This is a genomic window from Ruegeria sp. C10 (assembly GCF_056537805.1).
Genome location: NZ_JBQFSC010000001.1, coordinates 854,873 through 1,082,442, shown reverse-complemented (window position 1 = coordinate 1,082,442; position 227,570 = coordinate 854,873). Strand labels below are relative to the sequence as shown.

Here is a 227,570-nt window from a genome sequence, read left to right as displayed (position 1 = left end):
GGCTACCTACTGCCGACTGCGATCGTGACGCCGATCGTCCTCTACATTTTCGGCGTACGCAGTCGGATCGGATTGGTTTTGTCGATCGTTCTTTGCCCGCTGGTCTTCCATCTCATCTTTTTTGTCCTGCTGGGTGTGTACCCGCCATATGGCGAAGTTTTCGACCTTCTCAGCTGGATTCAGGGGTAAAACATCATGGAGATCTTTCCTGCACTTCTGTCGGTGGTGACTGACCCTACATTGCTCTTTGCCATCGTACTTGCAGCGGCGGTTGGGATGGTGGTTGGTGCGACACCTGGCCTGACTGCCTCTGCGGCTATCGCGATGTTGCTTCCAATCACCTTTTATATGTCGCCGATCTTTGCGTTGGCATTTCTGTATGTGATCGGCAAGTCCGGTCGGTACGGCGGCTCGATCGCAGCAATCCTGTTCAACACACCCGGAACAGCGGCCAGTGCAGCGACTCAGATCGATGGCTATCCGTTGGCACGAGCGGGCAAAGCAGGAAAAGCTATGAAAGTGGCGACAATCTCGTCCGTCATCGGCGACCTGATGGGGGATGTCCTGCTGGTCATCGGTGTAGGTTTCATTGCGGCCGTCGCACTGAAACTCGGCCCGCCTGAGACTTTCGCCATCTACTTTGCCGCTTTTGTCGTAATCGGTTCTGTCATTGGCAATTCCATCTTCAAGGGTCTGGCATCGGCCTTGATGGGCATTCTGATCGCCATGGTCGGGCTGGACCCGATTTCAAGCGAAGAGCGCTATACATTCGGATCGTTCGATCTATCCAATGGCATCGGCTTGGTACCCCTGATGATAGGTGTTTTTGTATTGGGCGAAGTATTCGCGCAGCTAGAATCCCGCCGCAAGGCTACCGGAGAGACCAAAGAGAATGAAACCACAGCGGATGGCAACAGTCTGACCTGGGCGGAATACAAACCCTGTCTTCCGCACGCATTGCGTGGTGGGTTCATCGGCGCAGGCATCGGAGTATTGCCCGGCCTTGGATCGGCGATCGCGGCGTTCATCTCTTATGGAGAAGGCAAACGCCGCGCAAACAACTCCGAGATGTGGGGCAAGGGGGCACTAGAAGGCGTTGCCGCACCTGAGGCTGCCAATAATGCTGTGTCCGGTCCATCAATGGCTCCATTGCTGACGCTGGGCATTCCAGGTTCGACCATCGGGGCAATATTGCTGGGCGTTTTCCTGATCCACGGCATTCAGGTTGGTCCGACCTTATTCCTGACGGATAAGGAGCTGGTGTACAAACTTTTTGCATGCGGCATGCTGGGTATTCTGGCTTATGGCTTGATCGGTTACTTCGGCGCCACACGAGTTGCCCGCCTGATCCTGAAGATTCCGACCAATGTGCTGTATCCACTGATCTTCCTAACCGCGTTTGTGGCGGCCTATTCAGCCCGTGGATCGATGTTTGACGTAACCGTCATGACCGTAGCGGGGTTCGCCGGCTGGCTGATGCGGAAATACGACTTCAACGTTGCAGCGTTCGTAATTTCCTTCGTGCTGGCTAAGGGTGCCGAGGAAACCTTTCGCCAATCCCTACTGATGTCCGAAGGCGGCGCACTGATATTTGTCGAACGCCCCATAGCTCTTGCGTTCATCATCGTCGGCTTTGCTGCCATGGCGTTCCGAATCCGAGGTATCGTCAAAGAACGCCGCATCTCTCGTGGAGGGCTCGAAGATGCTTGAATACAGTATCTACCGAGATTGCTTTTCCAGCGCCGATATGCGGTCGATCTGGTCTGAGCACGCCACGATATCCGCCTGGCTTAAGGTCGAACAGGTTCTTGCGGCGCATCAAGCTGCGGCTGCTCTAATCCCGATTGAGGCTGCTGAAGCAATTGAGGAGATTTCGATCTGCGATCTGAACCATGAGGAATTGCGGAAAGAGATGATGTTTGTTGGCCGCCCCATCGTAGGACTGGCCAAACAGTTGCGCCAACTATTGCCAGAACACTCGGCCCAAGTGCACTATCGTACGACCACGCAGGATGTGATGGACACGGCGTTGGCGATGCAGATGAAACTGGGGCTTGAGCAAATACAAAGCACCCTCGGCGATGTCATGGCTGCGATCGCTCATCATATTTCCGCCCATCCAGACACAATGATGATGGGAAGAACCAATGGTCAGCATGCTGTGCCCATTCGCCTTGCGACGAAGCTTGAAGTCTGGCGATCTGAACTGGGTCGGCGGTCTGAGGCACTTCAAGAGGCGGCAAAACGTGGATTGAATGTTCAGATTGGTGGCCCCGTCGGAGACTTGCGCGAATATGAAAATGGCATTGGTCGCCAGATTAAACAGGATGTTGCTCATTCACTCGGTCTGAACGTCGTCGAACCGCACTGGCAGAACGCTCGTGACGGTATCGCTGACATCGTCACCGCCCTTGGCTCGCTTTGCGGGACGCTGTGCAAAATCGCCCACAACGTCAATCAACTGTCATCATCCGACATCGGTGAATTCGCCGAAGTTCATGAACCTGGCAAAGGATCGTCTTCAGCGATGGCCCACAAACGAAATCAACGCGCATCGGAATTTGGGGAGGCCGTCGCTCGGCTGGGACGCCAACGGGCCGGACAAATAGGTGAACTGACCCATCATGAGCATGAACGATCGGGTGGCGTCTGGATTGGGGAATGGATCGTTGTTCCCGAGGTCTTTCTTTTGACTTCCGGCGCGCTGCATTGGTCGGAACGGATGTTCAAGAGTTTAGTGACCGATACTAACGCGATGGCGCTGCTGGTTTCGTCTTATCGCCCTGTGAATAGTATCTATCATCTAGATAGATCATAACTAAACACATCGCATCCTGAATTGTCGAAGCGTGGCAGAACACAGGAGATGCCACTATGACCAAGAAGATCACAATCATCGGTGCCACAGGCCATTTGGGGCATCGCGTGACCGCGAAACTTGTTGAGAAAGGTGCAGAAGTAACTGCCATCGTGCGTGATCCTGAGGCGGCAAAATCAATGCTTCCCACGCAGGTTCGGCTTATCCAGGGCGACGTGTCGGACTTGGCCAGCCTGAGATCAGCCCTTCACGGCACTGAGACGCTGTACATTACGCTGAATACCGAATCTCTGGACACCACCGCACCATTCCACACAGAGCGGGAAGGCGTAATTAACATTATCGCGGCAGCAAAAGAGGTCGATGTTCAGCACATCATGCAAATTGCAGGGGTCGACTACGCGTATCCGCAGTTTTCGACCGAGGGCATGGCCTATGGCACCAACGCGATACGCACGGGCGGGATCAATGCCATCAAAGCATCTGGCATTCCTTATACTCTTTTCTTTTGCTCCTTCTTTTTGGATTCATTGCCCAAGCTATTGATGGACAATCAATTGGCCGTAATCGGAAATCACATTCATCCAATCTGGTTCACCAATTCCAGCGATCTTGCAGAACTCGTCCACAATGCCATCGGTAACGATGCTGCCAAAAACATGGAATTTGCCGTGCAGGGTCAACAGGCCGTCACGTATACCGAAGCGGCCAAAGAATTTCTCGTTTCTTTCGCCCCGGAGGCGGAGGTGGTTGAGTTACCCATGGATGCTCTTGATGAAATGGGGCTGCCGGAAGAGCAGGCCGTTTTCATCGAACACGTTTTGACGTTTGTGCAACAGTTGCGGGAAGAGCAAGTGGACAGAGAAACCCGTGGGATTCTTGGAGCGCCAAAACACACCATTACCTCATTCGCCGAGGAGCTTCGAAATGAGGCTTAAGTCACGTTGGAATTTTGAATAACGGCTTTTTCAGCGAGCAACTCCTTAAGCCTTACCGTCGCTCGACCTATAGGCCTTTCGAAAGACCAGATCATATCCACCGAGCGTTCGGCGTAGTTCTTGGTCTCGAATTGCAGTGGCAGGATTTTTAACGCTCCGGTCTGAACAAAGACGTCCACCGCGTGCAATGGCAGCGCCGACCACCCTAGGCCGGCCTGCACAAGATCAATGGCTTCCGATGCAGTGCTGACCTGCCAAATAGACGACGATGCCTTAAGGATAGCGCTGTTGGGATTATCGGCTTCCTTCAATAATATCTGACGATGTAGTCGCAATTCTTCCCAAGAGACTGACGACATTTGAGCAAGCGGACCTTCGGGATGGCTGACACACACCAGCCTGAGCGTACCCAATGAGCAAAAGTCTAGTGCCTGGGGGATGCCCTCAGGTTCCAGAATAACCCCCAAATCCACCACACCATCGACGATCAATCGCTGAATCTCAGCGGCAGTAAAGGCACGTATCTCCACATCGACAGAAGGAAATTCTTCACTGAAGCTGCGAATGATCTCTCCCAGATTGGCCAGTTTGGTGTGCGGCGCCATGACGAGGGTAACGCGGTTTTCCAATGTCATGGACTAGGCATCTGCGACCGCTAGAAAACGGCTGCGCCGTTCCAACAGAATTTCGGCCGGCGAGATCAACGCCTCTCCTGCTTTGGTAAGCGAGGGATATCTTAAGCTGCGATCGAAAAGCTCGACATCCAGATTGGCGACCAAAGTGCTGATCACCGATTGTGCTTTGTTGCGTTTTCTGGCTGCGGCGGAAAAGGAACCTTCGTTATGGGTAGTAACGAACGCCGCCAACTGCTCGAATGACGCGCGCATCAGAACCCTCTTTCCATCTATCTATTATCAGTATGGTAGGCAGCTTTATGGATCGCAACAACAGTCCGTTACTTGCCCAACGATATGAATTGAGGAGAACTTTCATGAGCTTTGCCGGTCGGATTGTGCACGCGGTGTTGTTCGAGATCTTTGCGCTTATAAGTATTGCCCTAATACTTCCGCTACTCACACATATCGACGCGCAGAAATCATTGATGCTTGGGGTGTTCTTCTCCTTGGCAGCGATGCTTTGGAACGTTGTCTTTAATATCACGTTTGATTGGTCGCATTTCAAACTGGTCAACCAGTCCAATTCGTCTGTTTCGAGTTATCGCAACTGACCAGTGATTACGCCCAATGCGTATGCCTTTATGCTGATGATGGGATTCTCATAATCCGCTAAAGGAACAGATATGGGGAACCTTTGGGCCAGTGATCTTCAATCCTGGTCCGTTGAGCGTCGTCAAAGTTCAGGTGTGCGACCTGAGCATTTGTGAACTCTTCTCGCATGGCATGGATTAATCCTGCGGGTTTTATGGCATCGGGAATCTCTGCCGCCTTTTCAACATGGGGCTCGACTGCTGTTTCGCCCAATTTGATCGCGGGCCCGAGCAGTGCGAATGCAGGATTGATCGACAGTGCTGCAATCGCACCAATGAATTCAGCGATGCCCGCGCCCCATTTCAATCTGACTGGTATTTTGGTGGCTGCAACAGCCTTTGCGTAGGCCTTAACCAGCGTCTCCATGCGCTCGCGCGCCTCTTGTTTGCTGGTTCCTCTCAAAGCTTCGACCGATGTCCAGGCACGCAAGGCGTTGCGGTGTTCCTGCACCTCAGGCATTGCGCAAAGATCAAGCGCGGCCTTGATCTGGTCTTGATGAGAGCGGGTCTTGCCCTCAGCAGTTTCGTGATGAGGAACCAGGAATTCCCAACCAAACGCGCGCAGCAAAGGTTCCTGCTCTGGAGTGTCATCAAGGAAAGCCTGAGGGCCATCATAGGCCGGGATAACTGCGACCTCGGTGAGAGGTATTCCCTTGATCAGCGCCCGGTTCCGTTTGGCATCCACGAAATCCTGAAGAACCCGACGGGTTAGGTGAAACGCAGGCGCATCGAAATCCTCTTCCTTTTGCGCTGCTTCGAATCCGGGCTGTTGCTGAAGATCGGCCACATCCATTTCGGCGTCCGTAGCGATCTTTCGTTTTTTCCACTCCATGTGGTGCGCGTTGTCCCAGGAAACCTCCATCAAAAGATCTCTGGGAATCCAGCTTAGTATCTTGTCCTGGCGCTCCGGGTTCCATTTTGCAGGCCAGGTCGCTCCTTGCGGTGGCCGGGGGATCACCAGTGTCTCGAAAAGCACCAACTCGGCGACGAAAGCGCTCGGTCGAAGGTGATCGCGCACTGACATGGTGCCCCAAAGCTGCGACGAATTGTTCATGGCATTTCTCCTGCAATCGTCTTGCAGATCAGGTTACCATCTTTGTGCTCCAACCCAAGATGGTTGCTTGGGTATGCCCAAACAGAGCTGATGTAGCTTATGCAACAGGAATGCGGAAAACTCATCTCGCCGCGCTCGCAATTCCGCGCCACCATTTCCAATAGCGCCCAAAATGCCAAGCGTTGTCGCGAACGACTGGTCAGGCAATGCAGCGGTGCGATAGGACGGTATTTCCCGAAAATCCGGTCGCACCATTCTAGGCCATCAATGTGAATGTCCGCGTAGAGGATATTCATGGCTTCCTAGTCTGATGACCCTCTTCTTCAGCAACACAGTGATTACATCCGCAATGGCGTTACTAATTCGATGCCAGTTGTACGGCGCTAACCGTTACATACCTACAGCTACAGCTCCGCCTTGACCGAGAGCCTCGGGTGAGCGGCGATAGCAAAACAAAGGTGATCGCGCCTTCCGGCTTAGCTGGCAGATTTTTGCGGGAATCGGCAATAAATGCTACGATAGCTTTGTTGGCAGGATCGCCGCTGGGTCTCTCCGGCCATCGCGCTTCGTTATTCTTTTTTATTACAACAAGTTCTTTTTTTCTGCCGTTCGGCCGGGCGATCCGGGGCTTCTTGCCCAGCGTTTTAGAATGATTTTGAACGGAGGCAGACATGCCCGAAACAGTATTTGAACGCGCGCCAGACGGCGCGATCATTGGACTTCAGCATCATGGCGACCCTCTTGGAGGGCGTTCTACAGGAACCAGTGCGCTGGATGTGGCGCAGGCTTATGCCGCCGAAGTGGCGGGGCTTTACCGGATAAAGCCTGATTTTCTTGACAGGCTCGGCGAGAGTGTTTCAGGCAAGTATAATCGCGAGGAGGGCAGCAAGCTGCGGCTGGAAGAAGCCAAGGCAGTACAGTCCTTTCTGGTCTACACATTTCGTCAGACACATCACGGCATCCCGGTCTGGGAACGCGGTCTGACACTGCGCATGGCCGGCCCAGACAATGTGGTCACCGGTTCGTCCTCAAGTGTTGCTGCCGATATCGAACTCAGCAACGCCCCTACTCCGCCTGCTGGCCGCGACAAACAAGCTGGCACGGTTCTGCGCGAAGCTGTGAAAGGGGCCAAGTTCACAAAATTCAAGGTTAATGACACCCGGGACTTTGTCTATCGCTACGACGCAGAACATCGCCTGCCACACAAAGAACCGGGCGAGATCGAAGGGGCCGAGTTAACCCCGCTGCCAGAGATTGGTCGTGTACCAAAGGGCATCAAGGACGGCGAATGGCGTTTCGTAAGCCTTGTGCATTTTGGCTGCAAAATTCCCGACTACGGAGAGCTGAACTGGCGAGCATTGGTCGATTGGGAGACCGGCGCGGTGCTTTACATCCGGCCATTGGTGGGGTGTGTTTCGGGCTACGTCTTCACAGATGACCCGATATCACTTTCAGGAGATTCAGAGCTTGATCCGACGGCCCCGGTTGCGCTTTTGGATGCGCAACGCGAACTGGTGGCGCTGGAACGGTTGATATTACCGGGCGGTGGCGCACCGGTGGAACTAAGCGGCGAATTGGTGGCGGTACGGGATCTTGACACACCGAACATCGCCCCACCGACTGAAAACGCCGGTGCCGCATCGATCTTTGATTATCCCGCCGACAGCGACGATTTCGCGGCGGTCTGTGCGTACTACAACCATGATTTCCTGTATCGCTTCGTCCAGTCTTTGGGCTTCGATCTGCCCAGCTATTTCGACGGGGTGACCTTCCCGGTGGATGTTGATCACCGCTGGTTCAATCCCATTGCAGGACCGGTGAATGCTCAGGCGCCAGGCAATGCCATAGGCAATGGTGTGCTACGCTTTCGTTATGCGCTTGCGGCAAATGGCTCCACAGTCGGCATGGCCACAGACTCGCGCGTATCGGCGCATGAATTCGGGCACGCGGTGCTATGGGATCATCTCAATTGGCCCAATTTCGGCTTTTGTCATGGCTTTGGTGACGCGCTGGCGGCAATACTTTACGATCCTCAAGGTATTGCGCCGGATCGTTTCCGTACCTTCCCCTTCAGCAACCTAATCACCCGGCGATGGGATCGGTCGGTCGCCTCGGGTTGGGGCTGGGGTGGCACGATGGACGTGGGCGGATATCGGTCGACCGAGATCAATGCCACTACTTTGGGCCGAATCTATCGATCTCTCGGAGGTGATTCCACAGAACTGGACGACAGGCTGCATGCCAGCCGCTACACGATCTATCTGATCCTGCAGGCGGTGCCGCTTTTGGCCGGGATCGTGCCCAACACAGTCGAAGGTTTTTCCCGCGCCTTGCAGGAATCAGACGAGAACACTGCTCAATTCGACGGTGCAGCCGGAGGCTGGGCACACAAAGTGGTACGCTGGGGCTTTGAGAAGCAGGCGCTCTACAACGGATCCCCGCCTGATGTTGACGTCTTCATTGATGACGGACGACAGGGTGAATACCCTTGGCACCAACCGGGCAACAATGCTCCCAGCATCTGGAATCGGCACCGTCCTGACGGCGGCACCGACCACGAGACTCCGCGCCGCTGCGTCGAGAATTATCTGTATGTCCGGATCGGCAATCGCGGCAACTACCCAGCCCAATCAGTGACTTTGTCATTAGCCCGCGCGACCGAAGGCAAGGGCACCACATGGCCGGATGACTGGGATCCGCTGATCGTAGGCGAACCTATCGGCCAATCAGTGCATTGTGGCGACGAAGTGATCGTCGGCCCGATCCCATGGTGCCCCGAGGACCTGTGCGAGGAATACATTCTTGCCAGCGTGGATACGCCAGAAGACCGCAGCAATGTCGAGACGATCGCAGGCAGTCTGCCTGTCGATCGACTGGCACTTGGTGACAACAACGTCGCCCTTCGCCGAATGGAGGTGAACCGCGCCGAAGATGACACCCCTTGCTGCGAGGAGGAAGAACCGAAGATGACCTATCGTTACGCTGTCAAGTTCGTCTGCGGCTGTTCCAAGGGCCGCATTTTGTCCCAGGGCCGCTATCACACAGCAATCAACATCGGAAACGGCAGCGGAGATGCTGTGCGTTTTCGTAAACGGGTGTCGTCGGCCTTGCCAAACGAAAAACCGGGTAATGTCTCGGCCAGAACGAAGAATAAACTCGGTCCCTGGGAATCGATGGAGATCGATTGCGAGGATGTGGCACGACACCTGCGGGTGGCCGAATGCTGTTTCCTGAAAGGGTTTGTCTTTATCGACAGCGAAACACCGCTGGACGTGGTCGCGGTCTACACCGCCGCCCATGGTGAAGGCGAAGTGGAAACCATCGATGTCGAACCAGTCGTGCCTCGGCTGATCAAAAAGGTACCGCCCCCGCCACCGCCACCTCCGCCGCCGCCTCCACCCGAGGACAAACCGGACCTGATCCCGGTGCAGCCCTTCCCTCCCGGCCCGCCACCCTTCCCGGCTTGGTATTGTGAGGAGCCGCGCAAGTTGAGGATCATCGTGCGTAACATTGGTGCAGGGGCTGCCGGGCCTTCGACCACGCGGGTCGATTTCTTCCAGAGCGGCGTGGTGGTCGATCTGCCGACACCGGCACTGGGGCCAAACGGGGATGAGACCACACTATCGCTCGAATTCCCGGACGAGGTCAAAGGTGGCGAGCAGATCCCCTTCAAGATCACCGTCAATGCCAATCCGGCCGATGGTGTGACGGAGACAGACACCACCAACAACAGCGACTCTTCCTCCTGCGGCCTGGCCAGCTAAAGCAAACTGGGAGTGGCCCGGGCCATTATCGGCCCGGGCTGCGCGATCTAGAGGTGCTGGTCGCAAGGCTGCATCATGATCGTGATTGCGCTCTACGTACGGGAGGGCAATTTGCTTCAACGACACCAAGGTGGGACCGCCCTGTCTGATCCCAAAGTCAGACCTCAAGCTGCGATTTAAGTTTACTTTTTCACCGTTTCCCAAGGAGCGACAGGGTCGCCGCAGCCTAGTAACTATCTCTTTTCCGTTGCGCATCTTTGATAAGAGCAGCAAGCCGATAGAAACCGTGGGCCATCTTGGTGTAGGGCGTTAGCAGGAAGAATGTCAGGACCGATCCAAGATGAATAGCAAGCAACGCGGGCATCAAAGCCGTTGATCCGAAAGCGTAAAGAGCAAGTCCGCTAAAACCGACGAATCCCAGCAACAGGATGAAACCGATATCGCCGCCCCATGCCGAAGCATCACCGAGATTGCGATCGGACCTTTGCTTGAGAATTGCCATGGCGCAGCAACCCACTGTCAACAACACACCGCCGGAGATTCCGAATAGTTTGGGCAAAGACCAGAACCCGTACGGCGCATGCATTCCAAAGCCATAATGCATAACCGTTGCAATCGAGGTCGACGCGAAGCAAAGCAGGAAGCCATACATGATCGCGTGGTGAATATGACGTCGCGCCTGACTGAACCGGTCTTCTTCTTCAAAATTACAGCCTTCACCATGACCTGCGGCAAGATCCTGCATTTTACCCGCTCGTTTGAAGGCGGCCAGCAGGTCCGCCATTTTGATGGGTTTTCCCCCCACCTCGGCCCAATAGCGCCTTAGGCTGATGGCAATGCTAAAGAGTGGCAGCAAGAATGCCGGAGCAAAAATCGCAACCATCGCATTATGCGACAGAACGGCATAAAACCCGTCCCCTCCGCTAGAACCTATCGCGCGAATTGCCCAGAACAACAGGGCAAATCCGACCACAAGTGCCAGCGCAATCGCCCCGCCCTGGGTGTGAAATCGGCGCGCCAGCGGCTGCGGCCATGCGAAGCTTTCCCAGCTGTCCCTCCGTACCTCGGCCAGAGCCTTCGGCAAATTCAGGTCGAACTCGTGCGGGGCTGTGTACTGGCAGGCGTAGTAGCAGCCGCGGCAGTTGTGGCACAGGTTGGCCAGTTGCGTGATGTCCCCATCCGAGAACGCGCGTTCCGCATGAAGCGACGGAAAGACCGAACAATAGCCCTCGCAATAGCGGCAGGCGTTGCAAATTTCAGCCTGACGGCGGGCTTCCTGTATCAATTCAGTTTGCATAAGCGGCGGCCTCACGTCCTGCGATGCGTCCAAAGACGGTTCCGATGGTCATGCCGAAACCGGCTAGATAGCCTTGCCCAAGGATCGAGCCCGCCATGGTTTCGCCAGCCGCCCACATGTTTTTGATCTTGCCGTCGGCGCTCGAACATTGCGCGGCATCGTCGACTTTGAGGCCCAAATAGGTGAAGGTTACGCCCGTACGCAGCGAATAACCGTAAAATGGCGGCTCGGTGATCGGACGCGCCCAGTTGGTCTTGGGCGGGTTCAAGCCAGATGTTGAAACGCCGTCCAGCTCTGTCGGATGAAAGGCGCTTGTATCTCCGCAGGCGGCGTTGAATTCAGCGATTGTTGCGGTCAACTTTCCGGCAGGCAGGCCCATCATCCCGGCCAGTTCTTCCAACGTATCTGCCTTCAGCGGTGGAAACACCGACGGCATGAACAGATTCAACGAATTGGCGTCGATGATCACATAGCCAACTTGATCTGGTTGGGCTGCCACCAAGCGCCCCCAGATTGCATAGCGCTTGGGCCAGACATCCTCGCCCTCATCGTAGAAGCGCTCGGCATCCTTGTTCACGACGATCGAAAACGGCACACAATCCAGACGGGTGACAATACCACCGTCAAATTTCGGTGCACGCCCATCGATAGCAACGGCGTGGCATTGGGTCGGGTCGCCAACACTCTCGACGCCTTGATCCAGAAGATCAGCCAGGACCACGCCTCGGTTATAAGGAGTGCCTCGGATCAGAAAGTTTTTTGCAGGCTCACCCCATGCACGGGTCAGCCAATCCGTATCGGCCTGAAACCCGCCCGAGGCGACGATGACTGCGTTTGGCATTATCCGGTGGTTTTGACCTTCATAGGTATAGTCGACCCATTCGATCCGATCCCCGTTCAGCTCCAAATGCGTGACGGCGGCTTCATACAAAACATCGATACCCAAACCCGCCGCAGTTCGGTAATAAGCATTCACCAGAGACTTCCCGCCTCCCATAAAAAAGGCATTTGTCCGTGCCAAAGAAAGTGTTCCGGAAAGAGAGGGTTGAAACCTGACACCGTGCTCTTCCATCCATGGCAGGCATTCCTCGGAAGTGCGGATCGCAAGGCGGGCCAGATGCTCGTCAGTTTTGCCACCGGTGACCTTCATCAAGTCCGCGAGATATTCGTCTTCGCTATACTCCTCGATCAACGGGCCCAAAGGGCCACCATGCATGCAGCGAAAATTGCGCGTATGGCGCGAGTTTCCTCCGCGATAGGGTTTTGGCGCGGTTTCCAGTATCAGAACGCGGGCACCGGCTTCGGCGGCGGTCATCGCGGCGCATAAAGCAGCGTTCCCGCCACCGATCACAGCGATATCGTAAGCTTCCTTTTGGGTGGCCATATCCTGTCTACCTAGTGATTTTCGTCGGTTGTCCGATCGCGTTCCTGCAACGCGCGGATACGCATTCGTTGTGCGGCCTGAATATGCCCGCGCATTTCTGTCTCGGCCGCCGCGCCATCACGGGCCTTCAGCGCGGCCATTATACGCCGATGTTCAGCGACTGCCGCTTCTGCCCGATCTCCGTCCAACAATTGCGACGGCCCAAGGATCAGCAGCGCCTTCTGCAAGGACAGCATGGATTTCGCGAGAAATCGGTTCTTGGCTGCATCCAAAAGCGTGGCGTGAAATATCCGGTTGATCCGAGCCGCGTCTGGACCTGTGCCAGCCTCGGCCAATCGATCATTCAAAACATCCAACTCGTCCAATTCGACATCCGACGCCGCACGCGCTGCTAGACGGGCCGCAGTGCCCTCGAGCACTGCGCGCATCTCATAGAGTTCCATCACCTCGGCGTAATCCAGACTGCGGACGGTCGCGCCCTGCCGCGGTACATGCGTGACCAGGCCGTCGGTCTCCAGCTGCCGGATCGCCTCGCGCACCGGTGTTCGGCTGACACCCAACCGTTCAGACAGCTCAATCTCGCGCAGGCGCTCGCCGGGCAGAAGGGTGCCCTCGCGAATCTCATCCAACAAGCGTTGATACGCCGAATTGCCTTGCGGGCCAGGCTGTAAGGGGTCGTCCTGAATGGTCATCGCGTGCTCACTTGTCTTCTTGCGTCCATTTGTATACATTTGGATACATAGTGAGTCAATATTGTCGGAAGCTGCACTTTGCCCACCCAGAACAAAACACCTTCTCTCCTCGCAAAGCGGGCCCTAACACTGGGCTTGGCACTTCTTGGCACAGGGCTATTCTGGGCGTTGGATCTGCCATTGCCTTTTCTGTTCGGCCCGATGAGCGCGTGTCTGATTGCGGCTCTGGCTCATGCGCCAATGGAAGGCTTTGGTCAGGTCTCGATTGCGGCGCGCACCATACTTGGCGTGGCTGTGGGGGCTTCGATTACCCCAGCCCTATTTGCAGAACTGCCTAAGATGGCAGCGTCGATTGCACTGATCCCGTTCTTTATCCTGCTGATCGCGCTGGTCGGAGTGCCATTCTTCCGCAAGGTCTGGGGCTTTGATACCACGACCGCGTTTTACGCGGCCATGCCCGGCGGATTGCAGGATATGATCATCTTCGGGGCCGAGGCTGGCGCTAACCCGCGAACGCTGTCCCTGATCCACGGAACCCGCGTTCTGATTATTGTAACGCTGGCCCCTCTGTTTCTTACGGTGTTTTACGACGCCCAACTCACTAACCCAATCGGAGAACCCGCGCGCAACCTGCCGATACATGAATTGGCGCTGATGGTTCTTGCTGCCTTTGTCGGCTGGAAAGGCGGTGAGCGGATCGGCTTGTTCGGAGCGTCGATTCTAGGGCCAATGATCCTGACGGCTGCGTTGTCACTGGGCGACTTCATTCACACCCGACCGCCTCGCGAGGCCATCCTTGCAGCTCAGTTCTTTATCGGCTGCGGTATCGGCGTGAAATTCGTAGGTGTCACATGGGTCGAACTACGCCGTGTGGTAGCGGCGGGATTCGCCTATGTCATTGTCCTCGCCGTTCTGGCGGCCGCTTTCACTGCCGTTGTCACCACCTTGGGGCTGGGCCAACCGGTCGAGGCATTTTTGGCCTTTGCCCCCGGCGGGCAGGCAGAAATGACAGTTCTGGCCATCGTCTCAGGCGCGGATCTGGGCTTTGTGATCACGCATCATCTGACAAGGATCGTGTTGGTAATCATCGGTGCGCCGATAGCGGCCAACCTTATCCTGCGCTGGTCCAAACCTCGGGGTTGATCATGTGAACCGGAGCGCATGCAGCGTAGGCGTTCACTTGATCGAAAATGTCCGAAAATTGCAGATCGAACTCATCCTCGGTCACAAAGCCGATATGCGGCGTCGCAATCAGATTTGGATGCGAAAGCAAGGGGTCTTTCGGATCATTGAGGGGTTCGGAATCGAAGACATCGATTGCGGCCTTCCCGGGATGACCGGCATTCAGCGCCCCAAGCAATGCCCCTTTTGCAATAAGGCCAGCACGAGATGTATTCACAAACAGTGATCCCGGCTTCATGTGTGCGAAGTCCGACGCAGTAATGATGCCGTTTGTGCCTGGCTTCAGGCGAACATGGATCGAGACAACATCGCTGTTGGCAAAGAAAGCTTCGCGGTTCGCGGCGACCTGAACACCATCTGCCTGCGCCCGAACCCGACCTTCATCTGAGGACCACCAGACTACATTCATTCCAAATGCCTCGGCGTAGCCCGCGACAGCGCGTGCGATACGGCCATAGCCGTACAGTCCCAGCTGCCGCCCTCTCAGCGTCTTGCCAACTCCGGCCTGCCACCGCCCCGCTTTGACCGAGGCCATCTGCGCCGGTAAATCGCGCATCCCGGCCATGATCAGCGCCCAAGTGAGTTCGGCTGCAGCATACGAAGGCGTTCCACCATGCATGTTTGAACACAGCAGAACACCGTTGTCCGAGCATGCCTGCACATCAACGTGCGGATACACGCTGCGCTGACTTATCAATCTCAGGTTCGGCAGCTTTTCGATCAAGTCGCGGGTTACCTTGGTGCGTTCGCGAAACAGAACCAACGCCTCGGCCTCCTGCAACCGTGCCGCCAATTCATCGGTATCCTCGACATGATCTGTCCAGATCTTCACTTCGTGGTCGGATAGCTTTCCAAAACAAGGCAAGCCCTGCAGTGTATCAAACCAATCATCCAGAATGTGAACCTTCATCGACTTTCCACACCTTGCCCGGTGTTCAGTTTTCTTGGCGTCGGCACAAAATGCAGCGTATCGAGTGCTGCAAGCGCATTGCGGACCCGCTCGCTTTGATCCAGCAAATGGTTGAACTGCTCATCGCACCCGGCGATCGGCGTCGGGTATTCCGCAATATCCCGCCGCAGGACCGACTGCGCCAGCCTGAGTTCCTGACGCGCAATATCGAGGCATTCAGAATAATTGTTCATCGTGGCACCCTCATATTGTATACCTTAGTATACATAACGGAGATCCCAGTTTCAACTGCCGCTCCACACAGATCCGGGTATGTAAACATGCCCATCTGCAAGCTTTCGCGCAGTCCGCACCAGACCAGCAGAGTTTACGTTGAAGTCCCCGTCATTCGAGAAGTCCACCAGCACATCAATCTTCCCAGAAGCGTGTTCCAGCACAACTTCAGCCGGGCTTGCCTTAGGTCGGTCCAACAACCCATCAGCGACGGTTCCGGGCGTCAAAGCACAAGACGCCATGCACTGCGCACCCGTAACGGCCATTGTCGGGTGAGTTTTCCATGGCATGAAATACCGAACTGCAAGGGTTCCGCCCTCTTTGGCTGGTGCCAACAGCCCGAATTTGGGGGTTACCGATTTCGATACATCCCCCATACCCATCAGTTCCCCGGCTTCGATCCGAACTGCCTCCATCCGGGCAAAGAAAGAGCGGTTGGCGTCCAGTTCTTCTGCACTTTCATACCCAGTTAGTCCAAAATCGGTGGCGCGGGCCATAGCCATAGGCATCGCGACATCCATACAGGTCAGTTCGACCCCTTGCACCGTATCGCGCAGATTTCCGGTGGGCAGAAATGCACCCGTTGCCGAACCCACAACTCCCATAAAACTCAGTTGTACCGGTGCAGATTGCCCGGGAACTCCGGCAATCTCGGCATCGCCCTCATAGGCCAGTTCACCACCCGGGGTCTGCACTTTGGCAACCACTCGCGCACCCGTATTAACTGCGCGTATCCGGACCACGGTCTCATCGCCTTGAGGCTGAAACAAACCCATTTCAATTGCGGCCGGAGCGACGCCGGAAAGAATGTTTCCGCAAGTTGGCTTGAAGTCGACCAGCTTTTCCTCAACCGAAACCTGCGCGAAGAAATAATCGATATCGGCCCATTCATCATCGCTGACAGATAACATGGCTACCTTGGTCGTCACAGCAGTACCGCCACCGATTCCGTCAATGTTAAACGCCTGCCCGGCCCCTAGGGCAGCGACCAGCACATCAGCCAACGTGTCCATATCCGCGGGCAGGTCAGAGCGACGAAAATAGGGCCCCCGCGAAGTGCCGCCACGCATGAAAATATACGGGATTGCTGTCTGGGTCATCTCGAACCCCTCCTCTACAAACCGTCAAAAACTGTTGTGTTTTCAGCTTTGTCCGACCCGCCTGCTTCGCAGGCCGGACCTCAGTGGAGCATTCATTTCAGTGGCCATGGCAGGCTCACCATGTCTTGCAACAGTCCCGGTGGGAAATCCCGGTTCAGAGCGCCTGCCATGACGCACATGAAACCGATGCCGCAGGCTGTCAGGATCAGCGTCATCTGCCAGCTTGAACCGGCTCGAATGCGGAAGAAGGCAATCAGAAACCCGATCAGGGCTAGGATGAAACCAACAACCCACGTTGCCGCGATAAGACCTGCAAACCACGCCAACGTCGACCAAAGCCCATGCGGAGCGCTCGCATCTTCACCGGCAATTTCCTTATCGGCAAAGATTGCATCACCCTCGGGTCTCCGCATCATCTGGATCAGCAGGATCACGCAGCAGAACAAGGACACACTGCCGATCACCAACGGGATGATCTTGTCGGTCATGTTGTAGTCTGGGATCATGTTGGCGTTGATCAATGCCGAGATTAGGTAGGCCATGATAACCAGCAGGAAGATCAACGGTGCGCGCTTGCTGCCAGACTGGACTTCACCTTCGGCCATGATCATCTTAGCCTGCCGAATTCCTAAAATGACCGAAGCCACGGTGACCAAGATCAGAACAATCACGATCGGGCTGAAGACATACTCCATGCCCTCACCAAAGCTTTTGCGGAACCGGAATGAGGCAATCTGGAACGCCTGATTGGTAAACTTCTCAACCGGGTTCGACAGCACGAACCCAATAAGAAAGGCCGGGCGCGACCAATCGAACCGGCGCAGGAAGATCCCGATCAGGCCGATCACGAACAGCGCCAGAAGGTCTTCGAAGTTCTGACCGGACTGGAAGGCTGCAAAGCTGATCAGCATGAACAGGAAAGGTGCCAGATAGGTGAAGCGGATCGTTGTCAGCTTGGCGATGCCACCGGAAGCCGCGATGCACAGGATGGTGCCCACGACGTTGGCAAGCGCCAAAAGCCAAACGATCGAATAGGTGATGTCGAGATTGTCCTTGAGCATGCTTGGACCGACCTCGATGTCACCAGATCCCAACAGAGCCACTGCACCGATGAAGATCGCCATCGAGCCCGAGCCGGGAATGCCGAACAGTAGCGTAGGCACCAGCCCGCCGCCTTCCTTGGCGTTGTTTGAACTTTCCGGCCCGATGACGCCACGTACTTCGCCCTTGCCGAAGTTGCTTTTATCTTTGGTCGATTGAACCGAATGGCCGTAAGCGATCCAGTCGACGACCGAACCGCCTAGGCCGGGAATGACGCCAACGACCACCCCGATGATCGAGCAGCGAACAGACAGCCAGATATTCGCGGCCCAGTCTTTGACGCCGTCCAGCCAACCCGCCCCCAGCGAAGCCCCTTTGGCAATCGATCGATCCTGCCGCAGCAGCGAGACGATTTCGGGAACGGCAAAGATGCCCAATCCAACGATGACCAGCTTCAAACCATCTGTCAGATACGGAATGTCATAGGTTGCCATACGGAGCGAACCGCCAGCGTCCGCCTCACCAATTGTGCCAACCATCAACCCAAGCCCAGCAGCTGCGACGCCCTTTAAGGGGATGCGCCCAGCCAGAATGGCAACCATGGAAAGGCCGAGGATGGTGATCATCAACATCTCTGGTAGACCAAACGCCAGAACGATGGGCCGCGCGACCAGAATGAACATTGTTAGGAAGGTTGCGCCGACCAAACCGCCAAACAGCGATGAAGCGAACGCGGCAGATAGTGCCCGCGCGGCCTCACCCTTCTTCGCCATTGGGAAGCCGTCTAGGACAGTTGCCTGAGAGGCGGAGCTGCCGGGGATCCCCATAAGAACAGAAGCAAAGGTGTCAGAGGTCGGAACAACGGCGACCATCCCGATCATCAGCGCCAAACCAAGGATTGGGTCCATCCCGAACATGAAAGGAAGCAACAAGGACAAACCGGCAATACCGCCAAGTCCCGGGAAAACACCTACGGCCAGTCCCATAACGACACCGAGAACAAGATACCCCAGTACGATAGGTTGCAGGATCAAACCCCACGCATCATTGAGCGCAGGAAGAGCGGTGGCGAAAACCTCCATAGCGGCCGCCTTTCATATACTGTCTTGTGTTTGAAAAAGCGCGCACCCGACATTGGGGTGCGCGCTGTGGTGTGTGGGCTTAGTTCAGCTCGACACCATAGGCTTCTTTGAGCCAGTTCAGAACGTAGCCTTTGGCATTGTCGTCGACGTTTGTCGCGGTTTGCAGCGCCGCCTTGGAACCGTCGCCCACAAATACCGGGTACTTACCGACGCGTTTGGACGAAATATCAGCAAAGTCGCCGCGCTCGGTCACAGCCTGAAAAGCTGCGGTGTAGGCATCGACCACTTCCTGTGGTGTATCGCCAGGCAGAAAAGCCAACTTCTGAACCGGGAAACCTGCGACAAAGAACGCTTTCCAAGCGTCCCACGCCTCGCCACTGGTTTCACAGCCATCCGTTGCCTCGCAAACCTCTTTGAAGGTTGGAATATCAGGGAAGGTCGGGTCGCGGACGATGTTTCCATCGGCATCCAGCGCCCCCCAGGTCATCATCGGCACAGCCTGACCGGCCTCAACCAGCGGGGCCGATCCACCCAAATAGCCGGATGAGGTCTGATAGTCGATGTTAGCTTCGCCACGTTCGAACATCAGACGACCATCGCCACGGCCTTTGATGCCAAAGACTGGCTCAACGTTCATACCCAGCATTTGCCATGCCAACAGCGGCACGAGATCCAGACGCGTTGCGCCCTGCGAGCCGTAGATGAAGTTCGTGTCTTTCAACGCATTTGCGGAGCCATCAAACTTGGCACCATCTTCTGCGTTCAGATAGGCGACACCACCCGTCCCGGACGCCATAACCGGGATCCAGTCGTTGTATTCATAACGCACGCGCGGATCGCTCAGCAGATAAGGGAATTGAGTTGAACCGGAAGTGCCGAACAACAAGGTTCCATCATCGTGGCTTTGTTCCTGGAACCAGTTTGCGCCTTTGGTCGAACCAGCACCCGGCATGAATTTCACGACCACGGTCGGTTGACCCGGAAGAGCTTCGGACAGAAGCGGCGCAAAGAAGTTGGCCCATTTCGCCGAACCACCCGTTTCCGAGAACGGGATGACCCATTCGATGGTCTTGCCCGAGAAATCAACCTCGGCAGCGGCAGGTGCAGCGATACCGGCGGCGGCGATCAGCCCCACGACGGCGCGACGGGTGAAGTTGGAAATGGTCATTGGTTCCTCCCTGTTGACCAGACAATCACGTCATCGCCCCCGGCGCTACCGTGATCGCAAATAGAACTGTGGGGTTGATTCCCCCTCCCATCTGGCAATCATGGAGCGCCAACCTTGCGCGAAACTTGCAGGAGACCTAATGCGGATCGTCATAGTCGAGGACAATGAGCCACTCGCCAATGCCATTGCTTATCGCCTTCGTGACCGAGGTCATGCGGCGGATATACTGACTGACGGAGATGCGGCCGACCTTTACCTTCAACAAGAAGGCGCGGATTTGATCGTTTTGGATATCAACCTACCCGGCCGGTCAGGGTTGGACATCCTGAGGTCGCTTCGCGAACGTGGTGACAGTGCGCCCGTGATCCTGCTAACAGCGCGCACCGAAACAAGCGACCGGGTGACCGGTTTGGATATGGGCGCAGATGACTATCTGGTCAAACCCTTCGAAATGGACGAGTTAGAAGCACGCGTCCGAGCGCTTTCTCGGCGCAAAGAACTTGACTACGGAGCGCGGGAGAGCATCGGTAGCCTCGAATTCGACCGCGCATCGCGTCAGGTTAGTGTTCAGGGCGAAGTCATGGATATACCACGGCGGGAAATAGCGGTGCTTGAATGCCTGTTGGAGCGTCGGGGCAGAATTGTTCCTAAAAGCCAACTCACAGATTATGTCTATGGCGTTGGGGCCGATGTCGATGACTCAGCTGTTGAACCTCATGTGTCGCGGTTACGAAAACGCCTTCAGCCTCTCGGCATTAAGATCAAGACAGCGCGCGGTCTGGGGTACCTTCTTGAGGTGCAGAAGTGATCAGGCACGGCTCCCTCAGGCTACGACTCTTCATTCTTATCCTGACACCCTTGGTGTTGCTTGCGATCCTTCTTGGGCTTTGGCGCTTTATGATTGCCCAGGAAACGGCTCAGGAGCTGTTCGACGACAGCCTGCTATCTGCCGGTCTTGCAATTTCACGAGATGTCGCGATTTCAGGAGGTGACGCACTTTCGCCCACCACGCGCAGCTTGATCCGCGACGCGTCGGGCGGAGAGATCTTTTATCATGTTACGGGCCCGGGTGGCATCTACGTGACTGGCTATGCATACCCTCCGGCACCCGCGAACCCGTCTGCTCAAGAGGCGAACAGGCCGCAGTTTTTCGAAGCACTCTATCGCGACGAGCCGGTGCGAGTTCTTAAGCTGACAGAACGTGTGACCATAGAAAATCTCATAGGAGATGCGACGGTCACAGTTTGGCAACGTATGGCGGATCGCAACGCGTTTGCAAATGAGCTGTCAATCCGCGCAGGAATTCTCATGGGAATCCTACTTGCCACTCTGGCATTTGTGGTATGGTTCGGAGTTGCTCGCGGGCTGCGGCCCCTCCTGGATTTACAGGACGCAATCGACCTGCGCTCACCAGATGACCTGAGTGAGATCAAACGCGCGGTACCGATCGAGGTTCAAGGTGTCGTGAAAACCTTGAATCGACTCTTTGGACAGGTGGAAAAAAGTATCAATGCCCATCAGGTGTTCATATCCGAAGCGGCACATCAGCTACGTAACCCTGCGGCCGCCGTTCAGTCGATGGCCGAAGCGCTTCGAGATGCGAAAACCGATGAAGACCGCGATAAACGCATCATCGAGCTTGTCGCAGCGGCAAAGAACTCAGCAACAGTCGCTGAACAACTGCTATCACTTGAACGGCTCAGGCAACCGACGCACCAAGATCAAATGGTTGAAATTGATTTCCGCTCGGTTGTCGAAGAAGCCTGCGCAGAAATGGGAGTTCACATTCTTGCAAAAGGCATCGAGTTTGATGTCACGATGCCCGAGACGGCGGTCATAGTATCAGGTGATCAGGTGTTTCTAACTGAAGCTCTAAAGAACCTGTTAGACAATGCTGTTAAGCACGGTGGCGCTAAACTAAGCCGCGTTTCAGTCGTCCTGCGTTCTGACGGCGGAAACGTTAGGCTTACTGTCGCTGATGACGGCGCTGGCCTTTCGCCCGACCAAAGCGAAGCTGCATTTAGTCGGTTCTCCCAGTTGGAATATTCCGAAGGCAGTGGCCTGGGTTTGTCAATCGTCTCTGCGGTGGCGCAGCGCCACGACGGATCAGTCTTAATCAACCAGGTCGAAAGAGGAGCGAGCGTTACGCTTGAGCTTCCGATAATCCTTTGAATTGTTTCGTTTTTGACAAATCCGGCCCCTATCAGGATTGAAATACATTATTTAAAATTGCTGCGAATGTAGGTTTTCCGCGTCCTTTTTGCTGCGACTGAGATGTTCACTAAACGTGCCGGCCCCGCGTGAGTTGGGGGCCCGCATTGGCGATGCGTGTCGTGCCAAGATCATCGTCCTCAGGCCTACCGGTAATTTCAACTGCGACAAATGCGAGACCCTTTAGGATCAAACACTTGATCGATGAACATTTGACTGGATTTCGATCAAACGACTGATAACTTGCCTCGCAGCGGTTTTTGGTTGCAACAGCGTTGCACAGAAAATCTATTGGAGCGCGCTATTGGTAATTCCGTTTCATGTCCGGGAAATGCTTCAACGCATAAAAGCACGATTTGATGCTGACCAGATACCTCAGCAGATGGCGCCAAGCGATGCAGAGTTTTCAACCTTACGCCCATCTCGCAAGCCGACCAAGGAGATGGTCGCACGATTCTGGGAAAAGTTGAAACCAACGGCCAGCGACAAGGATCAGGCACAAATTGCAGATTTGGCGGCTATCGAAGATGCCGAAACCTATGGCGCCAATATCGAGAATTTCATCGGGACGGTTAAGCTTCCAGTCGGGGTTATTGGCCCCTTACGCCTGAACGGAATGAACGCCAACGGCGACTTTCATGTCCCCCTCGCAACAACCGAGGCAGCGCTGGTCGCATCTTATGCCCGGGGCGCCTACGCCGCCACTCGGTCGGGCGGTATCAGTACCGCTGTTTTATACGAAGGCGTGCTGCGGACCCCGGCCTTTGTGTTCGATAGCCTGCTAAGAGCGGGGCAATTTGTGGATTGGGTGGTGACCAATGTTGACAGGCTCAAATCTGCGGCCGAAGCGACGACCCGTCATGGCAAGCTTGTATCGCTGGAGCCATTCATTGACACCAACGTCGTTTTCCTGATTTGCCGCTATACCACTGGTGATGCTGCAGGTCAGAACATGGTGACCATCGCCACCGACGCCCTTTGCCATGCAATCGCGGATAGCTGTCCTGTTGCGATTGAGAACTGGTATGTCGAAGGTAATTTCTCGGGCGACAAAAAGGCCTCGGCGCTGGGGTTGGTGACGGGGCGCGGGCGTAAGGTCAGCGCCTCGGTTACGCTGCCGGCTGAGATTGTCGAAAAGACGCTGGGCACGACGGTCGAGGCGATGCTGGACTATGGCCGTGTCGCCAATCTGGGCGCACATTTGTCTGGCCAGTTTGGCGCACAGGCGCATTATGCCAACGGGCTGGCTGCTTTCTATATCGCAACCGGACAGGACGCGGCCTGCGTTGCCGAAAGTGCAATGGGCGTCACGCGTATGGAACCTAGGGGCGGCGATCTATTCTGCTCGGTTACGCTTCCGAATATCCTTGTCGGCTCGGTTGGCGGCGGAACCGGTTTGCCAAGCCAGGCAGCAGCGCTGAACATACTCGGTCTACGGGGCAGCGGGTGTGGCACGGCTTTGGCCGAAGTTGCTGCGGCCACGTGCTTATGCGGCGAAATCTCCATTGTCGCCGCGATTGCTGCCGGTCATTTCACCCGCGCCCATGAAAGTCTGGCCCGCCACAGATGAGCTTTCAGAACCGATTTTGGATTTACCAATCCGAGCGCTTTCCGCTTAAGAAAACCGTCCCCCTGTTGCTGGTGTTTTCCACGGCCAGCATTTGTGTGTCTGCCCGTCTGGCAGACCGCCCCTTGCCCGAGTGGCCTGCCTTTGCCGCCGGTTTTGTGCTGGCCATGGCGCTGTTCTTCCAGATGCGGGTCTGTGACGAGTTCAAGGACGCCGAGGATGACCGACGTTACCGACCCAACAGGCCAATCCCACGCGGATTGGTCTCACCAGGCGAAGTTTTGAGCTTGGGCTTACTGACCATTCCACTTGCACTTGCGGCTTCCTGGTTCTGGCACCCGTCGGTTTTGTGGCTGTTGGGCGCGGTTTGGATCTGGCTCGCTGCGATGACAGTTGAATTCGGTGTCCCGGCCTGGCTGAAGGCCCGGCCGGTTCTGTACCTGCTAAGCCACATGGCAATCATGCCCTTGATCGATCTATTGCTGACTGGCCTCGAATGGCTGCCGGCAGGCGGCGCAGCACCCTCACTATGGCTGTTCCTGGCGTTGTCCTTTGTGAATGGCTGCGTCCTTGAGATCGGGCGGAAATTGTGGGCGCCCGAAAACGAGATTGAAGGGGTCGACACCTATTCCTCCAAATGGGGTCCGCGTATGGCGGGACGTATCTGGTTCGGCTGCGTTCTGTTATCCTACGCGCTTCTCGCCGGCACAGGAAACGCCACCGGAGTTGGCTGGCCAAGCGCCCTGATCGGCGCACTAGCGCTGGTTCCCTGCGGGGTTGCTGTATTCCACTACGGTCAGACACCCACTGTGAAAGCACAAAACAGGATGGACACTGTTTCCGGTCTGTGGGTATTTTTCTGCTATGCCACGGCTGGTTTCCTACCCTACCTGATCGGAGCCGTAGCATGACTTTCATCGTCGACCAAATGGATGCCAACGACATCTCTGTGGTTGGAGGCAAAGCGGCAGCCCTGTCGCATCTGTCACAGCACGGGTTTTCCCCGCCCGCATTCTTTGTCATCACAAATGACGCATTTCGTATGGGGCAATCGGGCCCGATCGCGCAAAAAGGCCTGCGACTGGCTGTGTCCACCGCGCTTGAAACACTCGGGTCCGGGCCGTACGCGGTACGCAGTTCTGGCCAGTCCGAAGATGGCGTGGACCACAGCCATGCAGGACAGTTCGCAACGGTCCTGAATGTTCCCGGCAGGAGTGTAATCGCGGCGGCCAAGCAGGTTTGGCAATCCGGTTTCTCATCAACGGTCGAAACCTACCGCGCGGTCAAATCCGGCGGCGAGGCCGAGGCCCCCGCGATCATCGTGCAACGCATGATCGATGCCAAAGCGGCCGGTGTCGCCTTTTCTGCCGATCCGGTCAGTGGACGGCGCGATGTGGTCGTGATCTCAGCGATTGACGGGCTTGCAGAGCAGCTTGTGTCAGGGGAAGCGGACGGAGAAGACTGGGTCATCGATGCAGATGGCGTACCGGAAAGCGCTCCTGACGCCCCTGCACATTTGACCGTCACGGAGGCGCGATCCATCGCGGCCCTCGCCCGAAAGGCCGAGGCGTTATTCGGTTCTCCTCAGGACATCGAATGGGCCATTGATGCGCAAGGGCTGCATATTCTGCAGGCCCGCCCGATCACCACGGCCCTGCGCCCTGCCCCGCTCGAAGATCAGACGCTTACCATTTTCGACAATTCCAATATCGTCGAAAGCTATCCGGGCATCGTCAGCCCGCTGACTTATTCCTTTGCCCTGCACGTGTATTCTCAGGTATATCGCGCTTTCGTTAGGCTGCTGGGCGTGTCCCGGCACACGGTCGCGCTGAACCCCACTGTGTTTGACAATTTACTGGGGCGGGTGGACGGGCGCGCCTATTACAATCTGATCAACTGGTATCGCGCGCTGGCACTGTTGCCCGGGTTTTCACTGAACCGCGACTATATGGAAACGATGATGGGCGTTTCTGAACCGATGCCGCGTGAGGTCACGGATGCTCTTGCCCCACCCCCCACCACCGGCTGGCACAAGATCGTGGAGTACGCGAAACTGGCCAAGGTTGCGGGCGGCCTGATCTGGCAGGCCATCCGCCTACCGCAGACCCGGCGTGATTTTTACCGCAGGCTGAACGACATATTACAGACGGGGCTGAACGTGGGTGCCTCTAACGCGACCCAACTGGCTGCGGAATACCGGCGCATTGAAAGCACTCTGCTGGATCGGTGGGATGCCCCGCTGATCAACGATTTCCTGTGCATGATTGCCTTTGGCGGCTCGCGCAACCTGCTGCAAAAGTGGCTGGGCGAGGCCGGGTTGACCCTGCACAACGACCTCATGATCGGGCAAGGTGATATCGTTTCGGCGGAACCCGCGCAACGCATCGCCCGGATGGGAGAGTTGGTTCGGCAGGCAGGGCTTGCCGCTCCTTTGAAGGCCAATGCACATCTGTCGGTTTTGTCAGGACACCGGCAAATCGCAGCCGAGGTTGATGCGTATCTTGAAAAGTTCGGCGACCGGTGTACGGAAGAGCTCAAGCTGGAAAGCGTTCCGTTACGCGATGACCCGACCAGTCTGTTGCTGGCCATTGCAGCCAGCGCTGAACGTCCACCTTCCGGGCGTCAGGACGGCGATGAACCGGACTGGAAGGCTCTGTTTCCGTCAAACCCACTCAAACGGCACTTCGCCAAATGGATTTTAGGCTGGACCAAGGCGCGGGTGCGCGACCGTGAAAACCTGCGCTTTGAACGCACGCGCATATTTGGTTATGCGCGGCGCGTGTTTCTGGGCATCGGCCGCGAATTCGCTGCCCGTGACCTGCTTTCATCGCCAAAGGATGTATTCTTCCTGACAACACATGAAGTTCTCGGAGCAGTCGAAGGTTATAGCCTGTCACCTGATCTGAAAGGCATCGTTGCGCAGCGCAAACTGGAAGACGAAGCCTCGTCCCGACGCCCAGATCCGCCGGAACGCATCGAAATCCGTGGCCCCGCCATCGCCCCGGTTTGGTCCGAGAACGCAGAAGCGGAGGCGGACACTGCACGGATGAAGCACGGCACAGGTTGTTCTGCAGGTCAGATCAAGGCGCGCGCGCGCGTGATCCGCGACCCGCGCACCGAGGCCTTAAACCCCGGAGATATACTCGTGGCGCGCCACACTGATCCGGGCTGGATCGCCGTATTCTCGAACGCATCCGCCATCGTCGTCGAACGGGGGTCTCTGTTGTCACATTCTGCGATTGTCGCACGCGAACTGGGTATCCCCTGCGTGGTTGGCTTGAAAGGCGCAACCAACTGGATCGAAGATGGCGAGATGATCCGGGTCGACGGGGCAAGCGGCGCGGTGGAGCGGTGCGATGGATAGCAGTGAGATTGAGAAAAAGGCGGATTTCGACCATATCCGCTATGCCCAACTGTGGGAAGACGCGGATGTTCTCACCTCCGCCCTGGGCGATTGTGCGGGCAAGACATTGGTCTCCATCTGCTCTGCCGGGGATAATGCGCTGGCAATGCTGACACTCGATCCCGCGCGCATTGTCGTTCTGGATCTTTCACCGGCCCAGATCGCCTGCCTTAAGCTCAGGATCGCGGCCTATAAAGTGCTGACCCATCCCGAATTCATTGAACTCACCGGCTCGCGGCGAAGTACCCGACGGGGCGCATTGCTGAACCAGGTTTTGGAAGCCACAGATGCCGAAACGCGCGCTTTCTGGCGGACTCTGATCACGGATGTCGAAAAACACGGCATCGGTGGCGTCGGCAAGTTCGAGCGCTATTTTCGCGTCTTTCGAACTTGGCTACTGCCTCTTGTGCATTCACGCCGAACCATCGACGCAGTGTTTGTTCCCCGCTCGCCGGCAGAGCGACTGACATTCTTCGACACGCGGTTCAACACGGTGCGATGGCGTCTTTTGCTGAACATCTTCTTCTCTCGCCTAGTCATGGGTCGCATGGGCCGGGACAGTGCGTTTTTCGACCATGTCGAGGGTAGCCCGGCCCAACATGTCGCCCGCCGCATCCGTCATGCGGGAGTCACCACCGATCCCTCGCAAAATCCCTATCTGCACTGGATTCTCAAAGGCGATCATGGCGACGCGCTGCCAATGGCGTGGCGTTCCGAGCATTATGAGACAATCCGATCCCGGTTGGATCGTCTCGACCTCCGCCTTGGATCGCTTGAGGCTTTTGTGTCGACCGACGAAAAAGCCAGAGGATTCAACCTGTCCGACATCTTCGAGTACATGTCGCCCGAGACCTTCCATCAGGTTTACGGGTCGATCCTGACCGCTGCAGAGCCAAATGCCCGACTAGTCTATTGGAACATGATGGCACCCCGGAGGGTTCCGCCAGAATTCAGAAACAAGGTTGAAACCCTGACCGACATCGAAACACAGCAGAAGGCCCGCGACATGGCATTCTTCTATTCGGATTTCGTCGTCGAAGAGTTTCAACCGTGACTGTTATTGGGCAGATTCTGCTGGCGGCGGGGTCGGTGCTGGCTCTGGTCGGCGTAATGATGGTCATACGCCATCTGGCCAATACAGCGGGTCTGAAACCCGAAGTGCAGCGCAAGCTTATGCATGTCAGCACCGGCCTATTTGCGTTGCTGCTGCCCTGGTTGTTTCCCGATCGCTGGCCGGTTTACATGCTGATTGCGGCCACAATCCTGGTGATGCTGGTGCTGCGCCTGCCTCGTTTTTCGTCGGGTCTGGGTGCAACTTTGCATGGTGTGGATCGTACGTCCTACGGCGACTTTCTGCTCGCCCTGGCAGTAGGGCTATGCTTTCTGCTAGCCGGGGAAAACACGCTGTTCTACATCCTGCCAATCGCCGTTCTAACACTGGCGGATGCAGCCGCTGCGCTTGCCGGGACTTCGTATGGAACCAAACGCTATGTGGTAGAAGATGGCGACAAGAGCTTAGAAGGGTCCGTGGTGTTTTTTGTCGTAACGCTATTGGTTGCGATCATCTGCTTCTTGTTCTTATCGAAACTCCCGCCATCTAACATCATGATGTTGTGCCTTATGGTTGCGGCTTTTGGCACATTGGTCGAGGCACAAAGCTGGCGCGGGTTTGACAACCTTTTCCTGCCGCTTGGCTTGTTGATTTTCCTAAACGGCCACTATTTCAGCTCTTTGGCAGAGCTCGCCCTGTTGGCCGCCATGTTCTTTGCCGCCCTTGCCAGTTTCGGCGTAGTGGGAACCAAACTGGGCCTGACCAAACATGCGACCCGTGTCTATGTTGTCGCGGTTTTTTTGCTGCTGGCCGCCGCAAAGCTGCAGAACACAGTACTGCCGATCATGGTTCTTGCCGCACATGGCTGGGCGCGTACCGCTTCTCCTTGTGACAGTAAGTACCCCGATCTGGATATCATAGCCGCCTTGGGGCTTTTGGGGTTCGGTTGGCTTGCGGCTGGAAATGCAACGGGATGGGATGCGGTTTCCTTTTTTGGGCTCAGCGCGATGGGGCTGGCTATGGGCCTCGCTGCTGTGGCGCTGCGTCCCATTCCTATTGTGATACCACTTGCTGCGGCTGTCCTGTTTCTTATTCGGACATGGGCTGTTTCCCAGAATTCTGAACAGTCGAACTGGGCCGAGCCGCTGACGGTACTGGCCCTGTTCTCATTAGCTTGTTCAGTCGCTGCGCCGTTGCTCCGACCACATTGGTTCGAAAAAGATAGGGTGCTCAGGCTGACGCTATTGGCCCTCGCGCCGCCGTTGCTTTATTACGTTTGGATCGTTGCTGGATCGCTAAGTGCTGGGTTCTTTGCCGGAGTTTTTTCATGACCAAAGAGAACATCAGAACGGCGGATGCAAAGCTGACCGTTTATCTGAACGGTCCGAACTGGGAAGGCGCGCGCGCCGCGACCTTCGGCGATTTTTCCTGCAAAACGTCCGAAGCCGGTGCCGAAATCCTGCGCAAAGGGATCGAGAGGGTGCAAGACGCAGGCCTGGATCGCATCATCGGGCCGATGTCAGGCGACACCTGGCACAGTTACCGGTTCGTCTCGGATAGCGACGGGTCCGCTCCGTTCCTGATGGAGCCTACCAACAAACTTCATGAGCCCAGGGTTTTCCAGTCGGCGGGATTTACAGAGATCAGCCGGTATTTTTCGGCCCGGGTGTCGTTGCGGACCGCCGCTGGATCAGCACCGCCAGTAACCGATGGTTTTGTCGTGGAAGAATGGGATGGAACAGACCCCGAGGCCCTGTTTCGTCAGGTCTTCAAACTTTCAACCCGTGCGTTCTCAAACAACGCGTTCTACAAGCCGATTGCCGAGGCAGATTTTCTGGCCATGTATATGCCAGTTGTGCCGATGATGAAGCCCGACCTGATCCTTTTTGCGCGCCGCCATGACGGGACATTGGCCGGGTTTCTGTTTGGCATTCCCAATTATGCCGAAGGCCCCGATCCGGCATCCGCAATCCTCAAGACCTATGCAAGCCTCGAACCCGGCGCCGGACGGCATCTGGCTCACCGGTTTCACAAGGCGGCGCTCAGGATGGGGTACGAAACCGCCATTCATGCGCTGATCCATGATGACAACACCTCCGCCGAGCGCAGTGCAGCGGAAGGCGCGACAATATTCCGGCGCTATACTTTGCTTGGACGGAAGCTGAATGGCTGACCTGCTGTCCCAATTCGCCGCAGCGGTTAAACGGGTTCCTGACCGGACAGCCATAGTGGACGGCAAGGGCCGCGAGATCACCTTTCAAACCCTGCACACGCGCGTTCAGCACTTGGCAGGTCGGTGGCAGGACAAGGGTATCCGGTCAGGTGATCGTGTGCTTTTGGCCATGCCAGTCAACGCGGACCTATATGCAAGTCTGGCTGCGCTTTGGACCCTTGGCGCAACCGTTGTCTTACCAGAGCCAGCCTTGGGGCTGGCCGGTCTGCGCCACGCCGCCCGAACAACGAAGCCAAAAGCGTTCTGTGCAGCGGGTGCGTATTCTTTGCTGAAGTTTCTGGTTCCGGATCTCTGGGCCCTGCCCCTGCTGACGCCTGGTAAAAGCCGCAGTAGCCCGGTGGCGCAAAAGGTACAACCGGACGATATCGCCCTTATTTCCTTTACCTCTGGGACAACCGGCCAGCCCAAAGCCATTCCGCGCTCGCACGCGTTTTTGATGGCGCAGCACGATGCCATCGCACACCTGCTCGACAGCCGTATGGCCGAGCGCGATCTGGTGGCCTTTCCGGTGTTCACGCTGATCAATCTGGCGGCCGGGCGCACAAGTGTTTTACCCAACTGGAGGTTCAGCAAGCTGGACCGCATGTCGACTGTGCAGTTGGAAAGCTGGCTTCAAACGCAACAGATCACCCGGGCCCTCATCCCACCATCGCTATGTGAAAAACTGGTTCAATCCGACGATACCGGTCCGTTGCACACGGTGTTCACCGGCGGCGGTCCGGTGTTTCCGAGTCTTGTCGAGGCGTTGAGAACCCGGCACAGCCTGTCAGTTGTGTGCGTCTACGGGTCGACCGAGGCTGAACCGATTGCCCATCTTGACGCCGCGAATATCACGGTGAAGGATCACCGCGACATGGCTGTTGGAAGGGGTCTTCTTGTGGGATACCCGGTGCCCGAAATCACGCTCCGCATCCGCGACAATGAAATTCAGGTCGCCGGCGCACATGTGAATGACGGGTATTTGAACCCGACCCACTCAAAGAACAACAAAATCAAGGAAGGTGACGTCATTTGGCACCGGACCGGTGACGCTGGCGCGCTGGATGATGACGGGCGTTTATGGTTATGGGGGCGCGTCGGGTCCGAAATTGAAGTCTTTTCAGGTACGCTCTTCCCCTTTGCTATCGAAGTCGCGGCACAGCGATGGCCAGGTGTAGATCGATGCGCGCTCGTCAATACCAAGGCAGGCCCCACACTTTGCGTCCAAGGTTCCGCGGATCACATCGACGATTGGACTAAATCTGCGCTTGGTTTTGACGTTCCAAATGTGATTTCGATTAAGCACATTCCTATGGACAAGCGTCATGCCTCCAAAGTCGATCGTACGAAACTTACACGCATAATAGAAACCTGACGCAATATGGCTCGTAGGCCACTGAGCCTGCCCAACTCATCGCTCCCGTCGCTGTGCGCGTTAACAGAGGACTGAGTGTAGCGACGAAGTCATTGTTTTAGAATTTCCAATCAAAACCTGCACACCTTGGTCAGGGGAAATCTGCAATTGCCAGTTACATCTGGCCGCATGAAACATATAATCGCAGATACACTGTTAGGGTGCGCCCCGGCGAACGGTTGATACCCATGTCATTGCACAAAGATGTTCGGCTTGACGCGTCATCCAAATCCGTCCCAAACCTCAAGCGTTTCTAACCCAGAACTACTAGCCAGCTTTCTTCTATGCTGCTGCAAGAATCTCAATTAAGCTCACGCACACAATCACGACTAATAACTGCGCGCTCGCGAACTTTGCTGCTCTGCATTTTAAATTGAATAAGCTGTTGTAATGCGTCGATGAACATAAAAGATTGAAATAGAGTTCTCTTGGCTCGGTAGCTTCAGATACCCAGGAGAAACGAGTATGGGGAAAGCAGATATGACAAAACCTACTTCCGCTCAGAAAAAACTTTCGGAACGGTTACCAGTTTATCTATCGTTGGCCTGTATCATATGCAGCTACCTTGTCTCCGCCGCTTCATTGCAAGCTTCTGAGCTTCCCTGGATCAAACTAGATAGAGAGGTTCAGGCGCCATCGGGCGCCAAATCACTCTGCAAAGATTATTCGTGGGCGTGCGCGAATACTCGTACTTCTGGTCTGCCAGAAGCGCAGGAGAAACAGATCGTTAAAGCGATTAACTTGCGCGTCAATCGGAGGATCCGCGCCGTTTCGGATCAAAACCAATACGGGACAAAGGAATACTGGACGCTACCAATGCAGGGGTCAGGGGATTGCGAAGATTTCGCTTTGCAAAAGAAGTTTGAACTAATGCAGAACGGCTTGGATCCTACGAAGCTACTTATTGCAACTGTCTTAGACACCAATCGCAGTGGCCATGCAGTTTTAGTTTATCGCTCGAGTGAAGGCGATTTGATTCTGGACAATGTCACCAACAGGATCAAATCGTGGAAGGAAACGAGGTATCTTTTCCTACGAATACAGGACCCAAATCACCCTGATCGTTGGGTACAGGTTTCTAGCGGCTAAAAACAATGTGGCGCGCCCTAGAGACGCGCCACAATAAAATTTTGGTCCTGCGGCTACTGGTTGTTTCGCGGCAACCCAAGTTTAGGACACCGCTTCAAACTTTGGTCAAGCTTTCGCAGCGTTGTACAAACGCGGAGTCACCAGACCTGTACTGTTCAAACCGCGCATCGCCTTGGCTGCCGCAAGCACTGCCAGATCAGCAATCGGCTCAATGACAATTACCAGCATATAAGCACCGCCAAAGGACAGAACCGACGCCATGGTTTCTGCGCCGAAACCCTGGCCGTAGAAGGCCCAGAACCCAACCCATGCGACTACTCCTCCCTGATACGTCGCACTTAGGGCAAGAGCTTGGCCATATTTGAGGTCAACATATGCTGTGCCGGGTGCGATGATGCGGCTGGCCAGTGCTTGTAGCGCAAATAGCGGCACCAGCAGAGTGGTCAGGTTGATGAAGTACTGCGGAAGATCGAACGGGGCAAAAAACACACCCTGAATCAGGAGACCAGCTGCCAATCCAAAAGCCGCGGGTGCAGCACCGAGAAGCAGAAACAGCGTCGACCCCAGGATGAAGTGGACTTCAGAGACACCAACCGGGAAATGCGGCAGGACTTCGAAGAAAAGGAAAACACCAACGGTGGCGAGCACCGAGCGCATAACAAAAGATGCAGGTCCATTCGCTCGCAATGTGGAAAACGTTTCTTTCGCTGCGTAAGTAGCCGCACCTGCGGCGGTAACATAGGAAAGCGCGATTTTGGCACCATTCACGATGCCCGGTTCGATATGCATGTTCTTTCTCCCTACCGCCTCACCCGGCGGCTTGTCAGGTTGAATCGACCGCAAGGCCGACAGGTTCAGTCTGGGCATAGCCCGGCGCTTTACGGCAGGTCTCCTGACTCGCGGGTGCTCGCTCCGCCAACCTTCCCGGTTCCATTACAAACCAGTGGTGTCTTGGCATCGCTCTCCGCTCACAGTTGCGGGGGCAGTTACGGAATTGGCGCCATTGAAAACACCGAACCGTATTCCCTTTTAATCCTTTTGGCTTCCGCCATCAGGAACCGAAAACAATTCACCGCTACAATGGCGGCTTCGCCTGTGTCAATTGTCTTTGCGACCTATTCCAATGTAAACTCGACCGAAGCAGGATTCACGCAACCGGTCACTTGATCGACAGGGTAAACCAAGCGTTACCTGAAACCTCTTGAAGCTCTAGCTGCTAGAGGCTTTAAGATTCGGATTAATTCGCGATAGTGCGATCCAAATACGTTAAACTTGTGAACCAGGACGAGACCTATGCTTACAAGGCGCCATTTCATTCAATCCACCACAGCGCTGTTCTCGGCGTCTGCGGCCAGTCCATTGATCGCCAAAACCTGGCCAACCGCATCGCAGAAGACCTATTGGGACAGTCAAGTCACGCCAATTGGTTACGATCCAATGACCTCAAATCCGTGGGGTGTTCATGACCGTTTTTTACCAAGACGCGTCGCGGCAAATGATGGTTTGGTTCCAGGTGACATCCATGTGGATGCCGTCGCGCGCTATCTCTATCATATCGAAGAAGGCGGGACCGCAATGCGCTATGGCGTAGCGATCGCGCGTGGGAATCTTTACGAGCCCGGCACCTATGTTATCCGCCGAAAGGTCGAATGGCCACACTGGACACCAACCGCTTCAATGATCGAGCGCAACCCCGAATACGCGGAATTCCGGAATGGAATGGAGCCCGGGCCGAATAATGCTCTCGGCTCTCGTGCCCTTTATCTATACGTTGGAGACCGAGACACATATCTCAGAATTCACGGCACGCCTGAGCCAAGAAGCATCGGCGGTCGCGCAAGTTCTGGATGTGTGCGAATGATCATGGCTCATATCAATGACCTCTACCCAAACGTGAAAACCGGCTCGACCGCTTTCCTATACTCTGCCGAAGATAGCGTCACAGCCCGCTCATGAATATTGGGCAGCGTACATGGACGTCGCTGCCCTCATTTCGATCAGGCGTCGCGCGCAATGCAGATCGGAGCGCCATTCGTCGCGCGCAATGGTACCAATGTCGTCTCGACGGGTCCGCTGTGCTCATACCAAAAGCAATTGTCTTCGGGCAGGAGGCGCGCTGTGGTCAAATCCTGCGCCGGCCCTGCCAGCGATACGACCGAATCTGGCACGTTGCCTGGTTCAAATGCTTTGCTTTTGGCCCCAGTGAACTGGGCTGAGCAACCAGCCGTAATCGAGACTAACGTGATGGTAATTGCGATCCGTTTCTGCATTGGTCTGTTCCAAATTTTTTGCGTCATCTGCAATTAGATTGCATCCACACGGCCGGCCCGCAAGACGAAATGAACTAACAATATCGCAGGCAAAGAACCCGGATGAAAAAAATATAAAAGGTATTGAAGCTCTAGTTACTGTAGGAACTATTTACAAAGGACCATAGAGATTCTTGAGGTCCAATCATGTCATCCGATACCCATAGCCACGACCATGGCCACGAAAACAAACATGGTCACCACGCATGCGGTAGCGGCGGGTGTGGCGACATCGCCCCCGCTGGTCCAATTCCTGAAGGTGGTAGAAGCTTTCAGGTCTCTGGCCTTGATTGCGCCGAAGAGGTGGCGATCCTGAACCGTGTCGTCGGCCCGAAAGCAGGTGGCGAAGAGCATCTTGCATTTGATGTGATTAACGGTCGGATGACGCTTCTTGATAGTGCTTCCAAGTTATCTGACGAAGATGTCATGCTGCTGGTTGCGAGTACTGGTATGACCGCCAAACCATGGGATGACGGAAATGCCGCCCAGGACCAGGCGGCGCATATTGCACGTCAGCGGCGGTTCACCACTCTTAGCGGAGGGTTTTGGGCAGCAGGTTTTGGCTGGCACATTTTCGAAACCGGCATGGGCGGTGCGCTCGGGCTGTTCTCGGGACATGGTGAGGTTCCGATGCCTTTAGCCGAGGCAGCTTTGTTCGCAGTCGCGATCTTGTTTGGCGTCTGGCTGGTGGCCCCTAAGGCCTGGTCTTCGGCGCGTCGACTTTCGCCGGATATGAACCTTCTGATGGTTGTTGCCGTCGCTGGTGCCATCGCTCTGGGTGAGTTTTTTGAAGCGGCAACTGTAGCATTTTTCTTCTCGCTCTCTCTTTATCTGGAAAGCTGGAGTGTCGGACGTGCTCGGAACGCGGTATCCGCGCTGCTTGATCTGGCCCCCCCGACGGTTCGGCTGGTTCGTGCTGACGGTTCTGAGGCAACGGTCCCGGCGGCGGATGTCTTTGTCGGTGACAGCTTCATCGTTCGGGGTGGGGATCGCATTCCACTTGACGGGGAAGTCATCGAAGGGGCTGGTGCCGTTGACCAGGCTCCAATCACAGGTGAAAGCGCGCTGATTCCCAAAGAGCTGGGTGATGAGGTCTATGCCGGCACAATCAATGGTGAGGGCACCCTCAAAATACGTGCGACGAAAACAGCGTCAGACACCGTGCTTGCCAAGATCATCCGGATGGTCGGTGATGCTCATGCTCGCCGCGCGCCGGTTGAGCAGTGGGTTACAAAATTTGCGCGGATTTATACGCCCATCGTTATGGTCGTCGCAGTGGCCATCGCCCTGATCCCACCGCTTGTATTTGGCGCATCGTGGGGCTTCTGGTTTTACAATGCACTTGTTCTGCTGGTTATCGCCTGCCCCTGTGCGCTCGTCATTTCCACACCGGTTTCAATCGTTGCGGCTTTGACCGCTTCGGCCCGGGCTGGGGTTCTGATTAAGGGCGGCGCATATATCGAGGCCCCCGGGCGTACCACCGCACTGGCCATGGACAAGACAGGCACGATCACCATGGGTGAGCCTGAAGTGGCCAATGTCTATCCGCTGGGCGCCGCATCCGAGCAGGAGCTGTTGGCGAGCGCTGCAAGCCTTGAGGTTCGGTCTTCACACCCGCTGGCCCGCGCCATTTTGGCCCGGGCAGAACAGACCGACATTTCGATATCGGCGGCTGAAGACATCCGAACCGTTCCCGGTCGGGGTCTGGAAGGCCGTACCGAGCGTGGAGATATCTGGCTTGGCTCCGACCGCTTCGCTGTAGAGAAAGGCTTTGGCGCGTCCATCCCTGCCGAGTTGAGCAACCAAATCGAAAGCGCGGGAAGCACACTTGTTGTTGTCGGGGATGAGAACGGGTTAACCGGTTTGCTTGAGCTGCGGGACCGCATTCGCCCCGAAGCCAAGAACATCGTTGCCCGGCTTCACGCGCAGGGCGTGAAGTCAATCATCATGCTGACTGGTGACAACGAACAAACAGCGAGAGCGGTAGCAGCCGAAGTCGGCATCGACGAAGTCCGGGCCCAACTTCTGCCGGAGGACAAAGTCGCTGCGATTGAGGAACTGGCAGAACAGCACGAGATGGTTGCGATGATCGGCGATGGCGTCAACGACGCGCCTGCGATGGCTCGGGCACATTATGCAGTTGCGATGGGTGCAGTTGGATCTGATGCTGCTATTGAGACTGCAGACATTGCTCTGATGACTGATGACATCGGCAAAGTACCCTGGCTGATCGATCATTCACGTCGAACCATGTCGATCATCCGTCAGAACATCGGCTTCTCACTTGCGACCAAAGCACTTTTTGTGACCCTTACCGGTTTTGGATTGGCATCAATGTGGGGTGCAATCGCCGCAGATGTCGGAGTGTCCTTGCTGGTCGTGGCTAACGCCTTGCGGCTTCTGAAAGCCTCCGAGGGTAACATACACTCAACAGGAACAGAAACCGTTGGAACGCCAGGTGAAAATGCTGAATTGGCGCATGGGCAGTAATCAGGCGCGCGGAACCTAAGATCGCGTGTGCTGTGGGATGCCCACTGAAATCAGCATCCCACAGCCGATTTTCGCGATTTATCACTGTGGCGTGGTGCCCGATATATCGATCAGTCCTGGGCTTTGTGTGGCATTTCATCCTGAAGATGAGGGAAATTGACACTGATCTGGTTTCCCGGCGCCGCACTTTAATCAGTCAACTTCATCCTGAATGTGGGGGGTTAGTTTGGATCGCCCCACTGCCCCACCCTCTGCTACTGCCAGATCCATTGTCATCATCCTATAATCACCGCGCATCCATGAAGAAAACAAGTTCTTGTAGAACCGCGAAAGCGGGTGTCCCGACTGCCCGGATGGTGACAGGAAAAAGAAGCCTTTGTCTTCTGAAACAGACATGACGGCCTGAAAATTCGTGCCGATATTTGTTGCAAACGGTTTTTCGTCAGACATCCCGAATTGAGACGAGAGCAATGAATAAGGTCCTCCGGACTTCAGTTCCCGCACAGATAACAACCCATCGAGGAATCCGGCTGGGCTAACCGCAGACCAATCCAGATTCACAATGTGTTCAGCTCCCCAGCTCCACGAAGAAAGGTCGGGACCGTAGCGCTCGGTTATCCAGACGAGCGCATCGTCGAGTGCGAGAACGATCCACTCGTCGCAGGTTTCGACACGAGTTGAGGTGCGATTGTCGCACCACATCGCGGCCTCGTCTCTATTTGAAAGAACCGCGGCAAGAAAATATGGATTCGGATTTGTCCACAAATCACGCGCCGCAGGAAATTCATCCTGTAGAAATCGGCGTTGCAAAGCACGCGCCCATGCCCAGAATATTAATGGCTCCGGTGAAAAACGATCCATTTCACCGTTCCATTCAGCCAAGCGGTTCAAGGCATCCTGTCGGATTCCATCGAGCGGGTCGTCGGCTGCGGGGATCATGGGTGCAGAACGCCACAAGTCCGCCGCCATCAGAGGCAACAAGCTACGCGCTGCCGAACTAACGGTATCTTGTTGTACCCCCATAACACCATCAACTGAAAAAACGCGTTGGCGCGCATCAAGTTCTTTGAGCCTTTGCTGCCGAAGCAGGATTGCATCTTCATCGGAGATGCCCGGCCAGGTCATGACGTCTTCTTTGTCAATAACGACGGTCTCCAACCCGAACAGAGGCATTTCAGAGATCAACTTCACGGCGTCTTTTGCGGTGACTACCTGTGTCAGTCGGTAAAGAGTTCTCAAAAAGATATCGCTATCTACCCGTTCGGATGTGCCGTTTTGCAATTCAGGTTGCCCGGCATTTGAGTCCAAGGCCCAAGCAACGTCATTTGAACGACCCAGAACAACGAACGGAACGCCGGGCAAAGTCGCCCCTGCTACTGCCCCCGAGGGAAATTGAAGATCAGCCATGTACAAGGTTGATGGGAGCGAAAGCGGCCCGCTAGTCTCGATCGCGAGAATTGGGGAATTGGAAACCGTTCGTTCACTGGTCAATGCCCAGGCACCCAGCCGAGCTTTTGGCGTGCTCTTGAGCAATCCGGGTGTTTTCGGTCTGTCGCCTGGAATTGACGCGCCGCCACTCTCGGCCTGCCGCAGATTGCCTAAGAACTGTTGAGTTATTCTGAGACTATCCTCTGGCCGCCAGGCCATGATTGTCTTTTCATCGTACAACAACAGTTCTGGTGCCCCCCGGCCACGCCGGCCTTTTGACACCTCCCCGATCCAGGCATTGACACCGGCTGCATAGGCAATCAGCATTTCAGACAAAACTGGATCTATATCGCGATATCGCGGAACTGGTACTTTACCCGAAGCGGACCGTCGTTCCCTTAACATCTGACCCAATCTATCCTGCGCATGAACGAAACCAAGTGCGAAATAGGCATCGGACGGGGATGAAGCCGAGATATGTGGGATCGCCATAGAGTCCCTCAGGACGTCCACAGAATCTTTCAAACCCTCTAACCTAAAATCTTCCTCATAGTCCGGAAGAGAAGCCAGCATGAGATATGTAGCCGTGACGAAACAGACGGTAGCGATGAACAGGGCTGCAAGAACCAACCCAAGCACAATCCTGAGCAGCGCTTTCAATTTCAACCACCATTCGGATCAGCCTAGGAAATCAGACGCACAACTGCGATCGACAGAAAGAACGCAATCAGGCCACAAACGATGGCGTATCCTGCAGCATACTGAAGAATATCAAGGCTGTTGCCATTCCGGCGCTTTGCCAGAACCCCACCCCAAACGGCGCCAACCAAGGCACCCGCGATTGCCATCATCTTACATCCTCTGATTTTGTTCATTTGCGGTGCAGTTCACTTCAGGCGTTCAAACCGTCAAACTGATAGCCGCGCGTCTGAAGGCGTTCTGAAAGAACTCTCACGAGTTAACTTCGCGTTTCTTGGCAGTGAGATCGCCCAGCTGCTTCTCAAGCTGTGCCCGTGCACTACTTAATCGCTTTTGCGCTGCTTCGTTTTCTACCTTGTCATTCGCAGCGGCAGCAAGTCGATCGTCAGAAAGCGGGTCTGTCGGGCGCCCGTCGACCAATACTTCATAATGAAGATTTGGGCCGGTCGCGGTGCCGGTCGACCCGACACGACCAACCACCTGGCCCGCCTCCACGCGCTGACCTTTGGTCAGACCATCGGCGGTTGCGCTAAGATGCGTGTATCGCGTGACCGTATCCGATCCATGAGCGATTTCGACCACACGCCCATACCCCCCGCGCCAACCAATATAAGACACGCGGCCCGGGGCCGTCGCATGCACCGGAGTACCACGTGCGGCAGCAAAATCGACACCTGTATGCATCCGAACATTTCCGTAGACCGGATGTTTTCGCCGACCAAAGACTGAACTCAGGCGCGCGCCCTCGACTGGCTGCGAGAAGACGCGAAGAAGCTCACCATCGACATAGAATGTGGCGCGGCCATTTTCGGCATCTGGCCATGCTATTTCATAAAGTTGGTCATCAACTTCCAGCGCCGCAAAAAAGAGTTCTGGCTGGCCTGTTCTCTCGCCATCGATGCTCTTTTCGCGCCAGAGAAGACGGAGAGCTTCACCACCTGTCAGGTCCCTCCGAAAATCCACTGTCCCGCTCAGCATCTGCGCCAGATCCACCGCAAAGCGAACCGGGATCTTTGCGCTACTCAGCGCATTTGAAATCGAAGTTTCGATCTCTGTTTTGCGGGCCAGAATGACGGTGTCGGGTTCTGGCGAGACCACGCGCGTGGACAACGTTTCGCTGAGTATCACCTCGATTCTTACACCATCTTCCACCGCAAGCTCCACGCTCTGCGGTTGATCCGCTGCGGTTGTAACGACTGTTATCGAGTGGCCCGGACGCAAACGCTGCAAATCATATTCAGCGCCAAGCGCAAGTGCGATTTCGGCCCGATCGGTTGCGTTGATCCAGGCTTTAGACAGCAAACTGTCGAGCGTGTCACCCAACGCAAGTTCGCGCGTCCATGTCCGTGAAGGCGGTTCAACAGGTGGCAAAGGTTCCTCTGCCTGAATGGGTTCCGGTTGAGCAGGTCGAAACGAAACGGGGCTTGGAGCGAGTTCTGCCGATGGTACGTTCAGCAACGGAGCCGATGTGATCTGCGGTTCCGCAGGAAGCTTGGGCACCGGAAAGACCGTGGGCGCAGGCGCCGTCACTTCAGACCTGTTCGAGGCAATGAACACGATCGAAGCAATTGAGACGCTGCTGATCGCGATTGCCGAGGTTGCTAGAAACCGTGCGTTCATGATGTTTTATCCGCTCCACTTTTCAAAGCACGACGGATCTTGGGCACAGCGAATTCTCTCTGCTCATGATAGTCGATGGTGCTGACAAATTCGCCTGTGGGGCTAAACAGAAATACACTTGCAGTGTGGTTCATTGTGTAGTCGCCATCTTCCATTGGAACTTTTTCATAAGTGGCGCGAAAATCGTCTGCGGCCTGAGCGATTTGGTCCGAAACGCCGACCCACCCTCGGACAGCGGGATGAAAGTAGCTGACATAGTCGGCCATAGATTCGACTGTGTCTCTTTCAGGGTCTACGGTTATGAACACGACGTTCAATTCATCCGCGTCATTGCTCAGATCATCCAGCCAGAGGGAAATATCCGAAAGTGTCGTCGGGCAAACATCCGGGCAGTAGGTAAAGCCGAAGAACACCATTGTTGCACGTCCGACGAGCGATTGCGGGGTGACGGTGGTCCCTTCGTGATCAACCATGCGAAAGTTCATGTCTGACAACGCAAGGGGACGAAGGCGATCAGATTGAGCCGCTCCCGGCCCATCCACTTGCCACCATCCGGCAAAGAGTGTCAGCCCGATTGCACCAAGCCCAGCAGCCCCAAATGTGAGAACGCGTCGCCGTTGCATCAGTTCTCGGGGCCTCGCGCAGCAATACCAAATATCGGTACGTTGACAGTCTTTTCTGCGCCATCGGCAAAGATAAGAGTCAGCGTAAAGCTCTCGCCTTCAGTCATAGGGCGTTGCAGCCGCATGAGCATTGCGTGGAGCCCGCCCGGCTCAAGCGCTACGGAACCGCCCGGCGCAATTTCCAGCTCGCCAGCTGGTGCCATGGAACTGACGCCCTCTGCATTGGTCGATGTCTGATGGATCTCGGGCATCATCGCAAGATCGGTGCGGATAGACGTCAGCGTGACGGCCTCATTGCCGGTGTTGCGGATCGTCATGTAAGCGACTCCAGGTCGGTTGGTGCCGATAGACGCGCGCGACCAGGCACCTTCAACGACAACATCATCGACCCCTGCCAGTACAGGTGCTGAGAGAATGGCCGTAAAACCGAATGCACTTAGCACTCCTGCCAGAAGTGTATTTTTTGCAGTGAGTCTCATAGTACCTCTCGCTACTGCTCAGCTTTGCAGTGCTGCAACTTCGGCAGCGACCAGGCGTCTCAATTCAGCCTCACCAAACGGATCCAGAGATTTGCCGTTGACGAAAAATGTCGGAGTTTGCCGTATACCGACCGCTTCGACATCAGCGCGATCCTGATTGAGAACACCAACTGTCTGGGGCGCAAGCATTTGTGCCTGCGCTGCCTCGGCATCCAGTCCCGCCGCTGCTGCAATTCGAATAATAAGACCAGGCTCAGGCGCACCATGCGCGGCCCATTTGGGCTGCTCTCGCAGCACGGCTTCCAGGACCGGTTCAAAGACCCCCTGCATGCGTGCCGCTTCAAGCACGCGGATCGCCTCCTCTGAGCCCTCGCCATGGAAAGGGGTGTACCGGATCACAACGCGCACGGCGTCTCCATGCTGAGCCATTATGTCCTTCACGACCGGATGAAAGGCGCGGCAGGCTTCACAAGCCGGATCGAAAAATTCGACAATTGTAACCGGTGCATCTTTAGGGCCGAGAACAGGCGAGTAAGAACGGATAAGTGTTTCAGCGATTTCGGGTGCGACAGGCTCGATATTGCCTGAAGCAGTCGTTCGGTTCACGTACCAGGCGGCGGCCCCGAATCCGGCCCCACCGAGCGCGAGAACGGACAAGATCATGCCACGTCTGTTCATACTTGTTTCTCCTTGAGTGAAAGAGCACATAGAGCGCCGATCAGCGCAAACGAAACGAGCGCCATCAGCGGAATCGGGATGCCCAAAACAGATTGATTTGCGTCGGTGCAGGACGGACCACTTGCCGAGCATGGTTGGATTTTTTCGGGGATCAGACCAGCATACAGGCCCATGTGCCACAAGGCGACAGCAGCGCCCCCAAATGCCAGTGCTATCCCGTATCGCCCCACGTTCTGGTCCTGCCACCACAGGCCAAGCCCCAGTACGATCGCCAATGGGAACATGAACGCGCGCTGGAACCAGCACAGCACACAGGGCGTCTGCCCCAGGATCTCTCCAATGAACAGAACAGAAAGAGAAGCAACCAAGGCAATCGCCCAGGCCAGGCCGAGAAGTGTATCTTTGGAAAACCGGGTCATGGTGCTCAGAGTCTCTGTTTCAGATCCGCAAGAATTTCTTCGGCAGGCGTGCCATATGACCAGGACTGGACGAATCCAGCGTCCTTGCTGAACAGAAACAGATGAGAGGTATGCCCCATCGTATATCCATCCGGCGCAGTGGCTTGTTCGATCCGTTCGTAGAATATCGGGAAGGTCTTGGACGTTTGCGCAATCTGTTCTGGCGTGCCTGTAAGCCCAATGATCCCCGCATCGAAAAGTGGTACATACTCGGCCAGGACTGCCGGGGTGTCGCGTTCGGGGTCAATGGATACGAAGATAGGTTGCACTTGGTTTGATTGGCTTCCCAGCCCTTCCTGCACTGCTGCTACCTCAGACAGTGTTGTAGGGCATACGTCCGGGCAGTTGGTGAACCCAAAAAACACCAACATCCATTTGCCCGCAAAGTCGTTCTGAGTACGAACAACGCCAGAGTGATCTGTCAGTTCGAACCTGGCTTCGAACGGGACAGACCCCTCCTCAATCCGCGCAGGTCTATATTCTGACCACAGCATCAGATAGGCAAATGCCGCCGTTGCGACACCAGCCAGTACCCATAAGATTTTTTGAAATACGGTCAGTTTCAAAGTTAGCCGTCCGCCTGTGATTCTTGGTTCAGAACGGCATGTACACCCTCTACCTGCTAGAGGTTCAAAGGGGATTTTGAGCCTGCGGCTGGGTGTCACAGGTCCACCGGCTGGAAGGTGCTATTGTGCGGTGCCAACCCGAACCTACATAAGCTGTAACTTTGTAAGGAGACCCAGATGCTGACGATCGGAACGCTTGGAAAAAAGACCGGAACCAAGGTTCAGACGATCCGCTACTACGAGCAGATCGGACTTATGCCGGAACCGGGGCGCACCGAAGGTGGCCAGCGGCGTTATGGCCATACCGAACTGGATCGCCTGGCTTTTATCCGTCACGCCCGCCAACTGGGGTTTTCGCTTGAAGCGATACGCGAACTGCTTGATTTGTCCGACGATCCGGATCGCCCATGTCATGAAGCCGACCGTATTGCGCGCCGGCAACTCAAACAGATTGAGCAAAGAATGGCGCGGCTAGAAGCGTTGCGGACCGAGCTGGAGCGCATGGTACATGAATGCAGTGGCGGCAACACCTCGGATTGTCGTGTACTCGAAGTTTTACGCGATCATTCCGAATGTCTTACTGATCACGAAGACATCGGCGCGTAACCGTGGGCAGCGTTGTTGCGAACTGGAAATAGCCTCTTGAAGCTACAGTCACTGTAGCAATTACAAGTCTTTCTGAGTTGATTCGACGAGAGACCAAATGCTGAACCTAGACCCGTTGTTAACCGCCACACCTCTGCTTGATTTTGAAACACCCGCAATTTTGGGACTCATAACGGAACGGCGCTGGCCCGATCTGCCTGTCTCGGATCGAATTGGCGCTATTTATGATTTCGTGCGTAACGAGATTGCCTTTGGTTACAACCGTGCTGACGATATCCCGGCTTCAGAGGTGCTCGCTAACGGCTTTGGGCAATGCAATACCAAGGGCACGCTTTTGATGGCACTGTTTCGCGGCAGCGGTATTCGATGCCGTTTGCATGGCTTTATGATCCACAAAGAGTTGCAGAGAGGTGTGGTCCCCGAATTGATTTATCCGCTGGCGCCAGAAGAAATCTTGCATTCGTGGGTCGAAGTTGAAGTAGGCGATCGTTGGGTCAACCTCGAGGGATTTATTCTGGATCAGCCATACCTGGAGGCGTTGCAGCGTAACTTTGCAGAAACAGAAAGCCTGTGCGGTTACGGGGCGGGCACCGGTTGTTTGAGCAACCCTCAGGTCGAATGGGAAGGTCGTGACACGTACATTCAGAAAACCGGCATCGTGCAGGATTTTGGCGTTTTTGATACTCCGGATGCGTTCTATGCTGACCATGCGCAAAGTTTCGGGAGCATTCGTGGTTGGCTCTATCGCTTCATATTCCGTCACTGGATGAACGCGCGCGTACGTTCCTTCCGCAATGGGAAGCTGAAGGCTCGAATGGCCGCCACGCATACACACGGAAATGCATAGCGGAGCTTCAACTGAAGCGCTTTTGCAAGGCCGTATTCAGTGCCTCTGACAATAAAACCAAAACGATGATTGCCAACGTCACGGTCGCAGCCTTTTCATACTGAAACGACCGTACGTAGGTTTGTACATACAACCCGATGCCACCGGCACCGACAATGCCCAGTATCAGGCTTTCGCGCAGATTTAGCTCAAACCGAAATACGGTATCGCGCACGATCACAGGCGCCATCTGCGGCCAGATTGCCCAACGCAACTGTTGAATTCTGTTGGCCCCTGCGCTTTCAAGCGCCGCCACAGGAGCGGTGGCAACATTGTCGATGGCTTCTGCATAGAACTTTGCCAACATGCCGGTCGCGTGAAATGTGATTGCCAGAATACCGGGAAGTGGACCCAACCCTACAGCGCCCACCATTAGCATAGCGACCAGGATCAGCGGGATCGACCGGATAACCGCCAGCAGGGCGCGGACGGGGCGCCAGATTGCTGGTGGTACCATAGTTTCAGAGGCCAAAACGGCCAGTCCCGCCGACAGGATCACGGCGAACAATGTTCCCAGAATGGCGATCCTCAGTGTCTCCGCCAGCCCGGTCAGAACCTCGCGCCAAACGGACAGGTCAGGTGGGATCATACGCCCCAAAAACTCTGCCAGACGGGGCCCTGCGCCTGGCAGCTTGCCCAATCCCATATCCCCGCTGGTCAGCGACCACAGGATCGCCAGTACCAGCATGATCCAAATGACAGATCGGCACATCAACTGACTACACGCAGTCCCGATGTTACACTGGCGCCGTGATACAGCTCGTCGATGTCCCCGCTGGTCAACTGAGCCGACGGTTTGTCGAACAATACCACGCCGTCTCGCAGGCCTATGATGCTCTCAGCAAAGCGGCGTGACAGGTCGGGCTGATGCGAGCTGAAAATGACGCCGATTTCGCGACTACGTGCAGAGCTGGTGATCAAGCTCAGAATGCGTTCGGCGTGAGCAGGGTCCAAATTGCTGACGGGCTCATCCGCAAGGATCAACTCGGGTTCTTGTGCCAGACATCTGGCAATCGCAACGCGCTGCCGTTGTCCACCCGACAACTGATCGGCACGGCGGCTTGCCAGGTCTGACAGCCCCGTATCCTGAAGCGCTCGTGTCACGCACATGTGGTCCTCTTCCCGAAACCGACCCCAAAGTGAGGACCAGATAGTCATCCGGCCCATCCGACCGTTCATCACATTCTGATAAACACTCTGCCGATCAACCAATGCGAATTCCTGGAAGACAAAGCCAGTATTGGCACGGTCCTCGCGGGATGGAATTCCTGTTGCCAAAAGTGACTTGCCCAGCACCTGGGCCTCGCCCTGCCAACCGCTCGAACGACCATCCAACAACGCCAGCAACGTTGATTTGCCCGCACCCGAAGGACCGAGTAGCGCGACGCTTTCACCAGGCTGCACCGACAGCGAAACATCTGAAAGAGCTGCCGCACTGGCAAAGTGCTGCGATACCGCGTTGAGTGAAACTATAGGGTTCATTTCAGAAACCCATACCGCCGCGCAGTCTCGCGCACGCCTTCGTAAACCGACGGGTCAGCAGGAAGATAGCCGTCTGGGCCATAGAGGTAGGCCAACAGATGACGGTTCTCACTCTCGTTGAGGCGCAGCATGGTTTCAATGAACTTTGCCTGCAGCCCGGCGTCCAGATCAGGGCGGGCAATGATTGCGTGGCTGGGAATTTGTTCTGATTCCGCCAGCACCTTGACCTCGGCCTGCTGATCCGGGGTCAGATAGAGATCTGCATACTGGCTCGCGCCTGCCGCATCGACCAGTCCGTTGGCCATGGCCTGCATCGCTTGCTGATATCCGCCAGCAAAGAATTTCTGCCCGAAAAAGCTGTCGGCATCGCCCGTGCCCGAGAACAGCCCGGCGCGCACAAACAGATCAAGCGGATAGATGTAACCGGATTCCGAGACCGGATCGGAAAAGGCAATGTCACGTCCCCGGAGATCGGCCAACGTTTCGATTCCGCTGTCACGCCGAACGAAGACCCGGCCCGAATAGCTGGGTTGCCCGCGATATACCTCGGACAAAAGCGGTACGGCGCCGATCTGGTCTTCGGCCAACACAAAGGGCAACGCTCCCATGAACGAGATATCGGCATCACCGTTGCGCAGCGCCTCAACGGCAGCAGCGTGGTCGAACGTGACAAACCCCGTGACCGGGACGCCCATCTGCTCTGAAAGCCAGCCGGTGATGACGTTGATGTCACCCAATAGCTTTTCGGGGTTCTCCTGCGGGATGAAGGCCAGCTTCAGCCCCTGATCAGTTGCAGCCATTACGGGCAGGGCTGCAGATGCGGCTGCAGCGACCAGAAAATTGCGGCGCGACAACATCAGAACATCCTCTCGTCAATTTCGGCCTGCATGGACTTGAACAGTTCCCACTGGCGGATGGCTTCGGTCCAGTTTCCTTCGGCGCTGGCATCGCCAACCGCTCGCAGGATCGCGGCGAATTCGTAGATTTCGGGCTTGGCGTTCTGATTGACCATGACACTGGCATCCGCGGCCAGATCAGGAGCTACCGTGTCGATCAGAACCGCTATGTTTTCGGCATCCTGCATCGGCAGCAGGGTATCGAGCGTGCTGGCGAATGTCGTCAGCTCCTCCCAGGACAAGCGGAATACGCTGTTGCGACCTTCGAATACTTGATAGGGGTCTTCACCGTCTCCAACAGCTTCGACGTAGGCCGTCAGATCTGCGCGCTGTGCTTCGTCCAAACCCAAATTTTTGGTATCATTGAACCAGTCAACAACGCTGGCCAGCGTCGGCAGCGATCCGTCATGCATGTAAGGTGCAGTGAAATTGACGTTGCGCAGCGTCGGGGTTTCGAACGCAGAAGCCGTGCCGCCGGGGAATGGTGGTTCAGCGCTGCCGATGTCGTAGGTCAGACCATCGCGGAACTGACGGTCAGGCCTGTGACACGAAGCGCAGGATTTGTCACCAAGTCCGGCAAACTTTGAGTTGAACAGCACCTCCCCGCGCTTGGCGGCGTCTGACGCCAGATCGGTCAGCTTGCCGGACCGATCGATCTTAGGGTTGGGAAGAAAGTCGAACTGTTTGACATAGGCTTCCAGCGCATCCAGTTGAAACGGCGTTGGCTCCTTTCCCGCGAATTCGGTCACAATCACATTTCGGATGAACCGGCGCAGGCTGGGTTCGCGCCCGTCGCGGCCATAAGGTGCGGTAAAGCGGATGCCACGCATGGAAGGCGTGTCCAAGTGATCATCGGTCCGGTCATTGAACATTGGATTGAAGAACGATCCGTCCACATCCATCCCACCCGGATGGGATGAAAGGCCCGGAATGAAGAAATCCCGGTTCACGTCGGAGCGGTTGTGGCAGGTCGAGCAGGCGATGCCTAGCTCGCGCGCCGGGCCGCCGAAGATTTCAGGGCTATCGAACAGCATATCGCCATAGGCCACCAGCGGTAGATTGGCTTCATCCTCACCCGCCTCTTCAAACTGAAGAACCAGCCGCGGCAGCTGCGCCTGATCTCCGATGTTCGACCCTGGCGGCAGCGTGGCGGGCATTGTGATTTGTTCGCCGGAAAGCACAACTGTTTCAGGCAGCGGTGTTAACTTGTCGCGTTGGGCATACTCGGATGGCAGATAGTTGGCACGAATATAGGCAGCGACAATGGCCTGAGCCTCCGCAAATTGGTCGACATCCACCGTTTGTGCACCATTGCCCAGTACTCCTGCGCTGCCAAGGGTGGAGTTCAGAACCAGCCATGCCCGGCCCAGATCGCGAGCCGCCGACGCATCCGCAGCCTTGATACCATCTTCGAATGCGCGGAACAGAGCTGCCGCTTGTGCAACCTCGCGGGCCGCCTCAGGCTGACCCAGCGCGGTCTTTGCGACATCCAGATGGCGCAGAATTCCCTCAGCAATGGCAATTGTGCTTGCTTCGAACAGCGCCTGGAGATCTTCGGCTTCCATAGCTTGGTTGATCGCAAGCGCCTCTTTGTCGGAAACGCGTGACAATGGAGCGACCTGAATGTCACTGCCAGGTGCGGGCGAGGTCCAACTCCTCTCAATTTCATCCCAGGGAACCGGGGTTAGATTTCCCATGAACAAGGTCAGTCGATACGCGGCAGCGCGCGGAGCCCAAGGAGATTCTTCAATCGCCGTGGCATCCGCGATCACTGGCAATGCACAAAGAAGTGTGGACGCTATCAGATAATTCATAGCACTGTCTATTAAAGTTAGCCTTGTCTAATTTATTGATGAAGGCATGCTCATTGTCAAGTTCGGCTTTCAGGTGCATACACTAGTGACTGGATTAACGACCTAATCGTGAGCCGATGACTGAAACGACACCGCAAGATTCAGATCGTAGTATTGATACCCAGGCGAGCGGGTTTGAGGCTGTGCGACAGGCGCACCAAAGCGAAATGGTTGAGGACTACGTTGAACTTATTGCGGAGTTGATCCATCAGAATGGCACGGCGCGCCCGGTCGAAATAGCCGAGCGGTTGGGCGTAACCCAACCTACGGTTTCGAAGAATTTGGCCCGTTTGAAACGAGAAGGTTTCATAGAACAAATTCCCTACCGCTCACTTCAACTGACCGATGCCGGGCGTCAATTGGCGGAAGCTTGTAGAAGGCGTCACCGGATTGTCGTGGAGTTCCTGATCGCCTTGGGCGTTTCACCGGAAGTCGCAGAGCATGACGCTGAAGGCATTGAGCATCATGTAAGCGAAGAGACCCTTGCAGTTTTTAAAGGGTTCGTTGGGCGGACTGAGGAAACAAAGTAGAAACTAAAAACCTAAGTTGTGCTGGCGAATTCTGACACTCTTAGTTTTAGAAAGACTAAGACCTCTTAAACCTTTGTTGAGCCGTTACACTAGCCCCGCAAGAACACTTGTCGCATCTGAAAAGTGAAAAATGAGCTGATTTAGTGATTGAATCTTTTCCCAAGCAGCCAAGGTAAAAATCGGTCTAGCTCATTTATTTTCATTGGGGGTCGAAACCTTTAGCCGCAGTGGCCTTACTACAGCAGCTATCCCCCAACTGAATTGGCGGACATGGTACAGTTGCGTAGGAACAAAAAACACAGCAATCGCCTTCCAATGGTTTCAAGACTGCCTTGCATGATTTGCATTCACAAAACCACTGGCACGAGTCGGTTGGCATTCTTTCGGTTTCAATGTGCCCACACCGAGGGCAGGTCAAAGTGCTATCCAGCACCACAGTTTGATTTGTCATTGTCTCACATCTGCATGATTAGATAGTCGTTGATTTGAGCCTCATTGAACACGATGACCCATGCCAACGCGGTAGTCGCCGTGCTTCCGACAAGCCACCATTTCAGATTTGCCAACGCCCCGTTTAGATGCGCTAAGAACCACGAAACCGCGGCCAGCGCTGTTGAGACGGCGAGAACACAGTAGCTTGCCGCCGCTATTTTTCCGAATACTGCCAACCAACTGCCGCCCAAGCCTAACAACATCATGGCCATTGGAAGAACACAGCATGTTGCGACGCCCAGAGCTGAAACCGATCCCAAGTAGCTGAGGTTCACGTATTTCTTCATCTTTTGCTCCCGAGATGCTCGATTTGATTGTGTTGAAGCACCGGTATTCAGAGCGTATAATTCCTGTAGTAACTACAGGATCAAGTGGAGGCACTTCACATGATTGCGATAGGTGAGGCTTCCCGGCAATCCGGGGTTGGCATAGAAACCATCCGCTACTACGAACGCGAAGGTATCGTACCAAGACTTGTGCGAGCTCTGAACAATCGTCGCCTCTTTTCAGCAAGCGATGTGGGAAGACTTCGATTTTTGAAGAGGTGCCGCGACCTGGGATTTCCTCTCCCAGACGCAAAGGCGCTTTTAGAGCTGTCAGAAGGAAGTGCCGAAGACTGCTGGTCAGTGAAAGAATTGGCCGAGGCGCATATTGCCAGCGTTCGAAGCAAGATTGATGAGCTCAGACGTCTGGAGCGTGCCTTGAGTGAGCTTACCGCCAATTGTGATAGTGGTAACGTTCACTGCCCGATGCTGCAAAGTCTGCGAACGATGGATGATATCTGACTCTGGACACAGGGCGGAAGCTCAGAGTCTGAGATTTGGCCAGATCAGGTCAGACCAAGGTCTGTGGTGCGGTAACAGATTGTAGTTCATAGTCGATTTCACGATGAGAGCGAAAGTAACTGACCTGACGATTGGCAATTGGTCGTTGTCGCGAGTCTTTCTTGCGGCCAGTATCTTCGTGATGGGTACTGCTACCGCAATCGTTGGGGTCTGGGTGTCTAATCGAATTCAGAACGCAGTCGTGCAAAACTCCGCCAACTCCGCAGCGCTGTATATGGAAAGCGTGGTATCCCCGCTCAGCCAGGAATTGGCACATGGCGACCGCCTTTCTGAGCAGGCGAGCCTGGCGCTGGATGAGATATTCATGACCCAGCCAATGCGTGACCGCATCGTTTCCTACAAATTCTGGAAGCAAGGCGGTGTGATTGCGCATGCCTCGGATACAGACATCATAGGAAACCGTTTCAATCCAACGGATGATTTAAGGCGAGCGTGGAACGGTGATATCTCCGGCTCTTTCGAAGAACTTGATCATGCCGAGAGCGCCGCCGAGGCGGCATTGGGGATACCACTGCTGGAAGTTTACAGCCCAATTCGCGAACTCTGGTCCGGCGAAATCATCGCAGTTGCGGAGTTCTACGAAAGAGCTGACCAGCTTGAGTTAGACTTAGCCAAGGCCAGGCGAACAAGTTGGTTGGTCGTCGGCTCCGCATTTCTGGCAAGTACTATTGTTCTGTATTCCATCGTCGCAATTGGCGACAAAACAATTCGACGACAGGGGTCTCTTCTTAAACAGCGGTTGAAAGAAAGTGAGAAGATGGCTGAGCAGAATGCGCTGCTGCGGTCGCGTGTGGTCGAGGCGTCAGAAAGATATACCACGCAAACAGATCGTTTCCTCAAGAATCTTGGTGCTGAGCTACATGATGGCCCTGCGCAATACCTGTCGCTCGCCGCCCTTAGACTGGAGGCGGCGTTTTCCAAAGAGTCGGAAAGGCCTAAAGAGGCAGTGGAAATTCAGCAGTCTTTGCAAAAATCGCTGGCTGAAATTCGTGCAATTTCGCGAGGGCTGTCCGCGCCAGATATCGATAGCCTGTCACTCGTCGATGTTGTGAAGAGAGCCGTAGAGGATCACGCCGAACACAGCCCGTTGCGACCGGATATTTCATTCCTGGGTAGCCAGGCTCCGGAGTTGTCATTGTCCGACAAACTGTGCGTTTTTCGGTTCCTCCAGGAAACGCTTTCCAATGCGGCGAGATATGCTCCAGCTTCCAAGTGCACTGTTATCGCTGAGGCGCAGAACGACCGCATAGTTGTAAAGGTCACAGACGACGGACCAGGATTTGACAGGTCAGAAGAAACCGCGTTGCGAGATGATGGTGGCCAAGGGCTTATGGGCTTGCGAGATCGGGTCGAGAGTATTGGTGGCAGGTTCGACGTCGCATCGAGACCGGGCGAAGGCACCACCATAGCTATGACACTATTTCCCAGAAAGTTAGGCACATCATGACTACATCTGTCGTAATAGCCGATGATCACCCGATATTCAGGGATGGTTTGCAGCGCACGTTGGATGAAGCCGATGGCTTCGAAGTTTTAGCCGCTGGGTCCAGTGCTGAAGAGGCAGTATCGCTGGTCGGCACGCATCAGCCGGACATAGCTATTCTTGACCTCTCGATGCCCGGTGGCGGGATAAGCGCGACACGTAAAATCGCGGCGATGGCAAATCCACCTGTCATTGCAATCTTGACAGTCTCAGAGAACAGCGCCGATGTCGCGGACGCCTTGGAGGCGGGTGCGATTGGGTACATTGTGAAGGGAGTAACCGCAAGCGAACTAACCGCTTCTTTACGCAGCATCGCCGCAGGTGAAGGGTTCGTTTCTCCTGGCTTGGCCTCGCGGGTACTTCTTCAAATCAACGCTGACACCGGCATGTCTGTTAACAGCAGCATTCTAGATGACCTTACACATCGTGAGGAAGAAATACTGAGACGTGTGGCCAAAGGACTGAGTAATCGTGAAATCGCTGACGAGTTAGACCTCCAGGAAAAGACCGTGAAGCACTACATGACCGCGGTCCTGTCCAAGCTTCATGCGCGAAATCGGGTAGAGGCCGCGCTCATTGCACATGATGTTTGGAACAAGGGAGAATAGCTGCGGTCTCTTTGACGACTATGGCGACCTCTCACTAAGAGAAGCCGCCAACGATTATCGACTGAAGTTGCTGTTCAGTTAGCAACCGACTGTAACCTGCGGCGATCAGAGGCCGTTGCGTTTCTTTCGACAACAGTCCGGTTGTACGGGTCTTTCAACTCGTAACGCCCAAACTCAATCTCCTCTTTCCAACCATTGGCATAATTCACTTCGATATTGTTGCCTTGGCGTTCGATTTTCGTGGGTCGACTTCCAGCAGTGCCGCCTTGCCCAGATGAGCGTACATTTTCGATTGAGATACCATTCGCCAAGGACCGAAGCCTTGAAACGTCAGCGCCGGTCGCGGCCCGCTCCTCAACAGTTCGGTTCTGAGCATTCTTTCTCTCATACCGCCCGTTTTCGATCTCTTCCTTGGTTCCGTCCGAGTAACGCACCTCAATGCCGTTGGCGTTCGTTTCGACCTTTGTTATCCCAGCCGAACCCGACGATTTGCCCCCTGAATTAGACTTATCCTTCTTTCCGCTGCCCTTATTGGAGCGTTTGGAGTCATCATCGTCATTATCGTCATCATCATCGTCGTCGCGAGCACTTTTTCCTGATCCCGAATTGTCGTCCCGGTCATCATCTCTGTCGTCGTCTCGATCATCGTCTCTATCGTCATCACGATCATCATCTCGGTCGCCACCACGGCCGCTATTACCCGACCCCGAATTATCATCCCGATCGTCGTCGCGATCATCATCCCTGTCATCGTCACGATCATCCCCGTCTTTCCCTTTGCCGCTTTTGGCAAAGGCATATGACGGTTCAAAAAGTAGGCGACCATCCTTATCAAAGGTTGGCACATAAGGCGTCGCGGCAATCAACGAAGCCAACGCCGCGGTACTTAGAAGTTGACCCAGCTTTCTTTGAATTTTCATTTTCGCCTCCAATTTTGATCGACACGCTTCGTGACATTGGAGACAGGCTACTACCGGTCCGACTTTCCCACATCGGGCTTATGTCTGACGAATTTCAAGCCGAACGTCTTAATCAGATCAGTCAAACCAATAGATTTTTTGCAGAACCAAATGAGCAGTTCAGTGGGGATTAACCCCGTCGCCTTTCAACTCGTCATCAGGTTCGAGGTGAATGACAAAGACGGAACCCGGGTACAGACACTCTAGTTCTTCCTCTATGTCGTTACATATATCGTGCGCTGCGCTGACTGGCATTGTGCCGTCCACAACAAGGTGAAACTCCACGAAGATAACATTCGCGGATCTGCGCCCTTTGAGGTCATGATACTCTAAGGCTGCGCCGAGGTTTGCTTCGATTGCATTAGAAACAGTCTGCAAGTCATGTTCCGACAGGCTCACATCCATCAGGCCATCGACGGATGCCCGAATAACTTTCCAGCCCTCCCACAAGATGTTCAGCGCAACAAGAATTGCCAGGATCGGGTCAAGGATCAACCAGCCGGTGACAAGCGCTAGTATCAGTCCTGCGACGACACCAACAGAAGTCATAACATCCGTAAAAATGTGGCGGGAGCTCGCTTCCAAGGCGGGCGATCCCTCGCGCCTACCTGTCCTAAGCAAGTGGTAGGCCCATGCACCGTTCACACCCGTTGCAACGATATTGACGGCAATTCCAAGCAGCGGCGCATCCTCAAGATGCGGGTTCGGGAGCGCCAGTACAGCTTCTCTGATGATCAAGAACGCCGCCAACACAATCAGCGCGCCCTCAACCACGGCTGAAAGATACTCAGCTTTTTTATGACCAAAGGGGTGGTTTTGGTCAGGGGGCTTATTGGCAACCCGAACTGCGAAATACGCCAACAAAGCCGCGACAACATTCACGGTTGATTCCATTGCGTCTGACAACAAAGCCACCGAGCCTGTCAGCCACCAAGCCAACAGTTTCAGGGCCAGTACCGCAATGGATATCGGGATAGACCAAAGAGCGATTTTTTGTGTCATTTGACCGCGACCCTCAGTCAATCATGAACAGAAACTCGGGTGATTGGTGAGCTCCGATGTTCAAAACGTAAAACAGGTGTTTGGCGAAAAGGGAATAGGTCTTACGGCATCCTAACGGCGACAGCATCTGGTCGCCAGTGCGTGGTGCCAAACGACTGTTATTCGTATGAAAGCCCGGTCGACGAAACAGGAACAGCCTTGAGGTAGGCGGCAATCGCCAAACGGTCCTCATCCGTCAGGCGTGAGGTGTTCTCGATGACGTCCACCATCTCACCACCCGCACTGTCATAGTCTGGTGTAAAGCCAGATTTTAGGTATTCGGCAATGTCTGCCTCTGACCAATCAAGCTGGTCTGAGGTTAAGCCGGGGATACTACCTTTCCCGTTTGGATTTGGTGCACCCGTCAGCCAAAGGTCTCGTTTCAGGCCCCCTAAACCATTTCGCGGGGTATGGCATTCAGCGCAATGACCCAGCGCCTCGACCAAATACCTGCCATGTTTTTGTTGGTCGGTCAGATCACCTTCAACCACCCAGCCTGATGACATGAACAAGAGCTTCCATCCCCCCAATCCGCGCCGAACGCTGAAAGGAAAACCTACGTCATGCGCAACACTTTCCGTTGCGGCCGCTGGCAGCGTGCCGAGGAATGCGTGTAGCGAAACCACGTCTTCGGCCGACATGTTGGCGTAAGAGGTATAGGGAAACGCTGGGAAATAGTGCTGCCCTTCGGGTCCGGTTCCATGGATCAAGGCATTGGCCAGATCCAGGGCAGACCAGGATCCGATACCAGCTTCCGGGTCACTGGAAATGTTGGGGGCAATGAACGTGCCGAATTCCGTCTCAAACCGGCGACCACCAGCGAGCGCTAGCTTGTCTTCACCGATCGCATCCGGCGCTGAATGACAGGATGCGCATCCTGCCGCGTGGAACACGATTTCACCTCTGGCAAGATCTGGGTTCAAACCGTCGAGTCGTGATTGTTCCATTCGTTGAGGTCGGGTCAGGACCAAACCGGCCAACCCGACCAAAACAATGACGATTGCGACAAAGAAAAGAAAGCGCCGCACCGTTAGTGCCCAATCAGTTCTTTGGAGCTCTGTATGCTTTGTGACATGCCGAACAGCTTCCGCCCAGATCGCCCATCGCTGCTTTCAGGGCATCAACATCTTGACCTGCCGCAGCCTGCATCGCAACAGCGGCGTCTGCCATGGCCTGCCCTTTTGCACCCACGTCAGGGAAGTTCTCCCAGATCGCAGGCAATGCACGGGTGGTCGGATCGGACACATTGTCAGATCCCTGGGGCCACATCGCGGATTGATCGATTTGTGTCAGTACAACAAGATTATTCGCGGCCCGAGTTGCGGCCTCGGCATCATAATCGACCTCTCCCTTAGCCATTCCGCCAAGTGAACCAAGATTGAAGGCATAGAGTTGCATGATTGAGGTACGAGCTTTCACAGCCGGGTTTTCACTTTCTTGGGCGATGGCTGTGCCAATGGCGGCCAATGACAAAAGACCTGCCGCGAATACTGAGAACTTCTTCTTCATGATGTGTCTCCCTGTTTAATGCTCCGAATGTTAACTTGAACGATTTTTCTTGTAATTGTTTGTTATTGGTCGTCACTTGTTAATTTATGAACAACGAAAACTGGGATGATATTCGGTACGCGCTCGCCGTAAGCAAATACGGCTCACTCAATGCAGCGGCAGCGGCACTGGGCGTCACGCATGCGACCGTGTTGCGAAGGGTGGCCGCATTCGAAGAGCGCAATAGCTGTGTGATTTTCCAGAAAAACCCTTCGGGATACTCCGCCCTGCCCGAGGCCAGAGCAGTTCTGTCGGCTATGGAAAGCGTCGAAGATGCGGTGCTATCGGTCGAACGTGCGCTTGTAGGAGCAAACCGGTCTCCGGTAGGTCACGTACGTATCGCGTCAACTGACAGCCTTTGCCAGCTTGTTTTGCCCCAAATACTTAAAGAGATATCCCAGTTGTACCCTGGCTTGGAGCTTACTTTATTGAGCGGCAACAGCCATCATGATTTATCGAGATTAACTGCGGACATCGCCGTAAGACCCTCCATAAAACTTGAAGAAGGGCTTGTTGGGGAACGCGCAGGTACGCTGTCATTTGGAGTTTTCGACGACGGCGGCACCAATCGAAAATGGTTGCGGCTTGATGGGGCATTGAGTCGTTCTCTTCCAGCAAAATGGCTTGCCGATCATGTCAGTGCGGATGAAATGACCAACGGAGCAGATAGCTTCTTAGTGCTTCAGCAGATGGCTGCATCTGGGGTGGGCAGAGCGTTTCTGCCTTTGTTCATCGGGAACGCGGACCCTCGGCTTCAGCTATCGAGCGAGATGGATCCTGGAATTGATGTTCCACTGTGGGTCGCGACACTTGATGAAATAGCACACACTCCGAGGTTTGCCATTGTACAACGAGCTTTGGTTGATCGCATAGCCAACAAAACACTCTGCCGCTGAGAACAACGGGAAGTCGCGCCCTCGCTCAGGCGGACTGTACGCTTTCAGGCCTTCAAGGGTTTCGTCCGGTGGCAGGAAGCGCGCGATCATTACGGTTACGAACGTCGCAAAAGGCGCGGCTGACCTCTAAGGCAACTCCATTGGATAAAACCGTGTCCTCAGCTTGCGTCTGCGGGCTGCAGCACTATTGCCGAATAGCATTACCTCGTCCCCAAGACAGCTTCGCTGCCTGACCTACAAATCAGCCCTGATTTTCCGAAAGGGAAGTCAGATCAAACCAAACAGTCCGTCGGAGCATGAACTGGGGGCGGTGGGTTAGTTTATGAAGCAAATGTCAAATTCAACTAATTTCTAACATTGGGGGCGTCTTCTGATGACGAACGTCCACCGCTTTTCTGGTCCAACCATGACGGTTAGATCGGGTTCGTTTGACTTTAAACAACAGGAGTGTGGTGAGACACACAGCTTCGCCATTTGATAGATATTAGCTTACTGATTTTATATGTTATTTTTCCTCAGAGGAGCGCAGACATAAACATTCGCAAGTCAAGGCATTTCCGGTTAGTCAGCGCCCTTCTTAGAATTTCTCAGGTATTCGCTGCGCCTCGACTAATGAGCAAACGCGCTTCTCGCTGACATCCACCGTGGTTTGCGCCGACTGGCGATCAGAGCCCGCACTTGGCCTTCGGCATCATCCATAGCGTTGTTCGTTTCGCAAATCGTGATGTCCAGGTCGTCTAAATTCGTTTTGTAGAGCTCCGAACAACGAGTCGTGTGGCGAGCTCTTCGGATTTAGGTGCCTGATCAGAAGCGATCCAATCGGCTAGCGCGTCTGCTGCTCGTTCACCCATCTTAGAAACAGGTAGATGCACGCTTGTCAGAGGCGGAACGGTCACGGACGAAATTGGAAGGTCGTCAACGCCCATCATAGAAATCTGGTCCGGGACCCTGATGTTTTGCGCTTGAAGACCAAGCAAAACCCCAAGCGCAACGACGTCAGATAGGCATAAAATTGCATCTGGCTTGGTGTTTAGACCGCCGAGGTGTTTTGCAACGTTTACTCCGCCCTGATGGCTGATCTCGGTTTCGAAGGTTGAAAGATTTCCAGCGAAGGGAAAGGTTGTAATGCCTGCAAGGCGAGCTCGTGTGCGATCATTGTCGTGAACCGGGCCATGTACGACAGCAATGTCCCGATGTCCGAGATCTGCAAGGTGCTGCAATGCAAGTTGCGCCGCGGCTGCGTTATCATACCCGATGGTCGGCAACGGGTTTTCGGGGTCAAAGAAAGACGTAATGATTGTTGGCAACATAGTGCGCTCGATCAGATCGAGCAGCGCGGCATTGTGTGTGGCTCCGGTGATAATCAGCCCCTCAGCTCCGATATCCAGCAGGCTTTTGGCTTTCTTGGCTTCGATATCCAGATTTGCCTCGGTGGTTGCTACGATCAGTGACAATTGGTGGTCCGACAGCTTGCGCTCTAGCGCCGCAAGAAAGCGGGCAAAGATCGCGTTGTCCAGAGTTGGGACCAATGCGCCGACAAATCTAGTGCGCCCGGAGTTGATCGCGCGTGCGGCCGCACTTGGGACAAATTTGAGGTCAGCGATGGTGGCTTGAACTTTTTCCAGAGTATCTTTCTTAACCACACTCGGTTCATTCAACACGCGCGACACCGTCGCGACAGACACCCCCGCAGCCTTTGCTACATCTCTGAGATTTGCGCGTTTTTTAGGCTCTGGGGCTTTTTGCATCGTAGGATTTGGTGTCCATTTCGCGGATTTCTGAGTAAAGAGTTGACATATGTAACTAGTTTCATCAACCTCTGTAACTAGTTACATTTTGGGAATTCAGCAGCGATATGCAGTGGTCATCCGTCTTACACGCGTTTACCAACTCGGGGTTTGACAGCCCTGGCCGCCTGTTTCCTGGGTTTCAGAACGCTTCTGACACCCGCATGCACATCCTTACCCCACGTGAGGCTGTTCGACTGGTCGTAAAGCACGGTGATTTGCTTTCGATAGAAGGGGTTGGTCCAAAGCAAGCACTGGATGTTGTGGCGTTCACCAATGATGGAAAGTCGGGACTGGCGGCGCTGAGTTTGACAGCAACCGGGCACGTCAAATGGGACGATTTTGATAGTACACAGCTCCTGACTTGGGTTACGGCGCATGGCGGCAGTCGGCAGGTTCCCTGTCACAGGCTGGACCATATACCCGAGCCGCTGATTCTCCGCGCAGACCACACGGTTACTGTCTGGGTGATCCGTACAACCGCGGTCACAGGGTTGATTGAAGGCAGTGCGACCGGGAACATCACAGTCTTGCACAAACCAGCAATGGTCAAAGGGCCGCCTTTGCCACCTTTGCTGGGTGATACACGGGACGAATTTACCGTGCAACGCGGCAGCGCTCTGGCCTATGAACTGAAGGCTGGAGAATTTGTCCAAATCATCGACATTGAAGGCCAGCAGTGTTCTGATTTCATGGCGCTGCGAACTGATGGGCTGGATCGTGGCCAGGAATGGATGATCGATTCAACTGCCACTCGGTCGATGGTGCGCCGTGCCTATCCCGGCCCCGGCTTGCTGGACAAATTCTTTGATCGTGAGATGCGCCCGCTGTTGAATGTGGTTCAGGATACCTGCGGTCGGCATGACACATTCGGGCTAGCCTGTACCGCTCGCGGGTATGAAGAGCGAGGGTTCCCCGGCCATCTGAACTGTTCGGATAATATGTCAAACGCCTTGGCCCCTTACGGCGTTTCACAGCGGGCTGCGTGGCCTGCAATCAACTTCTTCTGGAATACATGGATCGACCCGACGAACCATCACATTCTAACCGAGGAATCCCACTCGCGTCCCGGTGACTATGTCGCCATGCGCGCGCTTGAGGATCTGGTTTGCGTCTCGACCGCCTGCCCGGACGACATTGATCCCATCAATGGCTGGAACCCGACCGATGTGCATGTACGCATCTACCGCCCCGAAACGCCCATCCGCCGTGCGGTTGCCTATCGTGAAAAGGAAGACGCGCCCATGTCGATCAGTCAGGAGTCGGCCTTTCACGACCGTCTGGCCCCGTTAACCCAGCATTTCGCACCTGCGCGCGACCTATGGGCGCCCGTCAGTTACCCTGCCCACGGCACGTTGGGTGAATACTGGGCGTGTCGCGAGGCGGTGACTGTTCAGGACATGAGCGGGCTTCGCAAATTCGATATTGTCGGCCCGGATGCCGAGGCTCTGATGCAATTGGCCACCACGCGCAATGTGGCGAAGCTACCGGTCTGGCGCGGGTCTTATACATTGATGTGTGACGAGAGCGGCTCGGTGATCGACGATGGCACCCTGTTCCGACTAGCGTCCGAAATCTTCCGTTGGTGTTGCGGCACCGAGGAAAGCGGGCGCGCGTTGCAAGAACTGGCCGATGCGCGTGGACTGCAAGTGCGGATCCATGCCTTGCGTGGAGCAATGCCCAACCTGGCCATTCAAGGGCCAAAGTCGCGCGAACTGCTACGCAAGATCGCCTTTACGCAACCACATGTGCCAGGCTTGGATCATCTGAAATGGTTCGGCGTCACCGTCGCGCGGCTACGTGACCGCGAGGGTGCGCCGTTTATGCTGTCACGCTCGGGGTATACCGGTGAGTTGGGGTATGAGGTCTTCTGTTCCAAATCCGACGCCGTTGCGATCTGGGATGCGGTGATGGCGGCTGGGGAAGAGTTTGGGATCACGCCAATGGGCTCGGCCGCCCTGGACGTCATCCGGATAGAGGCGGGGCTGGCCGCGGCCAATGCCGAGTTTGCGCCGGGTGTCGATGCCTTTGAGGCTGGTCTTGGCTTCGCCGTCGATCTGACAAAAACCGAATTCACTGGAAAAGCCGCACTGGAACGCAACCTGCGCGAGCCACGTCGGGCGCTCAAAGGACTTTTAATCGGATGCGATGATGTGCCAGCGCACGGTGCACCCGTCTATACAGGTGAACGGCAAGTAGGTGTGGTAACGTCTGCCACCCGATCACCGACGCTGGAACACGCAATCGCAATGGCACGGTTATCCATCGAACACGCGGAAAACGGCACTCAACTTGAGATCGGTCAACTCGACGGGCGGATGAAACGCCTGCGTGCCGCCGTCTCGGATATTCCATTCATAGACCCGCAACGTAAGCGGGCGCGCGCCTGAAGGCGCATGCAACTCAACGCAACGGGAGAAAGTACATGAAAAAACTGAAACTTATTGCAACCTTGACCTTTGCTTTCGGCGCAACAACGGCGATGGCACAAGAAAAGGTTATGGTGGGCGAGCCCAGCTGGCCCGGTGCCAAAATAATGAGCCGTGTGATCGGCCAGATCATTGAGACCCGCTTGGGTGGAGAAGCTGGCTATGCCCCCGGAGCAAACGCGGTGATCTTTGCCGCCATGGATGGCGGTCGTGGTGACATCGACGTACACCCGGATGTTTGGCTGCCGAACCAGTCGTCCTTTACGGATGAATATGTCGATCAGAAAGGCACCGTAGGTTTGTCCTCAGGCAGTTACGAAGGCCGCGCTGGGATTTGCGTGCCAAACTACATGGTCGAAGATCACAACATCCGTTCGATCTACGACCTGGCGACACCCGTCGCGCAAGAGCTGTTTGACTCCGATGGCGACGGCATGGGTGAGGTCTGGGTTGGTGCCTCGGGCTGGGCCTCGACCAACACGTTCAAGGTGCGGGTGCGGGATTATGGGATCGAGACATTTCTGACGCCGACCACCGAAGACGAAACCGTGTTCTATTCCCGTCTGAAAGATCAGATCGACCAGAAGAAAGGCGCGGCCTTCTACTGCTACGCGCCACACTACGTACACGCCTTATATGATGTGACCATTCTGGAAGAGCCCGAGCACGACGCGGCCACCTACAAGATGGTTCAGCCCGATCAGGATGCCGATTGGTATAACAAATCCCATGTCAGCACGGGTGAACCGGTCAAAACCGTGACAGTAGCGCATTCGAAATCGCTGGAACAGCGCAACCCGGCAGCGGCCTCTTTCCTTGCCAATATCGACATGGATGCGGGAGAGCTAAGCGGTCTGACTTATGAAGTTGTAGTCAAGGGCCGTGACACGGATGAAGTCGTAGCCGAATGGATCGCCGCCAACGGCGATATCGTCGACGGTTGGCTGGGACTGACGACCAACTAAAGCCCATGCGCCCCTGACTATCGGGGGCGCGAACCAACACAATTCCAATGGGGCCAATATGACAGCGGAAATAGCAATCGACGCAAAAGGCGTGTGGAAAGTTTTCGGTACACGCTCGCAGGAGGCTTTGAACGCTATCCACAGCGAGGGCCTGAGCAAGGCTGAGGTGCTGGAACGCTTCAACTGCGTTGTCGGCGTGGCTGATGCCAGCTTTGAGATCGAACGGGGCGAGCTGTTCTGCGTCATGGGCCTGTCGGGTTCGGGTAAATCGACCCTTGTGCGTCATGTGAACCGTCTGCTGGAGCCCACTGACGGCCATATCTATCTGGATGGCGAGGATGTGATGGGCCTGAACGATGAAGGTCTGCGCGATCTGCGTAACCGGCGCGTTGCGATGGTGTTCCAGAACTTTGGCTTGATGCCTCACCGCACAGTCCGCGACAATGTAGCAATGCCGCTGGAAATTCGCGGAACCGGAAAAGCACGCCGCTGGGAAGAGGCGGACCGGGTGCTGGAGCTGGTCGAGCTGAACGGTTGGGAAGACAAATACGCACATGAGCTGTCAGGCGGTATGCAACAACGCGTGGGACTGGCCCGTGCGATCGCTGCAGACCCTGAAATCCTTTTGATGGATGAGCCGTTCTCGGCCCTAGACCCGCTAATCCGCAAGCAGTTGCAGGATCAGTTCATGGACCTCAGTCACAAGCTGAACAAAACCACGATGTTTATCACCCACGACCTGGATGAAGCAATCCGCATCGGCCACCGCATCGCGATCATGAAGGACGGGCGCATCGTGCAGATCGGCACGCCGGAAGAGATCATACTCAACCCCGCCGACGACTATGTGGCCGACTTTGTGGCGGGAATTTCGAAACTCAATATGATCTTCGCCCATGCGGTCATGAAACCGGTCGATGAGTTCGAGGCGCATCACGGCGAACTCCCGGAGGATGCCAAAGAGGCTCACCCAGATATGGATCTGTCCGACCTGATGAACCTCTGCGTGGACGGACATGGAGTCGTAGCTGTGACGCAGGATGGCAAGACGGTAGGTGTTATTAACCGTGCGGGTTTGATCCGCGCTATTCAGGACAGTCAGGCGTAAGGGCAACGATATGAAACATGTTGACACGCAACAGATCCAACCGGAAACCGCCGACCGCCTGAATGGGCTAATAGGAGACTTTGTCGGTCAGGGGAACGCCTATTACCAGAAGACCTTCGCCTATATGATGCAGGCCCCAGGCTATCGCTTTACATTAAACACAGCTGCAGCAATCCTCGGGCCGATCTGGTTTGGTGCACGCGGGCTGTGGTCGTGGTTTCTCGGGTTTTTGGTTCTGGAAACGCTGGCCTACATCCAGATCGGTCTGGGTTTGTTTGGTGATCTTGGGCGCGAGTTCCGCGAGCGGGCGATACAGATCGAGCAGACACTGGAGCTGCGCCGACAGCAGATTGCAGCGGCGGAGCAATCCGGGTCGACCACGTTGGAGTCGTTGAAACGCGCGGCGGAATCACTTGAAGGAGCTCTGGCTGGCGCGCAGGAGGCCGCGCGCACAGCGGACTCTACCGGTGTCACGTATCTGATCATTGGGATCGCCCTTCTGCTGGCAGTCAAGTTTCTAGCTGCTTCGCTGGCCAACTGGACGCTTGAAGGGCAATTCGCGCGCTGGCGTTCAGACCCAAGTGTAGCCCACGGCTGGTCTATCTCTCGGCTGATTGTGGCGACGGCGTTGACCGCTGTGGTGGTGATCCTGTCTATGATCAAATTTGCACAACCGGACGCGGTGGCTGTGCTCAAGACCTTCCCAACCAACCGGGACTGGCGTCTGAACGTAGGCGATGGTGTGCAAGCGGTGTTCGAGTGGACCAAGACTGCCGGGCGCGGCTTCTTTGATGGGCTGACCTATGGGATGCGCACCCTGCTGGACTGGATCGAGGTTGTGCTGGTCGATACCCCCTGGCCGGTCGTAGCTTTGGTGATCATCATGCTGGCTTACCTGTCGGCTGGTCCCCGTGTGGCGATCTTCACCGGAGCCGCGCTGGCCTATCTAGGCCTGCTGGATTTTTGGGAAAAGGCGATGACTACAATCGCCCTGTTGGGCGCCGCGGCGCTGATTTCGATCACGCTGGGCATTCCATTGGGTATCTATTGCGCCCGTCGCCCACGTGCTTTTGCCATCGTGCGGCCCATTCTAGATTTCATGCAGTCAATGCCCTCCTTCGTCTACTTGATCCCGGTGGTGGCTTTTATTGGATCTGGAAAGCCTGCAGGCGTAGTTGCAACCATGATTTTCGGTAGCCCTCCGGTAATCCGCTTTACCGTACTTGGCCTGCAACAAGTCCCTGAAACTGTGCGGGAAGCCGCTTTGGCCTTTGGAGCAACGCCTCGTTACCTGCTATGGCGGGTAGACCTGCCCTTGGCGCACAAAACCATCATGGCAGGTGTGAACCAGACTATCCTGATGTCTCTGGCAATGGTTGTTGTCGCCTCGCTGATCGGTGCCAAGGGTTTGGGCGAGGACGTGCTAGAGGCACTGCAATACGCAGCGGCGGGACAAGGAATTCTGGCCGGTTTGGCAATCTTGTTCTGCGCGTTAATCTTAGATCGGATTGTGGCCGGACGAAAATAACAATTGTGGCAAACGCACGATCATCCGTCTGAAGTTCTAAGTGTGTTTTCAAAGCCAATTGGTAGAGGGTGCTGCCTGAAGAGCAATCCGATGCTTTGCCCATACCTCTCAAAAAAGGCTGAGAAACATCCGGTGCATTAATATAAAGAAAAGTCCAATAGTGTCCTCGGATCAGTACCGGGTTACAACGACTGCGACCGCAGCGAACACCACACCAATCAAAAGAGCCTTTGTATTCATTGAAGAACGATCGGGCAGTTTAACCCGAAGAGATAGAGCTATAATCACGCCCCCCGTTAACCCGGTCGCGATTGAATAGAGCATGCTACTTTTGTCCGCGTTGAGACCGATTAATATGCCGACCGTAAGTGAAGCGACAAAATATGTACGTAACCATCCAGACATATGCCCGGGGTGGGTTTTATAGAGATAAATATTCACTCCAAATAAATGCAGCGAATAGGCCAACGTTCCTATGACGTACAGTTCAGGCGAAGTTGCGGTTGCTTGCATGACTGTAATGGCAAGCAAGCAGTTATAGGTTCCGAGTGCCACAGTATCCAAGCCAAGAGACAACCTGTTGTCGACCCCTATCTCGCGACCGGCTTCCAACAAGTAGTAAGCGAGAAATCCTAGCAGAGAGTAACCATACAGCGAGTGTTCCCATTTCCCGGTTGCAGCTAAACCGGCTGACAATTCACCGATTTTTGGCAGCAAGAAAAGGAAAGCATAGCCAAGTCCGATCCCTGATGAAAAATCAGATAGCCAGCTTGCCGGGGCCGGGAATCTGCGGAAAAAGGACACGCAGAAGACGTGAACAGTACCAATGACTGCAATCGATGTTATCGCGAGGTATGTCGGCGCTTCGAACACGGCTAAGATCCAACGAACATATTACAAGCAGATGAGACACTCGTTGTGATCAAAAGCACAACCCAGAAAGTGAAGAAGGTGCGATAGCGGCTTTCTCAGAATGCCCACCGACTAGTTTTTTGAGTACCGATCGTACTGAACGATCAACGGCAGCTTTTGTCTGCTTAACAGCCAATTATTCAAGTTTGCCAAACACGTGCCTCGAGCCCATCGCGCCCAATGACGCAAGGTTTGCCAATGAAAAAGAAGCACGGAAAGCGAGAATTACATGGTTGAAGGCGTGCCTTGAAACAAACACTTGTACAGGCGCTCGGCCTTGCCGAATTGAACCCGGTGCGTTCACAAGCGCATGGCCTTGTAACCCCCAAGAGAGCCTGGACCATGCGTCTCTTTCGGAAGCCTTGCTGCCAGTGAGTTAAATAAACTCAGATCAAAACGTTATTTGGCCTCAAAAACCATCTCGCCCTCGACGAACGTCTTTAATATCTGCGTCTCACTGACCTCCGAGATCGGAATTTCAAATAGGTTGCGGTCAAGCACGATGAAATCGGCAAGCTTGCCGGTTTCGATTGAGCCAAGCTCTTCTTCCGCAAAATCCAAGTATGCAGAGTTGATTGTGCGGGCATCAATTGCCTGCTTCAGCGTGATCGCTTGGCCCACCGCAGGATCGGGTGGACTCGTGTCAGCCACAGGATCGATACGGGTCACGGCCGCCTCGATCGATGCCAATGGAGTCTGCATGAACAACGGACCATCAGAAGCGATAACGACCCGTCCTCCTGCGTCAGCCACAGAGCGCATTGGGAAAACCCTCTGCGCGCGTTCCGGGCCAACCACGCGGTTGACGACATCGTTGTGGGGGTTCGAAAACCATAGTACTGGCGAGAATTCCGGTGTCAGATCGAGTTCTACCAGTCTTGGCATGTCATCTTCCGATATGAAAAACGAATGGGCAAGCTGGTAGCGGCCTTTCAGCTCGCCCAGTTGGTTTCGTGCGATTTCCATTGCGTCCAGAACAAGCCTAGCACCGCGATCACCCACAGTGTGGAAAACCATGCCTTTCATACCTTGTTCTTCAAACCGGATAATGTCGGCCACAAGTTCCTCTTCGGTGAAAAAGATTAGCCCATAGTCGCCCTGACCAGAAGCAAGAGGATCATACTTTGAAACCGCGTCAGATTGGGACTGTTCCGCTTTCGAGGCGTTCGTCAGGAAAGGTTCCAGCATCGCTCCGGTTTCAGTCGGAATGCCATCGATATTGACCTTAATAAAGGTTGGGTCCAGCCGTGGCGCGATCAAGTCTTGAAACGTGTCGATTGCAGCACGTTGGTCTTCCACGGATTGATATGCCCGCGTCGGAGAATCGTAGGTCCACGCCACACTAACCCTGATCGGAAGCCCCTCGGTCGTTGCAAGCCGATGTAGCGCCTGCACATTTATCAATTCGCTATGCATGTTTCTGGCAGATGTCACACCCATTGAGGCAAGCAAGTGTAGCACGTCCCTTGCGCCATCAACGTGGGTTTCGATATCCAGCCCGCGTAGAAATGGCATCGCGTAAAGACCCATCGCGGCCTCTTTCATGTAGCCTGTTGCTTCTCCTGTTTCTGGATCCCGCACAATGATCCCGTTCCGTGGGTCCGGTGTATCGACATCAATACCGCTATCGATCATCGCCGGTGTATTCAGCACTGCCTCGTGCCCGGTTGCAGTGATAATATAGGCCGGAATATCAGAGACTGCCTCATCAAGCCAAGTAGTGTTCGGTTCTCCATCAAACAGCTCGTTGGCCAATCCAGATCCAAAAAGGTATTCGAGATCTGGGCGCGCAGCTACAAATTCGCGAATCAACTCCGTTGCCGCTTCCGGGTCGGCATCGCCCGGGAGTAGGATCACCTCGTCAGACAATGCCGCAGCAACGTACCAATTGCGGAAATGAACATGGATGTCATAAAGGCCCGGCAATACCATCGCACCCGCAAGGTCGATCGTTTCAGTCTCGCTCCCAGCCAGCGCAACGACTTCTTCTGCTGAACCGACAGCAATGAAACGTCCATCCTCAATCGCAAACGCCTGGGCCCATTCTTGTTCAGGGTCGACCGTATAGACCTGCGCATTGGTGTATATGGTGTCGGCGGTTTGAGCGTGTACTGCCGTCGTCGCAAGGGCGATTAATGCAACGGGCGCTAACAGGAAGCGAAATGAGAAGGCCATGGGGCTATCCAATCATTGTGCAAACATTGATCCTCGCCAACGCAGGGATTGGCTGAACGGGACCCTCAAGCAAGCTTCCGAGCAATGCGCGCGCGCCCATCTGATGCACAGCGTTGAATATCTTGATACTATTAGCAACTTAAATTACCGCGATTCAGTTCTGAAATTTACCCTTGCTTTGTCCGCAAGCGGGGCCTTCAGCTCCGGGTCGTCGAAGGTCAGCTTTCCTTAGCCTGACCGCTTTTTTTCGCTTTCTTCTTTGATCTGAGAGCGGACATTAAAACAGTTAATCGCTAATAGCGGCAAAGTCTGCAAAGCTAGAATTGCAAGGCGCAGGTTTGAAGGCCTGGTTTGGGCTGCGGCGAGTTGCTGATCTTAAATCATCCCAAGATCCATCTCAGGCCTTCATCTTAAAGTTAGATGGCTGCTGCAATGGAGGGCGGCCGAGCATTTGCCAATCCTAGCGGTGCTGAGTCGCAATTTCTCTAAAGCTTCCGTTATCGATGTTGAGCACAACAATCTAGGAGATGGCTTATGGAGTTATTGTTAGACCAACTTCTTCAGACAAACTCCTAAGTGTACCATCGTGACAATGCCAAAAGCGGAATATCCCCACAAACGGAAAATTGATGTTATATAGATAAATAGGAATATAAATTCTTGAGTTGTAGGTCATCGGCACCACCGCGCTATCTTGATTTAGGAGTTCCACATGCTTCGAGCTTTTGTTTGTTCTATCTCACTAGGGCTGGCATCTTCGACTGTCCTTGCAGATGCTGTTCCAAGTGAAGAAGCCGCGGCAGGCTTGTTCTCAGATCAACCGTATTCCCCGTATGCCGAACGCACTTTCCCCGAGCGACCGCTGTGGGGAGACACGCATCTTCACACCGGGCTTTCGCTGGACGCAGGTGCTTTTGGGAACACTCTGTTGCCTGATGAAGCATGGCGTTTTGCAAAAGGTGAACAGGTTACTTCTTCAACGGGTCAACCAGTAAGACTGGCCCGGCCTTTGGACTGGATGGTTCTCACGGATCACACTGACCTAATGGGATTCGCCCCTGACCTTCAGGCTGGCAAGCCAGGCGTTCTTGCCGATCCGAAAGGTTTGGAATGGTACGAAGGTTACAAGGCAGGCGGCGAAGAGGCCGGCAAAGCGGCGTTCGATATCATCACCAATTTCTCGCAAATGACCCTGCCAGAAGTCCTTCTGGACTCCTACAGCCCGGGTGCTGACGCTTTTGCTTTTACATGGGAGCAAATCGTTCTGGCTGCGGAAGAACATAACGACCCCGGCAATTTCACGGCGTTCATAGGGTTCGAGTGGACTTCTGTACCCAAGGGCTTCAACCTGCACCGGAATGTTATGCTGCGCGATGGGCCCATCAGGGCGCTTCAGATGGTGCCACCAGTCACGCAACCGCCATTTGGTGATACCGACCCAAGAACGCTGTATGCATGGCTAGATGACTATCAAGAAAAAACGGGTGGTCGCGCGGTAGCTTTCGCCCATAATGGCAACCTTTCGAACGGATGGATGTTCCCGACCGAAGACACCTATCACGGTGGCAAGGTCGACGAGGAATATGTGGCTGCCCGCGCAAAATGGGAACCCCATTACGAAGTCACTCAGATCAAGGGCGATGGCGAAGCGCACCCCTATCTGAGCCCCGACGACGAATTCGCGGATTACGAAAACTGGGACGTTGGCAACCTCGACATAACCGAGCTGAAAACCGATGACATGCTGGCCGGCGAGTACGCCCGAGAAGCCTTGAAGCGCGGTTTGTTGTTGGAAGATAAGTTCGGCGTGAACCCATATAAGTTTGGCATGGGTGGCGCGACGGACAGCCATACGTCTCTGGCAACTGCTGAGGAAGACAACTTCTTCGGAAAATCCGTCAGCGTTGAACCTTCGGCCACGAGAATAAAGCATCCTTTCATCGCCAACGATCTTGGCGAAATTCCTGGCGACCTCCTTGTAGCTTCCGGGTACACGGCCGTTTGGGCGACCGACAATACTCGCGCTGCGATCTTCGATGCGTTCAAGCGGCGCGAAACCTACGCGAGCACTGGACCGCGGATTGGTCTACGGTTCTTTGGCGGATGGGATTTCGATGACGCTGATGTTGAAACTCGCTTCCTTGCGGATGTGGGCTACACAAAAGGTGTTCCAATGGGTTCGGATCTGCGACCTCGCGAGGGTGAAGGTCCGCCCACATTCCTGATCGCTGCTCTGCGCGACCCGGTCGGGGCCAACCTGGATCGTGTACAGGTGATAAAGGGATGGCTCGATTCCGAAGGTGCTTTGCAGGAAAACGTCTATGACGTGGCATGGTCGGACAACCGTGTTGCCGATCAAAACGGCAAGATCCCTGCGGTTGGGAATACCGTGGATCTGGAAACCGCCAGCTGGACCAATACAATTGGAACCGCCGAACTGGTAACCGTTTGGTCTGATCCTGATTTCGATCCAAATGCGCGGGCATTCTATTACGTACGTGCGCTCGAAATCCCAACCCCACGCTGGGTGTTGTACGACAAACTGAGGTTTGGTGCGGAGCTGCCAGAAGATGCGGTACTTACGCATCAGGAGCGCGCGTATTCCTCGCCGATTTGGTACACGCCTGCAGAGTGACCTTACTTCGTGCAGATTTGGGGACCCAGGTCGCAATCACTAACTCGGGACGCTCTTATGATAAGCGGCGCGCCTTGAGTTGCAATTCCTTGTGTTATTCAACTGCCTGATGCCAGCATAAAACATAATGCCGTATCGCGTTTCACGCAGGAGCCTTCATGCGAATAGTGAAAGAACCTCTGTTCCATTTCTTCTTGATCGGAGCTGCCATATTCATTTGGTTCCACATAATATCACCAGATAACGACGCCGCTGCAGATCCGGAGACGATAGCTATAAGCGAAAGTGATGCCGCGCTGTTAGCTTCACAGTTCGAAGCAAGGTGGAAACGCCAGCCAAGCGGTTCCGAGTTACAAGCGTTGGTCGACGCTTCAATTCGCGAAGAAGTATTAGTTAGGGAAGCAAGAAAACTTGGTTTGGAACGCGGAGATAGCGTGATCAGGTCGCGGCTGAGCCAAAAGATGGATTTTCTGACCGAAGCCATCGCCGCTTCAGTTATTCCAGAAGACGAAGATCTAGAGGCTTTCCTCCAACAAAACACGGACCGCTACGCGACACCCAACAAGGTCGCGTTCACTCAAGTTTTTCTTGGTGAAGGACCAAGTGAGACCGAGATTGAAAGGGCACTGGCCGCCTTGCGTGCGGAACAAGAGACTTCCGGCTTGGAAAGCGCGACACTGCTGCCTGCATCAATGCCCCTAACCGCGACACGGGTAATCGATTCGGTCTTTGGAACCGGATTTTCCAATGGTTTCGCCAATCTCGAAAAAGGTCAGTGGATGGGGCCGGTCCAATCAGGTTACGGCATCCATCTGGTGAAAGTGCTTGCCATTGAACCAAGCCGGATACCTCGCTTGCAAGAGATCCACAGTGTGGTGCTTCGTGATTGGCGTCGCGCCATGAGCGAAGATTTGGCGCAGGCGCAATACGAGGCTCTTGCCGACAATTATGAGATCACAGCACCCGATCTCACAGGTCAGGTCAAATGAATTTCATACTCAGTTTGATGTTTGCTCTGCTGTTCGCGTGGCCCACGGGGTACGCCAACGCGCATGCGCTTGATCCGGGATACTTGGAAATTCGACAAATCACTACGGACACTTGGAGTGTTCATTGGCGAAAACCAGATGTTTATGGTCAACCAATGGCGATTGATGCGGTGTTACCGGATGGCTGTACACCCTCACACGGCCCTGACCCAATCTCCGATGGGCGAGCGTGGGTTTCTTCCTGGGTTGTCGAATGCCGTGCTGAGATCGCGGGCCAATCCATCGAGATCGACGGACTGGCGGCACAAAAGAACGACGTTTTGGTCCGTGTGCATCCTCTGCACGCCGAGCCTGCCACGCTTCGTTTCACCCCGGATGCTGCCATCCAAAATATACCTTTTGAACAGACAACATGGTCTGTTTTCATAGCCTATTTTCAGTTGGGTTATGAACACATACTAGAAGGCTGGGATCATCTGCTCTTCGTCTTCGCCCTATTTATTTTGGTCCCTGATCCGTGGAGACTGGCGGGAGCAATCACGGCATTCACCTTGGCACATTCAATAACACTGGCACTGGCAACGCTGGGATTTCTGAATGTCCCCGGCCCGCCGGTCGAGGCCGTCATTGCGCTTTCTATCGTATTTTTGGCGATGGAAATTGTTAAGGGCGGCGACGGGCGTTTTCGACTTTCAAAACAAAAGCCCTGGATCGTTTGTTTCGGGTTTGGGCTTTTGCACGGCCTTGGTTTTGCAGGCGCTTTGGCCGAGATAGGACTTCCCTCTAACGATATTCCCGCAGCCTTGTTTGCCTTCAACCTAGGCGTCGAAGTTGGGCAGTTGAGCTTTGTCGGAGCTTTGGCACTTCTTGTCGCGATCTGGCGATTGATGGCACGTCCAGTTAGCCCAAGGGCGACTGTGATTGCCGCTTATGGCATCGGGTCAGTATCGATGTACTGGCTCATAGAACGCATAAGTGGGTTCTAAAGCGCTAAACCTCGATGTCGTTGAGGTGGTAGATCGGCTCAAGGCACTAGTCGATTGCGAAGCGCGCAAATTGACCGGATGCAGGTGCAACCGCGCAGAATAGGCTGCGAACAAAAGCCCACTTCATCGCATGCCCAACGTTTGTTTACCTAAGCGGCCATAGTTGCTCCCTGTACAAACTGCGGATCGGGTACGCATACTTCAGCCAGCACCTTCAAACCCGCTCGCCATAAATGGGATAAAACAAACGACAAGCGATGTTTAACGGGTTTAATATGAAGCGATCTTTGGTTGAGTGGTCAGTTCCCCTGCGGACCAAGCAAACCACTACTTCAATCGCCGGATAGCGGTCGATGCCTACCAGGATCACGATTGGGCGAATGACCTCGGGAATGCTTTTGAAGTACTTGACGGAGTTTGGTCTGGTCATTCCCAAACGCCATCCCGTGCCACGGTGAAGCCTAGTTAATCTGACATAACCTTTCACTTGTGTTCTGCTAAGAAAGCCAATGCGTCTCTCTCGAAACGCGGCCACTCTGGGTCGTTGTCCGGCATGGCATGGTTAGAGCTTTCGTAGGCGATGAACTTCGCGTTGGGCAATCCCTTTGCGAACAGCCGTCCCTGATCGACCGGTTGCATCCTATCTCCCGTCGCATGACAAACTAGGCACGGCACTTCAACCTTTGACAATGTTTTCTGGATATCAATTTGGTCGATCACATCGCGATACCGTCCCATGTTTTCGGGCGAGATCATTTGGCTCATGTCTTTTGCATATTGCCGCCGGGCTTCTTGGCTCGCGCCTGGCACAATGATCTGCGCCATCAAATCGCGTAGAGACGGATACTCGTCGTCCCACCCTGCAGTCATCATGTGTTTCATAGCCAGAGCCCGCTCCACATCCTTCGGAGACTTACGTTTTGCTCGTCCTACTGGGAAACCACCGATCATAACAATTGCCGAGACCCGGTCTGGTCGACGGGCTGCAAAGGCGGCGGCTACAGCAGACCCCTGTGAAATCGCAAGGATTGGCGCGCGCTTTAAACCAGCCGCGTCGTAAACGGTTTCCAAGTCATCAACGAGCCTATCGAACGTGCAAGTTTCTGCATCCCAGTCGGAAAGACCGTTGAGCCGTGCATCAAATCGAATTAGTCGGTGATGTTGCGCAACCGAAGTGCAAATTGGAGCCACCGCAGGATTGCGCCAGTCCAGTTCTAGATGTCCAATCCAACTTGGTGCTTTAACAACCGGGGATCCGTCACCCACTACGCTCCAAGCCAGACTAATGCCGTCATCAGTTTGACAGTAGCGGATTTCTTGTGTTTTGGCGAAATCAACTCGTGACTTTGATACACCTTCATCAGTGAAATTAATCGACAATACCTCAATCGGCTGTGCAATACCTTTGAGTGTCCGCAGTCCCTCTCTGTGCAATCGGTTGGCATAATCCGACCCGGCAAGATCGCAGAGTACTTTTGAGACCAGAATGCCACCGGGTTCAGCTGCCGCTTGGAGACGTGCCGCAATGTTTACGCCGTCTCCGAAGATATCTTCACCGTCCACAGTGACATCGCCTACATGCAAGCCTGCTCTAAGCTGAATGCGTTCTGGAACCAAATATGGATGGTCTGGCTCTCTAAGGTGGGATTGAATCGCGATTGCCCCTTCGAGTGCGTGACTCGCTGACGGAAATTCTATTAGTGCCCCATCGCCAAGAAGTTTGACCACCCGGCCATGGTGCTGTCCGACGATTGGTGTCACCAAATCGCGGTACAGCGTGTTCAGTGTTTTGAGCAGTGCCTTTGAGCCACCCTGCATCATCCGACTGAAGCCGACGACGTCGAGAGACAGGATTGCAGCAAGGCGACGTTGGCTCATAGTTATTTCCCGCAAGATTGCTCGAAAACTCTACCACGCCCATAAGATGTTAGAATCGATAACTTGTCAGAAGGCGTGTTTTTTGCTTCGAGATTACCGTTCGCAAGGTCTCTAAAAGTCGGAAAATCGGAGATACAGTCACGTAAAGTGCCTGCAGATACGTCTTTTTGCGAAAGGCCGTTTTGTCCGAGTCTCTGTCCTTGCCTCGATCTTGATGAGCTTACGCAGACGGAAGAACCGGACCTGAAAGACTGAAACCTCGAACCGGAGACAGCCAAGAACCGCATAGCGAAGACAGGCGTCATCAGACAGAAGCGCCCACATGACAACAGTGAGCGCAAATCAGCTAAAAGAATGAGCAGGTACTCCATTTCTCGCCAAATTGCGGCGTCGCTATCGACTCAAGGCGTTTCATGATAAACTTAGCGAATTTAGTGGGGGGAAATCCCGATGGAGTACTACGACCTCGGCGACTACACTCGTAAGATTTCAACGTCGTCAGATAACGCTCAGAGATGGTTTGATCGGGGCTTGGCGTGGACATATGCCTATAATCACGAAGAGGCGATAGTTTGCTTTCAAAAGGCTCTTGCCGCAGACCCCGATTGTGCGATGGCGCATTGGGGCATCGCGTATTGCATCGGACCTAACTACAACAAGCCTTGGGAAACTTTTGAGGACGACGAGAAGCCCGACTGCATCGCATTGGCAAGTGCATCAATCGAAGCCGCTACCGCGCTTTTAGATCGATTGACACCAATTGAACGTGCCTTGATCGAGGCGATCCCATCCCGCTATCCGAGTTCGCCAGACGTAGAGGATTTCAGACCCTGGAATGATGCCTTTGCTACCGCAATGCGCAAAGTCCATGCCGAATTCAGCAATGATCTGGACGTGTGCGCCGTCCTTGCCGAGGCTATCATGAACCGGACGCCTTGGCAGCTTTGGGATTTACCGACCGGGAAGCCAGCCGAAGGCGCAGACACGCTTGAGGCAATTGGCGTGCTCGACACAGCGTTCTCCTCTCTTCCTGGCGCATGGGAACATGCTGGGCTTCTGCACATGTATATCCATCTGATGGAAATGTCCCCGCACCCCGAAAGGGCGCTGCGCCATGGCGATGCGCTCAGCACACTGATTCCGGACGCCGGGCACCTACTGCATATGCCTACTCATGTCGACGTTTTGTGCGGTGACTACATGAACGTGGTGCTTCGCAATCAAGCGGCCATCGTTGCCGACAGGAAGTTTCTGAAGCACGAAGGCCCCGACAACTTCTACTCCGTTTATCGCTGCCACAATTACCACTTCAAGATCTACGGGGCGATGTTCCTCGGACAACCGAGTGCAGCGATAGAAGCGGCGGAAGAATTGATTGCGACATTACCTGCGGAGACCCTTCGCCCCATGGCCGACTGGTTCGAAGGTTTCATCCCTATGAAGCAACATGTTCTGATCCGGTTCGGACGCTGGCAAGAGATACTCGATCAGGACCTGCCAGTGGATGAAGAGCTTTTCTGCGTCACTACCGCCATGATGCGGTACGCGCGAACCGTTGCCTTGGCGAACCAGCACAAGATCACTGAAGCCGATGGTGAAAAGGTAAAGTTTTATGAAGCTTTGGATCAGGTACCTGAAACCAGAATGCTGTTCAACAACACGTGCCTCGACATCTTGAAGGTTGCTGAGCAAATGATGCTAGGTGAGCTAGCCTATCACAAGGGAGAGCACGAGAGCGCTTTCGAGCATCTGCGCAGATCGGTCGAGATTGATGATGCGCTGCCCTATGACGAACCCTGGGGTTGGATGCAGCCCACTCGGCATGCGCTCGGCGCTTTATTATTGGAGCAAGGCCATATGGTGGAAGCGGAAAGCGTCTATCGCGCCGACCTTGGTCTGGATGCAACGCTTAGCCGGGCCTGCCAGCACCCAGGCAATGTCTGGAGCTTGCACGGCTTGTACGAATGCCTGACTCGGCGCGGTGAAACGGTTGAAGCGCCCCAAATAAAACTACAACTGGACAAGGCCGCTGCCCGAGCCGAAGTGCCAATTAAAGCATCATGTTATTGCCGGCACAAGGCTTTGGCAGCCGAGTAATCGGCTGCCAGAAGGACAGTCTGAGTCAAGAGCAACATCTACTTTACCCGCAATGCGGGCTTCAAATCGAGTTGGCCGAACGGCCGCATAGAATCCAAAACTCTAAAACGCAGCGCCCTAGCCGATTGCCGCTATGCCGCAATATCGTTGACTCTGCTCTCTCGGGTGTCTTATCGCTGTTGTCATGATGAAATCGTTCTTTGCACTCCAGGACTATTATCCTCAGCTTCGATAGCTGCGGGTGCTTCATCATTAGTTTCCGCTGCCCCTGACAGCGGTCAACAAACAATCGACCTTGTGCCGGGCGGCAAATTTAAAGGTCGAAAAATGAACAACAACAGAAGAAATCAAAACACTTCACTAGGTATCGTGGGGTTTGGTGCGTTCGGACAGCTTGCAGCCCTTCATCTTAGCCAGCACTTCGAAATATCTGCTTACGATCCGTCCCCAGACGTTGCCAAGGCCGCAAAGCAACTCGGAGTACGTCTGTCATCATTATACTCAGTATCGCAGGCTGACGTGGTCCTCATTGCTGCACCAGTGTCCTCATTTGAGCAAGTTGTCAGCGAGATCGCGGCTGCTTGTAAGCCCAGCGCGCTGATTGTTGATGTAGGCTCAGTAAAGGTAGTTCCCTCGGAAATCATGCGGCGGCGGCTACCGAACGATGTAGACATAATCGCGACCCACCCGTTGTTTGGTCCTCAGAGTGCTGCGACAGGTATTAAGGGTTTGAAAATTGCCGTCTGCCCCATTCAGGGAAGGCAACATGCCAGACTTGCTGCGTTTTTGCGCAAGACACTGGGTCTGACTGTCATCATGACAACTCCAGAAGATCACGACCAAGAAGCGGCAGTAGTCCAAGGGCTCACGCACCTCATCGCCAAAGTGCTTCTGCGAATGGGACCGCTGCCAACGCGCATGACCACGAAGAGTTTTGACTTGCTGTCTGAGGCGATTTCCATGGTTCAGCACGATGCGCCAGAGGTATTCGAAGCGATTGAGAAGGCCAATCCCTACGCCGAGACCGTCCGACGACGGTTTTTTGATTTGGCCGCAAGTCTGAGTGTAGAGCTGGAGGCAGCATTTGATTACACCGCCAACAACAAAAACGGACGTTGAATACCTGTCGGATCTCGAACAACGCGTAGTGAAAGCGTCGGGCGAACTGGCCTTTTTCTTTAAGGCCTTTCCAAAATGCATCCCGAAGGGTGACGGGTCCGCAATGCAAAACGGTTTTTCTACCATGTCTCTCGCGAAACCGAAAAAGGCCGATGCGTCGAGGCGGTCCACTTTGGATGTTTCGCGCAGGACAAAGGTTAGATTGTTGTAACGCGATGCGGCTTCTTACAGTCCATCAAGATGCACTGCTTTGCTCCTGCCTCGGACGGAGTAGATTCGCGTAACCGGGCCGCCCTCCGGCTGCAGCGCCCCCGCTATTGCGGAAAGCTTAGGACGCAAAGGTCAAATTCAACTGATGCCCAACGTTGGCAGCGCCTTCCGATGTCGAAAGTACCCTGCTTTTCTGGTCTGACTATGACGGTTGGATCAGGTTTGTGTGACATTCAACAGGAAAGTTGTGCGATACATAGTTTTACCCTCCAATGACACTTAAGTCATTGACTGTTAGTCATTTGGCAATTCTTCGGCGTACAGGTTTTGCCGTTTGCGGCTCAAAAGCCTTCCACAACAAAGGTGCGTCTAGAAAGCCGTCACTACGTTAATTGCGGTGCAAGTTGGAGGAGCGTCCACGTCGAGCCTTAGGACGAAATGAAGTTCGTCATCTGATCAAAAAATATTTGCACTTCAAGCCGGAAGACATCGCACGATCGGGTTTCAGAAGAAAATACAGTTTCAATTGAACCTGTTCAGATGATCACACCATGTGCCGAGCTTAGATTGTGCCAAATTTTGGATTTCATCCTTCAATTCCGAAAGCAATTTCAAGTATCAGCACTAGACTGTTACAGCCTGCAGCAACTCATCGCGTGTCACGTCTTCCCTGGTGCCGTTGATTATGACTTCTCCTCGTCGCAACGCGATAAATCTGTCGGCAAGTTCATAGGCAAAGTCAAAGTATTGCTCCACTAGAATGATTGCCATTCCTCTCGTGGTTCTGAGGTGTCGGATGACTTCGCCTATCTGTTGGATGATGTTGGGCTGAATACCTTCGGTCGGCTCGTCCAACAGAAGCAAGCGTGGTCGTGTTATCAATGCCCGCGCGATCGCCAACTGTTGCTGCTGACCGCCAGAAAGGTCACCTCCGCGACGGTTTTGCATCTGTTTGAGGACCGGGAACATATCAAATATATCACCTGGAATGAAATGTTCGCTGGCAGGCAGACAGGCATACCCCGTTTCAAGATTTTCGCGAACTGTGAGCAAAGGAAATATCTCACGACCTTGTGGGACATAGGCCACACCTTTCCACGCCATTTGATGAGCAGGCAGGACGCCCAGAATTTCCCCGTCCAGTTCCAGACTGCCGCCCGATCGCGGATGCTTACCTGATATTGCTTTCATAAGGCTGGTTTTCCCGACACCATTGGTCCCCATCACGCAAGTCACTTCACCTTGTCTGGCTTCCATGGAAATCCCGTTGAGGATTTGCGAATGCCCATAATGCAAAGTCAGTTCTGTTAGCTTCAGCATTGTTTAGCGCCCTAGATATACGTCGATGACGTCCTGGTTAGATGTCACGTGATCAAGACTGCCTTCAGCCAAGGCGGACCCTTCGTGTAGAACCGTGACTTTGCAATTCAGGCGTCGTACAAATTCCATATCGTGTTCCACCACTACAACGGCACGGGTTCTGGCGGCTTGTACTAGCAAGTCGGTGGTGTGTTCGCGCTCCTGCGGTGTCATGCCAGCGGCAGGCTCGTCCACCAGCAAAAGTCGTGGCTCCTGAGCCAGCAGCATGCCAATTTCCAGCCACTGCTTTTGACCGTGGCTCAGTTCACCAGCTTTGCGGCTTAAACTCTGATTCAGACCGATTTCAACAGCCAGACCTTCAACTTTTTGCAAATCGTCAGTGGAGGTTCGATAGAAAAGCACGTGAAGCCAGCCACGTTTGTTCTGAAGCGCCATCAACAGGTTTTCCTGCACGGTCTGGTCTTCGAAAACCGTAGGTTTCTGGAACTTCCTTCCGATCCCAGCCTGCGCGATCTTTGCCTCGGACAGCCCCAACAAAGATACCGATTTCTCCCCCCAGATGACACGTCCTTCATCGGGCCGGGTTTTACCTGTAATGATGTCCATGAACGTGGTCTTGCCTGCCCCGTTTGGGCCGATCACGGCGCGAAGCTCGGCCTCGCCGATCTGAAACGACAAGTTGTTGATAGCACGGAAACCATCGAAAGTGACCGAAACGCCGCTAACCTCAAGCAAAGTGCTCATTCGATGGCCTCCTTCTCGTGCAGAGCGCCGTCATCCGGTCCCAGATTTGCCCCATGCCTGTCCGGGTGGCGGCTGTCGGTCCACAAGTCGAACAATCCTCCGATACCCTGCGGGGTGAACAGCGTAACCAACACAAAAGTTATGCCCAATAGCACCTGCCACCAGTCGACCCATTTGATCGTGTAAAATCCAAGCGGAATATCCGGGGCCTGTCCGCCCGTGAACCACGTGCTCAGAAGACTGACAAAAGCTGCACCAATTACCGCGCCGTACAATCGGCCTCGTCCACCGATGGCGACCCAGACGGCCAAATAGATCGAGGCGATAGGGGCCATCTCCTCGGGGTTGATGATGCCTGCTTGCGGGTAATAAAGCGCGCCGGCAATGGCCGCGATACAAGCAGTCAGGGTGAAGACGGCCAGCTTGAATACCTCGACTGAATAGCCAAGGAAGCGCACCCGTGCCTCGTTATCGCGAATGCCGCGGATGACCGAGCCGAACTTGCCTGACACGATCCACGCCGCCAGCATATAGCCCAGACCCAAGGCCAGCGCCGAGGCCCAGAGGAACCAGATCGACACCACGTCCTGCGAGGCGGTGACACCTGGCAGGTTCTGCAGGCCGGACAAGCCGTTGTTCCCACGCAACCCGCTGTCGTTCTGAAACAGATACAGGGCCAGTGCCAACGTCATCGCCTGTGTCAGGATCGATAGGTATACACCGGTGACACGGCTCCGGAAAGCCAACCATCCGAAGACCAGCGCCAACAGACCCGGGACCAGCACAACCAGGATCAGTTGCAGGGTCAGGCTGTGGGAGAACGCCCAGATCAACGGAAACTCCGACGATCCGACAACGCCAAAGACTTGTGTTCCAATCGCGTCCACCACTTCGGACGACGTCGGTGGAATTTCGGCCTGTGCCAGCGAGTCGACCACGATCAGGCGGGTGCGTTCGTACATCAGCCACATGCCGATCATGTAGCCCCCCAGCCCGAAGAAGGCGAAGTGACCCAGTGACAGGATGCCGGTGAAGCCCCAGACCAGGTCCATCGCCACTGCGATCAGGCAAAGGCACAGGGTTTTGCCCAGCGTTTTGACGAAACTGGTCGAGATTACACCGATCCCGAAACCCTCGGACAGGATGGTTACGCTCAGGGTGAACAGGGACAGGATGGCAAGAAAGACCAGCACGGATGGGTTCTTGGCGATAAAGCTGCGTTCCATGGCTCAATCCCCCGCCGCGCGACCCTTGAGGGCGATAATGCCCCGCGGCCGAAACTGGATGAAAATGATGATGAAGATGATCATGTAGGTTTGGGCCGCGAGGGTGTTCGACGGGTTCAACCACTCGATCCCCTTCTGCAAGAAGCCGATCATGCCCGCACCTGCAAGCGCGCCCCAGATGTTACCAACACCACCCACAACCACTGTCATGAAACTTTGCACGATATAGTCGCTGCCCAGATCGGACGTGACCTTGGCGAATAGGCCAATCGCGACCCCGGCGATGCCGGCAATGCCGGAGCCAAGCCCAAAGGTCAGCATATTCACTCGCCCGGGATTAATCCCCATTGACGCCGCCATGCGCGAGTTCTGCGTTACTGCACGCATCTCAAGCCCTAGCCTCGTCCGTTTGATGATGTAGAGGAAAAGCCCCAGAAAAATCAGCGCCAGAACGAAGATCGCAATGCGGATGTAGCTGATTGAAACCACGTCATTCAGCATCCACGAACCATCCAACCAATCGGGAGCAGTCAGCGGGCGCGCCTGCGTACCAAAGATATTCTTGGCCAGCTGCTGTAGGGCAATTGAGATGCCGAACGTTGCCAGCAACGTCTCCAATGGGCGAGCGTAAAGCCAGCGGATCACCAACCGCTCCATAGCGACGCCCATCGCGAAGGTGACAGCAAAAGCAATTGGAATAGCAACCATGATCGAAAGCGTATGATCAGGGATAATCTGCTGCACCACGTAGCCGGTATAAGCACCCATCATGATGAACTCGCCATGGGCCATGTTGATCACGCCCATCACGCCGAAGGTGATGGCCAGACCGATGGCGGCGAGGAAATAGATCGACGCCAGTGAGATCGCGTCCAGCGTCAGGTCGAGTGTTTGGTTCAGGCCGACCTTCAGTTCGATCTGTTGCAGGGCTTTCTCTGCTGCTTCAGTGACCTCGGCAGATGGCTCACTGTAGGTTTCGAAGAATACATGCGTGTTAACTGCAGCGTTGACATCCGCCTTCGTGACCAAGGCTGGCACAGTGCCCGCCTCTGCCAGAGAGGTATACGCACGCGCGCGCATTGCATCTGAATTCAGCTGTGCGACAGGAGTACCACCTACACGACCACCTTCTATATTGGCCGCCAGTGCCGATCTGATATCTTCCGCCGAAACACGCGGTGCGGCCAGGTTTCCTGCAACGAGCAAGTCATATGCTTCATCAGACGTTAAGGCGTCTGAGCCCGCTTCAAGAATAACGGCGACGTTCAGGTCCTGGGGCAATTCGGTAGCGGCTCGGCGGGCAGTGACGAGCAACGGGTTCAGAGCCGCACGAACGTCTACGCCCAGATCGCCGGACATTTCTTTGATCGCCGCCACACGGGCTGCAGTATCTTCGTCAAAACCAATCGTCAGCAACCGTTCCAGCCGCTGCTTTTGCGCCTTCAACTCTGCTTCGGGTTCATCCTCTATCGAAGCGCGAAGTGGCTCCAAGAGTGCACTTTCGGGATCACGTTGGATGGATTGCAATGCGGCCAGACGTTTTGCGCGATCCGGATCGGTCAGTTGGAACTGGACCAGAGCGGTCCCGATCATCGCGCGGATACCGCTGTTGGGCTTCAGCTGCCTAAGCTCGGATTTCTCAAATGTACCGACGACTTCTCCGGTATCGAAGTCGGTCAATTCATACGACCGCCCCTCTCCTTTCTGACCAGAAAAGAACAGACCGTCCGACTTGCGCATCCACATGTTCTTGGCTGCCCATGTCTCAAGCATCACTTGCGCTTGGGGCAAGCCGCTTGACGCAATCGCATCAATCGCCGGTTTGATCGTCTTGCGGGAGCTTTTGGCGATGATCTCCTGATGCTCTTGCAGGATCGGTTGTAGACCGACCTCTTGAGCGTTGGCAGTCAGGCAGGCGCACAGGATTGCGAGGCCCGCAAGGAAAAGTCGTACCATGTGGTGAAACCCGAATGTCTTTTGTGGCAAGGCGGGCAAACAAACCCGCCTTGCGTGGTCTGTTAGTAGTTCGACAGGGTCTGAACGCAGGTCTTGGTCTCGGTGTTGTACATACCGCAACCCAGCTCTTTCCAATCCGAGACGAGCACAGCCGACTCCGGCAGGAAGTCGGTCCAGGCGTCACCCGGCACGACATCAGTCTCACTGATGATATCGAACTGGCCGTCTTCCTGAATCTCGCCGATCAGAACCGGTTTCGCGAGGTGATGGTTCGGCAGCATCACAGCGGTGCCTCCGGTCAGGTTCGGGAATTCCTGCCCATACATCGCGGCGCGCACGGCATCGACCTCGGTCGAACCGGCCTCAGTCGCGGCGTTTACCCACATGTTGAAGCCGATGTAATGCGCCTCCATCGGGTCATTGGTCACACGTTCATCACCCATGGTGGCTTTCCAGGTGTCCACAAATTCCGCGTTGGCCTCAGTATCCGCCGACTGGAAGTAGTTCCAAGCGGCGAGGTGACCGACGAGGTTGGTGGTGTCCAAACCGGACAGTTCTTCCTCACCGACCGAGAAGGCCACGACCGGAATGTCATCTGCCGAAACACCAGCCGCTGCCAATTCCTTGTAAAAACCAATATTGGCGTCACCATTGATGGTCGAGATCACACCGACTTTTTTACCATCCGCGCCCAGCGCGACCACGTCCGCCACGATCTTGGACCAGTCGGAATGGCCGAAAGGCGTGTAATTGACGAAGATATCTGCTTCCGCGATACCTTTTTGCTTCAAATAGCTTTCCAAGATATTGTTGGTGGTCCTGGGGTAGACATAGTCTGTGCCGAGCAGAGCGAATTTCTCGACCCCCAGTTCCTCCAGGAAATAGTCCGTGGCGGGGATGGCCTGTTGGTTCGGAGCGGCACCGGTATAAAAGACGTTTTTAGAGCTTTCTTCGCCCTCATACTGGACCGGATAGAACAGAAGACCGTTTAGTTCCTCGATCACTGGCAGAACCGACTTGCGGCTCACCGAAGTCCAATTACCAAAGATTACATCCACCTCATGGACGGTTAGCAGCTCACGCGCTTTTTCGGCAAACAGAGGCCAGTCAGAGGCCGGGTCGACCACGACAGCTTCAAGCTGTTTACCCAACAGACCGCCCTTGGCGTTTTGTTGGTCAATCAGCATCAGCATGGTGTCTTTCAACGTCGTTTCCGAGATCGCCATCGTACCGGAAAGCGAATGCAGCACTCCAACCTTGATCGTGTCTTCGGTCGACAAGGCGGCGGTGGCCATGACAGCAAATACTGCCGATCCGGCGAGTGTGGATTTGAGCGATTTCATGTGATCCTCCTGGCGGGGCCGGGAGAGAGGGCTTGCACAAAGGCACACTCTTCTTCTACCTGATCCCCGCAACTGTTGTTGCGTTCCGTGTGGCGGTTGTGTTCGATGTCCAATTCGCGCAGCCGTCACACACCCCCGGGTCATCTCCGCGGTGGCACCCATACGGTTTCTGCATCGCAGCAAGCTTGGCAACTTACCTTTAACCCAATTCGGAAAATCGGCGCGATGCGCCTATTTTTTCATCCAAGACCGAGGTCGCTGTCTAAAATTTAGCCGCGCGATGTCGAATTAAGCAGATTTCGACTCTGTAGATTAGTGTTCCGCCCCCTCAACAGAGAAACAAGTGGCACCAATCAAAGCTCCAAAGGTGCCCTATTACCCACGTTGCAGCCATATTGCCCACGCACAGTGCTATTCCACCGCGCGCTGCAGGCGCCGTCAGTTTGAGTACCAAGCAATTGGGTGACAGGACTGTGCTGAACAAGTTTCGCCAGTCCGGGTCTTATAAATGCCTGTTCCCCAGAACCAACACACCTGATCTTGACGCGGTTCTTCTTAACACGGCAGGCGGCGTAACCGGAGGCGACTCATTTCGACTTTCCGGTAAGGCAGCAAAAGGAACGGCGCTGACTTTGACAACACAAGCCTGCGAGCGCGCCTACAAGGCCAAGCCGCAAGAATGTGGCCAGATTACCAATCATCTGACTGTTGAGACTGAAGCCCGGCTGAACTGGTTGCCGCAAGAGACTATTCTGTTCAATGGCAGCGCTCTGGAGCGACGCCTGAAAATCGAGATGGCGCCAGATGCCGAGATGCTGATGGTAGAGCCGCTGGTCTTCGGCCGCATTGCGATGGGCGAGACGCTGACCGATATCCGTCTAAACGATCGGATCGAGATACGGTACCAAGGAAAAAAGGTGTTCCTTGACGCGATCCAGTACTCGGGTGATTGGCACAAACATCTGTCCAAACCGCATATTGCAAACGGCGCGGGTGCGATGGCGTTGATCGTCTTTGTATCGGGGTCAGCCGAAGGTCATCTGAATGCCATTCGTCAGATGCTGCCCGACACCGCAGGTGCGACTTTGATCCGCAATAACCTGTTGGTTGCTCGTGTTCTTGCCGAAAACAGCTTTGCCCTCCGTGGCACATTGATGCCGATCTTACGTCGGTTGAACAAAGACACGCTGCCTCGATGCTGGATGCTTTGACATGAACCTGACCCCTCGCGAAAAAGACAAACTGTTGGTCGCCATGGCCGCCGAAGTCGCCCGCAAACGCCTGGACCGCGGCGTCAAACTGAACCACCCCGAGGCGATCGCCCTGATCACCGATGCCGTGGTCGAAGGTGCACGCGATGGGCGTTCAGTTGCTGACATGATGCAAGCCGGGGCCGAGGTGATCACCCGAGAGCAATGCATGGAAGGTGTGCCCGAAATGATCCACGAAGTTCAGGTCGAAGCCACCTTTCCAGATGGCACCAAGCTGGTGACCGTCCACAACCCCATTCGCTGAAAAAGGAAACCAATATGACACGCATGCTTTTCCCCGCCCTGATCTTCGCTGGCCCGGCATCCGCCCATAATGGAACGCATATCCACGCGCACGGCACCGATTATGCGGCGATAGGCGTTGGGCTGGCGGTTGTTGCGCTGGCTGCTGTCGCGCTGATCACAAATCTGAACAAATGATCCCCGGGGAGCTGTTCCCGGCTGATGGTGAAATTACCCTGAACCCCGACACTGATGCGATCACTTTGATGGTCGCCAATACCGGCGACCGCCCGGTTCAGGTCGGCTCACACTACCATTTCGCCGAAACCAACCCGGCGCTCGACTTTGACCGAACTGCCGCGCGTGGCCTGCGCCTGGACATTGCGCCAGGCACCGCTGTGCGGTTCGAACCGGGGCAGGCCCGCGAAGTTTTGCTAATCCCGATCAGTGGTGCGCGCAGGGTCTACGGCTTCAATCAAAAGGTCATGGGGGCACTCTGATGCCAGCAAAAATCAAGCGCTCAGACTACGCCGCGATGTTCGGCCCGACCGCAGGGGACAAGCTGCGGCTGGCCGACACCGATCTTGTGATCGAGGTCGAACATGATCTGACCAGCTATGGCGAAGAGGTCAAGTTTGGTGGCGGAAAGGTAATCCGCGACGGGATGGGGCAATCTCAGACCACGCGCGCCGAAGGCGCTGTGGATACGGTCATCACCAATGCTCTGATCGTTGATCACTCGGGCATCTACAAGGCCGACGTTGGCCTGAAAGACGGGCGGATCGCCAAGATCGGCAAGGCGGGAAACCCCGATACACAAACTGGTGTCGACATCATCATAGGACCCGGAACCGAGGCCATTGCAGGCGAGGGTCGTATCCTGACGGCAGGTGGGTTCGACAGTCATATCCACTTCATCTGCCCGCAACAGATCGAAGACGCGCTGCATTCCGGCCTGACAACCATGCTGGGCGGGGGCACAGGTCCTGCGCATGGGACATTGGCCACCACTTGCACCCCCGGTCCATGGCATATCGGGCGGATGTTGCAGGCGGCGGATGCTTTCTCGATGAATCTAGCCTTTGCGGGTAAGGGCAACGCTTCGCTGCCTGCCGCGCTCGAAGAACAGGTCAAAGCCGGAGCCTGTGCCCTGAAACTGCACGAGGACTGGGGAACCACCCCGGCCGCCATTGATTGCTGCCTGTCGGTGGCCGATGCGATGGACGTGCAGGTGATGATTCACACTGACACGCTCAATGAATCAGGCTTTGTTGAAAATACCGTGGCGGCCATGAAGGGTCGCACTATTCACGCTTTCCACACCGAAGGCGCAGGCGGCGGCCATGCCCCGGATATCATCAAGATCTGCGGCGAGAACCACGTTCTGCCGTCCTCGACCAATCCCACGCGGCCCTTCACCGTGAACACGGTTGAGGAACATTTGGATATGCTGATGGTCTGTCACCACCTCGACAAATCCATCCCCGAGGACGTGGCCTTTGCCGAAAGCCGCATCCGGCGTGAAACAATCGCAGCCGAGGATATACTGCACGACATGGGCGCATTTAGCATCATCGCGTCTGACAGTCAGGCCATGGGTCGGGTCGGAGAGGTTTTGATCCGCACGTGGCAAACCGCTGACAAGATGAAGAAACAGCGCGGGCGCCTGCCCGAAGAAACCGGTGAGAACGACAACTTTCGCGTCCGTCGCTATATCGCCAAATATACGATCAACCCTGCTATTGCCCATGGGCTCAGCCACGAGATCGGGAGCATCGAGGAAGGCAAACGCGCTGACCTCGTCCTTTGGAACCCGGCCTTTTTCGGCGTGAAGCCCGAGATGGTTCTGCTAGGCGGCACCATAGCCTGCGCGCAAATGGGCGATCCCAACGCGTCGATCCCTACACCGCAGCCGGTTTATAGTCGGCCGATGTTTGGCGCTTACGGACGGTCAGTGGAAAACTCGGCGATCACATTTGTCTCGCAGGCGGCCCATGCGGATGGGATCGGTGATACACTGGGATTGGCAAAGCAAACCGTCGCCGTCCAAAACACACGAGAAATTGGCAAGCAGGATCTTCTGCTGAACAACGCGACACCGCATGTCGAGGTCGACCCGGAAACCTACGAGGTGCGAGCGGATGGCGAATTGCTGACTTGCCAACCCGCCGAAACGCTGCCGATGGCGCAACGATATTTTTTATTCTGATCAAAAAATGTGCTGCGTTGCGGCGCGTGCAAGGCAGCAATGACCAAATACGCACTTCTAAGTGAGGCCAATATGACAGATATAAAAACCCATGGGAGGACCAACGTTTACGAGGGTCCAAATGGCACACTCAGCAACACATACAAACACGCGCTTTTCGCTGGCCGGTTTAATCGTATCCATCGGGTCGTCAATTTACTCGGCCCTGATCAGCGTAGCCGAAGCTCAATCTCGCGTCCGGCAAGTCGAATTCCTGCAATCGCTCAGCGACGAAGAGTTGAAAAACCGCGGTCTGACGCGCGAACGGATCGTGCACCGAGTGTTCTCGGACTCAATCTGGCTCTGACTATTCCCGCTGCAGAGGAGGTGATGGTATGACCGCCCTGCTCTGTACTGCGCGCCAGTATTCGGATCACACGCATGGCGATCCGGCAGACTGTCTCTCGTTGACCTACGACGACCGTTTTTTGCGGCGTAAGGTTCTTACCTGCGAAAGCGGCGAACAGATTCTCATCGATCTCGCGCAAACGACCTCACTGAACCACGGTGGCGCGTTGGTTTTGGACGACGGTCGCGAAGTGGAAATACAGGCAGCACCGGAAGTGTTGCTGGAGGTAAAAGCACCGGACCTGACACGTATCGCCTGGCATATCGGCAATCGGCACACGCCTTGTCAGATTGAAAAGACTCGCCTGTTGATCCAAGTCGATCACGTCATCCGTGATATGCTTCTTAGAATCGGAGCAAAAGTGCGAGAGGTGAATGAACCATTCACCCCCGAAGGCGGGGCCTATGGCCACGGCAGGACCCATGGCCACACCCACTGACGCCGACATCCTGACGCTGACACAATGGTTGTCCCCTGCCTATCCTGTTGGGGGGTTTGCCTACTCTCACGGGCTTGAAGCTGCGATTGACGGGGGAACTGTCGCGAATTCTCGGGATACTGAAGCCTGGATTTCAGATGTGCTGGAACATGGCTCTGGGTGGAATGATGCCGTGTTCGTTGTGGCGGCCTTCAACGCGCATGACAAAGAAGAACTGATCAACGTCGATATCGCGGCGCGCGCCTTTTGTGCGACATCCGAAAGGCTCATGGAAACCGAGTTGCTGGGACAGGCCTTCGGAAACGTCACTAAAGGTGTCTGGGAATTGGACCTTGGGCAATTCACCTACCCCGTCTCGATTGGACGGGCTGCAAGACTTCAAAACCTTCCCTCGCAGCTGACGACCAAGATGTTTCTGCAAGCATTCGCAAGCAACCTTGTCGCCTGTGCGACGCGCCTTGTACCACTGGGACAGACCGATGCGCAGCGGTTGATCCGCCAGCTGACACAGTTGTGTGCCCAGATTGCTGAAAGGGCAAAAAAGGCGAGCCTGGATGAGTTAAGCTCTACCACATTCTTGGGGGACATTGCGGCCATGAAGCACGAAACACAGTATTCGAGGATTTTCCGCACATGACCAGTATGAACGGCCCGCTTCGCGTAGGTATTGGAGGCCCAGTAGGAGCCGGAAAAACCACTTTGACCGCCGCCTTGTCTGAAGCGCTGCGCGATGTCTGTTCGGTGGGAGTTATTACTAACGACATATATACGCAGGAAGATGCCGAAGCGCTGATGCGCATGCAGGTCCTGCCGCGGGACAGGATCATCGGCGTCGAAACTGGCGGTTGCCCGCATACAGCAATTCGCGAAGACGCCTCGATCAATTTGGCCGCCGTCGCCGAGATGCAGACGCGTCATCCGGATCTCGATATTGTTTTGATTGAAAGCGGAGGCGACAATCTATCAGCCACATTCAGCCCGGAACTGGCGGATCTGACCATCTACGTGATCGATGTCGCTGCAGGCGAAGAAATACCCAGGAAAGGCGGGCCGGCGATTACGAAATCAGACATCCTTGTAATCAACAAGACCGACCTTGCACCGCATGTTGGCGCTTCGCTGCAGGTTATGGAACGTGATGCGAAAATGATGCGTAAAGGAAGGCCCTTCTTGTTTTCGTCACTTCGTCACAGAAGCGGGGTCGACGCAATTGTGGATTTGCTTGTGAAAGGCGGAGGTTTAAGAATTTCGGAAGCGAATTAGTCCCAGAGACGAAGAGGCTAAGATAGCTCGCCAATTAGCCCATTCCCAAGCCCTTTACACCAGTGCTTTATTAAGAATCCTTGGAGAGCGTGACCAAAAACGCAACTAAGTCTGCAATCTCCTGCTCAGACAAATTCAATTCCGAAAGAATGGCTTCACCGTCGGCGTGCAGCCTTTCAGTATCAATTTTGCTGTAATGCCGTATCACAGATTTCAGATCATCTAAGCTGCCGTCATGCATGTAAGGAGCGGTTTCAGCCACTCCCCGCAGGCTGGGCGTCCGAAAGGTTCCAAAATCAGAATGGCTCCTGCGTACATTTCGCACGGCCCAGGCACCTTTCTTTTCCGGATCGTCGTTCCAGTCGCTGTCCAGTGTGTAGGGGCTTGAGAGTAAAATGATCAATCCTCCGAACCGACCTTGGTCAACCTCGGTTTCATTCAGAAAATATGGCACACCTGCGTCATGGAACTCGTTGTTGGAAAACCTCGGACCGTTGTGGCAAAATACGCATTTTCCGCGCCCTAAAAAGAGCTGAAGACCTCGCTGAGCTGCTTCGGGGTATTCCTTAGCCGCTGCAATATCTCGGCGCTCCAAAGCATCGCGAAAATCGTCAAATATCGTCCGGTCGGTGGCTAAGGTCTCCAAGTAAGCAGAAAGAGCTTTTGCAGTATTTACCAGAAAAAGTTCAGGGCTTTGATCCTGGAGGTGACCAAATATGGCTTCAAAATCATCAATGTAGGTACTTTCAGAGATAGCTATCTTTAGGCTTTCGGCACTATGCGCCATCTCTTGTTCTTCGATGATCGGATGCAGGCTGGCTGCCCAAAGATTATCGCTTTTGCCGCCCCAACCATACCAGCGCAGCCCGGCAAGGTTTCGCAGTGATGGTGTGTTTCGATTTAACAAATCACGACCGAGTGCCCGCGCCTCCGGCGTCGTAAATGCCTGTTCAGGATCATGACAACTTGCACAGGAAAATGCACCATCGACTGACAATACCGGATCGTTGAATAATGCCTGTCCGAGCTTGATTGCTCTGGCGTCTTTGGAAAATCTATTGCTTGGATCCGGCTGGAAGGATGGTGGCCACGGCCCAAAGGACAACGTTTGTTCAATTTCGTCTTCGGTCAACAAGACATCTGCACGTACTGCCCCGGTCAGAAAAATTAGCGCAGCTGTCATCCACAGCTTCATTTCAGCGCAATTTCTGACGTGTAGAAAACCGATTGGCCACTGACGTCGACATCGATTTGCAGCTCCCACAAACCCGGCATGTGAAACAACATATCATCAATTCGGAACACTCCGCCGTCCAATGCGGTAACCTTGGGAGTATAGTTCATACCATGTTGATGAGCGGGCATGATTGCATCCACACGCATTTGGCCCACAGCAGTTTCACTACAAACTGAAACCAACACCGAAAACGGTTGGGCCAACGGAATTTCGTCGACCGTCAGATAAACCTTGGGTGCGTTTTGAACTTCCGAATTCATGCGTTGCCCCGTCGCTTCACAAGCAACCGCCGCGCTGGACCATATAAGAAACCAAGCAGCGCAGTGGGTCATTCTGATACCAGCAAACGTTCTGCGTTAGCAAAGGCAATGTTGTCTGCGATCTGGTCCGGCAGCAAATCCAACCATTCACGCGAAAAATCGGCATGAGGGCCTACGTAGTACCAACGTTCAGGTGCGAACGTATCCGTACCGACCATGAACCTATCGGGATGGGCTTGGAACGCAGCCCTCCAATCCGGGTCGACACGGCCTCGCGAAACCATGTCCGAACGAAATGCCAGATCGGCCCATAGCCCGGGATAGATGTCTAGCGCATCGACCACACTGGCTGGATCGTCAAACCCAGAATGGGCCCACAATACCCGAGCTTCCGGCCATGTTTCGAAGATCAAATCAACGGCCTCGCGATCACCATGGTGGTGCAGGATTAGGTTCCGCTCTTTCGCCAGTGCAATCATACGTTGGATGACCGGCGTTTTGATGTCATCTCCGTAAGCGTGAAACTCGCCGATGGCCTCGTAGTTGTTTTTTGCCAGGTTTGTTTCCAGATACTCGATTACAGTTTCATCGTGCATCCAGGTGTTGATCTCACCGCGACGACGATAAGGGCGAAGCGCCGGAACAACGATGTCCGGTGCCACGGCCAACAATAGCTGAGTGCCATTGTCATCCGAGCTGGAAATCAGCGCTTTACGCACGCCTGCATCTCGAAGGATTTCGGCCACCTGTTCAGGTGGAACCAGTTTGACGGCATCGTGGCTGTAGTGAATATGTGCGTCAAAGATCGGTCGCTGTTCTGCGACGGCGGTACTGCAAAATAACGCCGCACTTAAAATGGAGATATGTTTCAGCACCTTAAGCCTCCTCAATATCATTCAGACCCTGGCAAGCGTCACGTCGAAATTCACGTGCAAGAAAGGTTCGGCGATCTTACCAGAAAGCTCCATGCCATCGGGAAATTCTGATGCAGGTCGTTCAACATATGTCATTACCAGATCGTCCCGAACGCCAAAGACAGTATCCTGATCTAAATAGGGATCATTGTCCGGAAAAATCTCCGTCACGAGTGAGCGATACCCGGGGGCTTTGACGATAAAGTGCAAGTGTGAGGGCCTCCATGGATGGCGACCACAAGCGCGCAGAATATCACCGACTGGCCCGTCAGACGGCACGGTGTATTCAACTGGCTTAACTGTGGTGAACGCATATCTGCCATCATCGCCAACTGACATCAGCCCGTGGAAAGAGTAGGTGTCCTGTTCTTCATCCTGACTGGCGTAGAGGCCGTTGGGTGCCGTTTGCCAGATATCCAGTTCTGCCCCGGCGATAGGGTTACCTTCGGTATCGCGGATCACGCCCTCTGCAAGTAGAACCGGCCCGCCGTAGTGACGCTTCATATCGCCACCGATTGGCAGCGGGGGGGCGCCCGAGACGTGAAATGGACCTAAAACGGACGAACTGGTCGCATCGGCACTGGAATGCAGCATATCAACCAATGACGACAGGCCCAACACGTCCGAGGCTAGCACGAATTCATGCCTATCCTCGGTTTCCACCGCAGCGCAGCCTTCCAGAAACGCAATCCCGGCCCGCCACTCGTCATGCGTCAGGTTGGTTTCCCGCGCAAAGTCGTGGAGGTGTTTGACCAGGGAGCCCATGATTTCACGCATCCGTGGATCAGTATCTTTGGACAGGTACCCCATGAAGACGTCGGTGATATTGTCTTTGGTGACAGAGCGCATCTTGTCCTCCTTAAATCAGGGCAAGGCTGAGGATCGGGAACTCGATCAGAATGAACAGAACGATCAGCATCACGAACGCAAAGGGAAGCGCGCCCATGAACACGTCCTTAAGTGATATGCGGTCATCGTTAATCGTGGATTTGATAACGAAGCAGGATATACCCAAAGGTGGTGTCAAAAGACCGATTTCAGCCCCGACCACGGTGATAATGCCAAACCAGATCAGCGACATATCAAGCGCTTCGGCCATGGGCAGGAACAGCGGTACCACAATCAGAATGATCGACGCGGTATCGAGCAATGTTCCCAGAAATAGCATCAACAGAACATAGAGCAGCATGATCGACCAGAAAGATGCGGAATTCCCCGCAAGCAGATCCTGCAGTTGATTGGGCAGCCCGGCCAGCCCCAGCATGCGGCTGTAGATTGAAGCGGCTGTGATCAGGAACAGGATCGCGGCTGTGATGTGACCGGTTTCCAGCAACGCGTCCCAGAATGCGCGTGGAGACATCGACTTACGGGCAGCCGCGATGATTAGCGCAACGAGAGCTCCGGCGGCCCCAGCTTCTACGGCAGTCAACCAACCTGTGTAGATACCACCAAGGACGATGGTAATGATGAACAGTGTCGGCAGTGTTTTGGAGGCTATCTCGCGCCCTGACATCCACTCGGTGTCTTCGACAACGCGGCCACCGACGAATGCTGGGGTGAAACGGCCCATAACCCAAATCGCGCCTACATAAGCGATCGCCAGCATGATCCCCGGAATAACGCCCGCAAGGAACATGTCCCCCACAGATTGCTCGGCGACAAAGGAATAGATGATCAGCATCGCCGAGGGCGGGATGATCATCCCCAAAACCGAAGACCCGGCGACCACGCCAACAGCAAAGCGCGGGTTGTAAGCTTGCGCCATCATTTGCGGGACCGAGACCTTGGTGAACACGGATGCGGAGGCTATTGATGACCCAGTCACTGCGGCAAAGACGGCGTTGGCTCCAACGGTTGCCATACCGATACCGCCTTTGACCTTGCGAAATCGCATGGTCATGACCTCGTAGATGTCCCTGCCCAACCCGGCTTTTGAGACAATGAGCCCCATGAAAGTAAACAACGGGATGGTTGCGAAGCTGTATTCCATCGCGCTGTCGCCGACCGCCACTTTCAGCAGGTTGAGCGCAAGCGTGAAATTGTCCCGCATCAGCCAGATCGACACGAACGAGACCACGCCCAATGCGATGGGAATGTAAACGCCTGCGTAAATCAGAAAGACGATGGCTATGACCGAGATCAGGCCAATCTCAATCGGCGTCATTCTGCGGCCTCGTCATGTTCAGGTGCGCGAATTAGATGCGGGCGGTCCTGCGCCGTGACAACCTTGAGCAGGAAGATCACGCAGGCAAGCGCAGTACCGCACGCGATGACCAGTTTGACCGGCCACCATGGCAGAGTAAAAAGACCCGGAACTCCGAAGTAGTCCTGTGTCTCCCACATATGCAGGAACTCGGGAAAGGTTACATAAGCAATCAGACCCATGAAGATTGCGGAGATGGCATTGATAATGCGCCTCAGGTTGGCCGTTAGCCCAGGACGGCGGTGGTGTAGCAGGTTCAGAAACCCGTCCGAGCGCGTCAGCCGATCCACTCTGACTACGTCGGCCAGCTGCAAAAAAACGATCATCACGACCGAAAACTGCACCATTTCATAGGTGCCACGCAGAGGTGCCGAAAACAGACCGCGCGCAATGACGTCGACATTCAGAATGACCACCAACGCAAGGACGACAAGCGTACCCAATGCGTTGGCGGCGATAGCAAGCGAATTGGCGACCCGCGACAAGCCAGCAACTGCGGTCTTCAGCATGAAAGGCCCCTTTCGTGGATCGCCAGACTGTTACTCGGCTGTCCAGTCACGCACTCCGGTAAAACCGGCGTCCTGCAGCTTGCCGAGATAAGCGGCCAGTATCGCGTCGCCTTGTTCACCGTTCTCATTCAGTGTGGCTGCCCATTCCTGTGCTACATTTGGCATTGCGTTGGCCCAGGCCGCTCGGTCTTCGTCCGAAACTTCGACAATCGTCCCGCCGGCTTCGGTGTATGCGTCCCTTGAGGCCGCAGCCCGGTCCATAGCGATGCCAGCCACATGATCACGGTAGTCAATTGCGACGGCCTGCAGAACGCCTTTGACTTCATCCGGCAACTTTGCCCAATAGTCAGAATTCACTGTGATCGTCTTGGAGTTCACGGCACCCAAGTCAGCTTTGAGCATGTAAGGAGCTACTTCGGCGATCTTGAAGGTCTTGGCTGCTTCAGGCCACAGCATCGCACAATCAACAAGGCCGGTTTGCAGCATATTGTAGAAATCGGTCAGGCCACCACGAACCCCCGCTGCATCTTTGATACCTTCGAGATATCGGAGGTTCAGTCCCGCCCCTGCCACTTTTCGGCCTTCCAGATCAGAAACAGCCGAGACCGGCTCTGTACAAAAAACCTGATACGTATCGAGTACTACACCGGTCGCCAGATAGACTTGGTTCTGCGCAGCGAACTCATTTTGCATCGCTGGGTATTCGCGCGCGATCTCATCCACGGCTTTGGCTACCGCGCGAGAGTCCGATGACACGAACGGGGTCGACCCCGATATCCCCTGACTGGGCAACTTGGACGAATGGAAGATAGTTGTGACAATGCCGATGTCGCCAAGGCCAAGCTGGATCCCTTCCAGCACGCCCTTCGGCTTTACGATCGAACCGCCATAGTTCTCTTGCCAGTTCATCTTGTAGTTGCCGGAGTCGGCCAGCCGCTTGTCCACTTCTGGAATGAAGAAGTTGGTGAATTCTTTCACCCACAAGGCCCGATCGGGATAGCCATCAATCACGACGGCGGAAATGGTCTCTTCTGCTGCAAGAGGCAACGCCATGGTGCCTGCCAGAGCAAATCCCATTAGGCTGCGTTTAGTCCAGTTTTTCATTTCTCTCCTCCCAGAAAGTCGGGTCCTGTCGATTTTTATTGGTTGGTTTTGACCCAGTTGACGGTCAGGTCCGTGCCTGCCGCTTGAAACAGTTTTGCGATGGCGCAATACTTGGCTGTCTCCTCGCCCACGCGTGTCAGATCCTCCTGACTGGCGGGCGTATCGCACTTCACAGTGAGTTCGATTTCGGGAAACGGAACATCGATCTCCTCTTCCATCAGGACACCGCGCCGATCCAGCCTGCATTTCGCGTCGATTGTCACGGTGCCAAGATCAATTCCCAAGCGGTGCGCATTCTTGTGCCCGATGACATTCGTGCAGGCGATCAGGGCTGCCATTGCGGCTTCAGTCGGAGACGGACCAAGATTTGTTCCGCCTCGTTCGACAGGCTCGTCGATAATCACGTCCAGATCGCGAATTGGGATCTCGGTGCGCGCGTGTGTCGGGCATTGAGCTGTCGTACGGTAGGTCACGACAGGTTTCACTTTCATCGCCACAGCGTCACCTCCTCATGCATAAGAGCAAACCTTTTCGAATGAGAAGCGAGGCAGCTTGTGAAACAATCCTGTTTCGTCTGCGTAGCCCAGATTGCAAAGAAAGTTCGACTTGAGCGTCGTGCCCGCGAAGAATTCCTCGTCGACGATCTTGTTTGAAAAGCCAGACATGGCGCCGACGTCCAACCCAACCGCACGCGCGGCGATCATGAAGTAAGCGCCCTGAAGCGTTCCATTGCGAAACGCTGTATCGGCTACATATTCGGGATTATTTTCGAAAAGTGGCCGTCGATCTTCGTGCGGGAAAAGAAAAGGTAATTCCTTCCAGAAGTCCATGTCATAAGCAATGATCGCAGTGACCGGCGCATCCATCATCTTTGGCACGTTCTTCGGCTTTAACGACTTAGCTAGGCGCTCTTTTCCTTCCGCACTTTTAACGAAAACGAAGCGGGCGGGCAGCGTGTTCATGCTGGTCGCGCCGTTGATCGTGATGTCATAGATCTCTTCAAGCAATTCGTTAGAAACAGCCTTGTCGGTCCAGGCGTAATGAGATCTGGATTCGCGGAGGATCAGAGCAATTGCGTCGTCTGAAAGACGTGGGATGCGCTCGCGCAGATCGCGATGATCTTGCTGCGCCTTTGCGCGAAGTGCCACCAGCTCTGCCCCGGTTGGTGCGCTCATGCTGCGGCCACCTTAGTCTCGGCGTCCTTTTCGTCGATGACGGGGCTGGCGCATATGCCGATGCCCTCAATCTCGACCTCGACGGTTTCACCCGGCTTCAACCAACGTGGATTGGGCTTTTTGGCGTGACCAACACCCGGCGGCGTACCCAACGCAATCAGATCACCGGGCTCGAGAGTGGTATATTCCGAGATCGTGGCGATGACCTGAGGGACCCCCCAGATCATGTTGGCGGTGTTCGAGCTTTGCAGGATTTCGTCCCCCACGCGGCTTTCGATTTTCAGGCCGGATGCTCCCTCCGGCAAGTCTTCCGGCGTTACAGTGAAAGGGCCGATCGCGCCTGTGTCATCGAAGTTTTTGCCGGGCGTCCATTGAACGGTTTTACGCTGGTAATCCCTCAGCGACCCGTCGTTAAACACGGTGTAGCCGAAGACATAATCCAATGCGTCCTCTTCCGAGATATGACGGCCGCGTTTTCCAACGATCAGCATAAGCTCGGCTTCGTAGTCGAGTTTCTCGGAACAGGTCGGCCGCACCATAGGTTGCCCTGCCGCCATGATCGAATTCTTCCCACGCATAAACAGCGTCGGATACTCCGGGATATCATACCCGCCTTCCTTGATGTGGTCCGTGTAGTTCAACCCCATGCAAATGATCGTTCCGGGAGCGGCAACGGGCAATGCCGGAGTGATGGAAGACACGGGCACACTGTCTGCCGCGTCAATTTTGGGGGCAAGTGAGTCGGCCAGTTCAGGCTTGGCTATCAAACCCATCAAATCCGAACCGACGACAGGGTTCAAAGCCGTTAGATTCACTGCGTTTTCACCGTTTACAGCAAAAACCGCTGTGCCATCCAAAGTCTCTCCCACCAGGTATTTCATTTTCACCATCCATGTCAGTTCACTTGATTTTTGCCGACTATTTTGCAATATGTCAAATAATATCGATATTTTTGGAGGACGCAAATGGTTGCCTGGGCGAACTACAAATCAGAAGCAAAAAGCCGTGGTGCACTTGCTTTGGAACTCTACGTAGTACTCAGCACGCCTGCCAAAAAACCCGAAGATGTAAAGGCGTCGCTATCTGACCACCTGGCCTATCAGGCACAGCTTGAACGCGCGGGACAGCTGGCTTTTGCAGGGCCAATGTCGGATGAGACTGGTGAGCACATGCAAGGAATGGGCCTGATTATCTATCGTGCTGACAGTCTTGAGGCTGCCCGAAAACTGGCCGAGGACGATCCGATGCACCAAAGCGGTGCGCGCGAATTTGAACTTCGGCGCTGGATGATCAACGAAGGCTCGCTGAGCCTTTCAGTTGGCCTATCGACTGGAACGAGTGCCCTCAGTTAAGAGCAATCAAAAGTTTTGCCGCGAACAAAGGAACGGTCGGATATGGACGCCATGCTTGATACTGAGGGTAAAGAGACATCAGCCACGCATGGCGCGTATCGAAGGCTGCGCGACATGATCTTGACCGGAGAATTACCTCCGGGACAAAAACTCAAGATCGAGCAGCTTCGGGGGCTTTTGGACACCGGCGCTAGTCCGGTTCGCGAAGCGCTTAGCCTTTTGACATCGGATATGTTGGTCGAGCGGATTGATCAGCGCGGATTTCGGGCAGCACCAGTCAGCAAGTGTAACTTCGAAGAAATACTCCTGTTGCGATGCAACCTCGAGGAAACAGCGCTGCGCGCTTCCATCGTCAATGCAGACGGAGCTTGGGAGGACAGGCTAGTCTTGCGTCACCATCATATGAAAAAGGCCAGTCAAAAAGGCGCGCCTGACTTCGAAGACGCCCACAAAGCGTTTCATATGGCCTTGTTGGAAAATGCAAAACTGCCATTGCTGCTACGGTATTGCTCGCAGCTATACGACCTGAACATTCGCTATCGCTATCTGGCGGCTGGCGGTTCGAGCTACAAGAAGCGGGACATTGCCGCTGAGCATCAGCAAATCTTGGACGCCGCACTAAATCACGACGCGGACAGCGCAACTCGGCACCTAGTTGATCACTATCGTCGAACAGGCGAATACCTGAGTAGTCAGATGGAGCCCTGAAATGCAGCGGAATTGGTTTCTGGGTGATCAATTGAACCAATTTCTGGAGCGTACTGAAATAGGCGTGGCCAAGATGACAAACGGTCCATTGCCGAACTATGTGAAGCGCTATTGTCTGCCGAAGGTGAAGTATCAGGTTTCACTCTCGCGTCTACGATCCTACGGCGCTACCACACCCTGAATGATACGGAGAAACTAGACTTTTTTGTCTAGTTGAATGACCAACTTGAGTTGGATGCGGCTCAACTTTCTGCGACAGCCCGCATCTACGCCAGTGATCAAAGTGTCAATTTTTATCAAAGGCTTAGTGAAGTTTCAGAGCCAGGGCGGGATGAGTTGTGGGTTTCTTCTATGGCAGTGGTGTGGTCAGCGCAATTGCCGTGGCCTCCCCAAAATTGGCGGCGGGCGTGCCATTCTATGGTCGCCAGCCAGCAGTTGAGGATGTGGCCAAAATTCAGGCACCGTTGCAGATTCAGATGGGAGAGCTTGATGAGCGCAGCAACGCAGGTTGGCCGGATTTTGAAGCCGCCCTGCAATCCAACGAAAAGGTTTACCAAGCCTACATCTACGATAATGCCAACCATGGTTTTCATAACGACAGCACGCCTCGTTATGACGAGGAAATGGCAAACCTAGCCTGGTACCGCACCATTGATTGGCTCAACACTTATCTGAAGTAACTACAGTGTACGGCGAAGCGCGCATTGTGTTTTAATCGCTTCGTCGTAACCCTCAGTCTACCGGTGCCGATTCATTTTAAGCTCCAGTAATCTATCTTCCATGATCAGATAGGTCGAAAGGAACGCTTGGCTACAAGGCTTGGGAAAAAGACATCATCGCTAAAAGAAGCCTTCATTGGCGGGGTACAAAACCATTGGTTGTTTACTAAAAACGTCGAAACACGAGCGTCCTGTGGGAGTTATGTGAGGCGTTCTCTGGTTGAGTGGTCGACTCGTCAGAGTATAGCCTGCACAGTCACCTAAGCCTGAATGCTTGCTACTTAAGTTCGCCGGATATCCCTCTCACCTGCTGCGAATTTCCGCATTCCGCCCGAAGTAATCCCAAAAGATGAAGTTGAATTGGATACCTGATGAAAGAAGTGAGGCGAAAATGGCAAGGTTTTGTCACTGGTGGCAGAACTATGTGTCGTTCACGCTTAACTAAGCGATTGATTTTACTTTAGCTGCCATTTCAATAGTGCACACGTTTTTCCATTTGCGTCTCAAAGTCCTTCCATCATGTCGGCTGAACTCTAAGAGAGTTTCCATTCAACTAAAGTGTGGAATACATCGAGAGAAAACCCAAAGCAAAGATCGCATCCTGAAAGCGATGTCATTCTTTTTGAACTTTATTTGTGTTCTTTTGTCGACTGCCTTCGCCACTACTGCAGTTGTAAAATATCCGGAACGCAGAGTTTTCTTTTTGCCGGCATTTTGTCCGCACCATCCGATCGTTTCAGTCGCTTGGGACCGTCTTTTACCTTGATCTTCGGCTTCGCTAGTGGGCCTTTCAAGGTCACGGGCCAGGGGCTCTTCGACAGAGGTTCGCCAATCTTGCGGGGCTGCAGGTTTAAGTCCAAAACCTTGCCCGCCACATTAACACCGCCAAAGACGACGACTTGGACATGATCTGTCTCCAATGTGGTTTGTTTCGTCGAAATACTTCCATTTGAAATACTAATCGGTGCACGCAAACATACGATCGGAGCAATCTTTTGTTTCTCTTTGGTAAACACCCAAGGTAGTATCCCTAGCCCTGCCAGATCCAAAAGCTGGGTCTCGATCGAGCCGTCACGCATTGAGACCGTGGCATTGCCGTTCATGCTGTTGGCAAAATGCTTAGGTGAATCGGTTCCGCCGGTCACCGAAAAATCTGCATAGATGGTACCGCTTGCGCCCTTTTTGAAGTTCAGGTTGTGAAGAATTTCATCCAGCTGCCAGCCGCCTGCTGTGCCGGTCAGCGTGAGCAGATGCGCGTCGTTCGATAGATCCATTTGTCCGCTGACATCGAAATGAGCACCTCCGTATTCAAAATTCAAAGGTCCGGCCTTGAGTTCATTTTCGTTGAGCGTCAGTTCACTCTGCAAACTGCTGATGCCTTTGGCACCCTCTATGTGCCGAAGGTCAACGTCGACATCCATATCCATACCGGACAAGAGAATTGAACGCCCAATAGGTTTAAGCGTTACATCTCTTAGAGGGCTAGTGTCGCCGGATTCTTCAATGACGTCTTCCTCGTCGGGCTCTGGACCACCAATTTTCCTCAATTGTGCAGCGGCCTGAGCGATGGTTCGGATCTGATCTATCTTTATCAAGTCACTCTCTATGGAACCCTGCAGTACAGGATCACTCGTTGCATCATCAAGATCGGCCATAAATTGCAGGACAGAGTCGGCAACCTTGACTTTCGCATTCGCATCCCAATCGGTTCCTTCGCTGGCAAGGCCAATTTCAAAGATAGCCTGTCCAGTTTCCACCCGTTCAAGCGATAGGGCTTCTAACAGGTCCGCTCCGGAGGGGACTTCTACTTGAATTGCCAAGTCCAGGTTCTCGAATTTGAGCACATTTTTGACAGAGCCATGCACCTCAAGGTTCCAAAGTTCCGTTTCGCTTGTCTGGCCATCCAAATTTGTCAGCGAAAGCTGATTGATGTCGCCGTTCAAATGAAAGTTACCAGAAAATCGACCAAGTTGATCATCCGGTCCCAGAAGCTCTGGTGAGATCAAGCTGCTTGCGGGTATATCCATTAACCCGTCGGCTGATATGCCTTGTAATTGCAACGCGTCTTCGACCGAACCGTTCAAAATGATAAATGGATCAGCAGGGTTCCCAATTCTCAAATTGATGTTTCCAACACTCAAGGCGCCTTCGGGTGTTCTGGAAAGCTCGGAAAACTTAATCGGGGGCGGCCCTTCACCAGAGGTATCCAATGTGAACCCGTTGGTTTCAATGACCATTTGCCGCTGCGGGACCTGCCCGGGTACGCTATCGATAACCATGTCAACTGCTATTAGTTTTAGATCATACCGCGACGCGGCTGGGGCGGGTTCAGCATCTTCAGGGTACAACCGAATGCGGGTTGTCAGGGATACGTCTTCTGGGTTTCCCAACTCTCCGATTTGTCCCGTCAGCGAAAGGCTTTGCCCACCATCCAATTCAGTCAATACAGCCAGGTCATCAATCCGGGCTACGCCGTCGACTGATTTGAATGTTGCACCAATGCTTCCTGAACCCTCCAGAACGCGATTGAGTTTCAGGATATCAAGAAGCTGACCAAGTTCGGCAACCTCTATGGTCGTATTCACTTGTAGCCCGTTCTCTTGAGGGACTTCTTCGACGGCAATCGCAATCTGTTCGAAGTTCACAGCGACCTGAAACGGGTCGTCCGCGGGAATGCTCGCGTTCAGATCAAACTTCGCTCCATTTAGTGAACCAGCCCCAACCGCGGTCGCAACGTCGGTTTCCGTATCACGCTTTAAAAACAGCTCAGGAAGCTGCAGATCCAGCACAAGCCCGTTTAGATCGTTCTGGTAAAGAACGGCAACATCGGTCAGGTCAATTTTTTGGTCCGTTAGGATTCCAGCCACAGGCAGGTTTGCAGGTTTGGCCGGATCCCCGGCTTTAGCGCCCGTTTGGGAAGTGGACTGCCAGTTTCCGACACCGTCTTTGTCCGTGATCAAGTTGAGGTGAACACCCGAGAGAGAAAGCTCACTCAGCGACAATTTGCTGTTCCAAAGGTCGCGGGCGGAAATATTGAACTCAAGTTTGTCGATTGCTGCCAGATTCGCTTCGGTCTTGATCGCGCCGGGTAGTACCAATCCCGCTGCGGATACCTGCAGTTGCCGACCAAGGCCTAGACGCACTTCATCTTCTATTAACACGTCCTGACCAAGTTTCTTCGAGATCAGGTTTTCAACAAAAGTGGTTCTGACAGAAGAAAACAACGCAGAGGACAGGAAAAGCCATGCCACAACAACCGCGACGAACGCGACAGCGCAACAAACCATTACACCTTTTGTGATGAACCGCACGCTTTTCTCCTAAGGTTCTGATTCCTTTCTTGGGCAGACTAGACCATTAAAGCATCATGTTAATGGAATATGTGGCTTCTTATTTTGCTGAACCCTAAATGACCTTGACCATTTAGCCGACTTCTCTTGCGGAATTGGTCGGGCGGCCAAGAAACGGTTAAAGGACTAAATTTAGGATGTGCTGCTGATCCAGTTTCAAAATAGCTGGCTTGAAACGCGTTTAACGTTTCATAAACGAGCACATTGCATTAGCTTTGACGACTGCGCCTGGACGCCCCAATTAAACTAGACGCGGTTAAAATGCTTCAATTTCCCACATCCATCTAATTACTGTTATATGTGAATTCTTCAAACGACGGGGACACAATGAATTCGCTAACTAGAATAACACGTGGGATAGGCGTCGCTTTCAAGGACGGTAGAGTGAAAGGCCTTCTTGCCTTCACAGTCGGAATGATTTTATGGGCCTCGGTCTTCTACCACTTTGTCGAAGGTTGGAGTTGGCTAGACTCGATCTACTTTTCCGTAGTGACAATTTCGACCGTAGGGTTCGGTGACTTCTCACCTGAAACTGCGGCGGGGAAAATCTTCACAATGGTGTATATCATTGTAGGCTTGGGTGTTTTCGTGACTGCGGCGACCACAGTGGCAGATACAATCTTGTCCCAAGACGACGAAAAAACGGACAAATAGATTATCCCAAATTAAGGCAATTTGAGTTCATGCGCAGGTATCAGTGCGACCGCGCATCTGAAGCCGTGCCTCGGATTCACTCGTACCTTCAAACTGATAGATGATCGCCGAAAACTCAAAAAATATACATATTACGTTTTTTGAGTGTATTGTTTGGAAAACAGATAGTGGAGGGATGGAATGGAAAAGACCCAGGACGCGAAGATTGTCGACCTCGCGATACGATTGCTCTTTCTCGGATTATTCCTCTACAGCGCCCTGGTCATGGTGGCTCCGCTTGCAAGTGTGGTTATCTGGGCAACGATACTCTGCGTCGCGCTCTACCCAGCATTTGATTGGCTGCAATCCAAGCTGGGAGGACGTAAGAAGCTTGCCACAACAATTATCGTTCTGTTGGGACTTGTTCTGACCCTGGGGCCAGTCGCAACTGCGGTGTCTGGTGCTGCAGAACTAGGGTCTGAATTCGCGGAACAAGCAGACAAGGGTGAATTGAAAATCCCCCCTGCGCCCGAGGGCCTCAAGGAATTGCCGTTGGTTGGAAATAAAATCTCCGATGTCTGGGGAATGTTTGAGCGCAATCTTGACGGCGCGCTTGCAAAATACGGCGCGCAAATCCTTGAGATCACCAAATCGCTCTTCGGAAAGGTGCTGGGCATTGGTATCGGGCTTCTTGGCTTAGCTCTGTCCGTGTTGATTATGGGGGCATTGTTCAGCCCGGGGCCAAATTTGGTCCAGGGTCTTCAGCGCTTTGCCAACCGTGTCTTTGCACCACGCGGCGGTGAATTCGTGACACTGGCAGGCGCAACGATCCGGAACGTTACAAAAGGCGTGATTGGCGTAGCAGCCATTCAGGCTGTTTTCGTTTGGATACTGCTGGCGTTGTTTGGGATTTCTTCGGCCGCCACGCTGGCATTTGTCTGCCTCATACTCTCGATTATCCAAATCGGGCCCGGACTGGTTCTGATACCCGTTATTATCTACGCTTGGAGTTCTATGTCCGGCGGAACTGCTCTGATCTTCACCATATTGGCCGTTCCCGTCATGATAATGGACAGTTTCCTAAGACCCGTGTTCATCTCAAAAGGCCTTGAGACTCCCATGCTGGTCATCCTCATCGGTGTTCTCGGAGGTATGATGGCGTATGGTTTGATCGGCGTTTTTATGGGGCCGGTTCTCTTTGCTGTCTTCTATGAGCTGTTCAAGGTTTGGATTGATACCTCACCCGAAGCCGAGGGCACTGTTGAAGGTGCGGCGAAATGAGGAAAACGATATGGACAACCCTGGCTGTCATTCTGATTTTTCTTGTCTGGTATCTGGTCGCTGATCGAAAAACGCCATTTACCGGGAACGCCAGAGTAAAAGCGGTGGCCACCCAAATCGTGCCTCAGGTGACCGGAACGGTAACGGAAGTTTTGGTAGAAAACGGCCAAGTCGTTTCGGCAGGTGATGTTCTGGTTCGAATAGATTCCAGACCCTACGAAATCGAGCGTTCAAAGGCGGAAGCTGATCTTGAAGCGGCAACCCAAGAGGTGGGTGCGTCTTCGGCAGAGGTAAGTGCGGCACAAGCCAAACTCGCAAGGGCGCAGAGCGATCTGGATACGATGCGCATTCAGACAGAACGTGTATTTGCGCTCGAAAAGAAAGGGTTGATTGCCGTCTCAAAGGCCGATGATGCACGAGGACAACTGGCAGAATCTGAGGCAAACTTTGAGAACGCAAAAGCTGATTTGGAAAAAGCGAAGCAAAGGCTTGGTGACGATGGGATTGAAAACCCGAAAATCCAGCGCGCACTGGCGGCCTTGGCGGATGCGGAACTGAACCTTGAATGGACCGAACTGCGTGCTCCGGCGACGGGTGTCATTTCTAATCTGCTGATTGCCCCCGGAACGTATGCGCGATCCGGTCAGGATCTTTTGACGTTTCTGGATGCAACCGACGTCTGGATCGAGGCGTATTTTACCGAGAACAATCTGGGAAGAGCTTCAATAGGGTCTCCGGTCGATGTGGTGTTGGATATGCATCCTGGTAAGATTGTTCCGGGCGTCATTGAGAGCTTTAGTGCTGCTGTTTCTTTGAGTGGCGGTGATGAGCCGGGGCAATTGGCGAGCCCGCCAAGCACCAAGGGATTTTTGCGGGAGCCTGAAAGGTTTCCGGTCAGGATTGTTTTACCCGGCTATGAAGCTGGAAGTGCCGAAGACGATCTTCGCTTTCAACTGAACGGGCAGGCCGATGTGATCATGTATCTAAGCGACAACTCGTTGCTGAACCTCGTAGGCCGCGCCTACATCCGCGTGGTTTCAATCTTCTCCTATGCGTACTGAGGATCAAAGCTCTGTCACCCGGCTTGCGCTGGGTGTTACCGGTGTCTTTGCATTGGGCCTATTTCTTGGGTGGCCCCTTGCCGTTGTTGGGGCGGTGTTTACTGCCCTTTTCCTTCAAGCACCTGCGGCACTACCTTTGGCAGCATTTGGTAAGCTGTTTGTCTTCTCGATTGGATTGATGTTCATTTCGTTCCTTTTGTCGTCAATCTTCTCACCTTATCCTCTTGTGTTTCTCATTCTGGTGGCCATTGGAATAATCCTGTCTTTCATTTGGTCAGTTTCCGGTGCCGGAGTATTGCCGGGTGTCATTGCTCTCATGGGGGCGTTGATGATTCCGAATTTGGTGCTGCAATCACAGGATCTGGCTTTGGTGCTTGTGTATTGGATCCCGTTGAACCTGCTATTTGCTGGCTTCGTATCGACGCTGATGTTCGTGTTGATACCCGCTGCACCTCAAACGGCACCTCAAAAGAAAGCTGCAGCATCGCCGGACTTCGACTCACATCGCCGAATAGTCAGGATGTCTCTTGTCACAGTGCCCTTTTCTATGGCGTTCTTTATTTCCGGCGCTTCTGCTTTGTTGGTTCTGGTTTTTGTCGCCCTGCTGAGCCAGCAACTTGCGGCAATGCCTGCTGCAGGCAAAACAGTTGCAAAAGCAATGCTGACGGCAAATCTACTTGGGGCGGCAGTCTCCATCATATGCTATGAAATAAATGTAATAGCTCCGGTTATTCTAACCCCCATTCTGCTGTGTTATTTCTTTTGCCTAACACTCGGAGCACTTGGAAAGTCAGAATTCCCTCTCGCCGCCGCCGCCGGTTCCGCGATTACAACAGCTCTGATTGTATATGGCGGCTCGGTTGCGCCGTTTTCAGACGAGGCTGACGTCAAGAGCATCACTCGTGTATTGCAAGTCGCCAGCGCCGCTTTCTTTGTAATTATCGCATATGTCGTGGTGGATGAATTCTGGCCAGAAAAAGAGCGCCAGGCGACTCCATGAAGTTAGTTGCGATAAAGCTTGGCGCTGAAACCAGCAGAGTTTCCAGTTTGACTGATTTTTTGCAACCATCGCTCGAATTGCAGCGCCATAATAAACCGCGAACATTGCTGAAGCGGTTTTATGTCAAGCGATCTCTGGTTGAGTGATGGCCGTTCTGTGGAACAAGTTCGAAAGGCTGCCTCCTCACGGGACGAATGAAGCTTTCGCCGAAGCTGCGCCAACGTCTGCCTTCCCTTCGAAAGTCAGCGTTGAGCAACACTGACCGGAAGTTTCTGTGCGTTACCCCATTGCCTCGGCGATTGCCCATACATGCGCCTGAACTCGCGACTGAACTGGGACGGGCTGACGTAACCAACGTCCATTGCGGCTTCGTTCACGGGCATCCCGCCCGCGATCTTCATGGCGGCGTTGTTGAGGCGCATCGACTTAACGAATTGGATTGGTGCCATCGTCGTGACTTGCTTGAATTTACGATGGAAGACGGCCCGGCTCATGCCCGCTCGGCTTGCCATATCGTCAATCGAGACCGGCGCATCCAAGTGTGACGACACATGCGCAATTGAACGTGCGATGGCGTTGCCAGCACCGAATGCCTGCCGGGCGAAGGTGCCAGCTTCTCCCCTCAGAATCGCATAGAGCACCTCACGTAATCGCGCCTCGCCAAGAACTGCTGTATCCGTCTCGCTGTTTCCGAGCTGCAGTAGCCGCAGCAGAGCTTCAGTGAATCCATCGTCCCATCGTGCAAACCTAATTCCTGGCTCCCGCAGATCTCCTTTGACCGAAGGCAGAACGCCCCCGGCATTTTCCATCTCCATTGCCAACTCGGCCATGGCGCGTTGCTCAAGAGAGATCATAACCCCGTAGAGAGGGTTGTCATGCGAGGCCAAAGGCGTCCCCGCCTTGACCGGCATCGACATTGGGCAGCAGAGGTATTGACTGTTGTCATATTCGTATCTTCGGCCATCCAGAACGGCTTCCTTCACACCACTCACAATGGCCACGATGCAGGGCTCGTAAACGGCTGGAACACAGGGGATTGATTGCGTGGCGCGAAATAGCCGCACGCCCTTGATGCCTGTCTCGGTCAGGCCGTCTGTTTCGGTTCGGTTAGCGATGATTTGTTTAATCTGATCCTTGCTCATAACAGAGATGTAATGGCTCCAGATCGATGCTGGCAACTACCTTGATGTAATCGGGCAAGTATTCGCGATGATCTCGCCTGTTTCTGTGCTTTGGTGAGAGTTATATGCATTTCCAAGTTAACACACTCTTCACTCGATCCCTGCGCTGACGCAGTTAGGAGACAAAAGATGCGCGATACCACCTTTGGACCCAAAGGCTGGATGCCTGAGCGCCTCGGCGACCTCTCCGGCAAGACCTACCTCATCACGGGTGCCAACGCCGGTGCCGGGTTCCAGGCCGCGCGGACGCTCCTAAAAAAGAACGCCAAGGTCGTAATGTTGAACCGCTCGGTTGAGAAGTCTCAGGCAGCTGTTGAGGACCTGAAAACTGAGTTCGGCAGCGAGGCGGAAGTGAGCTTCATTCGCATGGATCTGGCCTCGCTGACAAGCGTACGCGAAGCTGCGGAAGAAGTTCTGAATTCTGTTCCCCGGATTGATGCGCTCATCTGCAATGCTGCCATCGCGCAGGTGCCAACCCGCAAGCTGACAGAGGATGGGTTCGAGAGTCAGCTCGGTACCAACCATTACGGTCACTTCCTGCTCTGTGGTCTACTGTTTGAGCGGATCGAAGCCTCGAAAGGTCGGATCGTTGTTGTCGCCAGTCTTGGCTACAACATGGGCCTGAAGACGATCAAGTTCGACGACATGAACTGGGAAGAGGGTTACGGGCCGAATACCGCCTACTCGCAAAGCAAGCTGGCGCAAATGATGTTCGCTTATGAATTACAGGACAGGCTTGCCGCCGCAGGGCGCACCGAGGTCGAAGTCTATGTTTGCCATCCCGGCTCTTCGGCAACGTCACTGATCAGCACAAGTGGCAGCCGGACGATGCGGTTCATCTGGTGGCTGATGACCAAGACACCTATGGTTCAAACAGCCGAGCAAGGGTCCTATCCCGAAGTCATGTGCGCCATCGAAGAGACTTTGACCGAACAACGCGCACTCTACGGACCAACAGGCCGCTTAGAAGCTGTTGGCCCGGTCGGCAAGGGTACATTGAACCCGCATGCATATGAGAAGGATGTGATGGTTCAGCTATGGAACGTATCCGAAAAGGCGACTGGTTTCAGCTGGGAGGTCTGAGTTGATGGGTTGTGTGACGTGCCCCAGTGTTCCATCACTAAAGCTGACATCGATGTCTTGCATACCCACGTCGTCTAACTGACGGGATTGCTATTCTTGACGGTCAGACATGCAACTCAACTAGCTGAATAAGGTTTCCACAGGTGTCGTCGAACACTGCCATTGTCGCGCCACCTGCCTTCACTGGGGGTTGAATAAATTCCACCCCTGCCGCCTCGAGCTTGGCAACCTCTGCGTCAATGTCGTCAACACTGAATGCCGAAACGGGAATGCCATCAGCCACAAGTGCTTCCTGATAGGCACGGCTCGCCGGATGCACATTCGGCTCTAAGCCTAACTCCACTCCTTCGGCTTCCTCCGCTGATACCAGTGTTAACCAGCGGTGCTGGCCGGGTGGAATATCGTGCTTCACAACAAACCCAAGTTTGTTGGTGTAAAAATCCAGAGCCTTAGATTGATCGTCCACAGAAATACTCATCATGTACATTTTCATAGTGCGTCTCCTTGGGAATATAGGTCCACCCAGGGATTGATCGCACCCGCGATCGGCGCGGCCACCAGGGTGTGAATTTTTGTGCGCCCCCGCCAAGTCGTGGTGATCAGACCTGCCTGCTCAAGCGTATTCAGATGTCGAGTTATGCCTTGTCTGGAAATTGTGACTGAATGCTCTTCCAACAAACGAGCACAAAGTTCGAAAAGCGTCTGGTCGTGACGCTTTCTCAGCTCTTCAAGGATCAACAACCGCGTGGTGTCGCCAAGGGCGTTGAAAAGAATGCTTAGTTGCGGATCAAAATGAACGCTCATGCTTCATCATGCAACAATAATGTTGCATGTCAAATCGAACTATCAGTTCGAGCAGTTCACGGAATTCATTTCTTAGGGCTCGTCGCTGACATTCTTTGTGCCCCTCACGAATGACAGATTTGGATATCCGGAATGTTCGGTCCCGTGATCTGATCCGGTCGCTATACGGGACAAAGCGGAAACTGTTCGAATGCTAGCTGGTGCGAATAATGATGGGCTGATTGGACGGCGGCCACTTCACTCTCGCCACCATCCATCTATTTCGAAGGCGATTAGTAGGAGAGCTGGTAGTAGGCTGACAGCAAAACCGCGATGATCACAAGTTCAACGACCAACGGTGGCAGAACTGCCTTGTCAAACCCATCCGCAAGAATTCCCACAATACGTCCGACAGCAACAACCGCCATCAGGATTGCAACAGCCACATATCCCAGTGTCTGCCCAGTGGTCAGACCGATCACCAGCAAAGCCACTGAGGCCAGAAACAGCCCGCCGATCACCGAACGGATCGTGCTGAGTCCAGTGGTGCCGACCGGCTCGATAGCAAAGTTGGCTATCATGCGCCGGGGTGCAAACATTGACATGAGGCCGAGACTAGACAGCATAAGAGTTGCAAGGATGACCAAGATGTTCAGTATGGTTTCCATTTCATTTCTCCTTTGCTTCAGGCGAACTGACGTAGTGCCTGGTTCGCGTTATCCTGAGTGGTGACGTCTGACAGAGCCCCGTCGATGCTAGCTTGATCCACGACTGCTCCGGTGGGATAGCCGGTTTGACTGGCGTAGAAGTGGCCAGTCTTGAATTCCGGGTTCAGCAAACCGTCCAGATACCGTTTTGCCCCAGCCTCAACGCCGTGCATCATCCCGAATATGGGCATCAGAACGCCGCCAATATGTTTGAAGACAATACGTTTTATAAACGGCAGGTCGTCAAAGCCAGCGGTACCTGCGGTACCACCCGGGCTCATTGTGACAAAGCGAATATGGGGGTGCTGACGTGCCATCGCTCCCATCCACAGGGTCGCGGTGAGCTTGGCGTAGCCGTAGGTCTGCATCGGATCGCCCTCGGGGCCGAACTTGCTGCCATCAGCGATTGATTTGAATTCGTCGACTGTTCCATCGGACAAGTCCGGGCGGCGCATACCCATTTTGGGAATGCCGCGTGCGGCTTCGGATCCGGCATACAGAATTGTGGACGTTACCAACTGACGCTCCAATAATGCGTCTACCAACACCACGTGGCCGAGAACATTGGTGGCGAAGATGTTGGTCACGCCATCGCTGGTGAGGCTGTTCGGATGCCGTCCACCCGTGCCGCCTGCATTCAGGATTACGGCGTCGATTGGGGTGGAAAGTTCGGCTACAGCGGCGCGAACCGAAGCCGGATCGGTCACGTCCATCAGGACGATTTCAAAGATTTTACGCCTGGTCTCACGTTCCAACGCTGCAATTGCGGCTTCCGCCTTCGTTGGGTTGCGGCAAGCCAGATAAACTTTGGATATGCCCTTTTGCAGTGCAAGCTGTCGGGCCGCCTCGCGGCCCAGTCCGGCATTTGCGCCTGTGATCAATACAGATTGTATTTGGTTCATGGGGTATGGTCCTTGGGTTTGCGATTGATGCGCCCAAGGTAGGATGGCCAATAAATGATCTGTAGATAGGTATTTCTGGACACAGTGCTTCAAAAATGAAACACAAGATGTATGTCGATCAAGGAAAGCCATTCCCTGAACTGGGACGATCTGAAGTACTTTCTGGCGGTTGCCCGAACCGGAACTCTTCGGGGGGCAGCTGACAGTATTCAGGTGAACCACACCACGCTGACGCGCAGGATTTCAGTCATGGAAGAACGCGTCGGCAGCCGGTTGTTTGATCGCTCAAAAACCGGCCTCGCCCTGACTCAGCTCGGCGAAGATCTGATGCCTCACGCCGAACGGGTAGAAGCTGAAATGACCGCTGCGTCTCGCGTCATTGTTGGCAGAGATGCGCAACCCTCGGGCACGGTCTACGTTACTCTTCCCCATGGATTGGCAATGACATCGTTGATGGATGATTTTGCCGCCTTCGCAGATTTTTACCCAGACATCATCCTGAGCTTGAACTTCACCAACGACATCCGAGACCTGATGCGACGAGAGGCTGACATCTCCCTGCGTATCGCGGATGAGGTGACGGACGATGTGGTCGGGCGAAAGTTGGTCCAGATGTCTCAAGCAGCCTATTGCACGCGAGACTACGCCGAACGGATCTGCGACAATGGCGGCGAGGGGTTGCATTTCATCGGTTGGCATGAGCCAGAAGAGGCCATTACAGCCAAATGGATCAAAGACAGTTACTATCCGAAAGCCCGGCTTAAGCATCGTGTTTCAGAACTTGTGCCCTTGATCACATTGGCGGCGTCCGGTCTTGGCATGGCCTATCTTGCGTGCAATCTTGGCGACCGCCATCCCGATCTGATCCGTGCGCCCTTCCAAAAGCCGATACCGTACCGAAACATTTGGCTATTGCTGCATCGTGATCTTAGAAACACCACGCGTGTCCGGCTCTTCGTCGATTTTATGTCCAAGCGGGTCAGGTCTAGGCGAAACGAGTTCTGGGTTTCGGGAACCTCAAAGCGGGAGTAGCGGTTATTCTATTCGGAAAGATGGACGGTAAACTGTACTCTTTTGAGACACTAACAGCAGCGTCGTTGAATGGCGGTTACTAGTATTGGGTCAGAAATGCTTGACGTTTGGGTCAGAATTGAATGACGTGATCGACCGCTTTGTTGAGGTTTTGGTTGTCGATTGAGTCCACGATCAGTGAAGTTCCACATTTCCTTGTTGTAAGGCGACACATAGTTCTGCCAGCAGCGACAGAGCCTTGCCGTTTTCGCGTCCCTTCCTTCATCCAGAACCCGGACCGATTTAGTTGATCCTGACTTCCTTTCGAGAAAACCAGGGCTGATTTGCAGATCAGACGCCGGAGGCGCCTGTTCCTGCTGCTCTGCCACGTGGCGAACGCGCTTGGGGGCGACGCAATGTTATTCGACAATAGTGGTGCGGCCCGCAAGCGCAGCCGAAGACACGGATTTGTCTAATAGGGTTGCCCGAGGGGGAAGGCAGCGTCTTACCCCTGATCGCCAGAGGCGTTTGGCTTGTCCAAATCCTACTAGCCCCAAAAACAAGTGCGGCTGAGTTGGCTGTGCCGTTACTTCTGCTCCAGAACACGTTGCTTTTCTAAAGAATCGGCGGAAAGCAGTCATTTGCTGCAGGCGCGGGAACACATTGTATTAGTTGTCAAAGCGGACCTTCGGTTTTGATCTGCAAATGGAAGTGGAATCTGGTGCCTCAAGCAAACTGGTAGCGCAACTGAAAAACCAAAAAATGATCCGATGTGCTATCACGGATTTCTTTGATGGCATGTAGAAAAACTGTGCAGCTATTCCGCTAAGTGTGAAATCAAGCTGAAAAATTGGGCGAACGGCAGCCTGATGAAGCATTAAATGGCGCTGGAATTGCTACCAATGCGCCTTGGCCTCACTTGTGACCCTATGAACCAACATCTAACTGTCGTTGTAGTCGAGCAGAACCAAGAACGAGCCTTTGCGATTGTAGATGCTCTTAAAGAGGCCGGAGACGTAGACGTTTCTGTAATCGGCAACGTCTCTGGGTTAGCACGTAAAATTGCAATGCAAAGCCCAGACATTGTCCTGATCGATATCGACAACCCCTCTCGAGATATGTTGGAAGAACTTACCGTTGCTTCGGGCCCATTGGAACGACCCGTGGCTATGTTCGTCTCAGGCGCCGCAGGCGGATTGGCAAAAGCTGCTGTTGAGGCCGGTGTGTCGGCCTATGTTGTCGATGGATTGCAAGCTGAGCGAATTAAACCTGTTATCGATACCGCCATCGCTCGGTTTCAGGTGTTGCGCCAGATGCGGACTGAACTTGCAGAAACCCGCCGTGCGCTTGAAGAGCGTAAAGTGATCGACCGCGCAAAAGGTTTGCTGATGAAAGCCAAGGGCATTTCGGAAGACGAAGCCTATGCGCTACTCCGAAAAACCGCGATGAACCAAAACCGCCGCGTCGCCGAGGTGGCCGAAGCCTTGGTCACTGCTTCGGGGTTGTTGTCATGAGAACCGTAACACTGCCCGTCGCGTATATGCCGCTTGTCGACGCGGCCCCGTTGATCGTTGCGCGCGAAATGGGGTTCGACCATGCTGAAGGCATCTCGCTGGACCTGCGTCCGGCGCCATCGTGGTCCTCTTTGCGCGATATGCTGGCCTTTGGGCATGTGGACGCGGCGCATCTACTATCGCCTGTCCCCGTTGCGATGGCTTTGGGTCTTGGTGGAATCGCGACACCGCTATCTGCGGTATCTGTCCTGTCTTTGAACGGCAATGTTATAGGTGTTGGAACGCAATTGGCCGAGCGACTGATCGACCAGGGCTATGGTTTTGATTTCACCGATGCCGCTGTGGCTGGGGCTGCACTGGCAAAAGCTGCCGATGAAGTCTTGGTGTTTGGCGTGCCTTTCCCATTTTCAATGCATGTCGAGCTACTGCGCTATTGGATTGCGGGAACCAAACTGGCCTCAAAACAGGTCGAAATCCGCACCGTCCCGCCGCCACTCATGGCGCAGGCGCTTGCGGGAGGCGAGATCGATGCCTTTTGCGTGGGCGAGCCTTGGGGCTCCTTCGCAGTGGACGACAGTGTTGGCGCACTGCTGTTGCCCGGAAAGGCGATCTGGACTTGTGCACCTGAAAAGGTGTTGGCAGTCAGAAACGACTGGGCCGAGACGGAACCGCATTTGCTGGGAAGTCTCATGCGGACCGTATGGCGTGCGGGACGCTGGCTGTCAAACACTGACAGCCGAACAACCGCGTCCGAGATGCTGTCACGCAAAACCTACCTCAATGTCTCACCCGAGCTGATTGACCGAGCGTTAATGGGTGAGTTCGCCATATCTGCACGCGGCGAGCAACGCAGTGTGGAAGGTTTTGTCGAGTTTTTTGACGGTGCTGCCACCTTCCCGTGGCGTAGTCAGGCCAAATGGGTCGCGCATCAATTGGCGCTAAGAAACGGGCTGGACGTCGGGACAGCGGAACGACAAGCAGCTAAAGTCTTTCGAAGTGATCTCTATCGTCGCGAGTTGCAAGGGCTTGGTGTGGAGACACCCGGCGCATCCGAGAAACTTGAAGGAGCTTTGTCTGAGTCGACGGCAGTTGCCTCGGCCAATGGCAGCCTGATTCTGTCTCGGAACGTCTTCTTCGACCGACGCATTTTCGAGCCCGCAGGGTAAGATTGCACAAAATTTTTGCAGCGCAGCATCTCTTTTTGCTGCGCTGCAGAATTCTCGAAGTGAAGATGTCAAAAAATGATGACGTCGCACTGCGCGTCTGACTTAATCGGGACATCGGAAGGCAACGACGCCCACCGACGGAATTCGCCCACAATCCAGGGCACCTTAGAAGAGCAAAGCCGCTCGACCATCCGCCACCTCCTCCCGGCGGGCTGTGTCGGCGGCTTTTTTGTTTGCCCATGGGGTTGGGCTGAACCGAAAGGGATCGAGATGAAAAAGCTTCTTTTAGGCCTCGCCGCGACGACGGCGCTTGTGTCTCCAGCACTGGCCGAATTGGAACTGGAAAAAGACGAGCTGACCTTTGGCTTTATCAAACTGACCGACATGGCGCCGCTGGCTGTCGCCTATGAGAATGGGTACTTTCTGGACGAAGGCCTGTTCGTGACGCTGGAAGCACAAGCAAACTGGAAGGTGCTGTTGGATGGCGTGATTGACGGACAGCTTGACGGCGCACATATGCTGGCCGGACAACCATTGGCCGCAACCATCGGGTATGGGACCGAAGCCCATATCATCACGCCATTCTCAATGGACCTGAACGGCAACGGCATCACCGTCTCCAACGAGATTTGGGGAGAGATGAAGCCGAACATCCCGGTGATGGACGACGGCCGTCCCCAGCATCCGATCAGCGCCGAGGCTCTGGCCCCGGTCGTCGAGAAGTACAAATCAGAAGGCAAGCCATTTAACATGGGCATGGTCTTCCCGGTTTCGACCCATAACTACGAGCTGCGCTATTGGCTGGCCGCCGGTGGTCTGCATCCGGGTTACTACAGCCCTGAAAACGTGACCGGTCAGATTGGTGCGGATGTGTTCCTGTCGGTGACCCCTCCACCGCAGATGCCTGCCACGTTGGAGGCCGGCACGATCTATGGCTATTGCGTGGGCGAGCCGTGGAATCAGCAGGCTGTGTTCAAGGGTATCGGCGTACCGGTTATTACCGACTACGAGCTGTGGAAGAACAACCCCGAAAAGGTCTTTGGTCTCAATGCCGAGTTCGCAGAACAGTACCCCAACACCACTCTGGCCGTGACCAAGGCCCTGATACGCGCGGCGATGTGGCTGGACGAGAACGAAAATGCCAACCGCCCTGAAGCCGTCGAGATTCTGAGCCGGGCTGAATATGTGGGCGCGGATTATGAGGTTATCGCCAACTCGATGACCGGCACGTTTGAGTATGAGAAGGGCGACAAGCGTGAGGTCCCCGATTTCAACGTGTTTTTCCGCTACAACGCGACCTATCCGTTCTACTCGGACGCCGTTTGGTACCTGACGCAGATGCGCCGCTGGGGGCAGATTGCCGAGTCCAAGCCCGACAGCTGGTATGACGAGGTCGCCAAGTCCGTCTACAAACCCGAGATCTATTTGGAAGCCGCCCGCTTGCTGGTCGACGAAGGTCTGGCGAATGAAGCCGACTTCCCCTGGGACAGCGATGGTTACAAAGCGCCGACCCCGGCCGAGGATATCATTGACGGCATCGCTTACGACGGACGCACACCCAACGCCTATCTCGAAAGCCTGTCCATAGGCCTGAAGGGCGAGCAGAAGATCATCGGCTCGGACGTGCAAGGCTAATTCCCCAAACCCTGCGCCCGGCCCGCGCCGGGCGCAGCCCCCAAAGTGCCCCGCCATCGCAAGGACACATCAGATGACAACGGTCGACCCCGAATTCAACGCGGACGCTGCCCGAGAGGAACGTCGCGCTCGCCTTTTCACCCGCATCAATGCAGCCGACAAATGGTTCCGGGTGCTGGGACTCAGCTGGGCCACACCTATCCTGAAAGCTGCTGCCGGAGACAATCCCCGCGCTCAGATGACCGAGATATGGCGGTTGCTGATCGTGCCTCTGTTGTCGATCTGCGCCTTCTTGTTGCTGTGGGGAACGCTGGCCCCCAAGGTGCAGACCTCTCTCGGCGCGGTTCCGGGGCCGGCGCAGGTTTGGGAAGAGATGGTCAGCCTGAACCAGGATGCCAAGGCCAAAGCGGCCAAACGCGCGAAGTTCGAGGCCATGGTCGAGAAGCGCAATCAGAAATTCATTGACGCTGGCCAGCCGGAGAAAGTGAAAGAGGTCGCCTTCACGGGTGCTCCGACCTATTACCAGCAAATCTGGACTTCGATCAAAACAGTGTTTTTTGGGTTTCTGATCGCCACCGTCATCGCGGTCCCACTTGGTATCGCAGCTGGCCTGTCTCCGACTGCAAATGCAGCCCTAAACCCGCTAATCCAGATATTCAAACCGGTCTCGCCTCTGGCCTGGTTGCCGATCGTCACCATGATCGTCTCGGCCGTTTACGTCACCAATGACGGCTGGTTCGCGAAATCCTTCCTGATCTCGGCCATCACCGTGACCCTGTGTTCGCTATGGCCCACGTTGATCAATACATCTTTGGGTGTAGCCTCCATCGACAAGGACCTGGTGAATGTCTCCAAAGTCTTGAAAATGAATACTTATACAAAGATCACCAAGCTGGTGCTGCCCTCGGCCCTGCCTCTGATCTTCACCGGCCTGCGCCTGTCGCTGGGCGTCGGCTGGATGGTTCTGATTGCGGCGGAAATGCTAGCGCAGAACCCCGGTCTGGGCAAATTCGTCTGGGATGAGTTCCAGAACGGTTCCTCCAGTTCGCTCGCCAAGATCATGGTTGCGGTCTTCACCATCGGTATCATCGGCTTCCTGCTGGACCGGGTGATGTACGCGCTGCAATCCCTGTTTACCTTCACAAACAACCGGTGAGTACGATGAGCATCCTGAGTTTCAAGAACGCCTCGAAATCCTTCGGTGAAGGTACCGCGCGCACGGATGTGCTGAAAGGCATCGATCTTAACGTGCAAGAGGGTGAGTTTCTGGTGATCCTTGGCTTCTCGGGCACTGGCAAGACGACCCTGATCAATCTGATGGCCGGGCTGGATAGCCCAACCAGCGGAGAGGTCACGTTCAAAGGTACCCCGATCAAAGGGCCGGGCCCGGAGCGGGGCGTGATCTTCCAGAACTACTCGCTGATGCCGTGGCTGACGGTCAGCGGCAATGTGGGTCTGGCGGTTGATACGGTCTTCCCGGGTCTCAGCAAGACCGAGAAAGCCGAGAAAGTCGCGCATTATGTACAGATGGTGGGCCTCAGCCATGCCGCCACACGCCGTCCGGCGGAGCTGTCGGGTGGGATGCGCCAGCGGGTCAACGTGGCGCGTGCGTTGTCGATGAACCCCGAAGTTTTGTTGCTGGATGAGCCTCTGTCGGCGCTCGACGCGCTGACCCGCGCCAATCTGGCCGATGAGATCGAACATATTTGGGAAGCTGACAAGAAAACTTGTGTCCTCATCACCAATGACGTTGATGAGGCGATCATACTGGCCGACCGTATCATTGCCCTGAACCCGGATGGCACGCTGGGGCAGGAATTCCCTGTCTCAATCCCGCGCCCTCGGGATCGTGGAGCCATGAACAATGACGAGACTTTCAAACGCCTGCGCGCGGACGTCACCAAATACCTGATGGATGTGGGGATCGAGGCCAAGGTCGAAGGCTCGCGTATCCTCCCGGATGTCACCCCAATCCACGGTGTTCCAACGGCGGTGGCCGAGGCGCAAAAGGGGCTGATCGACAACCGCTTCCTCGACTTCTCGCAGCTTCACAAGGTGTATCCGACGCCCAAAGGCCCTCTGACCGTGGTCGAGGATTTCGAACTGAAGATCGATAAGGGCGAGTTCATCTCGCTGATTGGCCACTCAGGCTGTGGCAAGTCCACGGTTCTTACTATGGCGGCTGGGCTCAATGACATCTCGAAAGGCGCGATCAAGCTGGATGGCCGTCACGTCGAAGGGGCCGATCCCGAACGCGCGGTGGTGTTCCAATCCCCCAACCTGTTCCCATGGTTAACCGCCAAGGAGAACGTCGCGATTGGGGTGGACAAGGTCTATCCAAAGGCCAGCATGGCCGAGCGGCAAGATGTTGTTGAATACTATCTGGAACGCGTCGGTTTGGCTGACGCGATGGACAAATCCGCCTCCGACTTGTCGAACGGCATGAAGCAACGCGTCGGTATCGCCCGCGCCTTTGCCCTGTCCCCCAAGCTGCTGTTGCTGGACGAGCCCTTTGGGATGCTCGACAGCCTGACCCGATGGGAATTACAGGAAGTCCTGATGGAGGTCTGGTCCCGCACCAAGGTCACTGCGATCTGCGTTACCCACGACGTGGATGAGGCGATCTTACTGGCCGATCGCGTGGTGATGATGACCAACGGTCCGCAGGCAACGATTGGCAAGATCACCAAGGTTGAGCTGCCGCGTCCGCGCACGCGCAAAGCCCTGCTGGAGCACCCGGATTACTATGCTTACCGGCAGGAAGTCCTCGATTTCCTCGAAGAATATGAACATGGCGCCAAGCCAAAAACACCCGCCCCCAAGGCGATTGCAGCGGAGTGAAATCATGAAGCAAAGACTTGTTGTCATAGGCGCGGGTATGGCCTCAGGCCGGGTGTTGGAACACCTGACCGACGCCGCGCCGGATGCGTTCGACATCACCCTGTTCAATGCCGAGCCGCGCGGGAACTACAACCGTATCATGCTCAGCCCGGTACTGTCGGGCGAGAAAACCTATGAAGAGATCGTCACCCATGACGACGCCTGGTATGCCGCGCGGGGCATTGCCTGCCGCTTTGGTGAAAAGGTCGCGAAGATCGACCGCGAGATGAAGGTGGTCGAAGGTCAGAACGGCCACGTTCCCTATGACAAGCTGGTGATTGCGACAGGGTCTAACCCGTTCATGATCCCTCTGCCAGGGCATGATCTGGAGGGTGTGATTGCCTACCGCGATCTGGAAGACACCATGCAGATGATGGGCATGGGCCCTGACAACAAGGTGGTCGTGATTGGCGGCGGCTTGCTGGGGCTCGAGGCCGCCGCGGGTATGGCTGCCCATGGCGTTGACGTGACGGTGGTGCATATCATGGGTCACCTGATGGAGCGACAGCTGGACGAGGCCGCAGGCTACCTGCTGAAGAAATCGCTGGAAGACAAAGGCATCAGGATTTGCCTGCAGGCGAACTCTAAAGAAATCCTCGGACAGGACGGAAAGGTCCGCGCGCTGCTTCTGGACGACGGGACCGAATTGCCCTGTGATCTGCTTGTAATGGCCGTGGGTATCCGCCCCAACACAGCTCTGGCGCAAGAGGCTGGGCTGGCCACCGGGCGCGGTATCCATGTGGATGACCAGATGCGGACTTCGGATTCGGATGTCTTTGCGGTAGGTGAATGCGTCGAACATGACGGGGCGGTCTTCGGTCTTGTCGCGCCGCTTTACGATCAGGCAAAAGTGGCTGCGCAGGCTTTGTTGGGTGAAGAGGCTGCGTTTGCTCAGAAAACCCTCTCGACCAAGTTGAAGGTCACCGGCTGCGATCTGTTCAGTGCAGGGGATTTTGCGGATGGGCCGGGGCGCGAGGATATCGTGTTCCGCGACCCCTCGCGCGGGGTCTACAAACGGCTTGTGATTGAAGAGAACCGGCTGGTCGGCGCGGTCATGTATGGTGACACTACTGATGGCAGCTGGTTCTTTGGCCTCATCAAAGACGGCACCAGCGTAGAAGAAATGCGCGAGACGCTGATCTTCGGACCCGCATATCAGGGGGGCGACACTGCGGACCCTCTCTCAGCCGTTGCAGCATTGCCGCATGAGGCGGAGATTTGCGGCTGCAACGGCGTATGCAAAGGTGACATCGTCGAGGCGATCAATGCAGGGGCGGGTGATCTGGGCGCGGTGCGCACGACCACAAAGGCTAGCGCATCCTGCGGAACTTGCACAGGATTGGTTGAGCAATTGTTGCAGGTCACTCTGGGCGACGCGTTCCAGATGCCTGCCGCGCAGCCGGTCTGCGGATGCACCGACCTGACTCATGAAGATGTGCGACGCCTGATCAAAGGGCAGGAGTTAAAAAGTCAGGCTGCCGTCTGGCAGGAACTGGGTTGGACGACGCCCAATGGCTGCCATGTCTGTAGGCCCGCGATCAACTACTACCTGCTGGCCGACTGGCCGCTGGAATACCAAGACGACCCACAAAGCCGTTTCGTCAATGAACGCAAACACGCCAACATCCAGAAGGATGGCACGTTCAGCGTTGTACCGCGTATGTGGGGCGGGATCACCACGCCCGACGAACTGCGCGCCATTGCAGATGCGGCGGATAAATACGATGTTCCCACCGTCAAGGTCACGGGCGGTCAGCGGATCGATCTGCTGGGCGTCAAAGGCGAAGATCTGCCCGCCATGTGGTCAGACCTGAACAAAGCCGGGCTGGTCTCTGGCCACGCCTATTCCAAAGGTCTGCGCACAGTCAAAACCTGCGTCGGCACCGATCATTGCCGGTTTGGTACTCAGGACAGCACCGGGCTTGGCATAAAGCTTGAAAGAATCCTGTGGGGGTCGTGGACGCCGCACAAGCTGAAGCTGGCCGTATCTGGCTGCCCTCGAAACTGTGCCGAGGCGACCTGCAAGGACATCGGCGTGGTCTGCGTTGAATCTGGCTATCAGATCAGCATCGGCGGGGCCGCAGGGATGGATGTCAAAGAGACCGAGCTACTCTGTCAGATTCCCACCGAAGAAGAAGCGATCGAGATCGTGATGGCCGTCACGCAAGCCTATCGCGAAGGCGGCAAGTATCTGGACCGTTTATATAAATGGCTGGGTAAGGTGGGCATGGACTGGGTCAAGGTGCAGGTCGTGGACGACCTTGCAAATCGCGCGGCCCTCGTCGCTCGGTTCGAACTGTCGCAAAACATCTACCGCAAAGACCCGTGGGCCGAACACGTCAAAGAAAAAGCGCAAACCTACGCGCCAATTGCAGATTTCACACTGGAGGCCGCAGAATGAGCTGGATCGACATCGGACATATCGACGAGGTTCCCTTGCGTGGGGCGCGTCTGGTCAAGACGCATATCGGCTGCATCGCTGTCTTCCGTACTGCCGAGGTGGAGGTCTATGCTGCGACTAACAGCTGTCCGCACAAGGGCGGTCCTTTGTCTGAGGGTATCGTGCACGGGCAGTCGGTGACCTGTCCTTTGCACAATTGGGTATTTGACCTGAATACGGGCGAGGCGCAAGGCGCGGATGATGGCCGCATCACCATCTATCCCGTGCGCATTGAAGACGACCGTATCCTGTTAGACGACAGCGCAGTTACCCGGCGGAGCGCCGCCTGATGGACGGAAGTGGTCTGCCTGAAGTTCGCTCGACTTGCGCCTATTGCGGGGTTGGCTGCGGTGTGCTTCTGCGGCCTGATGGGGCCGGAGGCTTGACCGTTCGCGGCGATCCGGATCATCCAGCGAACCATGGTCGTTTGTGCTCGAAAGGATTGGCTTTGGGCGAAACAGTTGGGCTGGAACATCGGTTGCTCGCTCCTCGCGCCTTCGGCCGAGACACAAACTGGGACAACGCGCTGCAACTGGTCGCAGATCGGTTTTCTGCCGCAATCAAGAACCATGGACCGGACAGCGTGGCATTTTACGTCTCGGGGCAATTGCTGACAGAGGATTATTACGTCGCCAACAAGCTGATGAAGGGTTTTATGGGGTCGGCCAACATCGACACCAATTCTCGACTGTGTATGGCGTCAACTGTGGCCGGACACAAACGCGCCTTTGGCACAGATACCGTGCCCGGGACTTATGAGGATCTGGATGAGGCTGATTTGGTTGTCTTGGTTGGCTCAAACCTCGCATGGTGTCATCCCGTTCTCTATCAACGCGTCATAGCTGCGCGTCAGGCGCGCGGTACGAAGATTGTGGTTGTCGATCCACGTCGAACAGCAAGCTGCGATCAAGCAGATCTTCACCTGGCGTTGCAACCCGGCAGCGACGTGGCGCTGTTCAATCGTCTGCTGACCAGAATTCACCAATCGGGGCATGTGGCACCGGATTTTCTGGATCGCAGCGTAGGGTACACTGAAGCCCTCGAACTCGCACAGCTTGATGATCCGGATGAGACCGGACTTACCCCAGGTGAAATCGAAGCGTTTTGCGATCTGTGGATTGGAACCGAGCGGGTTGTTACGATTTTCAGTCAAGGCGTAAACCAATCCTCCAGCGGAACAGACAAAGTCAACGCGATCCTGAACTGCCATCTGGCTACGGGACGCATCGGACGCGCAGGGATGGGCCCGTTCTCGGTTACCGGTCAACCAAACGCCATGGGTGGTAGAGAAGTCGGCGGTCTGGCCAACATGCTTGCGTGTCACCTGGATATCGAAAACGAGGCCCACAGAGCAGCCGTCCGGGACTTTTGGAAAGCGCCCATCCTGCCAGAAAAGCAAGGGCTCAAAGCTGTCGACATGTTTCGCGACGTTAAAGATGGACAGATCAAAGCACTTTGGATCATCCACACCAATCCAGCGGCAACGATGCCGGACGCCGATCGAGTCAAGACGGCGATCAAAAACTGCCCATTCACCGTTGTAAGCGACCTGACTGCCCAAACAGACACCGCGCGTCTCGCAGACGTATTGCTTCCAGCAGCAGGATGGGGCGAAAAAAGCGGCACAATAACCAATTCCGACCGCATGATCAGCAGGCAACGCGCCGTTCTGACCCCTCCGGGACAGGCACGTGCGGATTGGGATATCTTGGCAGAGGTTGGCCGCCGCATGGGTTGGGCCGAGGCCTTCAGCTATGAGTCTGCGGCGCAGATTTTTAGGGAATATGCGAACATGTCCTCGCTTGCCGTCTCATTTGGCAAAGACTTTGAGATTGCTGGCTTTTCGGACATCAACGACGAAGATTATGATGCGATGTGCCCGACACGATGGCCCACGGCATCGCGGAAAACTGACGGTCGTTTCTTCGGAGACGGGCAGTTTTTTCATCCTGATGGCAAGGCGCGGTTTGTGCCGGTCACCCATCGAACGCCCAAGGCAGAGCCATCAGAACGCTACCCTTTCATGTTGAACACAGGGAGAAATCGGGATCAGTGGCACACCATGACCCGATCCGGATTGTCGCCTCGTTTATCGGCCCACCTTGCCGAGCCCTATTTGGAAATGAACCCGAAGGACGTTGATCAACAGGGGCTTGGTCCTGCCGATTTGGTCGAAGTTAGTAGTTCAGTCGGCAGCGGCATATTTCGACTTCGCATTACGGAATCTATTGCGCGTGGCAATGTGTTTGCGCCCATTCACTGGACCGGAGAAACGGCACCGTCGGCCCGTGTAAACGAGATAATTCCTAGTGTAACTGACCCGATTTCTGGTCAGCCGGAAAGCAAATCAACAGCGGTATCTGTTCGACGTATGAGAGCAGCATGGTACGGTTTCGCCGTTTCAGCCGATGCAGCGTTCCCTGAAGCAGAATATTCGGCGACAGCCAGAACAAACAACGGCTATAGGATGGAGTTGGCAGGGAACCAGATTATTGAAGACTGGGAAAGGACTGCTCGCGTTTGGTTTGGTTTACCGGATGCGATGGCGACTTCGGTAGAAGATCCCAAACGCGGCTCTTATAGAATTGCGCTGTCAGACGGTCAGCGCATTCTGGCAGTGCTCTTCGTCTCGCGCCGACCTATCACCCTGATGCGAGACTATTTGGCAACTTTGCCTGAGGTAACGCCTCAGCAGATTCTGTCTGGCCAGTCATCTGTTGGTTCTGAGGACTGCGGGCCAATCGTCTGTTCGTGTTTCGAGGTCGGATTAAAAACCCTTATCCGCGCCATTCACGACAAGCGTTTGATCAATATGGACGATATCGGAGACGCCCTTAATGCGGGAACGAACTGCGGTTCATGCCGGCCAGAGTTGGCTGACTTGATCGCCGAGCATTCGAAATTGATCAGCAATAAGCCTAAGAAATGCCCGCATGAACAATTGGGGTAGTCTCAAGGTTCTTGATGCAGGACTGCAGTCTGTTTTGGTTGAGCAGAAATTTTCTTCTCTGATGCCACGCGCAATTGCAATGATACCGATCGACCAACCGCAGTTCAGGGCCGCGCTCGGAAGCGAGGCGACAAATGTCGCTGTTCGTTGAACAGGTTTGACAGATACTCGGTTGTCTGAGACGCTCCCAACACTCGCAAAGGATATTCTGACAATGGACCAGCATACTTTCTGATCCCGCCGCGCGCTGACCTAAATGGCAGAATGCGCACCGAAACACTCCTGCGGAGGACTCTGACAATGGACACACGACGCTAGCCCCTTGTGGGCATTCGTAGTCGTGCATCTGCGCGACTTAACCTTCTTTTTGTCATGAGGTGCAATATGCCCTTTAAGCCACCAAAAATCGCCCTTGTGCGAACCCTTCCTGCTGCGGAGGACACATCGAAATCTGCGAATCGTGTGAAGACCAAAGCCAAACCGCCGCGTGACCTGCGCATGAAAATGCCACGACGAACGGCCAAGAGGATGAACATGCCCGGGAAAGCGGGCGGTCGTTAGAAGCTGGTGCGGGGTGCGTTTTTTTTGCCCCGCACTTCTAATCTGAATGGCCAACGGAGAAGCGCGCACTAGAGCGTGCATTACAACCCAGTGTTTGAATTGAAGGTCGGTGCGGAACGGTTCGCGCGAAACTCTGGTATAACCGCTCAATTTATGCAGGTCTACGCTGGCGTTTGCGGCCAAGACAGCCTGTCTGACTTCACGCAACGTGACATCACCAACTTAAATACGCGATCGCTGATCAAGGCGGCATGCACTTTGCGGGGGTTCGCTGACGCATAGTCACTGTGCGTTTTGCGCTACTGGTGAGACTGATCCGATTTCCCACCTATGTCACGAAAGGAGACGACCGATGCTCGATAAATACACTATCCGCCAAGACGATATGCCGAAAGAGATGCGGTTTCTCTTGGAAAAATACCCGCGCGACAGCTGGGATGCGCACCCTGGGTTCAAAGAAAAAACCAAGCATTGGCTCGGCGCACACCTGATGTTCCACCACTTGGCGGAACGTATTCGATTGGACACGGAAAATGTGTTGAACAACGATTTGGGGTTGGACGATTATGCTGGGCGGCTGTCCCACTATGGCGGCAACCTGGTCGGGAGCCTGCATGGTCATCACGGCTGGGAAGATCGTAGCTATTTCCCTGAATTGTCGACTGCAGACCCGCGATTTGATGCGGGGCTTGAGCTTCTGGAACAGGATCACGCCGATCTGAACAAGGTGTTGGATGATTTCACCCGCGCAGCGAACCGTGTGATCAAACTGTCTGCTCTGGATGAGGCCCAAGCCTATGATGAGACCGGGCAGCTCCATGCGACAAGCGAAGCGATCAAAGCGTTTCTGGAACGCCACTTGAGTGATGAAGAAGAATTGGCCGTACCAATTATCTTGCATCACAGACTCAGAGGATGATGCTGACGTCATGACCGACACATCTACTGAAGAAGACCAGACTGCCATCACTGAGCGCCGCGCACGGGGTGAATTTGTGCGCGGCGTCAGCGGCTTTCGCCACTCCGTTGGCGATCCGGATTTTCCTGCAGAACCCAACCGATATCACCTGTTTGTGGCGCTGAATTGCCCGTGGTGTCATCGCGTGACCTTGGCGCGCAGTGTTCTGGGGTTGCAGGACGGCGTCACGATGGATGTGGCATTTCCCAACCGCACTGGCAAAGACGATCCAGAAGGACCGAACCTGTGGGAGTTCGCACCCAACCGCATTGCTTCGCTCACAAGCGAGACCTTGCCAGAGTGCACCGGAGAGACCGGAACTGGCAGAGGACTGCGCCTTGCCAAAGATATTTACCGTGCCGAAGGCTCCGAAGAACAATCCCTGCCGATCCTTTATGATAAGAAATCAGGCCAAATCGTGAGCAACGAAAGCGCCGAAATTATCCGCATGTTGGATGCCTCTGCAGAGTCCCTTGGCGGCACCATCCCAGCAAAGAGGCGCGTGAGGCTTTACCCGGACGACGAAGCACTGCGCCAACACATCCATAACTTGAATGACTTGATCTACACTGCGATCAACAACGGCGCCTACAAGGCCGGATTTTCGTCCGATCAAACGATCTATACGGCAGCATTTGACGCCTATTTCGAGGCACTTGAACAATTGGAGCAGCTCCTTTCTGATGGCAGGCCTTTTTTAACCGGCATTCACTTCACAGAGGCCGATCTGCGCCTGTTCCCTACGCTTTATCGCCATGATCCCGTCTACTATGTGCGGATGAAGCTTAACGGAGCGCGGATATTGGACTACCCATACTTATGGCGTTGGCTATGCCGTGTGTATGCACTGCCTGGCGTTGCAAACTCCGGATCCCTTGTGCATTGCCGCCAGGGATATTTCGGGCGCAGTTGGAATGGCGTTGTTCCCCGAGGGCCATCTAAACCAATGTCTTACCCTGAGGCCTATCTACGCCCTGATCTCGCAGTGCTGAAGGCATCGTCAGTTTAGTTTTTCATAATCTCGACCTTGAAACTGACATTGCTGCAAATGCAGCAGACTTGTTTTGCAAACGCAGACGAAGCGCGACCGTCTTCAAATGTTACTATTTTAGGGTCAGTATGCCTTGATTTTCGCTTGCTGTATGGTTCACGGCTCCTAAAGCGGTGCGGTGACATAAGAGACCTCTATCAGCTAACCGACGAGTAGATGGCGAAGCTCGCCCCCTTCTCCACTAAGTCGCACGGCAAGCCTCGGGTTGATATCAAACGGGTGTTGAGCAAGAGCGCTGGCTATGATCCTGACCCCAATTTATCTTCCGCAGGCTTGCGGGCTACGGCCAGTTTCGTAAGTTGAGCGCCAGCATCAGAGAGGGTATGGAATGAGCTGGACCGAATATCTCGACACACACCAATCGCGCTTTGTTGAAGAGCTGTGCGACTTCATTCGTATTCCATCGGTATCAGCCAAACCCGAAAACGCGGGCGATGTTCGAAAGGCCGGGCAGTGGGTGGTTGATCGGTTGGTTATGGCGGGAATGGAAAACGTTCAGATGATGGAGACAGCAGGTCATCCGGTGGTCTGTGCCGATTGGCTGCATGCCGGGCCGGATGCGCCTACAATCCTGATCTATGGCCATTTTGACGTGCAACCAGCCGAACCATTTGAGCTCTGGTCCTCGCCTCCGTTCGAGCCGACGATCCGCGACGATCGGATTTACGGGCGTGGGGCGACCGACGACAAGGGTGCAATGTTAATACCGATCCTCGCGGCTGAGGCATTGCTGGCGAAGACTGGGAAGCTGCCTGTGAACGTGCGGTTTTTCTTTGAGGGCCAAGAAGAGATCGGATCGCCCGACCTTCCGCCCTTTATCGAGGCGAATCTCGACCGACTTCAGGCCGATATGATCTTTTCAGCCGATGGAAGTCAGTGGGATACCGAGACGCCGCAACTGGTTCTGGGTCTGAAAGGGCTCACCTCACTTGAGATCTCGGTTCAGAGCGCGAAATCCGATCTGCATTCTGGCATGCATGGCGGCGGCGTCGCAAATCCCGCGATGGCGCTTGCCCAGTTGCTGGCCAGTATGAAATCGACCAATGGTCGGATCACGGTGAATGGCTTCTACGACGATGTCATCGAGCTGACCGATGAAGATCGCACGGCAATTGCGCGGGTGCCTTGGGATGAAGCGGCCTATCTTGCCCAGACTGGAGCACCAGAGACCTTGGGCGAGCCAGGATATTCCACACGTGAAAATCTGTGGGCACGTCCGACGCTTGAGGTCAATGGGCTGACCAGCGGTTGGCAAGGGGAAGGCACAAAGACCGTTTTGCCCGCGGTTGCTTCGGCTAAGATCACGTGTCGCTTGGTCGCTAATCAGAGTCCTGAAAAGATCTTTGATCTGATCTCCGCCCATGTCGAGGCCGAATGCCCGCCGGGTGTCACCGCTCAGGTATCGCGCAACCCTGGGCGCGCGGACCCATTTCTTGTACCTGCTGGCCACAACGCAACTGCCATCGCGGGTCAGGTTCTCGAAGAGGTTTACGGCAAACCCGCTTATAAAACCCGCGTTGGTGGCTCGATCCCTGTGATGTCGACCTTACTGGACGAACTGGGTTTGCACGCTGTCATGTTTGCCTTTGGACATGAGGATGAAAACCAACATGCACCGGACGAGTTTTTCCGTCTGCCAACCTTCAGACGCGGCCAAACAGCTTACGCGCGGTTGATGGAACTGTTGGGCGAATAGTGCTAACAGCCAACATCGGTTCAACCGTTTTCACAAGCTTCCGACATCACTGCATGAGCGCGATCTATGACATGCCGCACCTCAGCAAGAAACCGATCTTCATGATGCGTGACGAGCCATTGATCATGTTCCAGATCGTCAATCAAAGGTGACACTGGTATCAGGCCCGGCTGCGTGTTTCCAATGAAAGTTGGCAGAACCGCTCGGGCAAGACCTGCATTTGCAAGCTCAAGCGCATTTTGTGGCGCCGTAACTTCGATGGCGTCGTCCTCTTGCGAATGCTCTCTCACCCATCTGGCCGAGGGTGTTTTGGACATCACGCGAACCCAGGTCGAAATGCTTTCATCCGCAGCATAGACTCCAAACCGAACTCGCCCGATCTTGCGACCGGCCAAGCCTATCTCTTCTGGCCGGTGATTTCGAATACCAATCGCGGCTTCCCTGTGCCCGATGTTCAGTAGGTCTTCTGACGAGATGAAACGCAGCCGAACTGACATTGATCCCGTAAGTCTTCCGACAGCGCTGATCAAAATCCTTGTCACCCAGGTCCCGGCCGAAATTTTAACCAACGGTGGTGAGGTGGCAAGGCCGCTTTCCGTGACAGGTAGGACACGCGCTTCGATGCGTTCGACTTTTTTCAACAGCGCTTGTCCGTCCTCAGTCAGATCGTACCCACGCGGTTTACGGTGAAACAACTCAGTTCCCAGATTGCGTTCCAACTCGATCATGCGCCGACCCAGTGTGGGTGCGCTCTTGCCGGTCTGTTCAGCTGCTGGCCCAAGCCCGCCCGCTCTGGCAACCGCAAGAAAAAGCCGCAGGTTGTCCCAGTCAAAGTAGCTTTCATACATGAAATGAAACTTACATTTTATATTGTTGATGAAAAGACTGTGATGGCGTTTCTTCTGAAGTATCAGTCAGGAGACTCACACATGAACTTTCTCGAAACCGAAATCTCACCCCTTGGCATGGGGTGCTGGCCGATTGGTGGCAAAATGTATTGTGGCGAGCAGTCGTTGGGTTACACCCGATCGGACGACGGTGTCTCCATTCGTACAATCCACGCCGCATTGGATGGTGGAATCACACTTTTTGACACCGCTGCCGCCTATGGCGCGGGGCATTCGGAACGTTTGTTAGGCAAAGCGCTCAAGCATCGACCCGACACCCTGATTGTCACAAAGATTGGGGTTGGGATCGATGAAGCGAGCAGGCAGATTTCATTTGACCCCTTCACCCCAGCTCAGGTTGGCCCTGCCCTAGATGGGTGTCTGTCGCGGCTGGAACGGGATCGGATTGATCTCTTGCTGTTGCATGTGAACGATATGCCAATAGACCAGGCCGAGGCCGTGTTTGACGAACTGGACCGTTTAAAAGAGGCGGGGAAGTTGCGCGCCTATGGTTGGAGCACTGACTATTCCCAAAACGCCAGGACGGCCTCGTCCAGGGATGGTTTCAAGGCGGTCGAATACGTGATGAACGTCTTTTTCGATGCGCCTCGCATGCAACAGGTTGTCCAAGAGGAAGGACTGTTGTCCCTTATCCGCTCACCACTTGCGATGGGGCTGCTTTCAGGGAAGTACCATCAGAATACCGTTATCGCATCGGATGATGTGCGCGCATCCGGCGAAAGCTGGATGGAGTACTATACGGATGGCAGGGCAAATCCAGACTTCATGCGACAACTCGATGCGGTTCGCGATTTACTGACTACAAATGGCCGAACGCTTGTGCAGGGGGCTCTCGGGTGGATTTGGGGCCAATCTGAAACATACATACCGATTCCAGGCGCTCGGACAGAAGAACAAATTGAGGGTATTTCAGCGGCATTGACCTTCGGTGCCTTGCCGGTTGCAGCAATAAACGAAATAGAAAGTTTGATAACGCGTAACCCCCACGCCCCAGACCGCCCTAGGTAGCTTTCAGAACTGTATCGATACTGTGCGCTTGCCGCCAATGTCGGCAACGCGGGCTGCCAACGCAGCATTTCAATTTTCTGTTCAAGGTCTGCTATGGGCCTAACCCGTCTAAACGCTGCTGGTGACTTTCAACGCCGACATTCGCAAAGCGGACAGCAATCCGATCAAGTGTTTCTTGTTCTTTGCGCTGTACTTGGCCGCTGTTGAAGAGCGCTGGATAAAATCCGCGTACTGATCAACAGTCAGGTCACAGCTTTCAATCGCACTCGAATACGGCTCCAGGACACGCGCGATGATCTCGGTGTTTCGCTTTGCGCCGGCCTCCAGCTCATTCTGACTTGTCGAAGTTACACCAGCGATGATGTCCTCGGCATTGGGCGAAGACTGCAAGAAATCATAGTGCTCAATGACGGCATATTTGAAGACGATATCAAGTTGTGCTCCAAGTCCGTCAGCTTTTTTAAGACCGGCCTCGATATCCAGAACGACTCTGTCTGCCAGCGACCGGATCGTAGCCTGCAGCACCTCATCCTTGTTTGCGAATGCTTTGTATAGTGTTTGCCGCGAGATGCCCGCTTCATGGGCGATGTCGTTCATGCCCGTTCGCTTCACGCCGTAGCGAAGAAAAAGCTGCTTCGCGGCTTCGAGGATATAGTCGTAGCGATCTTCCATGATTTACATATTGACAAATGAGCACTTAGTGTCAACATTGACAATCACTCACAATATGTCAATTTGTCAGGATGCTAGATGTCTAAACAATCTGGAAAAGTCGCGATCGTCACCGGTGCAAACAATGGAATCGGGTTTGAAACGACAGTCGGTATGGCCGAAGCAGGTTTTCACGTCGTCATGGCGTGCCGCAGCCTTGAAAAGGCCGCAGCCGCCAAAGCAAACGTTCTCGCGCGGATTCCTTCCGCATCAATCGACATCCTCGTACTGGACTTAAGTGATTTGACTTCGGTTCGCGCGTTCGCTGAGGCTTTCCGCGCCCGGTACTCCAAGCTGGATGTGCTGATAAACAACGCGGGTATTCTGCTTTACTCAGCTCAAACAAATGCTGATGGTGTCGAGTTGCAATTCGCAATCAACCACCTGGGACATTTTCTGCTGACCGCACTGCTGATCGACATGTTCCTGGACGACCCCGCATCGCGGATCGTCTCGCTTTCCAGTATCGCCCACAAGAACGCGAACATTCACTTTGACGATCTTACATGCGACCGGGACGGTGGTGTCGCTTACGGTCAATCAAAGCTCGCCTGCCTTCTGTTCGGCGACGAACTGGACCGTCAACTCAAGGCTTCGGGCAAGTTGCTGAAGTCGCTAACTGTGCATCCGGGCGGGTCGGATTCCGGTCTGTTCAACGATTTGGACGAAGAAACGCGCGCTAACATGAAGGCACAAGTCGAACAACTTCTGCACTCCAATGAAGACGCTGCGAGGCCATCTCTGTTCGCCGCTTTGTCTGATCAGGTCAAAGGCGGCGAGTACTACGGCCCTACAGGCCCCGAAGAGATGAGTGGCAAGACCGGGGTCGCGATCCGCAATCCAATTTGCGAAGACCACGGTTTGGCCAAACGTTTGTGGCGTCTCTCGGAAGAGATGACCGACCAGACATTCGTGATCTGAGGGACGGGGATGAACAGGTTCATGCAGCGACTCTCGCGGGGTTTCGAGTATCTGATCGTGCTCGCCTCAGCTACATGTTGGGCTGGGGGCTTCTCGGGTTTCTTGAATACTTCACCGGGCTGGCGCCGCTTATGCCTTTGCAAAACGCGACCTTTCCGCCGGGCATGCAAACTCTCCATTGGATATTGATCACCGCTTCGGGTGCCACCTATCTGGCCGGATACGTCCTGCGCTGGAGCGTCACTCCGATTGCTATGCTGGTCATGTTCACCGCGCTTGCCACGATGTGTGCTGTGCAAACCTTAGACATGTTGGAAAATCCGGATCGCTACCGGAACTTCGCCCAGGAATGGGTCAATTACATCATCATCTCGATCTACCTTTTTCGATCCAAGCGCATGCGGGATCGTTTTGGGCAGATCACAATTCAGGGCGGGGATCGCGTATCACCACAGAACGCCTGAGACCTCAAAGGAAGGATTGTCATGGAAACCGGATCATCGGAAAAAGTGAGCCTCTCACATCACAAAATCCACACCGACATTGTGATCGATGCGCCGCCGGACGTGGTCTGGTCGGTGTTGACCGACACGGCAAACTACAAGGACTGGGCTGTGTTCCTTGTGGGTATCAAGGGAGAGATTACGGATGAATCGACGATCACCGTCGACTTTCAGCTTGATTCATCAAAAGAGAAGTTGACCACGCTGGATCACGCAATCTCGGTCGTGGACGGGGCAGAGTTCTATTGGGCGGAGAAAGGACCGGGCGGTATTCGCGATAACCATCACTTTTGTGTCGAGCCGCTGGAGAGTGGCAAAACTCGCTTCATACAATCCGATGAAATCATAGGAGGCATCACGTTCCTGATGGGAGGGCGTTTGGCAAAAATGTATGTGGAAGGTTACCAAGCTTTCAATCGCGGCTTGAAAGCAGAGGCAGAGCGCCGTGCTCAATCCGCCTGACAAGACAATACGACCACTTGGGCGCGCCCTGCTGACGGGTGCGACGGGAATGGTGGGTTCCTCGGTACTTGCGGCATTGCTGAACGAAAAAACTGCGCGCGAAATAGTGTCACTTGGGCGCAGGCCGTGCCATATAGATCACCAAAAGCTGAACGATGTGAGCTTTGCAGCATTCGGCGATACCCAAGCCATCGAAACCTATCTTGATGGCATCGACACCGTCTTCCATTGCCTTGCCACTTATTCCGCGCGCGTCAGTCGAACAGAATACGAGGAAATCACAGTAGAATGGATGTGCGCTTTGCTGGCGGCTTGCGAGAGGTCTGCGCCCCGCGCGACGTTCTGCTTGTTTTCCGCACAAGGTGCTCGGCCAGATGGCGGCGGTATGTCCTTTGCATTGAAGATTAAGGGCGAAGCGGAGAGCAAACTGTTTGCATCTGACCTCGAACGGAGGTTCGCCTTTCGTCCAGGCTATATTGCGCCGTCAGGCCCGAGAAACACATGGAAGTTGGCTGACTACCTTTTCAAACCGCTCCAAAGGCTGATGCCGTCCATCGGTGTAACTTCCGATGAATTGGCTCATGCCATGCTTCAAACTGCGATGCACGATCCTCGTCGTACTGCTGTTCTTGAAAACGGTGAGATGCGTACGTTGCTCGGATGAGGCTGCGGTTGCGCCTCGAGTTGTTTAGTTTTCAACAGAGGTCTTTCAATTCCCGATTCTGGGAAGCCTCAATGCAGCATTCAATTCCCGCACGGACGGCAGCTCTGGGCCGCCTTCAACCCAACCGTTTCTTGAACCTTAGAGTGGCCGCCAACAATCCGAATGCCGCAAATCCAATCATCCAGAGAATTCCCCAGCGCAACTCGTATAGCGACGCGTCACGCAGGACCACGCCGCGGATCATGTCCATAAAATGAGTGGCGGGCAGAACCTGAGCAATCATCTGGACTGGTTGCGGCATGCCGTCGAAGGGGAACATAAAGCCCGACATCAGGATTGATGGCAGCAGAACAAAGATAGTCATCTGCATTGATTGCAATTGGTTCTGCGCAAGCGTGGAAATCACCAGCCCAAGCGACAGGCTGGCGATGATGAACAACAAGGTCACCACAAGCAAAGTGCCCAATCCGCCGTTTATCGGGACATCGAAAAGGACATGCCCGAGGCCGAGGATGATTGCGACCTGTATCAGGCCCAGAAAGATATAGGGGATGATCTTCCCGATCATCAGTTCGATCGATTTGATCGGGGTGTTGATCAGCATCTCCATATTGCCCCGTTCGCGTTCGCGGACGATGGCGGCTGAAGTGAACAGGATCATCGTCATGGTCAGGATCACGCCGACAAGACCTGGCACGATATTGACTGCTGATCGCTGTTCAGGGTTGAAGTAAAGCGTCACCTCGAAGGTAGGCACCTGCCGGTTTGGTGGTTGTTTCAGCAGTTCTGTCAAAGGCATCGTGCGCAGGGATTTGATTGCGCTGGCCACCATCGTGTCCGAGCCATCGACGATCCAATGGGCAACCGGTCGGCTGCTGGTCTTGTCCGTTGCGTTGGGCAGGCCCAGCCCGACAGACGGGCTTCGGGCAAGGCGTTGGCTGACGTCTGATGGGATGATAAGCGCGGCGCGCACGCGGGATTCAGTGATCGCGCGCTCGGCTTCTTGTGGGGTTGTTAGATGTTCGGTGATGGTTACGACCTGCGTGGCCTGAACGATCTGCGCCAATGTTCGGGACAACTCGGTTCCGGACTTGTCCACCAGTGCGACAGGCACATGGCGCAGGTTGGTGTTGATCGCATAGCCAAACAGCAGCAGTTGGATCAGGGGGATCATAATCACCATGGCAAAGGTCATCCGATCCCGCCGAAGTTGTAGCAGCTCTTTCTTCAATACAGCAGCGATGCGGCGTGGCGAGATCACTGTTTTGGCCCCCGTGTGGCGCTGACGAACACGTCTTCCAGATTTGGTCGCTGCGGGGTCAGGGACAGGTCGGGAAACGCAGCAAGTTGGCCGCGCAACATGTCCACCGGCTGAGGTTCGGATTTGTCCACCAGCACACGCAGCCGCGATCCGACTTGCGCGGTCGACAGGATCATGGGCTGGACGTCCAACGCGTGTTTGACCTTGCGTAGGTCCGGGCCTTCAACTTCGACAACATCGGCCTGCAGATCATCCATCAACTCACGCGGAGAGCCGTCCGCCTTCTTCACCCCGTGTTGCAAGATCGCCAACCGGTGGCAGCGTTCGGCCTCGTCCATGAAATGGGTCGAGACGATCATCGTCGCGCCCTGATCGACCAGATCGAACAGCTGTTCCCAGAAAGTGCGTCGGGTTTCGGGGTCAACGGCCGAGGTCGGTTCATCCAGAAACAACAGTTTTGGTCGGTGCATGACGGTCGCTGCAAGGGCGAGTTTTTGTCTTTGCCCGCCGCTCATGCTGCCGCTGAGCTGATCAATGTTGGTTGTCAGGTCATAGGTGTGCAGCAGTTCTTCAATCCGGTCCTTGGCCGACTTCACTGGAATGCCATAAATTTCTGCCGCGAACCGAAGGTTCTCCAGCACTGTCAGGTCGCGGTAATACGAGAAGATCTGGGTCATGTACCCGATCTCATTTTTTAACGGCTCAGCCGCTTCGGGCATTGATCGGCCCAAAACCGAAATTGCCCCGCTGCTGGGGGTCAGTAGGCCGGTCAGCATGCGCATGGTGGTTGTCTTACCGCAGCCGTTGGGGCCGAGAAACCCGTATATCTGGCCCATTCGGATTTCGAGGTCCAGATTGTTGACTGCGGTGTTTTCCCCAAACCGACGGGTCAGCCCCTGCGTCGAGACGACGATTTCACTCATGGCATGGGGACCTGCACTGGCACTCCGGCGGGCAGGTCGGGTGTTGCAGTGGGCAAGTCAATCTCGGCCAAATACACCAGGCGCGTGCGGTCGTCCTTGTTCAATCCGTAATAGGGGGTGAAGGACGCGTCGTCGCTGATCCAGCGGATCACGCCGTCCAGCGGATCGGCCAGCCCGTCAATGCGTACTTCCAGCGTGTCGCCGGGTTTCAGATTGACGCGATGCGGCTCGGGCACATAGACGCGCGCGTAAGGCGTCTGGCCCGTGACCATCACGGCAACCGGGCTGCCGGATGTTACCCGCTCGCCCAAATTCCACGGCAGGGAATCCAGCACGCCGTCGCGGGTGGCCGTAACCGTCAAGTCGTCCAGAACTGTTTGCTCGGCGGAAACCAACGCTTCGGCGGCCCGTACGTTGGCTTCGGCAACCGCCAGGTCTTCGGGTCTGGTCCCGTTCTGCAACTCTTTAAGCGATTCCTGAGCGCTGGCCAGTTCAGCTCGCGCGGAATCGCGCAGGGCCAGGTCATTTGCTACCTGCGCTTCGGTCACGACCGAGTTTTCGACCAGTCTGGCGTTTCGGTCATAGATGGCTTCGGCATCGGCAAGGCGTGCAACAGCGCCCGCGACTTTGGCCTCGGCTATCGCAATCTCCTCCTCTCGCGGCCCCACCTGCAGCTTCAGAAGCGTGGCCTGCGCCTTTTCCAGTTCAGCCTGCGCCAGTGCCAGTTTTGAGCTTTGCAATGTTGGATCAAGCTGAACCAGCGTGTCGCCTGCCTTGACCACGGCACCTTCGGCAATAGGCAAATCGACGACGATTTCGCTGGCTGTCGCGGTCAAGGCCACCCGGTCGCGCGCCAATACGCCCAAAGCGACGCTGGTATCAGACCCGGAGCACCGGTCCAGAAAGGCGGGCAGTACAGCCGCTAGAATCAAAGGGATGGGGGTCGTCAGATTCAACAGGGTTTCCCTCCGGTGTTTGGCCTTTGAACGTATTGGGTGATAGTTAAAGCATAAAATCAGGAAATCTGATTTATGTATACGGCTCAGCCGCTACACGTGGCAGCACGGGGTCATGCGGGCAATCGCGCCAACCACTCCTCCAGCTTTTCTCCGATCAGATGGGGGTTATCTTCCTGTAGGAAATGAATGCCTTTGCCGATATCCACCGCTTCGAGGTTCTGGATGGTCTGATGGCACCAGGCGACCTCTTTTGTCCCGATGGTGCCTCCGGGCGTGGCGTGGAACATCAGCATCGGGGTTTGCGTTTCTCCCAACCAACGGCTGTAGGCGCTGACGATCTCATGAACGTCAGAAGGCGTGCCATCGATCGGAATCTCGCAAGGCCACACACGAACCGGCTTGCGACTTCGTGCTGTGGGAAAGGGCGCACGGTACTGCGACATTTCTTGCGGTGCCAGATCACGTACTATGGCGCTTGGCAGGATTTTCTCGACGAACATATTCAGGCCCGAGATCATCATCCATCCCAGACCCGGCGTCCGCATCAAGCGAAACCCGGTGCGGAAATCGGGCGGAAATCCCGCCCAACTCATCGGGCGGACCACGCCCTCCATGAACACGATGCCGCGGATGTTCTCGGGATGTCGGTGCGCATAGTGAAACCCCAATGCCGAGCCCCAGTCATGAATGACGAGCGTTACGTCCTCTAACCCCAGCGCCTCGATGAATCCGTCAACGTAGGGAACGTGGTCGACAAAGCGGTAGGGAATATCCGGCTTATCCGATTTGCCCATACCGATCAGATCCATCGCGATAGCGCGGCCCTGCCCGGCGGCATAGGGAATGATGTTGCGCCACAGATAAGACGAGGTGGGATTGCCGTGCAGAAACAGAACCGGCGAGCCGTCGCCTTCCTCGACATAGTGAATGTGCTGCCCATTCACCTCGACATATTTCGAGTCAAACGGGAAGTCGGGTGAGATCTCTTGTTCGGTACTCATTGAGCCACTCTTTCTGCATTGCAAGTCTCTTCGATCAGGCCCAGCGCCTCACCATACCACGCAGGTCGGGACGACCAGCCAACGATCGCGTTGACGGGTTGGGACGGCGGGCAGGACAAGCTGCCAACGGGGACAATCAGAATCTTGCCGTTTTGAGTCTCGAATGGCAGCGTCGTCCCGCAGTTCCGGCAGAACACCCGGCGTACTTGGGAATTGGGCACGTCGAAGGTGGTCAGCATGTTTTTGCCTTCCAGCCATTCGATCTGATCGGGCGTGGTGAACGCATTCGCAACATGGGCCGAGCCCGAGGCCTTCTGGCAGAAGCTGCAATAGCAGAGTTTGAAGGCGGCCATGTTTTCCCGCACCCGATAGCGCACCGAGCCACAGATACATTGGCCGTCGATCGTGTTTGAGTGACTCATCTGAACACCTCAGCCGCGATAGGCGAAATAGGAGCGGACAGAGGCCGTAAAAGTCAGGCCCAAGCTGATGATCGCGAAGATAAAGCCGATGACCGCCGTTGCCGGGATCGAGACCAGAAAATCAACGGCAATCGCTGCGCGGATACCGACCAGGCTGCGCCTGAGGATGGATGCGATGATGCAGGCAAAAGTCACCATATATCCCAGCATCGTATAGAGCATCAGGTTGGCGGCTTGGGGGCCTGCCAGTTCTCCGACCTGTAGACCGTAGAATTTGAACGCGGCGAAGAAGCCAAGGGCCAGTAGGATTTTCAGCGCGTTCAGAATGAAGATGGCGCGCAGTGTTACGGGCTTTGAGGCCCCGGTTGTCGGGTCGATGGCGGTCATGTCAGGTCTCCGTTTGACGTGGGGCCACGCGGCATTTGCAGCCGCGCGCCCGCAATGCTATCCAAGTGGATAGGAATTTATTACTATCCATGCGGATAGAAAAAGCAAGGAGAAATCTGTGGCGCGCAAACGCAAGACGGATCACGACAGTGCTGTGGCAGGCGCTTTGGACCTGTTTTGGCGGCGGGGATACCATGGTGCCAGCACGCGGGAACTGGAGCAGGAGACCGGGCTAACTCGGTTCACACTGCAAACCACCTATGGCGGAAAAGAGAAGTTCTTCCTAAAGACACTTGATACTTATCTGGACAATGCCGAGGCTCGGCACTTCCCCGACCCCGACACCTATTCGCTGAATGACCTCAGCGATTGGTTCCAGGGTATCGCCTCGGCAGAACGTATGCCGAAGATCGAGGATGCGGGGTGCCTTGCCTTCAATTCGATCAGTTCGTTTCACCGCACTGACCCCGAGGTGAATGCCCGAATCGAGAGATACCTCACCGCCCTGGAAGGACGGTTTGCGGCGATCCTCAGCCACGCCAAATTAGAAGGGGCCGTGCGCATCGATATTGACCCGGATGAGGCGGCAAAGCTGCTGATCGGCCTGTTGCTGGGACTTCATACGATCATGAAAGCCCGGACATCCGACCAGTTCCCAAGGAGCTATGCAGACGCGGCGGTTGGGTTGATCAATGGGTGGAGAAATTTGTAAGAGATGAAATATGCAGGCGTGATCGGCTGCCATAATCTGACATCAAAAGACTAACACTCGAACGAACGTGATATATAAGGCACGCAATGGGAAACAATTAACGTAACCACCTGCAGCGTGAGCATTACGCGTCTGTAGCGAATGTCTGGAAGTGCGCTGCCATTGCAGCATGTCCAGTGGCCGCTTTGGACCGTTAGTTAGCTCCCCGACCATATGCTACTGCGGAAACCTGTCGCCATGAAAACCGGAGTGCGTGCGTCTATTGGTCGAGACTTTTCACCGTCTGAGACGGCAACTCCGCATAGGATGCGTTATAGAAATAGGTCAGCCAAATCGACCACCCATCGAAGAGTATATCGGAAATCCCGCGCGAATGAGACCCGACGCTCAGCGGATCTACGGACCCATCAGTTTCAACGCGCAAGAGCCTCGCATTCGGGTACTTCTCGTGACCCCGGTAACCCCCGACAACAACTGTGCGGTTCACGACTTCAACGGATTCCAAGTTACCAAAGCCGGTTGAAACAGCTAAAGCAGTATCTCCGTTGCCTGAATGCGGAACCCAATACAACGCGCTGTCCCAGGCGTCGTCGCTGCCCCAGGAAACAGCGTAAATACCTGTCTCTGCAATTGCAAAGCGGGCGAGACCACTGATGCGCAAATCGCCGAGGTGAGGTTGAATTTGTCCGGTTTGGGCTACGACCGATAGGAATGCGCCGCGCCCAAAATCACTCACAAGAAGGGTGTCGTCGTCGAGGGCTTCGATATCGTAGAGAAAAACACCATCGTCATCGAGAGCCTGACGCCAGTTTACCGTGCCATCCGAAGCGGTAGAAATGACCTCATTGCCATCCACAATGACAATTTGGTTGCCGGAACGCACCATCCCTGTTGGGTTGCGCAGACCTTGCCCATCCGAGAGTTTGATTTCTTCGGTCGCGCCATCAGGAGTGAGCTTGTAGAGCCCGCCGTTAGTGGCGTCTGAGCTGAACTCTTCATCTGGCCCACCCGGTCCAATCGATACGGTATAGACATCATTTCCCATCGGCAAAACGGCTTCGGTAAAGGGCGGCAGCTCCTGTTCGGCGACAACAGGTAAGGACGTGGTGCAAGTGAACAATAGCGAAAGAACTCTCATCTCAAATATTTCTCCGGTGTATCTGTGCCTTGATGTTGCCGCCCGTTTTTCCGGCAATGATTGTTCCGGGGCGGCGTCAATGAACCGAGCGGTTTGCATCAAAGGGTTCGATTGGAGGCAAGAAAGTGCGGAGCCAGAGCATTGACGGCGGCATCAATGATCAACGGGTCTTCGTAAAACTGAAGCTGGTTGGCGCCGTCGATCCAATACAGCGTCTTCTTTTCTGACGCGATTTCTTCAAAAATGCGGCGGGGAATGACCTGACCGCTTGCCGCTCTGTCGCCATGGATCATCAATACAGGCAGGTTCAGTTGAGGGGCTGTTTCGTCGATCCGCCAGCCCCAAATGCCAGCTTCGCTCATCGCGGTGATGCGGTTTTCCCAACCCCCTTTGAAAGTCAGCCAAGGGGGCCTGTTATCCCATGGTAGGTACCAGTCTGCGATGGCAGTTGCGGTCAGAAGGGCATCCTCAGAGCCGACGATCGGGATGTAGCTTGCTTCCCCCGTTTTTTCGAATTCGGTGGCTGCTTTGGCCGCGCGATCTATGCGTGCTTCAACCTCGGCATCACTGCCAAGGTACATTCTGGCGGTTTCCTCAGTTAGATAGTGGCCCGCGACAACCCCGAGAGAGGCCACGCGACCGTCTGTCACCGCTGTTTCAATCGCCCAGTTGACACCCTGACAGATCCCGAGAAGATGAAGCCGGTTTGCGTCGATGCCTTCTTGGTTTGCGAGAAAACCGAGGGCGGCTTGGCAGTCTTCAACCTTGGCTTCACCAGACTCGTAGCGTCGGGGTGAGCCCGAGCTTTCTCCGTGATAGCGTGGATCGAATATCAGAACTGCCAGCCCGCGCGATGCCAGGCGGGTTGCATATTGCACCGGTGACTGTTCCTTGACGAATGCAACAGGGCCGATGATCACAACTGCCGGGTGAAGTCCTTCCGAAGCAGGTCTCAACAACTTTCCAACAAGGGTTTCCCCAGAGCTGTCAAAGGACACTGTTTCAACATCATAAGAGCCAAATGCCGATTGATCTGGGTCACCGGATGCCTCCGCTGTGCTAGCGCGGGCGGCGAAAGCTCCGCTCAAGGATGTTGCAATCGCGATTGAGTTGAACATGCGTCGTGTAATCACTGCTGCTGCCCTTTCGTATACAGTTTGATGGTCTCGACAACCAAACGATCTTGGATCGAGCGCCCCGATCTGGGGGGGCGCCCGGTTAGGCTTCACTTGTCAGTTAACTCGCGACGGACATAATTGGGATGACGCAAATAGCATGATGAGCATGCAAAAAATGAATGACATCTTAACTTCTCTGGATGTTAGGACTCTACGGTTCCTACAGCTCCTGCTTCGCACAAGCAGCGTGACACGCACGGCAATACATCTGGGGATCAGCCAGCCCGCCGCCAGTCGAATCCTCGCCCGGGTACGCGACCTTATTGGAGATCCGGTGCTGATCCGAACGCAGTCCGGATACCAATTAACGGATCATGCTCTGGGCTTGAATGAACCGGTCGATGCTGCCCTGTCGGCGATAGCTGACGTCTTCCAGCCGTCCGCCTTTGATCCGGCACAGTCCAACCATTGCTATCGCATTGCCTCGACAGATTACGGCGTCGCGGCTGTCCTGGGACCCATGATGGAAGTCTTTGCCGTTACCGCACCAGCATTAAGGTTCAATGTCTCGCCACTGGTGCCGCAAAGCTTTACCGATTTGGAAAAAGGAGCAATTGATCTGCTGCTATACGCGGATTTGGATGCGAGGAACGATTTGCTTGTTCAGAAGCTATTTGATGAAACCTACGAAATCCTGTTCCGACAAGGCCATCCGCTTGAAGAACATGCGTCATCAAAACGGGCACTTACTCCGCAAGACGTTTCGGCTTACCGGTTAATCGAGTTCAGTTTTCCGGGCACTTCGGGTCTGAAACCCGATACGATCATGAGGGAAAAAGGAGATGGTTCGAATGCTGTGTTCCAGCAGCCTTACTTCACCACATTACCTTTTTTGGTAGGACAGACGGATGCAGTTGCAGCTGTCCCCAAGCGGCTGGCAAAGCAAGTCCAGAAATTGACCTCTCTTTGTTCAGCTCCGTTTCGGCCGAGTTGTGGCTTCCCTTATTTTCTTGTCCGCCACGAGCGTAGCCGCTTCAATCCAGCGATCAATTGGCTAAGGGAACAAGCATTAGAGATCGCCAAATCCGACTGATCAGATGTTCGAGCTGGGATGATAGTTTGCACGTGAGATCTTCGAAGTACACAAAGGCCATCCAAATCAGCACCCGCCCTTGGGTCCTGACGAAACCACAATCCATAGATGGCAGGTCTGTTGGGTTAAGCTGCAACATCGTCCGTTAAAGTTACATCTCCGCTCAGAGCCGTTCCCCAGACCATCGTCTACTTTCCAGCTTCGCGATTGCAGCGAACGACAGCTTTGACGGTCAGCACCGCGAGAAGGTGACCAGGGTCGAACGGAAGGAATGGGCCGTTTGCAGCGCACGTATTTGATGCTAATTGGCGTGATCCATGAAGTTCACCCTCCAACGTAAACGGTAATAATCGATACAAAACAATGCGTTGATCTACTTCTTCCTTTCTACTAAAAAATTAGTTTGACAGCAGCGCCGAATATCATTGATGCTGTTTGCCATCCGGTCTGCACCGGATCACATAATCTTTGGGAGGAGACAGATGCGGAGACATCTACTTTCCGCCGTGGCGGCAGCGGCCGTCATTGCGGGGCATGGTCCTGCTTGGGCCGACGAAGCCGCAGCACAACGTTGGATCGACGACGAATTCCAGCCATCGACCTTGTCGAAGGATGAACAGTTGTCCGAAATGAAGTGGTTCATCGAAGCTGCACAACCGTACTCGGGCATGGAAATCAATGTCCTGTCCGAGGGTATCCCGACGCATTCCTATGAATCCGAGGTTCTGACCAAGGCGTTCGAGGAAATAACCGGGATCAAGGTCAATCACCAGATTCTCGGCGAAGGCGAAGTGGTTCAGGCCGTACAGACTCAGCTACAAACCGGACGGAATCTGTATGATGGCTATGTCAACGACAGCGACCTGATCGGGACACATTCGCGCCTGCAGTTGGCCTATCCGCTGACCGATATGATGGAAGGTGATTGGGCGGCGACAACCTCGCCAACGCTGGATCTGGATGACTTCATGGGTATTCAGTTCACCACCGGCCCTGATGGCAAGCTGTATCAATTGCCTGACCAGCAGTTTGCGAACCTATATTGGTTCCGCAAGGACTGGTTCGATGACGAAGCCAACAAGGCCGCGTTCAAAGAGAAATACGGCTATGATCTAGGCGTTCCGGTCAATTGGTCGGCCTACGAAGACATCGCCGAGTTCTTCACCAATGACGTGAAAGAAGTCGATGGCACCACGATCTATGGCCACATGGATTATGGTAAGCGCGCGCCTGACCTCGGCTGGCGCATGACTGACGCCTGGCTGTCGATGGCCGGCGCCGGTGACGTGGGTGAACCGAACGGCGTTCCCGTCGACGAATGGGGCATCCGCATGGAAGCGGGCACTTGTAACCCTGTTGGCGCATCCGTTTCGCGTGGTGGTGCTGCGAACGGCCCGGCTGCGGTCTATGCGATCCGCAAGTGGGATGAATGGCTGCGGGCTTATGCGCCTCCGGGTGCGGCGTCTTATGACTTCTACCAGTCGTTGCCAGCGCTTAGCCAAGGCAACGTGGCTCAGCAGATCTTCTGGTACACCGCCTTCACCGCAGACATGGTGAAGCCGAAATCCGAAGGCAACAACACCGTGGATGACGAAGGCACGCCGCTGTGGCGGATGGCGCCCAGCCCGCACGGCCCCTATTGGGAAGAAGGCCAGAAGGTTGGTTATCAGGACGTGGGGTCGTGGACCTTCCTGAAGTCGACGCCTGCAGATCGTGCTCAGGCGGCTTGGCTCTATGCCCAATTCGTGACCTCCAAGACTGTCGACGTGAAGAAATCCCATGTGGGCCTAACCTTCATCCGCGACAGCTCGGTCAACCACGAGTCGTTCACCGAGCGCGCACCCAAGCTGGGTGGTCTGGTCGAGTTCTACCGCTCACCCGACCGTGTGGCATGGTCACCGACCGGCATCAACGTGCCGGACTATCCGAAGCTGGCCCAGATCTGGTGGCAGCAGATCGGTGACGTGAACTCGGGCGCCTTCACCCCGCAAGAGGCGATGGACCGTCTGGCAGAAGAGATGGACATCACTATGGCCCGAATGCAGGCCGCTGACGAAAGCGCCGGTGTCTACGGTGGCTGTGGTCCGCGTCTGAACGAGCCGCAGGATGCCGCCTTCTGGTTGGAAAAGCCGGGCTCGCCCAAGGCCAAGCTTGAGAACGAAAAGCCGCAGGGCCAGACCGTCAACTATGACGAATTGGTTCAGCGCTGGCAGTCTCAGTAAGCAAACGAAACCGGGGGTGCCGTGTGCGGCATCCCCACCCCAAGGCCAGTGCGACGCACTGAAGGACCGGAACCCACGGACATGATCGAACTTAAAGACGCCACCAAACGGGTTGGCAATGTCATCCATATCAAGCCTACGAACCTGACGCTCAAGACTGGCCATTTCAACGTGTTGCTGGGCGCGACGGGGTCGGGCAAAACCTCGCTGATCAAGATGATGGCCGGGCTGGACCCGATCGCCTCAGGCAAAGTTCTGATGGACGGGCAGGACGTCACCAAGCTGAACACGCAAAAGCGGCAGATCAGTTTGGTACACCAGTTCTTCGTGAACTACCCGCATATGACCGTTTTCGACAACATCGCCTCGCCCTTACGCGTGGCGGGGATGGCAAAATCCGAAATCGAAGGCCGTGTCGAAGAGGCCGCCGACTTGCTGCAGTTGCGCCCAATGCTACAGCGCCGTCCGCATGAGTTGTCAGGCGGCCAACAGCAGCGTACAGCACTGGCCCGCGCGATTGCAAAGGAAAGCCGCGCGGTGTTTCTTGACGAACCACTGGCCAACCTCGATTACAAGCTGCGTGAAGAACTGCGTGAACAACTGCCCGACCTGTTCGCCGGGCGCGGGGCCGTGGTCGTCTATGCCACCTCGGAACCGGAAGAGGCGTTGATGCTTGGCGGCTACACCGCTTTGATGGAGGACGGGCGCGTCACCCAATTTGGCCCCACCTCAGATATCTATCGCAACCCCGAGAACATCTCTGCAGCTCGTGTGTTCTCTGACCCGCCCATCAACGTGGCGCGCATCACTGTGTCTAATGCGCAGGCGCAATTGGTCGGCGGTGGTGGCTGGAAAGTCACCGATATAGCCGATGGTGACTACTTGGTCGCCGTGCGTCCGCACCGGGTGACCCCGTTCCGCTCTTCCGACGCCGACGTGGAGCTGACCGGGCGTGTCATCGTGACCGAGCTTTCGGGCTCGGATTCCAGCGCGCACTTCCAGCATGGGGATGAGGCGTGGGTGTCCCTGGCCTCGGGTGTCCATCCCTATCAGGTGGGCGAAGACCACAGCTTCTACATGAACCCGGCCCATTGCCGGTATTTCGGCCAAGACGGCAAAAGGATAGCCTGACATGGCACAAATCAAGCTTGCAAACCTGCGACACAGCTATTTCCCCAATCCCAAGGGGCCACAGGATTACGCCCTGAAGGAAATCGACGTCACCTGGCGCGATGGCGGCGCCTATGCGCTGCTGGGGCCATCAGGATGCGGCAAGTCAACGCTGCTGAACATCATCTCGGGGTTGCTGACGCCTTCCGAAGGACAGATTCTGTTCGATGGTCAGAACGTTACTGCCTTGCCCCCAGATCAACGCAACATTGCGCAAGTGTTCCAGTTCCCGGTGATCTACGACACGATGACTGTGGGCGAAAATCTGGCCTTCCCGTTGAAGAACCGGGGGGTTGACCCGGCAACGATCAAACGTCGCGTCGATGAGATTGCAGAAATGCTGGACGTTACGGATATGTTGAATACCCGGGCCTCAGGTCTGAGCCCGGACAACAAACAGAAAATCTCGATGGGTCGTGGGTTGGTGCGCGACGACGTGAACGCGGTGATGTTCGATGAGCCGCTGACTGTTATCGACCCACATCTGAAATGGAAACTGCGGTCCAAGCTGAAAGAGCTGCACCAGCGCGTCAAAGCCACGATGATCTACGTCACGCACGACCAGACCGAGGCGCTGACCTTCGCGGACGAAGTTGTCGTGATGCAGGAGGGCGAAGTCGTGCAGATCGGCACCCCTGTGGAACTGTTCGAGCGCCCTCAGCACACATTTGTCGGCCATTTCATCGGCTCACCCGGCATGAATGTGCTGCCATGCGAAGCGAAGGGCGATCGGGCCCTGTTCGAAGGCCATGAAGTGATGCTGGAGGGCCAGACCCACGGTGACGGAGGCCGCACCGATCTGGGTATCCGGCCTGAATATATAAGCTTTGGCGAAACCGGCATCCCTGCCCATGTCACCAAGGTCGCAGATATCGGACGACACTATGTGGTCAGTGCCATGGTCGGTGATACGCCGGTGAAAGCCGTAGCAGAACACAATGCGCCCAACCCTGGCTCACATGTGTACCTGCAATTCAAACCCGAACAATCTCGCGTCTACCGCGACGGCTGGATCGCAACCGAGGAGCGGGCGCAATGAGAACTGAAAACCAAAAAGCATGGTTCTTTGTCCTGCCGGTGCTGGCGCTGGTCGCGTTTAATGCGCTGGTGCCGATGATGACGGTGGTCAACTATTCGGTGCAGGAGACCTTCGGTAACAATCAGTTCTTCTGGGAAGGACTGGGCTGGTTCGAACAGATCCTGCGTTCCGACCGGTTTCAGGCGGCCCTCGGTCGGCAGTTCCTCTTTACCTTCCTGATCCTGCTGATCGAGGTGCCCTTGGGCATCATCGTCGCCCTGTCGATGCCACGCAAAGGGTTCTGGGTGCCGGTCTGTCTGGTCCTGATGGCCCTGCCGATGCTGATCCCGTGGAATGTGGTCGGCTCGATGTGGAATATCTTTACTCTGCCCAAGATCGGCCTGCTGGGCTACTTCCTGAATGACGTCCTGGGCATCAACTATGATATGACACAACAGCCACTGTCGGCCTGGATCACCGTGATCGTCATGGATGTCTGGCACTGGACGTCGCTGGTTGTGCTGCTGTGTTATGCGGGCCTCGTGTCGATCCCGGATGCCTATTATCAGGCCGCTAAGATAGACGGTGCCAGCCCCTGGTCAGTGTTTCGCTATATCCAGCTGCCCAAGATGAAGACTGTCCTAACCATCGCCGTTCTGCTGCGCTTTATGGACAGTTTCAACATCTATACCGAGCCTTTCGTTCTGACCGGCGGTGGCCCCGGCAACTCAACCACCTTGCTGTCGATCGATCTTGTAAAGATCGCGCTGGGACAGTTCGACCTTGGCCCTGCGGCCGCGATGAGCCTGATCTACTTCGCCATCACGCTGCTGGTCAGCTGGGTCTTCTACACTCTGATGACAAAGGATGACGCGCAATGAAGAAGCGGTCCCTTATCCCGATCCTCTATGTCGCGTTCCTGATGCTGCCGATCTATTGGCTGGTGGCGATGTCTTTCAAGACCACGAACGAGATCCTGTCGGGCTTTTCCCTGTTCCCCCAGACCTTCACGCTGGAGAACTACATTACCATCTTCACCGATCCGACGTGGTATTGGGGCTATATCAACTCGATAATCTACGTGACGATCAACACGGTGCTGTCGGTCTGTGTAGCGCTGCCAGCGGCCTATGCGTTCTCGCGCTATCGGTTTCTGGGCGACAAGCAGTTATTCTTCTGGCTGCTGACCAACCGGATGGCGCCAGCGGCGGTGTTCGCGCTGCCCTTCTTCCAGCTCTATTCGTCAATCCACCTGTTCGACACCTATCTGGCCGTGGCGCTCGCGCACACGCTGTTCAACGTGCCACTGGCGGTCTGGATTCTCGAAGGCTTCATGCGCGGCATCCCGAAAGAATTGGATGAGACAGCCTATGTCGACGGCTATTCTTTCCCACGCTTCTTCGTGACGATCTTCCTGCCCAACATCAAAGCGGGTGTCGGCGTCGCGGCCTTCTTCTGCTTCATGTTTTCATGGGTCGAGATGCTGCTGGCCAAGACCCTCACCGCGGTCGAGGCCAAGCCCATCGCCGCCGTGATGACCCGCACCGCCTCCAGCGCGGGGTATGAGTTGGGTCTGCTGGCAGCCGCCGGAACACTGACCATTATCCCTGGTGCCATTGTCATCTGGTTTGTCCGCAACTACATCGCGCGCGGTTTCGCGATGGGCCGTGTGTGAGGTTCGATATGCGTAGACTTCTTCTCACCCTCCCCTTCCTGCCTTCGATGGCATTCGCCCAGCAAGCCGGATGGGGCAATGTTGGCCAGCAAGAGGAAAAGGGATTCTCGTGGACCGCCCCTCTTTGGCCCGATTTCTGGATGGCCTGGACCCCGGCGACGTTGGCGGTGTTCGTGGGTATCTTCGCGGCCATCGCACTAATTGGACTATTGGAAGGGTTCAAGTTCCGCGACGGCCTTGAACGTCGCGGTGTACTTGGTCTGACAACCACGTTGGGCGATCGGCTGTTCATAACACTGCTCGGCTCGACCTATATCTTCCTTGCCTGGCTTGGGCTGGTAGGCCAACCTGTATGGACGCCTCTTTTCCTGTCCATCGGTTGGGGCGTCTTCGTCTTCTGGAAAGTTTAAGCTTTGAGAAACAGCGAAAGGATGCTTGTCTGTCAGGCATACTAAAAAATGGCGACACCGAGATCGATGCGAAAAAAAAAGACAACAAATCTACTGACCGAAGTGGAGCTTGAGTTTATGAATGAGCTCTGGGCGCTGGGTCAGGGTTCGGTCCGTGATGTCCTCGATCGCCTGCCTTCTGATCGTAATTTGGCCTATACATCCGGCGCGACCATTCTGCGTATCCTTGATGAAAAAGGGTTCGTCGAAAGCGAGAAGAACGGCAAGTCGCTGATCTACAGACCCCTGCTGGAAAAGGACAGGTACCAGTCGCGGTCGCTGCAGAATCTTTCTCGGACCCTGTTTGACGACACACCCGCAACGCTGGTTGCAAGGCTGGTCGACGATGAGGGGCTGACAGAAGATGATTTGGAGGAAATTCGAGCACTGGTAGAGAGGAGACTGCAAAATGACAGCGGTTAAACCGGTTCTCGATACGTTTCTTGATCTGAATGTCGTGCTTGGATTGTCGGCCTTTATCTGGTTGGCAGTGCGCGCGGCGCTGGATAGGACATCGATGCGATATGGATTTGTGGCTCAGCTTCGCTTGCTCAAGGCACTTTGTATCTGCGTTCTTGTCAGCCCCATTTTGGCTACAGGGGTCTCGAGCCTTGCAGGACTGGTCTGGCCGGGGCAACCTGTTGCACTGGGGGATATTGCCGTGGCCGCTTATCTGCGCGGCGACATTGCCATGCCAGCAGCACAGTTTGAAACCCTACTGAACACGCGCGAGCGGTGGCTGGACCACGTACTGGCAGGCGCAAGCATGGCCGCAAACTGCGCCTTGATCGCATTTGCTCTTATTGCAGCGGTGCTGACAGTTCGTGTGATGCGCGATGCATGGGCCATCCGCAGCGCGATCACGACCAGTTTTCTGTGGCGGCAATCCGCCAAGGTGGACATTCGCCTGTCAGATCGGATTACCGTACCGTTCGCTGTGCGTGGCCTCCGCCGCCGGCACGTCGTGCTGCCCAGTCATCTGTTGAACACACCAAATGAGTTGCGATTTGCCCTGGCGCACGAGTTTCAGCACATCCGAGCCAATGACGTGGAATGGGAGCTTGGGTTCGAGCTTTTGCGACCTTTGCTGTTCTGGAACCCGGCCTATCTGGTGCTCAAACACCAATTCGACCGGCTACGCGAATTGGCCTGTGACCAATCCGTCGTGTCTCGTAAGGGCATAGATTCAAAGGAGTATACGACCTGTTTGCTGGAATTCTGCGCGCGATCGATTACGTTGAACAATCCACGTGTTCTTAATGTGGCACTGGTTTACGGAACAAAGGCAAAGCACGTACTGCGGCAGCGCGTGTTAGCGTTGACCGAAGCGCCGATGGCAGACACCCGACTGCCTGCGGTATTTCTTGGACTGATACTTTCATTTGCATTAGTTCTCGCCATCGGATCAGCATCAGTTCGCCAAACACAGGACTGGAGCCACGATCGGCTGATGCTGTCTACAGTCATCAATCTGGAACGGCTGGAGGCTCGCAATCGAGGGAACTGACGGGTTAACAATGTGCCGTCTCAGATCAGGCATGCAGTCGTGTCTGACGTCGGCGCCAATGGATTAGTTTAGGTGGATTTGATAAGGGAGATGCGGTCATCGGGCCGGTTCACTATGATTGTGGTAGTGATTTGAAGCTCAAAGGAGATGACCGAGACTTATTTCGTGGGTCTTGATGTTTCAGTCAAGAGCGCGGCAATTTGCATGATCGCAGGTAACCCGGTCCTGGTGGCGGAAATCTTCCCGCTCCCGTCAGCGCGTGATGCGATGGCAGAAGAATTTGCTGAATTGGACAAGCAGGTTCGAGATCAGTCTCGCAAAGATAATGTCTGTCGTCGCCTTATGACAACTCCCGGTGTCGGTGCCATAGTTGCAATGACCCACCGTGTTGCCATTGAGGGACCCAAACGTTTCCGTTCATCTAAGTCGGTGGGAGCCTGCTTTGGCCTGACGCCATGGCGAAACCAATCCAGACAAACGGATCGAGTCACATCAAATACCAAGGCCGGCGATGCCAGTGTGGGATAGACGCTTTACGAAGCAGCGCATGTGATGCTTGTGAAAACCACCTGATGGACTCCTTTGAAGGCATGGCCGATGCGTGTTGCCGCCCAGCGTGGTGCAAAGCGCGCCAATATTGCCCTCGCGAGGAAACTGGCGGTCATCATGCACCGGATGTGGATAGACGGCACGGCATTCAGAGCCGTCTGAAAGACAACGAGTACCAACTCTTCCGCGAGGAAGGCGCCCCTGAAAGGACGCAGCGCGGGAAATGCCGACAGAAACCCTGATAAAAATATATGCCGCAAGGGAAATAGGCTTTCCCCGTCAGAGCCAACCGCATCATTTGAGTGCACTACGCAGATCACGGACAGAAGCAAGCACTTTCGGGCGCAATATCCTTGCAATACCGGGCCCGATTACAGAAGGGTTTCGGACTCACCATAACCGCCAAGGAGTAGCGAGGAGAAAGAAACCCGGAACCAAGCATAGCCACGGTGAGAAGGTGGTAAAGGACACTCGCCGTGTGACCCGATAGAAATTTTCGGCAGAAGAGCAAATCAGGATCGTGCTGGACGGCCTGAATGGTGAGGACAGCATTGCGGAGCTGCACCGCTGTGAAGGCACTGCCCAGAGCCTAGTCAGGTTTTTCAAACGCAGCGAAAGTCCGCTGTGTTGCCACAATTATTTTTTGAAGTTTGACAGACGGGTTCAATAGCAAACAGCAGCAAGCCGTCTTTCCCATCACTGTCCTTTCGTGGGCCAGCGGGATTTGGACAAGCCAAACTCCCCTAGCCGTCAGGGTGAGGGCCCGGCCCTCCCCCTCGGGCAACCCTTTTAGACAGGGCCGTGTCCTCGGCTGCGCCTGCGGGCCGCACCACCCCTGTCGAATAGCATTGCCTCGCCCCCCCCCGCGTTCGCCACGTGGCAGAGCAGCAGGAACAGGCGGCTTCGCCGTCTGATCTGCAAATCAGCTCTGATTTTCTGAAAGGAAAGTCAGAACAAACCAAACTATCTGCAGGAGTATGAAATGGCAGCGGCGTGTTAGCTGATGACGCAAAGGTCAAATTCAACTGATGTCCAAAATTGGGGTCGCCTTCTGATGTCAAACGTTCACTGCTTTTCTGGTCCAACTATGACGGTTGGGTCAGGTTCATGTGACGTTCAACAGGATGTCGGGCGACACATAGTTTTGCCATTCCGAGAGGCTTAAGCCATTGATTTTGGGTCATTCGATTTTCGATGGGCGCACGGGTTTTACCATTTGCGACTCAAAGGCTTTCCATCACGTTGGAGCAGCCGAGCAAAAGCTAGACTGAATCTTTATCGCCTTCTTCGGCGCAGATCGTAGGTAAATCTATCAAAATCTCGGCAAGTTCTTGTCTGTTAAGCCTCAGCCGTCCTGCCGATATCGCTTCGATACATCCCGCCAATTCGAGTGCAACTGTGAGAATTGTGGGCCGTAGCCAGCGAATTGAACTTCAACGACAACGTTTGGCTTCGTACTGCAAATCCCTCAAGAAAGTAGCCTTCTCGTCGTCCCATTGCTGCGAAGTGCAGTTTTGAAGGTCATTCAACTTGGACCAAAGGTCGGTTTGCCCGAGTATCGCAGCAGAGCCACATAGTTTATGCGCCGCTTGCCTGTGTGTGTCATTTAACTCATTGGAATTATTGAGACTGTCAATAAGACCAACAACTTCGTTGTTCAATTCCCTGCAGGCTTCACGGAATTTGTCCGCTCCAAATCGAATCCTGAAGTCATTGTCTGGCTCCATAACCTCAACCCTTTGCACCTTCACAACTTTAGACAGTTCTGACTGTAAAGCCGCCAATGGAACGGGTTTCACCAGCAACCCCTGAAATTCTGCTGCTCGTATGACTTCGTGATCTTTTGGGGCTGCGTGAGCCGTAACTGCTATCGCTGGCAAATTGCCCCACTCGATATTCAGTTCGCGAACTTTTCCGAGTGTTTCGATACCATCGATACCCGGCATGCTGATATCCAACAAAAGTACATCAAATCGCTCGGACCCAAGACGTTCTAAGGCGGCGTAACCACTTTCAGCCTCAGCAACCGAAAAGCCAAGATCTTTAAGCATATCGGTCAAGATCATTCGATTGATTTCATTGTCGTCTACCACCAGCGCTTTCAAACCCTGATAAAGCTCTGCCTGTGGCGCGTCTGTGGAATCCGGTTCGCTCATGACATCAGATCTTGAGGTTGGCAGCGGCAGTCGCATTGTAAACAGGCTGCCTTCTCCAAGCACACTATACGCCGTGATGTCGCCACCCATCGCCTCGACCAATCTTTTGGTAATAGCCAGCCCTAATCCCGTTCCGCTCGTCTCACGTGCAAAGGCGGTATCGATCGTGACAAATTCGTCGAAGATAACGTCCAGATAGTCAGATGATATCCCGACCCCGGTATCTGCAATCCGAAACTCAATCAGATCATCATGATGAAGTCGTTCGACTTCGATCGTGACTGATCCATCCCGCGTAAATTCGATTGCGTTACCTAACAGGTTCACCAAGCATTGCTGCAGCGCAGTCCTGTATCCAAGAACGTCGATAAGCTCTTCAGAGAGAACATCGACCTTCAAGTCGTTGCCACGCGCATCTGCATTCGCCGACAGACTGTCGGCAACTTCGTGGACAACCTCCATAACGTCAAAACTTGATCTGTCACGCAAGGCATTGCCTGAACCCAGTCTGGAAAAATCCAAAACATCAGTCACATGAGACAGCAGCAACTTACCCGACACCTCAATAGAACGAAGATACCGCTTTTGTCTGTCCGTCAGATTGCTCTGATCAATCAATGCCGCAGAGCCGAGTATTCCGTTCAACGGAGTACGCATTTCATGGCTCATCACTGTCAACAGATCGGATTTGGCCTGTTCACTTTCCCGCGCCTTGTCTCTTGCAGTGCGCAAGTCTTCCTCGGCTTTGAGTTCCTCAGTTATATCCCGAAGGAATGAGACAAAGACTTGCTCTCCATCCGTTTCAGCTAGCGATATGGATAGCTCCACGGGAAAGGTTTCCTGCGATTTGCGCAAACCCTCTAACCTGACGCGCCCAGCGCCGATTACCTTTTGCTCGCCGGTCTCGAGAAATCGTGTCATGCCTTTTCGGTGCAGGGCGCGCAGGTGTTCTGGAACGATAAGTTCAGCCATATCAGCACCGATTGCCTCGGCCTGACGGTACCCAAAGACATCTTCGGCGGCACCGTTGAATTCAAGAATTCTTCCAGAAGTATCGACCACCAACACCGCATCCAGTGACGAGGTAATGGCCGCTTCAAATCGGTTGCGAGCCGACTGGCTTTGCCGGGCAAACAACTGCCCTTGCCGGAATAATTTGATGAGAACTGCAAAAGCTAAAAGCAGTGCAACGAAAAGTACAACAAGTAATGATGCCATTCGGGTTAGTGTGCTGGCCAACTCAGCACGTCGGGTTGCGTTTTCCTGGGCAAATCCCTGAATACCGCCCAGCGCAATCTCGCGCACTTCAGGTCGCAGTGTTTGAATCTGCGCCCGCAGATCAGGAAGTGCTGCGCGCAGCTGGTCATCCGGCCCATCGATCAATGGTGTCAGCCGGGATAGAAAATCTTCAGTGGCTTGCAGGGCTGGTTGCGCGGCGGCACCCCCTCGCAGAAATGAAAACAGCTCGCTACTAAACAGCGTATCCGCTCGGCTATAAAAGATATCGAAACGGTTGCGTACAGTGGACAAGTCACCATTGGAACGTGATGAAGCGTCAATGACCGAGACTTCGAACCTAAGCAGCTCGACTTCGAGCTGAGACATCAGCCAGCTGACGTTGTCTGTTTTTGCGGTCGAGAGTGCGTCGAGATCTGATTTCACCTCGCGCCCAAGGGAAAGCACGATAGCCAGACTCACAACCAGCAATCCTACAAAGGCAAAAATGGGCCATCTCTTCATGCTCATTAAAGGCGCTTTAGTGTCGATGGCCTTCTCCTCGGTACTTACTGTGCTACGACTTCCAATCGATTGAGTTGCCAAATGCTGCGGGCATAAATTTCTTCGGACTGATAGGCCTCGTTAGCATCGTAAGGGTAAATTATCCACAAAGGTCCTTTGTCGCGAACAGACATCGCCTTGCCATCGCGCAAGTAGGCAACGATCGGGCCACCATCTGTTGCATCACTGGTGGGAATGGTGACGGCGTAGTCATTCAAAGCCACCGCTCGTATGATCCCCTGCTCTGCCTGGACATGGTCCAGGAGCACATCAAGGGAAACTCCTTCAAAGCTCTGCGTACCCTCTGTCCAGATCGTTGTTGTAGCGATTGACTTACTGGGCAATGCCTCAAAGGCTTTCCTGTCGAATGTCCAAGTGTTCTTGTTTCCATTGAGACCGACATCGCCCGAGACCGTAAGAAGTACTTCATCCGCATATGCCGCACTCGCAAATGAAATGGCGAGTGCGGCGCTAAGTGATTTTAAAGTTTTATGCATGCGAGGTTGTGTCCGTGAGTAGGTGAACCTTTGTCAAAACGCTTTTGACACAGCCCCGCGAAACGTTCTCAGACGCAATAGAATAGCTCGCTATACTTTAGGATAGTTCAGCGCACCAAAGGTCACACCATCAGCCTAATTTGCGAACTTTCGACGTCCCAAACCATGCAATTAAAGTTTTCGCGGAATGCGATAATGAGGCTTTGGCAGCCAGCGTCAAAGAGTAATAGTTTAGGAAAGCAACATGAATTTGCAAAGTTCGTCAAATAGTAACCCTTTTGGTGGTTCAACTATTCCGGGTGGGATAAAATCGGATCAAAGCATTTGTTCAAGGTCACCGATATCAATGCGAATTCTATTGGCTGATGATCACGGTTTGGTCCGTGACACGATCTCATCCTACCTCGAAACCGAGGGGCGCGCGGCAGTTGTTGCCGTACCCGATTACATGGCTGCGATGAAATTGCTGTCATCCGAAGATCCATTCGACCTTGTCCTGTTAGACTTTGAAATGCCGGGCATGAATGGGATCGAAGGGCTTTCAGACGCAATTCGCCAATTCCCTGAACAGGCTTTTGCGATATTGAGCGGGACGGCACCAAACAAGATCGCACAGGAAGCGGTCGAAATGGGCGCCGTTGGTTTCTTGCCTAAAACCATGGGCGCCAAATCCCTGGTCAACGCGGTGCGATTTATGATCGCCGGCGAAACCTTCGTCCCGGCCAGTGTTCTAAGTATGGATGGCGATGTCAAAGAAAGCGACTTTTCCCGTCAGCTCAGCCAGCGGGAAAAACAGGTTCTACGCGGATTGTGCCGTGGGCAGTCCAACAAGGAGATCGCGCGAGAGCTGGATCTTCAGGAAGTCACGATCAAGCTGCATGTTCGGACCCTTTGCAAGAAACTCAATGCAAAAAACCGGACCCAGGCCGCTCTGATCGCTCGGGATGCAGGATTCGAGTGACCCGGGTCCGCAGGGGGGGACTTCAGAATAGAAAGTGATCGTAGAGTTGGTCGAAATCCGACGCTACGCCTTCAAGGATCAATGTCGTATCCGGTGACAAAGTTACGTAGACATCGGTCCCGCCCACGATTTCAGCGTTGGCATTAAACCAGTCAGATGTATCAGCTCCGCCACTATCGATGTTGAGCGCACGCAGATCGAGTAAATCGCCATCGCTGAGCGCAAAGTCTGTGATCGTATCGGTCGACCCATCCAGATCCTCATCGCGGAAAATGAACCTGTCTGCATCAGCGCCGCCGGTGGCTTGATCACCCCCTGCGCCCAGGTAAAGCCGATCTTTCCCTGAACCGCCGTCCAAAACGTCGTTACCGCTGGAGCCGTTCAGATAATCGTTGCCAGCGCCCCCAATCAACTCGTCATCGTCAGAACCACCCTTCAGCGTGTCGGAACCCTCACCGCCAGCTAATGTGTCGTTTCCAGATCCGCCATCCAGAGTATCCGCGCCGAGACCGCCTATCGCGGTATCATCACCCGAGCCCCCAGAGAGGCTGTCGTCGCCCGCACCGCCATCTAGGTTATCGTTGCCAGATCCTCCGGATAGCGTGTCTTTTCCGTAGTCCCCGGACAGAAAATCATCACCGGATCCACCTGACAAATTATCACTGCCATCGCCACCGTTCAGGACATCCGCACCAGACCCGCCATCGAGTTGGTCATCGCCTGTGCCACCGAACATCTCATCATTGCCCGAGCCACCGTCCATAACGTCTTGGCCGTCTTCACCTCGCAGTGTGTCAGCTTCGGATCCACCGCGGAGTGTGTCATCGCCGTGACCGCCGATAAGGATGTCAAAGCCTGAACCACCATCCAAAATGTCGTTGCCGATCCCACCATCCAGCATGTCGTGCCCAGCCGAGCCCATCAGGCGATCGTCGCCCTGACCGCCGAACAACGAGTCATCGTCTTCTGTAAGAACATTGCCAAACTGGTCGTACCGCACACCGTCTTCGTCATATTGCGAGACAATGCCGCTGGCGGCACCGACGCCCGCTCCACCGTGCAGCAGATCGTTGCCGCCATCCCCTTCAAGCACGTCGCCTGAACTACCACCCGTCAGGGTGTCTGTGCCAATCCCACCGTATAGGGCATCGCCACCAGCATTGCCCGAAAGATCATCATCGTAGCTCAACGCGCCTTCGGTAGTCGCAACAAGTGTCAGATCCTTGACCAAAACGCTTGCATCCAAATCGACGGGCGCAAACGGACTGGTTGCTGTCGGGTCGGCGGCACCATCATTCGAATACGATTTCGGCGCCTCTTCGATAAGGTGCAAACTAGCCTCGCCGGTCACATCATCTACGATGACCTGGAAAATCGCGCCTGTTGCAGGTGTCGAGTCATCCATGTCGTGGTCGCCCGAGTTGCCACCAACAAACAGGTTTCCGTCTGCGTCAATGATTGCAGCTCCAAACGTCATTAGCGGGACTCCATTCAGGACTTCACCGTTAATCACTGTCGATGTGACTGAAACCGTTCGAAACTCTGGTTCGCCCGAAGAGATATCAACGATCAACATAACCGTAGCTGCACCTTCGGAACTTGGGCGAGAGACACCGTAGAACGACTGTGAGGCCGCGTCGAACGCAACATCGTAGACTTTGAAATCCACAAGATCGGATGGCAACTTGTACACTGTGGTTACCGGGTTTCCATCCGTATCGAACTGATCAACATCAATGACTGCGATACGGTCCATACTGGATTGAAACGACCAAAGGTTGCCCTGATCATCAAAATCCCCGGTCCAAGACCGATATGGTGTGCTGCCAACACGGTAACTGTTTCCTTCGGCGTCCAGCATCACCAAATCAGAGCGGCTAACCACCTGTCCCAGTGAATCCACACCGTCGCCTACTGCGATGGCATACAGAAGGTCGTCTTCTGTATTGTAACCCATCGAGTTCACATTGACCGTGCCCTCGACGCCGGCCATCTCATAGGCTTGGGTTTCGACATCAAACACCTGCAGTGTTCCATTTAGAACCTGATAGAGATTTGATTGCCCATCGGCGAATGCGGAAACCGTCACGGTTTGCCCACCAATCTCGACATCCTTGTCATAGTGAAACGCAGGACCGGACGTATCAATTGTTGGACCGTTGCCTGACACATCAATCGATCTGATCGTAATGGTCGAGCTGTCATCGTCAGCTGTGAATTGAACGGAACGAGATCCGAAGGCACCGCTTTGAGAAGAAAACTCTGCGACCACCTCACCATCGACCAGAACTTCGACGGCAGCCCCGGAACGACCTGCAGCAAAATTTGTCGCGAGATCCAGGTTCAGTTCATAGACCCCGCCCGCTTCGGTCGTAATCTGCTGCTCCATCTGTTGGTGGCCGTTTGCAAGATCAATCAATCCCCATTCGCCGTTCTCGGCGTAGTCGGAAAAACTGACAGCACCTTCTGTGCCGTCCAGCAAGTTTGCCTCGGCATAGTCACCGTGCAACACATCATCGCCAGCTTGCCCTTGGATCTCATCGTTTCCGGCAAGCCCTATCAGGGTCTCCTGCTCACTTCCGCCAACAAGTTGATCGGACAAACCCGTTCCTGAAATTACAATTGAAGATACCGCAGGCATCATTTCACCTCTTACTTTCAGCTATTTGGAGTAAAAATTTACCAACCGATGCCGTCGATCCGACGGTTCACCGGGTTCTCGGGAAACAAGCGCACCACATCCACGACCGGCATCTCCGGTTTACTGGAAACGGCGTTCTGATAAGCGGGGTTGCGATGGCAGACGATGACGGCCTCGGCCTGTTCCATTACGTCTTCTATGCTGTCGCATAGCATCGATTTGATGGATTCCGCGAGACTTCGAATGCCAGAGCCCGCGGGATGCATGTAGGCTTGCAACCCACTCAGAGGGGTTTCTTTTGTCACCGCCGGATCATGCAGGACCAACTCCACCCCCTCGGCATGGAGCTCGGCCATGACTTCCAGAATAGGGCTTTCGCGCAGATCGTCGGTGCCGGGTTTGAAAGCCAGCCCCAGTACCCCAACGCGCTTGGCCCCCGTTTTGCGAAGCATCTCGGTCGCTTGATCGATCTGCTCTCGGTTTGAGCGGTCAAGGTTGCCGATCATGGGCAGTTCGACACCCAGTTCTTCGGCTATATGTGTAACCGCCCGCACTTCTTTCGGCAGGCATGAGCCGCCATAGGCAAAGCCCGGCTTCAGATAGTAAGGTGAGAGGTTCAGCTTTGTATCTTGGGTAAAGACATCCATGACCGCGTGGCTGTCCACGCCCAGCGGCTTGCACAAGCGGCCGACTTCGTTGGCAAAGCAAACCTTGGTCGCGTGCCATACATTGTCGACATATTTGATAGTCTCAGCCACTTCGACTGTTGTCAAAATGGGATTTGGATCAACCGGTGCGAAGATGCGCTTCATGACTTCCGCCGTGCGAAAATCGTTGGTGCCAAGCACTGTTTTCGGAGGGTTATGGAAGTCATCTATGGCGACGCCTTCCCGTAGAAACTCAGGATTGAAGCACACCCCAAAGTCCTGGCCCATCTTCTTTTCTGAAATCCTTTCGAGGATCGGAACCATCACATTCATCGTGGTTCCGGGCGGGATCGAGCACCGCATGGCAAAGATGTGGAAACCATCTTTTTGGCGAAGGCCGACCGCCATCGAGCGCGCAGCCTGTTCGATATAACTATAGTCGCAGCCCCCATCCGGGGCGGTTGGAGTTCCGACCGATACAAAGGTAACGTCGGTTTCGCGTACAGCTGCGCTCAGATCGTCGGTTGCAGAGATCAGCCCTTTTTGAACGCCTTGCTTGAGAGTTGAACCAAGATTTTCTTCGTGGATCGGGCTCACTCCGCGCGCGATCTGGCTCACTTTGTCAGGGTCGATGTCAACACCTACGACCCGATGCCCAAGTGAGGCCAAACAGGCGGTTGAGACAGCGCCGACATAGCCCAGCCCGACAACACTGATCCGGGGTTTTTGCGAAGACGTCGGTATGACAATTTCGGCGTCTTTCTGAGTAATTTTTCTGAGTTCCATAGATTTACCTCCGATTTAAATCCAAGGTAACGCGCTGATAATTTTGAGAAATGTATCGGCAGACTATCTGGAATGCGCAAATGACGCCGGATATATACGAATGGTCATCAAACCCATACGACAGAAAAAACCCGCGTGAAAATCCACGCGGGCCAGTCTTCAGGAGGGTGGTGCAAGTGAATCTAAGCTACAGCGACACGGTCATAGATATCCTCGTATCTCACAATGTCGTCTTCGCCTAAGTAACAACCGGATTGAACTTCGATCAGATGCAAAGGCAGTTTCCCCGGGTTCTCCAACCGATGGACAGCACCCAGCGGGATGTAGGTCGATTCATTCTCGGAAAGCAGGCTGACTCTGTCACCAACCGTCACGGTTGCCGAACCACTGACGACAACCCAGTGTTCGGCTCGGTGCATATGGCTTTGCAGGGACAGCTTGGCACCAGGCAGAACCATGATCCGTTTGACCTGAAACCGAGGACCCAGCGACAGGGTTTCGTAGTAACCCCAGGGACGATGGCACCGACGGAACATCTCGGCCTGGTCGGAGCCTTCGTTGCGCAACGCTTCCACTACCTTGCCGACTTCAGCACTGTGCGACATGTCCGCGACCAGAATTCCATCGTCGGTCGCGACTGCAACGATGTCCTTCAAGCCTAGTCCGACCAACTTGATATCCGGGTTTTCCGACCTCAGCAGGCTGTCGCGGCAATCAATGGCTGTCGAATTTCCAGAAGTGACATTCGCCCCCTCATCTCCCTGACCCTGATCCTTCACCGATTTCCAGCTGCCCAGATCGGACCACCCGCAGTCCAATTCAAACGCCACGACACCGTTTTCGATATGCTCCATTACCGCATGATCAAACGAGAGGCTCGGGCAGCGGGAAAAGGCGTTTTGATCCATTCGGTAGAAACCCAGATCCTTTAGACCAAGAGCCAACGCAGCCTCGACCGGTGCAGACATGTCAGGGGCAAAAGCTTCAAATGCCTTTAGAACGGTATCAACTCGGAACATGAACATCCCGGCATTCCACAGCCAGTCACCGCTGTCCAACATGCCCTTGGCGGTTTCGGCATCGGGCTTTTCCGCAAACGCAGAAATCAGCAGAGATCCTTGGTAACCGCCTGCAACCCGTAGGTACCCGAAACCCGTCGCGGCATGATCGGGTTTGATCCCAAAGGTGACGATCTTACCGCGTTTGGCTGTTTTTTCAGCGCGCACCATAGTCCGGCGAAATGCCGGCACGTCATCGATTGCGTGATCGCTGGGCAGGACAAGCAGGATCGTTTCCGGCTCTTCTTTGTACCGCAAAGCAGCTGCCAGAACTGCAGCGGCGGTATTGCGGCCAACAGGTTCCACGATCAGTTCAGACTTTTCGGCATCAACATCTGCCAATTGTTGTTGAGCAATGAACCTGTAGTCTTCGCCCGTCACGATCAGTGGTGCCGAAAATCCAGGCTCGGCCACACGTTCAACTGTTTTCTGAAACAGGCTGTTGTCGCCATCCAGTTCGACGAACTGCTTTGGGTAACTCTTACGAGAGACGGGCCAGAGACGGGTGCCGGAACCACCAGCAAGGATAATTGGCTGAATCATGTGAAACCTCATCATTACAAGTCTGATTCCAGATTATCGGCCCCCGCTCTTATTGCTGTGTGTCATAGGCTTAAGCTCACTATCGAAAGGATAGGTCTATTAGCCGAACTGCATCTCGATCAGACCGACATAGGTCAGGATGGCGGTTAAAAACGTCAGGATAGCGGTGACCATCTGGAACTTGGCAAATCCGCTTTTTAGTGTCTCGGCAAAGCCCGATCCACCGCCAGAGCTTTGGTTGCCTCTGTTCGACCATTTCTGTTTGGATAGGTGAAAGATCATGTAGATCTTGACCGTCGCGTTGATCACTTGATTGAGATACAGGATGAACGGCCAACTCATATCCGCGCGCCTGCTGTATCCGAACAGGAACAGACACAGCACGATCCGAGAAAACAACACCCAGATGATGCAGTTCCAGAAGTAACCCGGCGCAATCAGGCTGCCGACAACGGCCATGACCGGACTGACCATCATAGTCCACATGGCGATCCGTTGATCAACGACACACCACCAGATGAAAAACGGCATTGCAGTCGGCCCAAGTGCGATTGCGCGACTTCCGTTCCGCAGCATGTTGCCCGACCAACGGCGGAAATTCTGGACCATCCGCATGAGGCCATTTTCCTTGATGACCTCAATTGTGTAGACCGTCGCATCCGGCACATAGGTCATTTTCGCACCCACGCTCAGCAGGCGATACCAGGTTGATTTGTCATCCCCGGACAGAAACCGGAAATTACCCCAAAGCCAGTGATGCAGGTGATCCGCCTCGATCGTGCGAATGAATTTTTCGTCCAGAATATGGCGCGCGCGAAACACGCTCATTCTCCCCGTCAACGTCAACACACGACCCGACAAAGCATGGCTTTGCATCGCAAGGCGACGCTGGGCGAACCGCATGTCCAGCCATTTTGCGATCCAGGCCGGGCCATAGCATATGACCTCTTCATCTGTGGTCAGCGCCTGTAATTCTGGATCGCTTGCAAACATTGGCAGGGTTTTACGTAGAACATCCCCGCCAAACAGGGCGTCGCCGTCCATAAAGATCACCAAATCATCAGGCGAAGCACCGGATCGACAGATCGCCCGCAGGATCAGACCAATCGCCATTCGCTTGCCCGGCTGGTTCTGACGGATGAATACAAGCGTCGCCAGATCATCCGGGATATCCTGCGCATAGGTTTCGACAAAGTCGCGAATGACCTGCTCATCATATGCACTGCCTGTACCGATATAGATCGTCGTCGGAATCCGTTCGCGGCGGATTTGTCCAAGGATGGACCCCACAACACGTTTGGTGATGGAGGGTTCCTCAAAATAGGTCGTCATCTGAATATGAAGGCGTTTGGGGCGCCAGCCCGCATCCCAAATTGCATCCGCCCGGCGCCGCATGCCCGGCCATTTGCCTTTCGCATAAATCTGAGCCCTTAACGCATGGGTAAACCACCAACCAAATCGCCAGAACCCAAGTGTTCCAAGGACCATCGTGACGTGCAAAACACTCGGGTTGAAGAACCGGTTCGGTACATTCGCCAACAGCCAGAGCAGCCCCATAAACAAGAGCAAAAACAAGGTGAACTGCGGTAGTGACCACTTGCAAAAATAGTTGGGAACATTTGTTTGCAGCTCCCTTAACCGCCAAGCCAGATCCTTGTCGAACTCATATTCAGTCATCGGATCGGCCCACACGTGGGTCCATGGACTTTATCCAGGTACGGAAGTGTGTCCCCAACTGTCGCTTTGCTTCCAGATTTACCGGGGCTCCCAACCGTAATTGGCTCTTTGTTTGTTTCGAGGACAGGCCAATTGCGCGAACCGTAACAATGATTCCGAATTCTCCGGGTCGTTCAGGATTGTCCCCTGCGCGCACGTCCCAGACCTCACCGGGAATGGTGATCTTCTTTCCCTTCTCATTGAAGCCGATCGTTGCGGGCATGCCGATGTAAATCGTTTCAGCAAACCGTTCCGACACCCACCCGATCGTCATACGAGGCTCAGCCGTTTCAAAGACCAACTCGTTTGCCGTACCACCGAACGGCTGCCCCTTCCGAACGATGAAGTCCTGAACAATCCCGTCTGTTGCTGCGCGAACGTGATTGTTTTCAATTTTCTGTTGCTGAGCTTCTTTTGTTGCTTCCAACGCCTTTACCGCGGAGGCGCGATTGCGTTCTTCGGCTTCCAGCAAGTTTGTTACGATCAATACTGGATCGACCGACTGCGCCAGCTCAGGGTTGCGTTCACGAAGGCTAAGCCATTGGCGCCGTAGATCGTCAAACCCGCCGTCCTGCACAAACTCTACATAGAAGCGCATGGCTGCCGCGACGCGTTCGGATAATACCTCCGAGTTTGATAGGGACCGAAGTTCTTTCAAAGCCTCGGAGATTTTGACATCCTCGGTGCGGGCAAGCGCCAGTTCCGCCTCGGTGCGTTTGAGCGCCGCCACAGCTTCCGCATCGTCCATCAAGAATAGAAGATCACCCTCGCGCACCTCCTGCCCAGCCGTGACTTCAATGTGTTCGATATAGCCGTTGGCTGAAGGGAAAGAAGAGATCATTGGGGCCAACACGCGCCCGTGTTGGATGTCAATTCGGTCCAAATTGGTGAAAATGTTGTTTCCAATAACGCCAATCACCGCTGCTGCGATCAGCAGATAGGTCGCCACATTGAGTACAACACGCAAAGATCGTGGAAGAAATCTCGCAGGTTTCCGGGATTGTTCGCCTTCCGTTTCCTCCATCGGCACCAAGTCAACCGGAGTGTCGAGACTGGTTATCACATCTGCGCTGCTTGCCATTCGCCCAGACAACAGAGAGCGATAAAACAGAGCCAACGTCTCGCGTTGCCGACCGCTTAGACCTTCCAGCTGCACTGTGGAATTGGGACCTGGCTTCGACAAACGTACCGGGAAGCGGATATCTACGCCTTGAAACGGAACGCTAAGTGTCGCGGTTTTGGGGCATTCAGGCGCGTCGTCCGGCCATTCCAGCCCCGCAAGCGACCAGCGTTCAATCGCGACCACCGCGCCAGAGGGGGTTTCCACGACCAGCGGTGCTTTGACCTTCCAATCCAGGTCCGACCCCGGTGTTTCGTGCAATATACGCAATGTCGCCTCAGAAACTGTTGACAGGACTGAGGTAGCAACAAATCACAGCTTCTGACGGACACACGGACGCATATTTGTACGCAAATAAGATCGCTTCCGATACGAAAGTATATCAGGAAAATCTTCCTGGACCGCGCCAGAGCCTCTTATTGTGTTCTCGAACTTCTGCATTTGCGCTTTAGTTCAGAGGCGCGAGAATACAGCCTTGAGTTGAAACGCTTCACAGCAACAAACCGCAATCACCCTTGAGGCGGTTTTATGTGAAGCGATCTCTGGTTGAGTAACGGCCGTTCAGTGGAACAAGTACGAAAGGCTGCCTCGCGGACAAAGCTGCCGATTAGTCAGTTTGCCGGGATGTGTGACAACGGCCCAAAGCCGACATTTAGAACGGAATCCAAATGCTGCAGAGGCATCTCGTTTTGTGGACATTCGCAACAATGGTGCCTGCTCTTCATTGGTCACTGATTCCAACAAGCCACGTTCTTGTCGCTTCAAGCCCTTCGCGCAAAACAGAAAACATCTTCTTAATTTCACTTTCGCTAATGATAAGGGGCGGTGAAAGAACACACATATTGATCACAGGTCGAACCAATAACCCACGTTTTTGGCATTCTATATCGATCTGGCCACCAATCTCGTAGTCGCGACCCAAATCGCTCTGAGGATCACCATCAACCGAGCATTGAACGCACCCCATCAAACCCATCCCGCGCACATCGGCAACGATGTCAACGTGACGCAATTGCTGCAGTTGATCTTGAAATATCGGAGCGACTTTTCGAACGTGTTCGAGTAGCTTTTCTCGTTCAATAATCTCCATGCTTTTCAATCCGGCGGCCGCGCTAACCGGGTGACCAGAATAGGTGTAGCCATTTGAGAAGGTTGCACCTTTTCCTGCAACGTCTGCAATCAATCGGTCAGAGATTATCGCGGCACCCATCGGCGCGTACCCAGAGGTCATCCCTTTGGCGCAAGTGATTATGTCTGGTTGGATGCCGAAAACAGCCTCTGACGAAAACCAATGACCCAATCGCCCGAAAGCTGTCACCACTTCGTCGGAGATATACAGAACATCATACTTCCTGCAGATGTTTAAACAGCCTTCGTGATATCCTTTTGGCGGCACGATCACGCCACCAGACGCCAGAACCGGTTCAGCGATAAAAGCGGCAACATTTTCTGGACCAAGCGCCACAATGGCATTTTCAAGGTCGGAAACTTTCTCGTTCAGAAAGCTCACTTCGCTTTGACCAGGTGCGCGGTAGAGCGGATTCACGTCCGGCAGGAAATGTGCGAGGTCATCGGCCTTGTCGAGCCAAAGCCTGTCACGCTCTTTTCCACTGACGCTGGCCGCCAAGTAGGTGCTTCCATGATAGGCTTTTTGCCTTGAAATGATTTTCTTTTTCTCGGGGCGACCCAGAAGGTTGTTTCGAAAATGGACAAATCGGATAGCCGTATCCACCGCAGTGGAACCACCGGTGGTAAAAAAGACGTTGTTCAAATCGCCGGGTGCACGTTTGGCGATTTCGCGTGCAAACCGGGCAGCGGTCGAGTTGGCGTTGTTGAAGGGCGAGAAATAGGCAAGGTTACGCGCTTGCTCGGCCATGGCCTCGGCCATCTCCTCTCGTCCATAACCGATCTGGGTGCACCACATGCCTCCCGGCCCGTCGATCAAGCGTTCGCCTTGTTCGTTCACCACATGGATGCCGCTGGCACCTTCGATAAATGTCCGGTCGTTCTCGCGCAAAGTTGCCATCCCTTCCCACGGGTGCAGGAAGTGATCGTTGTCCCATTGCTTGGCGTTTGAATTATCCACGGCGGGCCATGCTTTCTGCGCTCATCACAATTGGGAACTCTTCACGAACCTGAGCGTCTGAGGCACCGAAGTAGTTGGGGAAATGGTTGTCGAGAATGGAATTAGCCTTGTCACGGGCGCGGTCCATCAGATCTGTTTTGCCTTCGTTTTCCCATGTATCTGTACGCTCACGATCCATAAGCCGCGGGTAGACGAACTCGCTGTTCATATAGTTCAGCGTGTGTGGGTTGCCGAGGAAGTGACCAGGATCGATGGCGCACTGGTGGATCACATCCACTGCCATGGTTTCATCCGTTACCTCTATTCCGCGTAGCGATCGCAGGATCATCCCGCCCGCTTCGTCATCGATAACCATGCTTTCAAAACTGCATCCCATGAGGCTGCCAATCATACCCCCGAACTCGCACAGACGGTTTGCACCAGCATGGGCGGCAAGTGTGAAGGTCAGCGCCTTTTCCAACCCGTACTGCGCATCGGGAATTTTGGCGTCGGTCATGCCTGCGCCAACGGATGTGGGAAGGCCATAGAAATTGCCCATCTGAATGGCTGCCGCCCCGATCAGGGCCTGTTCGCCGCTGCCTCCGGTGAACGACCCGCTGCGCAGATCGGTGATAAAGGGCCAGGCAGCAAAGCAGATAGGACAACCTGGTGTGATGAGGTTCACGATCGCAACACAGGCCAACGTTTCGGCCACGGTTTGAACCAGTGTTCCCGCAAGCGTCGCGGGGGCTGTAGCCCCGGCCTGCGGAGGCACAGCCAGATCGACTGTCAGGCCAAGTTTGGCGGTATCAATCAGGATTTCCATATTTTCCTTGCCGATCCGCAGCGGCGAAACCATGGGACAGCCGCCAAAAATGACGCTTGGCTTTTTCATAAAAGCCCCCTCGCCACCCTGAGCCAAATCAAACATGCGGATGGCATGGGGGATATGACTGCGGTCGCGAAAGGTCAGACAGGCGGGCTTTTGGCTGCCTGCGAGCATTGCATATATGGTGTTCATATCGTGGGCGAAATCATCGGTCACATCGGTGGCCAAGACTGTGTCGCCCAGCATATGGATATTGTCCAAACGGTCCACCAGACGGGTGAAGTCATAGACATCACGCAGAACCGATGGGCGATAGGACTTGGTGTGCGAGTCAAAGGTGGTGACGGCGGTTCCAGAGTTGGCGAAGTAAACGCTCTCTGCCGAGCAATGCATGTCGTCTTTGCCTTCACGCTCTCCGCGGGCATAGACGTAAAACTCCTTGGCAGCACCAGCCAGGATGTCTTCCATCAGGGCACGGGGGAAGCACAGCCGATTGAGGTCATTCATCACCGCGCCATTGGGAAGCACCAGATCAAGCAGTTCCGGAAAATGGTCGGTAACGCCGGTGTTTTCCAGAACGGTCAGGGCCGCTTGGTGGATGTTCTCCATATCTGATTGGGTCAACGGCTTATAGCGTCCGCCACTTAGGCCTCCACGTACGGCCTCATTGCCCGTGGTCGCCTGTTGCACCTTTATGCGCGCGGCGCGCCCGCCACCACCGCGACGGCGTGATTTTGCCTCAGCCATGACCGGACATCCTTTGTTCTGGTTCCGGGCTGATCATGTTGAAATAGAAATCGTAGAAGTCCTGGATCGAGGTTTCCATCTCGCCCAAGGGGCCCGGTTGGAAGTATTGAGAATTTACGCCGGACTGGTTGTGGCGAATGATACGTTCGTCATCCATAGATGTGACACGCCAAAGCCAGGTCAGGTCTTCCATGTTGTAATCCTGGTCTTCTTCAGCATCAGCGCGAACCAGCCAGACCACCTGAATGTCGGTTTCCTGTAGACCACGTGGAATGAAACGGTAGCCGACCATGTGATCCGAATAGATCAGGAACCAGTTCAATGGACCAATGTCAAAGTCAGTTGCGCCACCGTCGAAACTTTTCAACGTTCCAAGCAATGGCGCAAGCGCCTCTCCCGATTTGCTGCCGGTTTTGTAGCCTGGATAAAGTGGATAGCGCCGATAGTACCCGCTGGTGAACGGGGTGGGCGCAGCGTCGCCGACAAGCGCCAACTCATCAGGTGACAGCCCGGCTTCCACAGCCTTTGCCTTTAGCGGTTCAACCAAACCAGCCATGTCTTGCGGGGATTTCAGGCTATGAGAACGGGAATACTCTTTGTGCGCTGGCCCGCAGTGATAGCACTCAAGATAGTTCTCAACCGCCAGTTTCCAATTCGCTGGAACGGGAAATGACGCCGTATGCGCGATTTTCAGATCGTCAAAGCCATAGGGCTCGACAAGCGGCGAAAGCTGGTTGAGGACAGGCTCAAGCGATGGTGTGTTCGCATCGGCACAGACAAAGATCAGGCCCTTGAAGACACTCACCTGAACGGGAAAAAGCCCGAATTTGGATGGGTCAAAGTGTTCCCCCATATTGTGGCCCGCACGAAGTTTACCCGATAGCTCATATGTCCAGGCGTGGTAGGGGCAAACAAGAACGCGGGCGTTGCCGGACTGTTCGGTGCAAACGCGAGAACCCCGATGGCGGCAGACATTCAGATGGGCGCAAATTCCGCCCTCACGATCGCGAACAATGATGATACTCTCCGGGCCATAGTCAAACAGGAAATAGTCACCGGGGTTTGGGATTTGGCTGGCATGCCCAGCCCAAAGCCAGTTGCGGTTCCAGACCTGGGCGATGTCATAATTATATATGTCTTGCGAGGTATAGAAACCGCGCGGTAAGGCGTGGCCGTACTGGTGCGAGGCTATCAACGCATCCAACTCAAACGGTCGGCTGTTCATCACGTTTCCTCCAAATCGATTATCTCGCGGCGAAACCAGTCCTTGTCTGCTTCTGCCTCGGGGCGTTCAAAGTCGCGGGCGGCACGGTGACCTGCGAAGACTGCGTCGACGATCAGTCCCGGAGAAGCGGCATCGCCAATAAGTTCAAGGGTCTTCAACCCGAGACCGCGCAAGCTGTCATAAAGCGCTGTCTCCCGATGGCGCTCGGTGACCAGAACTGTCGAGGCACACGGAATATCCGTTTCGCGACCGGTAAAGGCACAACCGATGCGTGCCATGCCACCTTCAACCGCCGTCAGCACCTGATTGCAGCGAATGTCTATGCCGAGCTCGATCAGGCGGGCCTGAATGCGCGGCTGCTCCAAAGTATTGACGGCGTAAGCTGAGACCAAACTCTCCGGCGTGACAAAAACCACCTGGTATCCCGCGGTTGCCAGTTTTTCGGCGATCACCCCTGCCAGATAGATGTGGTCATCATCATAGATCGTCACCGGCCCATCCGGAGGCAGAAGACCGTTCATGATGTCATCAGGCGTCAACACTTTGGCGCTTTGCTCGATCTGAGGCATACGGCGTTGTGTGCTACGGCCGATGCCGTCGGTGCGCCAATGGCTGCCGGTGGCCACAAAGACGTGTTCGACGCCTAGCTCTGCCACCTGATCGCCATCAAGTCTGCTGTCAGTGAACAGCTGAACGTTGCCGCGCTGCCTTAGGTCATTCAGGCGGTAGTCGACGACGCGGGACCAAGCTGCGAGGCCGGGAAGTCTGCTTTCCTTCGTAACCCGCCCGCCCAATTCGGCTGACGCCTCGGCCAAGGTTACTTGATATCCTCGCCTTGCCAACTGCGTAGCGCATTCAAGACCTGCAGGGCCACCGCCAATGACCAAAGTATCCGCGCTGCTCTTCTTCGGCGCGATGATCTCGGGGTGCCAACCGCGTCGCCATTCCTCGCCCATCGTGGGGTTTTGAGTGCAGCGGATCGGGATGCCCAAATTGTCGGATGAAACGCAGATATTGCAGCCGATGCATTCGCGGATTTCGTCAATGCGGCCCTCTTCAATCTTTTTCGGAATGAACGGGTCCGCGATGGAAGGTCGTGCGGCTCCGATAAGGTCGACAATTCCCTTTTTGACCATCGACAGCATCATGTCGGGGGATGTCAGGCGCCCGACACCAACCACAGGTTTCCGGGTGATCTGTTTGACGTGTGACAGAAGCGCGTTCTGATATCCGTCTTCTGGCTGAAAACGGGTCGTCGCACTGTCATTGGACCAGTCGGCTACATTCACATCCCAGAGATCCGGGAGGTCAGACAAAAGCTCGACCACGGCGCGGCCTTCTTCCGCGGCCTGCATGCCGCTGACGCCCATCATCTCGTCAATGGCAAAGCGGAACGCCACGGCGCAGCTGTCACCCACCGCTTCGTGGGTGTCTTCCAGCAATTCGCGTGTCAGGCGCACACGATTTTCAAGCGACCCGCCGTATTCATCACTACGCTGGTTCATATGCGGCAACATAAAATGCTGCGCCAGTGTCATGTTGTGTCCGGCATAGATGTAAATGATGTCGAACCCTGCGTCTTTAGCGCGCAAGGCGGCGTCGCGGTGCCAACGGCGGAATTCGCGAATATCGGACTTATCCATGGCCTGCGCCTGCTTGGGATGCGTCGTATCGACGGACATCTCGGAAGGTGCAAGAACCGGCGCGCGGGTCAGCAGGTTTTGCGCATGGTTGCCATTGTGCACCAGCTGGATGGCCGCCAGCGCACCATGCGCGTGTACCGCATCCGTCATCAACCGCAACGCGGGCACATCGCGACCGTCCCATAACCGTCCCTCGGCATAAGGAGACAAGTCTGAGGTTGGGTGGATCTCAGTTTCCTGATTTGAAACCACCGCCCACCCGCCTTCGGCCTTCATCCCACGAACGGCAGCATCCGCCCGTGGACGGAGGTGCCCCAGCCCAGTGCAATGGGGCACCTGATAGAAGCGGTTCCTGGCTGTCACGGGACCGATCTGGACCGGTTCAAAAAGCAGAGCATATGGGTTCGCGTCCAACATGTTCACGCGTTATCCTGTATTTGGGATCCGGAACCGAAAGGCCCCGGAAATGGAGTTGTGTCAGAAGCCGGCTTTGATCCGTTCGAATTCAGACAGCATTTTCGCCTCAAGCTCGGGATTCACCGCATCAAAGAACAAGCTGCCTTCGAAGAAGCTTTTTGGATCCGAGAACCCATAGGCTTCGATGTTGGCTTGATCGGCTATTTCGAACGCTTTTGCGTTGGAATGTGGGTAGCCCCAATTGTCGATGATGTACTGGCCGCTGGCAGGATCGGAGAGCGCGTTCAACAGATCGTAGACCTGATCGACAGGTGTCGTCGACGATTTCAGATGCACGTAGCCACACGCCCAGGTCGCGATACCTTTGTCGACGTCACGCATCATGGCGGCAGGCACTTCGTTCCAGATCAGGTTCAGTTCGGACTGGTTCCAGGCCCAGCCCAGTTCGATCTCACCACTGGTCATAGCCTGATCGAACTGACCCGCATCTGACCAGTAAAAGCGCATGTTCGGGTGGATCGAGCGCAGGAAATCAGATGCTTCCTTGAACTGTTCGTCACTCAGATTCGTGTAATTGTCGGCATTTCCAGTAGCCAGCGCTGCCAAGGCATATGCAGACGATGCAGCATCCGGGATGGCGATCTTGCCCGCATAGGCCGGATCAGCCAGCAGTTGCAGCGAGATGTCATCGCCTGAGATTTTGTCGGTGCGATAGATAAGGCCCGTGTTCCCCCACTCGAACGGCAACATGTAAAGCTGGCCGTCCAGTACGATGGCGTCCACTTCCTTGATCTCAGGCAACACATCGGCCCAATTTGTCAGCTTGCTTTCGTCCAGCGGTTGGATCAAATCGGCCGCGACCCATTTCCGGACCGCGTCGGAACAAGGATGCGCCAGATCAGCTGTGAAACCCGAACTTAGTTTCGTAAAGGCTTCCTCCTGACTCCCGAAATAAGAATAGCTTGGCGCCTCATTCCCGTACTTTTCCATGTAGCTGGCAAAGAACCCGGGATCTTCATATCCCGACCAGTCAAAAACCGTAAGATCAGCGCCATTGGCACTGGCACTTCCCGTACTAATCGCCGTCGCACATGCGAAGGCCGCAATTCCCTTAAGTCTCATTCTATCCTCCCACTGATTTACTTTGTGTCTGTACCAAGATCGATTACGCTGGCCCCCTGAAGCCCCAGCCAAACAACGTCTCCGCGCTTGAAATCGACCGTGTGAAAATAGTTCGGAACAGATACCGAGATTGGTTTCTCAGCTCCCGCCACTTGAATGTGGTAATGAATGTTCTCGCCGTAGAAGGCGACGTTGCTGACAGTGCCTTGGACCGTTGACGGGTAGTCTTCGGGCTTTTCAGCAGAGATTTCCAATTGTTCCGGGCGAATACCGATGTTCATGTCTTTACTGCTGGTTACAACGTTGGGATTTTTCTCGATCTCAATCCGCCCGAAGGCGGCTGCGTCGATCGACAACATATCGCCGGTTTCACCCAGCAACTGAGCAGGCAGTATGTTCATTTCACCGATGAAACTGGCCACTTGCTGATCACAAGGACGGGCATAAAGCGTGGTTGGTGTGTCCACCTGCTTGAGCCGTCCGTTAAACATCACGCCAATACGATCTGACATGGTCATCGCCTCATATTGGTCGTGTGTGACCATCACAAAGGTGATACCAAGCGATTGCTGCAAATTGCGCATTTCAAACTGCATCTGTTCGCGCAACTTCTTGTCGAGCGCCGACAAGGGCTCATCCAGCAACAACACTTTGGGTCGCATGATCAGCGCGCGCGCGAGCGCCACCCTTTGCCGCTGCCCACCCGACAACTCACTTGCGCCGCGATCCTGAAGGCCGCCCAGCTCGACCATTTCTAGGGCTTCTGCTACGCGCTGGTCGATCTCAGCCTTGGGTGCCTTGCCCCGTAGTCCATAGGCCACGTTGTTCCCAACGTTCAAGTGCGGGAAGATGGCGTAGCTTTGAAAGACCATGTTTGTTGGTCGGTTGTTGGCTGGGACACCTTCCATATCCTGACCATCGATCAGCACGGTGCCCTCGGTCGGTTCCTGGAATCCCGCGATCATCCGCAATACCGTGGTTTTGCCACATCCCGATGGGCCGAGGAGTGAGAAAAACTCGCCCTCTTTGAGATCGAGATTGATCCCGCTAGCCGCTAGGAAAGTGCCATAGCGTTTCTCGACGCCCCTGAGTTCTATGATATTTCTGACTGTCATCGGACCTCTGATGCAGATGAGCGGCGGCGGAAATACTCGGCCAATACCAAAAGCAGAACCGAGGTGAGCAGCAAGATGGAGCCAAGCGCCAGCACATTGGGAAGCTTGGCGGGGAAACGGATCTGGCTCCAGATATAGACCGGGAGGGTTGGCTGGTTGCCTGACAGGAAAAAGGCTAGGACGAACTCATCGAAGCTGACCGTAAAAGTGACCAGCATACTGGCTACGATACCGGGGGAAACGACTGGCAGCGTCACGCGGCGGAAGGTTTCGAACACGCCGACGCCCAGATCGTAAGATGCCTCTTCCAGCGATGCGTCAAAGTCATCAAAGGCAGATTTCAAGATCGAAACTGAAAACGGTAAGGCGAGGAACGTATGGCCCAGAACAACGGTCAGCAAAGACGGTTTGAGACCGAGAAACAGAAATAGGACCAGCATTGACGAGGCCACGATAATGCCCGGAATAACCAAAGGCAGCATCACCAGCCCTTCAGCCGCACGCTGACCCCTAAATCGATAGCGAACAAAGGCGCGAGCGGCAAAAAGCCCCATAGCCGTGGATAGAATTGCAACGACCGTGCCGACGCCAAGCGAATTCCAAAGGGCCTGGATCAACGTATCCTGCTCGCCCAGCTTGCGATACCAGTCCAGCGTCCAACCCTTGATCGGAAAGGCAACGATTGTGCCGCTGTTGAACGAGAACAACGGCAGGAAAAGGACCGGCAGGTACAAAAATACCAGGTAGAGGAAAGCGTAGGCTGTCAGGGTTGAAGGACGTCTCATTTGATCCGCCTCCCAAGCCGGGTGGCGGTAATGACAAACACGATGGCGACAAAACCAACCGACAGCATTGCGATCAGCGACAGCGTGGCGCCGAGGGGCCAGTTGTTGGCGGCGCCGAACTGCACCTGAATAAGATTGGCGATCATCTTCCCGTCCGATCCGCCGACGAGTGCCGGGGTCACATAGTCACCGACAGTGGGGATGAAGATGATCAGGCAAGCAGCAATTATCCCCGGGATCGTCAGCGGCAGCGTCACCCGCATGAAGCGTTGCAAAGGGCTGTTGCCGAGGTCGGTGGCGGCCTCCAACAGGCTCGGATCGATCTTCTGCAACGAGACATAGATCGGCAGGATCGCAAAAGGTGCCCAGGCGTGGGCAAGCGTCAGTACGACAGCGAATTCATTATAGAGCAAGAAGTCGAGCGGTTCGTCGATCAGACCAAGCATCAGCAGCGCAGAATTCATCACCCCGTTGAACCCAAGGATGAGTTTCCAGGCAAACACACGCAACAGATAGCTGGACCAGAACGGAATGGTGATGAGCAAAAGCCAGATGGTCTTTTTCCGGGCCTTCATCGCGATAAAGTACGCGATGGGATAGGCCAGTGCGACAGTGACTACCGTAACTGCTCCGGCAATCCAGATTGACCTTAGCATTAAGTGTCGAACCAGCGGATCAGCAAAAGCCTCGCTATAGTTTTTCAGCGTCGGTGACTTGTCGAGCGTTACGTAGGTTTGGGTCCAGAACGAATACGCAATCAAGATCACTAAAGGCGCTGCCACCAGAAACCCCACGTAAGCCGTGGCCGGTGCGCTAAGGGTAAAACCCCGGGACGCTTCACTGCGAAAAATCACCATATCCCCTTCTTGGATTTACGAGCCACTAATGGACGATCGTCCATTTAATGTTGCGCCAGAAAGGCCTTTCGTGTCAATCTTCCTGTGAACCGCCCGAATTAGAAGGCCCTAAGCTAATGGAATCATTGAATAAGGCGACAGAGTTCAAAGGAAGAAAGCGTAGTTCGAAGCGTGACCCAGAGGCCAATAGGCAGCTTCTGATCATGGCAACATTGGACACTATTGCTGATATTGGAGTTACCGATACGTCGGTCAGCCGCATCTGCGAGCGTTCCGGTTTATCACGCGGAATGATCCATTTGCATTTTGGTGGGAAAGACAATTTGTTGACGGCGGCAGCCCAACATTTCAGCACCCAGTATTATGCTGAGATGGACAGATTGACCGATCTTGGCTTGGATGCATCGCCTGAAGACCGAGTGATGGCTGTTATCGAGGCGGACCTGTCCGAAGCTTTGCTGAATCCAAGAAGTACGAAAATCTGGCATGCTTTCCGAGGTATCGCAAGCTCACACCCAGGCATTGCCCGTTACAGCAGCACTCAGGATTACAGACTTGTTGAAACCTTGAGGCTTGCGTTTTTGGAGATAGCGCAACAAACCGGGCGTGACCCAAACTTGGTTGACGATGCTGCCAGCGGAACGCTGGCATTGCTGGAAGGTATGTGGGTGAACTATCTTACTGATATGCAGGGATTTTCGCGACGTCGCTCTGTTGATCTAATAAGAAGATTCTTGGGCGGGCTTTTCCCCGGAAAGTTCAAATTGTGAACCTTGGCGACGCTTAAGTTTTAGATAGACACGAAGCCTCTTCTTGGATAGCCGACCATTGGTTTTTGCGGGCCTCCTCGCGCCTAAGTGTTATCCACCCTGCCTTTGACGAAATTCAATGTCTGCTTTGTGCTGGAGAAAGCTCCCCATTGCAGATGCAGCGAATGACAGCTTTCCGTCCGTTTCGTTAGAATAACAACGCGTTCTTGCGCAAACAGTACTCGCGCAGCCTGCTCCGCTGCACCTGTTTTGGGGCAGCGGGATTTGGACAAGCCAGACGCCCCTGGCCATCAGGGGCAAGGCGCTGCCTTCCCCCTCGGGCAACCCTATTAGACAACACCGTGTCCTCGGCTACGCCTGCGAGCCGCACCACTATTGTCGAATAGCATTGCCTCGCCCCCATCCGCGTTCGCCACGTGGCAGATCAGCAGGAACAGGCGCCTTCGGCGACTGATCTGCAAATCAGCCCTGATTTTCCCAATGGAGAAGTCAGGATCATTGAAACCGGTCTAGGTGCTGGATGGAAGGATGTGAGGCGAAAATGGAAAGGTTCTGTCGCTGGTGGCAGAACTATGTGTCGCCTGACACAGGAAACCAGTGGCGGACCGAGGAGGATTCGAACCCCCGACCCCTTGATTCGTAGTCAAGTACTCTATCCAGCTGAGCTATCGGTCCGCGTTGGTGAGGCGGTATTTAGACCTGAGGCCGAGGGCGCGCAAGTCGATTCTTCAAAAAAGCTTCAAAAAGTCATATCACCGCGTGGAAGCCTTATTTCAAAGGTGGTTCCATCAGGCCCTGTGTCTTTCAGAAACAGGTCTCCGCCGTGACCCCGCACCAATTCTTGCGAAATCGCAAGCCCAAGTCCCGAGCCGCCTTTGCGAACACCACCCTGAAATGGTGTAAACAGATTCTCTCGGGCCTTAGGAGGCAGGCCTGGACCCGTATCGCTGATTTCGATGCACCAGTCGGCTTCAAGCTCAGATGCAGACACCGTTACGCGCCCCGCCTTACCCGAGACCAGAAGTGCTTGCCGGGCATTGCGCACAAGATTCATGACAACCCTGAAAATCTGTTCCGGGTCGGCACGGATAACAAGATCTTCGGGTACGTCGTTCACAATCTCAACGCAGGCATCGGCAATGGCGAGTTGCTCGCTGGCGACAACATCTGCGGTAACGTCCCGCAAGCGAACCATGGTCAGGGTTGGGGCTGGTTCTTCGGCGCGTCCGAACGCCAAGGTGCTTTCGCACAAAGAAACCGCCCGCGTGATCGAATTGACAAGTTTGGGTGCCATTCGCGCCACCAGGGGGTCATTGCTTGCTTCAATTCGATCGGTAAACAGCTGAGCAGAGGTCAGAATGTTGCGCAGATCGTGGCTGACCTTGGCCACCGCCCCGCCCAACTGGGCCAGACGTTCACGTTGTTTCAGGGCCTGGGTCAGATCGGTTTGAAGCATCTGCAGGGCCTCTTCGGCCTCGCGCAGTTCGGTCACCTTTGAATTGGGGGAGATGATGCCGCGCGCATCCTCAGGTGCGCTAGCATAGCGCTGCATGTAGCCAACAACGCTTTTGATCGGACGCACCAGTACCACGCGCACAGCCAGAAACAGGAACGAGGCCGTTATGATTGAGATCACAAAGGACAGCCCAAGGATGCGGAGCCCATAATCCGTCATGGCCATGCGCAAGGGCTCACTGTCCATTGTCACTTCGATCAACAGTCCTGCGTCTTTGACCGGTGCGCCGATCACACGGATAACTTCGTTTTCGGGGATGAACAGCCGCGAGACCGCATCACGGATCAGCACCCAAGCGCTGGCATTACGCAAATCAAAGGTCTTGGTGATCTGGGTCGGGATCGGTGAAGACAGCATGAGCTGACGCACCTCGTCGCGGCGCAATACGACGTTATAGACCCCCGCATTTGACAGCAATTCCGCTTCAAGCTCATCAGCCAGCATATCGTCGGCCAACAAAGCAAGCGAGGCGATCTGGGCGCGTTCCAGCCGGTTCAGCAGAAAATCTTCACGGAAACGCGCGATCGAGGGCACAAAGATCAGTACTTCGGCCAACATGACGAAGACCGTCGTCAGGATCAGAAATCGGCCCGACAGCGAGTTCACTTTGCGCTCCTCCTTGGGTCAGGGAATCCAGCGCTGGACGAACCTGACCACTCGTTTAACCATTTGATTCTCAAACAGCCTTGGAGAGAAATAGGCTCCTGCCACACGTTTGTTAAGCTCTCCGACCGTTGGGTAAGGCGAAACCATCGTTGCGATCTGACCCATCTTGAGATTATTGACCAGCGCCAGCGACCACAAGTTGATCAATTCTCCGGCCTGATATCCGACGATTGTCGCGCCCACAGGTCGGCCCTTTACGACCATCACCTTGATGAACCCCTTGGTCTTGCGCTCGGAAACTGCGCGGTCATTGTGGTGATAGTCGAACCGGGCAACCTCCACCGCGTCGCCATGCTGTTCACGGGCTTGTGTCTCGGTCAGGCCGACCTGTGCCAGTTCGGGATCTGTATAGGTGGCCCATGGGATATGAGCGGTCTTCGCTTTCGACGGAAGCCCAAATAAGGCAGAGCGGATGATGATCCCCGCATGATATCCGGCGACATGGGTAAATTGCAGCCCACCTGCAACATCACCAATGGCATAGACCTTGCGATTGCTCGTGCGTAAAGAGTCGTCCACCTTGATGCCTGCCCGCGTGCTGTCGATCCCGGCAGCGCCGAGGTTCAGACGGTCGATATTGGCCTTGCGTCCGACGGCCAGCAACAGATGAGAGCCCGCGTAGACCTCATCATTCTCAGTGACCACCTCAATGGTGCCTGCATTTTCTCGGATCTGGGACACCATGGCGTTTTCATGGATTTCGACACCTTCAGTCCGAAGACTATCCAGCACGACGGCTGCAGCTTCAGGGTCGTCTTTGCCCAGCGCACTAAGGCCCTCGATCACGGTCACTTTGCAGCCCAGCCGGATATGCGCCTGCGCCATTTCCATGCCGATGGGACCTCCGCCGATGATCAGCAGGTGCTCGGGCTTATCGCGCAGGTCGAATATGGTCTCGTTGGTGTAATACGGCACTTGATCCAGCCCGGGCAGCGGCGGCACCAAGGGCGATGAACCTGTGGCCACCACGACGCGTCGGGCGGTGATCAGGTGATCTCCGGCCTGTACCTGCGTGGGTGAGATGAATCGGCCGTACTCCCGGATTACCTTGACGCCAAAGCCTTCAAAACGCTCCTGACTGTCCATGGGTTCGATCTGGGCGATAACACTCTGCACATGATCCTTGGCAGCTGCGTAATCCACTTGTGGCATCGCATCCGCGACGCCAAAAGCCGACGCGTGGGCCTGAGCATATGCAGCCTGGCCGCTGGCGATCAGAGCTTTGGATGGGACACAGCCGAAGTTCAGGCAATCCCCACCCATCTTGTGGCCTTCCAGCAGGATGACATCCGCACCCATCTGGCTGGCCCCGGCGGCTACAGACAACCCGCCTGACCCGGCCCCGATCACCAGGATATCGGTTTTCAACTCTTGCATGGATCAGGAGCCCTTTCGACCACGGAGGGATTTGATGACAATCGGCAGCGCTGCCAGCGCGCACAAGCCAATAATTGGCCCGATCACGAAGGGTTCCCATAACAGCGAGACATCCGGGGTTTCGCCGCGATCAAAGACACCACCCAGCCCAACACCGATCCAGGTATAGACAATCCCACCAGGGATGATGCCCAGCGCCGTCGTAATCAGGAAGTTTCGGAACTTTACCCCAACCAATGCGGGCACCAGATTGGCAACGAAGAAGGGCACCACAGGTACAAGACGCAGCAGGAACAAAACCGAGATTTCATTCTCACGCAGCCCGTCCTTCAGTTTCTTGACCGTCCCTTCCGAGGCTTCAAGCTTGGCGGTCAGAGATTCACCCAAACCCCAGCGTGCGGCCAGAAAGATCGTCGAAGCGCCTATGGTTGCGGCAAAAACATTAAAAGCCGTTCCTGCAAGCAACCCGAACAGGAACCCACCGGTCATCGAAGCGACCGCAGCACCGGGTAACGAGAAGGCAACAATAATGATGTAAATCCCTACGAAAGCTGCCGCCATCGCCCAGTAGTTTGAATCGCGCCAGGCCAGCAGAGCCTCGCGATTGTCACGCAGGGTTTCAAAGGTCAGATAGTCGCCCAGCGCAAAGAACCCCACGGCGGCAACGGCAAGAATCACCGCCAATGGGATATGACGCGCCAGCCCGTTGCGCGGGATCTTGGTGGTTTCGTTCATCTGGGTAGCAGGTTCTTGTTCATTCATCTTGCCCACAACATGCGCCGCCCGCGCGCGCTGCAACAGAGGCCTCACGGGGCCTTGATGTTTATGGCACTTAATGTGAGGGATACGCGCTCTGAACCCGGTTTTTGAAATCTTTTGCCCGGGCAGATTACAGATTTGTTGCAAAACGCACCAAAACCCCCACCTAGGGGTTTGACTTACCCCCCGCTACCCAGTAGAGGACGGGCTTCGAACACTAGGGCTAGGCGAATCCGCGCCGCACCCACCGCTATAGATTGGAGACGGAGCGATGAAACGCACCTATCAGCCTTCGAACCTGGTTCGCAAACGCCGCCACGGTTTCCGCGCGCGCATGGCCACCAAAGCCGGCCGCAAAATCCTGAACGCACGTCGCGCACGCGGCCGTAAGTCGCTGAGCGCATAAACCGCTCGACCTTTCAGGTTATGAACATGACGCCGCCGGAGGCCCCTGAGGATGGTAACAACCAGCCGAGGGTGATGCCCCCGGCGGCGTCCGTTTGCGCATCTGAATCATTGACCGTACTGCAGAATCGCTCGGACTTTCTGAAAGCCGCGCGGGCCAAACGGCAAGGCACTGCATCGATGATGGTGCAGGCGCGTAAACGTGGCGCTGATGAGGCTGCGGGCATTCGCATCGGGTTCACCTGCTCAAAGAAGGTCGGCAATGCCGTCGCCCGCAACCGCGCCAAACGCCGCCTGCGTGAAGCCGCGCGGGCCGTATTACCTATTCATGGGCATGCGGGCTGGGACTACGTGTTGATCGGCCGCGCCGAGGTTACCGCTGCACGGCCCTTTGATGCGCTGAAAGACGATTTGCGCTATGCGCTGCGCAAAATACACGGGGGTGGCAAATGACCCTCTTTGCCCATCTCCTCGCACTGCCCGTCCGGGCCTACCGGTTGATCTTCAGCCCCTGGGTTGGATTCAACTGCCGCTATCAGCCGACTTGTTCCGCCTATGCACTGGAAGCGCTTGATAAACACGGCGCCATCAAGGGCGCATGGCTGGCGGCGCGCCGGATCGGGCGCTGCCATCCGTGGGGTGGCGATGGCTATGACCCTGTGCCCGACGACGAACGACCCTGACCCTTGCCCGGTTCACCCAACTGCGATAGGCCCCGCCCATGTTTGATGAAGCCGACGATATCCATCCGCTTTTTGCCGGTGCGCCTTCAACCACCGAGTTCAAGAAGCTGCGCAAGCGCATCGTGCGCCAGACGCGCGAGGCCATTGAGCAGTACGGCATGGTGGACCGCACCGCCGAAGGTAAAACACCCCGCTGGTTGGTCTGCCTATCGGGCGGCAAGGACAGCTATACCCTTCTGGCGGTGCTCTACGAACTGAAATGGCGCGGTCTGCTGCCCGTGGATCTTCTGGCCTGCAATCTGGATCAGGGGCAACCGGGGTTCCCGGCAACAGTCCTGCCAGAATTCCTAGACCGTATGGGGGTGCCACGTCGGATTGAGTATCAGGACACCTATTCCGTTGTGATGGACAAAGTTCCGCAGGGCCGCACCTATTGTGCGCTGTGTTCACGCCTGCGTCGGGGCAACCTCTATCGTATCGCGCGCGAGGAAGGTTGTTCCGCAGTTGTGCTTGGCCATCACCGCGATGACATCCTTGAAACCTTTTTCATGAACCTGTTCCATGGCGGTCGTCTTGCAACCATGCCACCAAAACTGGTGAATGAAGAGGGTGATCTGTTCGTCTATCGCCCGCTGGCCCATGTGGCCGAGGCGGATTGCGAGAAATTCGCCAAGGCGATGAACTATCCCATCATACCCTGCGATCTGTGCGGCAGTCAGGACGGGCTGCAGCGCCAACAGGTCAAGCAGATCCTCGATCAGTGGGAAAAGAACAGCCCCGGCCGGCGGCAAGTGATGTTTCGGGCATTGACCAATGCGCGGCCTTCGCATCTTCTGGACCCAAAACTGTTTGATTTCGCAAATCTTTCGATCGATCCGATTCAAAAAGACGAAAATTCAGACGATATTCCCCAGTTACGTTAACGCCTGACTCAGATTGATTTCCTACGGTTGGCTTGCGCGATCCTAGCCCAAGCTGAAGGCCGTAAAACCTATGCGGAAATTCCTCTTTGTCGACCGTTGTTCCGAAACGCTGCGGATATTTCTCACCGGACCGCAGGTTCTGGCATTTATTCCCGCGGCGTGTTTAGCCGCCTTCTGGTTGGGCGGTGAACGTGCACTTGTTACCACGGCTTTGGGTTTGCCCCTTGCTTTTGCCGTCATCGGAAATTGGGGAAGCCGTTCTTATACAGCCCGCAGTTCAGGTATGCGCCCCAGCGGCCTGATTCCATATGACGTATTCCAATCAGAGTTGGAGGCGTTGAGTGAATCGGTCAGCAAATCAGGTGAGAATGCCGCCTGTATCGCAATTGCTTTGGACGGCTATGCCGAGCTTCAGGATCTGCACGGTCAGGCTGCCGCCACTCATGTAAAGCAGCAATTCAGTGATCGTATCCTGTCGATCATCCGAAATCAGGACATCTTTTCGCAGATCGATCAGAACCGGTTTCTCATTGGCCTGCATCCCTCCCCACATCTTGATCTGGAAGCCTGCATTCAAATGTCTGGCCGCATCCAAAGCGCAGTCGAAGAGCCGCTTTTGTTGAATGGCACAGGAGTTTACCAATCCTGCTCAATCGGGTTCTGCCTGCATTCAGACCTGCGACAGGCCGAGGCTGATGAGTGGATTGGCGCCGCCACCGCTGCACTATCCGAGGCGCAAAGAAGCGGTCCCTCCACCATACGTGCCTATTCAACCGCGACCCGTCGGCGATCCCTGGTCCGAGCCAATTTGAGAAAAGAGTTCGAGGCGGCATTGGACAATGGAGAGATTCGGCCCTGGTTTCAGCCTCAGGTTTCAACGGATAATGGGAACATCACAGGGTTCGAGGCTTTGGCAAGGTGGGAGCATCCAATAAAAGGTGTTCTCAGCCCGCAGGTATTCCTGCCCTTCGCCGAGCAAGCCGAACTGATGGAGCGGCTAGGCCAAATCATGCGTCACCATGCTTTTGAAGCGATGCAAGCTTGGGATCGTGCAGCATGCGTTGTGCCCCGGATCGGTATCAATTTCTCATCCGATGAGTTGCGCAATCCCGGCTTGATCGACCGCCTGAAATGGGAGTTGGATCAGTTTGATTTGACACCGGATCGGCTGGCGGTTGAGATTCTGGAAACCGTGTTCTCGCGCAGGCCAGATGACGTGATCACGCGGAATGTAACCGGCATGGCTGCGCTTGGATGCTGTATCGACCTGGATGACTTTGGAACCGGACATGCCTCGATCGCCTCGATCAAGCGGTTTGACGTCTCGAGGATCAAGATTGATCGGACGTTTGTCACCAAATCCGATCAGGATCCCAGCCAGCAGCAACTGGTCAGCGCCATTCTGACCATGGCTGAACGCCTGAATCTCGAAACGCTCGCTGAAGGTGTGGAAACGCCCGGCGAACACGCGTTGATGGCGCAATTGGGCAGTAACCACGTTCAGGGGTTCGGAATTGCAAAGCCAATGCCATTTGAGCAGACCCTGGATTGGATCGCGGCGCATCGTGCCAAGATCAGGGGTGCATCCAAGATCGGTCGCAAAATGGGATGAAATCTGCAATTACGGTGCGCCAAATCCAGCGCCGGAACGATTTGATGGGCGATTCCGCTTGACCTTTGGGGCTGCACTCTGTTGAACCCACCGGGTGTGTTTCACTGCTCAAGGTGGCTGTCCCCGATGGACGATCAGAACAAAAATCTCATCCTTGCAACCGCGCTCAGCTTTCTGGTGATCCTTGTCTGGTTCGTGCTGTTCCCACCGCCGGAATCAACCACGACGCAGGACGCTGCAGAAATTGCAGATCTGGAAGGCGACGAGGTGCAAACACCCAGCGCGACCAGCACCGTGGGTGAAGCCACAGCGACCGCCGAGGAAACACTGCCAGAGGAACAAGCCCCTCGCGTCAACATCGACACCCCCCGTCTGAAAGGCAGCCTGTCCCTGTCCGGCGGGCGGATCGATGAGCTGTTTCTGAAAGATTACAAAGTCTCGATCGAAGAAGGCGCGCCTATTGTTGAGCTGCTGTCTCCGGTTGGTTCGGAATCGGCTTATTATGCCGTTTACGGCTGGGCACCGGGTACAGGAGTTGCAGGTGCGGATGTCCCGGGCCCCAACACGCTCTGGACATTGGAAGAGGGTGAGACGCTTGGCGTAGACAGCCCCATCACGCTGGCCTGGGACAATGGCAATGGCCTGACTTTCCGCCGCACCATCGCGGTCGATCAGGACTACATGTTCACAGTTATCCAATCGGTTGAAAACGCGACCCAAACCGAGGTGGGCATGGCACCCTATGGCATTCTTGCGCGCCACGGTATTGGTGAAGATGGCGACCTTCCGGGCCTGAAAAACTTCTTCATCCTGCATGAGGGTGTGATCGGCATGGCGGACGGCACGCTTTCCGAAGTTGACTATGGTGATGTCCGCGATTTTGACATCGACCCGAACGAACGGGCGCAGGCCGAGGTCTATCAGGTCAAGGAAGATGGCTGGATCGGCTTCACGGATCACTACTGGATGACCACGCTGATCCCAGAGCCGGGCTCGACCTTCAAAGCAGCCGCAAAATATGACTCGCGCCGCAAAATCTATCAAACCGAAACGGTGCTGCCGACGCTGACCGTAGCGCCGGGTGAGACTGCCGAAGTGACCACACGCCTGTTCGCTGGTGCCAAGGAATGGGAAGCCATTCGGGAATACCAGGCAGAAGGCGTACAGAAATTCATCGACAGCATCGACTGGGGCTGGTTCTTCTTCCTGACCAAGCCGATCTTCTGGCTGCTGCACAACATCAATCTGCTGATCGGCAACATGGGCTGGTCCATCATCGGCCTGACCCTGATCATCAAGGCGATCCTGTTCCCGCTGGCGTTCAAATCCTACGTTTCGATGGCCAAGATGAAGGAACTGCAGCCCCAGATGGAGGCCTTGAAAGAGGCCGCAGGGGATGACCGCCAGAAGATGCAGCAAGGCATGATGGAGCTGTACAAGAAGGAAAAGGTTAACCCGGCCGCAGGCTGTTTGCCGATCCTGATGCAGATCCCCATCTTCTTCTCGCTGTACAAGGTGATTTTTGTCACCATCGAACTGCGTCAAGCCCCATGGTTTGGCCCGTTCCAGGACCTCAGCGCTCCGGATCCGACCTCAATCTTCAACTTCTTTGGCTGGCTGCCTTGGGCGGCACCGCAGCCTGAAAGCTTCATGGCGCTGATCTTTATCGGTATCCTACCACTGCTGCTGGGTATCTCGATGTGGCTGCAGCAGAAACTGAACCCGGCACCGACCGATGCAACACAGGCGATGATCTTTGCCTGGATGCCATGGGTGTTCATGTTCATGCTGGGCGGATTTGCCAGCGGTTTGGTGGTCTACTGGATCGCGAACAACACGATCACATTTACCCAGCAATACCTGATCATGCGGAGTCAGGGCTATACGCCCGATGTATTCGGCAACATCAAATCAGGCTTCAAACGAACGCCAAAAACGGACGACAAATGAGCGGTTCGGTCACCAGCATTTGGCGGCACCCGATCAAAAGTCACGGGCGTGAACGCCTTGATCGCATTACCATGATCCCCGGGCATACCATGCCCGGGGATCGTGTTTGGGCGGTTGCACATGAGGCGTCGAAAGCGGATGGATCGGAATGGGCACCCTGCGCCAATTTCAGCCGAGGCGCGAAGGCCCCTCAGTTGATGGCAATCTCGGCGCAGCTGCAAGGCGACTCGGTCACGCTGAGCCATCCCAATCGCCCCGATCTAAGCTTTGAGCCCGACGTGCAACAGGATACCTTTCTGGACTGGGTCAAACCGCTGATGCCTGCAGATCGCGCTGCGTCTGCCCGCATTGTCCGCGCCGCTAATCGCGGCATGACGGACAGCGATTTTCCTTCGATCAGTTTGTGCAACATGTCGTCGCATCGGGCGGTCGAACAGAAGCTAGGCAGGGATCTTTCTATCGCTCGCTGGCGCGGAAATATCTGGTTCGATGGCCTGCCGCTGTGGAATGAGTTCGACTGGATTGGCCGCGACATCCGGATCGGCGAGGCCGTTTTTCATGTGCGCGAACGCATCACGCGGTGTTTGGCGACAACCGCCAACCCTGAAACGGGTGAGCGGGATGCCGACACACTGGGTGCGCTGAGCAGCTGGGATCATCAGGATTTTGGCGTTTATGCCGAAGTTCTGGAAGGCGCCACCATTCACACCGGTGACGAGGTTCAGGTTCTATGACCACACTTCCCTTTCCACTAGCTGAAACTCCAGATGAATTCGCAACGGAAACCGGTCGAAAGCTGTTTGCCGGGCCATCCGAATTCGTCAAAGGCGTCGTTGCCATGGATGGCCTGCCTGCCCCCGATCGGCTGGAGGTATGTTTCGCCGGGCGTTCGAATGTCGGTAAATCCAGCTTGATCAACGCGCTAACGGGCACCAAGGGGTTAGCACGTGCCTCGAACACGCCGGGGCGTACACAAGAGATCAACTTTTTCACGCAAGGGCCTGAACTCTATTTGGTCGACCTGCCAGGGTACGGCTATGCGAACGCGCCGGTGAAGGTCGTGGAAAAATGGCAACGTCTGCTGAAACAGTATCTGAGTGGACGTCAGACCCTGCGCCGTGCCTTCGTCCTGATCGACTCGCGCCACGGGGTGAAACCTGTGGACGCCGAGATCATGAAGCTGCTGGATACCAGCGCAGTGACCTTTCAATGCGTTCTGACAAAGGCCGACAAGGTCAAAGCAAAAGACCGGGAAAAGGTGCTGGACCAGGTACGCGCCGCGCTTTCAAAACATCCTGCGGCATTCCCGGAGATCGTGTTGACCTCATCCGAGAAGGGCGACGGCATTCCGACCCTGCGTTCGATCATTGCGCATCTGGAGTGACGCTGTTCAGCAATATACAAGTCATGAGCTAAGGAAGCCGGGTCGCGCCCATCGGGTACGGCCCGTTCAGATTGGCTGTTTCCGCGATCCGGTCTTGGCACCATCCTCCAAACGCCCTAACACAGGGTCCCAGAGGGACAATCAGCCATGAAGACACGAGATATGAACCGGGATTGGATCGCCACCGCCGCCACATTGAACAGCGCCCTGCCCTATCTGCAGCGATACGACGGTGCGATTGTCGTCATCAAGCTAGGTGGCCACGCCATGGGCAGCGACGAAGCCATGGAAAGCTTTGCGCGCGATGTGGTGCTTATGCGTCAGGTTGGCGTAAACCCGGTCGTCGTGCACGGCGGTGGCCCAATGATCAATGCGATGCTCGACAAACTGGATATCCAGTCCAAGTTTGTGGGTGGTAAACGCGTGACGGACAAAGCCACAGTCGAAGTGGTCGAAATGGTCCTGTCGGGCCTTGTGAACAAGCGGATCGTGCAGGCGATCAATGCGCAGGGTGGCATGGCTGTGGGTCTGTCGGGCAAGGATGCCCATTTGATGATGTGCGAACAGACCGACGCCTCGCTCGGGTTTGTCGGCACACCGTCCGAGATGAACCCCAAAGTCCTGCATGACCTGTTTGCGCATGATGTTATCCCTGTGATCGCGCCGCTGGGCGCAGGTCGGAATGGCGAAACCTTCAATGTGAATGGCGACACTGCAGCCGGGGCGATCGCCTCAGCTCTTAAGGCAGACCGCCTGCTGCTGCTGACCGATGTAGCGGGCGTCAAGAACGCAGCAGGCGATGTCGTGACCGAGCTCAAAGCTGGCCAGATTCGTGAGATGACGCGTGAAGGCACTATTGCGGGTGGTATGATCCCAAAAACCGAAACTGCGCTGGACGCGCTGCATAATGGCGTTCGGGCGGTCGTTATTCTGGACGGGCGCGCGCCCAATGCGGTACTGCTCGAACTGTTTACGGAACACGGTGCCGGATCCTTGATCCGTCCTGATTAACGCCATAGTGATCTTCAACATCTTGCACCGGGCATTAACATGCCCGATTGTGAATGTATGGAGAACGAGCCCCTATTTCGCCTAAGCGTGTTTTTGATCCTGTTTGTTTTGTTTGCGGCGGCAGAGACAATTGCGCCAAAACGCTTACGAACCTGTTCGCGAAAAAATCGGTGGCTAACCAATCTATCAATCACTGTTTTGAACACACTGATGCTCAGGACTATGGCGATTGGGTTGCCCTTATTGGCAGTTGGCGCTGCCATTGATGCCGGGAAAAATGGATTGGGCGTTTTTAATTGGCTCGCCTGGCCAGGGTGGGTTGAGCTTATTCTGTGTGTGCTGATTCTGGACTTTGCAATCTGGCTACAGCATCTGATTACCCACAAGGTGCCAATCCTTTGGCGGCTACATCGTGTGCATCACGCCGACCGAGACATGGACGTCACTACTGCAGTCCGCTTTCACCCGGTTGAAATCGCGTTGTCCATGATCCTGAAAATCGGGCTAATCTATCTGCTCGGCGCCAGCGCCCTGGCTGTGATCCTGTTCGAGATCCTTCTTAATGGCACAGCGTTGTTCAATCATTCAAACTTGAAGCTCCCCCTTGCCGTTGACGCTGTGGTACGTAGGATTCTTGTGACACCCGATATGCATCGCGTACATCATTCGGTATTCCGAAAAGAGCATGACAGCAATTATGGCTTTGCACTGTCTATCTGGGACCGAATGCTGGGGACTTACATCGCACAACCTCGGGACGGGCACGAACAAATGAGCGTGGGATTGGAATGGCAGGACGATCGACCAACAAAACTGGGCTGGAGCCTGGCTCTGCCCTTCCGCCGTTGATGACCTACGCCAATCTCGAACGAGCAGCCACTCAGGTTGGGCTGATAGTTATGGGTGCACTTCATCCAAGGCCCAGTGAAGCAAAGCAACTTAATGACGGAACCCTGATCCTTCTGGGGGCTGCGGGGGCATTCTGGCCTGCTCTGAAGGCCTCGGCTGAGTGGCAGGATGGCCAACCCGACCCGGTTGATCGCTGGTCCAGACGGGTGATCGGCCAGCTTGCGCAGGACATGAGGGGCACCGCCTACTATCCGTTCGGCGGCCCACCATACGCACCCTTCATTGACTGGGCACTTAAGTCCGGTCGCACCTTCAGCAGTCCGGTCGGGGCCCTGGTGCACGATACGGTAGGGATGATGATATCATTCCGTGGTGCGTTGCATTTTGCGGATGAGTTTTCAATTCCATCCGTGTCTCAATCGTCACCTTGCACAGAATGCCCCGCGCCTTGTGCAACAACCTGTCCGGTTGGGGCATTGAACACCCACAGCTTCTATGACGTGGCAGCCTGTCATGATCATCTCGATACCAAGGCGGGACACAGCTGCATGAACAAAGGCTGCCTCGCCCGGCTCGCCTGCCCTCTCAGCGCCGGCGCAGAGCGCCAGCCAGAGCAATCTGCGCATCACATGAAAGCATTTCACCGATCATGACCCGCACACTGATCCTAATGCGCCATGCCAAGTCCAGTTGGGGCGATCCCTTTGCCGAAGATCACGACCGCCCGTTGAACAATCGAGGACGCAAATCGGCCCCCGCGATTGGGGCGTGGCTGCAAAGCAATGGCTGGCTACCGGATGACGTTATCTGCTCAAGCGCCAAGCGCACGCGGGAAACGTGGGACAGATTGGGGCTGAGCACCCCGAAAATCCGCTTTACCCCCGCCTTGTATCTGACAGGCCCCGATGAGATGTTCGCCGAATTGGCCACAGCCACCGGCGATACCTTACTAATGCTGGGGCATAATCCCGGCATCGCTGCATTTGCAAATCGGCTGATACGCAACCAGCCCGATCATTCGAGATTCTACGACTATCCGACTTGTGCAACGACTGTAATCCGGTTCGATATCCCCGACTGGAATGCGCTCGAATGGCATCAGGGTGAGGTTCTGGGCTTCACGATCCCACGCGAGCTGCTGGAATAGAAAAAGGCGAGGTCGACACCCCGCCTTCTTAGTTTTCTGATCCGAATTTAGTGTCCCAGAATCTGGCTGAGGAACAACTTGGTCCGTTCGCTCTGCGGGTTGTTGAAGAACTCTTCCGGTTCGTTCTGCTCCACAATCTGACCGGCATCCATAAAGATCACGCGGTTGGCGACCTGGCGGGCAAAGCCCATCTCGTGGGTCACACACAGCATGGTCATGCCTTCCTCGGCCAGTTCGATCATGGTGTCGAGCACCTCTTTGATCATCTCAGGGTCCAGCGCCGATGTAGGTTCATCGAACAACATGATCCGCGGCATCATGCACAGCGAGCGGGCAATCGCCACACGCTGCTGCTGACCACCCGATAGCTGACCGGGATACTTGTCGGCCTGCTCAGGGATCTTCACCTTTTCCAGGAAATGCATCGCGCGCTCTTCGGCCTCTTTCTTGGGCGTCTTGCGCACCCAGATCGGGGCCAGCGTGCAGTTTTCCAGAATGGTCAGGTGCGGGAACAGGTTGAAGTGCTGGAACACCATGCCAACCTCGGACCGGATTTTGTCGATGTTTTTCAGGTCATTCGACAACTCGGTCCCATCCACAATGATCGTGCCCTGCTGGTGTTCCTCCAGCGCGTTCAGGCAGCGGATCAGGGTAGACTTGCCCGACCCCGACGGCCCCGCGATCACGATCCGCTCGCCCTGATTGACGGTCAGATTGATATCGCGCAGCACGTGGAAGGCCCCGTACCACTTGTTCATGTTGGTGATTTCGATGGCGATTTCGTCGCTCACCTGCATTTTGGAGCGGTCGATTTCGCGTTCAATTGCAAGTTCAGACATGTGTTGAACTCCTTAACGGTGGCCAGTCTGAAGCTTGCGCTCCAGGTACATGGAATAACGGGACATGGAGAAGCAAACCACGAAGAACAGAACGCCGATAAAGGCAAACAGTTCCCAGTAGACGCCGTTCCAGGCGGTATCGGCGCGGATGCCGTTGGTCAGGCCAATCACGTCGAACAGACCGATGATCGAGACCAAAGTCGTATCCTTGAAGATACCGATGAACGTGCTCACGATGCCCGGGATCGAGATTTTCAGCGCCTGTGGCATGATGATCAGCCGCTGCGCCTGCCAGTAGTTCAGGCCCAGACTGTCTGCGCCTTCGTACTGACCACGCGGCAGGGCAGCCAGACCACCCCGGATCACCTCGGCCATATAGGCGGCCGAGAACAGGGTCATCATGATCATCACCCGCAGGATGATGTCAAAATTAGTGCCCGGCGGCAGGAACAGGTTCAGCAACAGCGATGCCACAAACAGCAGGGTAATCAGCGGCACGCCCCGAATGAACTCGATAAAGCCCACGCACAGGTATTTGACGATCATCAGATCGGACTGACGACCCAGCGCCAGCACGATACCGATAGGCAGCGAAACACCAATGGCCACGACACCCAACAGGATCGCTAGCATAAAGCCACCAAAGTCGCGGCTTTCCACCGGCGCGATACCGATCGGAATGATTGCATTGATTGCGTCAGCCACGGAACCGGCAGCAAACAGCCACCATAGTATGGGCAGCGCAATCGCAAGGATAATCGCGGCAAGAGACCCAGCAACCGGAAGCGCAAACTTGTACGCGAAATACCCGATGGCAAATCCGGCGGCGACCATGAGCGGCCCCCAGATCGACCCACCCCACATCAGCCAAGGCAGCAGGAACGGATAAGCCGCCGTTACAATCAACAGCTTACGCGGCACCTTAGTGAACAACACTGGCGCAATAGCAACCAACAACAGGATGAAGGTCAGGTTCGGACGGAAATAGGCCGGCCATGCCCCTGTTTCAGGCGGGTTCGACCATGTGGCATCCGGATGCGCCGGATACGGCGGATAGAACCCATATAGCAGCTGTAGCCAACGATCCTTGATCACACCCCAGCAGGCATGACCATGCGTATCGCCCCACGTAGCCATCATGATCTCACGACATTCCGACAGGGAATTGGCGTTCCAAACGGATTCGAACGTCCAGGACAGGATGTTGGAGAGCACATAGTAGATGAAGACCAGCGAGACGATTGTCAGGATGGCGTTCAGCCAGCTTGAAAACAGGTTATGCTTGATCCAGCCCAGTACACCGACCTCTGAGGCGGGTGGTGCCTGTTCCGGCAACATTTCCGTGCGGACAAATGAAACATCACTCATATTACCGCTCCACCAGTTTGACACGGTTGTTGTACCAGTTCATCACCGCCGAAATGCTCAGCGAGATGGACAGGTAGACCAGCATCAGCAGCAGAACGCATTCCAGCTCGCGACCGGTCTGGTTCATGGTGATGCCGCCCAGCGTACCCGTGATGTCCATATATCCGACCGCGATCGCCAGCGACGAGTTCTTGGTCAGGTTCAGATAGTTCGAGATCATTGGCGGGATGATCACCCGCAACGCCTGCGGCAAGATCACCAGACGCATGGTCCGGCCCGGGCGCAGGCCCAGTGCGGATGCGGCCTCGGTCTGACCCTTGGAAATGGCCAGAATACCGGCGCGCACGATCTCGGCGATGAATGCCGCAGTGTACAGCGACAGGGCCAGCCACAAGGCAATCAGCGAGTTACGAAGGTGGGTACCGCCGCTGAAGTTGAAGCCTTTCAGCTCAGGGTAGCCCAGGTGAAAACCCAGAACGCCCAGCAGGATGGCTGATGGCACGAACAAAAGGCCCAGTTGGATGTGCCAGATGGTCGGGCGATCGCCAGTCTTTTCTTGCGTTGAATTGGCCCAGGCCGAAACCTTGCGCATCGCAAAGATGCTGCCACCAAACACGATCAGGAAGGCGATCAGGTCAAGCGAAACATCAAAGCGCAGGCTTGATGTACCGAAAAGGTGGATATCGCCCAACCCGCGCGAGAACAGAAACTCGGGGATATAGACCCCGCGATTTGTGACCGCGACCGTGCCAAAAAGATCCATCGTGGCTTCGGGGTTTTCACCTCGGAAGGCGCGCGGTGCTGGCAGGCTTTCAATCAGGATCGCCATGGCGAACACGATCCAAAGCAGCACTGGAACGTTACGGAACATCTCGACATAGACCGTCATGATCCGCGCGATCAGCCAGTTATTCGACAGGCGCAAAACACCGACCATGACACCGATGATCGTTGCTGTGATACAGCCCAGAACTGCAACAACCAGAGTGTTTAGCAGGCCTATAAACGCCGCGCGCAGATGGGTATCGCGCGAGTCGTATTCCAGCAGGCGTTGGTTGATGTCATAGCTGGCCGGTTCGGCAAAAAAGTCGAACCCGACTGTTCTGCCCAGCGTTTCAAGGTTCTGAATGGTGTTGTTGATAATCCAGGCTGCCAGAAGCATGAAACCGATCATCGCTATGACCTGAATGGTCGCAGATCGGTACCGCGTATCATAAAGGAGCATGGACAGCCGGAAGTGCTCCTTCGGCGGGTCAGTGAGTGTCGTCATGACCTATGTATATCCCCGTGCATCCCGGATGTTGGCAGAGTTTGCCTCTGCTCAGATCGTTCCGGGCGTGTTTCTTATGGAAGGAAAAAGGGCGCGGGTTCCCCCGCGCCCTTTTCCGTGGATCTTAGCGGAAAGGCGGTGCGTACAGCAGGCCACCATCGGTCCACTGTGCGTTCAGGCCGCGTGCCAGACCGATCGGGGTTTCCTCGCCGATGTTCTTGGCAAACACTTCGCCGTAGTTACCGCCGACTTTGATCGCGCGCTGTGCCCAGTTCGCGTCAAGACCCAGCATCTCACCCAGCGTACCTTCGGTACCCAACAGGCGGTTTACCTCTGGGTTGTCGGTGGCACCGCTGGACATCTCGTCGATGTTCGCCGAGGTTACACCCAACTCTTCCGCTGCGATCAGTGCGTTCAGGGTCCAGCGGACCACATCGCCCCACTCGTGATCGCCATGACGGACAAGCGGGCCCAGCGGCTCTTTCGAGATGATTTCGGGCAGGATCACGTGGTCGCCTGCGTTTTCAAAGGTGGCGCGCGTAGCAGCCAGACCCGATGCGTCGGTGGTGTAAACGTCACAGGCACCAGCCAGATACTGCTGCTGCGCTTCGGCGTTGGTTTCGATCGGAACCGGCTCGTAGCTCATGTTGTTGATGCGGAAGAAATCCGCCAGGTTAAGCTCAGTTGTGGTGCCGGTCTGGATGCAAACGGTTGCACCGTCCAGTTCCTTGGCCGAGCTGACGCCCAGTGCCTTGGGAACCATGAAGCCCTGACCATCGTAGTAGTTGATGCCGACGAATTCGAACTTCAGGTCGACGTCGCGGCTGAAGGTCCACGTGGTGTTACGGGCCAGCATGTCAATCTCGCCCGAAGCCAGCGCGGTGAAACGTGTTTTACCGGTGGTCGGGATGAACTCAACGGCGCTTGGGTCGTCCAGAACGGCAGCGGCTACCGCGCGGCATACGGCCACGTCAAAACCCTGCCACTCACCATTGGCATCGGGGCTGGCAAAGCCGGGTACGCCGGTTGCGACGCCGCAGTTCAGCTTGCCGCGGGCTTTCACGTCGTCAACGGTACCCGCTGCAGCTGCGCCAGCAGCCAGGCCGGCAATGGTTGCCACGCCCAAAATTACGGATTTTTTCATTTTTACCTCTTCCTGATTTTCCATCCCTGAATGGAACGGTTCGATCCGGCGCATAGGCGCCAGAAAGGTTACCCAAAAGGTGTCTCCCCTTTAGTGGCCCGAGTTTGGGCGTATTCATCAACAAACGTCAAGGGCTGGATCAGGGAAAACGATAGGTCTTTTCTGCCAGAATCGGACACAAATTCACGATTTGACGAGAATCCGTCTCAGAACGAGAGGTCAAAGAACTGCTTTGCGTGCAGAAAGGCGGCCCGTTTCACTTCGGCGGCAGCATGTGCCTCATCGTCGTGGCCCCATTGTTCGATCTGCCAAAGCTCGTCCAGCCGAGAAATGCGCCATATCTCGTCCGGTTTGCGCCAATTCTGCGCAGCGGCAAAACCAAGAATCAATGACCCCGACAGGCTGACGAGGTCATGAAACGCCGCCAGCTGGAACGCATTCAGTCCATGCACCCGGTCACGCAGGCCTTGCAGCACCTCGGCAGCTTGCGGTTGATGCACCACCCCTGCACGCGGGATCAACCGCGCGCCCAGCGCGTCCGCAGCCCAATCCAATGCAGGATCCCAGGCCTCGGACTGCCGCTGCTGCAACGTTTCGGGATGGGTCGCCCGATAACACAGCAGATCCGAGTCGCCGTAATCGGCCAGCATATCGGCAACCTCACCATGCTGGTGCCGCACCTTGTCGATCGCCGCATTGGCCGAACGGGTGAATGGCATCGTGGTCGGATCGATTTCCTTTTCCTGTGCATCCCATTCCCGTGCAACGGCCTCGGCCATGGCACGCGTGGGCAGGTCCAGCGCAGCCTTGGCGGGCGTTTTGACCCGTCGACCATCCAGTTCAACCGTATAGCCCACGTCGGTCTCAACGACCGTGCTTGTCGTCCAGAAGCGTTTGGGTTTCCAGTCGCTCATCTCTTTAGCCCCAGATCTTGGCCAGTGCGCCTGGCAATTCTTCGAATGTTTCGATCACATGTGTCGCAGCCGTCAGTACCCGACGATCGTGATAACCCCAGCTGACACCGATCCCGGCAACCTGCGCGGCTGCGGCCATATCCATGTCAAAGCTGGTGTCGCCCACCATGACGGCTTGCGCAGCCGGAACGCCCGTTTCAGCCAAAGCTGTTTCTATCATCGACGGGTGCGGCTTGGACGGGTGGTGATCTGCAACCTGACGAGTAATAAAATGCTGCTGCAACCCATGCCCTTCAAGCAGCGCATCAAGCCCGCGCTGAGATTTGCCTGTGGCCACTCCCAAAAGAACCTCGGGCTGAGCGTGAAGAGCCTCAATCACTTGGCGCGCACCGGGATACAGCGGCGAGCTTGCGGCGCCCTGCTCCAACCTTTGCGCGTGATAGGCCTGCTTATATCCGTCAACCAATGCGCTTTGTATCCGTTCGGATTGATCTGCTGCCAGACGCGCCATTGCATGGGGCAGAGATAAACCGACGATGGACAGGATGGCGTCACGATCCGGGACCGGCAGTGACTGCGCCTGAAAACAGGCGGTCATTGCCGAAACAATGGCACCCTGACTATCGACCAGAGTGCCATCCACATCAAACAGGACCAGCCGCAATGGAGCGTTCATCGCAACTCCTCAAACGGATCATCTGCAGCGAGGTCTTCGGTCCAGCCCAGCGTATCCCAGCTGTGTTTCATATGATCCGGTAAAGGCGCCGTAAGCGAGATGGGTTTGCGGGTCATCGGGTGTTCAAAGGACAGGCTGCGGGCGTGGAGATGCAGCTTTTTGCTGATGATACCTCCCAACTGCGCGCCCCAGCCGTCGCCGAGGTTTTCCTGGCCCGAGCCACCGTATTTTCCATCGCCTATTATCGGATGGCCGATCGCAGCCATATGCGCACGCAGCTGATGAGTTCGCCCCGTCACCGGCTCCATCGCAACCCAGGCGGCTCGCCCTGCAACGCGATAGAGCGTTGCAAAGAGCGTATGCGCGCGTTTTGCGCCGGGCGTATCGTTCACCTCGCTCGGATGAACAGCGATCATCTTCTCGCCTTCGCCATGCTTACCATGCCCCGGTGCCTTGACCAGCCCGGTCTTGATTTCGCCCAGGTACGGAGTTGGAACACCAGCTACCAGCGCCCAATAGATCTTTTGGGTGTTTCGGTGCCGGAAGGCTGCCGTCAGCCCTTTGGCGGCCTCGCGCGTACGGGCCATCAGCAGAACACCAGATGTGTCCTTATCCAAACGATGCACAAGGCGCGGGTTCTCGTCATACCCAAAGCGCAACGCTTCGGACAGGCTGTCCACATGGCGGGTTTGACCGCTGCCACCCTGAACTGGCAAGCCATGCGGCTTGTTCAGCGCCAGCACGTGATCGTCTTTATAAATCACGCAAGACTGGATCATCTTTGCGTCAGCGTCCGAAACACGATGCTTTACGACAGCGGGCTTATGGTCGGCGTCTGGCAGCGGCGGCACGCGCACAGACTGCCCGGCCTCTAGCCGCGTCGAAGCTTTGACCCGACTGCCATCTACGCGCAGTTCACCCTTGCGGCACATTTTCTCGATCCGGCCCTGGCTGACATGAGGAAACAGGCGGCGCAGCCAACGATCCAGCCTCTGGTCGCCATCGCCCTCCGCTACGGTGATCACCTGTACGCCGCTCATGCCATTGCCCCTTGTTCCGCACGGCTGATCCGCCCGGATTGTGCTTGTTTCAGTGCCTTAGAAATCATGCGCGTCTGTCGCGCGCATCGGGTGCAGAGTCAAGTCTAGCCCTGATTGCGTTGCGTTCTCAGCTTGGCGAAGTATTCCAGCCGTTTTTTCAGCTCGCGCTCAAAACCACGCTCTACCGGCTGATAGAGAACCGGGCGCTTCATATCATCCGGGAAATAGTTCTGACCCGAGAACCCATCTTCGGCATCGTGGTCATAGGCATACCCTGCACCATATCCCTGATCCTTCATCAGCGATGTCGGAGCGTTCAGGATATGTTTGGGTGGCGGTTCACTGCCCGATTGCTTGGCCAGCCGCATCGCCGCCTTATACCCCACATAGGCCCCGTTAGATTTCGGAGCGAGCGCCAGATACACCAACGCCTGCGCCAGTGCCAACTCGCCCTCGGGCGAGCCCAGTCGTTCGTAGGTTTCCCAACTGTGCAGGCAGATCGATTGCGCCTGAGGATCGGCCAAACCGATATCTTCAACCGCCATCCGCGTGATCCTCCGCGCCAGATAGCGCGGGTCTTCGCCGCCAGTCAGCATCCGCGCAAACCAATACAGCGCCGCGTCAGGGTCCGATCCACGCACCGATTTGTGCAGGGCTGAGATCAGATTATAATGCTCATCCCCCGATTTGTCGTATTTTGCGGCCCGCCGCATCAGGCGCGTCGACAATGCATCCGGGTTCAGATCGGCGTCCACTTTCCAAGCAGCAACCTGTTCAATCAGGTTCAGTAGTGCGCGACCGTCGCCATCCGCCATCTCCTGCAGCGCCTCGCGGGCGGCAGACGTTAGCGGCAAGGCGCGGTCAAGCTCTTTCTCGGCGCGTTGTGTCAAACGCTCAAGATCAGCAAGGCTAAGGCGTTCCAGAACCAGCACCTGAGACCGGCTGAGTACCGCCGCGTTTAACTCGAAGGAAGGGTTTTCGGTCGTCGCGCCAACCAGGAGGATCGTGCCGTCCTCCATATGCGGCAGAAACCCGTCCTGTTGCGCTTTATTGAAACGGTGGATTTCGTCAACAAATAACAAGGTGCCTTGCCCGTTCTGACGACGGATTTTAGCAGCCTCAAATACCTTCTTCAGATCCGGCACACCGGTAAAAATCGCGCTGATCTGTACGAAATGCAGATCGGTCTCCTGCGCTAGCAACCGGGCGATGGTTGTCTTTCCTACACCCGGCGGGCCCCAGAAGATCAGGCTGGACAGGCTACCTGACGCGAGCATCACCCCCAATGGCGCATCTGGTCCCAAAACCTGCTCTTGCCCGATCACCTCAGACAGGGATTGTGGGCGCAAGCGATCCGCAAGCGGCCGGTGCGGCGACGCGGCTGGTTCCGCAGAACCGGTATCGAACAAATCACTCACGGATCACAACCGAAACCGCAATGAGATTAACCGGCTTCCCCGCTCAATCTCCATCTGTACCCGGCGAACTGGATCGGTCAGTGCCTGAACGATATCCTCCGGTGTCTCGGTTCTGGTTCCGTTGATACCTTTTACGACATCGCCCACACGCAATCCTGCGCGGCCGCCATAGCGGCTCGGATCAACCACTACGACGCCGGTCTGAGACAGCGACAAGCCAAGCTTTACGATCACCGCCGGATTTACACCCGAAACGATCAGACCTGGCATGACCGTATCCTCGTCCAGCGTAGTCTCATCCGCCGCAGGCGTTTCAGGCGGTTTGATCAGCGCCACTTCAATATCCGAGCGGTCTTCGCCCCGCAGCCGAGTCAGGACCGACTTTCCACCTACCCCGGCAACAGCCATGCGAAATTTCATCTCGGCCGGAGAATTCACCTCGTCCCCGTCGACATGGGTGACCACATCGCCGACCCGCAGACCCGCTTCTACCAGCGGACTCAGTTCATGTAAGTCAGAAATCACCACACCGAGTGGGATGGCCATACCCAGAGACTCGGCTATATCCGCGCTCATGTGTTGACCGGCCATTCCTGCCCAAGGACTTACGAAGCTTTCGTTGCCAGACTGCGCCTGCCGCAGGAATACGGCTACCAAATTGGCCGGAATGGCAAAGCCGATACCGTTCGACCCGCCCGAGCGGGTCAGGATTGAAGTATTGATACCAATCAGATCACCATTCACATCGATCAGCGCGCCACCGGAATTGCCCGGGTTGATCGCCGCATCGGTTTGAATGAAGTACCCTCGTGCGTTTCCGGTTGCAGTTCCGGTGCGCGCCAAACCTGAAATAATACCTGACGAAACAGTTTGGCCGACGCCGAACGGATTGCCGATCGCCAGCGTTAATTCTCCGACCTCGACCTGATCGGAATCGCGCATCTGCAGGAAAGGCAGATCGTTTGCCTCTTCCAACCGCAAGATTGCAATGTCGCTTTCTTTGTCGCCCAAAACCACCTCGGCAGTGAATTCACGACGGTCGGTAGTCACGACCTGAATTTCCGATGCCATCCCCACAACGTGGTAGTTTGACACCACATACCCATCACCAGTGAGGATCACGCCAGAGCCGAGCGAATTCTGCACACGGGGGCGTGGCGTCCCAAATCCACGGCCAAAGAAGTCCTGAAAGAACGGGTCAGAAAACAGCGGATTTGCCCGCCCTTCGCGCACAATCTTGGCGTAGATGTTCACAACCGCCGGGGCAGCCTGCTTTACGACAGGGGCGAACCCGAGGCTGATTTCGGTCTGGCTTTTTGGTACCTGCGTCTCTGCGGCTGCCGGTATTGCGCCCATCAGCAATACTAGGGAACACAATAGTCTTAGCATCATCGGCCCTCCGGCAATATCGCCAACCGGATATGCGGGGCCGATGCAAAGATTGCAAGCGACATAACCCGCTGCCTTCGACAATGCCGAGGACCTACCGCTTTCTTTTGAGCTATTCGCACAAATATCCTGCTTGAGCATTATGGCTTCGCAAAGCGTTGCAAAAGTTTCACAGGGAGTTGTGCTATGTGTTGGACTTGGCGCTGAATCCAATCAGAGGGAACGACCATGCACAAAGACCGGGAATTGACCTTTGCAACGGCCCTTGCCTCTCATCATCAAAATAAGAGCTTTGTGCGGGAAGAGCACGCCCACGAGTATTACCAGGCCTCACTACTGAGTGCCGTCATGCAGGGAGTCTATGACGGGACTGTTTCCATCGGTCAGCTGCTGGAACACGGAGATTTCGGTCTCGGTACCTTCAACGCCCTGGACGGAGAAATGGTGGTGCTGGATGGTGTCGCTTATCGCCTGGATGGGGAAGGCAAAGCGACAATTGCGGATAACGGCGCGCTGACACCATACGCAGCCGTCATTGACTTTGAACCAACGATTTCGCTCGCGTTGGATTCTCCGATTAACAAATCCGGTTTCGAGGAGGGTTTAGATGACATGGCCGATGCAAAGAACCTGTTTTATGCGGTTCGTTTCACCGGATTGATCAAACACATTGGGTATCGAAACGTGTTGAAACAGGAACGGCCATACAAACCTTTGCTGGAAGTGGTCAAAACGCAGGCCGAGTTTGAATTGGAAAACGTGGAGGGAACTATTCTCGGGTTCCGCTGCCCTGACTACGCAGTCGGGATTGGCGTGCCGGGTTACCACTTGCATTTCATCTCTGACGACCGGACCACCGGTGGGCACGTACTTGATTATACATTGACCCGGGGAAAGATCGAAATCGATCACACCTCGTCTCTTCATCTGGAACTGCCAGAGACAGAGGATTTCTCTGACGCCAATTTGTCCGCGGGAGCGTCAGCGGATGGTATTCTGAAAGCCGAAAGCAATTAAATTTAGATGGCCTTTGATTTTCACACGGAGCAAAAGAAAACCCCCGCGTCTGCGACGCGGGGGCTGAAACTCAGATATAGCCAAGGCTTATTCTTCGTCTGCGGCCTCTTCGGCGGCAACACGAGCTTTGTCAGCTGCGCCTTTGGCGTCGATGTCGCGGTCAACGAATTCGATGATCGCCATCGGGGCCATGTCACCATAGCGGAAGCCTGCTTTTAGGATACGGACATAACCGCCCTGACGCTCGGCGTAACGAGGGCCCAGAACTTCGAACAGCTTGGCGACGTCTTTGTCTTCTTTCAGCTGTGCTGCGGCCTGACGGCGGGCGTGCAGGTCGCCGCGCTTGCCCAGAGTGATCAGTTTTTCAACGATCGGGCGCAGTTCTTTTGCCTTGGGCAGAGTTGTTTTGATTTGCTCATGCTCGATGAGCGAACCAGCCATGTTTGCAAACAGAGCTTTGCGGTGCTCATGAGTACGGTTCAGGCGGCGATAACCACGTGCGTGACGCATTTTCTAGTTCCTTCTTTCGCGTTTTGCTTTGTCTGGCCGGCGATGCGTGTCACCGGCTCTCCTTGGGGCGGAAGTGCCCATATGGTCCCCGGCAGCCCGGGCATTTGTGAAGACGCGCTTAGAACGCGTCTTCAAATTTCTTGGCCAGATCTTCGATGTTGTCGGGCGGCCAGTCCTCGACATCCATGCCGAGGTGCAGACCCATACCGGACAGCACTTCCTTGATCTCGTTCAGCGACTTGCGGCCGAAGTTCGGAGTGCGCAGCATCTCGGCTTCGGTCTTCTGAATCAGATCGCCGATGTAAACGATGTTGTCGTTCTTCAGGCAGTTTGCCGAACGGACCGACAGTTCCAGCTCGTCCACTTTCTTCAGCAGCAGCGGGTTGAACTCCAGACCATCGTCCTCGTCCTGGCGGCCAGCCGATTCCGGCTCGTCGAAGTTGACGAAGATTGAGAGCTGATCCTGCAGGATGCGTGCGGCGAATGCCAGCGCGTCTTCCGGCGTGATCGAACCGTCGGTGTCGATCTTCAGGGTCAGCTTGTCATAGTCCAGAACCTGACCTTCACGGGTCGGCTGAACGTCATAGGCAACCTTTTTGACCGGCGAATAGATCGCGTCGATCGGGATCAGGCCGATGGGTGCGTCTTCGGGCTTGTTCTTCTCAGCCGAAACGTAACCTTTGCCGGTGTTGACGGTCAGTTCCATGAACAGGTCAGCGCCATCATCCAGGTGGCAGATGACGTGATCGCGGTTCAGAACCTCGATGCCAGCGCTTTCGCTGATGTCGCCAGCGGTAACTACTGCGGGGCCTTTGGCATTGATCGACAGGCGCTTGGGGCCTTCGACTTCCATGCGCAGCGACACGCCTTTGAGGTTCAGGATGATGTCGGTGACGTCTTCACGTACACCGGCAACCGAGCTGAACTCGTGCAGGACGTTGTCGATCTGAACGCTGGTGATGGCCGCGCCTTGCAGCGAGCTCATCAGAACACGGCGCAGCGCGTTGCCCAGGGTCAGACCAAAGCCACGTTCCAGCGGTTCTGCAACCAGGGTTGCCTGACGTGCGGGATCATTGCCCGGCTTGCCGTCAAGCTGGGTCGGCTTGATCAATTCTGCCCAATTCTTATGGATCATGTAATCCCTCCATTCCTGTCCGCGCCCCATGACCAACAAGGTGCAGACGCCCGAGGTTCAAAATGACGTGCTGGGGCCGTGCAAAAACACAGCCCCAGCTTAATTCAAAATCGCTTAGACGCGACGACGCTTCGGCGGACGGCAGCCGTTGTGAGCGATCGGGGTCACGTCGCGGATCGACGTGATGTTGAAGCCCACTGCAGCCAGCGCACGCAGAGCCGATTCACGACCCGAACCGGGGCCCTGAACTTCGACTTCCAGCGTCTTGACGCCATGTTCCTGCGCCTTTTTGCCTGCATCTTCTGCAGCCATCTGAGCGGCGTAGGGGGTCGATTTCCGCGATCCCTTGAAGCCCATGGTACCGGCAGACGACCACGAGATGGCGTTGCCCTGTACGTCCGAGATCAGGATCTTGGTGTTGTTGAAGGTCGAGTTCACATGGGCAACGCCCGATGCGATGTTCTTACGCTCTTTGCGCTTAACGCGAGTCTTGTCACGTGCCATCAGTCAGACCCTCCCTTATTTCTTCTTACCGGCAATGGCCTTTGCGGGGCCTTTGCGGGTACGAGCATTGGTGTGGGTACGCTGACCGCGAACCGGCAGGTTGCGGCGGTGACGCAGACCGCGATAGCAGCCCAGGTCCATCAGGCGCTTGACGTTCATCTGAACTTCACGACGCAGGTCACCTTCGACGGTGAAGTTTGCATCGATGTGCTCGCGGATGGCCAGAACTTCGGCGTCGGACAGTTCGTTGACGCGACGGTGCGCTTCGATGCCTACGGCTTCGCAGATTGCTTTGGCCGAGGTGTTTCCGATACCGGTGATATATGTGAGGGCGATTGGTACCCGCTTTGCAGTCGGGATGTTTACGCCGGCAATACGTGCCACGTGTCACTTTCCTTTTTGTTGCGGTTCCGTAACTCCGGAACCTTTTTTCACAACACTTGACCGTGGCAGTGACGCCAGAGGGTCCAGTATTATTCGAGGTGGTCGGGGCAATTGGGACGAATCCCGCATGCGGTTTTGATTCCCTTTAGGGATGGGGGTCGATATGGGCTTTTGGCGGTGCCGTCAAGCCCATATTGATATCAGCCAAGAACCGCCTCAATCGACGCGGTGACTTCCTTGATATCCGCCAGCCCGTTCACCGGACGCAGATCGCCTTTGGCGTAGTAGTAACCAATCAGCGGAGAGGTCTTCTTGTAGTATTCCATCAAGCGCGTACGCAGGCTGTCTTCGTTGTCGTCGGCACGACGGACGAAGTCATTTTCCTTACCGCAATTGGTGCATTTGCGATCCGCAGGAATCGGTTTGGTGTTGTCGTTATAGACCTCCCCACATCCGCCGCAGGTTGACCGCGCCGTAATCCGGTCCACCAGCGCGTCATCATCCACACGCATCTCGATCACCGTATGCAGCGACTGGCCCAGCTTGGTCAGCAGAGCCGACAGCGCGTCGGCCTGTGCCAACGTCCGGGGGAAGCCGTCAAAGATGAAACCGGCGCCTTTTTCGGTGGTCAGTTTCTCTTCGATTAGGCCGATCACGATCTCATCGGTGACCAGCTTACCCGCGTCCATTATCGCAGCAACCTTCTGGCCCATCTCCGTGCCCGAGGTTTTGGCCTCGCGCAGCATGTCTCCGGTGCTGAGTTGCACCATACCGCGGGTTTCAACCAGGTGACGCGCCTGCGTTCCTTTGCCTGCCCCCGGGGGGCCGAGAAGAATGATGTTCATCGACGAGCAGCTCCCTTTCTGCCGCGTTTCTTGCCTTTGCCGCGCAGCTGGGACTTTTCAATCAGCCCTTCGTATTGATGCGCCAGCAGATGGCTCTGGACCTGTTGGATCGTGTCCATGGTCACGGAAACGATAATCAGAACCGAGGTGCCGCCGAAATAGAACGGGATGGCAAACTGGCCCCGCAGGATTTCAGGCAGCAGACAAACGGCCGCCAGATAGGCCGAACCCAGCACCAGCACGCGGTTGACCACGTATTCCAGATACTCGGCGGTTTTCTTGCCCGGACGGATACCCGGTACAAAACCGTTCTGCTTTTTCAGGTTGTCCGCCACATCGTCCGGCTTGAACGACACGTTGAACGTGTAGAAATAGGCGAAGAACACGATCATCGACGCGAAGAATAGCAGATAAAGCGGCTGTCCGGGGCCGAAGTTGGCCAGCAGCCACGACATCACCGGGCCATTTGTGGCGCCCGACGAGAAGGTCGAGATCGTTACCGGCAGCAACAGCAGCGAGCTTGCAAAGATCGCAGGGATCACACCCGCCGGGTTCACTTTGACCGGCAGGTGGCTGGAGCCGCCTTCGTAGACTTTCATACCAGCCTGACGGCGCGGGTATTGGATATGGATCTTGCGCAGGGCCCGCTCCATGAACACCACAAAGGTGATCACGGCGATGACCATTATAATGACACCCACGATCACGGCGGGGCTGATTGCACCGCTGCGGCCCGAAGCGAAGAACTGCGCCAGAGCTGCGGGAACCTCGGCGATGATGCCGACGAAGATAATCAGAGAGATACCGTTGCCGATGCCGCGTGCAGTGATCTGCTCACCCAGCCACATCAGGAACATGGTGCCGCCGACCAGAGTGATCATGGTCGACATACGGAAGAACAGGCCCGGATCAGTGGCCAGATCACCCGATTCCAGCGAAACGGCCAGACCGTAAGCCTGAACGGTGGCCAGAGCCACGGTGCCGAAACGGGTGTATTGGTTGATCTTCTTGCGTCCCTGCTCGCCCTCTTTCTTGAGTTGCTCAAGCGCGGGAACCATCGATGTCAGCAGCTGTACGATGATCGAGGCCGAAATGTAGGGCATGATGCCGAGGGCAAAGATACCCATCCGCCCCAGCGCTCCGCCGGTAAACATCGAAACCATGCCGCCGATGCCCTGCCCCGCTTGCTCCATGAACTCACGCAGGGCTTGCCCGTCGATACCTGGGACCGGAATGAAGGTGCCCAGACGATAGACGATCAACAAACCCAGCGTGAACAGGATGCGGTTGCGCAGATCGGTGGCCTTGCCCAAAGCAGCCCAGCTTGTGTTGGCTGCCATTTGTTCTGCTGCTGATACCATAAATCGGTCTCTCTTATGCAAACACCGCCCGGAACCGTTTTCCGGCTCGGGCGGCGTCTTGGAAAACTCTGAGGTCTATGTAAGCGGGTCTGCGCCCGCTCACAAGCGCTTACTCTGCCGCAGCAGCTTTTGTGACCGTCAGTGAGCCGCCCGCTTTCTCAACCGCTTCAACAGCAGATTTCGAAGCACCGGTGACTTCCAGGTTCACTTTGGCGGTGATTTCACCTTTGGCCAGAACGCGGACACCGTCCAGCTTGCGACGGACCAGACCGGACGCAACCAGCGCGTCCTCGGTGATCGCAGCTTTGGCGTCCAGCTTGCCGGCGTCGACGAATTTCTGGATCAGGCCCAGATTGATAACGGCGAATGCCTTGCGGTTCGGCTTATTGAAGCCACGCTTGGGCAGGCGCTGGTACAGCGGCATCTGGCCGCCTTCGTAGCCATTGATGGCCACACCCGAACGGGATTTCTGGCCTTTGATACCACGGCCACCCATTTTACCTTTGCCAGAACCGGGACCACGGCCAACGCGGGTGCGTTTAGGTGCGGCGCCAGGATTGTCGCGCAATTCGTTCAGTTTCATTTCGCTTCTCCTAAGCCGGATGTGACCCCCGAAGCGTGATGGGCCAAACACGGCATATCTTGATTTTGATTCTCGTGGACGGAAATCCACCGGAGCGCTCTACAGCGTTGCGGCTTTGGTTGCAAGGTTTGTTGTGTCTTGGCGACAAAAACCAAAAGAGGCGCCGAAATGGCGCCTCTTCAACGGTGAGTGGTTGGGGTGTTACACGCAATATGCGTGGTCGCGTGCAATATCTGCGATATCACAACGGCGAACGCCGATATCGTCCAGCTCGCGATTGCTCAGGCTTTGCAGTTCGCGATAGGTGCGGCTGTATTCTGCAGCCCGAGCGCGGTTTTCTTTTACGCGCTCAACAAAGCTCGCAATACGAGCGCTCAGGTTGAATCCGCCATGTGTCAGTGTTGCTGTATGTGCCATATCTAATTTCCTTTCTGTTCCGAGGCGTATTCCCCGGGCGTTTCCATTTGTTCCTTTGTGGACAAGGCTCAGATAGGAGTGTTCGATATCGCTAACAACGCGCGTTTTGGTCTGGCCGATATGCGGTGGGGGAATGGCAAGCGGGAGTACGCAGGCTACTCTGAATGCAACGTATGTCCACTTTGCGGACAAAACCGACCTTGACTCCGTCGGATTTCACACGTCTTGATTTTTTAGGCACCTAATCACTGAGGCTTCAAGTAGTTCGCGATTCAACGGCATACTTTCGGCAGATGTGCCTAAGAGGACAACAGCCGTCTTCCAAGTCGCATCGCAAAACCCGGATGCATTCATCCATGCAACAAAGGCAGCGAACCGTATTCCATTGAGTTGTATCTCGTCAGGTTCATAGCTCGTTTCAATCGGAAACAATTCCAAGTTCGGCGGTTGGCCTTGGGCGACGTCCAGAGCAAGCTGTAGCCCAACGCCATCAATCGTATCGTTGATATCACCATCTTTCGTTTCCGAAATCAGATATTCCAAAAACTCTTGAAGTGTTTCCTCTTTGGATTCTGGGCTCTCAAGCAGCTTTGCAAAAGTAAGCAGTCTTCTTTGTTGGTATCCGTCCGGCTCAAGACGTTGTGCGAAGGTGCGAAGTAGTTCGGAATCTCCGACTGCAATCGGCATATAGTATTGGCTTATTAGTGAGTTAGGTGTTGCGGCAAGTAATTCCAGCGCTTTCTCGACGCACCCGTTCAGCCAGTAAGCTGCGATGATCCTGCTTTGGTCTCTGGGGTTTGAGCGGGAAAAATCAATGAGTTGAATGACATCGTAAAGCGACCCGTCTTGTAGTTTCTTTCTTAGTGCCCCTTTATCGCCATCGAACTGCAATAAAGCCGTACGCATCAAAAGACGCTGTAACTCATCCCGCTGTTCGTGGGCGGGTTCTTTAGACATAAGCAACATATTCAAGCTGGCCCGCCTAACGTCTTGCTCCGTGCCATCGCCCAAACCGTCCAAAAATGACTGTGTAAGAGGTTCGTCATGCCATGTTGGCGTATCAAAGCATTCCGCAAACGCGGGCATGGTGGAGCACGTTGTTCCTAGAGCCACCAATAGGGTTCGAAAATTCAAAGCGATATCATCCCGAATAAGTTTACCCCTATTACCAATGCGGAGGTTGGTACGCTATGGGCTCAAAGCGGACAAACACAATCGCAAACACGAAAAAAGCCCCCGAATCTTCGGGGGCCTTTCAATTCGCGAAAGAGACTGCGCTTAGCCGCGCTCTTCGATGATCTCAACCAGATGCGGGATCTTGTTGACCATGCCGCGGACCGAAGGAGTGTCCTCCAGCTCGCGGGTGCGGTTCATCTTGTTCAGGCCCAGGCCGATCAGGGTTGCGCGCTGTTCGGCGGGGCGGCGGATCGGGGAGCCGATCTGCTTGACGACGATGGTTTTTGCCATGGGTCGCTCTCCTTATGCTTCTGCTTCAGCAGCAGCCGGTGCTTCGTCCCGCTTGGGCAGGATGTCAGCAACCTTTTTGCCACGACGTGCGGCAACCGAACGCGGGCTCTGCTCTTTTTGCAGGCCGTTGATGGTGGCACGGATCATGTTGTACGGGTTCTGCGAGCCCAGCGACTTGGAAACAACGTCCTTAACGCCCAGCATTTCGAACACAGCACGCATCGGACCACCGGCGATGATACCGGTACCTTCAGGTGCGGTGCGCATAACCACTTTACCGGCGCCGTGACGGCCTTCGATGTCGTGGTGCAGAGTACGACCTTCACGCAGTTGCACACGGATCATCTGACGCTTGGCTTGCTCAGTTGCCTTACGGATGGCCTCAGGTACTTCTTTCGCCTTACCCTTGCCAAAGCCGACGCGGCCTTTCTGATCGCCGACAACCACCAGAGCGGCGAAGCCAAAGCGCTTACCACCTTTTACGGTTTTCGACACACGGTTGATCGCAACCAGACGATCTGCGAATTCCGGTGCTTCGTCGCGGTCACGACCACGGCCCCGGCGGTTTTCACGTTCTGCCATTTGGCATCCCTTTCCTCATGTGGCGCTTCTCGGCGCCGTTTGTTCAATCCAAGTGAGCCCCGACTGCTGCCGAGGCCCCCGGATCATCGGGGCGAATCGAAACCCGCCCGCAAGTCTTAGATCTTCAGACCACCTTCACGCGCAGCGTCGGCCAGAGCCTTCACTTTGCCGTGGAACAGGAAGCCGCCACGATCGAAATAGGCCTCTTCGACGCCTGCCTTCTTGGCACGCTCGGCGATGGCCGCGCCCACTTTGGTGGCCGCTTCGACGTTGTTCTTGCCCACAACACCCAAATCCTTTTCCAGGGTCGATGCTGCGGCCAGGGTCACGCCACGTACGTCGTCGATCAGCTGAACAGAGATGTTCTTGTTCGAACGGTGTACGGACAGACGCGGACGACCCGCGTTGACCTTGCGAAGTTTGTTCCGAACGCGCAGGCGGCGCTTCAGAAACAGGGTTCTTTTGCTGTTTGCCATTGTTTGCGTCCTTACTTCTTCTTGCCTTCTTTACGGAAGATGAACTCACCCTTGTAGCGGATGCCCTTGCCTTTGTACGGCTCGGGACGGCGCCATTCACGGATCTTGGCCGCGACTTCGCCCACCTGCTGCTGGTCGATACCTTCCACAACGATCTCGGTCTGCTTCGGCGCGGTGATGGTGACACCTTCCGGAGCAGTGAAATCAACATCGTGGCTGTAGCCCAGGTTCAGCTTCAGGGTGTTGCCCTGCATCTGAGCCCGGTAACCAACACCCTGGATCTCCAGCTCTTTTTTGAAGCCGTTTGTTACGCCTTCAACAAGATTAGCGACCATGGTGCGGCTCATGCCCCACTGCTGTCGCGCACGCTTGGACATGCCACGGGGATCGATCTTGACCACGTTGTCTTCAACCGACAACGTAACGTCGTCGGTGGCGGTGAAGCTGCGGGTGCCTTTCGGACCTTTCACTTCGATAGTCTGACCCGACACAGAGGCGGTAACGCCGCTGGGCAGCTCGACCGGTTTTTTACCAATACGAGACATTGCAGACCTCCTTAGAAGACGGTGCAGAGCACTTCGCCGCCAACATTGTTGGAGCGAGCGTTTGCGTCCGACATCACACCTTTCGGAGTGCTGACAATCGACACGCCCAGACCCTGACGGACCTGCGGGATGTCATTGACGCCCATGTAGACGCGACGGCCAGGCTTGGAAACCCGCTTGAGTTCGCGAATAACAGGGGTGCCTTCGTAGTATTTCAGGCTGATTTCGATGGCCGGATGACCGTTTTCACCGGTCGTCGCTTCGTAGCCACGGATGTAACCTTCGTCCGCCAGCACGTCCAGAACCCAGCCGCGCAGCTTGGAAGCCGGGGTGGAAACGGTGGACTTGCCGCGCATTTGCGCGTTGCGGATACGGGTGAGCATATCGCCGATAGGATCATTCATATCTATGTCTCCCTTACCAGCTCGATTTCACCATGCCGGGGATCTGACCAGCAGAACCCAGCTCGCGCAGCGCGATACGGCTGACCTTCAGCTTACGGTAGTAAGCGTGGGGACGACCGGTCAGCTGACAACGGTTGTGCAGACGGGTAGCCGAGCTGTTGCGCGGCAGTTTCGCCAATTTAAGACGCGCTTTGAAGCGCTCTTCCATCGGCTTGCTCTCGTCATTCGCGATTTCTTTCAGCTCGGCACGCTTTGCGGCATATTTGGCCACCAGGCGTTCGCGCTTCTTCTCGCGTTCGATCATTGCTTTTTTAGCCATGTCTCAATCCTCCCGGCGCTTACGCGTTGAACGGCATGTTGAATGCTTTCAACAATGCCTTTGCTTCAGCGTCGGTTTTCGCTGTGGTGGCAATTACGATATCCAGGCCCCAGACCTCGTCGACCTTGTCGAAGTCGATTTCCGGGAACACGATGTGCTCTTTCATGCCCATGGCAAAGTTGCCACGACCATCGAAAGACGGCTTAACACCGCGGAAGTCACGAACGCGAGGCATCGCGATGGTGATCAGACGATCCAGGAATTCGTACATCCGGTCACCGCGCAGGGTCACTTTCGCTCCCAGCGGCATGTCTTCACGGACGCGGAAACCCGCGATCGACTTCTTCGCCTTGGTCGCAACGGCCTTCTGGCCAGCAATCGCAGTCAGGTCCTCGACAGCAGCTTTCGCTTTCTTCGAGTCTTTGACAGCCTCAGCACCACAACCGATGTTCAGAACGATTTTTTCCAGCTTGGGCAGCTGCATGTCGTTCTTGTAGCCGAACTCTTCTTTCAGAGCGGCACGGATGGTTTCGGCGTACTGAGCTTTCAGACGCGGGGTATAGTTTGCGGTATCAAGCATCGATCACGTCCCCTGTGGTCTTAGCGAAGCGCACCTTCTTGTCGCCTTCCATACGGAAGCCAACGCGGGTTGCTTTGCCGTTTTTGTCCAGCAGTGCCAGGTTCGACAGCTCGATCGGGTTTGCCTGAGGCAGGCGACCACCTTGCGAGGTTTGCGACTGACGGGTGTGGCGGATGGCGATGTTGATGCCATCGACAACGGCTTTACCGGCTTTCGGGTCAACCGAGGTGATAGTTCCCTCTTTGCCCTTGTCCTTGCCGGCCAGCACGACGACCTTGTCGCCTTTGCGGAGTTTAGCAGCCATGATTACAGCACCTCCGGAGCCAGCGAGATGATTTTCATGAAGTTCTTGCCGCGCAGTTCACGAACAACGGGGCCAAAGATACGGGTACCTACGGGCTCGTTGTTGTTGTTCAGGATGACGGCGGCGTTGCGATCGAAACGGATCGCGGTGCCGTCTTCACGACGGACTTCCTTGGCGGTGCGTACGACGACGGCCTTGCGGACGTCCCCTTTCTTCACGCGGCCGCGCGGGATGGCTTCCTTCACCGAGACGACAATGATGTCGCCTACGGAGGCGTATTTACGCTTGGAACCACCCAGGACCTTGATGCACTGAACTCGGCGTGCGCCGGAGTTGTCAGCGACATCCAGATTGGTCTGCATCTGGATCATGTGGTTTCTCCCGACCTGTGGGGGCTGGTCTCGTTAAATCCCCCAGGGTTTCGACAAATGAAAAGTCCTGGGGGCTTACGCCTCCAGAACCTCCCAACGTTTCGTCTTCGATTTCGGCGCGCATTCGATGATGCGTACGGTGTCGCCGACCTTGAAGGCGTTCTTTTCATCGTGAGCCCGGTATTTCTTGGACTTACGGATGGTTTTCTTCAGAACCGGATGCGTAAAGCGGCGCTCGACGGATACGGTTACGGTCTGTTCGTTGGCGTCGCTGGTCACGGTGCCTTGCAGGATACGCTTGGGCATCTGATTACTCCTCGGATGCCGCAGCAGCGGCCTTTTCGTTCAGAATGGTTTTGACACGGGCAGCATTGCGGCGGGCCGCTTTGATGCCGGCTGTGTTTTCCAGCTGACCGGTTGCCTGTTGAAAGCGCAGGTTAAAGCTTTCTTTCTTCAGGTTGGCCAGTTCCTCGCGGAGCTGGTCCGGGGTCTTGTCACGCAGTTCTTGGGCGTTCATCGCCTTTTTCCTTTGCTCAAAACACCAGAAGGCCCCCTTACAGGGTCACCTTTGACCTGGTGGATGAATGATAGACATACGAATCGCCCGACAACGCCGGGAGATCGCAGGATGCCGCCGTATAAGGGTTTGGGGGGTGGGTGGCAAGGGAAAGTTTCAAACCGTGTTCGGGCAGATGAAACTACCTGTTTCCAAATTACCGCCGCCCTCTGAAACCGGGTAGCAGATCACTACTGCGACCTTTCTGGATCCCGACAAACGCGGCCAAGTGCTCAGGCACCTTTCTCCTGCATTTTCCGAACCATTTTCAGGCGCGCGCGTCGCGGCAGCAACGGCATGACCCAACCCAGCACAAACGCGAGCGACTTATCGTTGATCACCGTGAGCTTCCCATCGATCATGGCGTCATAGCCGACTTTGGCCACGGCCTCAGCGGTCGCCCCTTTTTGGGCAACAAGCTTCGTGCCCTCAAGATTTGCCGCAGCAGCAAATTCGGTCACGACATAGCCCGGCTCCAGCGCCGTCACAGTGACGCCCTTACCTTTCAGCTCCTCCGCGAGCGCCTGACTGAAACTCGAAACATAGGCCTTGGTGGCAAAATAGGTCGCCTGCAATGGACCCGGCATATGCGCCGCAGTCGAACTGACATTCAGTATCTTTCCGCCACCGCCACTGATCATATCCCTGCCGAACAGATGACACAGAGAGACAAGGGCTTCGACGTTCAGCCGGATCATATCCAGATCGTCCGAAAGGCGGCGATCCAAAAAAGCCCCATGCCCTCCGAATCCAGCATTGTTGATCAGGTAGTCGACCGTCAGGTCTTTGCACTTGACGGCCTCATAAAGTTTTTCCGCGCCTCCAACAGCACCCAGATCAAGCGGAATGGCAGTGACAGTAACATCGTGGGCTGCCTCAAGCTCTGATCTGAGGGCATCTAACGCATCTCCGCGTCGCGCACTGATGATCAGATTGCCGCCTCGCGACGCATGATAACGTGCCAATTCCCGACCAATTCCGGCTGATGCGCCTGTGACGAGAGCTGTTTTGGTCATAGTATCCTCCGACGAAGTAGCTGGAGCGCTTTCACCTTGACGCTTTAAGACGCTTCACTCCCATTTATAGTTGAAGCTAACAGAAATCCGCTCGTCCTCGGCCATGTTCATCGGCACCTCGTGGCGCAGCCAGCTTTCCCACAGCAGGACGTCGCCCACCTGTGGCTTCATGTAGATGAAAGGCTGTAATTCCCGACGCCCGCCTTTCAGCCTCGTCGGGGCGGCCATCATACGGCCCGAACGTGGGTCTTCCAGTTTCAGTGCACTGGCCCCTTCCGGCATGGACACATAGGTCGTGCCCGAAATGACACTGTGAGGGTGCAGGTGACTGGCATGCATTCCGCCCTCGGGCAGGATATTGATCCACAGATCCTCAAGCTTCAACGCGCGGTCGTCCAGATCAAACTCCAAATCCTTGGCGAAAGCCGCGACGTGCTGATCCAGCACTTTGACAAGATCGGCAAATATCGGAAATCGCCAAGGCAAATCGGTCAGCGAAGCATAACTGGTGTAGCCGGGATACGCGTTCGCTTCACACCAGTCCTGCCCGGCCTCATCATCTTCAGCAATAACAAGGCATGAACTCTCCAATTCCTCCACGTCGATCCTGGGATCGAATTCGGACAAGTTTGCGCGATAGAGACGGGTGACGAAGAGTGATTCAATCTGTGCCATGGGCTGGGCATACCCCAGCCCTCTCGGCAAGACCAGCCGCTTAGGTCTTGATGGGCCCTTTGCCACAGCGTGGTATCGGGCGACCTCCGTCGGCATAGGCGAGGCACAGCACGATCTCATCCGGTTTCGGCGCATCTGGGATGTTCAGCGTCATCGTGTCGAAATGATCGAACGACCACGGATTGTCCTTGTGCCCCAGCGGAAGATCAATCGCGCAACCCGGCGCGCCCAGCTTGGCGTTGGACGGTATCACCGCCTCACCTCCGCCCACCGCAGCGCGCATGGGCGCACCGAGTTTGGGGTGGATCACCGCCCCGCCCTGCTCAAGATCGCCGTTCATGCCGACAATCGCGGCTTTGCCGTACGAAACCGGCGGCCCATCAAGCTGAGAAACTGCCTCAGCGGCGAGTTCCGAACCCAGAATGGCGCCGATCTCGAACAACTCTGAAAGATCGTCCGAGAAGTGCCCGGCCAGAGGGTTCTGCATCACCGCCAGCGCTGCAACCCGACTGATCGGATCACAAGGCTGGCCCAACTGGTCGGTGGTTATGACTTCCTTAATGAGCATCTTTTTGCGCAGCTGAACCATAGGGCCCTCCCATTCCTGCAAGTTAGCCTAGAGGCGGGGTGGCTGGAGGTCGACGTTTTTCAGGACCCACGAAATCACGGGCTGCCGAGCCAAAAGAAAACCCCCGCCGGTTTCCCGACGAGGGTAAATCTTGTGACGAGCGAGGCCATAGCCCCAATCGCTTACCAGTCTTCGCGGACCACAACGCGGGTCTTGATCGGCAGCTTCATCGCGGCCAGGCGCAGGGCCTCGCGGGCGATGTCGTCATTGACGCCATCGATCTCGAACATCACACGACCGGGCTTTACTTTCGCTGCCCAGAAGTCAACGGAGCCTTTACCTTTACCCATACGGACTTCGGTTGGCTTCGAGGTCACGGGGGTATCCGGGAAGATCCGGATCCAGACGCGGCCTTGACGTTTCATGTGACGGGTCATGGCACGACGTGCAGCTTCGATCTGACGCGCGGTGACGCGCTCGGGCTGCAGTGCTTTCAGACCGTAGGTGCCAAAGTTCAGATCGGAACCGCCTTTGGCGAGCCCCTTGATCCGGCCTTTGTGCATCTTGCGGAATTTAGTACGCTTTGGTTGAAGCATATCTTTCCCTCCTTAGCGACGACCGCCACCAGCACCACGAGGTGCAGGGCCGTCCTGGAGTTCCTGTGCTTTACGGTCACGTGCCTGCGGATCGTGCTCCATGATCTCACCTTTGAAGATCCAGACCTTGATCCCGATGATCCCGTAAGGAGTCATCGCTTCGGCATGTGCGTAATCGATGTCGGCACGCAGGGTGTGCAGAGGCACGCGGCCTTCGCGGTACCACTCGGTCCGTGCGATTTCGGCGCCGCCCAGACGACCAGCGACGTTCACCCGGATACCCAGGGCGCCCATGCGCATGGCGTTCTGAACCGAGCGCTTCATGGCGCGACGGAACGAAACACGACGTTCCAGCTGCTGAGCGATGGACTCGGCAACCAGCTGCGCGTCAAGCTCGGGCTTGCGCACTTCGACGATGTTCAGGTGCAGTTCACTGTCGGTCATGCGAGCAAGCTTTTTGCGCAGAACTTCGATGTCTGCACCTTTCTTGCCGATGATGACGCCGGGACGTGCAGTGTGGATCGTAACGCGACACTTCTTGTGCGGACGTTCGATGATCACACGGGCAACACCGGCCTGCTTGCACTCTTTGTTGATGAACTCACGGATCTTGAGGTCTTCCAGCAGAAGATCACCGTAGTCCTTGGTGTCGGCGTACCAGCGGCTGTCCCAGGTGCGGTTGACCTGAAGGCGCATGCCGATCGGATTGACTTTATGTCCCATTAGGCTTGCTCCTCAACTTGACGCACCTTGATGGTGATCTCCGAGAACGGCTTCATGATCTTGCCGAAACGGCCACGGGCACGCGGACGACCGCGCTTCATGACCAGGTTCTTGCCAACCCAGGCTTCGGCGACGATCAGTTCGTCGACATCCAGGTTGTGGTTGTTCTCGGCGTTGGCGATTGCAGACTGCAGGCACTTCTTGACGTCCTGCGCCACACGCTTGTTCGAGAAAGTCAGGTCGGTCAGAGCCTTCTCAACTTTCTTGCCGCGGATCATCTGCGCAACCAGGTTCAGTTTCTGCGGGCTAGTACGGAGCATGCGCGTTTTCGCCATTGCTTCGTTTTCAGCCACGCGGCGGGGGTTCTTTTCCTTGCCCATGACTTACTTCCGCTTCGCTTTTTTGTCAGCGGCGTGACCGTAATAGGTACGAGTCGGCGAGTATTCACCGAACTTCTGACCGATCATGTCTTCCGAGACGTTGACGGGGATATGCTTATGGCCGTTGTACACACCAAAGGTCAGACCCACGAACTGGGGCAGAATGGTGGAACGACGCGACCAAATCTTGATGACTTCGTTGCGGCCCGACTCGCGCGCTGCTTCGGCTTTTTTCAGCACGTAAGCATCGACGAAAGGACCCTTCCAAACAGAGCGAGACATAGATTAACGTCCCTTCTTCTTGGCGTGCCGCGAGCGGATGATCAGCTTCTGGGACGCTTTGTTCTTGTTGCGGGTACGCTTACCCTTGGTGTCCTTACCCCACGGAGTAACCGGCGTACGGCCACCCGAGGTACGACCTTCACCACCACCGTGCGGGTGGTCGATCGGGTTCATTGCAACACCACGAACCGACGGACGAACGCCCTTGTGGCGCATACGACCGGCTTTACCGAGGTTTTGGTTGCTGTTGTCGGGGTTGGACACGGCACCAACGGTGGCCATGCATTCCTGACGGACCATGCGCAGCTCGCCCGAGCTCAGACGGATCTGAGCGTAGCCGCCATCGCGACCAACGAATTGCGCATAAGTACCGGCCGCACGTGCGATCTGACCGCCTTTACCAGGCTTCATCTCGATGTTGTGGACTATGGTACCAATGGGCATGCCCGAGAAGGGCATTGCGTTGCCCGGCTTGATGTCGGCCTTGGCGGATGCCACGACTTTGTCACCAACAGCCAGACGCTGCGGAGCCAGGATATATGCCTGCTCGCCGTCTTCGTATTTTACCAGTGCGATGAATGCGGTCCGGTTCGGGTCATATTCGATCCGCTCGACGGTTGCCGCGACATCAAATTTGTTCCGTTTGAAGTCAACGATCCGGTAGAGACGCTTTGCGCCACCGCCGCGGCGGCGTGAAGTGATCCGTCCGGTGTTGTTCCGGCCGCCCGATTTGGTCAAACCCTCAGTGAGAGACTTGACCGGACGTCCTTTCCAAAGCTCCGAACGGTCGATCAGCACCAGCCCGCGCTGGCCCGGCGTCGTCGGCTTGTACGACTTGAGTGCCATGCTTTCTGTCTTCCGTTTAGCAAGTGCGGGGATTTTCCCGCTATGTGATAGGCCCCCGTAGGTGCCAAGGGTATAGGGCCCCGAAGGTCCCCGGTTACAAATATCAGAGGCCCCGGAACGAATCCGAGGCCGCAAGATTGGGAGCGTGTAGCAGTGTTGAGGATGGGTGTCTATAGGGTGCGGCCCAAGATTCTTATGGAGACCAAAGAAAAAGGCACCGCAACATTTGCCCCAGGTTCCAATTTCGCAAGTCGCGCGATCAGTGGGTATTACTTATCCGGCCGGAAGAACTCAGGTAGCTTGCCACTCACTGATACAATGCGCGAACCTCGGCGAAGGACAACAGGCGGCGGTGTTTTTCGTCCCACAGGTGCAACCGCGCGTTGGCAATGCTCTCACGAATGGTCATCCTGTTGCTGTTTGCCAACTCGTCGTGATCGCGCAGCACTTCGGTCAGGCGGTAGAACGGAATGCGGCTGTACAGATGGTGCACGTGGTGGATGCCGATATTGGCACTGAACCACTGTAGCACCGGCGGCAGAACATAATGCGAGCTTCCGTGCAGGGCCGCCTCGTGCAACTGCCAATCCTTGTCCGATTCCCAATGCGTTTCTTCGAATTGGTGCTGAACATAAAACAGCCATACTCCTGCAGTTGCCGCAATCAGGGTTGAGGGCAGAAAAATCAGTAGGACCGGCATCAAGCCGCCATAGTAGTAGACAGCAAAAAGTGCGGTCAGAATAGCTATATTGGTGCCCATCGCGCTGACCCAGAACCGAGCGCTACCAGTTAAACCCAAGGGCAGACGGTTTTGGAGCAGGAACAAATAGCCGGGACCAAGTACGAACAGTGTGACCGGATTGCGGTAAACGCGATACCAGAACCGGTTCATGGGAGACTTGGATTGGTACTCAGCCACTGTCAGCGTGTGGATATCCCCCATTCCCCGCTTGTCCAAGTTACCCGAACTGTTGTGATGGTAAGAATGAGTGCGGCGCCAGACATCATAAGGTGTAAGGGTCAGCACCCCGATCACCCGTCCGACCCAGTCGCTGACTGTCCGGTTCTTGAAGAACGCCCCGTGCCCGCAATCGTGTTGGATCGCAAACAGGCGCAGCAGGAAGGCCGCATTCAGGACCGCAATGGCAAATGCCAGCCAGTAGCTGATGGATAATGCCATCCAGGACAGCGCCCAAAGCACAAGGAATGGGATAATGCTGACACCCAGCTCAAAGGAACTGCGCCATTGATTAGGTTCGCGGTATTTGGCAAGCGTCGAAACCCAATCCCGCGCGGCAGTTCTATCCGGGTTTTCCCGGGTCGAGAGAGAGGTTTCGGTCATGCGCCTGCCATGTCTTTTGTTTGTTGGAAGCCGGATAGACTACCCGCGCGACATAGCAAGCGAATTGTGCAAAATATGAGAGTTTAGTGCTCAAAATTTTGTGTCGCCGCGTAAGAACAACCCCCATGAGCACGCCACTTACCTCTCCCCAAAGACGCGTCCAATCACGGACCGCCGGATATATCGATGTGTGGCCTCTCTTCCAGGGTTGCACGTGCTTCTGACGCGTTTCTGATGAGTCAACGAAACTCTTACCCCAACGACCGCCTTCTGCAGAGCGGCTCAGACTCTACCGCGATACGTTGCTTGAGTTGGATATGACCCAAAACCTTGCGAAATGCGCGGTGCTTGGGTTTGCCTTCCAGATAATCCGCCAGTTTGAGCAGGTTGATCGGGTGCTTCGTAATTAACGTCTCGATCCGCTGCACCGCTTCGTCCAGCACGTAGTGATCCACATACTGGCAGGCCACCTGTGTAGGCGTCAGGAGACAGTAATCCTGCGGGCGTTTCTCAGTATAGCGCGTGATGTCGAAGGGCGACGCACCGAGGGCGTGGAACTTGGGGATGTGCACACGCATCTCGGCCTCGACGTGTTCCAACACCGTACCCGAGGTCTGGCGAAACCCCAGCGGACCAAGCTTACCGACCACATGATTGCGCATCGCCGGAGAGATCATGTCCACATCCGCGCGGTCATATCTCAGATCGTCGAAAACCGACAACAGCCCCAGCTTTTCATCGGCGATCTGAAAATAGGGCTCGGCGCTGAAAGCCCGCATCTTCTCCAACACCTGCGCACGCGCAGTTTCAGGGTCTGAAACGAAATCGGCCCCGGCGGGTTGAACCGCCGGGGCCGTGAATAGTCGCAGTAAGCGTCGGATCAAAGACCGGTGCTCACGTCGATTGTGTTACCCTCTTCCAGGGTCACATATGCTTTTTTGACGTCTTTCCGACGGCCCAGCTGGCCGCGGAACCGCTTGACCTTGCCTTTGGTCACAGTGGTGTTCACCGCTTTGACCTTTACACCAAACAGCGCCTCAACGGCCTCTTTGATCTGCGGCTTGTTGCTATCGATCGCCACTTCAAAGACAACCGCGCCGTTTTCGGACGCCATGGTCGACTTTTCAGTGATGATCGGCTTGCGGATCACGTCGTAGTGTTCTGCCTTCGCGCTCATTTCAGACGAGCCTCCAGTGCTTCGACAGCCGCTTTGGTGAGCACCAGAGTGTCACGCTTGAGGATGTCATAGACGTTTGCGCCCATCGACGGCAGGATATCCAGACCTTCGATGTTCTTGGACGCTTTCAGGAACCCTTCGTTCACGGTCGCGCCGTCGATGACCAGAGCACGTTTCCAGCCCAGGTTTGCAACCTGTTTGGCCAGAGCGGCGGTCTTGCCTTCGGCTTCGGCGTTTTCGATCACAACCAGTTCACCGGCCTTGGCTTTCGCCGACAGAGCGTGGCGCAGGCCAAGCTTGCGGAACTTCTTCGGCAGGTCATGACCGTGCGAACGCACGACGGGGCCTTTGTAGATACCACCACCACGGAAGATCGGCGCGTTACGGTCACCATGGCGTGCGCCACCGGTGCCCTTCTGGCGATAGATCTTCTTGGTCGAGTAGCTGGTTTCCGAGCGGGTCTTGACCTTGTGGGTGCCAGCTTGCGCGTTGTTGCGCTGCCAACGGACCACACGGTGCAGGATGTCCGCGCGCGGCTCGAGGCCGAACAGGTCTGCATCCAGCTCGATGTTGCCGGCTTTGCCGCCGTCCAGTTTGATTACATCAAGTTTCATGCTTCACCACCTTCCGCGGGCGCTTCTTCCGCAGGTGCTTCGGTTGCAGCCGATTTCACAGCAGCCGGGAAAGGCAGGCCTTCCGGTGCTTTCTTCTTGACGGCGTCCTTGACGGTGACCCAGCCCGATTTCGGTCCGGGAACGGCGCCTTTGATGAAGACCAGATTCCGGTCGGCGTCGGTTTTGACAACTTCCAGGTTCTGGGTGGTAACACGGGCAGCACCCATGTGACCGGCCATCTTCTTGCCTTTGAACACCTTGCCCGGGTCCTGACACTGACCTGTCGAACCGTGCGAACGGTGGCTGATCGAAACACCGTGCGAGGCGCGCAGACCACCGAAGTTCCAACGCTTCATCGCACCGGCAAAGCCTTTACCGATCGAGGTGCCCGAAACGTCAACTTTCTGACCTTCCAGGAAGTGTTCTGCCGAAATCTCGGCGCCCACATCAATCAGGCCATCTTCGGAGACGCGGAACTCGGCCAGCTTACGCTTGGGCTCGACCTTGGCAGCGGCATAGTGACCGCGCATGGCCTTCGAGGTGCGTTTTGCTTTGGCAGCACCGGCGCCCAGCTGAACGGCAGTGTAGCCGTCTTTGTCAGCGGTGCGCTGTGCAACAACCTGCAGGTTGTCCAGGTGAAGAACGGTCACAGGGATCTGCTTGCCGTCTTCCATGAACAGGCGGGTCATGCCAACTTTTTTTGCGATAATACCAGAGCGCATAATCTATACCCTCCGATCTTACGACTGCAGCTTGATCTCGACGTCCACACCAGCAGCGAGGTCGAGCTTCATCAGCGCGTCAACGGTCTGGGGGGTCGGATCAACGATGTCCAAGAGACGCTTGTGCGTACGGATCTCGAACTGGTCGCGGGATTTCTTGTCAACGTGAGGGCCACGGAGAACCGTGAACTTCTCAATCTTGTTCGGCAGCGGGATCGGGCCGCGCACGTTCGCGCCGGTCCGCTTGGCAGTGTTGACGATCTCTTGCGTGCTGGCATCCAGAACGCGATAGTCAAATGCCTTCAGCCGAATACGGATGTTTTGGCTTTGCATAGATACAGCCTTTTATCAGGCGTTGAGGTTGAGAGGAGGACAGACGCGCATCGCCAACCCTCTTCGAACCCAAAAGGCGGGAATCATCCCGCCTTGATGTTCTTGATGAGAACTCGCGCGTATTAGTGGGGTTGGTGGGATTTGGCAAGGCCTATTTGATTGGACTTTCACCTGAAGTGTGCTTCTTAATCTGCTCTTCAGTGATGAGTTCTTCCGCAAGCGCACTCGCGAGACTATCAGCCACCCTCCAGCACTGAAAAAGCTCTTCATGCAACTCTTCTAAGTCAGCGACCATATCATCCCGCCCCACTTCGGACTGAATCTTAAAGTTATGACGCTCAAAAAACCCGTGAAAAAAGTTTGTTTCTTGCGACCAAGCCTCGTTTGAACTGTTTGATGATTAGATCGTCTTCAAACCGCAATTCTTGTTTTAGCATTTCCAGGACTCTGCCCAACGTGCTGCATTCAATAACTTCTAGAGCCCTTGCGGCCGCATTTGGGTCCTGTTCGCTGTACCAATTGTTGTTATGTCCCTTGCTCGCCAACACAACAGTTCCGAGCGCAGTCTCGAATAGCTGTGCCGCTTCCGCAGTAATTCCGAACTTTGCATAAAGCTGATCTCTACTCGCCATACAAAAATCTATTTCAACTTCAGAAGCTGATTACAAGAAAAAGGCCGCCCCGAGGGACGGCCTTCTTGATTTCCTCACTGAGTTGCTCTCGGCAGATTTTTCCATGGAAAATCGCCTGCCGCAACCAGGTGCGACAAGCGCGCCTTTCTCGATGATTTTCGATACTACACCGGCGCCGACGGTGCCGCCGACTTCGCGGATCGCGAAGCGCAGACCGTTTTCCATCGCGATCGGTGCCATTAGCTCAACGCCGAACGATACGCATGTCCACCTCGGCTCCATTTTCGGTCTGTTTCAATCAAAACTTAACCTAATTCCTCACTAACCAAGGATCTTCTACCTTCATGCCTTGATAAACCGCGTGCAGGAAAAGATGAGCAATCACAGGGTCATTTGAAAATGGCGAGAATTGCAAATTGCCCTCTCTGACGCCCTCCTCAGCTTCATAGACAACCTCATCCCCTTTGACAGTCACCAGCACCTCAAGTTCAGCCAGAGTCTCCGGATCGACTGCCGTGGGATCATCCGACAGGATCACAAAATCCGCCACTTTGCCGACCTCAATCGAGCCCTTCTCATCTTCCTCAAAATGCTGCCATGCAGGCCAGATCGTCATTGCCTTCAATGCCGTCATGACATCGACCCTCTGATTCGGCCCCAGAATGTCACCTGACCGCGTGCGACGCGTGACCGTAGCCGCAAGAACACGCATGCTATCTGGAAAGGCCACCGGCGCATCGTGATGCGTGCCGAACATCATGTCACGTTCGCGTAGCCATCCTGTAGGAGAGATATTGTCTGCATTGACCGGCCCAACAGTATGATCTCGGTGCCAATCGCCCCAATAAAACGTATGCATCGGGAATAACGACAGAAACACACCAAGGCGCTTAAAACTGGCAACCTGATCCTCTCTTAGAAACTGACCGTGCACCAGAACGGGCCGGTTGCCAGGGTCGCCATACTTGATCTGCGCCTCTTCGAGCGCAGCAATCAGCATGTCAGATGCTCCTTCGCCGTTGGAATGCACAAGGATCTGGAAATCATTCTCGTAACACCAGTTCACAGCGTCCTGGAGTTGTTCCATGG

The 227,570-nt window shown here is 55.1% G+C and carries 224 protein-coding genes, 1 tRNA gene, 2 pseudogenes and 1 riboswitch (2 of these 228 running past the window's edge); of the genes and pseudogenes, 97 read left to right on the top strand and 130 right to left on the bottom strand.

The window, feature by feature from the left end; genetic code table 11:
- The 4 genes in view from ACR0DE_RS05040 to ACR0DE_RS05025 are tightly spaced (at most 56 nt apart) and all read left to right on the top strand, a layout consistent with a single transcriptional unit that may run on beyond the window.
- Positions 1 to 189 carry the end of a tripartite tricarboxylate transporter TctB family protein gene (locus ACR0DE_RS05040; RefSeq protein ID WP_480752226.1) on the top strand. Its footprint begins 279 nt before the window's first position, so 189 of the gene's 468 nt are visible here — the last part of the coding sequence; its start codon lies off the left edge, out of view; it ends in the stop codon at positions 187 to 189.
- A 6-nt stretch (positions 190 to 195) separates the two neighbouring features.
- The gene (locus ACR0DE_RS05035; protein ID WP_480752224.1) at positions 196 to 1,710 is read left to right on the top strand and encodes a tripartite tricarboxylate transporter permease; all 1,515 of its coding nucleotides are present in this window, start codon (positions 196 to 198) and stop codon (positions 1,708 to 1,710) included.
- The gene (locus ACR0DE_RS05030) at positions 1,703 to 2,818 is read left to right on the top strand and encodes a lyase family protein (protein WP_480752222.1); all 1,116 of its coding nucleotides are present in this window, start codon (positions 1,703 to 1,705) and stop codon (positions 2,816 to 2,818) included. Before ACR0DE_RS05035 ends, ACR0DE_RS05030 begins: the two co-directional genes overlap by 8 nt.
- A 56-nt stretch (positions 2,819 to 2,874) precedes the next feature.
- Positions 2,875 to 3,756: an SDR family oxidoreductase gene (locus ACR0DE_RS05025; protein ID WP_480752219.1), complete on the top strand. Its 882-nt coding sequence runs from the start codon at positions 2,875 to 2,877 to the stop codon at positions 3,754 to 3,756.
- Here ACR0DE_RS05025 and ACR0DE_RS05020 read toward each other — a convergent pair.
- Together ACR0DE_RS05020 and ACR0DE_RS05015 are read right to left on the bottom strand one after the other, a co-directional pair.
- Complete coding sequence (locus tag ACR0DE_RS05020; RefSeq protein ID WP_480752215.1) at positions 3,753 to 4,391, bottom strand: substrate-binding domain-containing protein; 639 nt, start codon at positions 4,389 to 4,391, stop codon at positions 3,753 to 3,755. The genes ACR0DE_RS05025 and ACR0DE_RS05020 overlap by 4 nt on opposite strands.
- 3 nt (positions 4,392 to 4,394) lie before the next feature.
- Positions 4,395 to 4,643, bottom strand: a complete 249-nt coding sequence (locus tag ACR0DE_RS05015) for a LysR family transcriptional regulator (protein ID WP_480752212.1) — start codon at positions 4,641 to 4,643, stop codon at positions 4,395 to 4,397.
- 104 nt (positions 4,644 to 4,747) lie between these two features.
- Between ACR0DE_RS05015 and ACR0DE_RS05010 the strand changes: the two genes are divergently transcribed.
- Complete coding sequence (locus ACR0DE_RS05010; RefSeq protein ID WP_480752210.1) at positions 4,748 to 4,984, top strand: chlorhexidine efflux transporter; 237 nt, start codon at positions 4,748 to 4,750, stop codon at positions 4,982 to 4,984.
- A 58-nt stretch (positions 4,985 to 5,042) separates the two neighbouring features.
- On the opposite strand, the gene ACR0DE_RS05005 is transcribed toward ACR0DE_RS05010, so the two are convergent.
- Positions 5,043 to 6,077 carry a hypothetical protein gene (locus tag ACR0DE_RS05005; protein ID WP_480752208.1) on the bottom strand — a complete coding sequence of 345 codons (1,035 nt, stop codon included), beginning with the start codon at positions 6,075 to 6,077 and terminating at the stop codon, positions 5,043 to 5,045.
- A 671-nt stretch (positions 6,078 to 6,748) separates the two neighbouring features.
- Between ACR0DE_RS05005 and ACR0DE_RS05000 the strand changes: the two genes are divergently transcribed.
- Positions 6,749 to 9,841, top strand: a complete 3,093-nt coding sequence (locus ACR0DE_RS05000; RefSeq protein ID WP_480752206.1) for a hypothetical protein — start codon at positions 6,749 to 6,751, stop codon at positions 9,839 to 9,841.
- 226 nt (positions 9,842 to 10,067) lie between these two features.
- On the opposite strand, the gene tcuB is transcribed toward ACR0DE_RS05000, so the two are convergent.
- From tcuB to ACR0DE_RS04985, 3 genes are read right to left on the bottom strand one after another with little or no spacing between them, the layout of a single operon-like run.
- A complete protein-coding gene (tcuB, locus tag ACR0DE_RS04995) occupies positions 10,068 to 11,138 on the bottom strand; it encodes a tricarballylate utilization 4Fe-4S protein TcuB (RefSeq protein WP_480752204.1) in 1,071 nt (356 codons plus the stop codon).
- Positions 11,128 to 12,522, bottom strand: coding sequence for an FAD-dependent tricarballylate dehydrogenase TcuA (tcuA, locus tag ACR0DE_RS04990; RefSeq protein ID WP_480752202.1), 1,395 nt, complete (start codon positions 12,520 to 12,522; stop codon positions 11,128 to 11,130). Before tcuA ends, tcuB begins: the two co-directional genes overlap by 11 nt.
- An 11-nt stretch (positions 12,523 to 12,533) precedes the next feature.
- On the bottom strand, positions 12,534 to 13,214 hold the full coding sequence (locus ACR0DE_RS04985) for a GntR family transcriptional regulator (RefSeq protein WP_170392730.1): 681 nt from the start codon (positions 13,212 to 13,214) through the stop codon (positions 12,534 to 12,536).
- A gap of 78 nt (positions 13,215 to 13,292) precedes the next feature.
- Between ACR0DE_RS04985 and ACR0DE_RS04980 the strand changes: the two genes are divergently transcribed.
- Entirely contained in the window at positions 13,293 to 14,357 is a 1,065-nt protein-coding gene (locus ACR0DE_RS04980) for an AbrB family transcriptional regulator (protein WP_170424977.1), read from the top strand.
- Here ACR0DE_RS04980 and ACR0DE_RS04975 read toward each other — a convergent pair.
- The 5 genes from ACR0DE_RS04975 to ACR0DE_RS04955 form a co-directional block, all read right to left on the bottom strand.
- Positions 14,326 to 15,306: a D-2-hydroxyacid dehydrogenase family protein gene (locus ACR0DE_RS04975; RefSeq protein ID WP_480752199.1), complete on the bottom strand. Its 981-nt coding sequence runs from the start codon at positions 15,304 to 15,306 to the stop codon at positions 14,326 to 14,328. The two genes, ACR0DE_RS04980 and ACR0DE_RS04975, sit on opposite strands and share 32 nt — an antisense overlap.
- On the bottom strand, positions 15,303 to 15,539 hold the full coding sequence (locus tag ACR0DE_RS04970; protein WP_170391780.1) for a hypothetical protein: 237 nt from the start codon (positions 15,537 to 15,539) through the stop codon (positions 15,303 to 15,305). Before ACR0DE_RS04970 ends, ACR0DE_RS04975 begins: the two co-directional genes overlap by 4 nt.
- 51 nt (positions 15,540 to 15,590) lie before the next feature.
- On the bottom strand, positions 15,591 to 16,679 hold the full coding sequence (locus tag ACR0DE_RS04965; protein ID WP_480562554.1) for a 4-oxalomesaconate tautomerase: 1,089 nt from the start codon (positions 16,677 to 16,679) through the stop codon (positions 15,591 to 15,593).
- A gap of 92 nt (positions 16,680 to 16,771) precedes the next feature.
- Positions 16,772 to 18,802 carry a tripartite tricarboxylate transporter permease gene (locus ACR0DE_RS04960; protein ID WP_480752195.1) on the bottom strand — a complete coding sequence of 677 codons (2,031 nt, stop codon included), beginning with the start codon at positions 18,800 to 18,802 and terminating at the stop codon, positions 16,772 to 16,774.
- 79 nt (positions 18,803 to 18,881) lie between these two features.
- Positions 18,882 to 19,970 (bottom strand): type 2 periplasmic-binding domain-containing protein, encoded by a 1,089-nt coding sequence (locus tag ACR0DE_RS04955; RefSeq protein ID WP_170402506.1) that lies wholly within the window; start codon positions 19,968 to 19,970, stop codon positions 18,882 to 18,884.
- Between the two features lie 139 nt (positions 19,971 to 20,109).
- On the opposite strand from ACR0DE_RS04955, the gene ACR0DE_RS04950 reads away from it, so the two are divergent.
- From ACR0DE_RS04950 to ACR0DE_RS04905, 10 genes are all read left to right on the top strand, one after another.
- On the top strand, positions 20,110 to 20,778 hold the full coding sequence (locus ACR0DE_RS04950) for a response regulator transcription factor (protein WP_170736999.1): 669 nt from the start codon (positions 20,110 to 20,112) through the stop codon (positions 20,776 to 20,778).
- The gene (locus ACR0DE_RS04945; protein ID WP_480752192.1) at positions 20,775 to 22,142 is read left to right on the top strand and encodes a sensor histidine kinase; all 1,368 of its coding nucleotides are present in this window, start codon (positions 20,775 to 20,777) and stop codon (positions 22,140 to 22,142) included. The genes ACR0DE_RS04950 and ACR0DE_RS04945 overlap by 4 nt, the downstream gene beginning before the upstream one ends.
- Positions 22,143 to 22,512: 370 nt before the next feature.
- Positions 22,513 to 23,751 carry a hydroxymethylglutaryl-CoA reductase gene (locus tag ACR0DE_RS04940; protein WP_480562557.1) on the top strand — a complete coding sequence of 413 codons (1,239 nt, stop codon included), beginning with the start codon at positions 22,513 to 22,515 and terminating at the stop codon, positions 23,749 to 23,751.
- The gene (locus tag ACR0DE_RS04935) at positions 23,748 to 24,659 is read left to right on the top strand and encodes a UbiA family prenyltransferase (protein ID WP_480752188.1); all 912 of its coding nucleotides are present in this window, start codon (positions 23,748 to 23,750) and stop codon (positions 24,657 to 24,659) included. The genes ACR0DE_RS04940 and ACR0DE_RS04935 overlap by 4 nt, the downstream gene beginning before the upstream one ends.
- Positions 24,656 to 27,112 carry a PEP/pyruvate-binding domain-containing protein gene (locus ACR0DE_RS04930; protein WP_480752185.1) on the top strand — a complete coding sequence of 819 codons (2,457 nt, stop codon included), beginning with the start codon at positions 24,656 to 24,658 and terminating at the stop codon, positions 27,110 to 27,112. Before ACR0DE_RS04935 ends, ACR0DE_RS04930 begins: the two co-directional genes overlap by 4 nt.
- Positions 27,105 to 28,205 (top strand): BtaA family protein, encoded by a 1,101-nt coding sequence (locus ACR0DE_RS04925; protein WP_480752182.1) that lies wholly within the window; start codon positions 27,105 to 27,107, stop codon positions 28,203 to 28,205. The genes ACR0DE_RS04930 and ACR0DE_RS04925 overlap by 8 nt, the downstream gene beginning before the upstream one ends.
- Entirely contained in the window at positions 28,202 to 29,533 is a 1,332-nt protein-coding gene (locus ACR0DE_RS04920) for a hypothetical protein (RefSeq protein WP_480752179.1), read from the top strand. The genes ACR0DE_RS04925 and ACR0DE_RS04920 overlap by 4 nt, the downstream gene beginning before the upstream one ends.
- Entirely contained in the window at positions 29,530 to 30,375 is an 846-nt protein-coding gene (locus tag ACR0DE_RS04915; protein ID WP_480752177.1) for a hypothetical protein, read from the top strand. The genes ACR0DE_RS04920 and ACR0DE_RS04915 overlap by 4 nt, the downstream gene beginning before the upstream one ends.
- Positions 30,368 to 31,789, top strand: coding sequence for an AMP-binding protein (locus ACR0DE_RS04910; protein WP_480752173.1), 1,422 nt, complete (start codon positions 30,368 to 30,370; stop codon positions 31,787 to 31,789). Before ACR0DE_RS04915 ends, ACR0DE_RS04910 begins: the two co-directional genes overlap by 8 nt.
- Before the next feature lie 504 nt (positions 31,790 to 32,293).
- Positions 32,294 to 32,917: a transglutaminase-like cysteine peptidase gene (locus tag ACR0DE_RS04905; protein WP_255611833.1), complete on the top strand. Its 624-nt coding sequence runs from the start codon at positions 32,294 to 32,296 to the stop codon at positions 32,915 to 32,917.
- Between the two features lie 105 nt (positions 32,918 to 33,022).
- Here ACR0DE_RS04905 and ACR0DE_RS04900 read toward each other — a convergent pair whose 3' ends face one another.
- Positions 33,023 to 33,706 carry an energy-coupling factor ABC transporter permease gene (locus tag ACR0DE_RS04900; protein WP_170392744.1) on the bottom strand — a complete coding sequence of 228 codons (684 nt, stop codon included), beginning with the start codon at positions 33,704 to 33,706 and terminating at the stop codon, positions 33,023 to 33,025.
- A 76-nt stretch (positions 33,707 to 33,782) separates the two neighbouring features.
- Positions 33,783 to 33,995: riboswitch (cobalamin riboswitch) on the bottom strand.
- A 215-nt stretch (positions 33,996 to 34,210) separates the two neighbouring features.
- Between ACR0DE_RS04900 and ACR0DE_RS04895 the strand changes: the two genes are divergently transcribed.
- Positions 34,211 to 34,873, top strand: coding sequence for a L,D-transpeptidase (locus tag ACR0DE_RS04895; protein WP_170402530.1), 663 nt, complete (start codon positions 34,211 to 34,213; stop codon positions 34,871 to 34,873).
- A 41-nt stretch (positions 34,874 to 34,914) separates the two neighbouring features.
- Here ACR0DE_RS04895 and ACR0DE_RS04890 read toward each other — a convergent pair whose 3' ends face one another.
- On the bottom strand, positions 34,915 to 35,187 hold the full coding sequence (locus ACR0DE_RS04890) for a hypothetical protein (RefSeq protein ID WP_480752168.1): 273 nt from the start codon (positions 35,185 to 35,187) through the stop codon (positions 34,915 to 34,917).
- 186 nt (positions 35,188 to 35,373) lie between these two features.
- Here ACR0DE_RS04890 and ACR0DE_RS04885 point away from each other — a divergent pair, with 186 nt between their 5' ends.
- Positions 35,374 to 37,716, top strand: coding sequence for a heavy metal translocating P-type ATPase (locus ACR0DE_RS04885; protein WP_480752166.1), 2,343 nt, complete (start codon positions 35,374 to 35,376; stop codon positions 37,714 to 37,716).
- A 192-nt stretch (positions 37,717 to 37,908) separates the two neighbouring features.
- Here the strand turns inward: ACR0DE_RS04885 and ACR0DE_RS04880 are convergent, their stop codons facing one another.
- The 8 genes from ACR0DE_RS04880 to ACR0DE_RS04845 all read right to left on the bottom strand — a co-directional run bounded on the left by ACR0DE_RS04880 (position 37,909) and on the right by ACR0DE_RS04845 (position 44,267).
- The gene (locus ACR0DE_RS04880) at positions 37,909 to 39,804 is read right to left on the bottom strand and encodes a penicillin acylase family protein (protein WP_480752164.1); all 1,896 of its coding nucleotides are present in this window, start codon (positions 39,802 to 39,804) and stop codon (positions 37,909 to 37,911) included.
- Between the two features lie 23 nt (positions 39,805 to 39,827).
- On the bottom strand, positions 39,828 to 39,995 hold the full coding sequence (locus ACR0DE_RS04875) for a hypothetical protein (RefSeq protein ID WP_170565334.1): 168 nt from the start codon (positions 39,993 to 39,995) through the stop codon (positions 39,828 to 39,830).
- Between the two features lie 100 nt (positions 39,996 to 40,095).
- Positions 40,096 to 41,463, bottom strand: a complete 1,368-nt coding sequence (locus tag ACR0DE_RS04870) for a peptidoglycan DD-metalloendopeptidase family protein (protein ID WP_480752160.1) — start codon at positions 41,461 to 41,463, stop codon at positions 40,096 to 40,098.
- Complete coding sequence (locus ACR0DE_RS04865; RefSeq protein WP_480436030.1) at positions 41,460 to 42,086, bottom strand: SCO family protein; 627 nt, start codon at positions 42,084 to 42,086, stop codon at positions 41,460 to 41,462. The genes ACR0DE_RS04870 and ACR0DE_RS04865 overlap by 4 nt, the downstream gene beginning before the upstream one ends.
- Positions 42,086 to 42,565: a copper chaperone PCu(A)C gene (locus ACR0DE_RS04860; RefSeq protein ID WP_480752155.1), complete on the bottom strand. Its 480-nt coding sequence runs from the start codon at positions 42,563 to 42,565 to the stop codon at positions 42,086 to 42,088. Before ACR0DE_RS04860 ends, ACR0DE_RS04865 begins: the two co-directional genes overlap by 1 nt.
- A gap of 18 nt (positions 42,566 to 42,583) precedes the next feature.
- The gene (locus tag ACR0DE_RS04855; protein WP_223116995.1) at positions 42,584 to 43,243 is read right to left on the bottom strand and encodes a DsbA family protein; all 660 of its coding nucleotides are present in this window, start codon (positions 43,241 to 43,243) and stop codon (positions 42,584 to 42,586) included.
- Positions 43,240 to 43,662 carry a disulfide bond formation protein B gene (locus tag ACR0DE_RS04850; RefSeq protein WP_170424835.1) on the bottom strand — a complete coding sequence of 141 codons (423 nt, stop codon included), beginning with the start codon at positions 43,660 to 43,662 and terminating at the stop codon, positions 43,240 to 43,242. Before ACR0DE_RS04850 ends, ACR0DE_RS04855 begins: the two co-directional genes overlap by 4 nt.
- A gap of 5 nt (positions 43,663 to 43,667) precedes the next feature.
- Entirely contained in the window at positions 43,668 to 44,267 is a 600-nt protein-coding gene (locus ACR0DE_RS04845; RefSeq protein WP_480752152.1) for an SCO family protein, read from the bottom strand.
- A gap of 177 nt (positions 44,268 to 44,444) precedes the next feature.
- Here ACR0DE_RS04845 and ACR0DE_RS04840 point away from each other — a divergent pair, with 177 nt between their 5' ends.
- Positions 44,445 to 44,873, top strand: coding sequence for a MerR family transcriptional regulator (locus tag ACR0DE_RS04840; RefSeq protein ID WP_223116996.1), 429 nt, complete (start codon positions 44,445 to 44,447; stop codon positions 44,871 to 44,873).
- 97 nt (positions 44,874 to 44,970) lie between these two features.
- Complete coding sequence (locus tag ACR0DE_RS04835; protein WP_480752147.1) at positions 44,971 to 45,720, top strand: transglutaminase-like domain-containing protein; 750 nt, start codon at positions 44,971 to 44,973, stop codon at positions 45,718 to 45,720.
- 7 nt (positions 45,721 to 45,727) lie between these two features.
- Here the strand turns inward: ACR0DE_RS04835 and phnE are convergent, their stop codons facing one another.
- Genes phnE through ACR0DE_RS04815 form a run of 4 tightly spaced genes read right to left on the bottom strand, consistent with a single transcriptional unit; the run spans position 45,728 to position 49,951 of the window.
- Positions 45,728 to 46,471, bottom strand: coding sequence for a phosphonate ABC transporter, permease protein PhnE (phnE, locus tag ACR0DE_RS04830; protein ID WP_480752142.1), 744 nt, complete (start codon positions 46,469 to 46,471; stop codon positions 45,728 to 45,730).
- Positions 46,471 to 47,241 (bottom strand): phosphonate ABC transporter ATP-binding protein, encoded by a 771-nt coding sequence (locus ACR0DE_RS04825; RefSeq protein WP_480752139.1) that lies wholly within the window; start codon positions 47,239 to 47,241, stop codon positions 46,471 to 46,473. Before ACR0DE_RS04825 ends, phnE begins: the two co-directional genes overlap by 1 nt.
- Positions 47,238 to 48,098 (bottom strand): phosphate/phosphite/phosphonate ABC transporter substrate-binding protein, encoded by an 861-nt coding sequence (locus ACR0DE_RS04820; protein WP_480567559.1) that lies wholly within the window; start codon positions 48,096 to 48,098, stop codon positions 47,238 to 47,240. Before ACR0DE_RS04820 ends, ACR0DE_RS04825 begins: the two co-directional genes overlap by 4 nt.
- Positions 48,098 to 49,951 (bottom strand): cytochrome c peroxidase, encoded by a 1,854-nt coding sequence (locus tag ACR0DE_RS04815; RefSeq protein WP_480752136.1) that lies wholly within the window; start codon positions 49,949 to 49,951, stop codon positions 48,098 to 48,100. Before ACR0DE_RS04815 ends, ACR0DE_RS04820 begins: the two co-directional genes overlap by 1 nt.
- Positions 49,952 to 50,067: 116 nt before the next feature.
- Between ACR0DE_RS04815 and mntR the strand changes: the two genes are divergently transcribed.
- The gene (gene mntR / locus ACR0DE_RS04810; protein ID WP_480734789.1) at positions 50,068 to 50,520 is read left to right on the top strand and encodes a manganese-binding transcriptional regulator MntR; all 453 of its coding nucleotides are present in this window, start codon (positions 50,068 to 50,070) and stop codon (positions 50,518 to 50,520) included.
- 199 nt (positions 50,521 to 50,719) lie between these two features.
- On the opposite strand, the gene ACR0DE_RS04805 is transcribed toward mntR, so the two are convergent.
- Positions 50,720 to 50,971, bottom strand: coding sequence for a GDCCVxC domain-containing (seleno)protein (locus ACR0DE_RS04805; RefSeq protein ID WP_480752134.1), 252 nt, complete (start codon positions 50,969 to 50,971; stop codon positions 50,720 to 50,722).
- Between the two features lie 4 nt (positions 50,972 to 50,975).
- On the bottom strand, positions 50,976 to 51,299 hold the full coding sequence (locus ACR0DE_RS04800) for a hypothetical protein (RefSeq protein ID WP_170776185.1): 324 nt from the start codon (positions 51,297 to 51,299) through the stop codon (positions 50,976 to 50,978).
- Between the two features lie 99 nt (positions 51,300 to 51,398).
- Here ACR0DE_RS04800 and ACR0DE_RS04795 point away from each other — a divergent pair, with 99 nt between their 5' ends.
- The 3 genes from ACR0DE_RS04795 (at position 51,399) to ACR0DE_RS04785 (ending at position 53,948) form a co-directional block, all read left to right on the top strand.
- Entirely contained in the window at positions 51,399 to 51,797 is a 399-nt protein-coding gene (locus ACR0DE_RS04795) for a MerR family DNA-binding protein (protein WP_480752130.1), read from the top strand.
- A 103-nt stretch (positions 51,798 to 51,900) separates the two neighbouring features.
- Positions 51,901 to 53,304 (top strand): sensor histidine kinase, encoded by a 1,404-nt coding sequence (locus ACR0DE_RS04790; RefSeq protein WP_170392760.1) that lies wholly within the window; start codon positions 51,901 to 51,903, stop codon positions 53,302 to 53,304.
- Positions 53,301 to 53,948, top strand: coding sequence for a response regulator (locus tag ACR0DE_RS04785; protein WP_480752128.1), 648 nt, complete (start codon positions 53,301 to 53,303; stop codon positions 53,946 to 53,948). The genes ACR0DE_RS04790 and ACR0DE_RS04785 overlap by 4 nt, the downstream gene beginning before the upstream one ends.
- Before the next feature lie 74 nt (positions 53,949 to 54,022).
- Here ACR0DE_RS04785 and ACR0DE_RS04780 read toward each other — a convergent pair whose 3' ends face one another.
- The 4 genes from ACR0DE_RS04780 to ACR0DE_RS04765 form a co-directional block, all read right to left on the bottom strand.
- Positions 54,023 to 54,868 (bottom strand): hypothetical protein, encoded by an 846-nt coding sequence (locus ACR0DE_RS04780; protein WP_480752125.1) that lies wholly within the window; start codon positions 54,866 to 54,868, stop codon positions 54,023 to 54,025.
- Positions 54,869 to 55,027: 159 nt separating this feature from the next.
- Positions 55,028 to 55,909 (bottom strand): cation diffusion facilitator family transporter, encoded by an 882-nt coding sequence (locus tag ACR0DE_RS04775; protein WP_480752122.1) that lies wholly within the window; start codon positions 55,907 to 55,909, stop codon positions 55,028 to 55,030.
- 158 nt (positions 55,910 to 56,067) lie between these two features.
- Complete coding sequence (locus ACR0DE_RS04770; RefSeq protein WP_480752120.1) at positions 56,068 to 56,976, bottom strand: cytochrome c; 909 nt, start codon at positions 56,974 to 56,976, stop codon at positions 56,068 to 56,070.
- Positions 56,977 to 56,989: 13 nt separating this feature from the next.
- The gene (locus tag ACR0DE_RS04765; RefSeq protein WP_480752117.1) at positions 56,990 to 57,457 is read right to left on the bottom strand and encodes a c-type cytochrome; all 468 of its coding nucleotides are present in this window, start codon (positions 57,455 to 57,457) and stop codon (positions 56,990 to 56,992) included.
- An 86-nt stretch (positions 57,458 to 57,543) separates the two neighbouring features.
- Between ACR0DE_RS04765 and ACR0DE_RS04760 the strand changes: the two genes are divergently transcribed.
- A complete protein-coding gene (locus ACR0DE_RS04760; protein WP_480615669.1) occupies positions 57,544 to 58,392 on the top strand; it encodes a LysR family transcriptional regulator in 849 nt (282 codons plus the stop codon).
- Between the two features lie 737 nt (positions 58,393 to 59,129).
- Here ACR0DE_RS04760 and ACR0DE_RS04755 read toward each other — a convergent pair.
- Positions 59,130 to 60,140: a LacI family DNA-binding transcriptional regulator gene (locus tag ACR0DE_RS04755; protein ID WP_480615671.1), complete on the bottom strand. Its 1,011-nt coding sequence runs from the start codon at positions 60,138 to 60,140 to the stop codon at positions 59,130 to 59,132.
- Between the two features lie 203 nt (positions 60,141 to 60,343).
- On the opposite strand from ACR0DE_RS04755, the gene ACR0DE_RS04750 reads away from it, so the two are divergent.
- From ACR0DE_RS04750 to ACR0DE_RS04735, 4 genes are read left to right on the top strand one after another with little or no spacing between them, the layout of a single operon-like run.
- Positions 60,344 to 62,569, top strand: a complete 2,226-nt coding sequence (locus ACR0DE_RS04750; protein ID WP_480752113.1) for a DUF1989 domain-containing protein — start codon at positions 60,344 to 60,346, stop codon at positions 62,567 to 62,569.
- A gap of 35 nt (positions 62,570 to 62,604) precedes the next feature.
- Positions 62,605 to 63,573 carry an ABC transporter substrate-binding protein gene (locus tag ACR0DE_RS04745; RefSeq protein WP_170392767.1) on the top strand — a complete coding sequence of 323 codons (969 nt, stop codon included), beginning with the start codon at positions 62,605 to 62,607 and terminating at the stop codon, positions 63,571 to 63,573.
- Positions 63,574 to 63,631: 58 nt separating this feature from the next.
- Positions 63,632 to 64,681, top strand: a complete 1,050-nt coding sequence (locus tag ACR0DE_RS04740) for a quaternary amine ABC transporter ATP-binding protein (RefSeq protein WP_170392768.1) — start codon at positions 63,632 to 63,634, stop codon at positions 64,679 to 64,681.
- 10 nt (positions 64,682 to 64,691) lie between these two features.
- Positions 64,692 to 66,209: an ABC transporter permease gene (locus ACR0DE_RS04735; protein ID WP_170392769.1), complete on the top strand. Its 1,518-nt coding sequence runs from the start codon at positions 64,692 to 64,694 to the stop codon at positions 66,207 to 66,209.
- A gap of 171 nt (positions 66,210 to 66,380) precedes the next feature.
- On the opposite strand, the gene ACR0DE_RS04730 is transcribed toward ACR0DE_RS04735, so the two are convergent.
- Positions 66,381 to 67,082 (bottom strand): hypothetical protein, encoded by a 702-nt coding sequence (locus ACR0DE_RS04730; protein ID WP_170392770.1) that lies wholly within the window; start codon positions 67,080 to 67,082, stop codon positions 66,381 to 66,383.
- A 438-nt stretch (positions 67,083 to 67,520) separates the two neighbouring features.
- Positions 67,521 to 69,296: an amidohydrolase gene (locus ACR0DE_RS04725; protein ID WP_170565392.1), complete on the bottom strand. Its 1,776-nt coding sequence runs from the start codon at positions 69,294 to 69,296 to the stop codon at positions 67,521 to 67,523.
- A 712-nt stretch (positions 69,297 to 70,008) separates the two neighbouring features.
- On the opposite strand from ACR0DE_RS04725, the gene ACR0DE_RS04720 reads away from it, so the two are divergent.
- From ACR0DE_RS04720 to ACR0DE_RS04710, 3 genes are all read left to right on the top strand, one after another.
- A complete protein-coding gene (locus tag ACR0DE_RS04720) occupies positions 70,009 to 71,931 on the top strand; it encodes a DUF3604 domain-containing protein (RefSeq protein ID WP_480752111.1) in 1,923 nt (640 codons plus the stop codon).
- A gap of 158 nt (positions 71,932 to 72,089) precedes the next feature.
- Positions 72,090 to 72,920, top strand: a complete 831-nt coding sequence (locus ACR0DE_RS04715; protein ID WP_480752109.1) for a peptidyl-prolyl cis-trans isomerase — start codon at positions 72,090 to 72,092, stop codon at positions 72,918 to 72,920.
- Positions 72,917 to 73,906 (top strand): HupE/UreJ family protein, encoded by a 990-nt coding sequence (locus ACR0DE_RS04710; RefSeq protein WP_480752107.1) that lies wholly within the window; start codon positions 72,917 to 72,919, stop codon positions 73,904 to 73,906. The genes ACR0DE_RS04715 and ACR0DE_RS04710 overlap by 4 nt, the downstream gene beginning before the upstream one ends.
- Positions 73,907 to 74,389: 483 nt before the next feature.
- On the opposite strand, the gene ACR0DE_RS04705 is transcribed toward ACR0DE_RS04710, so the two are convergent.
- Positions 74,390 to 75,784, bottom strand: a complete 1,395-nt coding sequence (locus tag ACR0DE_RS04705; protein WP_480752105.1) for an alpha/beta fold hydrolase — start codon at positions 75,782 to 75,784, stop codon at positions 74,390 to 74,392.
- Between the two features lie 450 nt (positions 75,785 to 76,234).
- Between ACR0DE_RS04705 and ACR0DE_RS04700 the strand changes: the two genes are divergently transcribed.
- Both ACR0DE_RS04700 and ACR0DE_RS04695 read left to right on the top strand, forming a co-directional pair.
- Positions 76,235 to 77,881 carry a hypothetical protein gene (locus ACR0DE_RS04700; RefSeq protein WP_170565409.1) on the top strand — a complete coding sequence of 549 codons (1,647 nt, stop codon included), beginning with the start codon at positions 76,235 to 76,237 and terminating at the stop codon, positions 77,879 to 77,881.
- Positions 77,882 to 78,046: 165 nt separating this feature from the next.
- Positions 78,047 to 79,000, top strand: coding sequence for a prephenate dehydrogenase/arogenate dehydrogenase family protein (locus ACR0DE_RS04695; RefSeq protein ID WP_480537050.1), 954 nt, complete (start codon positions 78,047 to 78,049; stop codon positions 78,998 to 79,000).
- Between the two features lie 834 nt (positions 79,001 to 79,834).
- Here the strand turns inward: ACR0DE_RS04695 and urtE are convergent.
- The 5 genes from urtE to urtA all read right to left on the bottom strand — a co-directional run bounded on the left by urtE (position 79,835) and on the right by urtA (position 85,799).
- Positions 79,835 to 80,530, bottom strand: a complete 696-nt coding sequence (urtE, locus tag ACR0DE_RS04690; RefSeq protein ID WP_480752103.1) for an urea ABC transporter ATP-binding subunit UrtE — start codon at positions 80,528 to 80,530, stop codon at positions 79,835 to 79,837.
- Positions 80,531 to 80,533: 3 nt separating this feature from the next.
- Positions 80,534 to 81,274, bottom strand: coding sequence for an urea ABC transporter ATP-binding protein UrtD (gene urtD, locus ACR0DE_RS04685; RefSeq protein ID WP_170597606.1), 741 nt, complete (start codon positions 81,272 to 81,274; stop codon positions 80,534 to 80,536).
- The gene (urtC, locus tag ACR0DE_RS04680; RefSeq protein ID WP_480752098.1) at positions 81,271 to 82,500 is read right to left on the bottom strand and encodes an urea ABC transporter permease subunit UrtC; all 1,230 of its coding nucleotides are present in this window, start codon (positions 82,498 to 82,500) and stop codon (positions 81,271 to 81,273) included. The genes urtD and urtC overlap by 4 nt, the downstream gene beginning before the upstream one ends.
- A gap of 3 nt (positions 82,501 to 82,503) precedes the next feature.
- Entirely contained in the window at positions 82,504 to 84,456 is a 1,953-nt protein-coding gene (gene urtB / locus ACR0DE_RS04675; RefSeq protein ID WP_480752095.1) for an urea ABC transporter permease subunit UrtB, read from the bottom strand.
- 62 nt (positions 84,457 to 84,518) lie between these two features.
- Positions 84,519 to 85,799 (bottom strand): urea ABC transporter substrate-binding protein, encoded by a 1,281-nt coding sequence (gene urtA / locus ACR0DE_RS04670; protein WP_170392782.1) that lies wholly within the window; start codon positions 85,797 to 85,799, stop codon positions 84,519 to 84,521.
- Between the two features lie 443 nt (positions 85,800 to 86,242).
- On the opposite strand from urtA, the gene ACR0DE_RS04665 reads away from it, so the two are divergent.
- The 9 genes from ACR0DE_RS04665 to ureG all read left to right on the top strand — a co-directional run bounded on the left by ACR0DE_RS04665 (position 86,243) and on the right by ureG (position 91,591).
- Entirely contained in the window at positions 86,243 to 87,010 is a 768-nt protein-coding gene (locus ACR0DE_RS04665) for an urease accessory protein UreD (RefSeq protein ID WP_480752092.1), read from the top strand.
- Between the two features lies 1 nt (position 87,011).
- Positions 87,012 to 87,314: an urease subunit gamma gene (locus tag ACR0DE_RS04660; RefSeq protein ID WP_170392784.1), complete on the top strand. Its 303-nt coding sequence runs from the start codon at positions 87,012 to 87,014 to the stop codon at positions 87,312 to 87,314.
- A gap of 14 nt (positions 87,315 to 87,328) precedes the next feature.
- Positions 87,329 to 87,490, top strand: a complete 162-nt coding sequence (locus ACR0DE_RS04655; protein ID WP_480752088.1) for a peptidase M23 — start codon at positions 87,329 to 87,331, stop codon at positions 87,488 to 87,490.
- Positions 87,487 to 87,792, top strand: a complete 306-nt coding sequence (locus ACR0DE_RS04650) for an urease subunit beta (RefSeq protein WP_223117017.1) — start codon at positions 87,487 to 87,489, stop codon at positions 87,790 to 87,792. Before ACR0DE_RS04655 ends, ACR0DE_RS04650 begins: the two co-directional genes overlap by 4 nt.
- On the top strand, positions 87,792 to 89,501 hold the full coding sequence (gene ureC / locus ACR0DE_RS04645; protein ID WP_480752083.1) for an urease subunit alpha: 1,710 nt from the start codon (positions 87,792 to 87,794) through the stop codon (positions 89,499 to 89,501). The genes ACR0DE_RS04650 and ureC overlap by 1 nt, the downstream gene beginning before the upstream one ends.
- Positions 89,502 to 89,622: 121 nt before the next feature.
- A complete protein-coding gene (locus ACR0DE_RS04640; protein WP_170392788.1) occupies positions 89,623 to 89,847 on the top strand; it encodes a DUF1127 domain-containing protein in 225 nt (74 codons plus the stop codon).
- A gap of 28 nt (positions 89,848 to 89,875) precedes the next feature.
- On the top strand, positions 89,876 to 90,328 hold the full coding sequence (locus ACR0DE_RS04635) for an urease accessory protein UreE (protein ID WP_480752081.1): 453 nt from the start codon (positions 89,876 to 89,878) through the stop codon (positions 90,326 to 90,328).
- Positions 90,312 to 90,965 carry an urease accessory protein UreF gene (locus ACR0DE_RS04630; RefSeq protein ID WP_480752079.1) on the top strand — a complete coding sequence of 218 codons (654 nt, stop codon included), beginning with the start codon at positions 90,312 to 90,314 and terminating at the stop codon, positions 90,963 to 90,965. The genes ACR0DE_RS04635 and ACR0DE_RS04630 overlap by 17 nt, the downstream gene beginning before the upstream one ends.
- Complete coding sequence (ureG, locus tag ACR0DE_RS04625) at positions 90,962 to 91,591, top strand: urease accessory protein UreG (protein ID WP_170392791.1); 630 nt, start codon at positions 90,962 to 90,964, stop codon at positions 91,589 to 91,591. Before ACR0DE_RS04630 ends, ureG begins: the two co-directional genes overlap by 4 nt.
- A 70-nt stretch (positions 91,592 to 91,661) precedes the next feature.
- Here the strand turns inward: ureG and ACR0DE_RS04620 are convergent, their stop codons facing one another.
- The 10 genes from ACR0DE_RS04620 to ACR0DE_RS04575 form a co-directional block, all read right to left on the bottom strand.
- Positions 91,662 to 92,774, bottom strand: coding sequence for a cytochrome-c peroxidase (locus tag ACR0DE_RS04620; protein WP_480752077.1), 1,113 nt, complete (start codon positions 92,772 to 92,774; stop codon positions 91,662 to 91,664).
- Positions 92,775 to 92,782: 8 nt separating this feature from the next.
- The gene (locus ACR0DE_RS04615) at positions 92,783 to 93,088 is read right to left on the bottom strand and encodes a hypothetical protein (protein WP_170392793.1); all 306 of its coding nucleotides are present in this window, start codon (positions 93,086 to 93,088) and stop codon (positions 92,783 to 92,785) included.
- Positions 93,089 to 93,156: 68 nt separating this feature from the next.
- The gene (locus ACR0DE_RS04610) at positions 93,157 to 93,963 is read right to left on the bottom strand and encodes an amidohydrolase (protein ID WP_170403577.1); all 807 of its coding nucleotides are present in this window, start codon (positions 93,961 to 93,963) and stop codon (positions 93,157 to 93,159) included.
- Between the two features lie 21 nt (positions 93,964 to 93,984).
- Positions 93,985 to 94,851: a dioxygenase family protein gene (locus tag ACR0DE_RS04605; RefSeq protein ID WP_170392795.1), complete on the bottom strand. Its 867-nt coding sequence runs from the start codon at positions 94,849 to 94,851 to the stop codon at positions 93,985 to 93,987.
- Between the two features lie 10 nt (positions 94,852 to 94,861).
- Complete coding sequence (locus tag ACR0DE_RS04600; RefSeq protein WP_480752073.1) at positions 94,862 to 96,166, bottom strand: TRAP transporter large permease; 1,305 nt, start codon at positions 96,164 to 96,166, stop codon at positions 94,862 to 94,864.
- Positions 96,163 to 96,714: a TRAP transporter small permease subunit gene (locus ACR0DE_RS04595; protein ID WP_170392797.1), complete on the bottom strand. Its 552-nt coding sequence runs from the start codon at positions 96,712 to 96,714 to the stop codon at positions 96,163 to 96,165. The genes ACR0DE_RS04600 and ACR0DE_RS04595 overlap by 4 nt, the downstream gene beginning before the upstream one ends.
- Before the next feature lie 30 nt (positions 96,715 to 96,744).
- Entirely contained in the window at positions 96,745 to 97,818 is a 1,074-nt protein-coding gene (locus ACR0DE_RS04590) for a C4-dicarboxylate TRAP transporter substrate-binding protein (protein WP_170392798.1), read from the bottom strand.
- A 35-nt stretch (positions 97,819 to 97,853) separates the two neighbouring features.
- On the bottom strand, positions 97,854 to 98,309 hold the full coding sequence (locus tag ACR0DE_RS04585; RefSeq protein WP_170424878.1) for an OsmC family protein: 456 nt from the start codon (positions 98,307 to 98,309) through the stop codon (positions 97,854 to 97,856).
- An 18-nt stretch (positions 98,310 to 98,327) separates the two neighbouring features.
- Positions 98,328 to 98,993, bottom strand: coding sequence for a malonic semialdehyde reductase (locus tag ACR0DE_RS04580; protein WP_480752071.1), 666 nt, complete (start codon positions 98,991 to 98,993; stop codon positions 98,328 to 98,330).
- Positions 98,990 to 99,874, bottom strand: a complete 885-nt coding sequence (locus ACR0DE_RS04575) for a fumarylacetoacetate hydrolase family protein (RefSeq protein WP_170392801.1) — start codon at positions 99,872 to 99,874, stop codon at positions 98,990 to 98,992. Before ACR0DE_RS04575 ends, ACR0DE_RS04580 begins: the two co-directional genes overlap by 4 nt.
- A gap of 84 nt (positions 99,875 to 99,958) precedes the next feature.
- Here ACR0DE_RS04575 and ACR0DE_RS04570 point away from each other — a divergent pair, with 84 nt between their 5' ends.
- From ACR0DE_RS04570 to ACR0DE_RS04555, 4 genes are all read left to right on the top strand, one after another.
- Entirely contained in the window at positions 99,959 to 100,345 is a 387-nt protein-coding gene (locus ACR0DE_RS04570) for a YciI family protein (protein WP_170663027.1), read from the top strand.
- 51 nt (positions 100,346 to 100,396) lie between these two features.
- Entirely contained in the window at positions 100,397 to 101,053 is a 657-nt protein-coding gene (locus ACR0DE_RS04565) for a GntR family transcriptional regulator (protein ID WP_480615705.1), read from the top strand.
- Between the two features lies 1 nt (position 101,054).
- The gene (locus tag ACR0DE_RS04560; RefSeq protein WP_480752067.1) at positions 101,055 to 101,234 is read left to right on the top strand and encodes a hypothetical protein; all 180 of its coding nucleotides are present in this window, start codon (positions 101,055 to 101,057) and stop codon (positions 101,232 to 101,234) included.
- 157 nt (positions 101,235 to 101,391) lie between these two features.
- Positions 101,392 to 101,733, top strand: a complete 342-nt coding sequence (locus ACR0DE_RS04555; protein WP_370644314.1) for a dienelactone hydrolase family protein — start codon at positions 101,392 to 101,394, stop codon at positions 101,731 to 101,733.
- 701 nt (positions 101,734 to 102,434) lie between these two features.
- On the opposite strand, the gene ACR0DE_RS04550 is transcribed toward ACR0DE_RS04555, so the two are convergent.
- Positions 102,435 to 105,083 (bottom strand): AsmA family protein, encoded by a 2,649-nt coding sequence (locus ACR0DE_RS04550; protein WP_480752065.1) that lies wholly within the window; start codon positions 105,081 to 105,083, stop codon positions 102,435 to 102,437.
- 423 nt (positions 105,084 to 105,506) lie between these two features.
- Here ACR0DE_RS04550 and ACR0DE_RS04545 point away from each other — a divergent pair, with 423 nt between their 5' ends.
- The 4 genes from ACR0DE_RS04545 to ACR0DE_RS04530 all read left to right on the top strand — a co-directional run bounded on the left by ACR0DE_RS04545 (position 105,507) and on the right by ACR0DE_RS04530 (position 109,097).
- On the top strand, positions 105,507 to 105,776 hold the full coding sequence (locus ACR0DE_RS04545; RefSeq protein WP_480439390.1) for a potassium channel family protein: 270 nt from the start codon (positions 105,507 to 105,509) through the stop codon (positions 105,774 to 105,776).
- Positions 105,777 to 105,956: 180 nt separating this feature from the next.
- Positions 105,957 to 107,036: an AI-2E family transporter gene (locus tag ACR0DE_RS04540; RefSeq protein WP_170403697.1), complete on the top strand. Its 1,080-nt coding sequence runs from the start codon at positions 105,957 to 105,959 to the stop codon at positions 107,034 to 107,036.
- Positions 107,033 to 108,097, top strand: a complete 1,065-nt coding sequence (locus ACR0DE_RS04535) for an HlyD family secretion protein (protein ID WP_170403695.1) — start codon at positions 107,033 to 107,035, stop codon at positions 108,095 to 108,097. Before ACR0DE_RS04540 ends, ACR0DE_RS04535 begins: the two co-directional genes overlap by 4 nt.
- Positions 108,087 to 109,097 carry a DUF2955 domain-containing protein gene (locus tag ACR0DE_RS04530; protein ID WP_480752062.1) on the top strand — a complete coding sequence of 337 codons (1,011 nt, stop codon included), beginning with the start codon at positions 108,087 to 108,089 and terminating at the stop codon, positions 109,095 to 109,097. Before ACR0DE_RS04535 ends, ACR0DE_RS04530 begins: the two co-directional genes overlap by 11 nt.
- 242 nt (positions 109,098 to 109,339) lie before the next feature.
- Here ACR0DE_RS04530 and ACR0DE_RS04525 read toward each other — a convergent pair whose 3' ends face one another.
- Positions 109,340 to 110,239: an AraC family transcriptional regulator gene (locus ACR0DE_RS04525; RefSeq protein ID WP_170565478.1), complete on the bottom strand. Its 900-nt coding sequence runs from the start codon at positions 110,237 to 110,239 to the stop codon at positions 109,340 to 109,342.
- 168 nt (positions 110,240 to 110,407) lie between these two features.
- Here ACR0DE_RS04525 and ACR0DE_RS04520 point away from each other — a divergent pair, with 168 nt between their 5' ends.
- The gene (locus ACR0DE_RS04520) at positions 110,408 to 111,361 is read left to right on the top strand and encodes an SDR family oxidoreductase (RefSeq protein WP_480752059.1); all 954 of its coding nucleotides are present in this window, start codon (positions 110,408 to 110,410) and stop codon (positions 111,359 to 111,361) included.
- 103 nt (positions 111,362 to 111,464) lie between these two features.
- Here ACR0DE_RS04520 and ACR0DE_RS04515 read toward each other — a convergent pair whose 3' ends face one another.
- The 4 genes from ACR0DE_RS04515 to ACR0DE_RS04500 all read right to left on the bottom strand — a co-directional run bounded on the left by ACR0DE_RS04515 (position 111,465) and on the right by ACR0DE_RS04500 (position 113,753).
- On the bottom strand, positions 111,465 to 111,854 hold the full coding sequence (locus tag ACR0DE_RS04515) for a VOC family protein (RefSeq protein ID WP_480752057.1): 390 nt from the start codon (positions 111,852 to 111,854) through the stop codon (positions 111,465 to 111,467).
- A complete protein-coding gene (locus tag ACR0DE_RS04510) occupies positions 111,851 to 112,165 on the bottom strand; it encodes a winged helix-turn-helix domain-containing protein (protein WP_170567335.1) in 315 nt (104 codons plus the stop codon). Before ACR0DE_RS04510 ends, ACR0DE_RS04515 begins: the two co-directional genes overlap by 4 nt.
- Before the next feature lie 272 nt (positions 112,166 to 112,437).
- Positions 112,438 to 112,812 carry a DUF4345 family protein gene (locus tag ACR0DE_RS04505; RefSeq protein WP_170392813.1) on the bottom strand — a complete coding sequence of 125 codons (375 nt, stop codon included), beginning with the start codon at positions 112,810 to 112,812 and terminating at the stop codon, positions 112,438 to 112,440.
- A 17-nt stretch (positions 112,813 to 112,829) separates the two neighbouring features.
- Positions 112,830 to 113,753: an SDR family NAD(P)-dependent oxidoreductase gene (locus tag ACR0DE_RS04500; protein ID WP_170597648.1), complete on the bottom strand. Its 924-nt coding sequence runs from the start codon at positions 113,751 to 113,753 to the stop codon at positions 112,830 to 112,832.
- A gap of 111 nt (positions 113,754 to 113,864) precedes the next feature.
- On the opposite strand from ACR0DE_RS04500, the gene ACR0DE_RS04495 reads away from it, so the two are divergent.
- The 12 genes from ACR0DE_RS04495 (at position 113,865) to ACR0DE_RS04440 (ending at position 131,615) form a co-directional block, all read left to right on the top strand.
- A complete protein-coding gene (locus ACR0DE_RS04495) occupies positions 113,865 to 114,785 on the top strand; it encodes a LysR family transcriptional regulator (protein ID WP_170597650.1) in 921 nt (306 codons plus the stop codon).
- A gap of 908 nt (positions 114,786 to 115,693) precedes the next feature.
- Positions 115,694 to 116,278: an ANTAR domain-containing protein gene (locus ACR0DE_RS04490; protein WP_170392816.1), complete on the top strand. Its 585-nt coding sequence runs from the start codon at positions 115,694 to 115,696 to the stop codon at positions 116,276 to 116,278.
- Positions 116,275 to 117,444 (top strand): ABC transporter substrate-binding protein, encoded by a 1,170-nt coding sequence (locus tag ACR0DE_RS04485; protein WP_170392817.1) that lies wholly within the window; start codon positions 116,275 to 116,277, stop codon positions 117,442 to 117,444. The genes ACR0DE_RS04490 and ACR0DE_RS04485 overlap by 4 nt, the downstream gene beginning before the upstream one ends.
- A gap of 270 nt (positions 117,445 to 117,714) precedes the next feature.
- Positions 117,715 to 119,079: a CmpA/NrtA family ABC transporter substrate-binding protein gene (locus ACR0DE_RS04480; RefSeq protein WP_480752053.1), complete on the top strand. Its 1,365-nt coding sequence runs from the start codon at positions 117,715 to 117,717 to the stop codon at positions 119,077 to 119,079.
- A gap of 73 nt (positions 119,080 to 119,152) precedes the next feature.
- Entirely contained in the window at positions 119,153 to 120,235 is a 1,083-nt protein-coding gene (locus ACR0DE_RS04475) for an ABC transporter permease (RefSeq protein ID WP_170802140.1), read from the top strand.
- 5 nt (positions 120,236 to 120,240) lie between these two features.
- Positions 120,241 to 121,920 carry an ABC transporter ATP-binding protein gene (locus ACR0DE_RS04470; protein ID WP_170424682.1) on the top strand — a complete coding sequence of 560 codons (1,680 nt, stop codon included), beginning with the start codon at positions 120,241 to 120,243 and terminating at the stop codon, positions 121,918 to 121,920.
- A 4-nt stretch (positions 121,921 to 121,924) separates the two neighbouring features.
- Entirely contained in the window at positions 121,925 to 124,360 is a 2,436-nt protein-coding gene (nirB, locus tag ACR0DE_RS04465) for a nitrite reductase large subunit NirB (RefSeq protein ID WP_480752050.1), read from the top strand.
- Positions 124,357 to 124,689, top strand: coding sequence for a nitrite reductase small subunit NirD (gene nirD, locus ACR0DE_RS04460; RefSeq protein ID WP_170392822.1), 333 nt, complete (start codon positions 124,357 to 124,359; stop codon positions 124,687 to 124,689). The genes nirB and nirD overlap by 4 nt, the downstream gene beginning before the upstream one ends.
- Positions 124,689 to 127,349 carry a molybdopterin-dependent oxidoreductase gene (locus ACR0DE_RS04455; RefSeq protein ID WP_480752048.1) on the top strand — a complete coding sequence of 887 codons (2,661 nt, stop codon included), beginning with the start codon at positions 124,689 to 124,691 and terminating at the stop codon, positions 127,347 to 127,349. The genes nirD and ACR0DE_RS04455 overlap by 1 nt, the downstream gene beginning before the upstream one ends.
- A gap of 913 nt (positions 127,350 to 128,262) precedes the next feature.
- Entirely contained in the window at positions 128,263 to 128,829 is a 567-nt protein-coding gene (locus ACR0DE_RS04450; protein WP_170392824.1) for a hemerythrin domain-containing protein, read from the top strand.
- A 10-nt stretch (positions 128,830 to 128,839) separates the two neighbouring features.
- On the top strand, positions 128,840 to 129,877 hold the full coding sequence (locus tag ACR0DE_RS04445; RefSeq protein ID WP_170392825.1) for a glutathione S-transferase C-terminal domain-containing protein: 1,038 nt from the start codon (positions 128,840 to 128,842) through the stop codon (positions 129,875 to 129,877).
- A gap of 370 nt (positions 129,878 to 130,247) precedes the next feature.
- On the top strand, positions 130,248 to 131,615 hold the full coding sequence (locus tag ACR0DE_RS04440; protein ID WP_480752046.1) for a dipeptidase: 1,368 nt from the start codon (positions 130,248 to 130,250) through the stop codon (positions 131,613 to 131,615).
- Positions 131,616 to 131,635: 20 nt separating this feature from the next.
- Here ACR0DE_RS04440 and ACR0DE_RS04435 read toward each other — a convergent pair whose 3' ends face one another.
- Positions 131,636 to 132,463: a LysR family transcriptional regulator gene (locus ACR0DE_RS04435; protein WP_170597666.1), complete on the bottom strand. Its 828-nt coding sequence runs from the start codon at positions 132,461 to 132,463 to the stop codon at positions 131,636 to 131,638.
- Between the two features lie 81 nt (positions 132,464 to 132,544).
- On the opposite strand from ACR0DE_RS04435, the gene ACR0DE_RS04430 reads away from it, so the two are divergent.
- Positions 132,545 to 133,531, top strand: a complete 987-nt coding sequence (locus ACR0DE_RS04430; protein ID WP_170818977.1) for an aldo/keto reductase — start codon at positions 132,545 to 132,547, stop codon at positions 133,529 to 133,531.
- A gap of 108 nt (positions 133,532 to 133,639) precedes the next feature.
- Here the strand turns inward: ACR0DE_RS04430 and ACR0DE_RS04425 are convergent, their stop codons facing one another.
- Positions 133,640 to 134,203 carry a TetR/AcrR family transcriptional regulator gene (locus ACR0DE_RS04425; protein WP_170567357.1) on the bottom strand — a complete coding sequence of 188 codons (564 nt, stop codon included), beginning with the start codon at positions 134,201 to 134,203 and terminating at the stop codon, positions 133,640 to 133,642.
- Positions 134,204 to 134,281: 78 nt separating this feature from the next.
- Here ACR0DE_RS04425 and ACR0DE_RS04420 point away from each other — a divergent pair, with 78 nt between their 5' ends.
- The 4 genes from ACR0DE_RS04420 to ACR0DE_RS04405 all read left to right on the top strand — a co-directional run bounded on the left by ACR0DE_RS04420 (position 134,282) and on the right by ACR0DE_RS04405 (position 136,792).
- On the top strand, positions 134,282 to 135,163 hold the full coding sequence (locus ACR0DE_RS04420; protein ID WP_480752038.1) for an oxidoreductase: 882 nt from the start codon (positions 134,282 to 134,284) through the stop codon (positions 135,161 to 135,163).
- Positions 135,164 to 135,294: 131 nt separating this feature from the next.
- Positions 135,295 to 135,627 (top strand): hypothetical protein, encoded by a 333-nt coding sequence (locus tag ACR0DE_RS04415; RefSeq protein WP_480752036.1) that lies wholly within the window; start codon positions 135,295 to 135,297, stop codon positions 135,625 to 135,627.
- Positions 135,628 to 135,648: 21 nt separating this feature from the next.
- Complete coding sequence (locus tag ACR0DE_RS04410; RefSeq protein ID WP_480734876.1) at positions 135,649 to 136,128, top strand: SRPBCC domain-containing protein; 480 nt, start codon at positions 135,649 to 135,651, stop codon at positions 136,126 to 136,128.
- Positions 136,112 to 136,792 (top strand): NAD-dependent epimerase/dehydratase family protein, encoded by a 681-nt coding sequence (locus ACR0DE_RS04405; protein ID WP_480752034.1) that lies wholly within the window; start codon positions 136,112 to 136,114, stop codon positions 136,790 to 136,792. The genes ACR0DE_RS04410 and ACR0DE_RS04405 overlap by 17 nt, the downstream gene beginning before the upstream one ends.
- 115 nt (positions 136,793 to 136,907) lie before the next feature.
- Here the strand turns inward: ACR0DE_RS04405 and ACR0DE_RS04400 are convergent, their stop codons facing one another.
- The 6 genes from ACR0DE_RS04400 to ACR0DE_RS04375 form a co-directional block, all read right to left on the bottom strand.
- Positions 136,908 to 138,053 carry an ABC transporter permease gene (locus tag ACR0DE_RS04400; RefSeq protein ID WP_480752032.1) on the bottom strand — a complete coding sequence of 382 codons (1,146 nt, stop codon included), beginning with the start codon at positions 138,051 to 138,053 and terminating at the stop codon, positions 136,908 to 136,910.
- Positions 138,050 to 138,976, bottom strand: a complete 927-nt coding sequence (locus ACR0DE_RS04395) for an ABC transporter ATP-binding protein (RefSeq protein WP_170597679.1) — start codon at positions 138,974 to 138,976, stop codon at positions 138,050 to 138,052. Before ACR0DE_RS04395 ends, ACR0DE_RS04400 begins: the two co-directional genes overlap by 4 nt.
- A complete protein-coding gene (locus tag ACR0DE_RS04390) occupies positions 138,973 to 139,932 on the bottom strand; it encodes an HlyD family secretion protein (protein WP_480503697.1) in 960 nt (319 codons plus the stop codon). Before ACR0DE_RS04390 ends, ACR0DE_RS04395 begins: the two co-directional genes overlap by 4 nt.
- 113 nt (positions 139,933 to 140,045) lie before the next feature.
- Entirely contained in the window at positions 140,046 to 140,936 is an 891-nt protein-coding gene (locus ACR0DE_RS04385; RefSeq protein ID WP_480752029.1) for a haloalkane dehalogenase, read from the bottom strand.
- Complete coding sequence (locus ACR0DE_RS04380; RefSeq protein WP_480752025.1) at positions 140,933 to 141,358, bottom strand: GFA family protein; 426 nt, start codon at positions 141,356 to 141,358, stop codon at positions 140,933 to 140,935. The genes ACR0DE_RS04385 and ACR0DE_RS04380 overlap by 4 nt, the downstream gene beginning before the upstream one ends.
- Positions 141,359 to 141,367: 9 nt before the next feature.
- Positions 141,368 to 141,745, bottom strand: coding sequence for a hypothetical protein (locus ACR0DE_RS04375; RefSeq protein ID WP_480752023.1), 378 nt, complete (start codon positions 141,743 to 141,745; stop codon positions 141,368 to 141,370).
- A gap of 118 nt (positions 141,746 to 141,863) precedes the next feature.
- Between ACR0DE_RS04375 and ACR0DE_RS04370 the strand changes: the two genes are divergently transcribed.
- The gene (locus ACR0DE_RS04370) at positions 141,864 to 142,457 is read left to right on the top strand and encodes a TetR/AcrR family transcriptional regulator (protein ID WP_480752018.1); all 594 of its coding nucleotides are present in this window, start codon (positions 141,864 to 141,866) and stop codon (positions 142,455 to 142,457) included.
- 259 nt (positions 142,458 to 142,716) lie between these two features.
- On the opposite strand, the gene ACR0DE_RS04365 is transcribed toward ACR0DE_RS04370, so the two are convergent.
- Both ACR0DE_RS04365 and ACR0DE_RS04360 read right to left on the bottom strand, forming a co-directional pair.
- Positions 142,717 to 143,595 (bottom strand): hypothetical protein, encoded by an 879-nt coding sequence (locus tag ACR0DE_RS04365; RefSeq protein WP_480752016.1) that lies wholly within the window; start codon positions 143,593 to 143,595, stop codon positions 142,717 to 142,719.
- A gap of 98 nt (positions 143,596 to 143,693) precedes the next feature.
- Positions 143,694 to 144,551, bottom strand: coding sequence for an alpha/beta hydrolase (locus ACR0DE_RS04360; protein ID WP_480752013.1), 858 nt, complete (start codon positions 144,549 to 144,551; stop codon positions 143,694 to 143,696).
- Positions 144,552 to 144,888: 337 nt separating this feature from the next.
- On the opposite strand from ACR0DE_RS04360, the gene ACR0DE_RS04355 reads away from it, so the two are divergent.
- The 11 genes and pseudogenes from ACR0DE_RS04355 to ACR0DE_RS04305 all read left to right on the top strand — a co-directional run.
- Positions 144,889 to 145,806 carry a LysR family transcriptional regulator gene (locus ACR0DE_RS04355; protein WP_480752010.1) on the top strand — a complete coding sequence of 306 codons (918 nt, stop codon included), beginning with the start codon at positions 144,889 to 144,891 and terminating at the stop codon, positions 145,804 to 145,806.
- Positions 145,807 to 146,288: 482 nt separating this feature from the next.
- Positions 146,289 to 148,028 carry an ABC transporter substrate-binding protein gene (locus ACR0DE_RS04350; RefSeq protein ID WP_170392843.1) on the top strand — a complete coding sequence of 580 codons (1,740 nt, stop codon included), beginning with the start codon at positions 146,289 to 146,291 and terminating at the stop codon, positions 148,026 to 148,028.
- An 81-nt stretch (positions 148,029 to 148,109) separates the two neighbouring features.
- The gene (locus tag ACR0DE_RS04345; protein ID WP_480571836.1) at positions 148,110 to 149,159 is read left to right on the top strand and encodes an ABC transporter ATP-binding protein; all 1,050 of its coding nucleotides are present in this window, start codon (positions 148,110 to 148,112) and stop codon (positions 149,157 to 149,159) included.
- A gap of 1 nt (position 149,160) precedes the next feature.
- Positions 149,161 to 150,237, top strand: coding sequence for an ABC transporter ATP-binding protein (locus tag ACR0DE_RS04340; protein WP_480752006.1), 1,077 nt, complete (start codon positions 149,161 to 149,163; stop codon positions 150,235 to 150,237).
- The gene (locus ACR0DE_RS04335; RefSeq protein ID WP_170392846.1) at positions 150,234 to 151,097 is read left to right on the top strand and encodes a carbohydrate ABC transporter permease; all 864 of its coding nucleotides are present in this window, start codon (positions 150,234 to 150,236) and stop codon (positions 151,095 to 151,097) included. The genes ACR0DE_RS04340 and ACR0DE_RS04335 overlap by 4 nt, the downstream gene beginning before the upstream one ends.
- A complete protein-coding gene (locus ACR0DE_RS04330; protein WP_480571839.1) occupies positions 151,094 to 151,891 on the top strand; it encodes a carbohydrate ABC transporter permease in 798 nt (265 codons plus the stop codon). The genes ACR0DE_RS04335 and ACR0DE_RS04330 overlap by 4 nt, the downstream gene beginning before the upstream one ends.
- An 8-nt stretch (positions 151,892 to 151,899) precedes the next feature.
- Positions 151,900 to 152,301, top strand: coding sequence for a DUF2160 domain-containing protein (locus tag ACR0DE_RS04325; protein WP_170401966.1), 402 nt, complete (start codon positions 151,900 to 151,902; stop codon positions 152,299 to 152,301).
- 66 nt (positions 152,302 to 152,367) lie between these two features.
- A complete protein-coding gene (locus ACR0DE_RS04320) occupies positions 152,368 to 152,763 on the top strand; it encodes a BlaI/MecI/CopY family transcriptional regulator (RefSeq protein ID WP_170567382.1) in 396 nt (131 codons plus the stop codon).
- Positions 152,750 to 153,847, top strand: a complete 1,098-nt coding sequence (locus ACR0DE_RS04315; RefSeq protein ID WP_170567383.1) for a M56 family metallopeptidase — start codon at positions 152,750 to 152,752, stop codon at positions 153,845 to 153,847. Before ACR0DE_RS04320 ends, ACR0DE_RS04315 begins: the two co-directional genes overlap by 14 nt.
- 147 nt (positions 153,848 to 153,994) lie before the next feature.
- Entirely contained in the window at positions 153,995 to 154,375 is a 381-nt protein-coding gene (locus ACR0DE_RS04310) for a transposase (protein ID WP_480752002.1), read from the top strand.
- A 478-nt stretch (positions 154,376 to 154,853) separates the two neighbouring features.
- Positions 154,854 to 154,988, top strand: a pseudogene (locus ACR0DE_RS04305) (IS3 family transposase); the annotation flags it as partial.
- Between the two features lie 841 nt (positions 154,989 to 155,829).
- Here the strand turns inward: ACR0DE_RS04305 and ACR0DE_RS04300 are convergent.
- Both ACR0DE_RS04300 and ACR0DE_RS04295 read right to left on the bottom strand, forming a co-directional pair.
- Complete coding sequence (locus tag ACR0DE_RS04300; protein WP_480752000.1) at positions 155,830 to 158,373, bottom strand: hybrid sensor histidine kinase/response regulator; 2,544 nt, start codon at positions 158,371 to 158,373, stop codon at positions 155,830 to 155,832.
- Entirely contained in the window at positions 158,337 to 158,828 is a 492-nt protein-coding gene (locus tag ACR0DE_RS04295) for a molybdopterin-binding protein (RefSeq protein ID WP_170392851.1), read from the bottom strand. The genes ACR0DE_RS04300 and ACR0DE_RS04295 overlap by 37 nt, the downstream gene beginning before the upstream one ends.
- A gap of 346 nt (positions 158,829 to 159,174) precedes the next feature.
- Here ACR0DE_RS04295 and ACR0DE_RS04290 point away from each other — a divergent pair, with 346 nt between their 5' ends.
- Positions 159,175 to 159,789 (top strand): response regulator transcription factor, encoded by a 615-nt coding sequence (locus tag ACR0DE_RS04290; protein ID WP_170424629.1) that lies wholly within the window; start codon positions 159,175 to 159,177, stop codon positions 159,787 to 159,789.
- 22 nt (positions 159,790 to 159,811) lie between these two features.
- Here the strand turns inward: ACR0DE_RS04290 and ACR0DE_RS04285 are convergent, their stop codons facing one another.
- From ACR0DE_RS04285 to ACR0DE_RS04225, 13 genes are all read right to left on the bottom strand, one after another.
- Positions 159,812 to 162,391, bottom strand: coding sequence for a calcium-binding protein (locus ACR0DE_RS04285; protein WP_480751997.1), 2,580 nt, complete (start codon positions 162,389 to 162,391; stop codon positions 159,812 to 159,814).
- Positions 162,392 to 162,468: 77 nt separating this feature from the next.
- Positions 162,469 to 163,863 (bottom strand): nucleotide sugar dehydrogenase, encoded by a 1,395-nt coding sequence (locus ACR0DE_RS04280; protein ID WP_480751994.1) that lies wholly within the window; start codon positions 163,861 to 163,863, stop codon positions 162,469 to 162,471.
- Between the two features lie 182 nt (positions 163,864 to 164,045).
- The gene (locus ACR0DE_RS04275) at positions 164,046 to 165,464 is read right to left on the bottom strand and encodes a mannose-1-phosphate guanylyltransferase/mannose-6-phosphate isomerase (RefSeq protein WP_170402708.1); all 1,419 of its coding nucleotides are present in this window, start codon (positions 165,462 to 165,464) and stop codon (positions 164,046 to 164,048) included.
- A 99-nt stretch (positions 165,465 to 165,563) separates the two neighbouring features.
- A complete protein-coding gene (locus tag ACR0DE_RS04270) occupies positions 165,564 to 167,141 on the bottom strand; it encodes a glycosyltransferase (protein ID WP_170402711.1) in 1,578 nt (525 codons plus the stop codon).
- Positions 167,134 to 168,570, bottom strand: a complete 1,437-nt coding sequence (locus tag ACR0DE_RS04265) for an HlyD family secretion protein (protein ID WP_170392857.1) — start codon at positions 168,568 to 168,570, stop codon at positions 167,134 to 167,136. Before ACR0DE_RS04265 ends, ACR0DE_RS04270 begins: the two co-directional genes overlap by 8 nt.
- A gap of 451 nt (positions 168,571 to 169,021) precedes the next feature.
- Positions 169,022 to 170,326 carry an aminotransferase gene (locus ACR0DE_RS04260; protein ID WP_370644454.1) on the bottom strand — a complete coding sequence of 435 codons (1,305 nt, stop codon included), beginning with the start codon at positions 170,324 to 170,326 and terminating at the stop codon, positions 169,022 to 169,024.
- A 52-nt stretch (positions 170,327 to 170,378) separates the two neighbouring features.
- The gene (locus ACR0DE_RS04255) at positions 170,379 to 171,941 is read right to left on the bottom strand and encodes a trimethylamine methyltransferase family protein (RefSeq protein WP_170465232.1); all 1,563 of its coding nucleotides are present in this window, start codon (positions 171,939 to 171,941) and stop codon (positions 170,379 to 170,381) included.
- Positions 171,934 to 173,166, bottom strand: coding sequence for an aromatic ring-hydroxylating oxygenase subunit alpha (locus tag ACR0DE_RS04250; protein WP_170465235.1), 1,233 nt, complete (start codon positions 173,164 to 173,166; stop codon positions 171,934 to 171,936). The genes ACR0DE_RS04255 and ACR0DE_RS04250 overlap by 8 nt, the downstream gene beginning before the upstream one ends.
- A complete protein-coding gene (locus tag ACR0DE_RS04245) occupies positions 173,166 to 175,226 on the bottom strand; it encodes an oxidoreductase (RefSeq protein ID WP_170465237.1) in 2,061 nt (686 codons plus the stop codon). Before ACR0DE_RS04245 ends, ACR0DE_RS04250 begins: the two co-directional genes overlap by 1 nt.
- A gap of 60 nt (positions 175,227 to 175,286) precedes the next feature.
- A complete protein-coding gene (locus tag ACR0DE_RS04240) occupies positions 175,287 to 176,348 on the bottom strand; it encodes an ABC transporter substrate-binding protein (RefSeq protein ID WP_223117072.1) in 1,062 nt (353 codons plus the stop codon).
- Positions 176,349 to 176,365: 17 nt separating this feature from the next.
- Positions 176,366 to 177,463: an ABC transporter ATP-binding protein gene (locus ACR0DE_RS04235; RefSeq protein ID WP_170465241.1), complete on the bottom strand. Its 1,098-nt coding sequence runs from the start codon at positions 177,461 to 177,463 to the stop codon at positions 176,366 to 176,368.
- Positions 177,460 to 178,248 (bottom strand): ABC transporter permease, encoded by a 789-nt coding sequence (locus tag ACR0DE_RS04230; RefSeq protein ID WP_170465243.1) that lies wholly within the window; start codon positions 178,246 to 178,248, stop codon positions 177,460 to 177,462. Before ACR0DE_RS04230 ends, ACR0DE_RS04235 begins: the two co-directional genes overlap by 4 nt.
- Complete coding sequence (locus ACR0DE_RS04225; protein ID WP_170465245.1) at positions 178,245 to 179,105, bottom strand: ABC transporter permease; 861 nt, start codon at positions 179,103 to 179,105, stop codon at positions 178,245 to 178,247. Before ACR0DE_RS04225 ends, ACR0DE_RS04230 begins: the two co-directional genes overlap by 4 nt.
- Positions 179,106 to 179,308: 203 nt before the next feature.
- Here ACR0DE_RS04225 and ACR0DE_RS04220 point away from each other — a divergent pair, with 203 nt between their 5' ends.
- Positions 179,309 to 179,875 (top strand): TetR family transcriptional regulator C-terminal domain-containing protein, encoded by a 567-nt coding sequence (locus tag ACR0DE_RS04220; protein ID WP_480435933.1) that lies wholly within the window; start codon positions 179,309 to 179,311, stop codon positions 179,873 to 179,875.
- A 598-nt stretch (positions 179,876 to 180,473) separates the two neighbouring features.
- Here the strand turns inward: ACR0DE_RS04220 and ACR0DE_RS04215 are convergent.
- The 4 genes from ACR0DE_RS04215 to ACR0DE_RS04200 form a co-directional block, all read right to left on the bottom strand.
- Positions 180,474 to 180,550 (bottom strand) — tRNA-Arg (locus ACR0DE_RS04215).
- A gap of 64 nt (positions 180,551 to 180,614) precedes the next feature.
- Positions 180,615 to 181,997 (bottom strand): sensor histidine kinase, encoded by a 1,383-nt coding sequence (locus tag ACR0DE_RS04210; protein ID WP_480454529.1) that lies wholly within the window; start codon positions 181,995 to 181,997, stop codon positions 180,615 to 180,617.
- Between the two features lie 18 nt (positions 181,998 to 182,015).
- Complete coding sequence (locus tag ACR0DE_RS04205; protein ID WP_480751985.1) at positions 182,016 to 183,434, bottom strand: dihydrolipoyl dehydrogenase family protein; 1,419 nt, start codon at positions 183,432 to 183,434, stop codon at positions 182,016 to 182,018.
- A 3-nt stretch (positions 183,435 to 183,437) separates the two neighbouring features.
- Positions 183,438 to 184,196, bottom strand: coding sequence for a TVP38/TMEM64 family protein (locus ACR0DE_RS04200; protein ID WP_480503723.1), 759 nt, complete (start codon positions 184,194 to 184,196; stop codon positions 183,438 to 183,440).
- Positions 184,197 to 184,464: 268 nt separating this feature from the next.
- Between ACR0DE_RS04200 and rpmH the strand changes: the two genes are divergently transcribed.
- The 12 genes from rpmH to ACR0DE_RS04140 all read left to right on the top strand — a co-directional run bounded on the left by rpmH (position 184,465) and on the right by ACR0DE_RS04140 (position 194,157).
- Positions 184,465 to 184,599 carry a 50S ribosomal protein L34 gene (rpmH, locus tag ACR0DE_RS04195; protein WP_005980833.1) on the top strand — a complete coding sequence of 45 codons (135 nt, stop codon included), beginning with the start codon at positions 184,465 to 184,467 and terminating at the stop codon, positions 184,597 to 184,599.
- A gap of 26 nt (positions 184,600 to 184,625) precedes the next feature.
- A complete protein-coding gene (gene rnpA / locus ACR0DE_RS04190) occupies positions 184,626 to 185,051 on the top strand; it encodes a ribonuclease P protein component (protein WP_170392869.1) in 426 nt (141 codons plus the stop codon).
- Positions 185,048 to 185,281 carry a membrane protein insertion efficiency factor YidD gene (gene yidD / locus ACR0DE_RS04185; RefSeq protein WP_170508727.1) on the top strand — a complete coding sequence of 78 codons (234 nt, stop codon included), beginning with the start codon at positions 185,048 to 185,050 and terminating at the stop codon, positions 185,279 to 185,281. Before rnpA ends, yidD begins: the two co-directional genes overlap by 4 nt.
- Positions 185,282 to 185,319: 38 nt before the next feature.
- Complete coding sequence (ttcA, locus tag ACR0DE_RS04180; RefSeq protein WP_480751982.1) at positions 185,320 to 186,204, top strand: tRNA 2-thiocytidine(32) synthetase TtcA; 885 nt, start codon at positions 185,320 to 185,322, stop codon at positions 186,202 to 186,204.
- 70 nt (positions 186,205 to 186,274) lie between these two features.
- Positions 186,275 to 187,816 carry a putative bifunctional diguanylate cyclase/phosphodiesterase gene (locus tag ACR0DE_RS04175; protein WP_480751980.1) on the top strand — a complete coding sequence of 514 codons (1,542 nt, stop codon included), beginning with the start codon at positions 186,275 to 186,277 and terminating at the stop codon, positions 187,814 to 187,816.
- A 126-nt stretch (positions 187,817 to 187,942) separates the two neighbouring features.
- Positions 187,943 to 189,766 (top strand): membrane protein insertase YidC, encoded by a 1,824-nt coding sequence (gene yidC / locus ACR0DE_RS04170; protein ID WP_480751977.1) that lies wholly within the window; start codon positions 187,943 to 187,945, stop codon positions 189,764 to 189,766.
- Complete coding sequence (locus ACR0DE_RS04165; RefSeq protein WP_170733981.1) at positions 189,763 to 190,500, top strand: MOSC domain-containing protein; 738 nt, start codon at positions 189,763 to 189,765, stop codon at positions 190,498 to 190,500. Before yidC ends, ACR0DE_RS04165 begins: the two co-directional genes overlap by 4 nt.
- Entirely contained in the window at positions 190,497 to 191,150 is a 654-nt protein-coding gene (gene yihA, locus ACR0DE_RS04160; protein ID WP_170392875.1) for a ribosome biogenesis GTP-binding protein YihA/YsxC, read from the top strand. The genes ACR0DE_RS04165 and yihA overlap by 4 nt, the downstream gene beginning before the upstream one ends.
- A 147-nt stretch (positions 191,151 to 191,297) precedes the next feature.
- The gene (gene argB / locus ACR0DE_RS04155) at positions 191,298 to 192,161 is read left to right on the top strand and encodes an acetylglutamate kinase (protein ID WP_170424570.1); all 864 of its coding nucleotides are present in this window, start codon (positions 191,298 to 191,300) and stop codon (positions 192,159 to 192,161) included.
- Positions 192,162 to 192,218: 57 nt separating this feature from the next.
- On the top strand, positions 192,219 to 193,010 hold the full coding sequence (locus ACR0DE_RS04150) for a sterol desaturase family protein (protein ID WP_480752571.1): 792 nt from the start codon (positions 192,219 to 192,221) through the stop codon (positions 193,008 to 193,010).
- On the top strand, positions 193,010 to 193,663 hold the full coding sequence (locus ACR0DE_RS04145; RefSeq protein ID WP_480752569.1) for a ferredoxin: 654 nt from the start codon (positions 193,010 to 193,012) through the stop codon (positions 193,661 to 193,663). Before ACR0DE_RS04150 ends, ACR0DE_RS04145 begins: the two co-directional genes overlap by 1 nt.
- Positions 193,660 to 194,157 carry a SixA phosphatase family protein gene (locus ACR0DE_RS04140; RefSeq protein WP_480751973.1) on the top strand — a complete coding sequence of 166 codons (498 nt, stop codon included), beginning with the start codon at positions 193,660 to 193,662 and terminating at the stop codon, positions 194,155 to 194,157. Before ACR0DE_RS04145 ends, ACR0DE_RS04140 begins: the two co-directional genes overlap by 4 nt.
- A gap of 47 nt (positions 194,158 to 194,204) precedes the next feature.
- Here ACR0DE_RS04140 and ACR0DE_RS04135 read toward each other — a convergent pair whose 3' ends face one another.
- From ACR0DE_RS04135 to ACR0DE_RS04095, 9 genes are all read right to left on the bottom strand, one after another.
- The gene (locus ACR0DE_RS04135; protein WP_304621965.1) at positions 194,205 to 194,996 is read right to left on the bottom strand and encodes an amino acid ABC transporter ATP-binding protein; all 792 of its coding nucleotides are present in this window, start codon (positions 194,994 to 194,996) and stop codon (positions 194,205 to 194,207) included.
- Between the two features lie 12 nt (positions 194,997 to 195,008).
- Positions 195,009 to 196,364, bottom strand: a complete 1,356-nt coding sequence (locus ACR0DE_RS04130; protein WP_170392880.1) for an amino acid ABC transporter permease — start codon at positions 196,362 to 196,364, stop codon at positions 195,009 to 195,011.
- 1 nt (position 196,365) lies between these two features.
- A complete protein-coding gene (locus ACR0DE_RS04125) occupies positions 196,366 to 197,634 on the bottom strand; it encodes an ABC transporter permease subunit (RefSeq protein WP_170392881.1) in 1,269 nt (422 codons plus the stop codon).
- 124 nt (positions 197,635 to 197,758) lie between these two features.
- On the bottom strand, positions 197,759 to 198,778 hold the full coding sequence (locus tag ACR0DE_RS04120; RefSeq protein ID WP_170392882.1) for an amino acid ABC transporter substrate-binding protein: 1,020 nt from the start codon (positions 198,776 to 198,778) through the stop codon (positions 197,759 to 197,761).
- 206 nt (positions 198,779 to 198,984) lie between these two features.
- Entirely contained in the window at positions 198,985 to 199,692 is a 708-nt protein-coding gene (locus ACR0DE_RS04115; protein ID WP_170392883.1) for an ATP12 family protein, read from the bottom strand.
- A gap of 4 nt (positions 199,693 to 199,696) precedes the next feature.
- Entirely contained in the window at positions 199,697 to 200,368 is a 672-nt protein-coding gene (locus tag ACR0DE_RS04110; protein WP_170392884.1) for an HAD-IA family hydrolase, read from the bottom strand.
- On the bottom strand, positions 200,365 to 201,408 hold the full coding sequence (locus ACR0DE_RS04105) for an RluA family pseudouridine synthase (RefSeq protein WP_480751969.1): 1,044 nt from the start codon (positions 201,406 to 201,408) through the stop codon (positions 200,365 to 200,367). The genes ACR0DE_RS04110 and ACR0DE_RS04105 overlap by 4 nt, the downstream gene beginning before the upstream one ends.
- A gap of 104 nt (positions 201,409 to 201,512) precedes the next feature.
- Positions 201,513 to 202,826 (bottom strand): replication-associated recombination protein A, encoded by a 1,314-nt coding sequence (locus ACR0DE_RS04100; protein WP_480751967.1) that lies wholly within the window; start codon positions 202,824 to 202,826, stop codon positions 201,513 to 201,515.
- Between the two features lie 3 nt (positions 202,827 to 202,829).
- Positions 202,830 to 204,215, bottom strand: a complete 1,386-nt coding sequence (locus tag ACR0DE_RS04095; RefSeq protein WP_480752567.1) for a trypsin-like peptidase domain-containing protein — start codon at positions 204,213 to 204,215, stop codon at positions 202,830 to 202,832.
- 228 nt (positions 204,216 to 204,443) lie between these two features.
- Between ACR0DE_RS04095 and budA the strand changes: the two genes are divergently transcribed.
- Positions 204,444 to 205,232 (top strand): acetolactate decarboxylase, encoded by a 789-nt coding sequence (gene budA / locus ACR0DE_RS04090; RefSeq protein WP_480751964.1) that lies wholly within the window; start codon positions 204,444 to 204,446, stop codon positions 205,230 to 205,232.
- Positions 205,233 to 205,319: 87 nt separating this feature from the next.
- Here budA and rplQ read toward each other — a convergent pair whose 3' ends face one another.
- The 36 genes and pseudogenes from rplQ to ACR0DE_RS03910 form a co-directional block, all read right to left on the bottom strand.
- Complete coding sequence (rplQ, locus tag ACR0DE_RS04085; RefSeq protein ID WP_170392888.1) at positions 205,320 to 205,742, bottom strand: 50S ribosomal protein L17; 423 nt, start codon at positions 205,740 to 205,742, stop codon at positions 205,320 to 205,322.
- A 118-nt stretch (positions 205,743 to 205,860) separates the two neighbouring features.
- A complete protein-coding gene (locus ACR0DE_RS04080) occupies positions 205,861 to 206,877 on the bottom strand; it encodes a DNA-directed RNA polymerase subunit alpha (RefSeq protein WP_010437127.1) in 1,017 nt (338 codons plus the stop codon).
- Positions 206,878 to 206,991: 114 nt separating this feature from the next.
- Positions 206,992 to 207,381, bottom strand: coding sequence for a 30S ribosomal protein S11 (gene rpsK, locus ACR0DE_RS04075; RefSeq protein WP_008757289.1), 390 nt, complete (start codon positions 207,379 to 207,381; stop codon positions 206,992 to 206,994).
- A 15-nt stretch (positions 207,382 to 207,396) separates the two neighbouring features.
- On the bottom strand, positions 207,397 to 207,765 hold the full coding sequence (gene rpsM, locus ACR0DE_RS04070; protein WP_008757392.1) for a 30S ribosomal protein S13: 369 nt from the start codon (positions 207,763 to 207,765) through the stop codon (positions 207,397 to 207,399).
- Positions 207,766 to 207,965: 200 nt separating this feature from the next.
- Positions 207,966 to 208,610: an adenylate kinase gene (locus ACR0DE_RS04065; RefSeq protein ID WP_170392889.1), complete on the bottom strand. Its 645-nt coding sequence runs from the start codon at positions 208,608 to 208,610 to the stop codon at positions 207,966 to 207,968.
- Entirely contained in the window at positions 208,607 to 209,971 is a 1,365-nt protein-coding gene (secY, locus tag ACR0DE_RS04060; protein ID WP_170515935.1) for a preprotein translocase subunit SecY, read from the bottom strand. Before secY ends, ACR0DE_RS04065 begins: the two co-directional genes overlap by 4 nt.
- 109 nt (positions 209,972 to 210,080) lie before the next feature.
- Positions 210,081 to 210,554, bottom strand: a complete 474-nt coding sequence (gene rplO / locus ACR0DE_RS04055) for a 50S ribosomal protein L15 (protein WP_170567425.1) — start codon at positions 210,552 to 210,554, stop codon at positions 210,081 to 210,083.
- Positions 210,555 to 210,755: 201 nt separating this feature from the next.
- Positions 210,756 to 210,971, bottom strand: coding sequence for a DUF1127 domain-containing protein (locus ACR0DE_RS04050; protein ID WP_480615779.1), 216 nt, complete (start codon positions 210,969 to 210,971; stop codon positions 210,756 to 210,758).
- Between the two features lie 216 nt (positions 210,972 to 211,187).
- Entirely contained in the window at positions 211,188 to 212,057 is an 870-nt protein-coding gene (locus ACR0DE_RS04045) for a hypothetical protein (protein ID WP_480751959.1), read from the bottom strand.
- 192 nt (positions 212,058 to 212,249) lie between these two features.
- On the bottom strand, positions 212,250 to 212,438 hold the full coding sequence (gene rpmD, locus ACR0DE_RS04040) for a 50S ribosomal protein L30 (RefSeq protein ID WP_039538297.1): 189 nt from the start codon (positions 212,436 to 212,438) through the stop codon (positions 212,250 to 212,252).
- 12 nt (positions 212,439 to 212,450) lie between these two features.
- Positions 212,451 to 213,020, bottom strand: coding sequence for a 30S ribosomal protein S5 (gene rpsE / locus ACR0DE_RS04035; protein ID WP_039538294.1), 570 nt, complete (start codon positions 213,018 to 213,020; stop codon positions 212,451 to 212,453).
- Between the two features lie 116 nt (positions 213,021 to 213,136).
- The gene (rplR, locus tag ACR0DE_RS04030; protein ID WP_170392895.1) at positions 213,137 to 213,496 is read right to left on the bottom strand and encodes a 50S ribosomal protein L18; all 360 of its coding nucleotides are present in this window, start codon (positions 213,494 to 213,496) and stop codon (positions 213,137 to 213,139) included.
- An 11-nt stretch (positions 213,497 to 213,507) separates the two neighbouring features.
- Positions 213,508 to 214,041 (bottom strand): 50S ribosomal protein L6, encoded by a 534-nt coding sequence (rplF, locus tag ACR0DE_RS04025; RefSeq protein ID WP_170392896.1) that lies wholly within the window; start codon positions 214,039 to 214,041, stop codon positions 213,508 to 213,510.
- An 11-nt stretch (positions 214,042 to 214,052) separates the two neighbouring features.
- Positions 214,053 to 214,445 carry a 30S ribosomal protein S8 gene (rpsH, locus tag ACR0DE_RS04020; protein ID WP_010437099.1) on the bottom strand — a complete coding sequence of 131 codons (393 nt, stop codon included), beginning with the start codon at positions 214,443 to 214,445 and terminating at the stop codon, positions 214,053 to 214,055.
- 13 nt (positions 214,446 to 214,458) lie between these two features.
- Entirely contained in the window at positions 214,459 to 214,764 is a 306-nt protein-coding gene (rpsN, locus tag ACR0DE_RS04015; protein WP_010437098.1) for a 30S ribosomal protein S14, read from the bottom strand.
- A 19-nt stretch (positions 214,765 to 214,783) separates the two neighbouring features.
- The gene (rplE, locus tag ACR0DE_RS04010) at positions 214,784 to 215,344 is read right to left on the bottom strand and encodes a 50S ribosomal protein L5 (protein WP_010437097.1); all 561 of its coding nucleotides are present in this window, start codon (positions 215,342 to 215,344) and stop codon (positions 214,784 to 214,786) included.
- Positions 215,337 to 215,648 carry a 50S ribosomal protein L24 gene (gene rplX, locus ACR0DE_RS04005; RefSeq protein ID WP_010437096.1) on the bottom strand — a complete coding sequence of 104 codons (312 nt, stop codon included), beginning with the start codon at positions 215,646 to 215,648 and terminating at the stop codon, positions 215,337 to 215,339. Before rplX ends, rplE begins: the two co-directional genes overlap by 8 nt.
- A 2-nt stretch (positions 215,649 to 215,650) precedes the next feature.
- The gene (gene rplN / locus ACR0DE_RS04000; protein WP_008757934.1) at positions 215,651 to 216,019 is read right to left on the bottom strand and encodes a 50S ribosomal protein L14; all 369 of its coding nucleotides are present in this window, start codon (positions 216,017 to 216,019) and stop codon (positions 215,651 to 215,653) included.
- Positions 216,020 to 216,094: 75 nt separating this feature from the next.
- Entirely contained in the window at positions 216,095 to 216,325 is a 231-nt protein-coding gene (gene rpsQ / locus ACR0DE_RS03995) for a 30S ribosomal protein S17 (protein WP_068340771.1), read from the bottom strand.
- A gap of 4 nt (positions 216,326 to 216,329) precedes the next feature.
- Complete coding sequence (gene rpmC / locus ACR0DE_RS03990) at positions 216,330 to 216,536, bottom strand: 50S ribosomal protein L29 (RefSeq protein ID WP_010437082.1); 207 nt, start codon at positions 216,534 to 216,536, stop codon at positions 216,330 to 216,332.
- Between the two features lie 272 nt (positions 216,537 to 216,808).
- The gene (locus tag ACR0DE_RS03985; RefSeq protein WP_170597784.1) at positions 216,809 to 217,591 is read right to left on the bottom strand and encodes an SDR family NAD(P)-dependent oxidoreductase; all 783 of its coding nucleotides are present in this window, start codon (positions 217,589 to 217,591) and stop codon (positions 216,809 to 216,811) included.
- A gap of 54 nt (positions 217,592 to 217,645) precedes the next feature.
- The gene (locus ACR0DE_RS03980; protein ID WP_170567436.1) at positions 217,646 to 218,266 is read right to left on the bottom strand and encodes a 2OG-Fe(II) oxygenase family protein; all 621 of its coding nucleotides are present in this window, start codon (positions 218,264 to 218,266) and stop codon (positions 217,646 to 217,648) included.
- Positions 218,267 to 218,306: 40 nt separating this feature from the next.
- The gene (locus ACR0DE_RS03975) at positions 218,307 to 218,855 is read right to left on the bottom strand and encodes an amino acid synthesis family protein (protein ID WP_170424539.1); all 549 of its coding nucleotides are present in this window, start codon (positions 218,853 to 218,855) and stop codon (positions 218,307 to 218,309) included.
- Between the two features lie 161 nt (positions 218,856 to 219,016).
- Positions 219,017 to 219,430 carry a 50S ribosomal protein L16 gene (gene rplP, locus ACR0DE_RS03970; RefSeq protein WP_039538270.1) on the bottom strand — a complete coding sequence of 138 codons (414 nt, stop codon included), beginning with the start codon at positions 219,428 to 219,430 and terminating at the stop codon, positions 219,017 to 219,019.
- A gap of 12 nt (positions 219,431 to 219,442) precedes the next feature.
- Positions 219,443 to 220,153, bottom strand: coding sequence for a 30S ribosomal protein S3 (gene rpsC / locus ACR0DE_RS03965; protein ID WP_008758042.1), 711 nt, complete (start codon positions 220,151 to 220,153; stop codon positions 219,443 to 219,445).
- The gene (gene rplV / locus ACR0DE_RS03960) at positions 220,153 to 220,533 is read right to left on the bottom strand and encodes a 50S ribosomal protein L22 (RefSeq protein WP_039538267.1); all 381 of its coding nucleotides are present in this window, start codon (positions 220,531 to 220,533) and stop codon (positions 220,153 to 220,155) included. The genes rpsC and rplV overlap by 1 nt, the downstream gene beginning before the upstream one ends.
- A gap of 3 nt (positions 220,534 to 220,536) precedes the next feature.
- Entirely contained in the window at positions 220,537 to 220,815 is a 279-nt protein-coding gene (gene rpsS / locus ACR0DE_RS03955; protein ID WP_010437056.1) for a 30S ribosomal protein S19, read from the bottom strand.
- Positions 220,816 to 220,818: 3 nt separating this feature from the next.
- On the bottom strand, positions 220,819 to 221,661 hold the full coding sequence (gene rplB, locus ACR0DE_RS03950) for a 50S ribosomal protein L2 (protein ID WP_008757664.1): 843 nt from the start codon (positions 221,659 to 221,661) through the stop codon (positions 220,819 to 220,821).
- A gap of 307 nt (positions 221,662 to 221,968) precedes the next feature.
- On the bottom strand, positions 221,969 to 223,003 hold the full coding sequence (locus tag ACR0DE_RS03945; protein ID WP_480751954.1) for a fatty acid desaturase: 1,035 nt from the start codon (positions 223,001 to 223,003) through the stop codon (positions 221,969 to 221,971).
- A 251-nt stretch (positions 223,004 to 223,254) separates the two neighbouring features.
- Positions 223,255 to 223,887, bottom strand: coding sequence for a hypothetical protein (locus ACR0DE_RS03940; RefSeq protein ID WP_480751952.1), 633 nt, complete (start codon positions 223,885 to 223,887; stop codon positions 223,255 to 223,257).
- Positions 223,884 to 224,180: a 50S ribosomal protein L23 gene (locus ACR0DE_RS03935; RefSeq protein ID WP_008757532.1), complete on the bottom strand. Its 297-nt coding sequence runs from the start codon at positions 224,178 to 224,180 to the stop codon at positions 223,884 to 223,886. Before ACR0DE_RS03935 ends, ACR0DE_RS03940 begins: the two co-directional genes overlap by 4 nt.
- Positions 224,177 to 224,794: a 50S ribosomal protein L4 gene (rplD, locus tag ACR0DE_RS03930; RefSeq protein WP_010437039.1), complete on the bottom strand. Its 618-nt coding sequence runs from the start codon at positions 224,792 to 224,794 to the stop codon at positions 224,177 to 224,179. The genes ACR0DE_RS03935 and rplD overlap by 4 nt, the downstream gene beginning before the upstream one ends.
- Positions 224,791 to 225,516 carry a 50S ribosomal protein L3 gene (gene rplC / locus ACR0DE_RS03925; protein WP_008758167.1) on the bottom strand — a complete coding sequence of 242 codons (726 nt, stop codon included), beginning with the start codon at positions 225,514 to 225,516 and terminating at the stop codon, positions 224,791 to 224,793. Before rplC ends, rplD begins: the two co-directional genes overlap by 4 nt.
- Before the next feature lie 18 nt (positions 225,517 to 225,534).
- Positions 225,535 to 225,849 (bottom strand): 30S ribosomal protein S10, encoded by a 315-nt coding sequence (rpsJ, locus tag ACR0DE_RS03920; protein WP_008756422.1) that lies wholly within the window; start codon positions 225,847 to 225,849, stop codon positions 225,535 to 225,537.
- A 779-nt stretch (positions 225,850 to 226,628) separates the two neighbouring features.
- Positions 226,629 to 226,742, bottom strand: a pseudogene (locus ACR0DE_RS03915) (EF-Tu C-terminal domain-related protein); the annotation flags it as partial.
- Between the two features lie 49 nt (positions 226,743 to 226,791).
- Positions 226,792 to 227,570, bottom strand: the 3' end of a protein-coding gene (locus tag ACR0DE_RS03910; protein WP_480751949.1) for an amidohydrolase. The gene runs 934 nt beyond the window's last position; the window shows 779 of its 1,713 coding nt (coding positions 935–1,713); the start codon falls outside the window, past its right edge — the gene reads right to left on this strand; its stop codon occupies positions 226,792 to 226,794.

Bases quoted from the DNA above. Each gene is read 5' to 3' on its own strand.
- ACR0DE_RS04320 (WP_170567382.1), top strand. From the start codon at position 152,368: ATGCGAAAAAAAAAGACAACAAATCTACTGACCGAAGTGGAGCTTGAG.
- rplR (WP_170392895.1), bottom strand. From the start codon at position 213,496: ATGGCAAACAGCAAAAGAACCCTGTTTCTGAAGCGCCGCCTGCGCGTT.
- ACR0DE_RS03985 (WP_170597784.1), bottom strand. From the start codon at position 217,591: ATGACCAAAACAGCTCTCGTCACAGGCGCATCAGCCGGAATTGGTCGG.
- ACR0DE_RS04925 (WP_480752182.1), top strand. From the start codon at position 27,105: ATGGATAGCAGTGAGATTGAGAAAAAGGCGGATTTCGACCATATCCGC.
- ACR0DE_RS04295 (WP_170392851.1), bottom strand. From the start codon at position 158,828: ATGCATAAAACTTTAAAATCACTTAGCGCCGCACTCGCCATTTCATTT.
- ACR0DE_RS04620 (WP_480752077.1), bottom strand. From the start codon at position 92,774: ATGACAGCTGCGCTAATTTTTCTGACCGGGGCAGTACGTGCAGATGTC.
- ACR0DE_RS04500 (WP_170597648.1), bottom strand. From the start codon at position 113,753: ATGAACCAAATACAATCTGTATTGATCACAGGCGCAAATGCCGGACTG.
- nirB (WP_480752050.1), top strand. From the start codon at position 121,925: ATGAAGCAAAGACTTGTTGTCATAGGCGCGGGTATGGCCTCAGGCCGG.
- rplB (WP_008757664.1), bottom strand. From the start codon at position 221,661: ATGGCACTCAAGTCGTACAAGCCGACGACGCCGGGCCAGCGCGGGCTG.
- ACR0DE_RS04820 (WP_480567559.1), bottom strand. From the start codon at position 48,098: ATGTTGTCGCGCCGCAATTTTCTGGTCGCTGCAGCCGCATCTGCAGCC.
- ACR0DE_RS04365 (WP_480752016.1), bottom strand. From the start codon at position 143,595: ATGAGAGTTCTTTCGCTATTGTTCACTTGCACCACGTCCTTACCTGTT.
- ACR0DE_RS04525 (WP_170565478.1), bottom strand. From the start codon at position 110,239: ATGAGCAAGGATCAGATTAAACAAATCATCGCTAACCGAACCGAAACA.
- ACR0DE_RS04315 (WP_170567383.1), top strand. From the start codon at position 152,750: ATGACAGCGGTTAAACCGGTTCTCGATACGTTTCTTGATCTGAATGTC.
- ACR0DE_RS03935 (WP_008757532.1), bottom strand. From the start codon at position 224,180: ATGAGCGCGAAGGCAGAACACTACGACGTGATCCGCAAGCCGATCATC.
- ACR0DE_RS04900 (WP_170392744.1), bottom strand. From the start codon at position 33,706: ATGCATATCGAACCGGGCATCGTGAATGGTGCCAAAATCGCGCTTTCC.
- ACR0DE_RS04110 (WP_170392884.1), bottom strand. From the start codon at position 200,368: ATGAACGCTCCATTGCGGCTGGTCCTGTTTGATGTGGATGGCACTCTG.
- ACR0DE_RS04045 (WP_480751959.1), bottom strand. From the start codon at position 212,057: ATGCCCGCGTTTGCGGAATGCTTTGATACGCCAACATGGCATGACGAA.
- yidD (WP_170508727.1), top strand. From the start codon at position 185,048: ATGACCCTCTTTGCCCATCTCCTCGCACTGCCCGTCCGGGCCTACCGG.
- ACR0DE_RS04740 (WP_170392768.1), top strand. From the start codon at position 63,632: ATGACAGCGGAAATAGCAATCGACGCAAAAGGCGTGTGGAAAGTTTTC.
- ACR0DE_RS04255 (WP_170465232.1), bottom strand. From the start codon at position 171,941: ATGGCTGAGGCAAAATCACGCCGTCGCGGTGGTGGCGGGCGCGCCGCG.
- ACR0DE_RS04485 (WP_170392817.1), top strand. From the start codon at position 116,275: ATGAGAACCGTAACACTGCCCGTCGCGTATATGCCGCTTGTCGACGCG.
- ACR0DE_RS04565 (WP_480615705.1), top strand. From the start codon at position 100,397: ATGCTTGATACTGAGGGTAAAGAGACATCAGCCACGCATGGCGCGTAT.
- ACR0DE_RS04715 (WP_480752109.1), top strand. From the start codon at position 72,090: ATGCGAATAGTGAAAGAACCTCTGTTCCATTTCTTCTTGATCGGAGCT.
- ACR0DE_RS04105 (WP_480751969.1), bottom strand. From the start codon at position 201,408: ATGAGCGGCGTACAGGTGATCACCGTAGCGGAGGGCGATGGCGACCAG.
- ACR0DE_RS04780 (WP_480752125.1), bottom strand. From the start codon at position 54,868: ATGAAAATTCAAAGAAAGCTGGGTCAACTTCTAAGTACCGCGGCGTTG.
- ACR0DE_RS04560 (WP_480752067.1), top strand. From the start codon at position 101,055: ATGCAGCGGAATTGGTTTCTGGGTGATCAATTGAACCAATTTCTGGAG.
- ACR0DE_RS04135 (WP_304621965.1), bottom strand. From the start codon at position 194,996: ATGTCTGAACTTGCAATTGAACGCGAAATCGACCGCTCCAAAATGCAG.
- ACR0DE_RS04175 (WP_480751980.1), top strand. From the start codon at position 186,275: ATGCGGAAATTCCTCTTTGTCGACCGTTGTTCCGAAACGCTGCGGATA.
- ACR0DE_RS04955 (WP_170402506.1), bottom strand. From the start codon at position 19,970: ATGACCATTTCCAACTTCACCCGTCGCGCCGTCGTGGGGCTGATCGCC.
- ACR0DE_RS04505 (WP_170392813.1), bottom strand. From the start codon at position 112,812: ATGGAAACCATACTGAACATCTTGGTCATCCTTGCAACTCTTATGCTG.
- ACR0DE_RS04775 (WP_480752122.1), bottom strand. From the start codon at position 55,909: ATGACACAAAAAATCGCTCTTTGGTCTATCCCGATATCCATTGCGGTA.
- rpsN (WP_010437098.1), bottom strand. From the start codon at position 214,764: ATGGCTAAAAAAGCAATGATCGAACGCGAGAAGAAGCGCGAACGCCTG.
- ACR0DE_RS04480 (WP_480752053.1), top strand. From the start codon at position 117,715: ATGAAAAAGCTTCTTTTAGGCCTCGCCGCGACGACGGCGCTTGTGTCT.
- rplX (WP_010437096.1), bottom strand. From the start codon at position 215,648: ATGGCTGCTAAACTCCGCAAAGGCGACAAGGTCGTCGTGCTGGCCGGC.
- ACR0DE_RS04380 (WP_480752025.1), bottom strand. From the start codon at position 141,358: ATGAGTCACTCAAACACGATCGACGGCCAATGTATCTGTGGCTCGGTG.
- ACR0DE_RS04245 (WP_170465237.1), bottom strand. From the start codon at position 175,226: ATGTTGGACGCGAACCCATATGCTCTGCTTTTTGAACCGGTCCAGATC.
- tcuB (WP_480752204.1), bottom strand. From the start codon at position 11,138: ATGCAAACTGAATTGATACAGGAAGCCCGCCGTCAGGCTGAAATTTGC.
- rpsE (WP_039538294.1), bottom strand. From the start codon at position 213,020: ATGGCAGAACGTGAAAACCGCCGGGGCCGTGGTCGTGACCGCGACGAA.
- ACR0DE_RS04435 (WP_170597666.1), bottom strand. From the start codon at position 132,463: ATGTATGAAAGCTACTTTGACTGGGACAACCTGCGGCTTTTTCTTGCG.
- urtC (WP_480752098.1), bottom strand. From the start codon at position 82,500: ATGGAACGCAGCTTTATCGCCAAGAACCCATCCGTGCTGGTCTTTCTT.
- ACR0DE_RS04450 (WP_170392824.1), top strand. From the start codon at position 128,263: ATGCTCGATAAATACACTATCCGCCAAGACGATATGCCGAAAGAGATG.
- ACR0DE_RS04225 (WP_170465245.1), bottom strand. From the start codon at position 179,105: ATGGTGATTTTTCGCAGTGAAGCGTCCCGGGGTTTTACCCTTAGCGCA.
- rplO (WP_170567425.1), bottom strand. From the start codon at position 210,554: ATGAAACTGAACGAATTGCGCGACAATCCTGGCGCCGCACCTAAACGC.
- ACR0DE_RS04940 (WP_480562557.1), top strand. From the start codon at position 22,513: ATGCTTCAACGCATAAAAGCACGATTTGATGCTGACCAGATACCTCAG.
- ACR0DE_RS04855 (WP_223116995.1), bottom strand. From the start codon at position 43,243: ATGAACAGACGTGGCATGATCTTGTCCGTTCTCGCGCTCGGTGGGGCC.
- ACR0DE_RS04835 (WP_480752147.1), top strand. From the start codon at position 44,971: ATGCTGAACCTAGACCCGTTGTTAACCGCCACACCTCTGCTTGATTTT.
- ACR0DE_RS04290 (WP_170424629.1), top strand. From the start codon at position 159,175: ATGCGAATTCTATTGGCTGATGATCACGGTTTGGTCCGTGACACGATC.
- ACR0DE_RS04885 (WP_480752166.1), top strand. From the start codon at position 35,374: ATGTCATCCGATACCCATAGCCACGACCATGGCCACGAAAACAAACAT.
- ACR0DE_RS05020 (WP_480752215.1), bottom strand. From the start codon at position 4,391: ATGACATTGGAAAACCGCGTTACCCTCGTCATGGCGCCGCACACCAAA.
- rplE (WP_010437097.1), bottom strand. From the start codon at position 215,344: ATGCTTGATACCGCAAACTATACCCCGCGTCTGAAAGCTCAGTACGCC.
- ACR0DE_RS04235 (WP_170465241.1), bottom strand. From the start codon at position 177,463: ATGACAGTCAGAAATATCATAGAACTCAGGGGCGTCGAGAAACGCTAT.
- ACR0DE_RS04710 (WP_480752107.1), top strand. From the start codon at position 72,917: ATGAATTTCATACTCAGTTTGATGTTTGCTCTGCTGTTCGCGTGGCCC.
- ACR0DE_RS04420 (WP_480752038.1), top strand. From the start codon at position 134,282: ATGTCTAAACAATCTGGAAAAGTCGCGATCGTCACCGGTGCAAACAAT.
- ACR0DE_RS04700 (WP_170565409.1), top strand. From the start codon at position 76,235: ATGGAGTACTACGACCTCGGCGACTACACTCGTAAGATTTCAACGTCG.
- ACR0DE_RS03980 (WP_170567436.1), bottom strand. From the start codon at position 218,266: ATGGCACAGATTGAATCACTCTTCGTCACCCGTCTCTATCGCGCAAAC.
- rplQ (WP_170392888.1), bottom strand. From the start codon at position 205,742: ATGCGTCACGCACGTGGTTATCGCCGCCTGAACCGTACTCATGAGCAC.
- tcuA (WP_480752202.1), bottom strand. From the start codon at position 12,522: ATGGCCACCCAAAAGGAAGCTTACGATATCGCTGTGATCGGTGGCGGG.
- urtD (WP_170597606.1), bottom strand. From the start codon at position 81,274: ATGAGCACTTTGCTTGAGGTTAGCGGCGTTTCGGTCACTTTCGATGGT.
- secY (WP_170515935.1), bottom strand. From the start codon at position 209,971: ATGGTATCAGCAGCAGAACAAATGGCAGCCAACACAAGCTGGGCTGCT.
- ACR0DE_RS04475 (WP_170802140.1), top strand. From the start codon at position 119,153: ATGACAACGGTCGACCCCGAATTCAACGCGGACGCTGCCCGAGAGGAA.
- ACR0DE_RS04445 (WP_170392825.1), top strand. From the start codon at position 128,840: ATGACCGACACATCTACTGAAGAAGACCAGACTGCCATCACTGAGCGC.
- ttcA (WP_480751982.1), top strand. From the start codon at position 185,320: ATGTTTGATGAAGCCGACGATATCCATCCGCTTTTTGCCGGTGCGCCT.
- ACR0DE_RS04860 (WP_480752155.1), bottom strand. From the start codon at position 42,565: ATGAGACTCACTGCAAAAAATACACTTCTGGCAGGAGTGCTAAGTGCA.
- ACR0DE_RS04975 (WP_480752199.1), bottom strand. From the start codon at position 15,306: ATGAAGGTTCACATTCTGGATGATTGGTTTGATACACTGCAGGGCTTG.
- ACR0DE_RS04375 (WP_480752023.1), bottom strand. From the start codon at position 141,745: ATGACCGCCATCGACCCGACAACCGGGGCCTCAAAGCCCGTAACACTG.
- ACR0DE_RS04765 (WP_480752117.1), bottom strand. From the start codon at position 57,457: ATGAAGAAGAAGTTCTCAGTATTCGCGGCAGGTCTTTTGTCATTGGCC.
- ACR0DE_RS04330 (WP_480571839.1), top strand. From the start codon at position 151,094: ATGAAGAAGCGGTCCCTTATCCCGATCCTCTATGTCGCGTTCCTGATG.
- ACR0DE_RS04520 (WP_480752059.1), top strand. From the start codon at position 110,408: ATGCGCGATACCACCTTTGGACCCAAAGGCTGGATGCCTGAGCGCCTC.
- rpsK (WP_008757289.1), bottom strand. From the start codon at position 207,381: ATGGCACGTGACAAGACTCGCGTTAAGCGCAAAGAGCGTAAGAACATC.
- ACR0DE_RS04575 (WP_170392801.1), bottom strand. From the start codon at position 99,874: ATGAAATACCTGGTGGGAGAGACTTTGGATGGCACAGCGGTTTTTGCT.
- rplN (WP_008757934.1), bottom strand. From the start codon at position 216,019: ATGATCCAGATGCAGACCAATCTGGATGTCGCTGACAACTCCGGCGCA.
- ACR0DE_RS04165 (WP_170733981.1), top strand. From the start codon at position 189,763: ATGAGCGGTTCGGTCACCAGCATTTGGCGGCACCCGATCAAAAGTCAC.
- ACR0DE_RS04705 (WP_480752105.1), bottom strand. From the start codon at position 75,784: ATGAGCCAACGTCGCCTTGCTGCAATCCTGTCTCTCGACGTCGTCGGC.
- rplC (WP_008758167.1), bottom strand. From the start codon at position 225,516: ATGCGCTCTGGTATTATCGCAAAAAAAGTTGGCATGACCCGCCTGTTC.
- rplV (WP_039538267.1), bottom strand. From the start codon at position 220,533: ATGGGCAAGGAAAAGAACCCCCGCCGCGTGGCTGAAAACGAAGCAATG.
- ACR0DE_RS04385 (WP_480752029.1), bottom strand. From the start codon at position 140,936: ATGAGTACCGAACAAGAGATCTCACCCGACTTCCCGTTTGACTCGAAA.
- ACR0DE_RS04340 (WP_480752006.1), top strand. From the start codon at position 149,161: ATGGCACAAATCAAGCTTGCAAACCTGCGACACAGCTATTTCCCCAAT.
- ACR0DE_RS04430 (WP_170818977.1), top strand. From the start codon at position 132,545: ATGAACTTTCTCGAAACCGAAATCTCACCCCTTGGCATGGGGTGCTGG.
- ACR0DE_RS04150 (WP_480752571.1), top strand. From the start codon at position 192,219: ATGGAGAACGAGCCCCTATTTCGCCTAAGCGTGTTTTTGATCCTGTTT.
- rpsS (WP_010437056.1), bottom strand. From the start codon at position 220,815: ATGTCTCGCTCTGTTTGGAAGGGTCCTTTCGTCGATGCTTACGTGCTG.
- ACR0DE_RS04535 (WP_170403695.1), top strand. From the start codon at position 107,033: ATGAGGAAAACGATATGGACAACCCTGGCTGTCATTCTGATTTTTCTT.
- ACR0DE_RS04825 (WP_480752139.1), bottom strand. From the start codon at position 47,241: ATGAACCCTATAGTTTCACTCAACGCGGTATCGCAGCACTTTGCCAGT.
- ACR0DE_RS04470 (WP_170424682.1), top strand. From the start codon at position 120,241: ATGAGCATCCTGAGTTTCAAGAACGCCTCGAAATCCTTCGGTGAAGGT.
- budA (WP_480751964.1), top strand. From the start codon at position 204,444: ATGCACAAAGACCGGGAATTGACCTTTGCAACGGCCCTTGCCTCTCAT.
- rplF (WP_170392896.1), bottom strand. From the start codon at position 214,041: ATGTCTCGTATTGGTAAAAAACCGGTCGAGCTGCCCAGCGGCGTTACC.
- ACR0DE_RS04220 (WP_480435933.1), top strand. From the start codon at position 179,309: ATGGCAACATTGGACACTATTGCTGATATTGGAGTTACCGATACGTCG.
- ACR0DE_RS04145 (WP_480752569.1), top strand. From the start codon at position 193,010: ATGACCTACGCCAATCTCGAACGAGCAGCCACTCAGGTTGGGCTGATA.
- argB (WP_170424570.1), top strand. From the start codon at position 191,298: ATGAAGACACGAGATATGAACCGGGATTGGATCGCCACCGCCGCCACA.
- ACR0DE_RS04905 (WP_255611833.1), top strand. From the start codon at position 32,294: ATGGGGAAAGCAGATATGACAAAACCTACTTCCGCTCAGAAAAAACTT.
- ACR0DE_RS04655 (WP_480752088.1), top strand. From the start codon at position 87,329: ATGACACGCATGCTTTTCCCCGCCCTGATCTTCGCTGGCCCGGCATCC.
- ACR0DE_RS05030 (WP_480752222.1), top strand. From the start codon at position 1,703: ATGCTTGAATACAGTATCTACCGAGATTGCTTTTCCAGCGCCGATATG.
- ACR0DE_RS04230 (WP_170465243.1), bottom strand. From the start codon at position 178,248: ATGAGACGTCCTTCAACCCTGACAGCCTACGCTTTCCTCTACCTGGTA.
- ureG (WP_170392791.1), top strand. From the start codon at position 90,962: ATGACCAGTATGAACGGCCCGCTTCGCGTAGGTATTGGAGGCCCAGTA.
- ACR0DE_RS04240 (WP_223117072.1), bottom strand. From the start codon at position 176,348: ATGAGACTTAAGGGAATTGCGGCCTTCGCATGTGCGACGGCGATTAGT.
- rplD (WP_010437039.1), bottom strand. From the start codon at position 224,794: ATGAAACTTGATGTAATCAAACTGGACGGCGGCAAAGCCGGCAACATC.
- ACR0DE_RS04595 (WP_170392797.1), bottom strand. From the start codon at position 96,714: ATGCTGAAGACCGCAGTTGCTGGCTTGTCGCGGGTCGCCAATTCGCTT.
- ACR0DE_RS04720 (WP_480752111.1), top strand. From the start codon at position 70,009: ATGCTTCGAGCTTTTGTTTGTTCTATCTCACTAGGGCTGGCATCTTCG.
- ACR0DE_RS04600 (WP_480752073.1), bottom strand. From the start codon at position 96,166: ATGACGCCGATTGAGATTGGCCTGATCTCGGTCATAGCCATCGTCTTT.
- rplP (WP_039538270.1), bottom strand. From the start codon at position 219,430: ATGCTTCAACCAAAGCGTACTAAATTCCGCAAGATGCACAAAGGCCGG.
- rpmC (WP_010437082.1), bottom strand. From the start codon at position 216,536: ATGAACGCCCAAGAACTGCGTGACAAGACCCCGGACCAGCTCCGCGAG.
- urtE (WP_480752103.1), bottom strand. From the start codon at position 80,530: ATGCTGAAGCTAACAGAACTGACTTTGCATTATGGGCATTCGCAAATC.
- ACR0DE_RS04050 (WP_480615779.1), bottom strand. From the start codon at position 210,971: ATGGCACATACAGCAACACTGACACATGGCGGATTCAACCTGAGCGCT.
- yihA (WP_170392875.1), top strand. From the start codon at position 190,497: ATGACCACACTTCCCTTTCCACTAGCTGAAACTCCAGATGAATTCGCA.
- rpmD (WP_039538297.1), bottom strand. From the start codon at position 212,438: ATGGCAAAAACCATCGTCGTCAAGCAGATCGGCTCCCCGATCCGCCGC.
- ACR0DE_RS04355 (WP_480752010.1), top strand. From the start codon at position 144,889: ATGAATGACATCTTAACTTCTCTGGATGTTAGGACTCTACGGTTCCTA.
- ACR0DE_RS04935 (WP_480752188.1), top strand. From the start codon at position 23,748: ATGAGCTTTCAGAACCGATTTTGGATTTACCAATCCGAGCGCTTTCCG.
- ACR0DE_RS04735 (WP_170392769.1), top strand. From the start codon at position 64,692: ATGAAACATGTTGACACGCAACAGATCCAACCGGAAACCGCCGACCGC.
- ACR0DE_RS04130 (WP_170392880.1), bottom strand. From the start codon at position 196,364: ATGAGTGATGTTTCATTTGTCCGCACGGAAATGTTGCCGGAACAGGCA.
- ACR0DE_RS05005 (WP_480752208.1), bottom strand. From the start codon at position 6,077: ATGAACAATTCGTCGCAGCTTTGGGGCACCATGTCAGTGCGCGATCAC.
- ACR0DE_RS03945 (WP_480751954.1), bottom strand. From the start codon at position 223,003: ATGACCGAAACCTCTCTCTCGACCCGGGAAAACCCGGATAGAACTGCC.
- ACR0DE_RS04960 (WP_480752195.1), bottom strand. From the start codon at position 18,802: ATGGAGGTTTTCGCCACCGCTCTTCCTGCGCTCAATGATGCGTGGGGT.
- ACR0DE_RS04280 (WP_480751994.1), bottom strand. From the start codon at position 163,863: ATGGAACTCAGAAAAATTACTCAGAAAGACGCCGAAATTGTCATACCG.
- ACR0DE_RS04790 (WP_170392760.1), top strand. From the start codon at position 51,901: ATGAGAGCGAAAGTAACTGACCTGACGATTGGCAATTGGTCGTTGTCG.
- ACR0DE_RS04895 (WP_170402530.1), top strand. From the start codon at position 34,211: ATGCTTACAAGGCGCCATTTCATTCAATCCACCACAGCGCTGTTCTCG.
- ACR0DE_RS04725 (WP_170565392.1), bottom strand. From the start codon at position 69,296: ATGGCCTTCTCATTTCGCTTCCTGTTAGCGCCCGTTGCATTAATCGCC.
- ACR0DE_RS03975 (WP_170424539.1), bottom strand. From the start codon at position 218,855: ATGGTTCAGCTGCGCAAAAAGATGCTCATTAAGGAAGTCATAACCACC.
- ACR0DE_RS04140 (WP_480751973.1), top strand. From the start codon at position 193,660: ATGACCCGCACACTGATCCTAATGCGCCATGCCAAGTCCAGTTGGGGC.
- ACR0DE_RS04115 (WP_170392883.1), bottom strand. From the start codon at position 199,692: ATGAGCGACTGGAAACCCAAACGCTTCTGGACGACAAGCACGGTCGTT.
- ACR0DE_RS04495 (WP_170597650.1), top strand. From the start codon at position 113,865: ATGTCGATCAAGGAAAGCCATTCCCTGAACTGGGACGATCTGAAGTAC.
- ACR0DE_RS04785 (WP_480752128.1), top strand. From the start codon at position 53,301: ATGACTACATCTGTCGTAATAGCCGATGATCACCCGATATTCAGGGAT.
- ACR0DE_RS04850 (WP_170424835.1), bottom strand. From the start codon at position 43,662: ATGACCCGGTTTTCCAAAGATACACTTCTCGGCCTGGCCTGGGCGATT.
- ACR0DE_RS04455 (WP_480752048.1), top strand. From the start codon at position 124,689: ATGGACGGAAGTGGTCTGCCTGAAGTTCGCTCGACTTGCGCCTATTGC.
- ACR0DE_RS04965 (WP_480562554.1), bottom strand. From the start codon at position 16,679: ATGACCCAGACAGCAATCCCGTATATTTTCATGCGTGGCGGCACTTCG.
- ACR0DE_RS04875 (WP_170565334.1), bottom strand. From the start codon at position 39,995: ATGATGGCAATCGCGGGTGCCTTGGTTGGCGCCGTTTGGGGTGGGGTT.
- ACR0DE_RS05035 (WP_480752224.1), top strand. From the start codon at position 196: ATGGAGATCTTTCCTGCACTTCTGTCGGTGGTGACTGACCCTACATTG.
- yidC (WP_480751977.1), top strand. From the start codon at position 187,943: ATGGACGATCAGAACAAAAATCTCATCCTTGCAACCGCGCTCAGCTTT.
- ACR0DE_RS04205 (WP_480751985.1), bottom strand. From the start codon at position 183,434: ATGCAAGAGTTGAAAACCGATATCCTGGTGATCGGGGCCGGGTCAGGC.
- ACR0DE_RS05010 (WP_480752210.1), top strand. From the start codon at position 4,748: ATGAGCTTTGCCGGTCGGATTGTGCACGCGGTGTTGTTCGAGATCTTT.
- ACR0DE_RS04260 (WP_370644454.1), bottom strand. From the start codon at position 170,326: ATGGCAACTTTGCGCGAGAACGACCGGACATTTATCGAAGGTGCCAGC.
- ACR0DE_RS04755 (WP_480615671.1), bottom strand. From the start codon at position 60,140: ATGCAAAAAGCCCCAGAGCCTAAAAAACGCGCAAATCTCAGAGATGTA.
- ACR0DE_RS04800 (WP_170776185.1), bottom strand. From the start codon at position 51,299: ATGAAGAAATACGTGAACCTCAGCTACTTGGGATCGGTTTCAGCTCTG.
- ACR0DE_RS04325 (WP_170401966.1), top strand. From the start codon at position 151,900: ATGCGTAGACTTCTTCTCACCCTCCCCTTCCTGCCTTCGATGGCATTC.
- ACR0DE_RS04510 (WP_170567335.1), bottom strand. From the start codon at position 112,165: ATGAGCGTTCATTTTGATCCGCAACTAAGCATTCTTTTCAACGCCCTT.
- ACR0DE_RS04395 (WP_170597679.1), bottom strand. From the start codon at position 138,976: ATGAGTGAAATCGTCGTCTCGACGCAGGGGCTGACCCGTCGGTTTGGG.
- urtA (WP_170392782.1), bottom strand. From the start codon at position 85,799: ATGAAATCGCTCAAATCCACACTCGCCGGATCGGCAGTATTTGCTGTC.
- ACR0DE_RS04985 (WP_170392730.1), bottom strand. From the start codon at position 13,214: ATGACCATTCAGGACGACCCCTTACAGCCTGGCCCGCAAGGCAATTCG.
- ACR0DE_RS05000 (WP_480752206.1), top strand. From the start codon at position 6,749: ATGCCCGAAACAGTATTTGAACGCGCGCCAGACGGCGCGATCATTGGA.
- ACR0DE_RS04865 (WP_480436030.1), bottom strand. From the start codon at position 42,086: ATGCAACGGCGACGCGTTCTCACATTTGGGGCTGCTGGGCTTGGTGCA.
- ACR0DE_RS04815 (WP_480752136.1), bottom strand. From the start codon at position 49,951: ATGAATTATCTGATAGCGTCCACACTTCTTTGTGCATTGCCAGTGATC.
- ACR0DE_RS04250 (WP_170465235.1), bottom strand. From the start codon at position 173,166: ATGAACAGCCGACCGTTTGAGTTGGATGCGTTGATAGCCTCGCACCAG.
- ACR0DE_RS04540 (WP_170403697.1), top strand. From the start codon at position 105,957: ATGGAAAAGACCCAGGACGCGAAGATTGTCGACCTCGCGATACGATTG.
- ACR0DE_RS04660 (WP_170392784.1), top strand. From the start codon at position 87,012: ATGAACCTGACCCCTCGCGAAAAAGACAAACTGTTGGTCGCCATGGCC.
- ACR0DE_RS04590 (WP_170392798.1), bottom strand. From the start codon at position 97,818: ATGAAAAACTGGACTAAACGCAGCCTAATGGGATTTGCTCTGGCAGGC.
- ACR0DE_RS05015 (WP_480752212.1), bottom strand. From the start codon at position 4,643: ATGCGCGCGTCATTCGAGCAGTTGGCGGCGTTCGTTACTACCCATAAC.
- ACR0DE_RS04515 (WP_480752057.1), bottom strand. From the start codon at position 111,854: ATGAAAATGTACATGATGAGTATTTCTGTGGACGATCAATCTAAGGCT.
- ACR0DE_RS04840 (WP_223116996.1), top strand. From the start codon at position 44,445: ATGCTGACGATCGGAACGCTTGGAAAAAAGACCGGAACCAAGGTTCAG.
- rpsH (WP_010437099.1), bottom strand. From the start codon at position 214,445: ATGAATGATCCTATCGGCGATATGCTCACCCGTATCCGCAACGCGCAA.
- ACR0DE_RS04640 (WP_170392788.1), top strand. From the start codon at position 89,623: ATGGCACACTCAGCAACACATACAAACACGCGCTTTTCGCTGGCCGGT.
- ACR0DE_RS04270 (WP_170402711.1), bottom strand. From the start codon at position 167,141: ATGACTGAATATGAGTTCGACAAGGATCTGGCTTGGCGGTTAAGGGAG.
- ACR0DE_RS04630 (WP_480752079.1), top strand. From the start codon at position 90,312: ATGGCCACACCCACTGACGCCGACATCCTGACGCTGACACAATGGTTG.
- phnE (WP_480752142.1), bottom strand. From the start codon at position 46,471: ATGTGCCGATCTGTCATTTGGATCATGCTGGTACTGGCGATCCTGTGG.
- ACR0DE_RS04585 (WP_170424878.1), bottom strand. From the start codon at position 98,309: ATGAAAGTGAAACCTGTCGTGACCTACCGTACGACAGCTCAATGCCCG.
- ACR0DE_RS04530 (WP_480752062.1), top strand. From the start codon at position 108,087: ATGCGTACTGAGGATCAAAGCTCTGTCACCCGGCTTGCGCTGGGTGTT.
- ureC (WP_480752083.1), top strand. From the start codon at position 87,792: ATGCCAGCAAAAATCAAGCGCTCAGACTACGCCGCGATGTTCGGCCCG.
- ACR0DE_RS04425 (WP_170567357.1), bottom strand. From the start codon at position 134,203: ATGGAAGATCGCTACGACTATATCCTCGAAGCCGCGAAGCAGCTTTTT.
- nirD (WP_170392822.1), top strand. From the start codon at position 124,357: ATGAGCTGGATCGACATCGGACATATCGACGAGGTTCCCTTGCGTGGG.
- ACR0DE_RS04915 (WP_480752177.1), top strand. From the start codon at position 29,530: ATGACCAAAGAGAACATCAGAACGGCGGATGCAAAGCTGACCGTTTAT.
- ACR0DE_RS04805 (WP_480752134.1), bottom strand. From the start codon at position 50,971: ATGACAAATCAAACTGTGGTGCTGGATAGCACTTTGACCTGCCCTCGG.
- ACR0DE_RS04275 (WP_170402708.1), bottom strand. From the start codon at position 165,464: ATGATTCAGCCAATTATCCTTGCTGGTGGTTCCGGCACCCGTCTCTGG.
- ACR0DE_RS04910 (WP_480752173.1), top strand. From the start codon at position 30,368: ATGGCTGACCTGCTGTCCCAATTCGCCGCAGCGGTTAAACGGGTTCCT.
- ACR0DE_RS04065 (WP_170392889.1), bottom strand. From the start codon at position 208,610: ATGAACATCATTCTTCTCGGCCCCCCGGGGGCAGGCAAAGGAACGCAG.
- ACR0DE_RS04080 (WP_010437127.1), bottom strand. From the start codon at position 206,877: ATGATCCATAAGAATTGGGCAGAATTGATCAAGCCGACCCAGCTTGAC.
- rpsC (WP_008758042.1), bottom strand. From the start codon at position 220,153: ATGGGACATAAAGTCAATCCGATCGGCATGCGCCTTCAGGTCAACCGC.
- ACR0DE_RS04605 (WP_170392795.1), bottom strand. From the start codon at position 94,851: ATGCGCTCTGTCACCAAAGACAATATCACCGACGTCTTCATGGGGTAC.
- ACR0DE_RS04310 (WP_480752002.1), top strand. From the start codon at position 153,995: ATGACCGAGACTTATTTCGTGGGTCTTGATGTTTCAGTCAAGAGCGCG.
- ACR0DE_RS04970 (WP_170391780.1), bottom strand. From the start codon at position 15,539: ATGAACAATTATTCTGAATGCCTCGATATTGCGCGTCAGGAACTCAGG.
- ACR0DE_RS04760 (WP_480615669.1), top strand. From the start codon at position 57,544: ATGAACAACGAAAACTGGGATGATATTCGGTACGCGCTCGCCGTAAGC.
- ACR0DE_RS04415 (WP_480752036.1), top strand. From the start codon at position 135,295: ATGCCTTTGCAAAACGCGACCTTTCCGCCGGGCATGCAAACTCTCCAT.
- ACR0DE_RS04345 (WP_480571836.1), top strand. From the start codon at position 148,110: ATGATCGAACTTAAAGACGCCACCAAACGGGTTGGCAATGTCATCCAT.
- ACR0DE_RS04095 (WP_480752567.1), bottom strand. From the start codon at position 204,215: ATGCTAAGACTATTGTGTTCCCTAGTATTGCTGATGGGCGCAATACCG.
- ACR0DE_RS04745 (WP_170392767.1), top strand. From the start codon at position 62,605: ATGAAAAAACTGAAACTTATTGCAACCTTGACCTTTGCTTTCGGCGCA.
- ACR0DE_RS04890 (WP_480752168.1), bottom strand. From the start codon at position 35,187: ATGCAGAAACGGATCGCAATTACCATCACGTTAGTCTCGATTACGGCT.
- ACR0DE_RS04950 (WP_170736999.1), top strand. From the start codon at position 20,110: ATGCGGATCGTCATAGTCGAGGACAATGAGCCACTCGCCAATGCCATT.
- ACR0DE_RS04635 (WP_480752081.1), top strand. From the start codon at position 89,876: ATGACCGCCCTGCTCTGTACTGCGCGCCAGTATTCGGATCACACGCAT.
- ACR0DE_RS04570 (WP_170663027.1), top strand. From the start codon at position 99,959: ATGGTTGCCTGGGCGAACTACAAATCAGAAGCAAAAAGCCGTGGTGCA.
- ACR0DE_RS04440 (WP_480752046.1), top strand. From the start codon at position 130,248: ATGAGCTGGACCGAATATCTCGACACACACCAATCGCGCTTTGTTGAA.
- rpmH (WP_005980833.1), top strand. From the start codon at position 184,465: ATGAAACGCACCTATCAGCCTTCGAACCTGGTTCGCAAACGCCGCCAC.
- ACR0DE_RS04410 (WP_480734876.1), top strand. From the start codon at position 135,649: ATGGAAACCGGATCATCGGAAAAAGTGAGCCTCTCACATCACAAAATC.
- ACR0DE_RS04750 (WP_480752113.1), top strand. From the start codon at position 60,344: ATGCACATCCTTACCCCACGTGAGGCTGTTCGACTGGTCGTAAAGCAC.
- ACR0DE_RS04650 (WP_223117017.1), top strand. From the start codon at position 87,487: ATGATCCCCGGGGAGCTGTTCCCGGCTGATGGTGAAATTACCCTGAAC.
- ACR0DE_RS04615 (WP_170392793.1), bottom strand. From the start codon at position 93,088: ATGAATTCGGAAGTTCAAAACGCACCCAAGGTTTATCTGACGGTCGAC.
- ACR0DE_RS04930 (WP_480752185.1), top strand. From the start codon at position 24,656: ATGACTTTCATCGTCGACCAAATGGATGCCAACGACATCTCTGTGGTT.
- rpsJ (WP_008756422.1), bottom strand. From the start codon at position 225,849: ATGCAAAGCCAAAACATCCGTATTCGGCTGAAGGCATTTGACTATCGC.
- rpsQ (WP_068340771.1), bottom strand. From the start codon at position 216,325: ATGCCCAAGCGTATCCTGCAAGGCACCGTGACCAGCGACGCCAACGAA.
- urtB (WP_480752095.1), bottom strand. From the start codon at position 84,456: ATGGTACGACTTTTCCTTGCGGGCCTCGCAATCCTGTGCGCCTGCCTG.
- rnpA (WP_170392869.1), top strand. From the start codon at position 184,626: ATGACGCCGCCGGAGGCCCCTGAGGATGGTAACAACCAGCCGAGGGTG.
- ACR0DE_RS04870 (WP_480752160.1), bottom strand. From the start codon at position 41,463: ATGAACGCACGGTTTCTAGCAACCTCGGCAATCGCGATCAGCAGCGTC.
- mntR (WP_480734789.1), top strand. From the start codon at position 50,068: ATGACTGAAACGACACCGCAAGATTCAGATCGTAGTATTGATACCCAG.
- ACR0DE_RS04350 (WP_170392843.1), top strand. From the start codon at position 146,289: ATGCGGAGACATCTACTTTCCGCCGTGGCGGCAGCGGCCGTCATTGCG.
- ACR0DE_RS04580 (WP_480752071.1), bottom strand. From the start codon at position 98,993: ATGAGCGCACCAACCGGGGCAGAGCTGGTGGCACTTCGCGCAAAGGCG.
- ACR0DE_RS04335 (WP_170392846.1), top strand. From the start codon at position 150,234: ATGAGAACTGAAAACCAAAAAGCATGGTTCTTTGTCCTGCCGGTGCTG.
- ACR0DE_RS04490 (WP_170392816.1), top strand. From the start codon at position 115,694: ATGAACCAACATCTAACTGTCGTTGTAGTCGAGCAGAACCAAGAACGA.
- ACR0DE_RS04795 (WP_480752130.1), top strand. From the start codon at position 51,399: ATGATTGCGATAGGTGAGGCTTCCCGGCAATCCGGGGTTGGCATAGAA.
- ACR0DE_RS04120 (WP_170392882.1), bottom strand. From the start codon at position 198,778: ATGAAAAAATCCGTAATTTTGGGCGTGGCAACCATTGCCGGCCTGGCT.
- ACR0DE_RS04200 (WP_480503723.1), bottom strand. From the start codon at position 184,196: ATGAATGAACAAGAACCTGCTACCCAGATGAACGAAACCACCAAGATC.
- ACR0DE_RS04125 (WP_170392881.1), bottom strand. From the start codon at position 197,634: ATGACGACACTCACTGACCCGCCGAAGGAGCACTTCCGGCTGTCCATG.
- ACR0DE_RS05025 (WP_480752219.1), top strand. From the start codon at position 2,875: ATGACCAAGAAGATCACAATCATCGGTGCCACAGGCCATTTGGGGCAT.